This window comes from Aeromonas salmonicida subsp. salmonicida (assembly GCF_001643305.1).
Lineage (GTDB): Bacteria > Pseudomonadota > Gammaproteobacteria > Enterobacterales > Aeromonadaceae > Aeromonas > Aeromonas salmonicida.
The window spans coordinates 1-184,165 of record NZ_LSGW01000070.1 but is presented as its reverse complement, the minus strand read 5'-3'; the positions used below and the strand labels follow the sequence as shown (position 1 = coordinate 184,165).

Here is a 184,165-nt window from a genome sequence, read left to right as displayed (position 1 = left end):
CATCTACTACCCCGGCATGGAGGTACGTGACGAGCTCTGGCTCAAGTTTGCCCTGCTCTATCTGGAGCGGCTCGCCTTCGTCTTCACCATCAGTGAGAAAAGCGGCCTCACCACTTTGCTAAGTACGCTGGAGCAGCGAACCGACCTGCTGGCAGAGCGGCCCGAGCCAGCTTTCTTTGCAGATATCACCCCTCAGCTGGAGAGTCAGCTCGGCGGTCTTGTTGCGCCCGACTTTGCCCGCCACAAGGTATTTGGCAACAGAGATCTCATCACTCGCTGGCGTCAAAGCGCCAATCACGACTGCTTTTGCCCGACACAGGCCGGTCTTGAGCGGCTGCACGGCTTTTGCCTCGCCCACGGCTTTGCCAGCCAGGATGAGGGAGGGATCAAGATGGCGCGGCGCTTTGCCAATCTGCTCTCCATGCGCCTCGCCCGTGAATGGGCACTCGCCAATGAGGGGGCGCTCATCACGGATCACGACTATCTGGACAGGCTGCTGCACCTGCTCGAATCCCGCTACCACAATCGGGGCGGCCAGGATTGCTTCCACCTCGAGATACCATTGCGAGTGCCCACTCACCTGAGCGAAATCTCCTTCGATGAATTGATTGCACTGCGCGCCCGCAGCGGCTTTCGCCAGCAACTGGCCGAGTTCCATCAGGCCCTCGATGCCATGCTCACCATGCTGGGCAGCGGCTATGCCGAGCCAGCAGCCCTGACCCGTTTCGAGCTGGCGCAGCAAGGGCTCAATCAGCTGCTGGGGCCAGCGACCCACAGCCTGCCGCTCACCACCCTGATCAGCTGTTCATTGCCCGCCATGGCGATGATCCATCAGCTCAAGGCAAGCCACCCGGCTAGCAACCTCATCTTCCATCCCATCAAGAAGAGCCATTTTCACCAGCGCAAGAGCCAGCACTTCTTCACCCGACTGGGCCAGGTCAAATCCTGAGTCCGCCGTGATGATATAAGGCGGCGCCAATATTCCGGCGCGCTGCCCGGCCAAATCAGGAGGATCCCCCTCTTCAGGAGGGATTCTCCAACCGAAACTCCACCCTGTCGCTGTTGCCCGCCTCGTCGACCACCACCAGCTGGTAGCGGCCTGCCTTGCTCAACACCTGATCCCCATCCCAGCGCAGACGCTGGCCATTGAGAAACCAGAATGGCTTGCCCACACCACCCAGCACCCTGGGTTGCAGGCGATAGCGCTGGCTACGGATAAGGTTGCCCTCCCCCAGGGCGACGATGCGAATGGGAGCCTGCAGATCCGCCTCCTGTGCCTCTCCCTCACAACCGCTGGCGAGCAGCGCCTTGCGCCGCTCGCCAGGCGCGCGCCAGGGCTCCAGCGACAAGGGCCACAGCGCCCGCCAGACAGATTGGCTGGCATCGTCACAACGGGTCAGCGTCGGCTTGCCCTGACTGGTCAGTGCCACCTGGCGCAGGGGGGAAGGCCAATCCATGGGGTCTGGCAAGGTAGGGGGATCCTGCTCATCCAGCAGCCAGGCGCTCTGATGCTGCAAGCAGGCCTCAGGCAGGGTGGCACTCACCCGCCGCCCCAGTGGCCAGCAGATCTCGGCCTCGCTCACCGTATTGGGCTGCGCTGGCAGGGGGCTGTTGTCCCCCAGTCGCGAATAGACGGAGAGCAGCAGCGGCACAGCCGCGCTCTGGCCATAAAAACCGGGCAAGGGGGTGCCATCGGGCCGCCCCAGCCAGACCCCCAGGGTCCAGCGGCCGGAGACTCCCAGCGCCCAGCTGTCCCGATAGCCATAGCTGGTGCCCGTCTTCCAGGCCAGCCGGTTGACCCGGCCGGTCGCCTCGCTGGCAAAGGGCTGATCAGCACGCCCCTGCGAGCTTAAAATTTGCCAGGTGATCCAAGCGGCCCCGGGGCTCAGCAAGGGGCGCGATACCGCCTGTTGCCCCGCCAGCCAGACCGGCATCGCCACCTGCCCCTGCCGGGTGAGGGAGCTATAGAGCGCCACCAGCTGTTCAAGCCTGACGCCGGCCGCCCCCAGCGCAATGGCCGGATTGGGCTTGTCGGAGAGGGCCAGCCTGACCCCGGCGTTATCCAGTCGATTGACCAGAGTATCGGGCCCCAGGGCCTCCAGCACCTGCACGGCGGGGACGTTGAGGGATTGCTGCAACGCCCGGGTCAGGGTGACAGGCCCCTGAAAGGCGCCGGTAAAATTGGCGGGTCGATAGTCCGATCCCAATCTGGGTGCATCGGAGAGCAGGGAGGCCGAATGAACCAGGCCAGCATCGAGGGCCAGACCATAGATAAACGGCTTGAGGGTGGAGCCGGGTGAGCGGATCGCCTGCACCATGTCGAGGTAGCCATGACGGCGCAGATTGCCATACTCGGCGCTGCCCACGTAGGCGCGCACCGCCATGGTCTGGTTATCCACCAGCAGCAGGGCGGCGGAGGTCTGTTCCGGGAAACGACGGATATAAGTCGCCACCCGCGCCTCCAGCCAGCGCTGCAGATCGCCGTCTATGGTGGTATGCACCAGGGCGCCCGGCTGGCTGTCTGCGGCGAGACGGGCAAACAGCGGCGCCTCCATGGGAGTGAAGTGACCGCGCGCCAGCACAGGTTCTATTCGCCCTTCACGCCACACGGCATCTGGCCAGGCGCCCTGCTTGACCAGCCGCTGCATCACCTTGTCACGGGCGGCGCGGGCACGATCCGGATGGCGATCGGGTCGGTAACGACTGGGGGCCTGCGGCAGCACCGCCAGCAGGGCGGCCTCGGCATGAGTGAGCTTGGCCGCACTCTTGCCCAGATAGGCAAAGCTGGCCGCCTGTACCCCTTCCAGATTGCCACCAAAGGGGGCCCGATTGAGATAAACGGTGAGCAGGGTGCGCTTGTCGTAGTGCCACTCCAGTTGCAGCGCCCGCGCCATCTGGCGCAGCTTGCCGGGTACGCTCCTGTGATAGGGCTCGATCAGGCGGGCCACCTGCATGGTAAGGGTAGAGCCCCCCGATACCGCCCGCCCGTAACGCAGCCACTGCCAGACCCCGCGCACCATGGCCACAGGGTTGACCCCGGGATGGCGCCAGAAATGGCGATCCTCGTAGCCGAACAATGCCTCTATGTAACGGGGAGAGACCTGCTCCAGGGTCACCGGATAGCGCCACACCCCGCTGGTATCGGCAAAGGCGCGCAGCGGCCGCCCCTTCATATCGAGCACCACCCGCGCATAGGCGGGATCCAGCGGTGGCGGCGGGAAGGCGCGATCCAGCACCAGCAACACCAGAATGAGAGCCCCCATTCCCAACCCCGTCAGCCGCAGCCAGCGAGGCAAACCTGGCAAAGCAAGCCGGCCCTGATGCAACCACTGGCGAGCACGCGACCAAAAACCGGCTGGACGCGCCTCGTCCTGCAAAGGCGAATTACTCAGAAATGGTCACCTCATGGATATCCTGGCCCACCGCCCGCAGTTCGGGTCGATACATGTCTTCCACCTGGGTCGGCGGCACCTGATAGCGACCCGGGGTCACTGCTCGCATCAGATAGACCAGTTGCTGATTGCCCCCCTCGCTCAGATCCAGCGCGGCCGTGTAACGATCGTCTCTAAACTCCTGATGTTTGAGGTAGTCGTTCCATTCGCTCTGCCACGCAGGCTTGCCCTCGATACTGAGTTCCTCGAGCTTGATGCTGGTGCCAAGGGCCGGGTTTTCCAGCTCAAATCCCGCCGGCAGCATCTCCACCAGCAAAGCATCGGGCACCGTCTGCTCGCTGCTCACATTGAGCCGCACCACCACAAAATCGCCCACCTTGACCTTGGCAGGATCAAGCTGCTTACCATCGGCATTGAACCAGCTGCGGGTCACGCTCATGCCCTGGCTGATACGTACGGGGGCCTGCTCGGGATAGCCTACCAGGGTGCGCTGCACATAGAGGGATCCCTTGCCCTCGTTGGTCACGCCAGTGGCCGCCAGGGCCTCGGGGGCACCGATCTGCGCACTGTTTTTACCGGCAACGGCCTGGCCGCCACTGATTGACGCTACCCTGGCCTGCCAGTCAGCCGCAGGATCGACCTGTGCCAACCGCAACAGGGCCAGCCGCTCCTGAGTGCTTAGCCACTGGCGATGGGCCAGGGTGTCTGCCACCTTGGCGCTAAGCTCGGGCCAGCGATCCTCGGCCAGCTTGTGCTGGCGCAGCAAGGCGAGCTCCAACGCCCCATCGCGCAGGGGCGAACCGTAATCGGCCAGATAGTCATCGCCGCGCGGAGTCGCCAATGCCCGAGTCAAAGCCTTGGCAGCAGTCTGCTCATCCCCCATGGCGGAAAGCGCCAGCGAGAGGTGCAACAGCGGCAAACCGGAGCGGGCATGATCCGCCTGCTGCTCCCAGATGAGGCGCAAGGTGGAAAGTGGCGCCTTGCCTACTCGCGCCAGTACGAAGGCACTGTAAGCCTGATAAGCCAGCCGGCTGTGTTCGGGGGCACTGCTCCAGCGCTCCCCATACTGGCTGTCGCCGAGATAGCTCTGCAAACGGCTGATGGCCTGACTCAACATGGCCTCGGGCACGGCATCACCGGCCTCTTTTCTTGTCAGCAGGTAGTCGGCCGCATAGGCGGTGAGCCACTGCTCCTCATCGGAGCGGCCATCCCACAGACCAAAGCCGCCGCCGGGCAATTGCAGTCGTTGCAACCGTTGCAGCAGGGCGCGCTGCAGGTCCGCCTCGCTCACCGGCTTGTCCACGTTTGGCAGATTGTTTGACCAGGCAGCACGCTCATCAGCCGTTGTCAGCAAGTAAGGCCAGGCGCGAGACAGGGTCTGCTCCAGACAGGCGTAGGGGTACTGGGCAAGCGCTTGCCACTGGCCGGTCGGATCCCAGGGAGGAGTGCCGGAGAGGCTGAGCAGCCCTTGCAGATTGGCGGGATCCAGCCCGGCCAGCTCGCTCTGGGCAAAGCTCATCTGCTGGTTGGGTGCCAGCATCTGATAGCGCTGGCGCGTCTGGGCTGGCCAGGGGGATCGCAGCGGCAGCGACCATTCGCGGTTTACCGCAAAATCCTTGCCGCTGGCAGCCAGTTGCAGGCGAGCCACACCGCTCGCCCCGGTCACTGTGAGCGGCAGGGTCAGCCAGCGCTCCTCGCCGTTTTTCAGCGCCAGCGTCTCGGGCAGCGCGCCCCTCGCCTGCAAGCCACCGCTCAGGGTCCAGGTCAGCGACAGGCTCTGATCTTCACCACTCATGTTGCGCAGTTGCACCAGGGCACGGGTCTCATCCCCTCTGGCCCCAAAACGCGGCCAGCCTATCTCGGCCACCAGCGGCGCCACGACTTTGACGGCACGCTCGGCCTGACCCACCTGCTGCTCGTTCCAGGCCAGCGCCATCAGCGCCAGCTCGCCGTTGAAGTTGGGCAGATCAAGCGGGATCACCGCCTTGCCACTCTCGTCGAAACTCACCTCGCCGCTCCAGAGCGCCGCCACCTCGACCCGGCTCTCCAGCGCCCCTCCCTTCTTCAGGGCTGGCGCATCACCGCCGTAGTTGAGGCGAGCCAGCTTGCCATCCTGCGGCGGTATCACCTGACCGTAGTTGTCGAACAAGTCTTGCGCGAAGCGCTTGCGGCCAAAGAAGATCTCGAACGGATCGAGGGGTTGGTAGTCGCTGATATTGAGCACTCCCCTATCCACCGCAGCCAGTACCACCCGGTCCTGGCTGTTTGGTGTCGAGGTCACCGCCACCTCGAGGCGAGTGAGCGGCACCGCCTTGTCCGGCGCACTCAAGGTGAGCGGCAGACGGCGGGCCTCCCGGTCGAGCGCGAGCGGCACCAAACCGACCGAGCGCAGGCTCTGCACACTCTTTTGGCTCACCGGCTTTGATTCGCTGTCAGGGGCGGCAATCTGGGCGGAGATATGCAGATCGTGGCGCTGCCACTCAGGGCTGACGGGGATCTCGAACTCGCCACGCGCCTCTGCCAATCCAGCGCCTTCGGGTCGCAGCTCTATACGCTGCCACCAGCGCAGGCCGTCACCATCCTCCACCAGCAAGAGCCCCTTGCCCGCACGGGGGGCAACCAGAGTCACTTTCGCCTTGTCACCCGCCTGATAGGCGCGTTTGTCGAGGGTGATGGCAATCTTGTCAGGCCGCGCCTGCTCACCACCGCCACCCCAGGCGTAACTGCCGATCTCGACCCGCAGACTGGACTGATGGCCCTGGCTGTTCTCCACCTCCAACCGATACCAGCCCGCCGCCAAGGGCAAGCTGAGGGTAGTAGGCCCCTTGCCATCCAGTTGCAGTGTCTGCTCCTGCTCCAGATAGGGCTGACTGTTGAACTCGTACTTCCACCCTTCGCCATCGGCGTAGTGCCAGTAGTAGTCACGGTATTCGTTGACCAGACGCACCTTCACCTCGCCTGCCACCGGCTGGCCCTGCTCATCGAGGTTGAGGATCTGGAAAGGCAGCGTCTTGCCCCCCTCCACTCTGTCTGCCACGAAATCGGCCTTGAGCGCAGGCCACTGGCTACCGGTGGGCCAGCCGTACTGGGTACGGCTGCGATTGACCGCCCTGCCACCGGGCTCGGATAAAGAGACACGATAAGCCACCTCCAGCGGCCCCAGAGTCCCCACGCTGGCAAGTTGATCCACCAGCGAAAATGCGCCATGCCCCTGCTTGTCCAAGGTGAGCGTGACAGGCTCCAGATCCCTGGCCTGCTCGGTCAGCAGCACATCCCCCAGCGTAAACTCCTGCCACTGGTTGAAGGGCATGGTGGCGCGGCTTATCTTCACCTCTGCCTTGGCCTTGGTGGCGCTCGCCGGGGCGCCATAGAGATAATCCCCCTGCAACGGCAAGGTGAGTGCCTCCTGCGGGTTCAGTAATTCACCATCCGGTCCCTTGCCGAGTTGCAGCTTGAGCCGCTCCGGCAGGAACTCTTCCACCAGGAAGGGCCACTCGAAGCGGCTGCCGGCGGCGGTTTTCAGGGTGATGGTCCAGCGGCCGAGCGGCGCATCATCCGGCAGGCGCAGGCCGTAATGGGCGGCGCCCAGGCTGTCCGGCAGCAGACGTTTTTGCTCCAGCAGTTGGCCATCCGGCTGTTTCACTTCCAGCTCCACCGCCATGCCCGGCAGCAACTGGCCATCCTGCCCTTTTAGCAAAATTTCACTATCAAGCCGCTCGCCGGGGCGGTAGAGATCACGCCCGCTGAACAGATAAAGCTGCTGGGCCTGCCAGGGCTGGGTGCCCAATTCAAAGGCGGAGAGATCCAGCGCGGCGCCATCGAGGCGCAGCACAGCCAGATGCTTGCCCTGCTCGGCCAGCAGCAGGCGCGCACCCTGCACCTGATCGAAGCGGCGATGCCCCCGCAGATCGGTCTGTTGCACCAGCAGCCGGTTGCCCTTCTCGTCGAGCAAAGAGAGTTGTACCTCCTTGAGGGGATCCGCGCTCGAGAGCGCGCTGACAAACACCTCCAGCTGATCCCGATAGCGACGGGCACTGAGCCCCATGTCGCTCACCGCGAAATAGGTGGTCTCCTTGCGCCAGTCGTAGTTGCCCAAGGGGAACATGACCGCAAAGTAGACACCGGCCTCGGCCAGCTGCGGTTCCTTGACGTTGATGAGGCGGGTCTCGCGGCGATTGGGATCCAGCTCAAGGGCGTAACGGCCGCTGAACACCCGCTTGGCGCGGCTGGTGATCTGCTCCAGCTCCCAGTTACCCATGCCGGCGCCGGGTCTGTATTCGGCCAGAAAGCGTGGCAGATATTCAGCATCGACCCGGAAGAAATCGATATTGACCTCATCCACGTTGACCGCGCTGATGGGCAGGCGCAGCTCCTGACGCAGCGGCAGTACCATGCCGCTCGCTGCAAAGGAGGCTCCCGCCTCCAGTGGTCGGGTCTTGAGGGTCCAGCTCTGCGCCTCGGGCCCCAACCCAGCTTTGAGGGTCACCTTGTAACTCTTGTCGGGCGCTACCTGCGGGAAGTAGAGGGTGCGGCCATCCTCGGCCAGGACCCACTCCCCCTGCAACTGCTTCCCCCCCTCGCTCACACTGAGCCAGGTTTGCCAATTGGACTTGGGCGCCAGCGGGCCGGAGAAGACCAGTGCCAGCGCCGGTGCATCCCGATACTGGCGGGCATTGGCCTGCACCACAGTGTCTGGCACCCCCGCAACTTGCCGGGCCGCGGGCGCTTGATCGGCGGTTGCCGCTGGCTTGTCCTGGCCGCAACCGGCCAAGAGCAGACCGGTCAGCCCTGTGAGCAACAGGGCTGACCAACGGCGCCTAAGTGGTGAGACGAAAGCATGGGCACATTGGTGAGCAGCAGGGCGAGGGTCGAAAGGGCGCATAGGTTCCATCCCGGATTGGATCGCTGCCATAGCAGCGCGATAGGCAACAGGATAAGACATCCGACTCGCTTGACACAAAACTCATTGCAAAATGTCGAGCACAGATTGCCACCAGACAGATAACAAAAAGCCGACCCTGAGGTCGGCGTTTCACGGCAGCGGTGAGTCGGTTAGTCCATCACCGCCATCTGCCAGGTTTTAAAACCACCGGAGAGGTTCTTCACCTTGAAGCCGTGCTGGCTGAGCAGGCGGCAAGCCACGTGGCCACGCAAGCCCACCTGACAGCTGATGAGCAGCTCCTTATCCCTGGGCAATTCATTCAGGCGACCGCGCAGCTCATCGAGGGGAATGTGCAGGGCACCCGGGATGCGACCCAGCTTGTCGAGTTCGGGGCCATTGCGCACATCCAGCACCTGTTGATGGGGGTGACGAGCCTGCACCTCAGCAGCGTGGCAAAGGATGGTATCCCCCTTCAAGTGGTTGCTCGCCACAAAGCCCGCCATGTTGATCACATCCTTGGCCGACCCGAACGGCGGCGCATAGGTGAGCTCCAGATCCTGCAAGTCAAACACCGTCAGCCCGGCGCGCTGGGCCACCGCCAGCACGTCGATGCGCTTGTCGACCCCGTCCTTGCCGATGGCCTGGGCACCGTAGATCTTGCCATCGGGGGCGAACAGCAGCTTGAGGCTGACCGGATGAGCCCCGGGGTAGTAACTGGCGTGGCTGCCCGGATGCACATAAGCCTTCTCGAACGGCAGGCCCAGTTGCACCAGGCGCTTCTCGTTGAGGCCCGTGCTGGCCACCGCCAGATCGAACAGCTTGCAGATGGCGGTGCCCTGGGTCTTCTTGTAGGTTTCGGCCCGCCCCAGCATGTTGTCGGCGGCGATGCGGCCTTGCCGGTTGGCAGGCCCCGCCAGGGGGATCAGCACGGATTCGCCGGTCACAAAATCTGTCTCTTCCACCGCATCCCCCACCGCATGGATGAAGGGATCCGAGGTGCGCATGCCGGCATCTACCTTGATGCCGCCGCGCGGGCCCAACTCCAGCCCCGCTTTTGCGGCGAGCAGGGTTTCTGGCTTGACGCCGATGGCCAGGATCAACAGGCCGGTTTCAAGATGTGAGCCATCACTCAGGGTCAGACGCAAGCCACTGCGCGTGGCACTCGCCACGGCGGCGGTTTTCTCCGCCAGCACATCCAGACTTTCGATGGCGGCAAGACCGGTGCGCAGCCGCAGATCTATGCCCTCTTCCCGGATACGGGCGTGGAGCATATTGGCCATCTCTTTATCCACCGGCGCCATCACCTGATCGGAGAGCTCCAGCAAGGTGACTTCCAGCTTGCGCTGATGCAGTGCCTCCATCATCTCCAACCCGATAAAGCCGCCACCGACCACAGTGACATGGCGCGGATGATCATGCTGCAGAGCAGCAAGGATGCGATCCATGTCAGGGATATTGCGCAGGGTATAAACATGCGGGCTGTCGATGCCGGGGAACGGAGGACGGATTGGCGCGGCCCCCGGGCTCAGCAGCAGTTGATCGTAAGGCTCTCGCCGCTCTTCACCGGTTTGCAGATTACGGACTAGCAGGGTCTTGCCAGCCTTGTCTATTCTCGATCACATCGTGAAAGACTCGCACATCCACATTGAAACGGCGCTTGAAGCTCTGGGGCGTCTGCAACAGCAGGGCATCTCTATCCTGTATGTCCCCCCCTATGTGGTAAGGCAGACCGCAGTTGGCGAAGCTGACAAACTCGCCACGCTCGAATACCACTATCTCGGCCTCTTCGCTCAGACGGCGAGCTCTGGCCGCCGCAGAGGCGCCGCCAGCCACACCGCCTACAATCAGGATCCGTTTCATCAGCAAGACTCCGGTGAACAACAAATTGCCACTAAATTAGCAATTTCTAATTTAGATTTCAATGAAATTTTGTTTGCACCGGTTTTGCAGTATTCTTGCCACCCGACAGTTGTTCAACAGGATGTTATCAGTTCATGTCGTCTACCGCGCTCAGTCACCTTCCTCCTGCCAGCCAGACACCGCTGTTCTTTCGTCTGGATGTGCGCAGCCAACGGCTGGTCGCCCTGACCGATGTGATGCAAACCCCGCTTCATTGGCTGGATGAACCGAGAAGTGCCTGGCCGGCCCAACTGCCGGATGCCCTGCGACTGCCCATAGAGCAAGCCCTTGCCAAGGGTCAGGGGGGCAAGCTGATGCTGCGCTTCGCCGGACAGCAGTGGCATATCGCTCTCTCCCATGCACAGGATGCCTTCTGGCTTATCTGCCTGCAGACCCAGCGCCAGGAGCCCATCGCCGATCTCGCCTTGCAGCTGCCACGCCTGAGCCAGATGGCCAGCCAGCAACAGTTCGTCGCCATGCTGGAGGCCCTCAAGGAGAGCCTGGGGGCCGATCGCCTGATCCTCTGGCACTATCAGGCCAATGGCTCCCTCGGCAGCGAACAGCTGACCCCAGTCTTTGCCCTCGGCGCCGAGGGGCTTTCGGCCATTCGCGGTGACAGTCGCTACATTCGTGCCTTGCGCACCCGCAAATCCTTGAGTTTTTCCGAGGCGGCCCACCAGCCCATGTTGAGCCAGCACTACTATCTGGCCAATGCGGGGGTGAGCTCGCGCCTCGATGGCGCCCTGCTGGAGCAGGAAAAACTCATCGGCGTGCTGAGCCTTGAGTACCTCAGCGCCACCGTGCTGAGCGAAGAGATGCTGCAACTGGTGCGCCACAGCGCCCAATTGCTCGGCCACTGGCAGCCAGAGCCTGAACCCATCATCAATCCTGTGTTGGCCTTGCCCGGCGAGCTGACCCTGTTGACCGGCATCGCCTATTGCCGTGCTTTGGTAAACTGGGCCGTCACCATGAGTGGTGCCCGCATCGGCTGGGTCGGCGAATACCAGCCGCGAGGCCAGGAGCTCTGGATCATTCCGCGCTGCGTGCTGGAAGGAGAAACCTTCTCCATCCTCAAACCCATACAGCTGGATCCCGGCCCCGCCCAGGAGTTGTTCCAGCACGGTCAGGCCCTCTATGTGGAAGACCTGCCCCTGCGTTATCCCCTGGCCACCCAGTTGCTGGCCCTCAATGCCAAGGCCTATGTCGGCGTGCCGTTGCACGGTCCGAGCGGCGCCCCCATGGGACAGCTCACCTTGCTGCTCGACACGCCACTGGCCGATCCCATGCCCTTGCTCGATGCCCTCAGCAGTCAGCACGAACGGGCCGCCATCGAATTGCAGCGGCTCGCCGCCGACGATGCCCTGCGCCTGGCTGAAGTGGCCTTCAACACCCACGACGGCCTGCTGGTCATGGATCACCAGGGGATCATTCTCAAGGTCAATCACTCCTTTGGCCGCATCACGGGGTTTGGCAACGATGAGATGATCGGCCAGCATATTGTCAGGCTTAGACCGACCTATTATGGCGATCACCTGAAAGAGGATGTCAGACGGGCCATCGATGAGCAGGAGTTCTGGATGGGCGAGGAGCGCTGCCTGCACAAGGATGGGCATCTGTTCCCGGTGCGTCTCATGGTGAGCGGGGTCAAGGATGAACTCGGCGAATTCAGTCACTACGTCTGCAGCTTCTACGACATCACCAAGGAAAAAGACGCTGCCCGCCACATAGAGCAGCTCGCCTATTACGACGATCTGTGCGGCCTCTACAACAGGCGCAGCCTCAACAACATAATGCAATGCACCCTGCAGGCACCGAACGGTCAATGGGGCGCCTTGCTGCTGGTGGATCTGGACAACTTCAAGTCGATCAACGACTCCCTCGGCCATGCCTGTGGCGATCAGCTGCTGCAAGCCGTGGTCGAGCGGCTCAAGGGACTGCCTCAGGACAACCTGGTGCTGGCCCGCATCTCGGGGGATGAATTTGCCCTGCTGTTCACCGCCCTGGGTCAGGGTTATGTCACTGCCAAGATCCTGGCCGAGCACTTCGCCCGCGAGCTGATGGGGCTGTTTCGCACCCCGTTCGACATCGAGGATCACAAACTCCATTGCAGCGCGTCTGTGGGGATCAGCCTGTTTTCCAGCGAAGACCAGGATCATCTGGTGCTGATGCAGCAGGCCGACACCGCCACCCACATGGCCAAGCGGGCCGGTCAGGGCAACTATGTCTTCTTCAGCGAGGCCATGGCCGAGAAAGAGAAGAGCAAGCTCACCATCAACAACCAGCTGCGCGATGCCCTGCGCCACCATGAGCTGCAACTGCACTATCAGCCGCAATACAGGGTCGACAATGGCAGCTTGTCCGGCATAGAGGCACTGCTGCGCTGGCAGCGCAGCGACGGCACCATGGTGCCACCGGCCGAGTTCATTCCCATCGCCGAAGAGACCAGTCTCATCCAGGACATAGGTTACTGGGTGATGAAGACCGCCTGTGCCCAGTACAGCTTCTGGCTCAATCGCGGCTTTGCCATTCCCCATCTGTCGGTCAACGTCAGCGCCCGCCAGTTCCACACCGCAGGCTTCGTGCAGCAGGTGGAATACATACTGCGCGACACAGGGGTGCCCCCTTCCCGCCTGCTGCTGGAAGTGACCGAATCCGTGGTGCTGGAAAACCGGCTGGAGAGCATAGCCCGCATGCGGCAGCTCAAGGAGCTCGGCATACTGCTCTCCATCGATGATTTCGGCACCGGCTACTCGTCGCTGGCCTATCTGCGGGATCTGCCGGCGGACGAAGTGAAGCTCGACCGAAGCTTCATTCAAACCCTGGTTCACAGCGAACAGGACAAGGCCATCGTCAAGGCCATCCTGGATCTGGCCAAGGTTTTCCGCTTTACCGTCACCGCCGAAGGGGTGGAAGATGAGGAGCAGCTCGCCATCCTCAAAACCTTGGGATGCCAGCATTATCAAGGCTTCCTGACCAGTCGACCGCTGACGGTAAAAGCCCTGGAGAGCCTGCTCGGCGCGGCCCAGTCGGGCTAAACAGGTAGGATTTATAGGGATTTATGTAATAAAATCACGGCCTGCTCGAATCGTTGGAGTCGTCTATGTCTGTCAGTAATCAGATCCCTGCCGTTGAAACCAGTGAATCCGGTGTCATTGGCCGGATCCATTCCGTTGAAACCTGCGGCACCGTTGATGGCCCCGGAATACGATTTATCGTATTCATGCAAGGCTGTCTGATGCGCTGCAAGTACTGCCACAATCGGGATACCTGGGATACCCAGGGTGGCCGCGAAGTGACAGTGCCGGAGTTGATGAGCGACATCACCAGCTATCGCCACTTCATGAATGCCTCGGGTGGTGGTGTCACCGCCTCCGGTGGCGAAGCCATGCTGCAACAAAACTTTATCGCCGAACTGTTTGCCGCCTGCAAGGAGAAGGGTGTTCACACCTGCCTCGATACCAATGGCTTTGTGCGTCACTACGACGAACAGCTCGACAAGGTGCTCGACAACACGGATCTGGTGCTGCTCGACATCAAGCAGATCAATGACGAGAAGCACATCCCGCTGACCCACGTCAGCAACAAGTACACCCTGGAGTTCGCCCGTTATCTCGCCGCCAAAGGCAAGACAATGTGGATCCGCTACGTGGTGGTGCCGACCTGGTCAGACGATGACGAGAGCGCAGAGGGACTGGGCCAGTTCATCGCCGAACTGGGGGATAGTGTCGAGAAGGTGGAACTGCTGCCCTATCACGAGCTGGGCAAGCACAAGTGGGACGTTCTGGGTGAAAACTATGATCTGACCGGGATCAAGCCGCCCAGCAAGGAGACCATGGACAGAGTTCAGGGCATACTCGCCAAGTACCACAACAACGTCAAATACTGATGCCTCATCAGGGCTGGCAAGGAATACGCCAGCCCTGATGATATTGATACTGCATCACTGCACGCCATCACATGACAAGGAAATGCCATGAGTGAAGGACAAGCGGCCGCCCTCCTGCTCTGGGTATTGCTGCTGATATTCAGCCTGCGTGGCACCCTGCTGCGTACCCTGCTTAATCAACCCCTCTATCAGCACCTCTGCCTTGGCGGCGCTATCGTGCTGGTCCCGCTCTGGACCTTGCGCGCCGGCCTGCATGAAGGGCTGGAAGTGCACTTTCTCGGCCTCACCAGCCTGACCCTGCTGCTGGGGTGGCGTCTGGCCCTGCTTGCTCCCTGCCTGACACTGCTTGTTCTGGGCTACTTCGGGGTTGCCTCCCTCGCCGATTTCGGCTGGCAGGCACTGATTGGCATCGCCCTGCCAGTGGCCACCAGTTGGCTGCTGTTCCTGGCGAGCTGGGCCTGGATGCCCCGCCATCTGTTCGTCTATCTGTTCGTGGTCGCCTTTTTTGGCGGAGCGCTGAGCATCTCGGTCAAGATGATCGCCAGCGCCCTGCTGATGGGGATGAGCGGCGCCTATCCGTGGCATACCATCAGCGCCGACTACCTCTCCATCTGGCCGCTGCTGCTCTTCCCCGAAGCCCTGCTCAACGGCATGACCATGACCTTGCTCGCCGTCTACCGCCCCCACTGGGTCAACACCTTCTTCGATCGGGAATACCTGGGGCGCTAAGCGCGTACGCCATGCTTGTGGCCAACCTGCCCGCGACTCAGCTCTCCCCCACGGACAGCAAAAGCCCCTGACGAGCAGGGGCAGGGCAACAAGAGGAGGAGAGCTTAGAAGCGGTATTCGATATGCAAAGTATGGGTATCCAGGCCGGGGTTTTGCTCATACATGTTGGCGTTGGACATGTGCTCATACTGATAGCCAATCAGCCAGTTCTTGGTGATCGCATACCCCAGACCAATACCGGTGACAAACTGAAAAGGGCCGCCGTAATCCTTGAAGCCATTGCCGCGATGGCCGAACTCATGATCAGCCAGCCAAATCACCTCCGCTGGCAACCACACTACCCAGTTCCCCCACAGACATTCGGCGCGCGCCCCAGTGCCCAATCTGGCAGTGCGCTCATCCCCGGCCTTCAGCATGCCACCACGCACACCCAGACCAAACTGGCAGCCAGAATCCCCCCAGCGCCAGAACATATGGTGATATTTGGCGTCTGCCGTGAAGATGCTGAGTTTCTCGTTTTCGGATGGTGTGCCCAGTTGCAGGGCAACAATGTTGTCATTGGCGATGGCTCCGGTGCTGGCTATCAACGAAGCCAGCAGTCCCGAGAGCAAGAGTGTGTTAGCGCGCATGTCCCCTCCTACATCCTCTTTATCCGGTGTACCCCCTAAAACTCAAATGGGCACATCTCAGGAATAGTCAGTCGCAGTGGAGATTGTCAATAAACCATGCATGTTTGGGCACAGTGTTGCCAGCATAGGAATGTAAGCTGACAAGCTATCTGGATAGTTGGTAACCCCTTCATGCTCGGCACCAACTACACCAGCGAGAGGGGCCTAGGTTATGGCAATTTATATCGGGAAATATCTCGTTGCTGACCAAAGTCATGGCAAATCACTGATCAAATATTGGAAGGCCTGAATCCCGTTGTGGCGTCTTTTATCTGACGACCTCAGTGATCATAGCCTTCCAGCAACAACTCTAGATATACCGTTACAGGCTGCGGGGACGCAGGTGGGCGTGCCAGCGGGCTTCCCACTTCTTGAACAGCCAGACGATGACGAAAGTAAGCAGCATGTAGAGCAGGCCAGCGGTCAGGAAGGCCTCGAACGGGCTGTAGTAGCGGGAGTTGATGATCCGCGCGGCGCCGGTCAGGTCGACGATGGTGATGATGCCAGCCACCGCCGAGCCCTGCAGCATGAAGATCACCTCGTTGCTGTAGGCGGGCAGCGCACGGCGAAACGAGTTGGGCAAAATGATGCGGGTGAGGGTTTGCCAGCGGCTCATGCCAAAGGCGTTGGCCGCTTCAATCTGCCCCTTGGGCATGTTGAGCACGGCGCCACGCACTATCTCTGCGGTATAGGCGCCGGTATTGAGGGTGAACGCCAGCAAAGCGCAGAACCAAGCTTCGGCAAACAGGGTCCAGGCAGCGCTGTTTTTCAGCCACTCCCACTGGGCCGCGCCGTAGTAGATGATAAAGAGCTGTACCAGCAAGGGGGTGCCACGAAAGAAGTAGATATAGGCCCAGATCGGCCCCTTGATCAGCCAGTTGCGACTGTTGCGCAGTATCCCCATGGGTACCGCCAGCGCCAGACCGAGTATGAGGGATGCCGCCACCAGCAGCACTGTGGTGTAAAGCCCCTGCCAGTAGGTAGGCCACTCTTTGAGAATGATTGAGAAATCCATGGCTTACCTCGTCTTTATCGCGTAGTGACGCTCGGCCCACTTCAGTGCCGAGGTGGAAACCGCAGTGAAGATCAGGAAGATCAGGGCCACCGCCATGTAAAAGGTGAAGGGCAACTGGGTCGAGCCTGCCGCCAGGGACGCTTTGCGCACCATGTCATCAAGGCCGATGATGGAGACCAGCGCCGTGGTCTTGAGCAGTACCAGCCAGTTGTTGCCAAACCCCGGCAGGGCATGGCGCATCATCTGGGGAAACAGGATCCGGACAAAGACCTGGGTCGCCCGCATGCCAAAGGCGCGAGCGGCTTCCAGCTCCCCCTTGTCCACCGCCAGAATGGCGCCGCGGAATGTCTCCGTCATGTAGGCACCGAAGATGAAACCTATGGTGGCGACCCCGGCTGCAAACGGACTGATATCGATGTAATCAGGCAGCAGGGAGACCCACTCCTGATTGGGATTGCTCTCAAGCAAGAAGTTGTTGTAGGTCTCGTTGACCCAGGTACAGACGCTGTTGATCAGCACCTGGCCGCCGAAGAACAGCAGCATCATCAGCACCAGATCGGGAATGCCGCGAATGACGGTGGTGTAAGTGGTCGCAATGCCCCTGGCCCACTTGTAGGGCGACAGTTTGGCGAGCGCCCCCAGCATCCCCAGCAGCAGCGCCAGCAGCAGCGAGGCCAGCGCCACTTCCAGCGTGACCCAGGCGCCCTCCAGCAGGGAGGCTTCGTATCCTTTCAAATCAAACATATGCAGCTCCATTGCACATTGAGTGGGCTCGCCCCTCCCAAGCAGGGGCTCCATATTCTTTAAAACCACACATATGCAGCTCCATTGCAATCAAGCAGGCCCATCACTCCTTGCGGGAGATAACGGGCCCGATATGACGACTGATGGGAGTCAGCCTGTCGTTCCTGGTTCGCCGTCGGCACCGCAAGGACCCCAAGCCTCCTCCTGGCTCTTTCATACAAGAGAGGAAGTTTGCAACGCCTCCCCCTTGTGAAGGGGAGGCCAGGAGGGGGTTTTGATGATCCGCCGTAGACGACTTTCAGTTGTTATTCGCCTTAGACGTCTCTGCTTCTTACGCGCCGTAAACGACGCTCGGCTTATTCGCCGTAAACGTCGAACTCGAAGTACTTGTCGTTGATTTCCTTGTACTTGCCGTTGGCGCGCAGGGCCAGGATCGCCGTGTTGAATTTCTCTTTCAGATCCTTGTCAGCCTTGCGAACGGCGATGCCGGCACCCTCACCAAACCACTTGGGATCGGTCAGTTTCGGGCCGACGAATTCAAAGCCGTCACCGCCCTCTTTTTTCAGCAGACCATCCGTGATGGCAGCGGAATCGGCCAGCACATAGTCGACACGACCGGATTTCAGATCGAGGTAGGCTTCATCGGCGGTGCCGTAACGCTTGATGGTGGCGTTGGGGAAGTTGTCGGTGATGTAGGTATCCATGGAGGTAGCGCGTTGCACCGCCACGGCCTTGCCATCCATGAAGGCTTTGTCGAGTTGGACGTCAGTGCCTTTCTTGGCGGCGAAGCGAGCCGGAATGTGCTGGTACTTCTGGGTGAAGTCCACCTTCTTCTTGCGCTCTTCCGTGATGTCCATGGTGGCGATGATGGCGTCATATTTGCGCGACAGCAGCGCCGGTATGATGCCGTCCCAATCCTGTTTGACCAGGGTGCACTTCACCTTCATCTCTGCGCACAGGGCGTTGGCGATATCGATGTCAAAGCCTTTCACTTCGCCACTGGGCTCGGTCCAGGAGAAGGGAGGGTAAGCACCTTCCACCCCGATCCGCACTTCTTTCCACTCCTTGGCCATCAGGCTACCGGAAGACAGGGCAGTCACTATGGCAGTCGCCAGCATCAGCTTGTTCATGTATCTCTCCTTGATAAAATCGTCGACTGTTAACGTTGGATCCCGCCCATCAATAGATGGAAGAGATAAATTGCTTGAACCGTTCCGATTTGGGATGGGCGAAAATCTCCTTGGGGTTGCCCTCCTCTTCCACGCGCCCCTGATGCAAAAACATTACCTTGTTCGACACATCACGGGCAAACGACATCTCGTGGGTCACCACCAGCATGGTGCGCCCCTCTTCGGCCAGCTCACGCATCAGGCCGAGCACCTCACCCACCAGCTCGGGATCGAGCGCCGAAGTGGGTTCGTCAAACAGCATCACTTCGGGATCCACCGCCAGCGCCCGGGCAATGGCCGCACGCTGCTGCTGACCGCCGGAGAGGTGACCCGGGTAGTAATCCCGGCGCTCCCACAGGCCCACCCGATTGAGCAGATGCTCCGCCTTGGCGATGGCTTCGGCACGGGGGATCTTCAGCACCTGGATAGGTACTTCGATGATGTTCTGCATGATGGTCATGTGCGACCAGAGGTTGAAACTTTGAAACACCATGGCCAGACGGCTACGGATACGCTCCACCTGACGCACATCCTCCGCCAGCCGCTCGCCAGCCCGGTTGGTTTTCATCCGGATAAGCTCGCCATGAAGCGAAACCGTGCCGGAAGAGGGTGTTTCCAGCAAATTGATACAGCGAAGAAAGGTCGACTTCCCCGAGCCGGAGGAGCCGATCAGGGAGATCACGTCTCCCTTGTGGGCGGTCATGTCGATGCCCTTGAGCACTTCGTGGGTGCCGAAATACTTGTGCAGTTCACGAACTTCCAGTGCGGCAACGTCGCTCATCCATTACAACCTTGTCTGTCCCTAGACGCCGCTACGGCGTGACTCAGTCATCGTCCATTTAACAAAAAGTTAACCGATGGCAACCTTCAGCGAAAATATCACTCGACTAGTCAAAAAACAATACAGAACGGTGGTCTTTGGTGTTTTGTCTGTATTTTTATTGGTCTAATCGGTATTTTTCAGCACTTTGTCTGCATAAAACCCTATCCAGACCAGTACGGCAACACCGCCTTTTTATACCCACATCGCAAGGGTGGCAAGAAAATTCCTGCATCATGGTCATAACCGTGCCCAAGCAGCTTTATTCACCCTGCGGATGTTTGCATCTTGTTGAAAAGTGGGCTGACTCGTCGATTCTCCTGCTGCACCAAGGCGAGCCACTGCGCCACATCAGTGCATGGATTTGCACCAAAAACATAACAACTTAATAAAAAAGCCCCGGATGAAACATCCAAACTCACAGATATGTGACACAGAGCCAATAAGTAGTGATAAGGTGTCATTTTTATCAGTTTTGTGATCGAGGCCCCGATGTTGCTCAATGTATTGCTGATCCTGCTGCCGCTGGCAATCGGCTATCTGATCCCCCTCTCTTCCGCCCGGCTCATCAAGCTGGTCAATCAGTCGCTGGGCAAGATGGTCTATCTCATCCTGTTTCTGATGGGGCTGGGGCTCGCCTATGTGGAGAACCTGGGCAGCAACCTGGCGGTGATCTTCAAGGTGGCCGGTGTCATGCTGGCCGCGATTACCTTCTGCAACCTGCTGGCGCTCTGGTGGCTCGACAAACGCAGCCCGCCGACCCATGAGGCAAGTGACGCCAAGATGCCGAGCAAGCGGCACCTGCTGTGGGAATCACTTCAGCTCTGCTTCGTGGTGCTGGGGGGCGTGCTGCTGGGGCTGCTGGTGGATCTGCGGATCTTGCCCATCGACAAGTTGAGTGAGTGGGCCCTGATGTTGTTGCTGCTGCTGATCGGGGTGCAGATGCGCAACTCCGGTATGCGACTGCGCCAGATCCTGCTCAATCCCTGGGGCATGAAAATCGCCTTTACCGTCATCGTCAGCAGCTGGCTGGGCAGCCTGCTGGCAGCCCAGTTGCTCGGCATGCCATTCAGTCATGGCTTGGCGATCAGCTCCAGCTTCGGCTGGTATTCGCTGTCGGGCATTCTGGTGGCCGACAAGCTGGGGCCTGTGCTCGGCTCCGCCGCCTTTATCAACGATCTGGGTCGCGAGCTTATTGCCATTCTCATCATCCCCATGTTGATGCACCGCCACCCCTCTGCCGCCATCGGCTACGGTGGCGCCACTGCGCTGGACTTCACCCTGCCGGTCATTCAGAAATCCGGTGGCATCCAGGTAGTACCTGTGGCGATTGTCTCCGGCTTTATCCTGAGCCTGCTCGGCCCCATCCTGATCCTGGGCTTCCTGGCCATTTAAACCTGCCAACCCCATCACGCCCGACCCGAGTGTCGGGCTTTTTTGTGCCAACCCCTTGCCGCCGGTTCGCCAGCCGTAGGCAAGCAGAGCCGTATCAGCTAGGCTCACCCTCAGTTTTCATTTGCTGGTCAACCCTAGCCCCATGAATTATCTGGCTCATCTGCATCTGGCTGCCCATACCCGAAGTTCCCTCACCGGCAATCTGCTGGGGGATTTTATCAAGGGACCACTGCCAAGCGCCCTCGCCCCCGAGTTCGACGAGGGGATCTGGCTGCATCGCAAGATTGATGCCTTCACCGATGCACACCCGGAGCACAGGGCAGCTGTGGCCTGCTTTGAGGCGCCCTGGCGCCGCTTTGGCGGCATACTGGTGGACATGCTCTACGACCACTGGCTCAGTGTGCACTGGCCACAATTTTGCGCAGAGCCTCTGCCCCGCTTTTTGCAGCACAGCTATGACCAGCTCTTGGCAGATCACCTGCTGCTGGCAGACGGCTTGCCAGCGGCACTGAAACGGATGGCGGAGCAGAACTGGATTGCCTCCTATCGTCACAAAGAGGGACTGGGCCGGGCCCTCAACGGCATAGGCCATCGTCTGCGCCGCCCTGTGTTGCTCGGCGATGCCCTCACCACCCTGGATGAGATGGATTGGCATACCTGCGAGCTGGGCTTTCTGCGCTTCTATCCCCAACTGATGGCATTTAGCGAGCAGCAGCTCGCCCACTATCGCGAGACAGGCGGCCACGCCGGCTTGCGGCCATAAAAAACCGGACCCTGGGTCCGGTTTGCAGATAAAGGTGCACTGAACCAGTGCCTTATTTCTCTTCTTGTGAAAGCTCACCCTTCTTCTTGCGAATGCTGAGGCCCAGCTCCCGGCCACGCAGGCGGGCGTAATAGATGGTGCCGACAAACGCCAGTGTGGTGAACACCAGTTCAACCACAGCCAGCCAACGCTCCCCTTCATCCGTGGTGATCAGCGTCAGGGCGTGCAGAAAATAGGGCATCAGCACGAAGTTGCCCCAGGCGTGGGTGTAAGGGTTGCCCTGTACTATGCCCTTGAGCGGGAACAGGAGCGGCACAGTCCAGATCACCGGCAGCAACCAGGGATTGAGGTCAGGGTGGGGGGAGAGAAACAGGTGCCAGAGGATGACCCAACCCAGCAGGCCAAAGAAGCCAACCAGGGTCAGCAGACGGGCGAAGCGAGTGGTCACTTGAGGATCTCCAGCACCTGCTCGGGAGGGCGGCCGATGCGAGCCTTGCCATCTTTGATGACGATGGGGCGCTCGATGAGCTTGGGATGCTGGTGCATGGCGCGAATGAGGGCATCGCCACTCTGATCCGCCAGCCCCAGCTCTTTGTAGAGATCTTCCTTGGTGCGTATCAGCTGGCGCGGATCGGCAAAGCCCAGTTGGGTCAGCAGGGTGCGAATGACATCTTCACTCGGCGCCTGCTCCAGATAGAGCACCACATCCGGGGCGATCCCGTGCTGTTCCAGCAGGGCCAGGGTTTCACGGCTCTTTGAACAGCGCGGATTGTGGTAGATTTGGGTCTCGCTCATGGTAACTCCCTGATGTGGCAAGATGGGACAAGAAACGGCGCTATTGTAGGGGAAACGGATGGTCAGGGTAAGCGGCAGGGCACAGGAAATGAAACGAATTTGTTGGATGATTGTGGCCGCTCTGCTGACAGCCTGCTCCCCGGCCCCTGAGTTCAGCAACGGCCAGGGCCAGCCGGTGACGCTGGCGCAGTTTGCCGGCAAACCGCTCCTGGTCAACTACTTCGCGCCCTGGTGCGTCCCCTGCCTGCGGGAATTGCCGCTGTTGGAGACACTGGCGCAGGAGGGCAAGATAGCCGTGGTGGTGATCAGTTACGATCCCGCCACCCCGGCCGAGCTGGGGGCACTGGCCAGTCGCCATCACATCAGAGTCCCGCTGCTGATCGCCGATAAAGAGGCGCACCTCCCCTTCTCTCTCCCAACCGGGCTGCCCACGAGCTATCTGCTCGATGGCGAGGGCCGATTGCAAGCGACGCTGGTGGGAGAGCTCGACGGGCAGAAGATTGCCGCCCTCAAGCTGCGGGCTGCGCAATTTCGTTAGAGAAGCTCCCCTCCCCTTGCCAGGGGAAGCACCGATGCGCCTTCCTGACATTTGAGCGTCTGCGACGCTTCTCTTTCATCACGAGTCTGCCGCCCCGCGCCCTTCTAAAGGGGTGGCAGAGAAGAGTCTTCCGCCCGGAAAGAAAACGGGGCGCGCCATTGCTGGAGCACCCCGTTTCACCGTTTGTCTGAGTCATCACCCTTTCAGGCTGTCGAGATCCTTTTTCGCGCGCTCCAGCTCTGTGATACGCGCCTCCAGTCTGGCCAGGGTCAGCTTGTCGCTGGTAGTGCCACGGGCCACGATCAGCTCGTCGATAGCGGCTTGATAATCCCCGCGCAGGGAGAGCATCTCGGCGCGCGCCATGTGCAACTCTGTCATTCGGCCCGCCTTGCGATAGGCATCGGAGAGCAGGTTCCAGGCCAGGCTGTTCTCTTCGTGATCCCGGGCATAGGGGGCCAGGATGGCGATGGATTTCTTGTAATCGCCCCCTTCCAGATAGGCGTTACCCAGGTTGACCACCACCACTTCGTTATCCGGCATGCGGGCGCGGAACTTCTCCAGCCGTGCAATGGCCTGGGCGCTGCGTCCCTTGGCGAGATCGATATCGGTCAGGGCATCGACCACGAACAAGTCTTCAGGATGACGGGTGGCCAGCTCCTGCATCAGGGTGTCAGCCTCATCGGTGCGCTTGAGTTGCAACAAGGCCAGCGCCTTGCCATAGGTGGCCGCATCCTTGAGGGGGTAATCCCCTTTTTGCAGACGACTGTCGAAATAGCTGAGCAGCGCCTGCGGGGTCTCGGTGCCATAGCGCACCTGAATGCGCACCTTGGCCAACCAGAAGTCGAGGCTGGGGGGCAAGTTGCGGCGCCCATAGCTGTTGGCTCGGCCGCGGGCCTCGGAGATCCGGGTCTCGGGCAGGGGGTGAGTGAGCAGCATCTGGGGCGGCTTGCTGGCGTAGCGATACTCGGCCGCCAGTTTCTGGAAGAAGTTGGCCATGCCCATGGGGTCAAACCCTGCGTCATACAGGGTCTTCATGCCGATCCGGTCCGCTTCATATTCGTTGTCGCGGGTGTAGTTGATGGCCGATTGCATCGACAATCCGAGGGTGGTCTGCAAGGCGGCGATACCGGCGGTGGGGTTGATCACCGCGAGCGCAATGGAGCCCACCAGCCCGGCCAGCGTCATGGCTGAGCTGCTCGCCTGCGCCTCCATGTAGCGGGCAATGTGGCGCTGGGTCACGTGGGTGATTTCGTGCGCCAGCACCGAGGCCAGCTCGCTCTCGCTGTCGGCATAGAGGAAGAGGCCTGTGTGCACCTTGACCCGACCGCCGAGGAAGGCGGCCGCGTTGATGCTGGGATCATTGACAAGGAAGAAGGTAAAGGGAAAACGCACCCCGTCGGCGTTGGTCAGCAAGCGCTGCCCCAGATCGTCTATGTACTGACTCAGCACGGGATCATCGATGATCGGCAAGCCGGCCCGGGCGAAACGCATGAAGGCATTGCCATAGCGCACCTCCTGCTCGATGGGCAGGGCGGCTACCCCGGCGGTACCTATGTCGGGAAGCTGGTTGTTCGCCTGGGCATGAAAAGTCGCCCCCATCAGGGAAGCCAGCAGGGGAAGCGATGCCATCAAAGGGGAAAAGCGTGCCACGTTATCTCTATCTCCAATCAGACCCTACCGGGACACCGGCAGAATACCCTTGCCCCTCAAGGGCCACAAGCGTTGTTTCATGCTCTTATCACGGCCATAATAGCCGCCTCATGCCCGATGGAGCCCCTATGGAACACCTCGATCTGACCCCCTGGCGCTGCCCAGAGCCACTGATCCGGCTCAAGCTCTGGTTGCGTCAGGCGACACCCGGTCAATCCCTGTCCATCCAGCTGGCAGACCCGGGCTCCCGGCAGGATATTCCGGCCTACTTGCAACGCCAGGGACACACAGTCACCTTGCAGCAAGGGCCGGACAATACGATCTTTTTGCAATTGGTTGTCGGGGCCAAACAGCCATCATGAGCCCCTGTCACGAAAGGATGCTGTCATGTTAGAAGTACTCAAGCGCTGGTATCAGACCCGTTTCTCCGACCCCGATGCCGTCACCCTCTTCCTGCTGCTGGTTGCCTGCTTTGCCGTGCTCTGGCTGTTTGGCGGCCTGCTTGCTCCCTTGCTGGTCGCGCTGGTGATGGCGTATCTGCTGGAGTGGCCAGTGAGCCGGTTGCAACGAGCCGGGCTCTCCCGCGCTCTTGCCACCAGTCTGGTGCTGCTGCTGTTCATAGCTGTGACAGTGATGGCATTGCTGGGCCTGATCCCGACCCTGGTGAGCCAGGGCATCAACCTGGCCAAGGAGTCCCCCTCCATGCTGGCCCATGTCCAGGACTATGTGCGCACCCTGCCGGAGAAATACCCCGAAGTCATCGACGTGACCCTGGTCGAAACCATCATCGACAACATCCGCCAACGCATCCTGAGCGGCGGCGAGCATCTGGTGAGCGCCTCCCTGAGCTCGCTGGTAAACGTGGTGGCCATCCTCATCTATCTCATCCTGGTGCCGCTGATGGTGTTCTTCATGCTCAAGGACAAACAGGAGCTGATGGGCGGCCTGCGCCGCTTCCTGCCGCGCAATCGCACCCTGGTCAACCGGGTCTGGGTGGAGATGAACGACCAGATCATCAACTATATCCGCGGCAAGGTGATCGAGATCCTTATCGTCGGGGTGGCTACCTACATCCCCTTTGCCTTGATGGGATTGCGCTACTCGGCGTTGCTGGCGGTGGCTGTCGGTTTCTCCGTACTCATTCCTTACATAGGCGCGGCGGCGGTCACTGTACCTGTGGCCATGGTGGCCCTGTTCCAGTGGGGACTGACCCCGGAATTCACCTGGCTGATGGTGGCCTATCTGGTGATCCAGGCCCTCGATGGCAACCTGCTGGTGCCTCTGCTCTTCTCCGAGGCGGTCAACCTGCATCCGGTGGCCATCATCGTAGCCGTGCTGGTATTTGGCGGCCTCTGGGGTTTCTGGGGCGTCTTCTTTGCCATCCCCCTCGCCACCCTGGTCAAGGCGGTGATCAATGCCTGGCCCAAGCGGGATGATCCGGCCCTGCCCGGCGTCTGAGGGCGCATACACCTCTCAGGTGACAGAGTGTGACAACCTGCAATCAGGAAAAAAAGAAGGGAGCCCACGGCTCCCTTCTTTTTCATACCATTGCGGTAGTCGATATCAGAGCCCGGCCAGAAATGCCGTCAGGGCCTGATTGACGAAGGCGGGATTTTCCAGCGTGGAGATGTGGCCTGCGGCCGGGATCTCCTTGAAGGAGCAACCCAGCACCTCGGCCATCAGATAACCCTCCAGCACGGGGCGTGCCTTGTCTTCGCAGCCGGTCATGACCAGTGCCGGCACCCTGATCTCTTCCAGCCAGTCGATGCGATCTTCCCGGGTCACAAAGCTGCGCCCCACCGCCACCATGGCGGCTACCTTCTCCCCTGGCCAGGAGGCCAGGCGTTCCTTGAATCCGTCAATCAAGGCCGCATTCGGCTGATTGGCAAAAAACAGCGGTGCCACCTGCTCCACTATGGGTGCCGGTACTGTGCCGAGCTGCCCAATCATGCCCAGCATGCCGAGGTAGCGCTCGCAGGTAATCTGGGGCTCGAGACCGACGAAGCTGTCCATCAGCACCACTCCCTTGAGACGGGTCGGTGCCATCCTGGCCAGCTCCACACCCCACATGCCACCGATGGAGAGACCCACCAGCACACACTCTTCGACCCCGAGGGCATCGAGCAGTGCCAGATGATCCCGGGCCAGGGTCGCCAGGGTGCAGGGGCCTTCCGGCAACCGGTCGGAATCGCCATGACCCCACAGCTCGGGCACGATACAGCGGTACTGGCCCTTGAGCGCGGCAATCTGCGGCGCCCACATGGCGCTGTCCCACAGGTAGCTGTGGCCAAACAACAGAACCGGGCCCTGCCCCTCGTCCAGATAGGCCATTTGGCGGCCCGCTATCTCCATAAATTGCTTCATGTTTTCTCCTGTTGCCAGCTGCTGATGATGAGACGGCAGTGCAAATCGCCATAGATGGCTTCATGTTTTTTCTATTGCCAGCGGCTGATGAGGCGGCAGTGTAAATCGCCATTCTGTTTTGCTGCCAGCGACGGGGCGGCAGTGTAACACGCAGTCCTTGGCAGTGGCGCCTCCCTGGTGCAAGCTGAAGATGACTCAAGGAAAGGACTCAAAAAGGAGAAAGCCATGCCGAAGGAAAAGAGCAAGAAGCGCCCGCGTCTGGACAAGAAGTGCTATGAGCATCACCTCACCCATCTGCAGGAGGAGTTGGTCAAGTTGCAGGAGTGGGTCAAGCAGGAGGGGCTGAAAGTGGTGGTGGTGTTCGAGGGGCGCGATGCCGCCGGCAAGGGCGGCGTCATCAAGGCCATCACAGAGCCACTCAACCCACGGGTCTGCCGGGTCACAGCCTTGCCCGCCCCCTCCGATAGAGAGCGATCCCAGTGGTATTTTCAACGCTATGCCGCCCACCTGCCCGCCGCTGGTGAAATGGTGCTGTTCGACCGTTCCTGGTACAACCGGGCCGGGGTCGAGCGGGTGATGGGGTTTTGCAGCGATGCGGAGTATCGCGAGTTTTTACGGGCCTGTCCCGAGTTTGAACGCATGCTGATCCGCTCAGGGATAACCCTGATCAAATACTGGTTCTCGGTCTCGGACGAAGAACAGGAGAAGCGTTTCAAGGAGCGGATCAACACCCCCATCAAGCGCTGGAAGTTCAGCCCCATGGACTTGCAATCCCGCTCGCGCTGGGTGGAATACTCCCGCGCCAAGGATGACATGTTCACCTATACGGACACGGAAGACTGCCCCTGGTTCGTGGTCGATGCCGACGACAAGCGCCGGGCTCGGCTCAACTGCATCGCCCACCTGCTCGGCAAGGTGCCCTACGAGGCGATCAACTACGACCCCATCAAGCTGCCCCCCATCACGACCGAGGGATACGAGCGCCCGCCACTGGCCAGCCAGACCTTTGTACCCGACATTACCGCCGAGCTGGAGGCCTGATCACCATCACCCTGCCTGCCATGTTACCGAACGGCAGGCAATAAAAAGCCGGTCTGACGACCGGCAAAAAGGCATTGAATACTAAGGAAAACCAGCGCAAAAAAATCAGGTACGAATGTACTTGGCGGTACGAGGGAACGCCTGCTCTTTGGCGTCAAACAGATAACAGGCTTCAGCCGGGATACCCACGCTGTAGGTCTGACCGGTTGCCACATCCACGTCCGAGGTGGCCTTGACGGTAAAGTCGTGACCATCCACATCCATATAAACGAAGGATTCCGCGCCCAGGTGTTCAGCCACCTGCACTATCCCGCTCACCTTGCTATGAGCATGGGGGTGATCGAGCGGGAACAGATGCTCGGGACGAATACCCAGCTCTACCTTGTCACCGACCGAGCCACGACGGGCATCGACCCGCGCCCGCACCGTATCGCCGGAGGTGAGTTTGACCACACACTCCTGCTCGCCAATCTCCAGTAATTCGCCCGACAGAAAGTTCATCTTGGGTGAGCCGATAAAGCCCGCCACGAACTTGTTGTCCGGGTTGTGGTAGAGATCGAGCGGGGTACCGAACTGTTCCAGGTTGGTTTGGGCCTCGCCCTTGAGCGGACTCAGCACCACGATGCGGTTGGCCAGTGTCATGGCTTCCACCTGATCGTGGGTCACGTAGATGATGGTAGAGTTGAGCTCCTTGTGCAGCTTGGCGATCTCGATGCGCATCTTGACCCGCAGGGCGGCATCCAGGTTGGACAAGGGTTCGTCAAACAGGAACACCTGCGGCTGCTGCACTATGGAGCGACCTATGGCCACGCGCTGGCGCTGACCGCCGGAGAGCGCCTTGGGCTTTCTGTCCAGCAATGGCTCAAGCCCCAGGATTTCGGCGGCGCGCATCACCCGCTTGTGGATGTTCTCCTTGTCCATCTTCTTGAGCTTGAGGCCAAAGGCCATGTTCTCGTAGATGTTCATGTGCGGATAGAGAGCGTAGGACTGGAACACCATGCCGACGTTGCGCTCCACCGGCGGCACGTCGTTCATGTAACGACCGCCGATAGTCAGCTCACCGCTGGTGATGTCTTCCAGACCCGCGATCATCCGCAGCAGGGTGGACTTGCCGCAGCCGGACGGGCCGACGAAGACGATGAACTCCCCTTCCTTGATGGCCAGGTTGATGTTGCGCAGCGTGTCCTTGTGGACCGCCGGATCGTAGTTCTTGCGAACGTTGTTGAGTACTACTTCAGCCATGACGAGCTCCGCTCTTGAATCTTTGCAAATCGTGACGGCGGGGGGAGTCAGCTCCCCCGGCCATTAAAACCGTTAGCCGTTAAACGTTAGCCTTTCACACCGCCCACAGTGAGGCCGCCGACCAGCCAGCCCTGTGACAGACCAGCAGGAACATCTTGAGGCTGGCGACGTGACAGGTGCGGCAAGACACTTAACCTTTCACACCACCGGCGGTTAGGCCACTTACCAACCAGCGCTGCGCCATCAGGAAGACCACAGTAATAGGCAGACCCGACAGGACAGCTGCAGCCGCAAAGTCACCCCACAGATAGTTCTGCGGATAGAGGTATTGCTGGGCACCGACCGCCAGGGTCAGGTTGTTCACATCCTGCAGCAAGATGGAAGCAACGGGCACCTCAGTGATGGTACCGATGAAGGCCAGAATGAACACCACCGCCAGAATGGGCACCGACAGGGGCAACAGGATCAGGCGGAACGCCTGCCACGGGGTCGCGCCATCGATGGCTGCCGCCTCTTCCAGAGAGGAGTCTATGGTCTCGAAGTAGCCCTTGATGGTCCAGACGTGCAGCGCTATGCCGCCCATGTAAGCCAGGATAAGGCCACCGTGGGTGTTGAGACCCAACCAGGGCACATAGTCACCTATCTTGTTGAACAGCGCATAGATGGCCACCAGTGCCAGCACGGCCGGGAACATCTGGAAGATCAGCATCCCTTGCAATATGGTCTGCTTGCCGCGAAAACGCAGGCGGGCAAACGCATAGGCACAGGTGGTCGACAGCGTCACTATCATCAGGGCCGTGATGCCGGCGATCTTGATGGAGTTCCACAGCCAGGTCAGCACGGGGAACGGCGGCGGCGTGATGCTGCCATCGGCGTTGGTGATGGACATGCCCAGCGCCAGCTTCCAGTGATCCAGGGTCGGATCGGAGGGGATGATTTCCCCCACCGAGAAGTTGCCGTTACGAAACGAGATGGCGATGACCATGATCACAGGGAAAATGATCAGCGCCAGGAAGGCCCACATGACCAGGTGGGTTGCCCACACCCGGTATTTGACTGATTTGGGTTGTACGATAGCCATTGAGAAGCCTCCTTACTGTTGCTTGTCGGCTTTGGACAATTTCAGGTTGAGCAGTGCAAGCGCGCCGACGATCAGGAAGATGGCGGTAGCGATGGCACTGGCCAGACCGTAGTCCTGACCACCCGAGCCCTGGAACGCAATCCGGTAGGTGTAGTTCACCAACAGATCCGTGGTCCCGGCCGGGGTACTGGCACCTATGATGTCCGGCGCCCCGTTCGTCAACAACTGTATGAGTACGAAGTTGTTGAAGTTGAAAGCAAAGGATGCGATCAGCAGCGGAGTGAGCGGCTTCATCAAGAGCGGAACCGTGATCTTGAAGAAGTTCTGCACAGGACCGGCACCGTCCATGGCGGACGCCTCGTAGAGATCATCCGGAATGGCTTTGAGCAAGCCCATGCAGAGGATCATCATGTAGGGGTAGCCAAGCCAGGTATTGACGATGAGGATCATCACCTTGGCCAGGAAGGGGGTGGTGTACCAGTCCGGCTTGATGCCGAACGCCGCTTCCAGGAACAGGTTGATCTCGCCGAAGTTCTGGTTGAACAAGCCCTTGAACACCAGGATGGAGATAAACGCCGGTATCGCATAGGGCAGGATCAGCATGACCCGGTAGAAGCCGCGACCTCTGAGCTGTTCCCACTGCACCAGACATGCCATCACCATGCCGATGGCCAGGGTGAAGCCCACTGAGCCGGCGGAGAAGATCACGGTCCAGACGAAGATCTGCATGAAGGGACCCTGGATACCCGGGTCTGTCATGATGCGCACGAAGTTTTTCCACCCCACGCTCACCACGAAACCGGGGGCCATGCCCTTGCCGACAAACTGTCCCTGCTCGTCGATGTATTGATAGAAGCCGGTGTCACCGTTGGGCAGCATCAGCTCGCCGGTCTGGGTGTCACGCAGCAGGTTGCTGTCCTTGATCACCACGCCGGATTTGAGCACGGCGCCATCCATCAGCCGTGTGTACTGCTGCTTCTGGGCGGCAAACTTGCGCAGGCTGCTCAGGGTCAGGTGAATGCCACCTTCCGGCAACACCAGATCCAGCGCGCTCAGGTGAGTGCGATGATCGACGATGGCACGAATGGGGGCCACCTTGTCCACGGCCTCTTCTGCCAGAGGCTGCAACTGAACAACCTGGACCGCGTCATGGACTCTGCCCTCGCGGACAGCCAGTTCACGGGCCTTGTTGTTCATCAGAGTAAGGGGTTGACTGATAAAGGCTTGGTCGTCCTGTTTCAGCAACAGCTGAAACTGATTGTTCTCACCACCCAGCAGGGTGAAATCGAATTCACCGCCAGCCACCTTGTAGCTTTTTTTCAGATGGTAATCCCGTGCCTGCTCAAGGGAGAGCAAGTTGGATCCCGAATAGTTGGTGAAGGCGATGCCGATCGTGTAGGCAAGAGGGAAGATGATAAACACAACCATGCCAGCCACACCGGGGAAGATATAGCGGTGGGCATAAGTCTTCTTGTTCATGAAGACATACAGACCGACGGACACCACCACCAGATCGAGCAGAGCGAATACCCACTCACCGCTGGCGTACATCATCACGGCCGCATAACCGTTGAGGATTGCTACCAGAGCAGCGATGGTCCACTTAAGCCAGGTGTGCTTATCCTTCGGACCGGCATAGGATTCAATAGAAGGTACTACTTCCATGCCAATTAACCTTTATAACGCCAAGAGAGATTTGAGAGAGTGGGAGGCCGTTGCGGCCTCCCGGGTAGTGCATGCTTACTGAACGATACGCTTGGCAGCGGTATCCAGGGCTTCGTCAACGCTCTGACGGCCGGAGGTCACGTTCTTGAGGGCTGTTTCGAAGGAAGACCAGAAACGGCTCATCTCAGGCACGGACGGCATAGGCTCGCCATTCTGGGCGTTCACCATGGTTGCCTTGATGTGCGGATCGGATTCCAGGGTCTTCTGGAAGGACTTCAGCGCTACTGCACCCAACGGCTTGTCGGCGTTGACCGGTGCCAGACCGGCATCGGTCAGCAGGTAGTTTTCCAGGAACTCGATAGCCAGATCCTTGTTCGGGCTGGCGGCGTTGATGGTCGCACCCAGTACGCCAACGAAGGCTTTGGCCGGGTTGCCCTTCAGGGTCGGCAGGGACGCTACACCGTACTTGATGCCGCTCTTGTCCAGGTTGCTCCAGGCCCAGGGACCGTTGATCATCATGGCCACTTCGCCCTTGTTGAACTTGGCGTCCATCACACCGTAGTCGATACCTTTTTCCAGGTGACCGGATTTGATCATCTCGGAGATATAGCCAACACCGGCCTTGGCACCTGCGTTGTTCACGCCGGTATCTTTCACGTCATAACCGGTAGCGGTTTTCTTGAAGGCATAGCCACCGTTGGCAGCCACCAGCGGGTAGCTGAAATAGGGGGTGTCATAGGCCCACATGATGGCGCGCTTGCCATTTTTCTTCAGCGCTTCGTCGATCTTGGCGATCTCTTCGAAGGTTTTCGGCGGCTCGGGCAGCAGATCCTTGTTATAGATAAGGCTCACGGCTTCTACCGCAACCGGATAACCGTAGGTCTTGCCATCCACTGCCATGGCATCCCAGGCGAACTGTTCAAACTTGGCTTTGGTGGCTGCGTTCGGGGTAACAGGTACCAGCAGACCGGCCTTGACCCACTCACCGTAACGGTCGTGAGCCCAGAAGAAGATGTCCGGACCGTTGCCGGTGGCAGCGGCTTGCTGGAATTTCACTTCCACCTGATCAGGGTGAGCAACCGTCACCTTGATGCCGGTTTCGGCTTCAAACTTCTTACCTACTTCAGCCAGACCATTGTATCCCTTGTCACCGTTAATCCAGATGGTCAGTTGACCTTCGTCAATGGCGGCAGTGGCAGAGCAAGCCACGCCCAGAGTAGCCAGACCGATCAGGGATGACAGCAATTTCTTTTTCATGAGCCTTTCCTTGTATTAGTTCCGCGCTGTAAGAGCATTGTGTGCGAGATGAATATTATCCCAAGCCGCTACTGCCTCACATGACGCAACTCGCATTTTTGAAATGCAATTACGTATTTTCTTCCAGAAAGTTATGAAAATATTTTCTTATTTCAGGGGGTTATCGCCATTTATTGGCATATTTCTCGCCAAAAACAGAAATTAAATTACCAAATGGAAATAAAAAAACACAAATGAAAGGGTTTTCACTGCATTGAAAACCCTTTCACGGTGGTTATTCTGTTTAAATTGTTAACAAAGCACCGAGTTGGTTTCGAGGCGACTTACCCCATTAAATAAAAAGACACCGCAGCGAAGTGCGGTGTCTTTTTGCCAAAAATGGAAAGCAGATCACATTACGACTGGCGCAGCAGCTGATCCTTGAGATTGGGTGGCACGCCGCGAATGGTCAGAGTATCTGTCTGGGGATCGTAAAACACCCGGCTGTTCAGCAATTTCTGCTCGAAGCTCAGGGTCAGACCGCCACCGGAGCCGACGAACTTGGTCAGGCCGCGCAGGGTGGAGCGATCGGCGGGGAAGCGCTCTTCCAGCTCATACTCCTGACCGATGAAGCTGTAAAAATCGAGGTCGCCGTCGCCCGCTTCTCTTGCAGAGAGTTCGGCGGAAAGCTCCTTGATTTCGATCTCTTCACCGGCGCTGGCCTGCTCGGTGCAATATTTGAAGACCTGCTTCTTGTAGTCGTTGCGCTCGGCCGGCTCCAGCTGACGGCTGTCGCAATAATCGTCCACCGCCTGCAGCAGTCCTTTATTTTGGATCTTGGCATCCATGCCCTCGCGGGCACCCAGCAAGTCCATGAAAAAGTCCCCCAGTTTGCGACCGACCCGCCCCTTGCTGAAGGTGATATAACGCCGAGAGTCTGGCTGGGTTTTCCATTCGGTCAAATCGATGCGGGCCACCAGATTGAGCTTGCCGATATCCAGATAATGGATATGGCGCAAGTCCAGCGCCTCGCTGACGGTGACGCTTTCCTTGCCTTCCAGCAGGGCGACCATCAGGTAATCGACCCCTACATAGTTGTATTTGGCAAACAGCAATACACCCTGCTCGTCGAGGGCGTGATCCACCAGGTTCTTGACCAGCAGCTGGGTCATATTGACCGAGAAGGGGACGAATTCGAGCTGATCGCCGAGCAGCTGCTTGAGGGCAATGCGAAAGGCGGGAGAAGGCTGCTTGGGGGCTTCCTCACCGTCGGCCAGCTCGGCGACGGCGGCTTCGGGGTCAGCGAAAAAGCCAAAGCCCTTGCCACCCTTGCCGTTGTAAATGCGATGCAGCTCCGCCATCAGCCCCTGAACCGCCTCATCAGCAGGCAGGGTCTGGCTGCGGGTGTCGGCGTGAGGTTGACCATCGCCGCCCTGGCGCAGGGAGTGAAGAATGATCTTGTCGATATCGAGACTCATGTCACAAAGCCATAGTGTTAGCCGAAAGGGTGAAGTATTATAAGGCGCTTTGAACCGAGATGAACTGAAGATTATGCCCATCGTATCAAAGTACACAAACCAGCAATTTGATGACCTGATGAATGACCTGATCACTGTACTGGAAAAGCACAAGGCGCCAGTCGACCTCAGCCTCATGGTGCTGGGTAACGTGACTACCAATATCATCAACGGCATGGCCCCGGCACAACGCCAGGCGATCACTGAAAAATATGTCCAGGCACTGACTTCCTCGGTCGACACTCGCCACGACACTCACTGAGTCGCCGCCTTTTTTTGACGTTTCTCAAAGCAGATGGATCACTATGGTCGAAACCGGCAACCCCTATCGTGATAATGTCTCTCGCCTGATCACCTGGGGGCATTGGTTCTCCTTCTTCAACATCATTCTGGCCATGCTGATTGCCACCCGCTATCTGGGTGCCATCAGCTGGCCATCGACCACGCTCGGCGTGACCTATCTAATCATCAGCTGGATAGGTCACTTCTCGTTTCTGAGCTTTGTCACCTACCTGTTGACCATATTCCCGCTGAGTTTCGTGCTGCCCAAAGAGAAGCTGCTGCGCTTCATTTCGGCCATCATCGCCACCCTGGCGCTGGTGCTCCTGCTCATCGACACCCAGGTGTTCCAGCTGTTCAAGTTCCACTTGAACGCTCAGGTGTGGCAGTTGCTGCTGGATCAGGCACAGACCGAGGAAGGCTCGATCTGGAGCATCATCTTCGTGGCGGTGCCAACCATCTTCCTGCTGCAACTGCTGCTGTCGGCCTATGTGTGGCGCAAGATCAACAAGCGCAAGCGCCGCCAGTATGGCAATCAGGTGGGGCTGGCCCTGCTGGTCTGCTTCATTCTGACCCACGTGGTCAACAGCTGGGCCGATGCTACCCTGTATCAGCCCATTACCATGCAGCGCGCCAACTTCCCGCTCTCCTACCCCATGACCGCCAAGAGCTTCCTGGCCAAGCACGGCTGGCTGGACCTGGATCAGTACGAGAAGAAGGCAGAATCCCAGGATGGCGAGAGCGAGAGCCGCTTGCGCTACCCCCTGCGCCCGCTCAGCGTCAACGCCCCCATTGCCCACAAGAACCTGCTGGTGGTGGTGGTGGATTCGTTGCGAGCCGACATGCTCAACAGCATCAACATGCCCAATCTGCAGCGTTATGCAGACAGCCATCTCAATTTCCGCAACCACATGAGTGGCGGCAATGATGATGTGATGGGGATGTTCAGCCTCTTCTATGGCCTGCCCGGCCACTATTACGACGACATCCGCAACGACAAGACACCACCGGTACTGTTCGACGAGATGCTGCGCCAGGATTACCAGTTCGGCCTGTTTGGCGCGCTGGAAGATGCGCAGCAGTATCGCCAGAGCATCCTCTCCGGTCTGCGCAAGCAGGTGTTTGTCTCCGAGCAGACCAATGATCAGCTGCTGATCGGTGACTGGCAGCAGTGGCTCGCCAAGCGCTCGCCGGACAGACCCTGGTTCTCGCTGGTCTATCTGTCGAGCCCCGGTGATTACCAGCTGCCGGCCGACATGAAGGGCCCCTTCCAGCCCGAGCTGACCAAGTTCAATCCGGCCACCGCTTATCAGGCCAAAAACCTGCAGAAGCTGGAGAACCGTTACAAGAACACCGTCTTCTACACAGATCAGTTGCTGGAGCAGATGCTGAGCCAACTGCAACAGCAGGGCCTGAACGAGCAGACCATAGTCGTGGTGACCTCCAACCACGGTCAGGAGTTCAACGATACTCGCAGCAACAGCTGGGGTTATGGCACCAACTACTCGCCCTATCAGGTGCAGGTGCCTTTCGTGCTGGCCTGGCCGGGCAACGACACCCTGGCGCAGAGCCAGTTGAGCAGCCATCTGGATCTGGTGCCCACCCTGATGCAGGGCATGCTGGGGGTGCGCAACCCGGCGCGGGACTACAGCACAGGCCGCAGTCTGTTCGACAACAGCCCGCGCAACTGGCTGCTGGCCGGGGATCAGCGTGACTTTGCCATCTATCAGGGCAACACCATCACCCACTTCAACAAGCAGGGTGACTTTGAACTGCTGGAGCGCAACAGCTACCGTCCCATCAAGCACGGCACCCCCGACATGGGTGTCATGATCCAGGTGATGAACGAGCTCAACCGCTTCTATCGCGCCCCCTGACGGCCAGAAAACCACAACTCACCAAGCCCGCTCCCGTAGCGGGCTTTTTATTGCGTGCAGCACGGGCCGGAAAACAACACCTGGCTTCTATGCCCAAGGGAACCCATACGGGACGGGTTTACTGCCCAGCCAGATAGCCCTCTTCTCCCTTTCATGTTCTCACTTGCCGGCGCAAACGTTCTTCTTTTCACTACTGACTCTTCCATCAAAAACATCAATCTGATCAAGATCATAAAAACAAAATGATAATGATTATCAATCGTTGATCTGGATGGACCACTCTGCAATAATCCGCGCCCTTCAGGCTCAAATAACAATCATTCTCAAAATGAAAATACTGCTGCACTACTGGCCCATGCTGCTGTCCGGCACAGCGCTGGCCGCCAGCGATCCGGCCAGGGTCGACGAAACTGGCATACTTCCTCACCTAAAGGCGCGCGAGACCATAGTGGTCAAGGGCCAGCGGGTCGAACAGAAGCTGTCCGATATCTCGGGCGCCATCACAGTCATCACCGAAGAGGACCTGGATCGCCAGGTCGCCACCGAACTCACCGACGTGTTCAAGAACGAACCCGGCGTTTCTGTGACCGGCTCGGCAGGGCGTCCGCAAAACATCAGCATCCGCGGCATTGGCGGCAACCGGGTGCTGATCATCAAGGACGGGGTCAGGGTCAGCGACGGCTTCGGTGCCGACGATCTCAACGACAAGGTGGGCCGTTTCAGCTTCGATCTGGATGACGTCAAGCAGATTGAGGTGGCCAAGGGGGCCGGCTCCGCCCTGCACGGATCAGACGCCATCGGCGGCACCATCGTCATCTCCACCAAGCAGCCGGAGGATTATCTGCAGGGGCAGGATGCCTACCTCAGCAGCAAAGTCCTGCATGATGGCAGCAGCAACAAGCAGAAGTTGAGCGCCACCGGTGCCGCCCGCTGGGCTGAGACAGAACACCTGCTGCGCGTCTCTGGCTGGCAGGGGCACGAGACCGCCAACTATGACGAGAGCCGCATCCCGGCGGATCTGGATGGCCTGAGTGCCTCCACCAGCTCTCGCTTCACCCTGAACGAGCACCACCTGCTGCGCCTCGAACTCGACTACTTCGAGGACAATGCCAAGCGGGATCAGGGGCCGCGCGAAATGCCCCAGCCCGATGGCAAATGGCAGGTTCGCCAGTATCGCGAGGACAGCACCCAGCGCTCCCAGGGCGCCAAGCTGAGCTGGGAGGCGCGCAGCCTCGACCATCTGCTGGCGGATCAGTTCACCTTGAGCCTGCACGGCAATCACGCCAAGAACAGCGCCAACAAGCGCAGCCTGCTGCAAAATGACCTGCTGAGCGGCTATCCCCGCTATCGCAGCGAACGGGAGCTGGCCACCTTCACCGAGGATCTGCTCGGCGGCGAGCTGGACATTCGCCGCGATCTGACGACCGGCGCCATCGAACACAAGCTGAGCTATGGCATCGAACTGGAGCGTGCAAGCCATGAGCGACCGGTCGACAAACTGACCTTGGAGGCGGGCATTCCCCAGCCCGGCCAATCCGCCCCCTTCAGCAATGCCCGCACGGACCGCGCCGGCATCTGGCTGGGGGATGTGGCGAGCCTTGGCCAGTGGCAATTCACCCCCACACTGCGCATGGATCACCAGTGGCTGAGCCCGCAAGATGGCAAGGGTGCCAGCAACCACAGCTGGCACCTCTCCCCCAGTCTGGCCACCAGCTACCGCTTCAACGATCAGTGGCGCAGCTGGCTCAGCTATGCCAACGGTTTTAGTGCCCCCTCCTACGACAAGGTGTACGGCAATATTCCCCACTACTTTGCCCTGCCGCCGTTCGAGATCATCGCCAACCCGGACCTCAAGGAGGAGACCAGCCACAGCTTCGAGTGGGGTGTGAGCGGTGAAGGGGATGAGTGGAGCATCAAGCCGGCGCTCTTCTACAACCGCTACTACAACTTCGTCGACTGGCGCCAGGTGGGCTTCCGTATGAGCGACGGCGTCATGCTGCGCCAATACCGCAACGTGGCCAAGTCCGAGACCTGGGGCGCCGAGATCGCCGCCAGCTACTGGCTGACCCAGCAGTGGGAACTGGCCACCAAGTTCGGCTGGGTGGATGGCAAGGACAGCCAGGGCGAGTCACCGCGCAACCTGACCCCGCTGGAGGGCAATACCCGCCTCAGCTATCAGGCCAACGACTGGAGCCTGGGGCTGCAAGCCGATTATGCCGCCGCCATGAGCCGGGTACCTACTTGCGGCAACAGCCTGACCCAGCAGCAGAGCGAGTGCATGAAGAGTGCCGGCTGGCTCAGCTTCGCCCTGACCGCCGACTGGCAGATCACAGACGCACTCAAGGCCAACCTCAAGCTAGATAACCTGCTCGATACCCGTTACACCCGCTATCAGGATGTAGCCGGGCAGGAAGCGGGCAGCGATGCGGGACTCTACACCCAGACGGGCCGCTACCTGAGCGCCAGCCTGCGCTACACCTTCGTGGGGATCTGATGCACGCGCTATTGATAATGACGGCTCTGCTGGCCAATCCGGTGGCCTCCCCCGCCGAGGCCGCAATGACGGCAACCACCACGGCGCCACAGAGCGCGCCAGCCATTGCCAAACGTCCCCTGCTGATGAAGGGCGACACGGCGCGGCGCGATCCCTATGGCGGCTGGCGCGACGACAGTCGCCAGGATCCCGCCCTGCTGGCCATGCTGGCCGAGCAGAACCGCTGGACCGAGCAGCAGCTCGCCAGCCAGCGGCCGCTGGAGCAGGCGCTGCAAGCCGAGTGGCAGACACAGCCGCGCGGCGAGCCCATGCCCGCCGAGTGGCACACTGAAGCGGGCAGCCAGTGGCGGATGGAGGCCGACGGCAGCCTGTGGCAACGGGCTGATGACAAGGCGCAGCCCCGTCAGCGACTGGCGCCGCGTCAACCGGCGAGCGGCTATTACGAGCTCGCCGGCTGGGCACTGCACCCGAACGGACGCTGGCTGGCCCTGGCCGAAGATCTGCGTGGCGATCTGGACTACCGCATCACCCTGCTGGATCTGGATAGCGGCAAGACACAAACCACCCTGGCGCACAGGGCCGCCGATCTGCTCTGGAGCCTGGACGGCAAGACCCTCTACACCCTTGCCAACGAGCGCCGCACCCTGCGCCCATGGCAGCTGTGGGCCTGGCAGGATGGCAAGGAGCGGCTAGTACACCAGGAGGCCAATCCCGCCTGGCTGCTCAGCCTCTATGGCACCACGGACAAACGCCACCTGCTGCTGCAGAGCAACAACCACGACAGCTCGGAGCAGTACCTGCTGGACGAGGGAACCCCCTCTCTGCTCAAGGCCCGCCAGGCCGGTGTCGAGTACTACCTGGATACCCAAGGGGAGCGAGTGCTCATCAAGAGCAACAAAGATGGTGCCCTCGGCCTTTATCAGGTGACCAGTCTGGCACAGGTGGCCGAGGGGCACTGGCAACCCCTCTGGTCCGGCGAGAACAAGAGCCTGGAGAAGTGGCGCCTGTTTGCCGACCATACGGTCCTGCAATACCGCAAGGCAGGGGACGACTGGCTCGATGTGCTGGATTCAAGCGGCCAGCTCAGCCAGCGCGTGCATCTCACCGAGGGCGCTGGCACGGCCTGGATCCAGGGTGCTCATGACCCGGCCAGCCAGCAGATCCTGATCCGCAGGCAAGGGATGGCCGAGCCGCCCCACCAACGCTGGCTCAATCTGGCCAGCGGTCAGTGGCAAGCTGGCGCGCAGACGCAGGCACCCTCCCCCTACCGAAGCGAGCGACGCTGGGTGCTGGGCAAGGATGGGGTCAAGGTGCCCGTCTCTCTGGTGTGGCGCACCGACATCACCAAGCCCAAGGCGCTGCTGCTCTACGGCTACGGCGCCTATGGCACCCCTATGCGCCCCTACTACCAGCCCCAGGTGCTGAGCCTGCTGGATCGCGGTTTTGTCTACGCCATCGCTCACGTGCGCGGCGGCGGCATGCTGGGAGATGACTGGTATCTGGCAGGGCGCGGCCGGCAAAAACAGCACAGCGTGGACGACTTCCTGACCGTGGCAGAGGCGCTGGCCCGAGATCCGGCCATTGATCCTGCCCGGCTGTTCGCCATGGGCGGCAGTGCCGGCGGTCTGCTGGTGGCGGCGGCGCTCAATCAGGCGCCAACCCGCTTTGCCGGCGCCGTGTTGCAGGTGCCCTTCGTCGATCTGCTCGGCACCATGAGCGATCCCGAACTGCCGCTCACCCGCCAGGAGTACGCCGAGTGGGGCAATCCGGCCATTCCCGCCGACTATGCTGCCATGCGTCGCCTGAGCCCCTATGACAACCTGCAACGGCAGCCCTATCCCCCGGTTTATGTGACGGCCGGGCTGCACGACAGCCAGGTGCCTTACTGGGAGCCGCTCAAATGGGTCGCCCGGCTGCGGGAGCACAGCACGGGCACGGGCCCCTATCTGCTGAGTACGGCTCTCGACAGCGGCCACCAGGCCAGCACCGGCAAGGCCCACCAGCAGGCAGCGCGCGAGTATGCCTTCCTGCTCACCCTGGCTGGCGTTACCCGCTGATGGCGCATCCTTTTCTCATTTTTGTGTTGGAGTAAACCATGAAACCCTCTTCCCTGGCCCTCTGGCTGGCGGCAACCTTGCTCTCACAGCCCCTGCTGGCGGCCGAGTTGCAGTTTGTCGATGAAAAACCCATTACCACCACACCGCAGCAGTGGCTCGAACAGCGCCTTGGCGTGACGCTCGCCCCCGACTACGACAGGGCCAGCCTGCTCGGTCATCACTACAGCTTCCGCCAACTGGTCAAGGGCCTGCCGGTGGCCACCATCCAGGCTGCCGTCAGTGTCGACAAGACCGGCAAGCCCTGGCGCCTCTATCACAACAGTCGGCCGCTGCAGAGCAGCGAGCCAGGCTGTGATGCCGGTGGCAACCTGGCGCCTCTGATCGAAGAGTTGCGGGCAGGGGGCAGCGAGATCGACCCGCAGGGAGCGGTCGAAGCCTGGTACTGGCGCGACGGCGATACCCTGGTACCCGCCCTGCGCCAGCGGGTGCGCGAACACAAGGCAGGCAACGCCAAGGCTACCTATGTACAGCTGTTCGCCAGTTGCGACGGCAGCCGGGAGCTGGGCCGCTGGATGGATGCGGCCAGCACCCAGGCCAGCCGCACAGCCGACGCCGGCGACACCCAAGTGGAAGCACGAGTATTCGACCCGGATCCCCGCACCCAGCTGCAAGACGCCAGCCTGGTCTGGCACGACGAACTGGTACTGGCGGACGCCGCCTATCAGGACAGAGTTCCCCTGCCGGTCACACTGCAAGGGGGACGCTATCTGCTGAGCGGCCCTCACGCCCGGGTGGTGGATGCCATGGAGCCCGATACCGCACCTTTCAGCAGTGATGACCCGCAGGCATTCCGGTTGACCCGGGACGATCGGGGCTTTGCCGACATCAACGCCTATTACCACCTTGACTTGGCCCAGCGCCACATCAAGAAGCTGGGCTTTAGCGGCCTCATCCCCGGGGCCCTCGACATAGACACCGAGGCCGGCTATCAGGACAACTCCCTCTATGACCCTTTCGAGCGCAGGCTGGAGCTGGGCCGCAGCGGCGTGCCCGATGCCGAGGATCCCATGGTGATCTGGCACGAGTTCGGCCATGCGGTACAGCACCACATAGTGCCGGACCTCGGGGATGAGGCAGACTGGGGCGCCATCGGCGAGGGCTTCAGCGACTACCTGGCCGCCAGCCACCGCCAGCGCAGCGAGGCGGGTCGCCAGTTCGAACCGGCCATGGTGTTCAACTGGGATGCCCGTTTTACCGACCGCACCCCGCGCCAGCTGGATGATCTGCGTGCCCGCTACCACCCGGACTACAGCTATCCTGCCCACCGCACCATCAACGGCAGCAACGGCGATCAGTTGTGGGGCACACCGCTATTCCAGGCCCTGCTGGCGTCGGTGACCGAGCATGGCGAAGGGGCCCGGGACGAGTTTGACCGCGTCATCATCGAATCCCACTTCGGGCTGGGCCCGGCCATTCGCATGCCACAGCTGGCCCGCATCACTGTGGACACGGCGGCGCGGCTCTACCCTGCCCGTCACTACGCCAGCCATCTGGAGCAAGCCTTCCGTCAGCACGGCCTCTTGCTGGCGCCGATCAATATCGCGCTGGTCGAGGGCAGCGCCATCGAGCTGGGACAGCGTCAATCCGTACAGGTGACACTCACCAATCAGGGCTCGGCGCCAGTGACCCTCAATGCGCTGACCCTGACCCTGCCCGCCGGGCTGCAGGCCGATCCCTACCAATGGCAAGCCACCACACTGGCGGCGGGAGCCACCACCACCACCACGCTGCGACTGCTGGCCCAGAGCCCGCTGGCCTGCGGCGATGAGGTGAGCCTGCCGGTAAGCCTCGTCATGACGGGGACCAGCCCGACCGAGCGCCAGTGGCAGCAGCCACTGAGCCTGCCCATAGGCACGCCCATCATCAGCCGCGCCACAGGCCAGCCGCTGCTCCTCAGCGATGCCCAGAGCGAGGAAGTACGTGGCTTGAGCCAAGCCAGCCTGCTGCTGGAGAAGACCAACGCCAAAGTGAGCGAGCAGTTTCAACTGACCCTGGATCTGCAACACGACGCCCTGGATGAGCTGGAGATCTGGCTCAACTCCCCCTCCGGCACCCGCCTCCAGATCTGGGACAAGGGCTACAGCCCACTGCCACGGCTGAAAGGGGTCTTCCCTACCGAGCTGCTGCCCCTGCAACCCTTCACCCCATTGCTGGGAGAGCCGCTGGCCGGCAGATGGACGCTGGAAGTGGTGGACAGCAAACCCGGGCATCAGGGCCGCATCAATGGCTGGAGCATCAGCCAGCGCACCGGCGCCCAGTGTGGTGAACCCATAGCCCCGCCGGATGACGGCATCATCCACTTCCAGGTGGACGACAGCAGTGGCGGCGGTGCGGCCAACCTGCTCTGGCTGCTGCCGCTGGCGATCTGGCGCCGCCTTCGCCAGCGCGGCTGAGTAACCCACCCATATATAAGAAGAAGGGGCCCTGGCCCCTTCCCAAGGACAAGAGATGAATCCAACCTATTCCCGCCTGGCCTGCCTGCTGGCCCCCCTGCTCACCGCCTGCGGTGGCGGCGGCTCGGATGAGGCGCCGCTGGCGGCACCTGCCTATACCCTGAACGTCAATCTGCCCGAGAGTGGCACCCTGTGCGTCAATCTCAACCAGAACACCCGCTGTGACGAGGGGGAGCCCAGCGTCAGCGGCGTAGCCGGTACCCGTCAGCTGAGCGGCACCTCCCCCGCCCTGCTGACCAGTCCGCTGCTGTTCCTGCCAACCAACCCGGCAGCGCCGGCGCTGCTGCACCCGGCCGCCCGACTGGATGGCCAGACCCTGACCCCCAGCCTGCTCAGCACCCTGCTGCAAAGCAGCATCGCCGAGGGACATCCGCCCAAACAGGCACTCGACGAGATGTTGGCCGCGCTGGCGCCGCTGCAACCAGGTCAAGGGCTGGCCGCCCTGTCGCAACTGGCCGACTTCAACCTGGCGCTGGGGCAACTGCTGCTGGCGGTGATCGATGCAGAGCCGGAGATATCGGACCTTTCGCCCGTCCTCCTGCAAGCCGTGGTGTGGCCGGCCCTCGGCAGCCTGCTGCCCGAGCTGGCCAGCCACTTTGCCCAGCACGGCGAGCTGACCAGCCTGCAAGAGAGCGTCACCCGCATGCTGCAACAGCAATACTCCCATCCCTTGGTCACCGGCAGCGGCGTCACTACCTACACGGATGGTGTCGACTACCTGCTCACCGAAGAGCCCGCCGACCACCCGGGCCAGGAAGCCAGCCTGAACAAGGCCCCCTTGCGCTATCGCAAGTTGGATGGCAAGGGCCAGCCCCTGCCGGATGACGCCCCAGTCTGGGAGTGTGTGGAAGACCTCACTACCCGCCTCGTCTGGGAGAGGAAGCTGAATGATGCAAAGAGCCCACGCGATCTGCATCGCACCTTCGCCTGGGAGCTTGGCGACTATCACCCCACCCAGCAGGAGCTTGACTACGCCTGCCCGCAAGGCGAGGCCATCTGCACCACAGAGCAATATCGCCAGTGGCTCAACACCCAGCAGCTGTGCGGCATCACCAGCTGGCGCATGCCCCACTCGCGCGAGCTGATGAGCCTGCAACACTACGGCTCGCTCGCCCGCCAGTATGGCCAGCTGGTCACCATGGATGTGCGCTACTTCCCCGATGTCGGCACCACCACCAAGGATTTCAGCGGCTACTACTGGAGCCAGACCCTGACCCCGTCCCGTCGGCTGGAGAGCGCCCCCCTGAGCGCCATCGCCCATATCTTCCTCGGCGATGACGCCGGTACCGACTACGCCACCACAGTTCAAAACAGCAATGATGCCAACGGTCTGCAACTGCGACTGGTGGCGGAGGTAACCCGATGAACCGCTTGATTCTGACCCTGCTGCTGACCCTCGGCAGCCCTCTCGCCCTGGCCACCGCCATCTGCGACGACACCATGCCCAGAACCAGCCCCACCGCCCGCTTCATCGATCGCGGCAACGGCACAGTCACGGACAGAAGCACGGGCCTGACCTGGATGCGCTGCCAGCTTGGCCAGAGCTGGCGCAACCAGAGCTGCAGCGGCGAACCGACCCGGCTTTACTGGCAGCAGGCCCTGCTGACCGCCGAGCGGATCCGCTCCGAGCCGAGCCATGCCCTGCACAACTTTGGCGGCTACCGGGATTGGCGCCTGCCCACCATCAAGGAGCTGACCAGCGTGCTGGAGTCCGCCTGCTACAAGCCGGCGCTCAACGAAACCATCTTCCCCCGCGCCATGGCCGGTGAAGGAAAAGAGGTGAACGACGGTTACGTCTATCTCTGGTCCTCGACCCCGGTGCCGGCCAGCAAGAGCGTCGCCTATCTGGATATCACCAGCGGCGCCGTCGGCATGCGGGCGCCCGGTGCCTGGGCCAAACAGCTGCTCCTGGTGCGTTGATTGCGCGGGGGTGGCCACAGGAGCCCGCTGAAAAACGGATCCTTGTCCGGCCACCTCCGAGCTGTGCAAAAGCGCTGTACACCGAATGTGCGCCTTGTCAGAAAATAGCCAGAAGACGTCATCCTGTGCCGGATCTGGCAGGATTTGCACCCCGGATCGCTGGCATGAAACGGGCAGAGCGGTTAGTCTAGCGGCGTTGAACCAATCCCCATGAGGTACAGATGAAAACCGTATTGCGTTTTAGCCTGCTGGGCGCCTTGTTGCTGGGCGGCCATGCCTTCGCCGCCGAACCGAAAAAATTTGATATCAGCATGTTTCCGGCCGCCGAAGTAAACCAGGAACGTGTCGTGATCCGCCTGCCGGAAGTCGAGAACGAAGCCGACATGATGGTCGAGCTGCAGGTCGGCAAGAAAATGATGGTCGATTGCAATGTGCCGCGCTTCGCGGGCAATCTGGAGCAGCACAGCGTCAAGGGCTGGGGCTACAACTACCTGATGCTCGGCAAGGTATCCGATCCCATCAGCACCCTGATGGCCTGCCCGGATGTCCAGAAGAAAGAGACCTTCGTCCAGATCTACGGTCAGGGCTTCTTCGTGAACTACAACTCCAAGCTGCCGTTCGTGCTTTACGTCCCGCAGGAGTATGAAGTGCGCTACCGTCTGTGGCGTGCGGACAACCTGGCCCAGCCAGCCATGATAGAGTAAGTCTCCATCGAGACCAAACCTCCCGCTTTGGTTCATGAATGACACAAGATAGAGCGCCAAATGGCGCTTTATTTTTAACCAAACTTCGTCGCCCCAGACGGCCGAACCTTGACATAACCTGACATAACTCCGCTTTTTTGCTCCTGCCCTCCCCGAATATCCACTGGATCATGGCTAAATCACTTTCAATGAAAATTATTTATCCATATAGTGAAAAAATTGATTTTGCACTCTGCGACGGCCTGATGATACTTGCCCGCAAAGGTCAAACTAACCAGAAAAAGAGCACTATGAGCTTCGAATCCGACAAGCGTTTCAACGACTTCAAACATTTTCCCCGTGGCCTGCGTCGCAGTGGTGAATTCACTGTTGCCGAAGCGGACAGTCTGGAAAAATACGGCACCGCCATGCTGGCGCTCTATCAGGGCAACCTGGCGCCTCGCGATGACGTAGAAAGCGCCTTTATCGAACAGGTCAAATCCGGCGCTGCCGGCAGCAATCCCCACGCCAAGGTGTGGTTCAAGTATCTGAAGGTGATAGGTCCCAAGCGCGTGCATCGTCTGTGCACAGTCGCAGGCGGCGCCAACGAGGAAACCGGCGGCGGTGGTTTTGACGGCGGCAACGGCGGCGGTAGCGACGAGTCCATCGATTAATGGATACCGAACTGCTTCGGACCTTTATCGAGGTCAGCAAGACCCGGCACTTTGGCCGGGCTGCTGAGAATCTCTACCTGACCCAGTCGGCGGTGAGCTTTCGGATCCGCCAGCTTGAGCAGCAACTCGGGGTCAGTCTGTTTGCCCGTCATCGCAACAACATCCGCCTTACCGCGTCCGGTGAGCGTCTGCTGCCCTATGCAGACGCCATCTTGCATACCCTGGGTCGGGCCAAGCAGGACGTTGCGCTCTCCCCCGGTTTCAGCCAGCAGCTCGCCATAGGCGCGCCCGCCGTGTTCTGGGAGCTCGATTTCAACGACTGGCTCAATCATGTCTATGCGCTGGCTCCCGGCCTCGCCGTGCGGCTCGAAACCGCATCCCGCGAGCACCTGTGCCGCCAGCTGCTGGAGCGCTCCCTCGACTTGGCCCTGCTATCCGAGCCAACCAAGATCGATGAGATTGCCCTGTATCCCATCGGCGAACTGGTGTTTGAACTGGTGAGCCGGGATAGCACAGCCAACGCCGACAGCCTGATGCAAATGCCCCACATTCACCTCGACTGGGGCACCAGTCTGGAGCCGCAACCCAGCCGATTGCAGAGCCTGCAAAAAACCCCCGTGCTGCACTCGAGCTCCGCCAACATGGCGCTGCAGTTCGTGCTGGCCAATGGGGGTGCCGCCTACCTGCCACGGCGGATGGTGAGTCCCTTCCTGGAAAAGGGGCAGCTGCATCTGGTGGAGGGAGGCCAGCCGCTCAGTCGTCCGCTCTACCTCGCCTATCTGGAGAAATCCGATCGCCGGGAGCTGATCGATCGGCTGCTGACCCTGCCGCTCGGTTGGGATGGAGCCGATCTGCGCCTGCCGCAGCCTGAATAACCTCGGGCGATAGCACAGACAGAAAAGGGGCCGAAAAGGCCCCTTTTTTATGGTGCTTGCGTGCAATCGCATCAGCCGTGCTGGCGGCGATCGTTGGCCTGGGCCAGCAACATGCGGCTCTCGCGCAGAAACTCGTCGGCATGCTCGCCAAAGAAGCCGGATACCTGCGAAAAGGCATCGATAAAACCGGCTCTGTCCCCCTGCTCCAAGAGCCCCAACACCTCGCCGAAGTTCTGGTAGTAGCGGCGGATCATCGCCAGATTCTGCGGTGACGACAATATGATGTCGGCATAGAGCTCAGGATCCTGGGCAAACAACCGCCCCACCATGGCCAGCTCCAACCGGTAGATGGGGGAGCTTAAGTTAAGCAGGCGGTCGATGTTGGCCTGCTCCCGGGAGAGGTGCCAGCCATAGGCAAAAGTGGCGAAGTGGCGCAGCGCCTGAATGAGGGTCATGGCCTCGTCGTGGGCTTTGGCCTCAACTTGCTGCAAGCGCGCGCCCCAGATGGTCATCTGATCCAGCAACCACTGACTGGCGGCCGCATCACGGCCCTGACAGCAGACGATCACCTGCTTGGCAAGGCTCGCCACATCGGGTCCGAACATGGGGTGCAGCCCCAGAACAGGACCTTTGTGCACGGCCAACATATGGGCAAGCGGCTCGCTCTTGACGCTGGTGACATCCACCAGCAGACAATCGGCAGGCAATGAACCGAGCCGGTCGATGATCTGGCAGGTGATGTCGATGGGCACGGCCACCATCACCAGACCCGCGTCAGCCAGGATGGCGTCAGCTCTTGGCCAGTCTGCTTGTTCGAGGGTCTCGACCCGGTAGCCGGAGAGGCTGAACATGTGGCCGAACAAGCGGCCAAGTTGACCCTGTCCGCCTATGATGACCACTTTGCCAAGATCCGGCTTCATGCACTTGAAGCCGGTGTCTTTTTCGCTGGCATAAGATTCACGCATGACACGGCGCAGCACATCCTCGATGAGATCGCCCGGCACCCCCAACAGTTCGGCCTCGGTGCGACGGCGGGCCAGCATGCTCGCCTCCCTGTCCGGTGCATAGATGGGCAGGCCGTGGCGGCTCTTCACCTCACCCACTTCCCCCACCAGGGCCAGTCGTGCGGCCAGCAGATCGATCAGCTGTCTGTCCACCGCATCAATCTTGTCCCTGAGGGCATTCAACTCTTCAGCCATATCCAGTCCCCGCTGGCGGCGGCGCCCTGTGATTCAAGAGGCAACAAGGTATCACTGCGTGGGCAGTGATACCTCTATGGTTCAATCAGTTACGACAAGATACCACGGCTTACCGTGCAGTTCTGCCCTTGAGCGGCGCCGCCAGCTCGCGATGGCATCGCTCCAGCAGAGCGACTGTGCTATCCCAGTCGATGCAGGCATCGGTGATGGAGACGCCGTAACGCATCTGCTCCTTAGGCTGCTCGCTGGACTGGTTGCCTTCGAACAGGTTGGATTCGAGCATCACCCCTATGATGGAGCGGTTGCCCTCCTGGATCTGGTGGATGACGTTGTCGGCCACCTTGGGCTGCAAGCGGTGATCCTTGCTGGAGTTGCCGTGACTGCAATCCACCACCAGACCGGGCAGCAGGCCCGCCTTCTCCAGCGCCTCCTCCGCCAGCGACACATTGACCGAGTCGTAGTTCGGGTGCTTGCCGCCGCGCAGGATGACGTGGCCATCCGGGTTGCCCTGGGTCTGCAGCAAGGCAACCTGGCCCTGCTGGTTGATCCCCATGAAGGCATGAGGGCTGGAGGCCGCCTGCAGTGCATTGATGGCGGTACCCAGGTTACCGTCTGTGCCGTTCTTGAAGCCGACCGGCATGGAGAGGCCGGACGCCATCTCCCTGTGGGTCTGGGATTCTGTGGTACGGGCGCCGATGGCCGACCAGGAGAAGAGCTCGGCCAGGTATTGCGGGCTGATGGGGTCGAGCGCTTCAGTCGCCAACGGCAATTCCAGCTCCGCCAGCCAGCAGAGCAGCTCACGGGCGCGATGCAGCCCCAGCTCCACATCGAAGGTGCCATCCAGGTTCGGGTCGTTGATAAAGCCTTTCCAGCCGACCGTGGTGCGCGGCTTCTCAAAGTAGACCCGCATGACAATGTAGAGAGAATCCTGATAGGCATCATGCAGCGCTTTGAGTCTGGTTGCGTACTCTTTGGCGGCGTCCATGTCGTGGATGGAACAGGGTCCACAGATCACCAGCAGGCGGTGATCACGACGGTGGATGATGTCGGCGATGGTAGTGCGGGCCCCTTGCACGAAAGCCAGCGCCTGGTCGGAGATGGGTAGCTTCTCCTTGAGCTGGGCAGGCGTGATCATCACTTGTTCGGATTGGATATGGATGTTGTTCAGGGGGTCTCTTTGCATGATCTCATTCTCTCTACAGTATTTAAGCCAATTGCACTGGGTGTATTCATTTATTTACACAAGTCAGTGCTTTGTTACGCAACCGTCCTCACCTTACCAAGGAAAAACAAACAATCAAGTGAAACTAGCGGATTAACTGTCTAGTAGGTGGATAAACGACCAGCAAGGCGACCAAAACAACCAGAAAGTAGCGAGTAAAAAGCCCCTGATCCGATAAAATCGTAAATATATAGTTACATGCTGATACTACCGTCAGTACTGCTCGACCACTATCCGACCCCTGCCCTTGCCTCCATTTTATAAAAAAAGCGGGGCACCTGGCCCCGCTTGCGTTCCCGTCTTGCTCTTCTTTTATGCTTTGCCGTGTGCCTTGATGGCGTCAACCGCCTTGTCCGGGAAGTCGCTGAACACCCCGTCCACATCGGCCTGATAGAGGAAGATGTTGAGCAAATCACTGAAATCCTTGGCGTAGGCCGGGATCTGCCCCTCATCCTGACGGAAGGTATAAGGGTGTACTTTAAGGCCAGCGGCATGGGCCTCTTTCACCATATTGGTAAACACTGGTTTGCCCAAGGTACCCGGCTCCGTGACTATCATCGGCTTCCAGGGGCCTATGCCTTCCGCGTAGCCGGCGATGGTCTTCATGGCGCCCGGCTTGAACATCCAGTCATAACTGTAAGGAGTTGCCTGGCCCTTGGCGTCATAGACCATAGTCTCGTTCCAGTCGGTCTCGGCCATCAGCTGCACCAGTTTCAAGTCCATCCCTAAGGCGGGCATCAGCTCGCTGTTGATGCGCTTGAGCTCGTTGGCATCGAAGCACTGCAGGTAGACCTTGTCATCCTTCCCTGTGTAACCGTACTCCTTGAGCACGTTCAAGACGGCCTTGGATATGTCCTTGCCTTCGTGGCGAAACAGCCCGGGGGCCTTGATCTCCGGGTAGATGCCGATGTTCTTGCCGGTGCTCTTGTTGAGCCCCTGGATCATCTCTATCTCTTCCTGGAAGGTGTGGATCTTGAAGCTGGACTTCCACAGCGGGAAGCGGGCCGGATAAACGGGCACCTGCTTGCCATCCACCAGCTGGAACGGCTCCGTCATGCTCAGGGAGCGCACCTCGGCCAGGGTGAAGTCCACCACATAGTAGCGACCGTCCGGGCGGGCCCGACCGGGGAAGCGCTCGGCCACGTCCGTGATGCCATCGAGGAAGTGATCGTGCATCACCACCAGCTGGTCATCCTTGGTCATCACCAGATCCTGCTCCAGATAATCGGCTCCCATGCCATAGGCCAGTGCCTTGGATTCCAGGGTGTGCTCGGGCAGATAACCTGAGGCGCCACGGTGGGCGATCACTATCTTGCCTTCGTCGGCAGCAAGAGCGGGCAATGCAAGGGCGGCCCCTAAGCCAAGGGCAATCAGGGAGAGAGAGATTTTGTTCATGCGAAGTGCTCTTTGTTATTGTTTATTTGGTGTAGGTATTTGTTATAGCAGAGGTTTATTGCATTTTGACGACGGGCGGCCCCTTGGCCGCCCGCTTCTTCATCAGCTGGCCTTGGGCAGGGCGTGCTGGTGTTGCTCCAGCCAGGCGTGCAGTTGCAGCTGCTCAGGCTGAGACAGGCGCAGCCCCAGCTTGCTGCGGCGCCACAGTATGTCTTCCATCGAATGGGCCCACTCGCGGCTCATCAGATAACGCACTTCCGATTCGTACAGACCGGCGCCAAAGTGCTGGCCGCGCTCCTCGTGCAACCAGAGGCGGGCGTGGCTGCCATAGGCCTCGGCGATGCGACGGGCGTTGCGCTCATCCAGCCAGTCGAATTCGAGCATATAGGCGCGTGCCAACTCGGTGGTGGAGCAATCAAATTCGCCACCGGGCAGACGGCTGGTGGCGGTCCAATCATCCCCCATCTGGCTGAACCAGGGCTTGATCTTGTTGCAGGCAGCCTGGGCCAGCTTGCGATAAGTGGTGAGCTTGCCGCCAAACACGGACAAGAGTGGCGCGCCGTCGGATTCACCGGAGAGCTCGAGGGTATAGTCACGGGTCACGGCCTGGGGGGAATCGGACTCGTCATCGCAGAGCGGTCGCACGCCGGCATAGGTCCAGATGACATCTTTGGGCGCTATCTGGCGGGTAAAGTGAGCGTTGACCACCTTGCACAGGTAGTTGATTTCGGCGTCGCTTATTTTCGCCTCGCGTGGGCTGCCCTTGTGCTCCACGTCCGTGGTGCCGATGAGGGAGTAATCCTGCTGATAAGGGATGACAAAGACGATGCGGTTGTCTTCGTTTTGCAGGATATAGGCCTCTTCGCGCTCATGGATACGCGGCACTATGATGTGGCTGCCCTTGATGAGGCGGATGCCACGGGGAGATTTCTCGTGCAGGCTCTCGTCATAGAAGGTCTTGACCCAGGGACCGGCCGCATTGACCAGACCACGGCAGGTGACGGTGAACTGCTCGCCCCCTTCCCGCTCCAGAGTCAACGTCCAGTGCTTGGAGCCGCGCACCGCCTTGATGCAGCGGGTGCGGGTCTGTACCTCGGCCCCTTTATCGCGAGCCATCATGGCGTTGAGTACCACCAGGCGGGCGTCATCGACCCAGGCATCCGAGTACTCGAAGCCTTTGTTGATACCGGCGGTCAAGCCGTCCTGGGGCAGGAAGCGCACGCCGCAGCTGCCCTTGAGCTTGTCGCGCTTGGCCAGGTTGTCATAGAGGAAGAGACCGGCGCGGATCATCCAGGCCGGGCGCAGGTGCGGGCGATGGGGCAGCCGAAAGCGCATGGGACGGGCGATGTGGGGAGCCATGCCGAGCAGCACTTCCCGCTCAGCCAAGGCCTCTTTCACCAGCCGGAATTCGTAATGTTCGAGGTAACGCAAGCCACCGTGGATCAGCTTGCTGGAGTTGGAAGAGGTGGCAGAGGCGAGATCCTGTGCCTCGAACAGGGCAACCTTCAGACCCCGACCCGCTGCATCAGCCGCAATGCCCACCCCATTGATGCCGCCGCCAACGACGACCAGATCATAATGTTCGCTCATGTTCACCTACTCTTTCTTATTTTGTGTTGCCATGACAGCAATGTTTGATTTCGCTCATATTAGAGCATGAAAAAATGATAAACGAACATTTTATGGAGAAAATGTGATCGCGATTGTTTTGGCAATGCTAAAAATGCTGCCAGTCGGTGATCAGGACTTCAGCAAGGGGGCGGGCGGGCAAAAAAGCGTGCGCGAGATCGCGCTCATGCCTAGTGGCATTCAGGAACAAGCGAAGGGTGTGCAAGCAGAGGGGATAAAGCGGAAAAGAAGCGGCCGCCTGTGCGGCGGCCTGATGCCAGATAGGGGCTAACGGCGACTCAGCAGATGTGGCATTCAATCTGGTGCTGGGACATGAGCCGCATCAGCTTCTCGGGCGGCTCCTGATCGGTGAACAGGGCGTGGATCTGGTTGAGGTTGCCCAGATTGACCATGGCATTGCGGCCGAACTTGGTGTGGTCGGCGGCCAGAAACACCTGGCGGGAGTGGGCTATGATGGCCTGGGCAATCTTCACCTCGTGGTAGTCGAAATCGAGCAGAGAGCCGTCATTGTCGATGCCCGAGATACCGATGACACCGTAATCCATGCGGAACTGACCGATGAAATCGCGGGTCGCCTCCCCCACTATGCCGCCATCCCGGTTGCGGATCTCGCCACCGGCGATGATGACGGTGAAGTCATCCTTGGCGGTGAGAATGCTGGCGACGTTGAGGTTGTTGGTCACCACGCGCAGCTCGCGGTGATCGAGCAGGGCGCGGGCGATGGCCTCCGTGGTGGTCCCTATGTCGATGAAGAGGGAAGAGCCATCGGGAATGTTGGCGGCCACTTCGCGGGCGATACGCTCTTTCTCCTTGAGCTGCATCACTTTGCGGGCACTGTAGGCGGTATTGACGGTACTCGAATGCAGGGAGGCACCGCCATGATGGCGCCGGATCTTGTTCTGTTCGGCGAGATCGTTCAGATCACGGCGAATGGTCTGGGGACTGACGTCAAAGTGGGTCACCAGATCCTCCGTCGAGACAAAGCCCTGCCGCGTCAGGACGTCCAGTATCTCCAGATGTCGTTGGGTTTGCTTCACGCTTGAACTCCGATGATGAGACGAAAAAAGGCCCCGGCAGATGCGGGGCCTTTGGCAGTTTACCTGATCCCTTTTCGGATCGATAAGGGCAGGATCACGTTTTATGCCTTATCGGCAGCCGCCTTCTTGGCCGCGACGGCGATGTTCTCATGCTTGAGGGTCATGGCCAGCAGTATGATGGAGATCACGCAAGACGCGGTCAGCACCATGAAACCGCCATCCCAGCCGAAGTGGTCAACGGTATAGCCCAGCATGGCGTTGGCCGCCACGGCACCACCCAGATAACCGAACAGCCCGGTGAAGCCTGCCGCGGTACCGGCGGCCTTCTTGGGTGCCAGCTCCAGCGCATACAGACCGATCAGCATGACAGGGCCATAGATCAGGAAGCCGATGGCGACCAGCGCCAGCATGTCGACGGTGGGGTTGCCCGCCGGGTTGAGCCAGTAGACCAGCACAGCCACTGTCACCAGTACCATGAACAGGATGCCGGCCGGGGCGCGGCGGCCCTGGAACATCTTGTCAGAGATCCAGCCGCACAGCAGGGTGCCCGGAATACCGGCCCACTCGTACAGGAAATAGGCCCAGGAGGAGTTGTCGACAGTGAAATCCTTGGCCTCTTTCAGGTAGGTCGGAGCCCAGTCCAGCACACCGTAACGAATGAGGTAAACGAAGGCGTTGGCAATGGCGATGTACCACAGCAGCTTGTTGTGCAGCACGTACTTGACGAAGATCTCCTTGGCGGAAAACTCCTTCTCGTGGCTGGCGTCATAGTCCTTCGGATAGTCGTCCTTGTACTCCTCAATGGGCGGCAGACCGACCGATTGCGGGGTATCACGCATCACGAAGAAGGCGATCACCGCAATGGCGGCAGCAGCAGCAGCCGGTACATAGAAGGCACTGCGCCAGTCATTGAACCAGCCCATCCCCAGGATGAACAGCGGACCTATCATGCCGCCGCCGACGTTGTGCGCCACGTTCCAGACCGCGACCACTTCGCCACGCTCTTTCTGTGACCACCAGTGCACCATGGTGCGACCGCAGGGTGGCCAGCCCATGCCTTGTACCCAACCGTTCAGGAACAAGAACACGAACATGATGGCGATGCTGGAAGTAGCCCAGTGCACAGTCCCCATCATGAACATGATACCGGCCGACAACAGCAGACCGGCAGAGAGGAAGTAGCGGGCGTTGGATCGGTCAGACACGTTCCCCATCAGGAACTTGGACAGACCATACGCAATGGAAACCCCGGACAGGGCCAAGCCCAGGTCACCGCGGGAGAATCCCTGTTCGATCAGGTAAGGCATCGCCAGACTGAAGTTTTTCCGTACCAGGTAGTAACCGGCATAACCGAAGAAGATCCCGAAAAACACCTGCCAACGCATGCGCTTGTAGAAGGGATCGACCTTGTCGGCCGGGAGCCTGTCTATGTGTGGTGCAGGCCTGAAGAGACTAAGCATGTTCTGCTTCCTTATTGTTGTTGTGGGCGGTTGAGGGTGCCCTGTCCATGCTGACCAACCAGAGGAGTCCTGATTCGAAAGCGAGCCTATTGTGCTCACATGTGAACATTTAATCTGTGATGGAGGCTCAAATATTGCAGTTTTATTACAAAAGAAAGTGCCAAGTGAGTAGTCACTCATCAGCCGCAATCCCTTGTATAGCAAGGCTTACAGCCACCCACTAAGTGGTATAATCACTGTTGCAACTTGCTTTCCGTCACATTTTCTTAGCAATGAGTGGGATCTTGTCCACATTTCCTGCGGGGAGGGAGTGGTGAATGTTCGATTTAGGTTTATTTTCTCTCTCGTCCGAGAACGAGCGCAAACGAGCATAACGTTTGCGTCAGCTCAAAAAACAAGAAAAAACGTTTTCGGATGCAGTAATGGGACTGAAAAAACAACAAAACGGAACATCAAACCAACTCTGGGTGGATATAAGGAATAAAAGTATGAGCATACAAAGACCCAATACCCTGCTTGGCGAGTGCATCGCCGAGTTTATCGGAACCGGCCTGCTGATATTTTTCGGCGTCGGTTGTGTGGCCGCCCTGGTGCTGGCCGGTGCCAACTTCGGACAATGGGAAATCTCCATTACCTGGGGTCTGGGTGTCGCCATCGCCATCTACGTGACCGGCGGTATTTCTGGTGCCCACCTGAACCCGGCCGTGACCCTGGCGCTGATGACCTTCTGCGGGTTCGACAAGCGCAAAGTGGTGCCCTACATCATCGCCCAGGTCGCTGGCGCCTTCTGCTTCGCCGCCCTTGTCTACTTCCTCTACGGCGGCCTGTTCACCCAGTGGGAAGTGACCCACAACGTGGTACGTGGCAGCGTCGAGAGCCTCGGCTCCGCCGGCATCTTCTCCACCTACCCGAACGCCCTGCTCTCCAACATGCAAGCCTTCGCGGTCGAGCTGGTGATCACTGCCGTCCTGATGCTGGGCATCATGGCGCTGGGTGACAACAACAACGGCGCCCCCAAAGGCTTCGCCGCCGCCCTGCTGATCGGTATCCTGATCGCCGTGATCGGTGCCTCCCTCGGCCCGTTAACCGGCTTTGCCATGAACCCTGCCCGTGATTTCGGCCCCAAACTGTTTGCCTTCCTGGCAGGCTGGGGTGACGTGGCCATGACTGGTGGTCGTGACAACCCCTACTTCTGGGTGCCCATCCTTGGCCCCATCGTCGGTGCCCAGCTTGGTACCGCCCTGTATGTGAAAGTGTTGGCTCCCTGTGTGCCTGGCAACCGTGTTGCCGCCACCGAGCAAGCTGCCCAAACCGCCAAAGAAGAGGCCGCAGCATAAGAGCGGCCCTCCCCAACGTGTAACAACGTGGAAAATAAAAACGTGGAGAACATCATGTCTGCTGAAAAAAAATATGTCGTCGCTCTGGACCAGGGTACTACCTCTTCCCGCGCCATCGTGTTTGACCAGGATGCCAATATCGTCGGCACCTCCCAGCGCGAATTCACCCAGCACTACCCGAAAGCGGGCTGGGTAGAGCACGACCCCATGGAGATCTGGGCGACCCAGTCCTCCGTCTTCACCGAAGTACTGGCCAAGACTGGCCTGCGCAGCGAAGAGATTGCCGCCATCGGCATCACCAACCAGCGTGAAACCACAGTGGTATGGGAAAAGGCCACCGGCAAACCCATCTACAACGCCATTGTCTGGCAGTGCCGCCGCACCGCAGCCATCTGCGAAGAGCTCAAGGCCCGTGGCCTGGAAGAGTATGTGCGCGAGAACACCGGTCTGGTGCTGGATGCCTACTTCTCCGGCACCAAGGTGAAGTGGATCCTCGACAACGTCGAAGGGGCCCGCGAGAAGGCGATGAACGGCGAACTGCTGTTCGGCACCATAGACACCTGGCTGGTGTGGAAGATGACCAATGGCGAAGTGCACGTCACTGACCCGACCAACGCTTCCCGTACCATGCTCTACAACATCCGCGACCTGAAGTGGGACGAGAAGATGCTGGACGAGCTGGGCATTCCCTTGTCCATGCTGCCAGAGGTCAAACCCTCTTCCGAAGTGTATGGCTACACCACCCGTGGCGGCGGCTCCCGCATCCCCATCGCCGGCATTGCCGGTGACCAGCAGTCTGCCCTTTTCGGCCAGCTCTGCTTCGAAAAAGGGATGGCCAAGAACACCTACGGTACCGGCTGCTTCTTGCTGATGAACACGGGCACAGAGCCGGTTCGCTCCAGCAACGGCCTGCTGACCACGGTCGCCATCGGCCCGAAAGGGGAAGTGAACTACGCGCTGGAAGGGGCTGTCTTTATGGGCGGCGCTACCGTGCAGTGGCTGCGTGACGAGCTGAAACTCATCCACGATGCCCGCGATACCGACTACTTCGCCTCCAAGGTGGGTGACACCAACGGCGTCTATCTGGTGCCGGCCTTCGTCGGCCTGGGCGCACCCTACTGGGATCCCTATGCTCGCGGCACCATGGTCGGCCTGACCCGTGGCGCCAACCGCAACCACATCATTCGTGCCGCGCTGGAATCCATCGCCTACCAGAGCCGTGATGTGCTGGATGCCATGCAGCAGGACTCCGGCATCAAGCTGGCCGCCCTCAAGGTAGACGGCGGCGCGGTTGCCAACGACTTCCTGATGCAGTTCCAGTCCGACATGATGCACACCCCTGTGGTGCGTCCGACCCGTATCGAGACCACCGCCATGGGCGCCGCCTTCCTGGCCGGTCTGGCCGTCGGCTTCTGGAAGAGCTCTGACGAGCTGGAAGACAAGTTCAGCGTGGATCGTGAATTCATCCCGCAGATGAGCCACGAAGAGCGCAACAAGCTCTACCACGGCTGGCAGAAAGCGGTTGAGCGTTCACGCCGCTGGGCCGAAGAGGATTAATCGGGCAACCGACATCTTTCCGAGATGAACAAACAAAGAGGCCGACAGCGATGTCGGCCTCTTCTTTGAGCTCTTTATCCACTCCGGCCATTGGCAACGTATATCTGCCGGCCAGTCAGCTCCCTTCCCCTTGTCACGGCTGGGTGCCAGCGACGTCTTCCCCCCTGCAAAGGGGAAGCCGGGAGGGGGCGGCCCTTCCCACTCCCCCCTCACAGGGTATGGCTGCCGATCTGCTCCTTGATAAAGTCGAGCCAGACCCGCAACCGGATATCCCGCTGGGCATCGGAGTAGAAGACCGCATTGACGGGACGCGAGGCACCGCTGTTGCTGCGAGCCAGCACCTCCACCAGGGCGCCGCTTGCGCGATCCGGCCCTGTCATGAAGTCTGACAGGCAGACGATCCCCTGCCCCGCCAACGCCAGCTGGCGCAGGGTCTCGCCGCTGCTGGCCCGCAGGGTCGGAGTAATGGCGAAGCGATCCCCCTGCTCGGCACTGAGCAGCGGCCAGTGGTTGAGGTGATCGGGATGCAAAAAACCCAGCAGTTCGTGGCCCGCCAGCAGATCCGCCGGTTGGCGCGGTGTGCCGCGTTCGTTCAAATACGCAGGGGATGCCAGCAGCCGCAGCCGCGAACGCCCCAGCGGCAAGGCGCGCAGGGAAGAATCCGTCAGCTCGCCGATACGAATGGCCATGTCTACCCGCCGCTCCATCAGATTGATGAAACCTTCCGAGCTGTGCAGTTGCAGCTCGATGGCGGGATAGCGGCGGCGAAACTCGCCTATGATGGGCACCAGCCGGTGCAGGATAAAGGGGGTGGCCGCATCGACCCGCAATATTCCCTCCGGCTGCTCCTTGCGCATCAACAGATGCCCCTCCGCCTCGCTCATCTCGGTCAGGATATTTACCGCCCGCTGATAAAACCAGCTCCCCTCCTCGGTCAAACTGACCCGACGGGTGGTGCGATTGAGCAGCAGGGTGGCTAGTTTTTCCTCCAGGCGCTTGATGCCGCGGCTCACCACAGAGTTATCCATGCCCAGGTTCTCCGCCGCCTGGCGAAAACTGCCCGCCTCCACCACGGCCACAAACAGGGTCAGTTCATCAGAATGGGTCTTCATTGCTGTTATCCAGGCAAGAGTATTGGGCCTTTATAGGTGTAATCGCTCAGGGTTGGCAAGGGCACTCTGACAGCGGATCTTGTTTTTTAAAGAGAAACAACCAGAGATAAGCACTATCCCTCCGCCGACTTAATCAGTAGAATGCCGCCAAAAAAGCACCGTATGGAGCCACTCCAGTATGAGACAAATCAATGACATTTGAAGAGCGGCTGACCATCGCCCATCAGACTTTGGCTGACAAAGGCATCAAGGAATGCAACTACAACCCGTGGATTTTCAAACTGCTGCGTAAAATTGGCTGTACCCTCAAGCCCCCTTATTACGCGGGCTGGCTGGTCAATTTCCTCTGTGCCGGCCTGAATCTGGCGCCGATCTATGGTCTGACGATGTGGATTTTCGTCTGGTACCCGGAGGGAAGAGATCCCGTATCTGCCTTGTACAGCACAGCGCTATCCGCCGTCATATTTGGCCTCTTGACCTTAATCAGGCTCTGGCTGGCACGCAGACAGCTTGGTTTGACCACCTGGGAGCAGCTGGAATGCCAACCAATTAGTGAAGGCGCGGCAGGAGAAGGCTGAAGCCCCTCTTCGGATTTGAGCCAAGTGCAGCCCACGCGCTGAAAAGCAAATTTCACAGACACGGACTCTCAACCTTGCCCGATTTCGTCAAATTCATGATCAGTTTTTCAGTTAACTGCTTCATTCAAACCGCAATTTGTCTTGTGGTTCTCACCTACCGGCTTTTCCGCCACCACAATGGCAACTGGCGCAGCTATCGACGCAGCCGGGATCATCTCCCTCTCTTCGTCTCCATTTTCCTTGGTATGGTGATCGCAAGAAGGCTGCATCCAGTCATCATTGCCGCCCTGTAGTGATTGGCAACGGGTCGGGCTATGTCAATCACTGATCAGAATAGGGATTCATTGCTGCAATCCCGACAGGAGCAAGGATCTTAATCGTTGCAGCAGATCTGGCTTGGCAAGTGTGCCGTGACGCCAGAGCTTACAGTGCGCAGACAAATAACGTGACAGAGAGCTCACATCGCGTTGATGGTTTGCCAGTAGAATGCAGCCAAAACGGCATCGTATGACACCAAGTTGTGACAAGGATGAACACCATGACATTTGAAGAGCGGCTGAGCGCAGCCCATCAGGAGCTGGCCAGCAAAGGGGTATGGCATGCCAACTACAATCCGCCACTGTGCAGATTGCTGCGCAGGCTGGGTTGCCCAGTCAAATCACCTCACTATCAGGGCTGGCTAAGCAATACGCTCTGGTTTGGCGTGAGCGCCGGGCTGATCTGGGGCTTGTTTATGTGGTTTTTCAGCTGGCAACCCATGGGGATGGATCCGCTATTTTCCCTGCGCCAAACAGCCCTGTTTGCCGGATTATTCGGTATTTTTATGGCAAGTTGGCTCTGGCTTAGGCGCAAGCAGCTGAAATTGATCCCTTGGGAACGACTGGAAAGCCATGGTGAAGAATTCAAATAGCCAACTCCCACTATCGCTCATTCCCCCAGACAAAACAGCAGGAAGCTCGGATGCATACCATCGCCATTGTTCTTTTTGACGATTTTACCGACATCGATTTTTTCTTGATAAAAGACATTCTTGGCAGAACCAGGCACGACTGGGTGGTGAAAGTACTGGGCACCAAGCCAAGCCACCATTCCGTACTGGGTAACACTGTCACCACCGATGACCATCTTATGGCAGCTAATGATGCCGACGCCGTCATTTTCTGTAGCGGACAACAAGGTATTCCGGCCGTGCTGGCCGACCCGCAATTTATGTCCTCTTTCAAACTGGATCCTGCAAAACAGTTGATTGGTTCGATCTGCGCAGGCTCCTTTATTTTGGCGAAACTGGGTCTGCTCGATGGCAAGCAAGCCACGACTCATCCGGATGCCAAGCCCGCCCTGCTCACCTTGGGAGTAGATGTGCAAGATAAACCACTGGTGGTCGAGGGCAATATCGCCACCGCAGGAGGTTGTCTATCATCGATCTATCTGACCGGCTGGTTAGCCGAAAGACTCTGCAATACCGCCAAACGTCGCGAGATTCACCGGCAACTCCTGCCAGCTGGACAAGCGGATATCTATGAAGAACTGATCCAGTCATCAATTGCTGCAGCCTGTCGCAGCTAACTCATAATATTGTGCAGCGACGCCAACGGAGATAACCCATATGAAAACCCATGAAAAACTGAACTATGTGGAGTTTGCGGCCAGTGATCTCGCGGCCACCAAAGCCTTCTTTCAAGCCGTATTTGGCTGGCATTTTGTCGATTACGGTCCCGACTACTGCGCCTTTGCCGATGAGGGGCTGGATGGTGGTTTCTATAAAGCGGATCTGTGCAGCCACACGGCTCAGGGGGGTGCCCTGCTGGTGTTCTACAGCGCCGATATAGAGGCAACCCAGACCAAGGTGAGCCAGCATGGCGGCACCATCAACCGCCCCCTGTTTGATTTCCCCGGTGGCCGCCGTTTTCACTTTGTTGAACCCAGTGGCAATGAATTTGCGGTCTGGTCCGAGCCAGCCAATGCCTGATGGCAAGGGGGCGCGCCAACCGTCCCCTTCTCTATTTCCCCCTTATTAACCCTTCACCCATATCGGCCTCTGGCGCAGCGTCTGCTCTTTCATTGCTGCTCTTTTCTCAATAGTGTTTTGCGACTGTTGCCCTATTCCCCTCCCCTTGCGGCAGGCATACTGACCTTCGTTTTAGCAAGGAGGTTCAGATGTCATCACCCGTGATTGTGATTGCCCAACTTGAAGCCAAACCCGAATTTTCCGCCCAGTTCCGGGCCGCCCTTGAGCCACTGATAGCGGCCACCCTGCAAGAGGCCGGCTGCCTGCGTTACCAGCTGCACCAGAGCCTGGACAACCCCCATGGCTGGATGCTGCACGAAGAGTGGGAGAGCGAAGCCGCGCTCAAGGCCCACCAGCAGCAAGCTCACTTCCTCGACTTTATCGCCAGGGCCGAGCCCTGGTTTGCCAGCAGCAATATTCGCAATTACCGCCGACTGCCGGCCTGAGTATTCCGAGACTCGTTGACGATGGCGCTGCCAACTTGCACCGCCGCCACGGCCTTTGCACCAAGCCAACGCCTTTGCTCTGGGCAAGGGCCAAACACCCCATTTGAGGAAATTGATGATGAAAATGCCTGCCATGGGTCTGGGAACCTTTCGCCTGAAAGGTGAGCCACTGCTTACGACCCTGAACACCGGTCTGACGCTCGGTTATCGCCATATCGATACCGCCCAGATTTACGACAACGAAAGCGAAGTGGGCGAGGTGCTGGCGACGACCTCGGTGCCCCGCTCGGATATCTACCTCACCACCAAGGTGTGGACCAGCGAGTTTGCCGAAGGCAAGCTGATCCCTAGCCTGAAAACCAGCCTTGAGAAACTGCGCACCGACTATCTGGATCTGGCGCTGATCCACTGGCCCTCCCCCAACGACGAGGTGCCGATGGCGGTCTATCTGGAGCAGCTGGTCGAAGCCAAATCCCTGGGCCTGACCCGGGAAATTGGGGTCTCCAACTTCACGGTTGCCCAGCTTAAAGAAGCCATCGACATTCTGGGTCCCGGCGCCATCGCTCACCAGCAGGTAGAGATCCACCCCTTGCTGCAAAACCGCAAGGTGGTGGAATTCTGCCAGGAGCAGGGCATCGCCATCACCGCCTATATGCCGCTGGCTTACGGCAAGGTGCTGAGTGAGCCGCTCTTGATGGAGATAGGCAAGTACCACAAGGTGTCGGCAGCCCAGGTGTCGCTGGCCTGGCTACTGGCCCAGGGCATGACGGTGATCCCGAGCTCCACCAAGCGGGAGCATCAAGCCGCCAATCTGGCTGCCCTCGAGGTATCCCTGAGCAGTGAAGAGATGGCCCAGATCGCCACCTTGGAGCGGGGTGAACGCTGCGCCGACCCGGACTTTGCACCGGCTTGGGATTAAACTCGGCCCTCACGATCTTTCCCTGCTCAAGGGAGAGTAAAGGCCCCCTTGTGAGGCGCGAGGGTCATAGGGACTCACCCATGACGACAGCGCCAGAAAGCACCAAAACGGGGGGCACAATGCCTCCCGTTTTTTGTTACCCCTCTTCCAATCCTGACCCCGGCTATCCGCCAGCCATGCCCAACCCCAGCGTTCCTCTCCGCCTTTCCCCTCTTTTCTCAAGACTTCTTTTCTCAAACCCTCTTTATCTCGCCTTCGCGCTCCCAGCCTGCCGTCATCTCTGATCGATTGGAGCACAGCAGAGCCGCTTATTGATGCTTATTTGGCAAAAGTAATTTGATGTCACCGTCATTTTTGCCAACAAAGTGACTCGGCATACTGGCCACCTTCTCCCGTCGGGAGTCACTATCCAAGGAGTTTGTATGCCACTGGCATTATTTGCCCTCACCCTGAGTGCCTTTGCGATCGGCACCACCGAGTTCGTGATCGTGGGGCTCATTCCCACCATCGCCGAACAACTCAATGTCTCGCTCCCCTCGGCGGGCCTGCTGGTCAGCCTCTATGCAATGGGGGTCGCCATCGGTGCCCCCGTGCTGACGGCGCTCACCGGCAAGCTGCCACGCAAGTGGCTGCTGGTGGGGCTGATGGCGCTCTTTACCGCCGGTAACCTGCTGGCCTGGCAGGCTCCAGGCTACGAGAGCCTGATCGTTGCCCGCGTGCTGACCGGTCTGGCCCACGGGGTCTTCTTCTCGGTGGGGAGCACCATAGCCACCGGCCTAGTGGCCAAAGAGAAGGCGGCGAGCGCCATCGCCATCATGTTCAGCGGCCTGACAGTGGCGCTGGTAACCGGCGTGCCACTCGGCACCTGGATTGGTCAGGTATTTGGCTGGCGTGAAACCTTTCTGGTAGTGAGCCTGCTCGGGGTCATCGCCATGGTGGGCAGCCTGCTGCTGATCCCGAGTAACCTGCCCAAGGGGACGGCCTCAACCATCCGCGAACAGCTCGCTGTGCTGACCAAGAAACCGCTGCTGCTGGTGTATGCCAAGACAGCCCTGGGTTACGGCGGCGCCTTCACCGCCTTTACTTTCCTCGCCCCCATCTTGCAGCAGGTGAGCGGCTTTGGTGCCGGTGCCGTGAGCCTGATCCTGCTGGTGTACGGTGTCTCTGTGGCCTTTGGCAATATCTGGGGTGGCAAGCTGGCAGACCGACTCGGCCCCCTGCCCGCCCTGAAACTGCTGTTCGGTGGTCTGGCGCTGGTGTTGCTGGTGCTGACCTTCACTGCGCCACACCCTGTGCTGGCGGTGCTGACCGTGCTGGTGTGGGGCGCCTTTGCCTTTGGCAACGTGCCAGGTTTGCAGGTGCTGGTGGTGCAACAGGCCGAGCGCCATACCCCCAATGCGGTGGATGTCGCCTCCGGCCTCAACATCGCCGCCTTCAACGTCGGCATAGCACTGGGATCCGTGGTGGGTGGCTTAGTGGTGGAACACCTGGGCCTGATGCACACCCCCTGGATTGGCGCCCTCATCGTGCTGCTGGCCTATGGGCTGACCCATGTCAGCGAGCGCCGCGAAGCCAGACTGGCGCTGGCACTCTAAACCCTTGTGCAGACAAAAGGCCGACACTGGGTGTCGGCCTTTTCCATATCCAAAAAAGCTATAGCGGACTCAAGACTCCTTGAGATCCTCGTCAGCGGCCCAGCGGGCCTCCAGCCAGAGCAGGTTGACCAAGCCGCACAGCAGGGCAAACCCCAGCCCCAATATCCAGGTGAAATACCACATAGTCGAGATGTCCCTTTAGTTGAGTTAGTAGAGGCTATGGCCGTGCTGGCGCACCTGCTGGGTGCTCACCTTGCCCCGCACCACCCGGTAGACCCAGAGGGTGTAGCCGATATTGATGGGCATCAGCACGGCGACTATCCCCAGCATGATGAAAAGGGTGCGCTCGCTGGAGGTGCCATCCCACAGGGTCAGACTGCTCGACGGATCCAGCGACGAGGGCAGTACGAAGGGGAACAAGGCGATGGCGATGGTCAGCATCATGGTGGCGCAGGCACCGCCGCTGGCAAGGATGGCCAGCCGCGCCCGGCCAAAACTGCTTGCCAGCGTGCTCACCATTGGCAGCAAGAGGCCGAGGACCGGCACACTCCAGAGCCAGAAGTTGGTGAACCAACCCGCCGGCGCCAGCCCCACCTGCTTCATCAGCGGCGTGAGGGCACCATTAAGATCACCTATCTCATTTATCTGGTAACCCGCCATCTGGCTGAGCCAGACGCCGCCGAGGGCAAACAGGCCACTGGCAAGGGGGCCGAGCCAGAGGCTCTGACGGGCGCAGCGCTCGGCGATAACCCCTTGCGTCTTGCACTGCAAGAAGCTGGCACCGTGCAGCATCAGCAGGGCCAGTGCCGTGCCCATGCAGGTCAACAGCAAGGGCCAGTGAAACTCAAAGGCACCGTAGTGGATGCGCAGGGCAGCGTCGAAGCGAAACGGCAAGCCTTGCAGCAGAAAACCGAGCGTCGCACCAAACACCAGGGTCGGCAGCAGGGCCCCCGTCACCAGGGCTCTGTCCCACCAGCGTCGCCAGCGGGGTGAGGCCAGCTTGCTGCGATAGTCAAAGCCGACCGGGCGCAGAAAAAGCCCAAACAGCAGGAACATGAAAGGCACGTAGAGCGCCGAGAAGGCGGCGGCATAGACCAGGGGCCAGGCGGCAAACAGGGCGCCTGCACCGGCAATCAGCCACACCTGATTGCCCTCCCATACAGGGCCCACACTGTTGAGCAGCACCCGCCGCTCATCGTCTGTTTTGCCGACCAGAGGCAACAGCAGGCCAACCCCGAGGTCAAAGCCATCCATCACCACGAAGCCGATGAGCATGAAGAGCACCAGCCCCCACCAGATCAATTTCAGGGTTTCGTAATCCATCAGGCAGGACTCCCGTTTTGCAACACTTCACCTTGATAACGACCCGTCTGCAGGCTGGCAGGCCCTTTGCGGATCACATGACGCAACAAGAACAGCTCTACCACCAGCAGGCTGGTGTAGATGAGACAAATGGCGATGAGACTGAACCAGAGCTGGCCCGGTTGAAGCAAGGAGACGGAGGCAGACACCGGCAGCACGTCGCTGATGGTCCAGGGCTGGCGGCCGAACTCGGCCACGAACCAGCCCGCCTCTATGGCAATCCAGGGCAGGGGTATGCTCCAGAACAGTACTTTGAGCAGGCGCGGCGACTGCACCAGTCTGCCACGACACAGTTGCAGGAAAGAGGCGGCAAACAGCACCAGCAGCACTATGCCAATCCCCACCATCAGCCTGAAGCTCCAGAACAGTGGCGCCACTTGCGGGATTGAGTCCGCCACGGCCCTGGCAATGGCCCCTTCATCTGCTTTGCCGATCTCCCTGGCATAGGGGGTGAGCAGCAGGCCGTAACCGAGATCATGACGGTGACGATCGAAGGTGGCCTGCGCGGCTGTGTTGCTGCCGTCTGCCCTCAGCGCTTCCAGCGCATCATGAGCCAGCATGCCGCTGCGGATCCGCGCCTCGTGCTGCACTTTAAGATCCTTGATGCCGGTCACCACCTCATCGAGGGAACGGGTGGCTATGATGCCCATCAGGTAGGGGATTTTGACGGCGGCATGGGTGGTCTCGGCATCCTGATCGGGCCAGCCGAACAGGGTGAAGGCGGCCGGGGCTGGCTCTGTCTCCCACTCCGCCTCGATGGCGGCGAGCTTGACCTTCTGCGCCTCCCCCGAGGTATAGCCCGACTCGTCACCCAGTATGATGACTGAGAGGATGGCGGCCAGACCAAAGCCCGAAGCGATGGCGAAGGATCGCAGGGCGAAGCGTACTTCCATCCGGCGCAACAGATACCAGCTGCTGATCCCCATCACAAACAGGGACGCCGCCACATAACCCGCCGCCACCGTATGCACGAACTTGACCTGAGCCACAGGGTTGAACAGCACGGCGGCGATATCCACCAGCTCCATGCGCATTGTGACGGGGTTGAACTCGGCGCCAACCGGGTTCTGCATCCAGCCGTTGGCAATGAGGATCCAGAGCGCGGAGAGATTGGAGCCGAGCGCCACCAGCATGGTCACCAGCAGGTGTTGACCGCGGGAGAGCTTGTCCCAGCCGAAAAAGAAGAGGCCGACCAAAGTGGATTCCAGGAAGAAGGCCATCAGCCCCTCCACCGCCAGCGGGGTACCGAAGATGTCCCCCACATACTGGGAGTAGTAAGCCCAGTTGGTGCCGAACTGGAACTCCAGGGTGATCCCCGTGGTCACTCCCATCACGAAGTTGATACCAAACAGCTTGCCCCAGAAGCGGGTAATGTCCTGGTAGATCACCTTGCCGGTCATCACGTAGGCCGACTCGGCGATCACCAGGATCCAGGACAGCCCCAGGGTGAGGGGCACAAACAGAAAATGGAACATCGCCGTCGCACCGAACTGTATTCGGGACAGGCTGACCACATCATCCAGGCTTATCATGCATGACTCTCTATGTTGCATTTAACAGACAGGTTCTCGTCCGTTAAGTACACCATGGGTCATGACACCTATAACAGATGCAGTTATAGTGAATTACACCTATAACAGTTTGAGTGCCCCATGTCCCTCTACGGCCAGCTGGCAGATCAGTTGCAACAACAGATAGCGAGCGGCGTCTGGCAAGCGGGGGAGCGCATTCCCTCCATCCGCCAGAGCTGCAAGATCCACCATCTGAGCCCCATGACGGTGCTGCAGGCCTATCAGCTGCTGGAAAGCCGCGGTCTCATACTGGCGCGGCCCCAGTCCGGCTACTACGTCAAGGCCGCCCCCTCCCCGCTGCGAGCCAGCGCACAGCAGCAAGCGCACTACACAGGCTCGGTGGACATCAACGATCTGGTGTTCGAGGTGCTGCAGGCGAGCAAGTCGCGAGAACTGGTGCCCCTTGGCATGTCGGTGGCCGACCAGACCCTGTTCCCCCATCCCCAGCTCGGGCGCGCACTGGCGAGCTGCATGCGCAAACTCGATCCCTTCAGCACGGTAGCTGATTTGCCTCCCGGCAACGAGGCGCTGCGCCGCGCCATCGCCCAGCGCTACGCCAGTGATGGCCTGGCGGTGAGCCCGCAGGAGATCATCATCACAACCGGGGCCATGGAGGCACTCTCCTTGAGCTTGCAGGTACTGACAGAGCCGGGGGACTGGGTGGTGGTGGAATCCCCCACTTTCTATGGCGCCCTGCAGGCCATAGAGAGGCTGAAACTCAATGCGGTGGAGATCCCGGTGATCCCGGGGGTAGGCATCGATCTCGCCCTGCTGGCCGAGGCGCTGGCCCAGCGCCCCATCAAGGCGTGCTGGCTGATGGGCAATGTGCAGCACCCCTTGGGCCACACAATGCCAGACGGCCACAAGCAGGCGCTGATGCAGTTGCTGAGCCAGCATGAGGTGCCACTGGTGGAGGACGACGTCTACGCCGATCTCTACTTTGGCCGTGAACGGCCCAAGCCGCTCAAATGCTGGGATGTGCGGGGCGACAGCCTGCTGTGCAGCTCGTTTTCCAAATGCCTGGCCCCTGGCTTTCGGGTCGGCTGGGTGGTGGCAGGGCCCCATGCCGAGCGCATTCAGCGGCTGCAACTGATGTCGACCCTGTCGACCAATGTGCCAAGCCAGCTGGCACTGGCCGAGATGTTGCGCCAGGGCGGGGTAGATGCCCATTTTCGCCGTCTGCGCCACACCCTGGCCCAGCGCCAGCAACAGATGCGGGCCGCCCTGCTGCGCCTCTTTCCGGATGAAGTGCGCATCAGCGCCCCCGATGGCGGCTACTTCCTCTGGCTGGAGTTTGACCCCCGTCTCGACAGCCGGGCACTGCATGCCCGGGCGCTCACCTGCGGCTTCTCGCTGGCGCCCGGTGCGCTCTTCTCCAGTCAGGGGCAGTACAACCACTGCCTGCGCCTCAACAGCTCCCATCCCTGGAGTGAGCAGTTGGAGAGCGCCCTCGCCCAGCTGGCTGAACTTATTCACCAGCAGCTCGCTCCCCATCTGGATGCCGGAAACAACAACGCCCCATGACAGGGGCGTTATCGGCTATCGATGGTATTGATCCCTGTCAGGCGGGAGCGCTCAGCTGGGCTACCTGCCGCTCTATGCTGCTCTTGAGGTTGTCATCGAGCTTGAGCGCACGGGCCAGCTCGTCGAGATAACCGCGCTCCATAAAGTGATCAGTCTCGATGGCGAGCAGGGAGGCAAGGTACACCTCGGTGGCCAGCTCCATGTCGGTCACCTCACGCGCCAGGGCATGGGGGTCGAGGGGGCGGGCAAGCTCGGTGTCAATCCAGCGCGCCGTATCACTTTGACCCTGCTCGGTCAGGTACTGCTGGATCTTCTCGCGCTCGGCACTGTCGATATGGCCGTCGGCCCGGGCGGCCGCCACCATGGCGCGGACCAGCAAGGCTGCACGGGCATCCAGCGCATTGCCCTGCAGAGTATCGAGGGGCTGGGTCGGTTGCGCCGGGCTCGACTGCTGGGCCTGCCAATCCTGATAAAGCTTGTAGGCCAGCCCGCCGAGGGCCGCTGCACCGCCCACCGCCGCCACCTTGCCGCCATACTTGCGGATCTTCTTGTTGCCAAGCAGCAAGGCCATGGCACCGGCAGCCAGGCCGCCCTGCGCCACACCCTTCATCTGCGCCTTGCGGCTGTCGCCGCCTTCGTTGAGCCAACCTTTGCCAGCGCCCAACAACTGATCCAGCATTTGTTTCATCATGACTCCTCGCAATTGACCCCCCATGCTTGCGCCGAGTTTATGAACCAAGAGTGAATACGCGCCCAATATCACGCCGGGCGCTGTGCATCTTGTCGCCATTCGCGGTATACCTGACATAAATGCTGGCCAGCTTCTCAGGCCCGCCATGGCGCCAATGAACCAACCGGTACCGCGACTATGTCAAGACAAGGAGAGAGCATGACCCCACCCCGCGAGCTGACCCTGCAGTTTCTGGCAGAACCCGCCGACGTGAACTTTGGCGGCAAGGTGCACGGCGGCATGGTGATGAAGTGGATCGATCAGGCCGGTTACGCCTGCGCCGCCGGCTGGTGCAGCGGCTATGCGGTCACCGTCTACGTGGGGGGGATCCGCTTCCTGCGGCCCATCCAGATAGGCCAGCTTGTGGAAGTACACGCCGAGGTGATCCACACAGGCACCACCAGCATGCACCTGGCGGTGGATATCTACAGCCGCCATCCAGCGGACCGGCAGCGCCACAAAACTACCCACTGCATCATCATCTTCGTCGCCATGGACGAGACGGGCACACCGACCAGGGTGCCCCAGTGGCAACCTGTCTCGGCCGCCGATCTGAGCTTGCAGCAATACGCCAAAAAACTGATGGCCCTGCGCGAGGAGATAGACAAGGAGATGCGTCAGCACCTCTGAGCCCTTCATCGCCCGTGATACAGGGCCGGTCCCTATCCGGGTGCGGCTGTGTATAATGGCGCTTTTCCCATTACGGAGTCTGTCATGTCACTGGAAAATGCCCCGCCCGAGGTCAAGCTGGCGGTGGATCTTATCGAGCTGCTGGAAACCAACCGGATCGATCCCGCGCTGGCCCTGGCGGCGCTGGCCATCGTGTCCGAGGACTATCAACGCAAGCTCAAGGAAGGCAAGGATCACTGAGGGCGGCAGCGCTGCCGCCTCACCCCGCACAGGAGGCAAGATGACAGATCCCATCCGTTTCGAAACCGGCCGCCCCATGCTGTTTGGCGGCCTGCGCCGCCACCATGCCTTCGCGCACGCCGACTTCGGTGGCCAATGGCGTGACTTCAGCGCTCTGGGCCCACTACCGGGCCAGCTGGGGGAGCATGCCTATGGCGTCATCTGCGGCGTGACTGCCACAGAATGCGAATATATGTGCGCGGTGGAAGTCGCCGCGCTGGAGGTACTGCCCAAGACGCTGGGGCGGATGCGCATCCAGCCCCAGACCTATGCCGTCTTCCTGCATCAGGGTCATGTCTCGACCATGCCACACACCTGGCAGCAGGCGCTGGACTGGCTGGCGCAATCGGATTACCAGTCTGCCTACCAGCCCGATTTCGAGCGCTATGGCGCCGAATATGCCCCCCACACCGGCAGCGGCGAAGTGGAACTCTGGCTCGCCGTTGTGCCGCGCCAGGCCATGGCCTGAGGCGGCCCTCTCAACAGCGCGCCAGACCCATTCAGGCAGGCCCCATCACCTGGTCACACAGGGCGATCAGGGCCTCGCTGAGGCGGGCCAGGGGTTCGCCCCGCTCCGCCCCCAGATGCAGGGCCAACTCGACCGGATTGATCCTGGGCCAGTGCGAAAGGGCCACTTGATCCGGTTGCAGCAGGCGTGTTGGCAGCAGACTGACCCCGATCCCGGCGCTCACCGCACCCTGCAAGCTGGCGAGGCTGGCACTGACATAGGCGATGCGCCAGCGCCGCCCCTGCCCATCGAGCGCATCCGTGATCTGGCGTCGATAGAGCCCTTCACTTGGGAACACCACCAGCGGCAGGGGATCGCGATCACAGGCAGGCCAGTCGCGGCTGTCGACCCAGGCCAAAGGTTCACGCCAGCTGGCGAGTGGTGCTCCTCGCCCCCGCCCCTGTTTGACCAGCGCCAGATCCAGCTCACCGGCCTCGAAGCGCTGCCAAATACCGTGGCTGAGGCCACTTTGTACCTCCAGCCGCACCTGTGGATATTGGCGGGCAAATGCGGCCAGCACGGGGGCAATGGCGCCGGCGGCGAAATCCTCCGGCACCCCCAGGCTCAATTGCAGGCTCGCTTCTGTCACCTGTGCCTCGGCTTCTGCCAGCAGCGCCAGAATGCGGCGGGCCAGCCCCAACAGTTTTTCCCCCTCCGCCGTGGTCACCACCTGACGACCACTTCTGTCCAGCAACGGGCAGCCGAGCTGCTGCTCGAGGCGCCGTATCTGCTGGCTGATGGTGGACTGGGTCAGGTGCACCCGCTCACCGGCACGGGTGAAGCTGCCCGTGTCTATGATGGCAACGAAGCTGCGCAGCAACAGGGGATCCAGCATGGCATTCTCCATTTACAAAATTACTGGATGTCATTCTATCATTTAATTTCCAAATGATTGATGGCGCCACTAGGCTGATCTGCTCCCCTCATTGGCTTAAGGTCTCTCTCATGTCTCATCCACCTGTCGACCCCGCTGGCTCTCGCCTGATCCAGTCGCTGACCGCTAACCCCAGCCATCAGGAGTGGCTGGAGCAGGCGCTGCAACTGGCCCTGCAGAATCGGCAGCGAGGAGGTCGCCCCTTCGCAGCCCTGCTGGTGCAAAATGACCGACTGGTAGCAGGCGCCGTCAATGCCATGCATCTGGAGGGTGACCCCACCCGCCATGCGGAGCTGGAAGCCCTGCGCCAGGCCAGCCAATCCGGGCCGCTGGCGGGGGCCATCATCTATGCCAGCGGCCACCCCTGCCCCATGTGCCTGAGTGCGCTGGTGATGAACGGCATCCGCGCCGTCTATTACGCCTTTGATAACCATGATGCAGCCCCCTTCGGCTTTGACAGCACATCGAGCTATGACAAGCTGCGACTGCCCCTTAACCCGCCACCTCTGCCCCTCATCAAACTACCAGTCTCCCTCGGCGCCACCGCGCTCTATGGAGACAACTCAGAGGCGGAACTAGCCCATGAGTAAGGACCTGCCCGCCAGCACTCTGCACCACAGCAAGCAGGATCTGGCCCTGCTGGTGCTGGTGATCCTGATTGGCCTCAATCTGCGTCCCTTTCTCACCGCCATAGGGCCGCTGGCCCAAGCGATAGACAACCGCCTTGGCCTCGGCATGGATACCCTGGCCTGGCTCACCCTGCTGCCCCTCTGGCTCATCGGCGTCGGCGTGCTGATAACCCCTGGCCTGCGCCGCCTCACGGGTCCAAGTCAACTGCTGGGGGCCGCTCTCTTGCTGCTGGGGATGGGAAACGCCATGCGCTTTGATGCCCAGAGCGGCGCCCTGCTGATCGCCAGCGCGGCGCTTTGTGGCCTCGGCTCGGCGCTGGTGCAAGGGGTGCTACCCGGCCTTATCAAGCAGAGCTTCGCCCACAAGGTGCCACTGGTGATGGGGATCTTCTCGGCCTGCATGATGGGGGGCGGAGCGCTGGGAGCCAGCCTCACCCCGCAACTGGTGGCAAGCCTCGACTGGTCGCGGGCGCTCGCTCTGTGGAGTCTGCCGGTACTGTTGGCCATGGTCTGGCTAGGGTGGAAAGTCCGCCTGCCAAGCGCCGCCGTGGTGGCTATTCCCCACGGCGAGCAACGGCTGATCACCCTGCCCCGCAGCTGGTTGCTGATCGGCTGCTTTGGCATCATCAACAGCGGCTACGGCATTGTCGTCGCCTGGCTGGCGCCCGCCTATATGGCGCAAGGGTGGAGCGCCCAGCAGGGGGGCGAGCTGGTGGCCTGGCTGGCGCTGGCGCAGACAGCCAGCGGTCTCGGCCTGCCCCTGCTGGCGGCACGCAACACAGACCGGCGCCCCTGGATGGGCCTTGCCATCATCATGCAGGTAGCAGGATTTGGCGGCCTCTGGCTCGCGCCACAAGCCGCCCCCATCCTCTGGTGCATGCTGTGCGGCGCCGGGCTTGGCGGCAGCTTCTCCCTCATCATGGTGATAGCGCTGGATCACCTACCTGACCCACGCCGTGCCGGCACCCTCAGCGCCCTGATGCAGGGGTTCGGCTTTATGCTGGCGGCAACCGGCCCCTGGGTTGCGGCCCGCCTCCATCATCTGAGTGGCGACTTCGCGGCCGCCTGGCAGTGGCAACTGGGGGGATTGGCGCTGATGAGCCTGCTGGTGCTGCGCCTGGACCCGCGCGGCTATGCCAAGGTGATGAGGTTGCCAACCCCAGCGCCTGCGGCCAGCGGTACGGCACAAAGCAAAACACCGGCCTGAGGCCGGTGTTTTTGGGGATAACAAGGGGAGGCTGACGCCGCTCAGGATTGCGCCTCAGCGCCCCTTCTTCTGGCGGCCGGACTGACCGGCGCGCGGTTTGGCTGCGGCCGGTTTTCTGCCCTTGTTGGACGCCCCTTTACCTGCACTGCCTTTGCCCGCGGCGGCTTTCCCTGCGCCGCCTTTGCCAACAGCCCCCTTGCCCACGGGGATCTTCTTCTCGAAGGCTTCCGGGCCCGACACATTGGGGCGGCCGCCAATCTCGTGGTCATCATCCCGGCGCGGCTTTTTGCCTTGCGCCGCTTTGCCGGTTTGAGCAACAGCGGCTTTGGCCACTTTGGGCTTGTCGCCTTTGGCCGGTTTCACTTCGGAGGAGGAGTCCTCAATCAGCTTGAACAGCTCGATCAGCTCGTCGTCGGTCAGATCGCGCCACTCGCCTACCGGCAACCCCTTGAGGCTGACGTTCATGATGCGAATGCGTTCCAGCTTGGTCACTTCAAAACCGAAGTGCTCGCACATGCGGCGGATCTGGCGATTCAGCCCCTGCACCAAGGTGATGCGAAACACGAAGGGTGCCTCTTTCTTCACCTTGCACTTCTTGGTGACGGCGCCGAGGATAGGCACACCAGCCCCCATCCCTTTGATAAAGTCATCGGTCACCGGCTTGTCGACGGTCACCAGGTACTCTTTCTCGTGATCGTTGCCCGCCCTCAGTATCTTGTTGACCAGATCGCCGTGGTTGGTCAGGAAGATGAGCCCCTGGGAGTCCTTGTCGAGCCGCCCTATGGGGAAGACACGGGTACTGTGGTTGACGAAGTCGACTATGTTGTCCTTCTCGCCCGCCTCAGTGGTGGAGACTATGCCCACCGGCTTGTTGAGCACGATGAAGACCAGACTGTCGGCTTCCCGCGCCTCGATCACCTGACCATTGACCTTGACCAGATCCCCGGCAAACACCTGATCGCCGATCCCGGCCCGCTTGCCGTTGATAAAGACCTGGCCCTGCTCGATAAAGCGGTCGGCCTCGCGGCGCGAGCAGATGCCGCTCTCGCTGATGTACTTGTTCAGGCGCATGGATTCATTAGCCAGCATGAGTCACCTGCCACAGGCTGATAGCCCCATCCAGTTGCACGGTTGCCGATGCTGGCATCGTCGGGGAGGCTGTTTGCTGCATCAGCCGGTTCACTACATCAAAGTTCTGCATACCATTCCATCTTCAAAAAGGCCAAGGCCAGCTTAACCATCAAAAAACGCCGATACAGTAGCATATTGCCCCGTCCAGCACGCCGGATACTTGTCACCCACTCCGGTCCTGTGTGCCTGGATCCCACTCTCATCACCTCATACCGCAAGCCCATTTCCTGATAACGCGGACCAGACGACGGGGTCAGGATCCAAAGGGCTGAGAAAAAAACACAAAATACGGTCGCAGGCCGGACAGAAAAACGGCGCTCTGCGCGGGCATGTAACATTCACACAATATGCAGCCAGTTTGCCATCACGCCACATCCGATAAAGAAGCACCTTGCTATTTATTAAAAAAAACGCATAAAAAGATTCGAATCTGCGCGAATTATCTTGCCATGACCCTGTCTGCATTCTGTCGTTTTCGGCGGCTAATCCAACAATCGTTGGCAAACTCGGTACAAGATAGAATTTTTGTCCGCATTCATCCCCAACACAAATCATAAATTTGGATGCACGGCATGCGCTTTTCTCTGGCAAGAGGCCAATTTCATCATTCACTACAGGAGTTACAGATGAGTCATTCCCTATCCCAGGCGGATTTTCTGGCCCAGGTGGCCAGCCGCAATCCCCATCAACCGGAATTTATTCAGGCAGTGAGCGAGGTGATCGCCTCCATCTGGCCTTACGTGGAACGTCACCCCCGCTACCTGCAACAGGGCCTGCTGGAGCGGCTGGTGGAGCCGGAGCGACTGATCCAGTTTCGGATAAGCTGGGTCGATGACAAGGGTAAGGTGCAAGTCAATCGCGGCTATCGCATCCAGCACAGCTCGGCTATCGGCCCCTTCAAGGGGGGCATGCGTTTTCATCCCTCAGTGGATCTCTCTGTGCTCAAGTTCCTCGCCTTCGAGCAGACCTTCAAGAACGCCCTCACTACCCTGCCCATGGGTGGCGGCAAGGGCGGCAGCGATTTTGACCCCAAGGGCAAGAGCGAGGGGGAAGTGATGCGCTTCTGTCAGGCGCTGATGCTGGAGCTCTACCGTCATCTGGGGGCCAATACCGATGTGCCTGCCGGCGATATCGGGGTGGGCGGGCGCGAGGTGAGTTACATGGCAGGCATGATGAAGAAGCTCACCAACAGCGCCGAATGTATCTTCACCGGCAAGGGGCTCTCATTTGGGGGCAGCCTCATTCGTCCCGAGGCCACCGGCTACGGCCTGCTCTATTTTGTCGAGGCCATGCTGGCCAACCGTGACCAGTCGCTGGCGGGCATGACTGTCTCTGTGTCGGGATCCGGCAACGTGGCGCAATATGCCATCGAGAAAGCGATGGCGCTGGGTGCCAAGGTGATCACTGCCTCCGACTCGGGTGGCACAGTCCATGATCCTGACGGTTTCACCCCCGACAAGCTCGCCAGATTGATGGAACTCAAGAACGAGCAACGCCAGCGTATCGCCGATTATGCCCATGATCAGGGGCTGGAGTATTTCAGTGGCCGCACGCCCTGGCACCTGCCAACCCAGATAGCGCTGCCCTGCGCCACCCAGAACGAATTGGGGGAAGAGGACGCCAGACAACTGGTGGCCAACGGCGTACAACTGGTGGCCGAGGGCGCCAACATGCCGAGCTGCGCCGCCGCCATCAAAGTCTTTCATGAGGCCAAGGTGCTGTTTGCCCCAGGCAAGGCGGCCAATGCAGGGGGCGTCGCCACCTCTGGGCTTGAGATGAGCCAGAATGCCCAGCGCCTCTCCTGGACACGGGAGGAGGTGGATGCCCGCCTCAAGGGGATCATGACCAGCATACACGCCACCTGTGTGCGTTACGGTGAAGAGGAGCAGGGCCACGTGAACTATGAGAGCGGCGCCAATATCGCCGGTTTCGTCAAGGTGGCCGATGCCATTCTGGCACAGGGAGTCTGCTAGTCCCGGCAAGGATGTGCCATCAGCAAGCATTGACCACGACGTGCAACACCAGACGGCAGCCCATGGGCTGCCGTCTTTTCATGGTCTTGACGAGCGCCCACCACCTGTACTTATCACCTTGTTTACATTAGGCTTTAAGCCTTGCGTCAAGGTTTGAACTGTTCAGACAGACACGGCGAGCCAGCTTGACTGCGGTTCGCCCCGACCGCCATCGCCCAGGGATCACACCATGCTGGCTCGTACCCGTCGCCTCCTTCGCCGCTCTCTTCTGACCCTCTTGCTTGCGCTGCTGGCCGCTTGGGGGGTGATCGCCTACTTCGCCTGGCAAGCCGCGCCGTTGCAGCTGTGGCATACCTTTATTCCCCCCGAGCTCAGCGCCGACGAACTGGATAGCAGCGACTGGCCAGCCTATCTGGCTCGCGAGCAACAGCTGTTCGATCTGGTGGAGCAGGAGGTGGTCGCCAAGACGCCGCCGGAGCAACAGCTGGCGGGCAACCGCTACTATCAGGGCTCGCCCATCAATCCAGCCCACTTTCAAGACGACTGGAATCGCTCCTACCTGCTGCGCCCCGAGGGCGAGGTGAAAGGGGTAGCCGTGTTCCTGCATGGCCTGACCGATTCCCCTTACAGCCTGCGCCATCTGGCCCAGCGCTATCGCGAGCAGGGCTTTATCGCCCTTGGTTTGCGCATACCCGGTCACGGCACAGTGCCGGCCGGGCTGGTCAATATGGAGTGGGAGACCTGGCTGGCGGCCACACGACTGGCGGTGCGCGAGGCCAGAGCACAAGCCCCGAGCCCGCTGCCACTGCATCTGGTGGGTTTTTCCAACGGCGGCGCGCTGGCGGTGAAATATGCGCTGGATGCGCTGGAAGACAAAACGGGGACATTGGCAAGGCCGGATCGGCTGGTGCTCATCTCCCCCATGATAGGGGTGACCCGCTTTGCCCGTTTCGCCGGATTGAAGGCGGTGCCCGCCCTGCTGCCCGCCTTTGCCAACGCGGCCTGGCTCGGCATCATGCCCGAATTCAACCCGTTCAAATACAACTCCTTCCCGGTCAACGGGGCACGTCAATCCTACCGGCTGACCCACACCATTCAACAGCAGGTGCGCCAACTGGCGACCAGCGGTGAACTGGCGGCCTTCCCGCCGGCACTCACCTTCCAGTCGGTGATGGATTACACAGTCAGCACCCGCTCCATCATCGCCGATCTCTACCACTTCCTGCCGAACAACGGCAGCGAGCTGGTGCTGTTCGACATCAATCGCGGCTCTGTTTTCGGCCCCTTGCTCAACAGTGCCTCCGAGCTGGCCCTAAGCCACCTGCTGCCGAGCCAGCCCCAGCCATATCGGCTGACAGTGGTGGGCAACGAGGCGGCGTCCAGCCCCCAGACCCAGGCAAAAACGATGGTCGCAGGCAGCACGCTCGAGCAAGTTCGCCCCCTTGGCATCGACTACCCCAAGGAGATCTACTCCCTCTCCCACGTGGCGCTGCCCTTCCCCATGGACGATCCCCTCTATGGCATGGCGCCACGCCCCGAGCAGATGAACCAATACGGCATCAACCTGGGCGGCCTGGCCCTGCGCGGGGAGCGCGGTATGTTGATCGTCAATCCAGGTGCCCTCACCCGCACCTCCTCCAACCCCTTCTATCCCTATCTGCAAGAGAGGGTCATTGAGACACTGGCGGCGCCCCTTCAGCCCCCATCGCCACTCGCCTCACCCCAGGCGAAACCGGCCAGCGACAAGCGCACCGATGCCGCCTATGAGGCAGAGATAGAGACGTTTTTACAGGAAACAGACACGCCGGATTTACCTTTTTAGGCAAGCGACAAGAAGCAGGAGTTGGCAATCAGCTGGCCGTCGGGCTCAAGGGTAGCGGCTGATCTCGACAAGATTCTGATCCGGGTCGAGGCAATAGATTGATTCGATGGGCCCGCAGGCGCCGCTCTTGGTGACGGGCCCTTCGACTATCGCCACCCCGTGGCTGGCAAGCTGGGCGATGACCTGTGCCAGCGGCCAACGGGTGATGAGGCAAAGATCCCCCGAGCCCACCTGAGCCCGGTTGCGCGGCTCTTGCCCCGGCAATTGCAGATTGATCTTCTGGTTGCCAAAACGCAGCGCCCGGCGCCCTGCACCAAAGGTGATGGCCTCCATATTGAGCACAGAGCTGTAAAACGCCACGGCCCGTTCAATATCACTGACCGTCAATACCAGATGGTCGATGTGGCTGATCATGGTTCCTCCTGGTGGTGATCTGGCTGATGTAGCAGGCATATGCCCATGAATGCCCGACGCTTTCCACAACCGTGGGCAACCTCATCATACCCGGCAAGGAGGAGCAGATGTGTGTCGTGGCACGCACAGACAGGCCAAGTGAGTATATTGTCAGATAAATCCGCCTCACTGCACCGCGGCGCACGCTTTGTCGCGCTGGGCAAGTAAGGTCTCATCGTCACTGTCCATCGCAGCCAGAATCGCCTGATTGCAGGCGCGCTCCGCCAGCTTGGCAGGACTCTGCTTGGCATCCCCAATTTCAGCAATCATCGGCCGATAGCTGATGGCCGCCGAGCAGTACATGGTGCGAAATTTGGGCAGTTGCCAGCTGCTGTCATCCTGTCGGGTCAGATCATCGCAGAGCGTCTGAAACAGAGCAGCCGCCTTGACCGTGCACTGACTGAAACGCCGCACATCTTGCTCGTAGGAACGGCAGACGCTTTTGGGTTGGATCTGCCAGAACTGGAAGACAAAGGGCACCTGCTCCCCCTCATATTCCACCACCAGCGTCTTGGGCTCTGTACCGTAGTGATCCGACACCTGCTGCTGTACCAGATTGAGATAGGCCGAAAAAAGATAAGAAACCGGATCCATCACCACCTCCCTGTGGTTGTCACTGCCGGGCTGTATTACCGAAAACCGTGGCGATTTTCAAACGAGTAACAGGCGACAACAGCTTACTGATTTGGTTGGAAAAAATGATACTCTTCTCGCCACCCTCATGTACAACGTTCAAGGCCAGTGTGCGATGCAACAATGCGGTATTTATGAACAACTCATTACTCAACTGCTGACATCTCGACTCGACCGCGAGCGCTTTTACGTAGGGGAACGCCAGCTTGAACCTGCCGAAGCGGCAGTCTGGTTATCGCGATTTCTGAGCCGGGTTTTGGAATATGCGGTGGGCTCGGTCACTGGAGAGTGATCAGCTGCAACGGCAGATTGAGCTGGCTAACCAGTTATTGCTTTGGCTAAAGGATCGCACGCAAGACCCAGACTTTATTGGCGAGAACCTCATCGATAGTCAGGGAAAAATTCTGACAGCGCTCTACCAGTTGGATAACCCCATCTCAGCCAATTTAAAGCAATATGCCGAGGATATTTTCCCTCTGACCGGTCTGACGCAAAGTGAGCTGTTCTGCGGCAGCAATGCGGGTTTGTCGATGGAGTCGGAGATTAAACGGGAGATATTATCGGCAGATAGCATCTGCTGGCTGGTCTCATTTATCAAATGGGCAGGTATCCGTATTTTCCGTCATGAGCTGGAAGAGTTCACTCGCAGCGGCCGCCAATTAAAAGTCATTACCACTTCTTATATGGGGGCAACCGACGCCAAGGCGGTCGAATTTTTAGCCAGCCTGCCCAACACTGAAGTCAAACTCAGCTATAACACCCAGCGCGAGCGGTTGCATGCCAAAAGCTATCTCTTTTGCCGAAATACTGGCTTTCATACCGGCTATATAGGTTCATCCAACCTCTCTCATTCTGCCCTCACCAGTGGCTTGGAGTGGAACCTAAAAATCTCCTCGCAAGAGATCCCTCATATTATCGAGAAATCCCTGAGTACCTTTGAAACCTATTGGGAGTCCGATGATTTTGAGCTGTTCGATGGCAAGCTCGAAAGCCGCACGAAATTAAAGCATGCGCTGCAAGAGGCCCGTGGGGATGGTGACAAAAATAGTCCTGCCTATTTCTTTGATATCACGCCGTTTCCCCATCAACAGGAAATCCTTGAGCAATTGGCGATGGAGCGCTCTTTACATCAGCGCTTTCGTAACTTGGTGGTTGCGGCCACCGGTACAGGGAAAACCCTGATCTCCGCCTTTGATTTTGCACGTTTTCTGAAAACCAAACCCGACGCCAAGTTTCTGTTTGTCGCCCACAAAGAGGAGATTTTGCGCCAAGCATTGGCCTCGTACCGCGGTGTGCTCAAGCAATCCAATTTTGGCGAACTCTTGGTCGGCGGCGCCGTGCCAACCCACTACCATCAACTGTTTGCCTCAGTACAATCCTTGAATAACCAGCTGTCTACGTTGCGCCTTAGCCCAGACTATTTCGATTACATCGTCATCGATGAGGTTCACCATATTGCGGCGGCCAGTTATCGTGGTTTGCTCGCAGCCTTTGATCCTCACATTCTGCTGGGATTGACCGCAACGCCAGAGCGCCATGATGGCGGTGATATTCTCGCTGACTTTTGTGGTGTGATCGCAGCAGAAATCCGCTTACCAGAGGCCATCAATCGTCGCCATCTCTGTCCATTCCAATATTTTGGCATCGATGATGATACCGACTTGCGCCAAGTCGCTTGGAAAAATGGCCGTTATGACATTAGTGAGCTCACCAATATCTACACCCACAATCAGCAGCGGGTGCAGAAAATAGTACAGAGCCTCGATGAGATCGTCACCGATATTACCAAGATCAAAGCGCTGGCATTTTGTGTGAGCCGTGAACATGCTGATTTTATGTGCAAGGCATTTTTATTGAAGGGCATCAAGGCTGACATCCTCACCAGCGATAACCGAGACGAACGGCATAGCAAACAACAAGATTTGCGTACCGGGGTTATCAATATTCTATGCGTAGTGGACATCTTCAACGAAGGGGTCGATATCCCGGAAGTCGATACCTTGCTGTTTTTACGGCCAACGGAAAGCCTCACGATCTTTTTGCAGCAATTAGGGCGCGGCCTACGGCTGGCGAGCAATAAAGAGTGTTGCACCGTGTTGGATTTTGTTGGCAATGCTCGTGCGGAGTATGACTTTGCCCAGAAATTCCGGGCGCTGGTGGGTAAAACCAATAAGGCGATCAGCCACGAAATCAAACAGGGCTTCCCTCATGCCCCCTTGGGCTGCCGCATCGAACTCTCAAAACAGACCCAAGAGTTAATTCTGAGCAATATCAAGAAGGCGACCCTCAATACCTCGCGACTCATGGGCCTGATCCGCCGTTTCTCGCAGGATTGCGATTTACCGCTGACGTTGGCGAACTTTTTGAAGTTTTACCCTCATATCAGCCTTGAGGAGATCTACAAGCGCGGTAATTGGAGCACCTTAGTCAAACAGGCCCGCAACCATACCGTTTCTGAAATGAGCGATGAGAAGCTATCTACCCTCTACACCCGGGCCATCAAAACCCGGCTATTAGGCTGCGATGCGCTCCATTACTTGAAATTCTTACAAACCTTGGTGGCAGACGCCTTTACCTTAACGGCCGAACACGATGAACGTATGGCCTTGATGTGCCACTACGACTTCTGGCAACAGAGCGGCCCCAACGCAGGCTTTAGCTCCTTGGCACACAGCCTGAAACAACTCAATCAACCAGCGTTAAGGGCCGAGTTGGCAGACCTGCTACCCATGCTGATCAATCGGGTGCAGCACGAACAACTAGCCATGCCTGACCTTCCCGGTAATCCGCTGCAACTGCATGCCCGATATGCCAGAGAGCAGGTGCTGGTTGGCTTTGGTGCTACCAGTTTCGAGCAGCAACCACCAGCCAGAGAAGGGGTGTATGTCATCGCAGAGCAAAATATCGAGTTGCTGTTCGTGACCCTGAACAAAACGGAGCAGCACTTCTCCCCCACCACCCGTTATCACGACTACGCCATCAATGAGTCACTGTTCCATTGGCAGAGCCAAAACAGCGCTCGCCCCGAGCGGGGTAAGGGCCTGAGTTACATTCAACACAGAGCAGAGGGTAAGCGCTTGTTTTTGTTCGTCCGTGAGCAGAGCAAAGATGAATTTGGCCGCACCCTTGGCTTTGTGAACTTTGGCGAAGTGGAGTACATCTCCCATAGCGGCAGCCAGCCGATGAACATCAAATGGCGGTTGACTACTCCGATGCCCCCCTTCATGTGGAAAGAAGCAGCAAAGTTGGCGATTGGCTAACTCCTGTTAAAGAAAAGGGCTCGGCAATGCGATCATCCTGCAGCCACTGTTGGGCCCGGCGCTGAATACATTGAAAATCTTCACCACCGGGCGCCTGCAGATACCAGTCCGGCTGGCTGATATCAAGCTTGGGGTGAGCTGCCACCAGATCCGATACCCGGCAGCCCTCCCACTCCCCCATGTTCAACTCCACCAGTCGCTCATCCCAGACGATGCGCTCACTATCGAGCCCCAGCTGCTGGCACACCAACAGCGCCGTCTGCCGAGCTCGGCCAAGGGGGCTGGCGTAGAGAGTCCAGCGTGCGGGTTCGTCCAGCACATCGCGCAGACGAGCGCCCATGGCGGTGGCCTGCGCCTCCCCCTTGTCAGTCAGGTCGGAATTGCAGCGCCCCTGTAACCGCTGCTCGGCGTTATAGCGGGTCTGGCCGTGACGAAGCAGATAGAGGGTTCGAGACATGGTTTCTCCAGCAAGTTCAATTAGATAAGTGGCATGAAAGGCCATGATAATAACAGATGTACCGTACGGACACAGATACAAACGGGGCAATCCCCCAAGCTATGCGCGCTGAAACAGGGCGGCCATGAAAACCTGACCAGAGTGGGCCTGATTTTCACTGTCAGAAGGATGAGATCACTTCATTTTTTTCTTGGCGAAAAAAGTCGCATATTTTCGTTGTGCTGTGCTTTGGGTCAGGGTAATCTCGAGCAAAATACAAGACTCGAACGTTACTTTTTTTAGCCATTCTGCCATGGCGCCCAAGGGGACAGTTCGACGAGAAGAAGGTCATATCATTTATCACCCGTTCAGGCGAGGAATCGCACATGGCTAGATACCAGTTTTTCTCCATTCCGGCATCCAACCGGCAGCAGTACACCTTTATCGACATGGCCTCCCCCACCTTTCTGACCGAGAAAGAGGCGCTGCTGGCGCAGGGATTCGAGGTGCAGGAAGATTTTATCGATGCCGCGAGTCGCAGTGAGGCCGTCGAGAAATACAAGTCCAACTTCCTCTATGTGGCGGACGAGATGGGCAAATCAGACAGTGGCTACGCTGCGGCGATCGCCTTGATGGACGTCGGCAAGGGGTTGTTGGGCGGCAAAACGCGCTGACAAGACTCGTTGACAGAAGTCGCCAGCAGGCATCGTTAGCAGAAAACCAACAAGAGACGATAAGTGGCCATCGCGGCAAGGTGTCCGATGGCCATGTGACGAGCAGCAGACAACCTGCGTCAGAAGCGGGCCAGTTGCTGGAGCATCTCGATCAGCTCCTCTTCGCTGCGGGGCTCGTGGGTCAGCTCCAGACTCGGGGCCGCACCTCCCATCAGCATGTAGACATGTGTGCTGCAGTGGTCATAGTGATACCACTTACCGTCGATACAAAGGTCGGTATAGCATCTCGGGTCCCTTTCCAGTTCCATAATCACATCCTTTTGTTACATACCACCCACATCACTCCTGACCGTAAAATAACCCGCCCACCACAGGTTTGATGCAGATCAAGGGAAGAATATCTGCCGGATCCGGGCCCTGAGCCGCGCACTACCGCCATCCACCACTCATATGAAGATGGCTGTCCGCCTCCCTGTTCTCGGAAAGGGCATAAAATGCCATCAACAAAAACGGCGCCCGAAGGCGCCGTTTTTTCATTCCCGTCTTTTTGTTTCCACCGACGGGGCGAACAAGCCAGAGGCTTATTCGTCTTCCAGATAGGCATAGCCTTGCAGACCCAGCTCCAGCTCGTCGAGCAGGGCTTTGCGGGTCGCGTCATCCAGCGCCGGGTGGGAGACGATACGCTGGTAGTTCTCGCGAATGACGGAGGGGTCGATGTTGACGTAACGCAGCAGCTGGTCGACGGTATCGCCGCGCACCACATTGCGAATGTCCATCTTGCCCTCTTCATCGAGACACACTTCCGCGCAGTGGGTGTCGCCGAACAGGTTGTGCAGATCCCCCAGGATCTCCTGATAGGCACCGACCAGGAAGAAACCGACGTAGCACACTTCGTTCTCTTCATACTGCGGCATCGGCAGCGTGCTCTCTACCCCCAGACCGTCGACGTAGTGTTCAACCTGACCATCGGAGTCACAGGTGATATCCATCAGGATGCCACGACGACTGAGCGGACGATCGAGCCCGGTCAGCGGCATCACGGGGAACACCTGACCGATACCCCAGGCATCCGGCAGTGACTGGAACAGGGAGAAGTTGGCAAAGCACTTGTCAGCCAGTTTCTCGGAGAGCTCGTCGGCCAGGGCGCGGTGGTTGCGGTTGACCGGGTTGAGCATCTCTTTCAGTGCCAGACAGGTGTTCTGGTGCAGCATCTCGGCCCAGGCGCGTTGCTCCAGATTGAGCAAGCCCATGGTGTACTGGGTGTTTACATCGCCCAGATCCGCCACTGAGTCGTGGAAGATCTCCAGCAAAGAGGGATCTTCACCACGCAGGTCCAGCCACCCTTGCCACATGTTCTGCAAGAGGGTCGGCGCATCCTCATCCGGCGCGCTGATGTCGCTCATCTCCACCCCTTCGGCACCAATCAGATTGGTGACCAGCACGGCGTGGTGAGCGGTCAGGGCACGGCCAGACTCGCTGATGATGGTCGGGTACGGCAGATCAAACTCGCGGCACACATCGCCTATGCCCCACACCACGTTGTTGGCGTACTCGGACAGGCTGTAGTTGGCGGAGCAGTGGCTCTGGGAGCGAGTGCCCTCATAATCCACACCCAGGCCACCGCCGACGTCGACCACATCGATGGGCACACCCAGACGACGCAACTCGGAATAGAAGCGACCGCACTCGCGGATACCGCCCTGAATGTCACGGATGTTGGCGATCTGGGAGCCCAGATGGAAGTGCAGCAGTTGCAGGCAATCCAGCTTGTCCAGGCTGCGCAGACGCTCGACCAGCGCCAGGATCTGGGAGGCGGAGAGACCAAATTTGGACATGGAGCCGCCGCTCGATTCCCACATGCCGGAGCCGGTGGACGCGAGCTTGGCACGCACCCCGATATTGGGCTTGATGTTGAGGCGAGCTGACTCGTCCAGCACCATTTCCAGTTCGGAGGGTTTTTCCACCACTATGTAGACCTTGTGGCCCATCAGGTTGCCGAGCAGGGCGTGGCGGATATATTCGCGGTCTTTGTAACCGTTGCAGACGATCACCGAGCCTTGCTCATGGTGATGGGAGAGCACGGCCAGCAGCTCCGGTTTGGAACCCGCTTCCAGGCCAAGCCGTGGCTTGTCGCTGTAAGACTGGCTGATGGTCTCGATGACTCGACTCTGCTGGTTTACCTTGATCGGGTAAACACAGAGGTAATCCCCTTCATAGCCTGACTTCTCGATGGCCTGACCAAAAGCGTTGAACAGTGCATCGACCCGACTCTTGAGGATGTCGGGGAAACGCAGCAACACGGGAGTGGTCAAACCGGACTGGCGCAACTGTTCGATGGCATCAGAGATGACAATGTGTGCATCAGGGCGCGATTTGTCGGGAGCGACGGTCACATGACCGGCGTCATTGATGTTGAAAAAACCCGCACCCCAGTAGGGAACGTTGTAGACCTTCAAGGAGTCCTTGCTGGACCAGTTAGTCATGGGCTATGCCTCGCAAATGAGCGACCAGTGGCCGCCTTCGTTACCCTCAATCACATCCAGACCATCGATTGCAAGTTGCGGCAAGCCAAGGCTGCCTGGTGGGATCTGAACAGCAACGAGTCATGAAAGCGCGACGGATGACCGCCTTCGTTTCACCACTTGTTACCTTCCATCACATCCAGCTATTGCACATCGCGGCAAGCCAAAGGCTGCCTGGTGGATCTTGGGAAGTAACGAGTCTTGATGTGGGGCTGGTGGCTTTACATCAAGCTCAACGGTATGCGGTGCCACCTTAACGGGGCGCCGCGGTACTTTGATGACAGACAGCATCAGCCACGCCGTCAGTTCATCATTCGGCACCATCACAACGACAAGGGAGGTTTCAAGGAAGAGAAGCGAAGGCGTCAGCACGCAAGCGTGTTGATAGACGACAACAACCACAGCCTACCCAACACCAGTGACCGCCCATGACAAGGGAAGATGATGAGCCGCTGGCTCACTCGGTCAGATGGTTAATGAGTGTCCGTTGTTCTCCCTGATACCGGAGCCTAACCGGTATTAAAGAAACCATACCCCAGCAGTGTCTGTCGTTTCTGCGTGCCTCGCCCTATAGGCGTATGATCTTTCAGGTTTCTGGTGGCGTCTGCCTGCTTCAGAGTTACCCTTGGATCGGCGCGGAGTGTACACACTTACCGCCAGCGGTGACAATAAAAAATAGTGTTCAAAAACTGCTTTTAATAAGGTGAGCAAATCTTGCTGCCAGGCAGGCTGGCTCTGGGATGGCGCAGAATATTCCCCTGCAGTTGTTCCCCATGAAAAGCCTGCTCTCGGGGCATGGCAGGCTGCATGCCTTGTCAGGGGGCAGTTCAGGGGATTTCCTGTCGTTATGGCGATGATTGCGTATCAATAAAAACGCTATTTTTATGCATGAAAAATGGCTACAAACTGCCCCCTCCGACTCAATCCCTCCCAGGCCGCTGCGTCAGAAAATGGGGAAAACCTGCGCTGACGCAATAAGACAGGCAACCTGATTGGCCAAAATGGCCCTTCATTACCGGTTTGAAGTGTGAGGCTTGCCAATGGATACCCTGCTTGAGCGTTTTCTGCGTTACGTGACTTTTCATACCCGCTCCGATGCGACCAATCCCGCCTGTCCCAGCAGCGAGGGGCAGCTGATCTTTGCCCGGGCCCTGCGAGATGAAATGGAGCAGATGGGACTGACCCTGGTCACCCTGGATGAGCACGGCTACCTGACTGCCTGCCTGCCGGGCAACCAGCCGGATGCCCCTGCCATCGGCCTCATCGCCCACATGGACACAGCCGATTACGCCGCCGAGCAGGTGGTGCCCCAGATCATCGAAAGCTATCAGGGAGGCGATATTTGCCTGGGCAAGGGGGACGAGGTACTGGCCATTCGCCAATACCGCTGCCTGAAAAACTACCTGGGGCAGGATCTTATCACCACCGACGGTTCTACCCTGCTGGGGGCCGATGATAAGGCCGGTATCGCCGAGATCCTGACCGCCATCGACTATCTGCTGGCCCACCCCGACATCCCCCGCGGCGATCTCTGGGTCGGTCTCACCCCGGATGAAGAGATAGGCCGTGGTGCCGATCTGTTCCCCCTGGACAGATTCCCGGCCAAATGGGCTTATACCGTCGATGGTGGCGAGCTGGGGGAGCTCGAATACGAGAACTTCAACGCCGCCAGCGCCACTGTGCGCATCACGGGCAACAATGTTCACCCCGGCACCGCCAAGGGCAGCATGATCAACAGCCAGACCCTGGCCGCCCGCTTTCATGCCGCCATGCCCCCCGAGCAGACCCCGGAGTGTACTGACGGTTACGAGGGCTTCTTTCACCTGGCCCAGATGAGCGGCACTGTGGAGGAGAGCACCCTGCACTACATCATCCGCGACTTTGATGATGACGCCTTCGCCGCCCGCAAGGCCCAGCTCAAGGAGCGGGTCGCCTCCCTGCAGCTGGATGCCCCCAAGGCCCGCATCGAGCTCACCCTGACCGACAGCTATCGCAACATGCGCAGCCAGATAGAGCCGCACATGCACATAGTCGAGCTGGCCAGGGCCGCCATGCTGGCGGCAGACGTGGTGCCCAAGATCAAACCCATCCGTGGCGGTACCGATGGGGCCCGCCTCTCCTTTATGGGGCTGCCCTGCCCCAACCTCTTCACCGGCGGTCACAACTTCCACGGCAAGCACGAGTTCATCCCGCTGCAATCCATGGAGAAAGCGGTCGCCACCCTGGTGGCGCTGGTGCGGCTGACCTCCGCCTGGCGGGGATAACCCAGGTTCGTGCGGGGCGAGACAATAGGCGCGCCCCGCCATCACACGGCCATTTCGCGGTCAGCAACAGAAAGGGAACGAGGGTAACAAGCAGCCCTGCCACAAAATTGTCATACTGCAGACACACAGCGGGAACAGAGGCGGCACATGCTGGGGCAAAGGATCACCGGAGCCCAGCCCCATGTTCAGCGTCGATACCCTGCTACGACAGCACCTTCCCCATCTCTCGAACAACCCAGTGCTGCGCCCCCTGCTTGGCCAGGGCCTGCGCTGGTTGCTGCACGAGAAGGCCTTCCAGCACTTTGCCAGCAGCTACCCCCATCTGCGCGGCCTCGACTTTGTCGAGCAGGCGCTGCAACAGATCGACTTTGACTACAAGGTGAGCGAGGCGGAGCTGGAGCACATACCCAGCAGCGGCCGGGTCATCATAGTGGCCAACCATCCCATAGGGTCGCTGGACGGGCTGGCACTGCTTCGCCTGCTCGGCCGCATCCGGCCGGATGTGAAGATAGTCGCCAACCAGCTGCTGGCACAACTCACGGCGCTGCGCCCGCTGCTGCTGCCGGTCGACAACATGCATGGCAAGACGGACAGGCGCGCCATTCTGGCCATGGGCGAGCATCTGGCCAGCGAGGGGGCCCTGGTGATCTTCCCCGCCGGCGAAGTGTCGCGACTCGGCATCAAGGGGGTGAAGGATGGCCCCTGGCAAGGGGGCTTTATCAAGCTGGCCCAACGCACACGCACCCCGCTGGTGCCCATTCACGTCGGCGGGCGCAATGGCCTGGGGTTTTATTTCAGCGCCTGGCTCAACAACGCCTGGGCGGGGCTCTTGCTGGTCAAGCAACTGTTTCGCCAGCAAGGGGGGCGTATCCCCGTCACCATAGGGGCGCGTATTCCCGTCGACAGCTTTCGCGACCTGCCCGCCAAGACGGCGGCGCAACTGGTCCGCAGTCACCTCTATCGCATCGGGAGAGGTAAAAAGGGCAAGCTGGCGACCGAGGCCCCCATTGCCCAGCCGGAGGAACGCCGTCAGCTCAAGCAGGCCATAGAGGCGTGTGAAGCTCTCGGCCACACCCCCGATGGTCAGGGGATCTACCTCTACCGGCGCCATGAACTGAGCCATTCGGTGATACTGCGCGAGCTCGGCCGTCTGCGGGAGATCGCCTTTCGCGCCGTGGGGGAAGGCTCGGGCAAACGGCGGGATCTCGATGGCTTCGACGATGACTATCACCACCTGATCCTGTGGGATCCTGCCAGGCTCGAGATCATAGGCGCCTATCGCTTCGCCCCTGTGGCCGAGCTGATGGCAAGCAAGGGGCTGGATGGCCTCTACAGCCACACCCTGTTCGGCTTTGAAGCCAGGCTGCTGCCAAGACTTGAGCTGGCCATAGAGCTGGGCCGCAGCTTTATTCAGCCCGCCTACTGGGGCAAACGGGGACTGGATTACCTCTGGTTCGGCATCGGCGCCTACCTGGCCCGCTATCCCCGCTACCGCTACCTGTTCGGACCCGTCTCACTCTCCGGCAGCCTGCCGCCAGCGGCCAAGGATCTGCTGGTGAGCTTCTATCGCCAGCACTTTACCCCCGAGCTGGCGCTGGCGCACTCCCGTCGCCCCTATCCCGAGACGCTGCCGCTATTTGAGGGGCAGGATTACGGGACGGATCTCAAGGCGCTCAAGGCCAGGCTCGATAACCTGGGTTGTGCCATCCCCACCCTCTACAAGCAGTATTCCGAGCTGTGCGAACCGGGAGGCGTGCAGTTTATGGACTTTGGCATCGACCCCGATTTCAACCACTGCATCGATGGCCTGGTGTGGGTGGACGTGAGCCGCATCAAACCCCACAAGCGGGCCCGCTATATCGGCAGCCAGCAGATTGGCGACCAGCCCGACGGCCTCCATCTGGATGAACAAGGCAGGGCGCGCGCCTGAGCATACGCCACAGACAGTGACGGGCAGACAACAAATAGGGAGGCCGCCGCCTCCCTGTTTGTATCCGAATCGCTCATATCCACATTTTTATATTCGATCCCCGACCATCACTCACCGGCAGGTTTGCGATCCGAGTGACCCAGATCCCGCTGTGGGGCGATAATGTCGCGCACCCGCTGCTTGATCTCTTTCGCCTCGGGAAAACCCTCGTCGGCCACCCTGTCCCACACCAGCACGCCATTCACCAGGATGCGAAATTCCCCCTTGCTGGCAGGCACCAGCGCCACCTCGCCAAGATCGCTGTCAAATGTAGATAGCAGCTCCTGGGCCAGCCAGGCAGCGCGCAGCATCCAGCGACAGAGGGTGCAGTAACGAATTTCGATACGGGGCTTGCTGATGGGGCTCTGTACGTCGGTCATTGAATCACTCCATAAAAATCGGCCAGCGGATGATAAACCAATAACAACCGGCCATGCCTTGCTCAAAAAGCAGATGCGCGACCTGCCTCGCTTATTGGCTGACCCCGTGAAAATCGGCCAACCAGTGGAGGGCTATGGTGCGCATGGTCGATTGCGGCAGATCGAACAGGCCGGGGGCCATGGATTGCTGCGCCAGTTGGCGCACCCCTTCGATGATCTCCGCCAGCACCAGATAGACATATTCGCCGATGACGGCGCCGTGGACGAAGTTGACCGCCTCCCCCCGATTGAGCAAAAAAATCTGGCTGCCATCCGGGCGCGTCAGCGCCAGTACATGGGGGCACACCTCCTGGCTTGGCCAGGGCAACTGGGAGAGACAAAATGCAAACTCGTCGTCGGCCGAGGTGACCGACGCCAGCATGGTGCCGGGGCGCAATCGCTGCAGATCGGCCAGGTCCAGCGAGCCGTTGCCGGTGGAGCAGATCACCAGCTCGGCCCGGCTGAGGGCCTCTTCTTTTCCCACCAGCTTGAAGCCGTGGGAGAGCGCCTCCACCTGGCGCAGCACATCTGTCTCCACCAGCTCCAGGTGCAAATTGCGGCACCTGAGCTCGCGGGCAATGCTGCGCCCCACCTTGCCATAGCCAAACAGGGCAGCCTGGCAGACGTTGAAGGTACGGTTGAGGGTACGGACCAGCGACTCGGCGGAATAGACAACGCTCAGGCCAATCTGGATATCCTCGGCCTGCTTGAGGGGGCTGCGCGCCACCGAAATGACAGGGGTGGCCAGCACCTCCTGCTCGTAGCGCTGATGACCATTTTCGGTCATCTCCACCACACCGAGAAAACGGGGACCGAAATACTCACTCAGGGTCGCCTGGGTCTTGGCAAAGTAGCCGCCTATATCCAGTATGATGAGCCGCTCGTGGGGGGCGACCAAGGGGGCGATATGATCGACCACCCCCTGCGGTGCATTGGTCCACTGCCGGTTCAGTGGCAGCACGGGATAGTGCTGCTGGGCCCAGGTCAGGGTCGGTCCGTGTACTGACTTGGGTTTGGGCAGGATGGCGCCGATCCGCCCGATTTGCGCGAGGGCCTGGATAAACTGGGGGCGATCGGGAAGCAGATGGGTAACCAGCAGTATGCAGAGACCGTCGAGACGTCCCTGCTCGGTGAAATGGCGAAAAAACAGATGCTCAGATCCTTGACTGCGCAACTGTGGCCTCCTTAGCGCGCCGCAAACATGCAGGCAAACAAAACCCGGCATGACCGGGTTCTGTGTGTGTCCAGATAATTGAAAATCCTTTTTATCTGAAACCACCAAGTGGCTCAATCTTTATCTGTACAGACTATGACGAGGTCGGCAACTTTAGCGTTAATAGCCTGTTTTTTATGCTAAAAATTAGTAAAGAGAGGCCTCGGGCCACACCTTCCACAGACTCAACCCCGTGCCCGCACCCGCCAGCAGGATCAGCACAAGCCAGCGCTGTAGCCAAGGTTTGTTGCGCAGGGCCCACTCCAGCAGGGGCAGCAGCCAGACCGGCAGCAAGACAGTGAGTGGTACTTCCACATACTGCCAGGCAAGCATCTGCATAAAAGCGAGCGCCAGGGCCGCAGGGGTGGCGGTCACACCCGCAAACACAGCGAGCAGGGCACGGAAACCGGCAAAGGCAGCGATCGCCCCGGCCAGCTGGGCAATCAGCAGGCTGCCATCAATACCGATCACCAGCGCCAACCAGATAAAGCCAAGGGCAAAACCCAGCCCTTCCCGACTGTCACCACGCAGATCAGTCCAGCCAACCCAGACGATGGCAGGCAGCAACGCCAGCCAGATCCGCGGTTCACTGGTCAGCACAGAGGCGAGCCCCTGCCACCACACCAGGGCACCGAGCCCCGCGAACAGCAACAACGCGGCCCGCTTGTCTGCCAGTTGCGTAGCAATCGCCGGCACCAGCAAGGCCAGTGGCAGCCACTGCCACGCCTTGACCGGCACGCCATAGACGCCACCCAGCAGGCAGCCCACCAGCCAGAGCGCCAGGGCGCCCCACAGATACCCGAGTCGTGGCCAGCGCCATGACAGCAAAGCGGCCCCCAAAGGGGCCGCCAGGGTTTGTAGCAAGAGTGCTGCGCCCATTACTTGCGCACACCTTCGACGAACAGATTGATGCTCATCTCGTCCGGGATACCCGGCAACATATAGTTCACGCCAAAGTCGCTGCGCTTGATGGTGGTGGAGGCGTTGAAACCGCTGCGATAGCCGCCCCAGGGATCCTTGCCTTCACCAATCTTGACCAGGTCAAACGCCACTTCCTTGGCAACGCCGTGCAGGGTCAGGGTGCCTTTCAATACGCCCTTCTCCTTGGTTCCTTCATACGCTGTGCTGACGAAGGTCATCTTGGGGTACTGCTTCACGTCCAGAAAATCGGGGCTGCGCAGGTGTTTGTCGCGGGCTTCATGGTTGGAGTCCACGCTGGCGGCATCGATCTCGAAGCTCGCCTTGGCCACTGCCGGGTTGGCATCATCCATGCTGAAGGTGCCGCTGAAGGTGTTGAAACGGCCTACCAGTTCGGAGAAGCCGAGGTGCCCCACCTTGAACTGGACTGTGGTGTGAGCCGCATCGACGTCGTAATCGGCCGCCATCAGGGGAGCCGCCATAAACAGGCAGGAGGCCAGCAGGGCCTGAGTCATTTTCATCCGTTCGTTCCTTCATATTGGGGGTTCACAACAACAACCAAGATGCTAACCTCCATATCGGAATAGATAATCAGCGATTTATTAAAATAATTATCAACTGAGAGTGAAAGATGGACCAGATAGCCGCCATGCGCACCTTCATCAAGGTGGTGGAATGTCAGAGTTTTACCAAGGCCGCCAACCAGCTCGGCATCTCGGTCGCCATGACCTCCAAGCTGATGCAGCAACTGGAGGAGTCCCTCTCCACCCGCTTGCTGTCGCGCACCACCCGTCAGGTCAACCCCACTGAGGCGGGACAGTTCTACTACCAGCGCTCCCAGGCCCTGCTGGCAGAGCTGGAAGAGACCCACAGCCAGCTCACCCGCAACAACCAGCAGCCCCAGGGCACCCTCAAGCTGTCAGTGCCGATGGACTTTGGCTACCTGCATCTCTCCCCTGCCCTGCCGCTGTTTCGTGAACGCTTCCCGGATCTGAAACTGGAAATAGAGTACAGCGACCGGCGGGTGGCCCTGGTGGAAGAGGGGTTCGATCTGGCGCTGCGCATCGGCAACCTGCCGGACTCTTCTCTGGTCGCCAAGCCGCTGGCCATGATGAAGCTGGAGGTGTGTGCCAGCCCCACCTATCTGGCCCGCAGGGGCACCCCGAACAGCCCCGAGGATCTCAAGCAGCACGACTGCCTCATCTATACCCTGACCCAACCTGACTGGGTCTTCAAGCAGGGAGGAGAACAGCTGAGCGTGCGCCCGCAGGGACCACTTCGGGCCAACAATGGCGTGGCCCTGACCCGGGCCGCCTGCGATCATCAGGGCATTATCTTGCAGCCCACCTTCATCGTCGGGGATGCGCTGCGTTCGGGGGAGCTGGTCCCCTTGCTGCCGGAGTGGGAGAAGGGGCAGGTGGGGCTCTATGCCCTCTACCCTCATCGCCGATTCGTCTCCGGCAAGGTGCGCTGCTTTATCGAGTTCGTGCAGGAGCGCTACCTGGCCCCTCACTACTGGGATCGCAAAGCGTGAGCCAGTGCCGGAATTTATGATGCAGAGGTGTCGGACTGTGGGGATGCAGGTGCGGCGGGCAACGGCAGCTCGGCCACCAGCAGTTGATCGGTCTGCGTTATTTGCCAGCGAGGCAGGCGGCTCTGCAAGGTGGCGAGCTGCTCCTCGCCGAGGGCATAGGGCAACGTGATGCGCAGGCAGTGGCAATCGAGCATGCCGGCCAGCTGCAACATCAGAATGAGGTTGGCCTCATCCGTCTTGTGCTTGTTGATGCGTTTGCCAAGCTCATGGCGAAAGTGGGTCTCGGGATCTTGGGTCATCGCCTGCCAGCCATAGCCAAACAGCGGCATGAAGGCGCTGATCACGCCAAGGGCGGTGAGCGGCCGCTTGGGTGGATGGTAGAGGGCATTGAGATCCAGCAGTATGGGTGTTAGATGCAGCTCACGACTGCCGGATAAAATGTTATTACTCATTGGATAACCCTGTTGATTCCACTAGACTGCGCCGCATATTTGACCTGACATGCCAACGAGGTGCTGATGCTAAGCGATATCGAGATCTCCCGCCAGTCCCCCCGTCTCTCCATCCAGGCCCTGGCTTCGCGCCTGGGCATCCCGGCCCATCTGCTCAGCCCTCACGGCCACTACAAGGGCAAGCTCAGTCTCGAATTGCTCAAGCAAGCCGCCAGCAAGCCCGGCAAAAAAGCGGGCAAGCTGGTGCTGGTGAGCGCCATCACGCCGACGCCCCTTGGCGAGGGCAAGACGGTCACCACCCTAGGTCTCTCCATGGGGCTCAACCATATTGGCCAGCCCAGCATGGCCACCATACGCCAGCCGAGTCTCGGTCCCGTATTCGGGGTCAAGGGGGGCGCCGCCGGGGGTGGTCACGCCCAGGTGGTGCCGATGGAGGAGATGAACCTGCACCTGACCGGTGACTTCCACGCCCTCACCGCCGCCCACAACCTGGCGGCCGCCGCGCTGGATGCCCGCCTGTTCCATGAGACCAAACTCGGCACCGAGTTCACCGCCAGGACGGGGCTGGCACGGCTCGATATCGATCCCGCCAACATCCTCTGGCCACGTACCCTCGACATGAACGAACGCGCCCTGCGCCACCTCACGATTGGGCAGGGGGCCGCCGCCGATGGCGTTGAACGCCAGGATCGCTTCGTCATCACCGCCGCCTCCGAGCTGATGGCCATTCTGGCGCTGGCAAGCGATCTGAAAGACTTGCGCGCTCGCATCGGCCGCATCCAGCTGGCCCTCGACAGCCAGGGCCAACCCATCACGGCCGAGCAACTGGAAGTCGCCGGCGCCATGACGGTGCTGCTCAAAGACGCGCTGCAACCGACCCTGATGCAGACCACGGAGCAGACCCCTGTGCTGGTGCACGCCGGCCCCTTTGCCAACATAGCCCACGGCAACTCTTCTGTGATCGCCGACCGCATGGCGCTGCAACTGACCGACTATGTGGTGACAGAGGCGGGTTTTGGCTCCGACATGGGGCTGGAGAAGTTCTTCAACATCAAGCACCGCCAGTCCGGCATCACGCCGGCCTGCGTGGTACTGGTGGCAACGGTACGCGGCCTCAAGGCCAACAGCGGCCTGCTCGACATCCGCCCGGGCCAGCCGCTGCCTGCGAGCCTGCTGGGGGAAGACTTGCCCACCCTTGAGAAGGGGTGTGCCAACCTTGCCTGGCACATCCACAACGCCCGCCGTTATGGACTGCCCGTTGTCGTCGCGGTCAATAGCTTCCCCACCGACAGCAAGGCCGAGCTGGATCTGCTGATGCGCGAGGCGCGCCAAGCCGGTGCCTGTGGTGCAGCCATCTCGACCGCCTTTGTAGAGGGCGGTGCGGGCGCCAGTGAACTGGCAAGGGCCGTGGTCGCCGCCTGCGAGATGCCAAGCCAGATCCAGCTGCTCTATCCCGATGAGATGAGCTTGTGTGCCAAACTCGCCACCCTGGTGGAGTGCGGCTATGGCGGCCGTGGTGTCATCCTCTCTGACAAGGCGCACCGACAGCTGGCAGCGCTCTCGGCTGCAGGCTGGGATCACCTGCCCATCTGCGTGGCCAAGACGCCGCTCTCCATCAGCCACGATCCCGCCAGGAAGGGGGTACCGACCGATTTCGAGGTGCCCATCGACGAGGTGAAGCTGTGCGCCGGTGCCGGTTTCGTCTATGCGCTGGCGGGCCCCATCATGACAATGCCGGGGCTCGGCAGTCTGCCGGCCTATCGCCATATAGATATCGGCGAGGACGGCGAGATAGTCGGACTGAGCTGATGTTCTTCATGCTCAAGATCGCCAGAAACAACAAGGCCCCGCCAATTGGCGGGGCCTTGTTTTATAACAGCGTTCACCCGTTAAGTGACGGGGTTGCCCCTAGAGGGTGAAGCGCTGGGTCATATGATGCAGCGAGGTGGCCAACTTGCTCAGTTCGACACAGGCCTGGGCAGTCTGCTGCGCCCCCTGGGCGTTCTCGTCGGCGGCATTGTGGATGTTGACTATGCTGCGGTTGAGCTCCTCGGTCACCGCATTCTGCTCCTCGGTGGCAGTAGCGATCAGGGTGTTCATGTCGGTGATCTGGGTGACGGCCCCATTGATGGTATCTATGCTGCTGCCCGCATCCCGCGCCAACCCGACGCTCGCCTGCATCTGCTGACGGCTCAGCTGCATGGCGCTGCCCGCCTCGGCGGCGCGGCTCTGCAGCAGCTCTATCATCTTGCTGATCTCGGCAGTGGAGTCCTGGGTACGCTGCGCCAGGGAGCGCACTTCGTCCGCCACCACCGCAAAACCGCGTCCCTGCTCACCGGCGCGAGCGGCCTCGATGGCGGCGTTGAGCGCCAGCAGGTTGGTCTGGCCAGCGATGTCGCGAATAACGTCCAGCACCATGCTTATGTTGGCGCTGTCTGTCTCCAACTGCTGCACTACGGCGCCCGCCTGTTCAATCTTGACCGACACATCCTCGATGCTGCTGATGGCGCTGCGCACCACCTGGTTGCCCTGGGCCGAGGTATGGGAAGCATCCTTGGCCGCACTCATGGCATCCGTGGTATTGCGGGCCACTTCGTTGACGGTGGACTGCATCTCGTTCATGGCGGTAGCCACTTGGGAAACCTCGCTCTGCTGGCGAGCCATGCCGGTAGCGGACTGCTCGGAGATGGCACTCACTTCCTCCACAGCACTGCTGAGCTGGCTCACGGAGCCGGCGATTTCGCTCACCAGATTGGCCAGCGCGTTTTGCATCCGGTTGAGGGCCGAGCCCAGTTGACCCAGCTCGTCGCGGTTGAAGCGGTTGTCCTGGATCCACTCCTGCAACTCTCCCTTGCCCAGATCGCCGTTGGCAATGCGCTGAGCCTGGCGGGCCAGCATGATGAGCGGGTCCCGGATCTGACGGGTCAGCACCACCGAGAGGCCGACCACCAACACCAGACCGACCAGCAGCGACACGGTGACGCTCAACTTGGCGGAGTCATAAGCGGCCACCACCACCTTGCGCGACGCCTTGGCATAGCCATGGTTGATGCGAATGAGGTCACTGACCGACTTGGTCAGGTTGAGGTAGAGCGGGATCCCCTCGCTCATGAAGACCTGCTGGGCAGAGGCCAGCTGATCGCTATCCTGCAACTGCTTCACCCGCTGGTGCAGCGCCGCGTAGCGGGCCCAGTCAGCCTTGACGGTATCGAAAGTGCGGCGCTCTTCCACATCTTCCGCCCAGATAGTGGCGTCATGCTCGACCAGTTGCTGGGCGACCTGTTCAAACCTGCGGCTGGTTTCGCTGCGATACTCCGCTTTTTTCTGCGGATCCGAAGCCACCAGGAAGAATCCCAGCTCATAGCGGCGCAGCTCGCTGATGCTCTCGCCGATGGCACTGGTGCGGTTGACGGCGGGCAAAATGCTGTCGGTGAAACCGATGGCGGCCCGGTTCATGTTGCTGAACTCGAGCAGCGAGAAGCCGCCGATAAAGGCCACCATCAGGCCGAGCACGGCAAAGCCGGCGGTGAGCTTCTTGCCTATGGTCATGGTACTGGTATTCATGGCATGTCCTGGATATGAGTGAACAGATAGCGCCCGTTTGATCCGCACCTGTCGGCACGGATCTGTGACTGCCCTCCATGGCGGCTCATCCAGCCCTGATGAATATGTATCCTTACATGAACGAGGCGAGAACCTTTCAAGGGGGCGGGGTGCCTGCCTGACAAGCCCGTTCTGGCCCGCAGGGAGGCATGGCAGCGGCCAAAATAACCACGGATGCCCGCCCCTTGCGGCTCAGCATGGGCCCAAAAGAGAGCCAAAGTGAACCATACCGAGGTATATCGACCGCACCGGTCAATCCCTTAAGGAAATTTGTGGATGAAACAGGAGGGATGGCCGACGGGCCCCATGAACTGAAGAGGGAAAAAGGAGGCATGCCACCATGGCGCCATGCCTCCTGACAGATCAGCCCTTCAAACCGCCCAGAAACTCGGCGCGGGTATCGGGTTGGGTCTTGAACACACCACCGAGGGAGGTGGTGGTGGTGTAGGAGGTGGAATCCATCACGCCCCGAGCCTTCACGCAGAAGTGGGTCGCCTTGATGCTGATGGCCACATCCTTGGTGCCAAGCAGGGTCTGCAACGCCAGTAGGATCTGCTGGGTGAGGCGCTCCTGCACCTGGGGACGGCGGGCGAAAAACTGCACTATGCGGTTGATTTTCGACAGCCCGATCACCTTGCCACGGGGAATGTAGGCCACGTGGGCCAGCCCGTCGATAGTGACGAAGTGGTGCTCACAGGTGCTGGTAAGGCTGATGTCCCGCACCATGATCATCTCGTCCACCTTCATCTTGTTCTCGATCACGGTCACCTTGGGGAAGGTGCTGTAATCGAGGCCGGAGAAGATCTCGTTCACGTACATCTTGGCGATGCGGTGCGGCGTCTCCGCCAGGCTGTCATCGGTCAGATCCAGCCCCAGCGTCTCCATGATGGCGCGCATGTGGCCTTCGATCTTCTCCTTCTTCTGCTGACCATTCAACGCATTGGCCACCAGAGGTGTCTCGAGGCCCTCGGCCTCGAGGGCTGCCCTGACCAACAGGGCTTCCTGGCTTAAGCTCGTCATCTTGTTCCTCTCCCACGCTCAGGGACTGTAATGGCCACCTTGTCTGTGGCGGCACTTTGTTGTGGCGCAATAGTAAACGGCGATTATTGCCATAATTCAAGCTAACTCAAGTCCGTATCCTGACTTTATGCCAATCCGTCGGGTTTTACCCCTTGATGACCCACCCCATACGGGGAGGATTGCGGCAAACAATCCATCGTCCACCACCCCCTGTACCAGGCAGCCTGGTGTCAGCCCCTGATAAGCCTGCCCATCCACCCTGATTTTTGGGATAATCCGCCCTCAACCACACCAAAGAGGTAATGACGATGGGATTTGATACCAGCGGACTACTCCCCCTGAGCGATGCCCTGCAAGGGATGCTGGACCAACTCGCCTGCTGCTGCGACACAGAACAAGTGCCCCTGCCCCAGGCCCTCGGCCGGGTACTCGCGGCAGATATCGCCTCCCCCTTGTCAGTGCCTCCGTTCGACAACGCCGCCATGGACGGTTACGCCGTGCGGCTGGCCGATCTCGCTGCCGGCATCCCGCTCATCATGGTGGGCAAAGCCTTCGCCGGTCAGCCCTATCAGGGGGAGTGGCCCGCGGGTCACTGCGTGCGGATCATGACCGGTGCTCCGATACCCGCAGGCACAGACGCTGTGGTGATGCAGGAAGAAACGCAGGTCGACGGCAACCAGATCACCTTTCTGGTGCCGCCCACCCTGGGCCAGAATATCCGCCGTCGCGGCGAAGATATCCGCGAGGGCGCCAGCGTGCTCTGCGCCGGTACCCGGCTCACTCCACGCGAGCTGCCACTGCTGGCCTCCTTGGGTATCGCCACCGTCAGCGTGCGCCGCCCGCTGAGAGTGGCCATCTTCAGCACCGGCGACGAGCTCAAGCCGGTCGGCACCCCGCTCGCCCATGGCGACATCTATGACTCCAACCGTTACGGGGTCAAGGCCATGCTGGCGCGCCTTGGCTGCGACTGCCTCGACCTTGGCATCATACCGGACCACCCCGCGCAGCTGCGCGCCGCCTTCCTGCAGGCCGACCGCGAGGCCGATGCCCTCATCACCACGGGAGGCGTCTCGGTCGGTGAGGCAGACTTCACCAAACAGCTGCTCGAGGAACTCGGCGAGATCGGCTTCTGGAAGCTGGCTATCAAACCGGGCAAGCCATTCGCCTTCGGTCGCCTGCCCAACGCCTGGTTCTTCGGTCTGCCGGGCAACCCTGTCTCCGCCATGGTCACCTTCGATCAGCTGGTGCAGCCTGCGCTGGCCAAGCTGGCCGGGCAGCAGTTCGAGCGTCCGCTGCAACTGCAGGCCGTCGCCGGCGAGACTCTGAAAAAAGCGCCGGGTCGACTCGACTTCCAGCGCGGCATTCTGAGCCAGGGGCCAGACGGCCTCGAAGTGCGCAGCACAGGCTCCCAGGATTCCGCTGTGTTCAGCTCACTGTCGCGGGCCAACTGCTACATAGTGCTTGAGCGTGAGCGGGGCAAGGTGGCGGCAGGAGAGACAGTCACCGTCGAACCATTCGGGGGCTTGCTGCTGTGAGCGACATTCTCTCGGACGCAGAGCTCTTGCGCTACAACCGCCAGATAGTGCTCAAATCCTTCGACTTCGAGGGGCAGGAGGCACTCAAGCAGGCCCGCGTGCTGGTGATCGGTGCGGGCGGCCTGGGCTGCGCCGCCAGCCAGTATCTGGCGGTGGCCGGGGTCGGCCAGCTCACCCTGGTGGATTTTGACAAGGTGGAGCTCTCCAATCTGCAACGCCAGGTGCTGCACACGGATGCCCGCATCGGTCAGCACAAGGTGGATTCTGCGGCCGAGGCGCTGCGCGCGCTCAACCCCTGGCTCAAGGTGGAGACTCACGCCTCTGTTGCCGACGAGGCACTGCTCGATGCCCTGCTACCCAGCCACCAGCTGGTGCTCGACTGCACCGACAACCTGACTATCCGCAATCTGCTCAACCAATACGCGCGCAAACACAGGGTGCCGCTGGTCAGTGGCGCTGCCATCCGGCTGGAGGGGCAGCTCTGCAGCTTCACCTGGCAGGAGGATGAGCCCTGCTACGCCTGCCTCAGCGCCCTGTTTGGCGAGCAGGCCCTTACCTGCGTCGAGGCGGGTGTGCTCGCCCCCATGGTCGGGCTAGTGGGCAGCCTGCAGGCACTGGAGGCGATAAAATTGCTGGCGGGCACGGGGCGCAGCTACAGCGGCCGCCTCTTGATGATCGATGGCCTCACCGGCACCTTCCGCGAGATGAAGCTGCCCAAACGCCCCGACTGCCCGGTTTGCTCGCACCCTTAAGTGATCCCTATCACCAATAACTCGCAGCCAATAAAAAAGCCGACCCCGTGGGGTCGGCTTTTTACATCATGGATACGATGGGTAGTCAGCCTGCGCAGTAGACACGAGCCTCACGCGGGGTATAAACACCGAAGGTAACCGCACCCAACAAGCCATTAAGGAAGGTGTGTTGTGCTTCGACACGTACCACTTTATCTGCACCATTACAAACGGCGGCCGCATTTATGGTCTTGCTCTGACCCAAACCGGAAATGAAGAAATGGTGGGTCACTTCCTTGGTGGGTTTCACTACATTACCGGAATGTACTGTGAACCCCTGCTGCGCACAACCAGCCATCATCATTGCAACGGCCGCAGTCAATACCATTTTTTTCATTTTATTATCCCTGACAACTTTATTATTTCCGGCTATGCCGGTGCCACACAAAGAAACATTATCCTTTAATATCAATAAGATAAATAAACAACATTCCAATGCATGCGCACATTACCAAAATCTTGAGATGGCAACAAGGCTTTGTATGAGACTTTATATCGCGTGGCAGAAAATCAAAGATTGCAATAAACCCGCGCCGTTCTCGGGGTATAAATTCCCAGCGTCAATACCGCCATCAAACCATCCAGTGGCGTTTGCTGCACTTCCACACGAACGACCTTTTCCGGGTCGCCATGGCAGGCCAAAGAGGCGTTGACCGATTCACTCTGACCAATGCCTGCCAGTACAAAATCATGGCCAACTTCTCTGTTTGGCTGACCCGGGTTGCCCGCATGCACGAAGAAGGCCTGCTGGGCGCAGCCCGATAGCAGCAAGGCGCACCATGCCATCAATACTACTTGTTTCATCTGTTTGATCCTGACGATAACGGCATCTTGATCGAGGCGGAGTACTTAGAAAATGCCCTTGGCCTTGACCTTCTTCATGTTGGCAACCTGGCTCGAGAGATCCTCGATCAGGGGTTCTGCCTCACCCACCGTAGTAACCTGACGGCCGGGTGCGCTGGCCAGGCGCTGGATCAGTCGATGCTGCTCGCGGATCAGCCTGGATTGCTCTTCAAGCTGACGGGAGAGCTGCTGGATACTGCTCTGGAGCGGCACCAAATCCTGCTCAACAGCCGCTGATGGCAATTTGCCTGCGATCGCCTCGGCCAGCTGATCATGGTCGAGAGGGGCCGGTAACCCCTGCCTCAACTCATCCCACAACTCGGTGGGCTGCTGCTCGCCCAAGCGGCTCACAATCTCATCCACCAGATTGTGCTGAGCGGAAGTGGAAGATTGCTGACCAAGGCGATGGACGATCTCATCCACCAACGAGGCGTTATCTCCCTGTCCCAACTGGGGAAGCAACCGTGCCACTATCTGATCGATCATGACGTCGGCGGCGGGTGGTGCAGCCGAGCTCCCCTCTCCCAGGTTGAAACCACAACTGGCAAAGGCGTGACGCAATGTGGTCAGACTCACCTGTTCCGGCCCCAGTGCATTGGCAATCGCCTTGCACAGATTGGGCGCCAGTACATACATGAACATGCCGGAAAGGTAGATATCCTTGTGAAAACGGCTCTTGGAGAAGTCAAACTCCTCGGTGCCATCCTGGATCTTGCGCGCCCGTTGATACCAGTTCTGCAATACGCATAGCGATCAGACTCCAGCGCACCCGGATCCATATAGATGGAGAAGGTCATGCGCTTGAGTTGACTACTCATCATCAACCTCAGCCATCACAGGCGCTTCACGATAGACTTCATCCTCTTCAGTGGTATAGAGGCAGATCTCGCGAGCCAGTGCTGACTGGGCATCGTCCAGCAGCTCGACACGGTCACCCAGGGTCGGATAGGCCACCCTGATCGCATCATAAATCAGGGAAGCACCGCCACCGACCAGATAGACACGGTTCGGGTTCTTGGCAAACTTTTTCGCTTCATGTGCAACCTGAGTCCCCAGTTCGTCGATCTTGTTCTGCATCTTCTCGAGGATCTTGGGGATCTGGCTCTCGTCGTTGACCACATCGCGCACAAAGCTCATGTCGTGGCGACGTTTGATAAACTCGTTGGCCACCAGATAGCTGGAGTCGCTGTCTGCTGCGGCCAGCGCTTTGCGGGTGGCGTCGGTGACCATGGAGACACCGATCTCGTTGTTGCCATAGACATCGGAGACATCATCGAACTGGCCGACGATGATCCCCATATCCAACGTGGTGCCACCGCAGTCGATCACCAGCGTTTTAGTGAATTCGTTGCAGCCCGAGCCGATCAGGCGGGAAAGCGCAGCAGGCAGGCTCTCCGGCATCACTTCGACGCTGACGATATTGAACAGCTCACCCTTGTTGAGGGAAATTGCGCGCATCAGGTTGCGGCGCTTCTTCTCTATTTTCTCTTCGTTGCGCTGGCAATCGTCCGGGTTATAGAACTCAGTGATGGGCAGGGTCACGGTAATGGCGACATCGCACGGAGTCACACCGGTCTGCAGCAGGGCATGATGAACGGAGAGCAGGTTGAGATCGTCGTACTGGTACTCCACATGGGTGGTCGCCAATGACTTGTCTGAGGTGGCATCGTAGGTGTACTTGGTGTTGCCTATCTCGTAGTTGTAGATCTTCTTGTCTTTGCGCAAGGCGGCACTCTTCCAATCCTTGCGAAAGGAGTTAGGAGAAATGATGGTCTTGAGCACCTTGTTCTCAATCCAGCTCACCTTGACGTTGGTCGAGCCATCATCGATGGCTATTTTCATTACTTCAGACATGAGAAAACACCTGTTGATAGAGCAAAATGGGTCCGATTGCCTTGCCTTCTGCCGTTGGCAAGGCGATCGGACCAATACACACACGGGTTAAAAGGACGACAAGTCTAATGGGTTTCTAAAATCCGGTGAAGCAAATGATTAAATCCTGAGGGATCTTCTGCCGGCCAGGCATGGTGGCCATTGGGGGTATGAATACTGGCGTTGGGCAGGGCGGCGAACTGCTCCACCCGTTTGGCGAGCGGCAGGTAGTCGTGACTGGTGGAGATGATGGCCACCGGCTGCCAGATGCTGCCAAGCCGTGCGCGTACCGACCAGCCGGGCAGCGCATCGAGCAGCCGGGCAGCGCATCGAGCAGCGCCCGATAGGTCTTCTTTTTGTTGCTGCGCACGAAGCGCAGCCGAAAAGTGTGGCGCACCTGGGCGAGATCGGGCCCCGGGAAGAGCTCGCGCCCCAGCCACCAGGCAAGCGGGCGCATGCCAAACCAGCGCAGCCACTTGAGGCGCTGGGCGTAGCGTTCCTGCTCCTTGGGGGTCTCCAGCAAAAACTCGCTAAAGCCGTTGACTAGCACCAGACCCCGCACCTTGTGCGGCAGTTGCAAGGCCAGCTCCAGCGCCACCATGGCCCCCAGCGACAATCCCACCACCCAGGCGGGCTCAGGCTGTTCATCAAGCCAGTTCACCACGTCGGCCGCCAGGGTCGCCACGTCGAACGGCCCCTCCTGCATGCTCTGGCCGTGGCCGCGCAAGTCCAGCGCCACCACCCGGTAGTGTTCGGAAAAACGCTCTATCTGCGCCTGCCAGTCGAGGCTGGAAGAGCCAAGCCCATGCAACAACAACAGCAAGGGGCCCTCCCCCGCACTGCGCAGGGCAAGACCGTTGGATTTCATTACCTGATTGCGACGCATCAGTTCATCGCCTCTCGACTCATTGCCTGAACCATGCCCTGTTTATCCCGATAGTCACCAGCCAGCTTGTGGGCATATCCTCTGCGCTAGCCGGGTATGCCGCTCCACAATGTATCAGATCACCACCCATTCAACCTTCACTGACCAGACTGACCGCCTTGATATAGGCGTATATCTGCTGCTCCGGCGCCAGCGCCAGACGGGTGGCGGAGCGACTGGTGATCCGGGCCAGCAGTATCTGCTCACCCAGCGCCAACTGCAACAGGGTCTGGCCGGGACGCACCTCGCGCACCGCCATCAAACGGGTGGTGAGACAGTTGGAGAGACTGGAGTGCTCGATAGGCGCCGTGGCGATCACCACATCCCGCCCCGCCACCTTGATTTGCAAGGGGCCACTCTCGTCCGGCATCCGGTTCATGGTGACCCGCAATGTCTGCTCGCCGAGCTGCAGGGTCGCCATCTGCTCGTCGTCATCGTAGTGGGCCAGGGTGGCATCCAGCATCACACCGGCATCGTCGCGACTGGCGAGCGACAGATCCGTGCGGGCAAAGATCTCGCTCGGCCGGCCTTGCGCTTCCACCCTGCCACCTTCCAGCAGCACCAGCTGATCGCAGAGCAGGCTCACCTCCTCCATGGCGTGGCTGACGAAGATCATGGGGATGCCGCTTTCGCGCTGCAACCCCTTGAGCACGTGGGCCTGATGGATGCTGCTGCGGCTGTCCAGCGCCGAGAAGGGCTCATCGAGCAGCAGCAGATCGGGCTCGGCCAGCAGCGCCCGCCCCAATGCTACCCGCTGGCGTTGACCACCAGAAAGCGCATGGGCCGGCTGCGCCAGCAGATCGGCAAAGCCGAGCCGCGCCGCCAGCGACTCAGGCTGCCTGCGCCCTCGCCCCTTGCGGGCCGCCAGTTGCAGATTGCCGAGCACCGTCAGATGGGGGAAGAGCCGCGAGTCCTGAAACACCAGTCCGATACGGCGTGCTTCGGGCAGCTGCGCGGCGCACTCCCTCCCGCGCCACAGCAAGCGATCTTCGCTTTGGCGATCGAGCCCGGCGATGATACGCAGCAGGGTGCTCTTGCCGCAGCCGGAGGGGCCGAACAGACCGAGAATGCCCTCCAGCTCTAGGGTCAGTGTGCAATCGAGGGTAAATAGGCCAAACTCGCGCCGAGCCTCAAGTTGCAAGGGATGGCGGTGCAGGGCGTTGCCCTGCGACATATTGGCTGGCTGGTTCATCCGAACAATCTCCGCTGCCGGCGCTGCAATACGCCATAGACCAGCACCAGCATCACCAGCGAGAAGCCCATCAGGCCGCCCGCCAGAATATGGGCATTTTGGTAATCCATCGCCTCAACGTGATCAAACAGGGCAATCGAAAGCACCTGGGTCTCGCCGGGGATATTGCCGCCAATCATCAGCACCACGCCAAACTCCCCCAGGGTGTGAGCAAAGCCGAGGGCCGCCGCCATCACGAAGCTGGGCAAGGTCATCGGCAAGATGATGTGGAAGAAGCGCTCGACCGGGCCAAGCCCCAGGGTGGCGGCGGCTTCCAGCTCCTTGTTGCCCATGTTGACGAAGGCGGAGGTGAGCGGCTGCACTACGAACGGCAACGAATAGAGGATGGAGGCGAACAGCAGGCCAAGAAAACTGAAGACAAGCGGGGCGCCGAAGGTGTCACGCCACCAGGCACCAAAGCCATATTCAGGGGAGAAGGCGAGCAACAGATAAAAACCCAGCACTGTGGGGGGCAGCACCAGCGGCAAGGCCACCAAGGCCTCCACCAGCGGCCGCAATCTGTGCTGGCTGCGGGACAACCACCAGGCCAGCGGCGGCGACAGCAGCAATAATATGCCGGTGGTACAGGCTGCCAGCTTGAGGGTGAGCCAGATCGCCAGCAGATCCCCTTCACTCATCGGACTCACTCCCAACGCCAAGTTCAGCACCAGACACTGCAAATGAGCTGATCTCCCGGTAGACCTGATCCTGAGTCAGGCAAGCCATCGCCAACAGATCTCTACTCATCGTCCCGCTCCCGGTTGAATGCAGCCAACGGCATGGTGTCCATCCTCATTGCAAAAAGTGGCCGACCCGAAGGCCGACCACTCAGGGTATCGCATTAGGCCCATCCCCTTATTGGGGCAGGGCATAGCCCGCAGCCTTGATCTGCGCCTGACCCGGCCCCTTGAGCCAGGCGACCAGCGCCTCCACCGCGGCCCCTTTCTTCAACACCAGCCCCTGCTGCTCGATGGCGGGATAGAAGTTGGCAGGCACAGCCCAGGCTTCGCCGGTCTTGCCAGCTTCCACCAGATTGGCCCAGGCGACGAAGCCCAGCTCGGCATTGCCGGTGTCGACAAATTGCCAGGTCTGGCCGATGCTGGCGCCGGTCAGCAGCCGGTACTGCTTGGGGTCGATCTTGAGATGGGCGAGGGTCGCCATGGCAGCAGCACCATAGGGTGCGGTGCGGGCATTGGCGATGGCAAGGTTGCCTTTCCAGCTGCGCAGGGTCGCCTCGTCAGGAGCCGGGCCACCCTTCTTCCACAGTCCCAGCTGACCGATGGCGTAGGTGAAGCGATCGCTCCCCTTGCCCTCTTTTTCCAGCTTCTCGGGAGTCGCCACATCGGCGGAGAGGAAGAGATCGAACGGCGCGCCGTGACTGATCTGGGTGTAGAGCACCCCGGTCGCGGCAGACGAGATGGCCAGAGTGTGGCCGGTCTTGGCCGTGAACGCCTTGCCGATACGCTCCATGGTGCCCTTGAAGTTGGCAGCCACGGCCACCTTCACTTCATCGGCCTGCACGGCACCGGTATGCAAGGTGGCGGCGCAGACCCCTGCGATGACAACAGATAACAGCGGTTTCATTCCCTTTCTCCTGATGGGGGCCCGAATATCCGCGCCCCTAAGCGGGGCCGTGGTTCCCGTTGAACCTGCGCCCCTCGTGATGAACAGGTCAGGCTTTCCAGCGGGCAGCGGCGGCGTTGTCGCGATCAAGCGCCTCGACCCAGCGTTGCACACCCTCGGCGGTCAGCTCTTTTTTCCAGAACGGCGCCCGGGTTTTCAAGAAATCCATGATGAAGTGACAGGCATCAAAGGCGGCGTCACGGTGGGCGCTGCTCACCGCCACCAGCACTATCTGATCGCCAAGCCACAGCTCGCCGATGCGGTGGATCAGGGTGCACTCCTGCAACGGCCAGCGGCGACGGGCCTCCTGCACGATATCGGCCAGCGCCTTCTCTGTCATGCCGGGGTAGTGCTCGAGGGCCAGCCCCTTCACCTCCTCCCCCTGATTGAAGTCACGCACCTTGCCAACGAAGGTGACAATAGCGCCACTGTCGGCGCGGGTGGCGAGGCTGGCATATTCGTCTGCCAGCGAGAAGTCCTCTCGCTGCACCAGAATGCGATCTATGGATGTCGTGGTTGCTTGAGACATGGCTCAGCCTCCGGTCGTTACTGAAGGGAGAGGGAAGAAGGCCACTTCGTCGCCACCGCACAGCTCAGTGGTGCGATCCACGGTCATTATCTCGCTCATCCTTAACCTCCGGTCACTGGGGGGAAGAAGGCCACTTCATCGCCATCCTTGATGGGCGTATCGAGGGGCACCAGGGTCTGGTTGACCGCCACCAGCAGCTTGCCAGCTTCCAGCGCCAACGCCCACTTGTCGCCGCGCTCGCTTAAGCCGCTGCGCAGCGCTTCAGCGGTGGCGTAGTCACAGGGCAGGCTCAGCTCATCACAGGCCACCAGCTCTCTTACTTGCGCAAAAAACAGTACCTTGATCATGCGTTATCTCCTGCATTCGATCCCAACTGAAAGTGGCCGGACTTGCCGCCCTTTTTCTCCACCAGTCGAACCTGTTCGATCACCATGTCCTTTTGCACCGCCTTGCACATGTCATAGATGGTCAGCGCTGCAACCGATGCGGCCGTCAGTGCCTCCATCTCCACCCCTGTCTTGCCGGAGAGTTTGCAGAGGGCGCGGATATGAACCCTGTTTTGCTCAGGTAACGGCACTATCTCCACCTCGACCCTGGTCAATGCCAGCGGATGGCAGAGCGGGATAAGATCCGAGGTCTTCTTGGCCGCCATGATGCCGGCGATGCGGGCGGTAGCGAACACGTCACCCTTGTGGTGCTGACCGCTCAGGATCAGGGCCAGGGTGTCAGATGCCATGGCGACGAAGGCCTCGGCGCGGGCCTCACGTTCGGTGACCTGCTTGTCGGTCACGTCCACCATGTGGGCTTCGCCGCTTTGGTTGAGATGGGTCAGGTTCATCACGCTCCCCTTTAAGGCTGACATAGTGTTGGGATCAATGACTCGCGACTCAGAGATGGGCCACGAAGTTGCAGGGCTGGGTACGGGCATCGAGCTGATCCCGGATAAGCTGCTCCCAGCCGAGCTGGCAAGCACCGGGAGAACCGGGCAGGCAGCAGACCAAAGTACGGTTGGCGAGCCCGGCCAGGGCACGGCTCTGCATGGCCGACCCTTCGATTTCGGCAAACGAGAGCTGGCGGAACAACTCGCCAAAGCCCTTGACGGTGCGATCGAACAGTACGCCGACCGCCTCCGGCACCCAGTTCTGATCAGTAAAACCCGTGCCGCCATTGATCAGCACTACCTGTATGGTTTCATCGGCAATCCACTGGCTGACCCGGGAACGAACCTGATAAAGGTTGTCGGCGAGCAGGGCACGATCGGCCAGCTGGTGACCTGCTTCTGTCACGGCCGACACCAAGTAATCGCCCGAACTGTCATTGGCAATGGTACGACTGTCGGAGACCGTCAACACGGCGATCTTGAGAGGAATGAATGCGCTGTTTTTCTGTCCCATGGGCAGCTCCTGATAGCAAAAGACCGTGAGAAAAGAGAAGAAGAGAGTGGTCAGGATCCCGGCTTGCGGTACCTGCTCTCGGGATGACCAGTGCCTGCTCGGGCACAACCTTGACCACCCGCTCACTCCCTGCGACTCACGGCGGCCCGATTCTACCAAAACTCGCGCAAGAGGGGGGATTTAAAGGAGGCACAAATACCATTTCAAGCTGGCTGGCGGGAATATGAACAGACCGGCCAACCCCGGTCTGTTCAAGATGGCTTAAAAGCCCTTTACCCCCGTCATGTCAGGCAATTGGTGAGCTATGCCCTTGTGACAGTCGATGCAGGTGTTCTCGCCACTGGCCAGACTGGTGGAATGCATCTGAGCACCCCGCTTGCCTTGCAAAGAGAAGTCCATGTACTCGAAGTTATGGCAATTGCGGCACTCCCTCGAGTCTGTATCCTTCATGCGTTGCCACTCCCGCTCGGCCATTTCGCGCCGGTGCGACTCGAACTTCTCGCGGGTATCCACCTTGCCAGTCAACATGCCCCACAGCTCTTTCGAGGCCTGTACCTTGCGAATGATCTTGTAGGTCCACTCGTGAGGCACGTGGCAATCCGGGCAACTGGCCCGCACACCGGAACGGTTGGCATAGTGAATGGTGTCGCGGTACTCCACGAACACGTTGTCTTTCATCTCGTGGCAACCGACACAGAACTTCTCGGTATTGGAAGCTTCCATGGCGGTGTTGAAGCCGCCCCAGAAGATGACGCCACCGAAAAAGCCCATCAGCAGCAGCACCCAGAGTGCCGCCTTTGACGGTGACTTGAACGTGGTCCACAGACGCTGGATAAAGCCGGGTAATTTCATCTATGGGTTCCTCAGTTCAGTGCTTCGTTCACTGGAGTGTTAAAGGTGTTCCAGACTCGCTGAACAACGCCGAATAATGTCATCTGCGAACTCCTCAGTTCAGTGCTTCAACCGGTTTAAAGGTATTTTCCACCAGCGGCTTGGCATCCGCTTGCGGTACGTGGCACTGCAGGCAGAAGTAGCGACGCGGCGACACTTCACCCAGGGTCATGCCGTCACGGGTCTCAAAGTGAGTGGGACTGATCTTGGGGGCCTTCATCTTGCTGGCATTCTTGAAGCTGTGGCAGGCCAGACACTTGTTGACCTTGGTGTCCACTTCATAGTTGCGAACATCGTGGGGGATCAGCGGCGGCTGATGCATGTACTGGCGATCGTAGAGATCCCCGTCCTTGCGAAAGTTCTTCAAAGGGGCGGCTTCAGCCTCCGTGGTGAGATCCGTGCTCCCCCGCTCGGATTTGATCCCCCCTGTGCTATTGGTGATCTCGGGGATGGCGGCCATCAAGGAACCCGCCATCAGGCAGGCCAGCATTGCTCCAATCAGCTTTTTCATTATGTGTTCTCCGACATTTTCTCTGCCTTGACGGCAAAACCTACAGTGATTTCAAAAACTTGCTCCGCGCAGACATCAATGCAACGGCCGCAGTTGGTACACTCTTGAGCCGCAATCAGGGACCCGTGACCACGCTTGGCACCGTGAACGGGGCCGCGCAGAATGGGGCGCTCCGGGCAGACCGCATAACAATCCATGCAGTTGCTGCACCGCTCGCGTCCCTTGGCAGAAATTTTGATAAACCCGACCCGGTTGACCAGGGCGTAGAAGGCCCCCACAGGACAGAGATGACCACACCAGCCCCGCTCCACCACGAACAAGTCGAACAGGAAGATCATCGCCAACAGTGCCCAGCCAGCCCCCATTCCAAACAGCAGGCCGCGCATGGCCAAGGACACCGGATTGACCAGCTCCCACACCATCACACCCACCACGGCTGGCACCACCAGCACCATGGCCAGCAACCAGTAGCGCGTATTGCGACTGAACTGGCCATTGCCCTTGAGGCCAAGTCTGGCCCTGGCCCAGGCGGCGGCATCCGTGACGAGGTTGACCGGACAGACCCAGGAGCAGAACACCCGCCCCCCGACCAGCCAGTACCCCAAGAGCACAATGACAGCACCGATCCAGAGGGTGGTGATGGGCCAATGACCCGCCGCCACCGACTGCAGCAGGGTCAAGGGATCGCTCAGCGGCACCGTTTCCAGCAACAGCGAGCTGGAGAGGTTGCCCTTGAGGATCCAGACACCCGCCAGCGGCCCCAGCAGAAACAACCCCAGCACGCTGAACTGGGTCAGACGACGCAGCAACAGGAAGCGGTGTGACCGCCACCAGCCCAGTCGCACCCTGGCCTCTGCTCCCGGATAACGACTCATAACCCCTCCGGTTTACGGGTCGGCAGTGTGAGCCGCTCACCGATGAGTGACTTGCCCGCTTTGCGCTTCTCTTCCCAGCCGAGCCGGTAGTGATGGCCAAGCTCCCCTTTGGCGAGCTGGCGCGGCACCACCTTGATGGCGGACTCCTCCAGCACGCAGGCATGCTCGCACTTGCCACAACCGGTGCAGATGTCGCTGTGCACCGTCGGCAAAAACATGGCGTGTTTGCCGGTGCGCGGGTTACGCACCAGTTCGAGCGAGATGGCCTTGTCAATCAAGGGACAGACCCGGTAGCAAACATCGCAGCGCAGACCCAGATAGTTGAGGCAGGTCTCATGATCGATGAGCACAGCCACCCCCATTCGTGCCTGATCGATGTCGGTCATCCCCTGATCCAGGGCTCCGCTTGGGCAGGCCACCACGCAGGGGATGTCGTCACACATCTCGCATGGCACGGCGCGCGCCTGGAAATAAGGGGTGCCCGTGGTGACAGGTTCAAACAGCCGGGCAAGTTTGAGGGTGTCGTAGGGACAGGCGTCGACGCAGAGCCCGCAGCGCACACAGGCACTGAGGAACTCGGCCTCGTCGAGGGCTGCCGGCGGACGCAGTGCCTGGGCGGGCACCGCCGCTGCCTGCTGACGCGCCATTCCGCCCAGACCGACACCAAGCAGGCCCACACCGCAGGCCCCCTTGGCCATGTCGGCCAGAAACTGGCGGCGACTACGACTCATCTCGCGCTCCCCCGCCTTACGCCTTGACGACCTTGACAGCGCACTTCTTGTAATCCGTCTCTTTGGAGAGCGGATCCGTCGCATCCAGGGTCAATTTGTTAACCAGCTGGCTTGCGTCAAAGAAGGGCATGAACACCAGGCCTTTGGGCGGACGGTTGCGACCACGGGTCTCGACCCTTGTCTTCACCTCGCCACGGCGAGAGGAGACGATCACCTCTTCGCCACGGCGTACGCCACGGGCCTTGGCATCTTCCGGGTGCATGAAGAGCACCGCATCCGGGAAGGCACGATAGAGCTCGGGCACCCGACGGGTCATGGTGCCTGTGTGCCAGTGCTCCAGCACACGACCGGTGGAGAGCCACATGTCGTACTCTTTGTCCGGCGCCTCGGCGGCCGGCTCGTAAGGCAGTGCGAAGATAACGGCGCGGCCATCGGGCTTGCCGTAAAAACGCACCCCCTCGCCCGCCTTCACGTAGGGGTCGAACCCTTCGCGATAGCGCCACAGCGTCTCCTTGCCATCCACTACCGGCCAGCGCAGACCGCGCGCCTCATGGTACTGATCGAACGGCGCCAGATCGTGACCATGGCCACGGCCGAAAGTGGCGTACTCCTCGAACAGCCCCTTCTGGACGTAAAAACCGAAGGACTCGGACTCGTCATTGAACTCGCCCTTGCTCTGCTCTTTGGGGAACTGATCGACCTGACCATTGGCGTAGAGCACATCGAACAGTGTCTTGCCCTTGAGCTCGGGTTGTTTGGCGATAAGCTCCGCCGGCCATACTTCCTCTACCTTGAAGCGCTTGGCGAATTCCATCAACTGCCACAGATCGGACTTGGCCCCTTCCGGCGGCTTGACCTGCTGGTGCCAGAACTGGGTGCGACGCTCGGCATTGCCGTAGGCACCCTCTTTCTCCACCCACATGGCGGTGGGCAGAATAAGATCAGCCGCTTGCGCCGTGACGGTCGGGTAAGGGTCGGACACCACGATGAAGTTGGCCGGGTTGCGATAACCTGGCAGCGCTTCTTCGTTCATGTTGGGGCCTGCCTGCATGTTGTTGTTGCACATCACCCAGTAGGCGTTGAGCTTGCCATCTTTGAGCATGCGGTTTTGCAGCACGGCGTGATACCCCACCTGCTCAGGGATAGTGCCTTCCGGCAGTTTCCAGATCTTCTCGGCGATGGCGCGGTGCTTGGGATCAGTCACTACCATGTCGGCGGGCAGGCGGTGGGCAAAGGTGCCGACTTCCCGCGCGGTACCGCAGGCAGAAGGCTGGCCGGTCAGGGAGAAGGGACCACTGCCCGGAGTGGAGATCTTGCCGGTCAGCAGGTGGATGTTGTAGCAGAGGTTGTTGGCCCAGACACCACGGGTGTGCTGGTTGAAGCCCATGGTCCAGTAGGAGACCACCTTCTTGCTCGGGTCGGCATAGAGCTGAGCCAGTTTTTCCAGCTTCTCTTTCGACACGCCACTGAGCTTGGAGACAGACTCCAGGTCGTAGTCCGCCACAAACTTGGCGAAGTCATCGAAACTCATCGGCGTGGCGTCGCCATTGCCAGGGTTTTTGGCCCTGGCTTCGGTCGGGTGCGTCGGACGCAGGCCATAGCCGATGTCGGTGGTGCCCTTGCGGAACTGGGTGTGCTTGTTGACGAACTCCCAGTTCACCTTGTCGTTCTGGATGATGTAGTTGGCGACATAGTTGAGGATCGCCAGATCGGTCTGGGGCGTGAACACCATGCCGTTGTCTGCCAGTTCGAAGCTGCGGTGCTCGAAGGTGGAGAGCACATGCACCTGCACATCCGGGTTGGAGAGGCGACGATCGGACATCCGTGACCAGAGAATGGGGTGCATCTCGGCCATGTTGGATCCCCACAACACGAAGGCATCAGCTTGCTCGATGTCGTCATAGCAACCCATAGGCTCATCCATGCCGAAGGTACGCATGAAGCCAACCACGGCAGAAGCCATGCAGTGACGAGCGTTGGGATCCAGGTTGTTGGTACGAAAACCCGCCTTCATCAACTTGGCGGCGGCGTAGCCTTCCCACACTGTCCACTGACCGGAGCCGAACATGCCGACGGCGGTGGGGCCCTTCTCTTTCAGGGTCGCCTTGAACTTCTCGGCCATGATGTCGAATGCCTGATCCCAGCTGACGGGGGCAAAGTCACCATTCTTGTCGAACTTGCCATTGGTCATGCGCAGCATGGGCTGGGTCAGACGATCCTCGCCATACATGATTTTGGAGAGGAAGTAGCCCTTGATACAGTTGAGGCCACGGTTGACCGGCGCATCCGGGTCACCCTGGGTCGCCACGACACGTCCATCCTGGGAACCCACCAGCACGGAACAGCCGGTACCGCAGAAGCGGCACGGGGCTTTATCCCACTTGATGGCGGTCTTGTCGGTACTGGTGATCAGGTTCGCCGCCAGGGTGGGGGCACTGACACCGGCCACGGCTGCGGCAGCTGCCACCGCGTTGGCCTTCATAAAGTCGCGTCGACTCAGCTTCATGACATCTCCTCGCATTGCGTAATCACATCAATGACAGCCATTGTGACGAGCCGCGCTGGCTCAGCTTCATGGCGCTTTATTGCTTTTATCGGGCATCGTGAACCTCGCGGCTCCGGCCTCACGGCGTTTCTATTCTTTGCATTCGACATCGAGCTCATCGAACTGGTGGTAAATCAAGGCAGCGGACAGCACGCCCGGCATTGCCTGTATCGCATCAATGGCTGACATGATGGGACGCTGGCTGGGACCTTCCAGCGTCACTACCAGCTTGCCCTCGTTGCTGACAGCGTGGACCTCGGCCCCTTCAAGGGTCGCAATCTGCTGCGCGAGCTGGTGACGAAAGGGGGGTTGGGTCAGCACCACCAGGCTCGATACATGGAACTCTTGGTTCATTGTGGCTCCTGCTTCACACATACATGATTCATGTTGGAGCCTCGGGTCTGGGCGCACCAACCCGGATGCTGCCCACCGGGCAATCCATCACGCAGGCGCCACAACCGGTACACGAGGCGGTATCTATGCTGGGAGTCGGCACGCGGCCCAGCATGGGAGAAAAGCGGATCGCACGGGTTTCGCAGCTGTCCTGGCAGCGCTGGCAAAAGACCTGCGCACTGGCCAGACAGTTGGCTTCAATATGGGCTATGTATTGCCAGGGCGCCTCCGTCACGGAACGAAATACCGGCGCCTTGCAAGCTGTGACGCAGTCACCGCAGAAGGTGCACTCACCGCGCAGGAAGTCCACAGCAGGGAAACCACCGTCACCCTTGATGAGGATCTGCTCCGGACAGGCCGTCAGACAGTCACCACAGCGGGTGCAGTCGGCCACGAAATCGGGCCAGGCGACGGACCAGGGCAACTGCACCTGAGGCTCGCTCGATGTCAGGCGTCCCCGAAACAAACCACGACGTGACAGGTTGACCCTATCCGGCATATCGACTCCTTCCTGGTGGTAACGTCTGGTGCCATATAGCGCACAAGCAAGTCTCATGACAGGCATTTTCAATACCTATTATAAGAGTGGGTGTATATTGCGGCCCTGACAAGTTCAGGGATATACCACCAGGGAGATAAACAGGGGGGATTATTGCGCTGGATCAAACCCTTGGCGCAGGAACAAAGAATGGAGGCAGGTCAAAATACCCCCATTTGAGGATTGCTTATTAATCGATGGCTATTTTTGCGGAGGGGTTGGCGGCTTAACCGCCGATGGAAGCCAGATGAGGGGTCATACCGGCATTCCCCTCATGCAACCTGTGAGTGGCCGCCTTGCCGATGAGGGCCTGACGAATGCGCTGTTGCAACGCATCCTGCTGGCTGTCGGCTGACAGCAAGTCACGCAGTTCCACCCCGTTATCACCGAACAGACACAGGTGCAGCTTGCCCACCGAGGAGACCCTCAGCCGGTTGCAACCGGCGCAGAAATCCTTGCTGTAGGGCATGATGAGCCCCACGCCCCCCAACGAAGCCGGATGCATGAACACCTGCGCCGGACCGTCATCAGTACCGCGCAACTGCTGTACCCAGCCGCCATCCAGCAGCCGCTGCTTGATGAGCTCGCCGCTGGCGTGGTGGTCACGAAACAGGGTGTCCATCTCGCCGGTCTGCATCAGTTCGATGAAACGCAACTCGATGGGCTTGTGCCTGATCCAGGCCAGAAATGCATCCAGCTGATGGTCATTGAGCCCCTTGAGCAGCACCGCATTGATCTTCACCGATTTGAAGCCGGCGGCCAGCGCCGCCTCAATGCCATCCATCACCTCCGCCAGCTTGTTCTCACCGGTGATCTGGTGAAACTGGCGGGGATCCAGGCTGTCGACGCTGACATTGAGGGCGGTGAGGCCAGCATCGAACCACTCCCGGGCCCGCTCTTTCAAGCGATAGCCATTGGTGGTCATGGCCACCTTTTCGATACCCGGGGTATTGGCCACTGTCTCTATGATGGCGGTGAAATCACGACGCAGTGACGGCTCCCCCCCGGTCAGACGCACCTTGCGGGTGCCCATGGCGGCAAAGCCGGAGACAATGCGGCGGATCTCATCGAGAGACAGGAACGACTTTCTACCCTCGGGACGATAACCGTCGGGCAAACAGTAGGTACAACGAAAATTGCACACGTCGGTAACCGACAGGCGCAAATAGTAAAAACGACGGGAAAAACCATCTTGCAGTGGCAACATAAACACCTTTCCAAATACGGGAGGCCAGGGCATTTCTTTCCTGACCCTTACAGCTCGAACATCGGCTGACGGCGGCTTTCCCCTATCCCAAGGACTTAGGCAAAACAGCTCGGAGTTCATCTAGTTTTTCGATGCTAGCACAAGTTGGAGTACACTCCCACGCAACTTTATGGGGTTATTGCCAGAGGTCGGGGACGCCAGCCAGCATGGGAAAATGGTTCAAAGTACATTCGGTCAGCAGCGCCATCGGGCGTTCCATGGTGCTCATTCTGTTCATGGCGAGCCTGATCGCCGTCGTGGCCATGGTGACCCTGTTCTACTCGGTGCCCGATGCCAAGGCGATCAACCTGTCGGGTTCGCTGCGGATGCAGGCCTATCGCATGGCCTATGAAATAGAGCAGGGCCAGCCAGTGCTGGGGCGGCTCGATCAGTTCGAACAGACCCTGCATGCACGCGAGCTGCAAGAGACACAGCGTTGGATTACTCCAGCCTCCCTGCGCCGAACCTATGGCGAGGTATTGCTGCAATGGCAGATGATGCGCGAGCACATCGAGAACGCCACCCCCAAACGCTACACCGACAATGCGGAACAGTTTGTCGCGGCCATCGATGATTTCGTCAATCAGATGCAGTACCACGTGGAGTTCAAGGTGCGCATGCTGGCATTGGCGGAGGGGCTGGGCCTGCTCTCCATCATCACCATCGCCTGGTTTACCGTACGCTTCACCCGTCAGCAGGTGGTGGCACCGCTCAACCAGCTGGTCTATTGCGCCCGCCAGATCCAGCGCCAGGAGTTCGATCTCACCCTGCCTCCCCATTGCGAGAATGAACTGGGAGAATTGTCGGCTGCCTTCGTCACCATGGCAGATGAGCTCGGCAAGCTCTATCGGGAGCTGGAAAGCAAGGTAGAAGAGAAAACGGCCAAGCTGCAACAGGCCAACGACACCCTCTCCTTTCTCTATTCCACCGCCCAGAAGCTGCATGCGGCGCCGCTGAGTCGGCGCACTCTGCTCAAACTGCTGGAACGGGCCGCGGCCCATCAGCACATAGACCATATTCGGCTGACCCGCTTTGAACAGAACGCCATGCCGGACTACATCACAGGCCGCAAGGGCTGGCCAGGCGATCTCGACTCAGTGGTGAGCTTTCATCTGCAGATGGATGAGCAGGAGTACGGCCGGCTCGACATGATAAGCACTCACCCCATCGACGAGCGGCTGATGAAAAACTTCTCCATGCTGCTGGCCCAGGTGCTGCACAAGGATCAGACCCTGCTGCAACATCAGCGGCTGTTGCTGATGGAAGAGAGAGCCGTCATCGCCCGCGAGCTGCACGATTCGCTAGCCCAGGCGCTCTCCTACCTCAAAATCCAGTCCACTCTGCTCAAACGCTCTTTTGCCAAGGGCGATAACGCAAAGGCAGAGGCGGCCATGCAGCAGATAGACGAGGGACTCAGCAGCGCCTACACCCAGTTGCGCGAGCTGCTGGGCACTTTCCGCCTCAGCATCGGCGATGCCAATCTGGGGGAAGCTATCAAGGTGATGCTGGAGCAGCTCAAGCCTCAGACCCAGGCCGAGATCAGGCTCCATTACGGTCTGGCTGATACGGATCTTGAAGCGGGTCAGCACATTCATATTCTGCAACTGATCCGTGAAGCAGTGCTCAATGCCATCAAACATGCCAGCGCGCAAGTGATTGATGTTAGCTGTGAGACCCTCGCCGATGGTAACATTCAGGTTCAGATTTCAGATGACGGTGTTGGAATAGGGATCGCAAGCTCGGCGGTCAACCACTATGGCCTCAGCATCATGAATGAGCGTGCCAGCAAGCTGCATGGTCTGCTGACCATCAGCGAACAGCCGCCCAGAGGCACCTGCGTACATCTGACCTTTCCCACCAGCCTAACAAGAGACGCCTGATGGACGAGATGAAATATAGTGTTCTGGTCGTGGATGACCATCCCCTCATGCGCAAAGGGATTGTGCAACTGCTGGCCCTGGAAGAGAACATAGAGGTGATTGGCGAGGCGTCCAACGGCACCGATGCCGTCGCCATGGCCAAAGAGTCCGAACCGGATCTGATCCTGCTCGATCTCAACATGAAGGGGCTCTCCGGTCTGGATACCCTCAAGGCGCTGCGCACCGAGGAAGTCACCTCCCGCGTGGTGATCCTGACCGTCTCCGACGCTCGCCAGGACGTGGTCGCCCTGCTCAAGGCCGGCGCCGATGGTTACCTGCTGAAAGATACCGAGCCAGAGATGTTGCTGGCCCAGCTGGCAGACGTGATGACCGGCAAGCAGATCCTGAGCGAGCCGCTGCGTCCCTACCTCGAGAACATCTACGAGCTGGACCACCTGCAACAGAAGCTGGAAAGCTTAACGAGTCGCGAAATGCAAATCCTGCGCGAAATTGCAAAGGGGCTCTCCAACAAACAGGTCGCTTCCGTGCTTCATATCTCCGAAGGCACGGTCAAGGTTCACGTCAAGAGCCTGCTGAAGAAACTCGAGGCGCAAAGCCGCGTGGAAGCGGCTGTCATGTACCTGGAGCAGCGCAACTAACCTCCCCCTTCCCCACAAAAAGCCACCATTCGGTGGCTTTTTTCATCCTCTGGCACAGTCGCTGCATTGTCCTATTCAGCAACTACTCAATGGAGGACGGAACATGAAACTTCAACCTTTGGCATTGTTCCCCTTGCCTTCCCACATACTGCCTGGTGGCAAGCTTCCGCTGCGTTTGTTTGAACCGCGCCACCTGCAGATGCTCAAAGAGTCATTCATCAATGACCAGGGGTTCGGCATAGTGATGGAAGAGGCGACCACCACGGGTAAATCCGGGCGGATCCTGCCGGTCGGCACCCGGGTCAAGGTGACCGATTTTTATACCCTGAATGATGGTCTGCTCGGCGTCACTGTGCTCGGCATGGAACGCTTCTGCATTCATGAGATGGAAACGGACGAGATGGGCTTGCGCCGTGCCAGGGTCGAAGCCCTGCCGAACTGGCCAAGCGCCCATTCAGACTTCAGTGACAAGCCGCTGGTCACCCGGCTGCGGGAAGTGTTCGAGCAGTATCCCGAGCTCGATGAGCTCTATCCGGACAAGCAGTTTGACGATGCGGCCTGGCTCTGCCAACGCTGGCTCGAGATCCTGCCCATGCCGATCTATGAAAAACAGATGTTGATTGCCAAACAAAATAGCGAAGCGGCTCGTCAATTCTTGCGCCGACTGATCGCACAGTGAGTCAAAGACTCTTTGCAAAATGCGAATATTCCCACAATGAAAATAACAATTTCGCATTTTGCAAACAGTGGATAACAATAAAAACAGACAATACCGCTGCAAGCCGTATAAACAGGTTCTGAAAAAGTTGGCACGACTTTTTCATATAGAACAGTACAACCCGATTTATCCCGTGCTCTCTTCAGTATTTGCTGAAGAATTGGTCAACCACCCAGGTTGACCATTTTTTTTACCTGCGATCCGGCAGTTCGGGATGAAAATAGCGTTGCAGGCACTCTCTCAGCCGCATCAGGCTGATGGGTTTGGCCAGAAAGTCATCCATTCCCTGAGCCAGACAACGAGCCCTGTCTTCGGCCATGGCATTGGCCGTCAAGGCGACGATGGGCATCTTGCAGCCCAGCTCCCGCAGGCGGCGAGTCGCCTCCAATCCATCCATCTGCGGCATCCGCATGTCCATCAGGATGAGATCCGGCTTTTGCTCCGCCACCTGGGCCAGCGCCTCCAGGCCATTGGCCGCCACCCGTACCCGGGTCACCAGTTTTTGCAGCATGAGCGAGACTACCAGCTGGTTGACCGGGCTGTCTTCCACCACCAGCACATCCAGATCCTGAATGGGCAGTTGATCCGGCTCAGGCCGGCTGCTGCACTCGCATGGCAGCGCCATGCCGGGCAGCTCGAACCAGAAGCAGCTGCCCTGACCAGGGGCGCTCTGTAATCGGATCTCGCCGCCCATCAGCTCCACCAGCCGTTTGCTGATGGCCAGCCCCAGGCCGGTGCCTGAGAAGCGGCGGGTCGCCGAGCTGTCGACCTGAGAGAAAGGCTCGAACAGGAGCGCCTGATCTTCGGCCGAGATACCGATGCCGGTGTCGGTGACCGAGACTCGCAGCCGCTCATGGCGCCAACCCAGTTGCAAGGATACGCTGCCCTGACTGGTGAACTTCACCGCATTGCCGAGCAGGTTGCTGATGACCTGTGACAGGCGTACCGGATCCCCCTGCAACTGGGGGGGCACTGCCTCATCCACCAGCCAGCGCAGGATAATTCCCTTGCTACTGGCACGCGCTTGCAGCGGCTCGATCAGGGATTGGCACAACTGGGTCGGGTGCAGGGTCTCGCAATGAAATTCCAGGGTATGGGATTCGATTTTCGAGAAGTCGAGCACATCGTCGATGATGGTTTGCAGCAGGCGTGCCGAGTGGGTGGCATGTCCAAGCAGAGTCTGCTGCTGGGGTTCAAGCTGGGCGTGCTGCAACAGGTCCAGCATGCCCAGCACCGCATTCATGGGGGAACGAATTTCGTGGGTCATCATGGCCAGGAACTGCGACTTGGCGCGGTTGGCTGCCTCGGCCTCATCTCGTGCCCGTGCCAATTCCTGCTCGCGGCGGATCTGGTTGCCCACATCCCGCGCAGTCCCCCGATAGCCGATGAATACACCGGCGGCATCGAAGCAGGGCTCGGCGTTGATCTCCATCCAGCAAGGGCCCTTGACCAGGCTGACCTGGGCCCGTACCGCCCGCACCGGCAGATGCAGCGCGATGAGACGACGGTACTTGCCCCACTCTGGATCCCGTCTGTCATAGGCGTAATCGTAGAGGCTCTGGCCAGGCTGATGCACCAGCACGTCCCCGTGATAGCCGGGCGCCGACACATAGCTGAGCCTGTGCTCTGTGTCCGTCTCCCAGAACCAGTCGGAGGCCATACCAGCAAAGCTGCGAAAACGCTGTTCGCTGGTCTGCAACGCCAGGGTCTTGAGTTCAACCTGTTCTTGCAGCCGGGCACGATAGGCGATGTTGACCAGGGCCTGGGAGATGAGCGGGCGGCAGCGCTGCATCGCGGCCTTGCTCTTGAGATCGAAGGTACCCATGACGGCGTGACGGCAGATGAGAACACCGGAGAAACCGGGGGCGCGCAGCCCCGTCATCATGACACTGGCCCAGCCGGATACGTGGGCCAGCGGCGCCAGCTCAGGCAATTGGGTGGGATCATAGATGACCAGTGTTTCCCCCTCGATGGCGCGGGAGAAGAGGGGCGTCAGTTGCCAGTCCCGACCCACTTCGCCATCCTGGGTGCTGAGGTGAGTGACGCCGACATCCCCCTCCCAAGCCACCACGTCTGCATGTTCGAAACCGATGAAGGGCTTGAGCACCTGGATCAGACTGTCCAGCACCTGCTCCAGGGTCTGGGCATCGGCCAGCGTAGCCACGCCACACAGCAGGGTCTGCGACTCCTGGCGATATTTGGCCTCGCGTTCCCGACAACGCACCAGCTCCACCAGCGTGGTCTGCAGCTTGTCCCCGAGGGCTTCCAGTTCGGTATTACCTATCATCTTGTTTCCAGCGCCATATATCAGCTGTCGAGGAAGATCACGCTCGATACCATCAGGTTGCCGTGTGCCAGCTCACCGTGGGGTAAACGCCCCTGCTCACCGAAGGTAAACGGGGTAATAAAGGGGATATCCCCCAGCCGTGTGTGAAATTGGTCGACGAATTGGCATAAGCTATCACCAAGAGCCAAGCGACAACCAGCACAAAAAATCACTAGGGCCCCGAACGGCCGCATCTCTGTGGTCATGCCGTATTCAGGTTCGATGCGGGTCGCGTTCAGACTCCGCTGCAACAGCCCCTCCTGGCTGCTGTACATCAGCAGCAATTTCTCCCCGATCTGGGTATCGGTAAAGAGGCGCAAACCGCCCCCTTCTGTCACCGCCTCCGGGTGAGAGAGCTTGTAGTAGGGCATGTCGTCCAGAGTGCCCACCTGACGAGCTAGCGGCGAGAGCGTTGTCTCCCGCAGTATGGGCCCCACAGGCCAGGGCGTGGTTCGTCCAATCCAGCGGGCATAGACCTCGGCAGCAGGCGCATGATCAATGGTTAGGATCTCCCGTCCTGCCAGGGCGGTAATGGTGCCACGATGCTCGGTAGGGACATAGCTGGAGTGGAACTGGAACGCCAGTTGGCACTCAGGATAGAGCACGGCCAGCGCGACGCCCTCGCGGGCACTGCCCTCATCCCAGCACAGCTGCCAGTCACCGCCGACGCTGTTGTCTGCCGCCGAGCCCCCCACGACAGGGACGGTCGTGCCCAGCTCGGCTTCGATGCTGGCAAGCATCGCCTCCTCCTGACCAGGGCTTGCGTGCAACAAGATGAGCTGGGGCAATTCGCCGGGGCGCCCGCCATCGGCGATGGCACTACGCAACAACTGGCGTACATCCACGTCATCCCCCGTCTGCCCGGCCACCCCGTAGGCACCCTTGTCATCATAGAGAGCCGCCACCGCCAGCCCGAATCCCTGACGAGCATGGTGCCCTGTCTGGGTCATGACGCCACCGCAAGAGCTGCACCCTATCAGTCGAGTGGTTGGAAACTGCTGTTTAAGGTGGCGACGCAGTTCCTCGGCATCGTGGGCTTGGGTAAAATAGACCAATAACAGCGAAGGGGAATGGCGTGCTTGAGCGAGCAGCCGCTCACTGACCTGCCGCGCAGCCAGCAGGGAGGTCTCTTCAAGAGAGTGAGCCGTCAGAAAGTTCAACACCATCTCCTAGTTGTTCATGATGCTGGAGGTAAGCAAAAATCATACCTTAATCAAACAATTATCCCGTTTCGTCGGCTAGAATGGCCCTCGATTGAGCCCAACCACAGGACAGCTGCATGTGGCAGAAAAATATCAATGACTTTGACCGGGTCGTCGCCATCGGTGGTGGCCACGGCATGGGCCGTGTGCTCTCCTCACTCTCGTTTCTCGGCCAGCGCCTGACCGGTATCGTCGCCACCACGGACGACGGCGGATCCACAGGACGGCTGCGCAAGAGCCAGGAGTGCATCGCCTGGGGAGATCTGCGCAACTGCCTCAATCAACTGGTCACCGACCCCAGTATTGGCAGCCTGCTGTTCGAATACCGCTTCGCCGGCCGCGGCGAGCTGGCGGGCCACAACCTCGGCAATCTGATGCTGCTGGCGCTCGATAACCTCTGCGTACGCCCTCTTGATGCTATCAAGCTCATCAGTGACATGCTGAAAATAGAGTCACAATTGTTACCCATGTCAGAATTTCCCACCGATCTGTGTGCCCACACCGTCTGTGGCAACCAGATCCTGGGAGAGGTCTCCATCGATCAACTCGATACGCCTCCCCTCTCCCTGAGCCTGAGCCCGGAAGTACCGGCGACTCGCGAGGCGGTGCAAGCCCTGGCTCAGGCCGACATGATCGTCCTCGGACCCGGCAGCTTCCTCACCTCCATCATGCCGCCCCTGCTGCTGGCCGAAGTGGCACAAGCCATCAACGAGAGCGACGCCATGCTGGTGTTCATCTGCAATCTGGTGGCCGAAAATGGCCCTGCCAGCCAGTTGAGTCTGCTCAATCAGTGGCGCTGGCTGGAATCACGGGTCGGTGCAGGCCGTGTCGATGCCCTTCTGGCGCCAGCAGGGGAATATCCTGTCGAGCTCGCCAGTCAGCTGATCCAGGCCGAACTGGGTGAGGCTGACCTCCCCCATCGCCACGATCGGCTGAAACTCAAATTGGCGCTGGATAGGGTTATCCAGCAACTGATCAATCAACGCTAGTAACTAGCAAAGACGCGCAGCGATGAACACGGGGGTCACTGCGCAACAAGCTCAGTGATAATTGGCAAGGTGGGAAAGGACCTGAGGCAGGGATTGCTCCAGCTGGGTCAGCAAGCGGGCAACCTCGTCGGCATCTTCGTGCTTGCAGGCCAGCTCCAGTGCCACCACCTGCTGATAGCTGAGCTGGGCACCATAGCTGCCGCAGGACGATTTCATGCTGTGGGCAAGCCGGGCAAGCGCGGGCCAGTCCCGCCTTTCATAGAGAGGCCGAAGCTGGGTGAGCTGCTCACCCACCTCCTCGATGAACACCGAGATCACGACCGGCATCATCTCCTGACCTATATCTTCCGCCAGCTGTCGCAGCACCTTCTGATCCAACCATTCCATCCCTCAGCCCTCTCTGGTGGTATTCAAACAGACCATACTATAGATGCCCGACGTGACAGCGTCATCCCTCACCCATATTCACTTGCTGACCGGCAAACGGTGGAGAGAAGGAAAGTGTGATCGAGCTCTATTAATTCGGTGAGAGGCAGGCGTTATTGAAATATAAATATTGCCAATAAATTAACATTTAAATAACAATGAAGTCCGTGAGAATGATGCAGCTCAGCAACACCTCTCTCATCCCTTTTTGCCTGTATGGCTGCTGCGAAGAACCAGGGTAGGATTCTACCCTGGTATTTTTTTACATTTAAATCAGACGATTACCGAATCTAACTGCCGCATACTCTCTCACCAAGGCGAAACAGGCTGAACTCGCCGGGCGCCATTTTGACCCAATTTTCATTGCCAGTGAGCGGGCGGGTCGCCACAAGGGTGACCACGTCATCCGGGGTTGTCTCGCTCTGAAAATCGATGGCCACATCTTCATCCAGCAGCCGGGCCTCGCCAAACGGAGCACGCCGGGTGAGCCAGTGCAGGTTGTTGCTGCAATAGGTCATCACAAACTCCCCATCCGACAGCAGCATGTTGAATACCCCGAGTCCGCGCAATTCATCGCACAGGGTCGCCAGATAGCGAAACATGGCGGGGAAATTGGCGGGACGCTTGGGATATTTCTGCTCCAGTCGGTTGAGCAACCAGCAAAAAGCATGTTCGCTGTCGGTGTCTCCCACCGGACGGTGCCGCCCGGTTGCAAGTCGCTTGTAGCCGGTCAGCTGGCCATTATGGGCAAAGGTCCAGTAGCGGCCCCACAGTTCACGGGTGAACGGATGGGTGTTTTCCAGCGATACGCAGCCGCGGTTCGCCTGCCGGATATGGCTGACCACGGCGCGACTCTTGATGGGCAACGCCTGTACCAGCTTGGCTATCGGCGACTGGGCACTGGGCTCGGGATCCTTGAAGGTGCGAAACCCCCTCCCCTCATAGAAGGTGATCCCCCAGCCATCCTTGTGTGGCCCCGTCTTGCCGCCGCGCAGCATCAGACCGGTAAAGCTGAAGCAGATATCGGTCGGCACATTGGCACTCATGCCGAGCAGTTCGCACATAACCAGCGGACTCCTTATTACTTGGCCATCTCTTTTTCGACCAACTGGATCAGGATATGAATCACCTTGATGTGCACTTCCTGAATGCGGTCGGCATAACCAAAGTGCGGCACCCGGATCTCGACGTCGGCCAGACCCGCCATCTTGCCACCATCCTTGCCGGTCAGCGCTATCACCTTCATGCCCTTGGCATGGGCGGCTTCGATGGCCTTGAGGATGTTGCCCGAGTTGCCACTGGTGGAAATGCCGAGCAAGACGTCACCGCGACGGCCGACCGCTTCCACATAACGGGAGAACACATAGTCGTAGCCAAAGTCGTTGGAGACGCAGGAGAGGTGGCTGGGATCGGAAATGGCAATACCGGCATAGCCTGGACGGTTCTCGCGATAACGGCCAGTCAGCTCTTCGGCAAAATGCATGGCATCACAGTGGGAGCCACCATTGCCACAGGAGAGCACCTTGCCTTCCTGTTTAAAGGAGTCTGCCAGCAGTTTGGCGGCTGCCTCTATGTTCTTCAGATTCTGCTCATCTGCCAGGAACGCCTGGAGCACGCCAGCAGCTTCGGTCAATTCATTGCGGATCAGTTCTTGGTACATGATGTCTCTTCCAAAATGTGGGCGGCGTCATTGTCGCACAAGCCAATCCAATCGTCGCCCCCCAGCCAGCCAAGATGCCGCCTGCAGGACGTTATGCCGCTCACAGCGTGAAGGTAACGAGCTTGTAAACAGCTTGATAAGTTTGTGCGTATGAATTACAACAGGGGCCATGTCCAACAGGTCAGACCTCTGGATCAGTTAATCTACTGCTTAGCCAACTTCGGCAACTCATGCAAGGAGCGAAAAATGACGACGACCCTCACTCTGCTCGGGGTGATCCTGGTGATCGGCGCCATGGCTTATCGCCGGGCGTCTCTGTTCACATCCACGCTTGCCACGGCCGCCGCCCTGGTCGCTGGCACCCTCTATGGCAATGTCCCCCTGCTGGTGTGGGCACTGTTCGCCATGGTTGCCATCCCCCTCAACCTGGTGGATTTTCGCCGCAATCAGCTGACCAAGCCGCTGTTCAAGATCTACAAGTCGATCATGCCGGAGATGTCCCGCACCGAGAAGGAAGCCATCGAAGCCGGGACCACCTGGTGGGAAGCGGACCTGTTCGCCGGCAACCCGAACTGGAAGAAGCTGCACGCCATCCCGGTCAGCGTTCTATCAACCGAAGAGCAAGCCTTCATGGATGGCCCGGTTGAAAACGTCTGCCGCATGGTCAACGACTGGGAAGTGACTCACGAGCGGGCCGATCTCTCCCCCGAGGTGTGGCAATACCTGAAGGACAACAAGTTCTTCGCCATGATCATCAAGAAGAAATACGGTGGTCTGGAATTCTCCGCCTATGCCCAGTCCTGTGTGCTGCAAAAACTGTGTGGCGCCAGCGCCGTGCTGGCCTCCACAGTAGGCGTCCCCAACTCCCTTGGCCCGGGTGAACTGCTGCAACACTACGGCACCGATGAGCAGAAAGACCACTACCTGCCCCGCCTGGCGGTAGGCAAAGAGATCCCCTGCTTCGCCCTGACCAGCCCGGAAGCGGGTTCCGACGCCGGCTCCATTCCCGACTTCGGCATTATCTGCAAGGGTGAATGGGAAGGGGAAGAGGTGCTTGGCATGCGCCTGACCTGGAACAAGCGCTACATCACGCTCGCCCCTATTGCTACCGTGCTGGGTCTGGCCTTCAAGCTGCGCGACCCGGATCACCTGCTGGGTGACGAAGAGGAGCTGGGCATCACCTGTGCCCTGATCCCGACCCACATCAAAGGGGTCGAGATAGGCCGTCGTCACTTCCCGCTCAACGTGCCGTTCCAGAATGGTCCGACCCGTGGCGACAATGTGTTTGTACCGCTCGACTTCATCATAGGTGGCCCGGCCATGGCCGGTCAGGGCTGGCGCATGCTGGTCGAATGCCTCTCGGTTGGCCGCGGTATCACGTTGCCCTCCAACAGCACGGGCGGCGTCAAGATGCTGGCCCTGGCGACCGGCGCCTACAGCCGCATCCGCCGCCAGTTCAAGCTGCCCATCGGCAAGATGGAAGGCATTGAAGAGCCACTGGCCCGTCTCGGTGGCAACGCCTACATAATGGGCGCTGCCGCCAACCTGACAGTGACCGGTATCGATCTGGGGGAAAAACCCTCGGTCATCTCCGCCATCGTCAAATACCACCTCACCGACCGTGCCCAGAAGTGCATCATAGATGCCATGGACATCCACGGTGGCAAGGCCATCTGCATGGGCCCGAACAACTATCTGGCTCGTGGCTATCAGGGAGCCCCGATCGCAGTGACAGTAGAAGGGGCCAACATCCTGACCCGCAGCATGATCATCTACGGTCAGGGCGCCATCCGCTGCCACCCCTATGTCCTGCCGGAGATGCTGGCAGCCAGCCATCCGGACAAGGAACAAGCGCTGAAGGATTTCGACAAGGCCATGTTCAGCCACGTCGGTTTTGCCATCAGCAACCTGGTGCGCAGTTTCTGGCTGGGCTTGACCGGTGCTCGCTTCGCCGCAGCCCCTTACAAGGATCAGACCAAGGGCTATTACCAGCAGCTCTCCCGCCTCTCGGCCAACCTGGCCTTCCTGTCAGACATGGCCATGGGCACCTTGGGCGGCGAGCTCAAGCGCAAGGAGCGTGTCTCCGCTCGCCTGGGCGACGTGTTGAGTCAGCTCTACCTCGCCTCAAGTGCCCTCAAGCGCTATCAGGATGAGGGTCGTCAGCAGGCGGATCTGCCACTGCTGCACTGGGCACTGCAAGATGCCATGTTCAAGGCGCAAGAGGCGATCGACGAGCTGTTGCGCAACTTCCCGAACCGCTGGATTGGCCTTGCGCTGCGCGTCATAGTGCTGCCCCTTGGCCGTGACATGAAGCGCCCGAGCGACAAGCTGGACCAGCAAGTAGCCCGCCTGCTGCAAACGCCGAGCGAGACTCGCAGCCGACTGGCACAGGGTCAATACCTGACCCGCGAAGAGGGTAACCCCTTCGGCTTGCTGGAACAGGCGCTGGATGATGTGCTGGCGGCCGAACCGCTGTTTGACAAAGTATGCAAAGCTGACGGTATCAAGCGTCTGTTTATGCAACTGGACAAGGTAGCGGATGCGGGTCTGGCGCTCGGTGTGCTCAACCAGAATGAGGCCGACTTGCTGCGCCGGGCCGAAGAGAGCCGCCTGCGAACCATCAACGTCGATGATTTCGACCCCATCGACCTGGTTGCCAACAAGACCCTGTTCGAACCATCGGCCTATCACAGAGCAGCCTGATACGCAGAAAACGAACCTGACGCCTCCCATGTGGAGGCGTTTTTTATGGACCTGGATCACGATGACAACAAAGAGATTTCACAGATCAAATTTTATTTCTCAATAAGTTTCCTATCCTTAGTGAAGCAGTTAATGTAAGCACAGGATCCCAAACAGGATTGCATGATGGATGACCAAATCCTGATTATTGACGATGACGATCTGCCCCTTCAGGAACAGCAGCAAGCTGGATGGAAGGTGATGATTGTGGATGATGAGCCCGAAGTGCATCGCATCACCAAGATCACCCTGAGCAAGTTTGAATTCGATAACAAACCCATTGAATTTTTGCATGCTTATTCAGCAGCCAAGGCCAAGGAGTTGCTCGCCAAGACCCCGGACGTAGCTTTGTTGCTGCTCGACGTGGTCATGGAAGTCGATCACGCCGGTCTCGATGTGGTCAAATTCGTGCGCGAAGATCTGCAAAACAAAATGGTGCGCATCGTGCTGCGAACCGGGCAACCGGGGCAAGCGCCGGAAGATGATGTGGTCACCAACTACGACATCAACGATTACAAGGACAAGACAGAGCTCACCTCCCAGAAGCTGCGCACCCTGCTGCGGGCCAGCCTGCGTTCGTACCGCGATATTCGCACCCTGGAGAGCAATCGCCAGGGACTGGAAAAGGTCATTGAGGCTTCCAAGGGGATCTTCGAAAAACGGGCGCTACGCCAGTTTGTCGAGGGCGCGCAGGAACAGCTCAGCGCTCTGCTCAATCTGGAAGAGTCCCAGATCTATGACGTGAAGCAGCTTGCCTATGAGGTGAGGGATCAGATCCTGGAGCCTCTGCTGCCCGGCCACCCGTCCGTGCGACTTGTCGATGCTCCTGCTATTTTGCGTCAGGCCATGACCAATCGTGCCAACGTCTATGATGGCAACCAGATGGTGCTCTACTGTCAGAACCCCCGCCATCACCTGTTGTTTCACATCGAAACCACCCGTCAGCTCAGCCAGATGGACATGGGGTTGCTGAGTCTGTTTACCGAAAACATCATAGTGGCGCTGGAGAACATCCGGCTCAATGAGGTGATTGCAGATAACCAGCGCGAGATCATCTATCGCATCGGCGAGCTGGTGGAAACCCGCTCCAAGGAGTCCGGCCTGCACGTCAAGCGGGTTGCCCTCTACACTGAGCTGCTCTGCCAGCTGCTTGGCATTAGCGAGGAGCAGAGCGAGCTCATCAAGCGCGCCTCTCCCCTGCACGATATCGGCAAGGTCGGGGTCCCGGATGCGATCTTGCACAAGCCAGGCAAACTGACCCCGGAAGAGTGGGAGATCATGAAAACCCATGCCCAACTGGGGCAGGACATGCTCTCCGGCAGCGACCTGGCCCTGTTCCAGATAGGTGCCACCATAGCCGGTAACCACCACGAAAAGTGGAATGGCAGTGGTTATCCCCGTGGTCTCAAGGGAGATGACATTCCGTTGGAGGGACGAGTCGTGGCGCTGGCCGACGTGTTTGATGCTCTCGGGTCGGATCGCTGCTACAAGAAGGCGTGGCCGCTGGACAAGGTACTGGCGCTGATAGAAGAAGAGAAGGGACAGCACTTCGATCCCCAACTGGTGGAGTTGATGCTGGCCAATCTGGACAAGTTCCTCGAGATCCGCGATCAGCACAAGGATATCTACGTCGGGGATCATTGACCCCTTTCACACCCGTGCACCAACTGCCGCATATAAAAAAGCCGCCTCAACAGGCGGCTTTTTAGTGAAGGCCTGTTCGTTACTGTTCGGGCAAGTTCAGGTCCAGCTTGGCCTCGGGTTTGGCCCCTTCGCTTTCGGCCTTGTGCGCGGCCATCGCTTTCTTCATCGCACGGCGCTTTTGCAGCAAGATGAATCCCACCCCGCTGAGCAGGACAACCAGTATCCCAGCCCCGCCTAGCAACCATATCAACCAGCCGCTGCTCTCTTTCTCCTCAAATTTGACCTGGGTCGGTACCGCAACCGATGCCACAGGTGTAACCGGAGGGGGGGCCGCCTGCACGGGGAAAATATTGAACGATTTGACCGGCAGTATGACCTGGATCTCGCGGCCCAACCGGGTTGTCCCAAACAGAGTCGCACTCACCTCATACTGACCAACCGCCTTGAGCGCCGACAGATCCACTTCGACTTTGAACCCGGTTGCCACAGCACTGAAAGGCAGACTCTCATTGGTCGTGTTCATCGCCTTGCCTTTGACGACCACGGAGGCGGGATCCAGCTCATCGCCGTCGATCAAAAAAGAGAGCCGGGCACCGACCTCTTGTGACGGGGGCGTCAAGGTGAAGTTGACGGGGAGCGGATAGACAAGGACATCCTGAGACCTGGCCCGGGAGAAGACCTGATTGCCGGTGCTGTACAAAGCCCGATACTTGCCGGCCGGAACATCGAGCAGAGCCTCGGCGGTCATGACGCCATCTCCCGGCACCTCGTCGAGCCCCTTGCCATCATCAAGGTAGTGGCCAAGCACTTCATCCAGAATGGGCTCACCCTGCTGGGTATCATCGTTGAAACGCTGCAACTTCACCGTCATTCCGAGATCCGTGAGGTAATACCCGTCTTTGGGCGGCGCATCGTCAATCAACAGCCAGGATTTGAGTTTGATCACCTCCCCTTGATAGAGCTGGGTCGGCAACTGCTCGGTTTCAAGCTTGATGTTCGACAGGATCCGCACCCGATTGTCAGGGTCTACCTCGCCGATGGCCTGCCAAGGACCCGGCATGGGATCTCGAATGGTGATGAGATCATGGTCCTTGAGCGCCAACCAGCCCACCTCGGGTGGTGTGACCTTGCCGACATAGAGCTTGCTGCCATCGGGTCGCACCAGGATCACGGAGGAGGTGCCCGGCTTGCGCGTGACGATGAAGGTAATCTCCTTCACGCCATAATCGATGCGAAAGCGATTATCGAGCAGTGGAATGTCAGAGGGGGCAAACACCTCGTTGGCCGTGACCGTCAATGAGGTCAACAGCAGCAGGCCACTCCATAGCTTGCTCATTGCCGCCACAGGCAGGCACCTCCCTTCTTCTGGACCAGGTCTAACCTGGCCTCGTGCACCGCTTCGATATCGGCGCCGGCGCGCACTACCTTGAGCGGCGGACGATTGCTCTCCAGTCGACGAATGCTGGTGTCCTGATTACGCTCGCTTTCGCTGCTTTCGGTGGCCAGGTTCAACTTGGTCTGGCCACCCGTCATCAGCAGGTAAACGTCAGCCAAGATCTCCGCATCGAGCAAGGCGCCGTGCAGGGTGCGGTGAGAGTTGTCTATGCCGTAGCGATCGCACAGCACATCCAGGTTGTTACGCTTGCCCGGGAAAAGATCCCGCGCGATTGCCAGGGTATCCGTGATGCTGCAGATATCCCTGGTTTTGAAGTTGAGCCCGAGCTTGCCAAACTCATAGTCCATGAAGCTCACGTCAAAGGGGGCGTTGTGGGCGATAAGCTCGGCGCCACGAATGAAGTCGATGAAATCGTTGGCGATCTGACTGAACGAGGGCTTGTCCGCCAGGAAGACATCCGTGATGCCATGCACCTGGATGGCCTCGGGATCCACCAGCCGATCCGGCTTGATATAGACGTGGTAGTGATTACCGGTCAGCTTGCGGTTGATCACCTCCACACAGCCAATCTCGATGATGCGGTGTCCCAGATAGATGGGGCCACCTGCTGTGTTCATACCTGTGGTTTCAGTATCCAGAATGATCTGGCGATTCAGTTGGGGTGTGTTCATGATCCAATCTATGTCAAACTTCGGCCTTACCCGCTAGTTTACCCCAAGACTCACGCTAAAAAAGATCGATTGCTCATGTTAAAACACATTGATTTATACACGGATGGTTCCTGCCTCGGTAATCCCGGCCCGGGTGGCTATGGCGCCGTCCTGGTCTATGGCGATCACCGCAAGGAGATTTCCGGCGGTTTTCGGTTGACCACCAATAACCGGATGGAGCTGATGGCCGCCATCATGGGGCTGCGTACCCTCAATGCCGCCTGCCAGGTACGGCTTACCACCGACAGCCAGTATGTGCGCCAGGGGATCACCCAATGGATCATCGGCTGGAAGAAGAAGGGGTGGATGACCTCAAATCGTCAGCCGGTCAAGAACGTCGATCTCTGGAAAGAGCTGGATGCCGAAGTGGCCCGCCATCAGATCGAGTGGCTCTGGGTAAAGGGGCACTCGGGTCACCCCGAGAACGAACGCTGCGATGAACTGGCGCGCGATGCCGCCAGCGGCAAAGAACTCGCCGAAGATACCGGCTACCAGCCCTGACGTGCCATGCCCGGTGCCGCTATCGACTCAGGCAAACGCCAGCGACGACGCACCGGGATGAGCGGAAAACGCCGTTTGCGCGCCGCTATTACATAGACGGATGCAAACGGCCTGCAGTAATCCCGCCCCACACTCTCCCGCCACCAGCCGATCCGGCTCTGTTTGCCCATGAACGAATAGCCGAAGCGTTCGTCAAACATCACCTCACAACCGAGCAGTTGCAACCAGTCGGTGACCCGTGCCGGGGTGAACATTCGTGCCGACCAGGGCAGACGTTGGCGCAGGAAAGGCAGACAATGACCAATACCGACCAGACTGAGCGGGTTATAGCCGCTGACGATGAGCCAGCCATCGTCGGTCAGCACCCGCTCTGCTTCACGCAGTACCTGGTGGGGATCGGGCGAGAAGTCGAGGCAATGGGCAAGCAGACAGGCATCCACACTGCCGGTGCGTACCGGCAAGGCCAGCGGATCGCCCTTGATATCCAGCAAGCGGCCACTGGTCGCCACCCCTATCTGGTGACGAATGGAAGAGCAACCGCAAGAGAGCTCGGCGCTCAGGGCGCCCACTTTAAGCAGATGATAGCCAAACAGATGTGGGCACCAGCTATCGAGCCGCTCCTGGATCTCGGCAGCCACCCAGTCCCCCATGGGTAACGCCGACCAGCTGGTCGGGACCTCGATTTGTTGTTCGGTACGTGCCAACTGCATAATGGGGCTCAACTTGGGGTGCGAACGCCATCCAGTTATATAAGATACCCTCCCTAAAGAGAAGCTAACTCATGTATACCGTTATCACAGTTCCTGCCTTTACCGACAATTACATCTGGTTGATCAGACACGAAAATCACTGCTTGGTGGTCGACCCGGGCGATGCAGGCCCTGTGCTGGATCGGCTGGCTGCACTGGACTTGCAGCTCGATGCCATCTTGCTGACTCACCACCACCAGGATCATGTGGGCGGCGTCACCGCCCTGCTCAAGCATTTCCCCCATGCCAGATTGTATGGTCCCAAACATGACCCCATGCCTGATCACCATGGCCAGTGGCTCGATGACGGGGATCAGATCAACTGGCATGGTTTGAGCCTGGATGTCATTCATGTGCCCGGTCATACCCATGGCCATATTGCCTATCACGGCCATGGCATGCTGTTTTGCGGTGATACGCTCTTCTCCGGCGGTTGCGGTCGCCTGTTCGAAGGCACCCCGGCCCAGATGCATGACTCGCTGCAGCGGCTCGCGGCCCTGCCCGACGACACCCTCATCTATTGTGCCCACGAATACACTCTCTCCAACCTGCGCTTCGCCTACGCAGTCGAGCCCGACAACAAGGCGATCCAGCAGCGGATCGGCATGATCAGCAAACTGCGCCAGCAGGGCCTGCCGAGTCTCCCTTCTCGCCTGGGCGATGAGCGCGATTTCAACGTTTTTCTGCGTTGCGAGCAGGATTCCGTGAAATTTTCTGCTGAAAAATACGCCTTAAAATGCTTGGAAAATCCAGAGGATACCTTCGCCGTCCTGCGCAGCTGGAAGGACGTTTTTTGAACGAACCTTGATCAGGGGGCCATTGCCCCTTATGATGCCAGCTGTTTTTCAAGAGATGACCTGAGCGAGATGAAGGTACGAACGGCCTTATTGGCGGCGCTGTTTCTCAGCGGCTGCCAAAACCTGAGCCATCAGGATGATCGGGCGCTAACGGCAATCGAGCCGATCAAGTCCCCCCACGTCAACAAAAAAGCGTATAAAAAACATTCGACGCGCTTCCTGTTCGGTGACGAACAGATCGACGCACTGGATGACACGGATAACCTGTGGGTGCGTATCAGCGATGATATGCAGTTTGAACCACAGGACAATGCCCGTGTCAGCCAACAGCGTGATTGGTTACTGCGCAACGATAAGCATCTGGCGACCATTGCCAGCCGGGCTGAGCCCTACCTGTATCTGATGGTAGAGGAAATCGAACGGCGTGAGCTGCCAATGGAGCTTATTACCATTCCCATGATCGAGAGCATGTTCGATCCCCACGCCCGCTCCCGCAGCAATGCGGTCGGCCTGTGGCAATTCGTGCCTGCGACCGGCAAGAACTTCGGTCTGCGCCAGGACAGCTGGTATGACGGCCGACGTGATGTATTGGCCTCCACCAATGCCGCGCTGGATTACCTGGAGTACCTGAACCGCTTCTTTGATGGCGACTGGCTGCAAACTCTGGCTGCCTACAATGCCGGTGAAGGGCGCGTGCGCAACGCCATTGTGCGCAACCAGAAGGCCGGTCGTCCCACCGATTACTGGTCGCTCGATCTGCCCCGCGAAACCCGGATGTATGTCCCCAAGATCCTGGCGATGGCTGACATGATCCGCAATGCGGACAACTACAATGTCACCCTGCCGGTACTGGCCAACAAACCGCAGCTGCGGGTGGTCAATACCGGAGGCCAGATCGACTTGAACGTGGCGGCTCAGCTGGCGGGCTTGCGTCCGGCTCAGCTGAAAGAGGTCAACCCGGCCCTGAGCCGCTGGTCGACCTCTCCCCAGGGCCCCTATCGGCTGCTGGTACCGGTCGAATATGCCGATACCCTGGAGCTGGCGCTGGCCGATCTGCCACAGAACGAGCGTATCCGCACCCGCTCCTATCAGGTCACCAGTGGCGATACCCTCTCCCGCATCGCCCAGAATAACGGGGTGAGTGTGCAACAGCTCAAGTTGGCCAACAACCTGCGTGGCAACAATCTGCGCCGTGGCCAGACCCTGATGATCCCGACCGGCAGCAGCAAGGCTGTTGTCAGTCCGGCCGTTCAGAACAAGCCGCAGCAAGTCGCCAAGCGCAGCGGTGGCAAGCTCCAGTACAAGGTGCGTTCCGGCGACAGCCTCTGGAGCATCAGCCAGGCTCACGGGGTCAATCATGACGAGCTGGCAAAGTGGAACGGTCTCAATGCCAAATCGTCCCTGAAACCCGGCATGAAGCTGGTGATCTGGCCCAAGCAGGGCAAGAGCAGCAACAAGTCCATGGTCTATCAGGTACGCCGTGGTGACTCTCTCTCCGCCATTGCCGCCCGTTTTCAGGTTGCTGTAATGGATGTGATGCGCTGGAATCAGCTCGGCAAGAGTGACTATCTCAAGCCGGGTCAGGAACTGACCCTGTTCGTGAAGAACAGCAGCTGATTGTTCACCACTCCATAAAAAAACACCCCGCCAAGTGCGGGGTGTTTTTTTATCAAGTCTTGCTGCTCTTATCCGGGAACATCCATCAGGGAGTGATGGCCTGGGCCGAAAAGCGCGCCATGATGGGATTGTGATCCGAGGCATCGGTGGCCGGGCTGCTCACTTCCACCAGATCCAGATTGCGGTAATAGAGATGATCCAGCGGACGGCCAAATGCGGTACGGCGCAGATCCGGCACAGGAATGGCTTCCTGCAACCCCAGCTCCCCCACCAGCTTGTTCAACCAGAATTCCCGCTTGTCGCTCCAGGTGTTGAAATCTCCGGCCAGAATGACGGGCCCCTGATGACGGCGAATGAGAGCCGTCAGGTCATTGAGCTGTTCGCGGAAGGTGGCCATGCCCAGTTCGAAGTTGACCGCATGCAGGTTTACCACCAGCACACCGTCAGGATCGCCCTGCAAGGGGTACAGGCTGACCAGACCAGATTTTGGAATGCGTAGCAGAGGCTCGGGAGAACGAACGCCGCAGACGAAGGCCTGTGGCGTTTTGGCAACCGTCATGACGCCAAATGAAACGCCGCCCTGCGTAAAGGCTTGCAACTGTTGCCACTGAAACTCACCGGCCTTGAGCCAGTCCAGCATGTCCGGACGAGTCGCCGACTCCTGCAACAACACCAGATCCTGGGATTTGGCATACTCGTCCAGCCCCTCGCGCCAGTTTTTACGCTGACCTTTGTAGAGGTTCCAGACTGTGATGCCAAACTCGCGGGGCAAGGCGGTGGAGGCCAGCGCCACCAGTGGCGGCTTCTGGCAGTTGACGCCGGGAATGATGCCCTGCGCCGTGATCATATGATCCTGATCCGGTACCTCGAAACAGCCAACCAACCCCAACGTCAACAGCGACGTACCCAGAATGCGATAACTATTTTTCATTGGCTAACAACCACCTGCCTCTGCATTGTGTCATGACCATCACAAACGTCACCGCTGCCGACTAGGCTCATAGTCCGTGTCCGGCCAGGCTCATCCAGAAGGAATTCAACGATGGCGAGACAGCACCAGTACAGCGTGACATTTTATGATCAACAAGGAAATTGTCATCAAGTGGAGCTTTCCACCGTCTATCAGATCAGACGGGATCCCATCTCTGCCTGTTCGACACCGAGCAGTGTGTCGGCTCTGAAGAGATGCTGGAACGCATGATACGGCAAAAAACCGGCTTTGAGCAGGAAATATCCATCATCAACGCCCGACTTGTCTGAGCCGGATCAGACGGGTACCGGACGGGATTTACCCTGCTCGTCGATGGCAACATAGGTGAAAATCCCCTCGGTCACGCAGTAACGCTGAGCCTCGTTGGCGCGCAGCACCGGCTTGACCCAGACCTCCAGCTTCAGACGCATGGAGCTGCGGCCAATCTTCAGGCAACGCCCGTAGCAGCACACCACATCCCCGACCTTGACCGGGCTGTGAAAGGTCATGCCTTCGACGGAAACGGTACAAATACGTCCTTTTGCCAGCTCCTTGGCCATGATGCCCCCACCTATATCCATCTGGGACATGATCCAGCCCCCGAAGATATCGCCATTGGGGTTGGTATCGGCTGGCATCGCCAGGGTTCTCAGCAACAGTTCCCCGTCAGGGTGACGTTTTGTATCTACCATCATTACCGCTCTCTCTATCATGAATGGCGGCATGATAGGGGGCGAGCCCCGCCTTGGCAAACCTCAATTGCCCTGCGTTCTCAGCCAAAATGGGCCTTTGGAGCCGCATGTTACCCGGCAGGGAAACACAATTGAACGAAGGCTAGGCAGCCTCAGTGACCCAGTGCGGCCTGCTCGGCAAACCAGTGGGCCGGATCGGGCCAGCGGTAGCTAAAACCGAGGCGCAGGCAGATAAGCTGGCCCTCGATGGGGGCAAAGGTCCCGGCAGGTTCGATGAAGCTGGGTGCCGGCAAGCCGAGCAGGCGCGCCGCAAATGGATAGAACTGCTCGCGGCGCGGATGCACGGGAGCGCTCAGGTTATAGGCGTCCCCGTTTTCTGCGTGCGTCAGCATCAGCTGACAAGCCGCCACCACATCATCCAGATGCACCAGGTTTACCGCTTGGGCTCCGCCATCGAGAGTCTTGCCCGCCAGAAAACGACCGGGATGGCGATCCGGGCCGTAAAGACCGGCGGGGCGCAGCACCATGGCGCACTCAAAACCGGCGGTCAACACAGCCTGCTCGGCTGCGAGCATTCGCTCCCCTCTGGCGTGGCCGGGTCTGGGCGGCTCCCCTTCCCCCTGCCCTGGCGCCCATACCGAAGTGGCGCTGACGAACAGCACTCTCTGCACACCCGCAGCTCTTGCCCGCTGGCATAACCGGGCGATGGCCGCAGGGTAATCCTCCGTCTTGCTCGGTGGCACGCAGATCACCAACTCGCGGCAGACCAGCGGCAAAGCATCCAACCGGGCCGACAGCTGCAGTGGCCAGGCCTTCACGCCTTCGGCGGTCAAGCGCTCGGCCTTCTCGGCCGAGCTGACCGTCACTACCACGGCCTTGCCTTGCGCCTGCAACGCCCGCGCCAGCGGCAACCCCAGCCAACCGGCTCCCACTATTCCCGTCTGGTTCCTGCATTCTGTTGTCATTGGCAAAAATCCTGGCAAAAAAAAACGGCCATCCATGATGACCGTCGAAAGTAACGAAGGAAATAGCTGGATTGACCAGTTACCTCCCACAGCGGGAAAATCGGGAGCGCAGGCTCCTAATTCGTGGGGCCTATGCTAGTGGCAGGCTGGCCAAAAAGCTTTGAAGCGGATCACAGTTGAAAAGGATTTCTGAAAACGGTTTCAATTTTTAATGCGGAGTCAGTGAAAAATTGGCCCATTCAGGGCCAATTTCATCTCATCAGGCGACAGATTCGCGACTGACCAGTTCTGCTTCGAACTTGAGCGTCAGTCCGTCGACCGGCTTGTGATCCAGCAGACGCAAGGCCAGCTCGGCAGCTCGGCCGCCCATCTCCTCGATGGGATAGCGCACTGTCGTGAGCTTGGGATAGATGTAACGGGCATAAGGGATGTCATCAAAACCCACCACAGAGATCTGCTGCGGGATCTTGTAGCCACGCTCCAGCAGGCAGGAGATGGCTCCCGCCACCATGGCGTCGTTGAAACCGAGCACGGCAGTGAACTCTACGCCCCGCTCCAGCAGCTCGCCCATGGCCACATAACCGCCATTTTCATCGGCGAAGGCACGGCCAATCAGCGCTGGATCCAGCTCGATGCCCGCCCGTTGCAGGGCGTAGCGGTAACCCGCCATCCGCTGCAAGCCATCCACAAACTCTTCGTCATCCGAGGTCACGAAGGCAATCTTGCTATGCCCGGCATCCAGCAGATGCTGACACGCTGTGGTAATACCAGCCTGGTTATCCAGCCAGACACAGCGATCCTCTGCACCCGGTACCTGTCGGTTGATGAAGACAATGGGGGTATTGCCTGCCACCAGTTCGCTCAGCTCCTCGTCCGGCAGTGCCTTGCTGTGCAAAATCAAGGCATCGCACTGGCGCTGCAGCAGCGCCTGAATGGCATGACGCTCACGTGCCGCATCATGGTTGCCGGACATGACGATGGTGAATTTGTCCGCCTTGTCGACCATGGTCTCGATGCCGCGCATCATCTGGGCGAAAAAGGGGCCACCACACAGGTCCCCTACCAGTACGCCGATGCAGTTGGATCGCTTGCTGACCAGCGCCTGGGCAAAACTGTTGGGACGAAAATTCAGTTCCTTCATGGCCGCCAATACGGCCACACGCTTTTCTGGTGCCACTTGTGCCGTGTTGTTGATCACCCGCGACACAGTTGAAATGGACACATTGGCCAACCGAGAAACGTCTTTAATCGTTGCCACTATCAATTCCTTTGTTGGGGAAGCCTGTCTGTGTTGATCGGGCGATTATATCGAACCTGTCAGACCAAGACGTGGCGCCCGATCACCTGACAGGTTTCCTTTTGTAACAAAACCTTGTGGGATAATAACCATTTTGGGGAAGGAAAGGGAATTGGGCAGCCGCCAGGGCGGCTGCCGTCTCAATAAGCGTGACTCAGCTCGCGTTCGGACATGAAGCGCAACGGCTGTTGCAGCTTGTGCTGGTAGATGAGATCGAACGACAGCACATTCTGCACATAGTTGCGCGTCTCCTTGTAGGGGATGCTCTCGACCCAGACATCCATTGGCCGATTGCGGCTCTGCTCCCGCCAGCGTTTCACCCGCCCCGGCCCGGCGTTGTAAGCCGCCGTCGCCAGAATACGGTTGCCGTCATACACATCCAGCAAGCGCTTGAGGTAGGCACTCCCCAACCTGACATTCAGGGTAGGCTCGAACAACTGCTCGGGATTGCGATAAGGCACCCCCAGCTTGCTGGCGGTCTCCTTGGCGGTACCCGGCATCAACTGCATCAGGCCGCGCGCCCCCACCGGCGATTCTGCCCGCGGGTAGAGGGCGCTCTCCTGGCGCGACACCGCATAAAGCAGGCTCATATCGACCGAGCGCTCCCGCGCCATCTGGCTGAAGGTCTGCTTGTAGGGTTTGGGAAAACGCAACTCGATCGCATCCCAGGCTTCGGCGCGGATGCTGGCCAGAATAGCCAGCTCATGCCAACCCTGATTGAGCGCTATATGACCGAACTCGATGCGCTGGGCAACCGGGTTGCGATCCATGTTGTGGACCCACTCAGCGCGCGCCGCCGTGATTTCGTTCATGTCCAGCAGCTCACGCACCCGCAGCAGGAAGGGCCAGCGGTGAGTTGCGGTACGCCAGTCAGGCACCTTGGTGCCGGCACTCTGGTTCTTGATGCGATAAGGCACGCCGGTACGCTGAGCCGCCATGAAGCCATAGAAGCCGCGCAAGTTGGCCGTTTCCAGATAGAGATCCCGCGCCGGTTTCTTCTGCCCCTGCACTTCCAGCGAGCGGGCCAGCCAGTAACGCCAGCGGTCCTCTTTCTGCAAGGCCATCGGCATGCGCTTGACCCAACCGGAGAGGCCGCGCCAGTCCTGTTCCCAGATGGCAAGGCGGGCTCTGAGCTCCAGCAGATCCGGGTCATCGAGCCGCACGACAGTGGCATCCACCCAACTGCGCTGGGCAATGGATCGATCCAGCAGCAGGCGACGGGCCACAGCCCGCTCCACCGGCGCCACCTCGGCAGGTGTCAAACCAAAGCGGGAGCGAGCTGGCGCAAGCTGGCGCAACACGGATTCGGGCTGCTGATTGGCATAACGGGCCAGTCCCAGTGACAGCAGTCGCCGGGAGGGCGCTGCCGTGGAAAAGTAAGCCGGATTCATCGCCCTTGCAGGCTGCTCGAACAAGGCGATCATCTGATCGGCGTAAGGCCGCATGCCGCTGCCGAGTTGGGCGCCCAGATGGCGGATCAGGTTGGGGTTTTCCGCTTCAAACGCCAAGGTCATGCGGGTCCAGACCTTCTCCTGAGTGCGCAATCCGGCCTGCTGCCAGAGCTGGAACAAAGGGGCACAGGCATCGGGACGGGATTGGCCGCTCAACCAGAGCTTGCCCGCCTCCTGCAAGGCCTGGGTCTGCTGTCCCGTGTAGTAGCGGGCCTGATAGTGCATGCAGAGCAGATCGGTGGAACTCGGCTTGGCCGGGTAGAAGCGCAGGAACTGGGACCACTGCTGGCTCTGGGCCAGATGGGTCAGGTAGCTGCGCTCCAGGCGATTGGATTGTGGCGTATCGCCGTGTTCGCGAATGAAACGGGTTACTTTGTCATAGTCTGCCGCCCCGGGCCGAAAGGCCAGCTGGTAATAATCCAGATAGGGCAACAGCGGATAATGGGTCAAACGGGCACGAATTTGCTGGAAACGAGCCTGATCGTTGGCACGTACTGCGTCATAAGCCTGACGATAGAGGGACTGATCCATTGTCTGTGCCGCGACTGGCATCAGAAGTCCTGGCACGAACAGCGCCGATAATATGATTCCCTGCACGGCTTTCACCAAAGACGTCTCCATTGGGCAGCAATGCCACCGCCCGCTGGCGGTGGTGTCATGTCCACTAATTCTACCCGTTAACATCAAGGGCTACAGCTCGCCCACCATACTATTTTTCTGCCACCACACAGGTATGGTCGTTGTGGGTCAGACGCCGGACATAGCGCTCCAGATAGGGCACAGGCAGCGGCTTGGAGGCGAGGTAACCCTGATAGAAATGACAGCCCTGAGCTTGCAGGAACTCCAGCTGCTGGCGGGATTCCCCCCCCTCTGCCGTCACGTTGAACCCCATGTGACGCGCCATGGCGATGACAGCCTCGACGATGGCCATGTTGTCGCCATCCTTGGGAATGTCCTGAATGAAGGAGCGGTCGATCTTGAGCTCATCGGCCGGCAGCCGTTTCAGGTAACTCAGGGAGGAGTAGCCGGCACCGAAGTCATCGATGGCGAAGCTGATGCCAATGGCCTTGAGCTCACTCATCTTGCTGATGGTGTCTTCCGCATGCCCAAGCACCACCGACTCCGTGATCTCCAGATTCAGGCAGGCGGGGTCCATGCCGGTCGCCGCCAGTACGTCGTGAATACATTCGACAAAATCGGTGGCATGGAACTGCTTGGCACTCACATTGACCGACAGCTGGGGGATATGGATGCCGTTTTCCTCCCACAGCACATACTGGGCGCACGCCTCGTGCAGCACCCAGTTGCCGATGTCGACGATGAGGTCCGTCTCCTCGGCGATGGGAATGAACTCGGCCGGTGAGACCAGTGCCCTCCCCGGCGGTTGCCAGCGGATCAGCGCCTCAACACCTATGATGTCGCCTCCTTCCACCATGTGCTGGGGCTGGTAATAGAGCGTCAGCTCCTGCTGGCTCAAGGCATTGCGCAATTCGTTATGAATGAGCAAGCGACGATCCGCCTGTTGCTGCATGGAGGCATCGAAGAAGCGCCGGGTCTTGCGGCCCGCCGACTTGGCCTGATACATGGCGGTATCAGCCTGCTTGAGCAAGTCATCCACCCCCTGCTCACGCCCAGGAAAGAGGGTAATACCGACGCTGGCACCTATGTGCAGCACCTGCACACCATGGTTGTAAGGCGCAGCAATCTCGCTGATGAGCCGCTCGGCGATGAGGTCGGCCTGCATCTCCGCCTGAGGCGGGCTGGCCGAGAGGGAGGGCAGCAGCAGCACGAACTCGTCACCGCCGAGTCTGGCCAGGCAGTCCCCCTGACGCACCAATCGCTTGAGGCGGCTGGATACCTCCTTGAGCAGCCAGTCGCCGGTAGCGTGACCGAGGGAGTCATTGATGGTCTTGAAGTGATCAAGATCGATGAACAGCAGGGCCCCGATCAGGTTGTCACGGCTCGCTTCGCTGAATGCCTGCGCCAGGGTTTCGTGCAACTGACGGCGATTGGGCAGGCCGGTCAGCTCGTCGTAATAGGCAAGATCCTGAATGCGGCGCTCAGCCGCTTTGCGCTCAGAGATGTCTTCGAAGCAGATGACGAAGTGGCTGATAACGCCTTTGTCATCCTGCACAGGCGTGACGATTTCCCACTGGGGATAGGTGTGACCATCGAGGTGCAGGCGCTGAGTCTCCCCCTGCCAGCGGTTGAGGGTATTGAGCTCGTAGCCAAGGCCATCAAGCCCAGACCAAAGCTCATTGCCCAGATGCAGACCTATCACCCGCTGGCTGTCAAAACCGGTAATTTGGCTGAAGGCATGGTTGACCCGCAGGATCTTGAAATCAGGATCCGTGATGATAATGCCTTCATGAGTTTCAAACGCCACCGCAGAGAGCCGCAACTGGGCGTCGCTCTGCAGTCGCTCCAGCTCGGCCACCATACGCACGGAGAAGATGGTCAGTACTGAGCCCAGATTGGGGATCTCAATCTCGCCGGAGAAAAGCAGGGCCAGATGACCCAGGATCTGGCCATTTCGGTCAAACAGCGGCTGGGCGTAATAACGCTGCCCCGCCTTTAGCTGGGGATTGAGCTGACAATGGGCCTCAAGGGTGACCACACAGGCTTCACCGCGCCGATAAACCTGATGACAGGGCATGCCAGCGAGCTCGTACTCCTTGAGGTCGATGCCGTGACAGGCCAGCACCTTGAGGCGATCGCCGCCGGTGCGCTCTGCCAGCCAGACCGCATCCGCAACCAGAATATGAGCAAGCTGATTGACCAGGGTATCGAAGAAATCGAGCCCGGTTCTGGCGGAAAGTGCCTGGGCCAGCTGGGCCAACAGGGGGTCTTGCAACAGAGGAAGCTGTTGGGATAACTCGGCAGGCAAGGGGGTGCTGCGGGTGGTATCGAGCGGCGCAAGCCAGCCACAGCAAACCTGCTGGGCGGGGATGTACTGACCGCTCCAGAGCACGTGGCGCACGCTCCCCTCTTCATCGTTCAAATGGCCGATAAACTGGGCCGGTTGGTGCGAGTGATAGAGTCTGGAGAGAAAATCGGAGAATCCGGGTTCATCATCTGCAGCCAGCTGACCGGCCCAGGGGTGTGCGCCCTCCCCTTGCCAAAGCTGGTAAGAGGCATGATCGGACAGGCTCCACTGCTCCTGTTGTCGATCATAAAACCACATCATTTGAGTGGCTTGCTGTTTCATGTACTACTCCAACACCACAACAACCACGTTCAATGCCCGAATAACTTGATAGCGCCCACATTCACAGGTCGCACTACGGCATGACGAGGTGCGGCGGGAAGTGCGAAAGATGCGAGACTAAGCGGTGGAAACCGGACATGAGGTCGACATGCGGCGCTGCCAAGAAGGGACAGAAACGATCCAAGTTTTCCCATACTGCCTGCCTGTTTCATGGAGCTCAAGCGCTTTTTGGTGCATAACGGGAAAAGATCACAATTTATATGTCCCGTGATAGTAAAGGGCTCATTTCGTGACCCAGATCACATTTCATTATTCCCCCATGAGTAATCTGAAGGTGAAGACACAAGCAAGACGACCCGAAGGGGGCCAATATGAAAATCGAAATTACCAGCAAAATCATCGACATTACCCCGGCTATCCGCGAGCGCATTGAATCCCGCTTTGAAAAGCTCGAACGTCTTCAGGTGCCTCTCATCACACCTCATGTGATTGTCTCCAAAGAGCGTCTGATGTTCATCATTGAAGCCACTGCTGGCATCCCCAACGGCAAACTGTTTGCCCAGGCAGAACACGAGGATCTCTACGCCGCCATCACTGAACTGGGGCAAAAGCTGGAGCGTCAGCTCACCCGTCACATCGAAAAACCCATTGCCCGTCGGGCGGCGGCCAGTGCCAAGGAAATTCCCCAGCCGGACGAAGCCGACGCATAATCCGCAATCACATCAATTCGAATTCAAAGGCGGGATCTTCCCGCCTTTTTGCATGCTGACTTTGGTACGATCCCCTTCATGCTTGTGCCGCTGTCCTCAACTTAACCAGTGCAACCGTGTATCCACCCCTTCTTGCAGTGCATTGAGGACTGGCAACATGAGCAAGGGATCGTCACGCCTTGGTTGATCCGCCAGCTTGTGCTGCCAGCGCTCGCGACCCAGGGGAGAGAGGTTGTCATAGACGGCAGGATCCAGCGCAGCTTGCGGGCCGAGCAAAGGCGGTGATCGCAGCGCCAGCCAAAGCCTCACATCCACCATGGATCCCCCCTGCTGCAACCGCTCATTGAGGTGCGCAGAGCCCCCATCATCCTCGCCTCCTTGCAAGGGGGTTACGGCCGGTAGTTCAAAATGGCTGCGCCAGACCCGGGTATCTGGCTTGGAAACCCGCACCGGATCGAACCAGGGCTGCTCTTCCACAGCATCGGTCAGCAGGGCCAGGTGCAGACGAAAGTCGGCCCTGTCTCCGTGCTGGAGATCACGGTTGAGACGCTGCCCCAGCTGGGCCTCGTCAACCAACAGCTGATCACGAATCGCGCTGGGTAACATGAGATAACTCTTGGAAATAGTGGTTTCATTGCTTATCGGCCGCAAATCGGATCCTTTGAGCAGGAAAAATCCCGCCAAGGGGTTCACAACGACAGAAGATCTGTTAGTATGCGCCTCGCACTTGTGGAGGGGTTCCCGAGCGGCCAAAGGGATCAGACTGTAAATCTGACGGCTCTGCCTTCGAAGGTTCGAATCCTTCTCCCTCCACCACTCTTCAGAAAACCCGGCCTGGCGCCGGGTTTTCGCATTTATGGCCATCAGGATGCCGTGTGACCCCCCCCCTCACACTGCCCCATGAAAACGGGAGGCCAAGGCCTCCCGTTTTTGCATCCCCCTGCCCTACAGGGTGAAGCGGTAGAAGATGTCCACCGCCTGAGCAACGCCGCTCATGGCCTGCAGATAGAGTCTGGGCATCAGCTCGTACCGCAGTTTGAACTCGGCGATGGGGCTGAACACACCGACCCCGTACTGGAACTGCAAACCGGGCAACAGGTAGGCCGACAGGGTCACCTGAGTGTTGTTGCCACTGCCGGCGGTATCGAGCGCCACATCGCTCATGCCGAGGGATTCCCCCAGGCTGGAGACCACGCCATTGGCCTGGCTGACGGCACCGGCCACCAGCAGGCCGTTGAAACCACCATCTTCACCACTGGTCTGCAAGCCCTTGCCGCGCAGCAGATAGGAGAGCTGTTCGGATTGTGCCATCTGCGGCTCGGAATAGACGGTGATCTTGGGCTTGCTCGCCGGCCCGGTCACCCGCACCCCGACCGTCACCTTGTCCTCTATGGTATCCGGATCCCGATAGGCCTCTATGTTGAGGAAAGGTCGATCGAGCGGGCCGGAGAAGAGGATGCGGCCATCCTTGATGATGAGGTTCTGACCATAGGCCTTGAACCGGCCATCGTTGAGCACCAGCTGACCGTTGCCCGCCAGTGGCCGGGAAGGCTCCTGGCTGATATTGATGCCACCGCCTACCCGGGTTTTGAGCCCCATGGCCTCCAGCCGAACGTCGTCCCCGAGCCGAACGGCCAGCTTGATTGCCATCGGCAGTGGCGCCGCCTTGGGCACAGGCGGCAGGTCGTCATAGATCACAGTCACATCGTCGGAGACAGAGACAGCACTCTCCGGCAGACTCTTGACCAGGATCCGAGCCCAGGGAATATCGACCTGACCACTGACCCGGGTCTCCTCTCCCAGCGAGATGGCGATGTCGGGGGAGAGCCGCACCCGTCCCATGCCCGGATACTGGGCTTCCAGTTCCTTGCCCTGAATGGTGAGACTGCCCGTCACCGGCATGCTGGCCCAGCTCAGCCAGCCACCCAGCGCCAGCGGGCCCTTGCCCACCAGCATGGTACCGTCGAGCTCGGCCCGGTTGCCTTCTATCTTGAGGTGGGTCACCAGCTTGGAGAGGGTCACCATGTCGGAGTGGGTCTGCACCTCTCCATCGAGCAGGTTGAGCTGACCGAACAGCAGAGGGGACGCCAGTGTGCCATCGAAGCGGGCATCGGCCGAGATGACCCCCTGCAGGGAGCGCACCTCGGGGATGAGGGGGGCAAACGTCGTCAGCTTGAGGTCATCAAACTTGAGCTGGCCCGACAGAGTGCCACGACCGGCCGGATCCTTGATCAGCAGATCGGTATCGATATGACCTATCTGTTTGGAGACGAAGTCGAGCCGGATCGCCGCCTGCTGGCGTTCAAAGTCCACCCCCAGTTCGAGGCGCTGATAATCGGTCTTGAGCCCATCAGCCACGAAGGTGCCCGGTGTGGTGCGCACATTGGCATGCAGTGTCGGCTGATTGCCACGCCAGCTGGCGCGACCATCCGCAGAGAGCACCGCCTGCCAGCGGAAGTTTTCCGGCAGCCAAGGACGCAGGCGCTTGAGATCAAACTCGCTTAGGGCAAACTCCAGGCTTCCTTGCTGGGCCGAGACCTGGCTCCCCTTGACGCAGAGGCTGGCCCCCTGGGAGGTCAGGCAGAGATCCCCCATGGTCAGCCGCTGGCGTGGCAGATCGAGATCAAGGGCCCAGGGGGCGGTCAGCTCCCAGCGCCGCAACGGCGTCTTCAGCTTGAGCTCCGACAAGGCACCACGCCAGCGATCTCCGCGCAGCCCGCCGCTCAGGTTGAGGTTGGCCGCAACCGGATCGCCCTTCATGGTCAGACTCAGCACATGTTGGTTGAGGTCGCCACTGAGCGTCAGGGCCAGCTGACTGAGGGTGGTTTTTCCCTGCACCAGACTCGCCACCGTCAGCGCCAGTTCACCGGCCGGCCTGTCACCGACCAGAGCATTGCCCTTGATGGCGATCCCTTTCAGATCCGTGCCCGCATAATAGAGACGGCTGGAGACCAGTTCAGTAGTGACCCGCGGCGCTTTCTGATTACCGGTCAGACGCACCTGTCCCTTTATGTCCCCTTTCAGGCCAGGATAGAGCCCCGTCAGATTGGGTGCATCGAGATCCGCATCCAGTCGCCACGCCTGCTGACTGAGGCTGCCCTTGGCCTGCAACCGATTGGGACCGCTTTGCAGCGCGAGAGCCGGGATCTGCCACTCCATCTTGTCGTTGCCGCTGAGCTCGCCCTGGATGGCGAGCGGATACTGATTAAGCTTGCCCTCGACTTTCAGCTCGGGCAGTTGCAACTGCCAGTGACCCGCCTCGCTCAGCTCGAAACGACTGACTATCTTGCCCGCCAGCTTGCCCTTGAGTTCAGGCACCAGTTCGGCGGGATTGATCTCCTTGAATTCGGTGGTGCCCTGCCAGCGAACCCCCTTGTTCCAGGCCAGCTTGCCATCGAGCTTGAGCTCCCCTTTCAGGGCGTTGAGCAGCAGGTTTATCTGGTTGAGTTGTTCCAGATCCCCCTTGCCCATCAGCGCCAGCTTGAAGGGGGGCACATCCGTGCCCTTGCCGGCGGTATTCAAGGCAAATTGGTAGGCAGAGAGCTTGCCCTTGGCGGTCAGGCTGCCCTTGTCCAGCTGATAGCCGGGCTCGTCCTTGGCTGCTTGTTTGGTGACGGTGTGCAGGGGCCAGCCGAGGCGCTTCCACTCCAGCGCCAGGTCAAACGGCAAGTCAGGGTTGAGGGGAGCCAATGACCCTTTGAGGTTGGCGGCCACAGGCCCCTTGGCTTGCAGTGCCAGCGCCAGCTTGCCCACTGAGCCACCCAGGGTCAGGGTCGCCTGCTCCCCTTTCAGTTCACCATCCAGCAACCCCTTGCGGGCTTTGGCATCCAGGGTCAACGCCAGCGGATAATCCTCGGTCAGCCGGACATGGCCCTTGAGCGCCAGATCCGCCATGGCATGGCGCAGGGAGAGCTCGCGCACCTCGATGCGCTCCTCTTTTGCCGTGGCCGACAACCGCAGAAAATCGAGCCCTTCGATCAGCTCCCCTTGCTGGTAGTGCAGCTTGGTGGCATGCAAACCTTCCAGCTGGATCGGGAATGGCAAGTGAATGGCAGGCAAGGTTATGGGTGCTGTCTGCTCTGCCTTGCCCTTGCCCGCCTGCTGCGCCTTGGCGCTCAGCATGGGTTTGGTGGCGGCCTTGTCTGCAGTCGCCTTGTCTTTGGTCGCTTTCTCTCTGGCAGCCTTGTCGGCAGCTGGCTTGGCTGCATTGGCAGGCGGTGTCTCGGCCAGGATCACGCTCAGGCCATCGAGCACGGGCCCGCGCACTATGAGCCCCTTGCGATTGAGGGAAGCACCGATATCCAGCGACGTGAGGGTTACCGCGACCCCGGGTACCGCCAGATCCAGATCTGCCACCTTGAGGCTGTCGATCTGGATTTTCAGCGGCAAGGGCCGCCAGACAAAAGGCTCCGATGGCGTTTCCGGTGTCGGTTCAGACTCGGCAACCTTCACCACGGGATGGGTAACCGACAGGGATTTTATCCAGAGCTTGCCCTGCAGCAGCTTGCCAAGATCCCAGTCGAGGACGGCCCGATCCACAGTGACATCCACCAGTTCATCCTGCCAGCCGACCCCTTCCAGGGTCCAGCCGTAACCCAGTTGGCCAGCCACCAGCTCCCCCTTGAGAGAAGGCAGCGCAGCCCTGGCCTGCAACCACAGCCACTTGTTGCCCTGGTGGGTGAACCCCAGCAGGCTGACGCCGATGAGCAGCAAGAAGACCAGCCCCATCAGCCAGAGAAAAATGCGTTTTACCCAGATCACAGTGCAGACCCCCGCGAAACATGCAGCCGCAGCGGCCAAAGAAACGTGCGTTCAAACGAAATCATAATTCAGGCCCCAGCGCGAAATGCAGCCGCAGCGGCTTGTCTTCCTCGGAAATGCCCACCGCCAGATCGAGCCTGACCTGACCTATGGGGGTCACCCAGCGCACGCCGACACCTGTCCCTATCTTCCAGGCTTCGCTGTAATCCTCGGTCGCAGTGCCGCCATCCACGAACAGGGCGCCGAGCCACTTGTCGCTGAACCGGTAGTTGTATTCGGCACTGGCGGCGCTCACGTAGCGCCCCCCCAGCAACTTGCCATCACTGTCTCGCGGCGAGATGGTCTCATAGCCGTAGCCACGTACCGTCTGATCGCCCCCGGTAAAGAAGCGCAAGGAAGGGGGTACCAGCGAGAAGCTGTCCCCTATGATGGCGCCCTGCTCGGCCCGCAGCAGGAAGCGGTGATCATCCCCCAGGGTTCGCAGCCACTTGCTGCGGCCCCACACCCGCATGAAGCTGATATCCGATCCCCAGTAAGGGTCGGAAAACTCCAGGGTCAGTTGCTGGCGATCACCCCAGTCCGGTACCAGACCGCCGCGCACCCGCAGCCGCGACCAGGAGACACCGGGAATGAGCAGCAAGCTGTTCCCTTCATCCTTGCCCTGCACATAGCTTTCGTTTTCAAGCCGGATGAAGACATCACGGTCCCATGTCTCCGGACGCCGCGTCCAGCGGTGGACGCTGAAGGTGGCGAGATCTGAGCGGGTGTCATTGTTGTTGGTATAGCGATAGCCGGTTTGCAGGGAGTAGTAATCCCGCAGCGGGTTGCCCACTGGGATCTGGTAATCGAAGCTGAGATCGGCCTGAGGGGCGGAGACATTGGCTGTCGCGTTGAGGCGGTGACCATAGCGGTTGACCCAGGGCTTCTCCCAGGTGGCACTCATGCGCGGGCCCACGTCGGTGGCAAAGCCGACACCCGTCTCTATCTCGTGGTCAACCCGGTTGGACAAGGTGACCTGCACAGGTACACGGTTGCCCTCGGCCTGACTGATCATGGGCTTGATATCCACCTGCTTGAACAGCTTGGTGGAGGAGACATCCTGGGACATCTCGGCCATCCGGATCGCCAAATAAGGGTCGCCACGCTTGATGTTGATGAGCGGTCGAATGAGGCGCAGCGCCTCCGGTGTGGCGTCGTAGTGGATCTCGCCAAAGTGATAGCGGGGGCCGGAGCGGAACAGGATGAAGATTTCGGCCGTGCCCTGATCCGGGAACACCTTGACCTGGCTCTTGCTGATCTTGGCATCGAAATAGCCCCGGGCCAGCCCCAGGTTACCCAGATCCGCCTTGATGGATTCGTACTTGCCGTGGTTGAGGGCATCGCCCTCTTTCAAGGGCAGCTTGTCCAGCAGCTCGCTGTAAACCTCGTCGCTGCCCGCGTCCCCTTCCAGCAAAATATCGAGGCGAGAGATGATGACAGGCTTGCCCGGATCCACCTCTATCACCACCTTGGAGGGAGCCTGCTTGTCGCGACTCAGGGTGATCTTGGGCTGATAGTAGCCATAGACCTGCAAGGCTTTTTGCACGCTCTCGGTGATCTTGGCGCGCGCGGGGCGGAACTGGCGTTCCTGATAGACAGGCAGGGCATTGAGGTAGGCTTCAACGTTGCTCTTGTTATCCCCTCTCAGACCCTTGATCTGATAGGTGAGCTTGGCCGCCATGGCGGGCGTGACAACCAGCAGCAGACAGAGGCTCAGGCCAAGTGCGCGAAGCCCGCGACGGAACGCCCGTCCGGGCGGTGAGATCCCTGCTGGCAGGGGCGGATTGCATCCTGTCAAACGTCAATTTCCCCGAAGAACATGATTAAAATAATGCAGTATTCAGAACGATAATGAGGCTCACTCGATGGCAAGCGCGCCTCATCCTAGCATATCCCCAGCCCAACATCAGAGCGGGGTGGCATTGAAATTCACCATATTATTGAAGCCTTTGCCGACCGGGTGACCCCCTTTACCCCCGCGCCGGCCACACTGACCTGCGCCATTGCGGGTAAAAAGGGGAATTCCTCGCCCGTCAGGCCATGAAGTACCGCCTCAACGACGGCGATTCACGCCAGGGGCCCACTCTCAAGGCGCTCCGGATGATGCGACATCCATTGTCGGCAAACGGTCAAAATGACATCACCGCCCTCATGGCCTGCCCCCAAACATTGGCCCTGGCGTCCCCCTCCCTTGAAGACATGTCTATTTAGACGATATAAATCAATTGGTTGAGTAACAATAATCAAAGCCTCGTTCACCTCAATCGATTTATCCCGCTGCCACCTTGCCTCTCCCTCCACCACACTGGGTCTATCAACAAAGGGACGCACATCATCTTCGCCAGCCTTGGCGTTATTCATTGAGGGGACACATCATGCATGCACGTAGCGAACAGATGGCTGACTATATTGCCGATCGTCTCGAGTTCATCACTTTTCTCGCCTGTTGCAGCGCCATGCTGGCCTTGCTGACGGGCATGAACGGCCAGCAGGCGCTGGCCTTTACCGCGCTCAATCTGCCGTTCGGGCTCGCCATTTTGCTGGGGCTAGCCATGCTGGCACCGCTGCCGGCACACTGGCGCCTGCCGGGTGTCACCCTGCTGCTGGCAGGCAGTGCGCTGGCCACCCTGCAACTGGGTGGCAACTGGCTCAACCCCCTGGCCATCTGGAGCCTGCATGCCCTGCTGGGCCTGGAGATACTGTGGCAATCACGCCCAAGAGCGCATCTGACGGCTCACCTGCGTGGCTAATGCCAGAGTCCGGCTGACGTGTGCGATGAATTGGGGTAATCTTGCGCCCCGATTTGCCATCCGCCGAGGAGCACCCGAATGAAGAAAGCCTGTGCCCAGCACATCCTGGTCAAGACCGAGAAGCAGTGTCTGGAGATCAAGGAGAAACTTGCCAAGGGAGCCGACTTTGGCCAGATGGCCAAGCGCTTCTCCACCTGCGCCTCATCCAAGCGCTCGGGGGATCTGGGGGAGTTTTCGAAGGGTGACATGGTCAAGCCGTTTGACGATGCCGTGTTCAAGGGTGAGTTGCTGACCGTACTCGGCCCTGTGCGCACCAAGTTCGGCTTTCACCTCATCAAGGTGCTATACCGCAACTGATTGCTCATAAACGGATGGCTCAGAGCTCGGGTGACAACACCAGGGGCCAACCGCCGCACCGGCGGGCATAGAAGCCAAAGCGCCAGGGATGGCGTTGTGCCCAGTTATCCATCTCGGGTGCCGGCGTGAACTTGCTATCCGGCCAGAGCGATACGCGGCTAGCCCGACCATGTAGGGCCTGCCAGCGGGTCAGGCTGATGTCAGCCAGATGCCATTGAAAATCATCCCTTGGCAACAGCGCCGGGGCAAATGCCTGACCACGGTTGCAATATTGTCCGCCCCCATCATTGCCATCCACCAGTTGCCAGAAAATATTGAGCAGATCCCCATATCCCACCAAAGCCGGATCGTATTCGATGCGTACCGCCTGACGCCGCAGCGCCCTCTTTTCAGCGTCCGGGTTTCCTTTCAGCTCGGGTGTGACATAACCGGGCTCGACCCGGGTCACGCCGGGCACGGCTTCATAAATGATCTCGGCGCGCCACATGTCCCCTGCCGCCATGACAGCGCTGTCCGCCCAGAGCGGTGTGCTTTGGAAAAGCAGCAGGATTGAGATAAATTTACTAACGTTATCAGTCAATTAAGTTTATCCTTCTGGGCACATGTCCATCATAACCAGTGGATCCCCGTTATGCCCAGTTATTTGTGGTGGCCACTGCTGGCCTGGATGCTGCCCCTCGCTGGCGCCCTCGGCAGTCGCATGCATCTCTGGCCCTGGTGGGCAGGCTTCGCCCTCTGTCTCGTCAGCGCCCTGATAGCCCTTGGTCTCTTGCTGCACCTGCCCTGGAGCCGGCACAAGGTGCCAAGCCTGTGGGGCATAGTTCCCCTGTTGCTGCCCCTGCTGTTTGTGGTGCAAGCACTGCGCATGCCGCTGACCAACGATGTCAGCACGGATCCCTATCATCCCCCCGCCCTTGCCTGGGCTGCCGAACTGAGAAGCCCGCAGGATCTGCCGATAAATCCGGCCCCCCTGCAAGTATTTGAGAAAAATCCCGGTCCTCTCTATACCAGAGCCTCCCCGGTCGAGGTGATCACGGAGGCCAGCGAGCTGATGGAAGAGCTCGGCTGGCAGCAACGACCGAGCCCAACCGGCATTGATGCCGTCGTCACCTCTCGCTGGTTCGGCTTTCAGGATGATGTGGCCTTGAGGGTCTTTGCGGGCCCCAAGGAGACCCGAGTCGACATGCGCTCTGCCTCCCGTCAGGGGCGCAGCGATCTGGGGGCGAATCGGGCTCGGATCCATGCATTTCTGGATCTGCTCAACGAACGGTTAGGCGGCGCCTATAAACCCAAGATGAAGAAAATTGAAGAGGATCAGTATGCGCGTTGAGGTCAAACCGGATCGGGAATATGCCTGGTTTATCCGCCCCTTTTTCTGGCTGCAAAAACGCAACTACGGTCAGGTGCTGATCCCCGGCAAATGCTGGGGCCGCTCACCACGGCTGTTTGCTGCCGTGGCCACCCTGTATGGTGTCATCAACCGCAAGCGCTCTCCCATCGATCCCGTGCTGCGCTCCCTGGTGACGGTCAGGGTCTCCCAGCTCAACTGGTGTCGTTTCTGTGTTGACATCAACGCCATGACCCTCATAAAGCGAGCAGGCTCCAGCGACAAGGTGGAGGCGCTGGCCCACTGGCGCACCAGCCCCCTGTTCGACGAACGGGAAAAGGCAGTGCTCGACTACACCGAAGCCATGACAGGGCTCGATGGGGTGAGCGACGAGCAGGCGGCTCGCCTCAAGCCCTGGTTCGATGACGATGCCATGGTGGAGCTGACCGGTCTTGTCGCCTTCCAGAACATGTCGGCCAAGTTCAATGCGGCCCTCGATATTGCCCCCCAGGGTTTCTGCCAGTTGCCGGTGCAACCTGAGCGCCCCGTGGCAGCTCAAGAACAGCAGCCCGGCAAGGACGCCTGATGAAGCGCGCCCGCCTGCTGCTTCTGCTGGTGATGGGGTGCCTGATTGGCGCCTTTTTCGCCCTCGATCTCGGCCGCTACCTGAGCCTGTCCCAGTTGCAGGCCCACCAGGATGCACTGGCACAGCTGGTCAACACCCATTTTGTCGCCGCCTGCCTGCTGTTTGTGGCTCTCTATGTGATCAGTACCGCCCTCTCACTGCCCGGCGCCAGCCTGCTGACCCTGGGGGGCAGCGCTGTATTCGGTATTGGCTGGGGGCTGCTGCTGGTCTCCTTTGCCAGTACGATCGGAGCGACACTGGCTTTTCTCAGCGCCCGCTTTCTGCTGCGCGACTGGGTGCTCAGGCACTTTGGCGACAAGCTGGCCACGTTTCAGGCCGGCATGGCAAAAGACGGCGCCGCCTACCTGCTGAGCCTGCGCCTCATCCCGCTCTTCCCCTTCTTTCTGGTCAATCTGTTGATGGGGCTCACTCCCATCAGAGTCAGTACCTACTACTGGGTGAGCCAGCTTGGCATGCTGCCCGGCACCTTCGTCTATGTGCTGGCGGGGAGTGAGCTGGCGACCCTCACCAGCACGGGCAATATTCTCTCCCCCGGCCTGATGGTGGCGCTGACCTTGCTGGGACTGATGCCCTTTTTGATGAAGAGGGCGATGACATGGCTGGCCCAGCGTCGCCTCCATGCCCCCTATCAAAAGCCAAGCCGCTATGACTACAACCTGCTGGTGATAGGTGCCGGCGCCGGTGGTCTGGTGACCAGCTATATCGCCGCGGCGGTGAAGGCCAACGTCGCCCTTATCGAGAAGCACAGGATGGGCGGGGACTGCCTCAATACCGGCTGCGTTCCCTCCAAGGCACTGATCCGAAGTAGCCGCTTTGCCGCCGAGCAGCGCAAGGCCGGGGAACTGGGCTTTAGCCCAAGTCACTCCCGCGCCGATTTTGCCGCCGTGATGGAGCGGGTGGCACAGGTGATCAAGGAGGTCGAACCCCACGACTCGGTGGCGCGCTATCAGAACCTGGGCGTGGAGTGCATCGAGGGCGAAGCAAAACTGGTCTCCCCCTGGGAGGTGGAGGTGAATGGCCGGCGCCTCACCAGCCGCCATATCGTGATCGCCACCGGGGCCAGGCCCCTGGTGCCCAACCTGCCCGGATTGGCCGACACGCCTTATCTCACCTCGGATACCCTCTGGCAGCTGCGCACCCCGCCCCGCCGCCTGCTGGTGCTTGGCGGCGGCCCCATCGGCTGCGAGCTGGCCCAGAGTTTTGCCCTGCTTGGCATCCCGGTAACCCAAGTGGAGCTGGCCGATCAGCTGCTGCCTCGTGAAGAGCGCGACGTAGCCGATGCCCTGCAACACCAGATGGTAGCGGACGGCGTCACCCTGCTCACCGGCTGGCGTGCCGAGCGGGTCGACTATGTGCCGCAAGAAGGGAGTGAGCAAGGGGAACACCTCCCCATCCGGCTCCACCTGTGTCGGGGCGATCAACGCCTGATGGTTGAAGGGGATCAACTGCTGCTGGCACTGGGACGGGTTGCAAATGTCAGCGGCTTCGGCCTCGAAACGCTGGGGGTCGAGCTGGCGCCACGCGGCACCATTGCTGTCGATGGTTTTCTCGCCACCAACTACCCCAGCATACTGGCGGTGGGGGACGTGGCAGGCCCCTACCAGTTCACTCATTTTGCCGCCCATCAGGCCTGGCATGCCGCCGTCAATGCCCTGTTCGGCCAGTTCAAACGCTTCAAGGCAGATTACAGCGTGATCCCTGCGGCGACCTACACCAGCCCTGAAATAGCCAGGGTGGGTCTCAACCGCAAGGAGGCCATGGCTCAAGGAATCCCCTTCGAGGTGACCCGCTTCGCGCTAGGGGAGCTGGATCGCGCCATTGCCGATGGGGAGCGCCATGGCTTTATCGAGGTGCTGACGGTGCCCGGCAAAGACAAGATCCTCGGCGCCACCATAGTGGGCACTCACGCCGGTGAGCGGCTCGCCGAATTCGTGCTCGCCATGCGCCACCAGCTGGGGCTTGGCAAAATACTCGCCACCATCCACGCCTATCCCACCCTGATGGAGGGGAACAAGTACGTGGCCGGTGAATGGAAACGGGCCCATCAGCCCACTCGGGTGCTGGCCCTGCTGGCCCGTTATCACCACTGGCGCCGCGGCGCCTGACCCTTTGCCCAAGGTAACGCCCATGTTCAAGACCCTGCCTTTGCTCAAATCCCTGTTGTGCGCCCTGCCCCTGCTGGCAAGCTGCACACTCTTTGCCGATGACACTGCCGACGAGGGATCCCGTTGGCAGCAGACCCTTGATCAGGCGAAGGGCCAGACCGTCTACTTCAACGCCTGGGGCGGCAGCCCGGAGATCAACACCTATCTGGTGTGGGCGGGACAGGAGCTTGAGCGCCAGTATCAGGTCAAGCTGGTACAGGTGAAAGTGGATGACATAGCCCAGAGCGTCAGCCAGCTGCTGGCCAACAAACAGGCCGGCAAAACCACGGGCGGCCCCATCGATCTGCTCTGGGTCAACGGCGAGAATTTCAAGGCGCTCAAGGAGCAGGGGCTGTTGGGTGCCCCCTTCAGCCATGAGCTGCCCAACATGGCCCTGGTAGACAAGAGCCTGCCGGTGAGTGAGGACTTCACGGTACCGGTAGAGGGGCTGGAGGCACCCTGGGGCATAGGCCAGCTCAACCTGATGGTGAATGGGGACGAGGTGAGCAATCCCCCCCGCTCCGCAGAGGCGCTGCTCGCCTGGGCCAAGGCCCATCCCGGTCGTTTCAGCTATCCCAAGCCGCCCCAGTTTCATGGTTCCAGCTTTCTCAAACAGATATTGCTGGAGCTGACCCCGGATCCTGCCCCCCTCTATCGGGAGGCAACCGATGCCGATTTTGCCAGACTCACAGCGCCGCTCTGGGTCTGGCTCGACGCATTTCACCCCGCACTCTGGCGCAAGGGCAAGCTGTTCCCCACCGGCGCCGCCGAGACCCGCCAGTTGCTGGATGACGGTGAGCTGGCCATGGCCATCAGCTTCAACCCGCAAGAAGCGCAGAGTGCGGTGCAAAACGGCGCCCTGCCCCCCAGCGTGGTGGCCGTGGCCATGGAGAAAGGGGCGCTCACCAACAGCCATTTTCTCGCCATTCCCTTCAACGCCAACGCCCGCACGGGTGCCAAGGTGGTAGCCAACTTTCTGCTGAGCCCGGCAGCCCAGGCCCGCAAGGCCGAGCCCACCTTTTGGGGCGATCCCAGCGTGCTGCGCAGCGATGCCTTGCCAGCGACCACCAAACAGGTACCAGCCCTGCGCTTCAAGGCGGTGGCTGAACCCCATCCCAGCTGGCAGACCAAACTCGAAGCGGCCTGGGCCGAGCGTTACGGTCACTGATGACGGCAGGACTCGGCAACGCCATCCGCCGCACCTTCGGCTGGCGCCCCATGTTTACCCTTCTCTGCGCCCTCCTGCTGGCCGCCCCCCTGCTGGGAGGGCTGTGGCTGCTGGTGACACAGGGGACACTCAGCCCGCATCTTCAGCGGCTGCTGGCCCAGCCTGGGCTCTGGCACTCGGCAGCCTTGAGCTTCTGGGTTGCGGCGGCCTCCACCCTGGGCAGCCTGCTGTTGACCGCCCTGCTGCTGGCGCACAGCGTCAAGAACGTGGAAGAGAGTCGCAGCTTTCGGCTGCTGCGCCGTCTGCTCTCCCCCCTGCTGGCGCTGCCCCATGTCGCCTTTGCCATCGGTTTTGCCTTCCTGCTCGCCCCCTCCGGCTGGTTGTTGCGGCTCGTCTCTCCCTCCTTGACCGGTTTTGAGCTGCCCCCGGACTGGCAGACCATCAAAGACCCTGTCGGGCTGGGTCTGATCCTGGCGCTGATCCTCAAAGAGACCCCTTTCCTGCTGCTGATGGCACTGGCAGCGCAAGAACCCGCCAAGCTGGCCCGCCAGCAGTGGCTTGGCGCCAGCCTGGGTTTCAGTGCCCCGCAGATCTGGTGGCGCCTGTTGTTGCCTGCGCTCTGGCCCGCCCTGCGCCTGCCCCTCTATGCGGTGGCAGCGTACGGAGTGGCCGTGGTGGATCTCGCACTGCTGCTGGGGCCCGATGCCCCTGCCCCGCTGGCCGTGCGGCTCTGGCTCTGGTATCAGGATCCAGACCTTGGCTGGCGCGGCGCCACCGCCAGCGGCGCCCTCTTGCTGCTCACCATCAACCTGCTGCTGCTCGCCGGTTTGGGGCTGCTGGAGTGGGGCCACACGACTGTCGGCAAGCACGCCTGGCTCGATGGCCGGCGCGCCGTGCCAAATCCGCTGACAACCAGATTGACCTGCATCACAACCTTTACCCTGATGGCCATCAATCTGGCGGTGCTGGCAGCCTTGGTGATCTGGTCGCTGACCCGGCGCTGGTCCTTCCCCAACCTGCTGCCTGGTCAGTGGAGCAGCCACCATTGGCATGTACTCCTGCCGGACCTGATGCCCCTGCTTGTGACGAGTGCCCTGCTGGCACTGGCGAGCGGACTGCTGGCGCTGCTGATGGCGGTATTGAGTCTGGAGGCTCAGCAAGGCCGTCGGCCCTGGCCCCTCTGGCTCATCTGTTTGCCACTGCTGCTGCCCCAGGCCAGCCTGCTGTTTGGCATCCGGCTGGGGCTTGACTGGCTGGGGGGCGGGATTGGGTGGGACTGGGTGCTCTGGAGCCAGCTGCTGTTTGTCTTCCCCTATGCCTATCTCTGCCTGCAGGGGCCCTATCGCCAGTTCGACCCGCGCATCACTCAGGCCGCGCTCACCCTGGGGGCCCGCCCCTGGCACGTCTGGTGGCGGGTGAAAGGGCCCCTGCTGGCACGTCCGCTGCTCTTTGCCTTTGCGGTGGGGGCAGCGGTGAGTCTGGCCCAATACCTGCCGACCCTGCTGTTTGGCGCTGGCAGAGTGGTCACCATCACCACTGAGGCGGTGGCCATCGGCAGCGGCCTCAACCGCCGGCTGGCTGGCCTCTATGGCCTGCTGCAACTGCTGCTGCCCCTTGTCATCTATCTGCTGGCACTCTGGCTGCCAGCCCGGCTCAACCCTGCGCTAAAGGACGCCCGATGAACACGAGAAGCTGCCGATGCTAAACACAACCCCACTTCATCTCTACCTCGATGAGAACCTGCTGCTGTCGCTGCCTGCGCTACAGATTGCCCCCGGTGAGGTGCTGACCCTGATGGGCCCCAGTGGCTGTGGAAAGAGCTCGCTGCTGGGGGCGCTGGCGGGCGTCTTGCCGCCCAGGGGGCCGATCCGGCTGGAAGGGGATATACGGCAGGGTGAACGGCTGCTCACCTCACTGCCTCCCCAGACCCGGCGTATCGGCATGCTGTTTCAGGATGACCTCTTGTTTGCCCATCTGACGGTGGCTGAAAACCTGATGTTCGGCATGCCTGCCACCCTCAAGGGCGCGGCGGCCAGACGGGCAAAGACGTTGGACACGCTGGCAGAAGTAGCGCTGGTCGATCAGGCCGACAAGCTGCCGGGAGCACTCTCCGGCGGCCAGAGGGCGCGGGTCAGTCTGCTGCGGGCTTTGCTGGCAGAGCCCCGGGCCCTGTTGCTGGACGAGCCCTTCTCCCGCCTCGACAAGCCGCTGCGCGCCGCCTTCAGAACTCTGGTGTTCGAGCGACTCACAGCATTGGGCATCCCTGCCATTCTGGTGACCCATGACGAGGAAGATGCCCCCGGCGCTATTCTTCACCTCACGCCACCCCGCACCTCACCTCACCTCACCCCACTATGCTGATTGATCGCGAAGGAGACTCATCTTGTTTGACCGCCATCTGATCCCCCTTATTCGCAGCCCCCTCACCCGGCTGGCCAAACCCCTCTGCCGAGCCGGGATCAGCGCCAACCAGATAAGCCTGACCGGCTTTGCCATCGGCATGCTGGCACTGCCACTTCTGGCCCTGGAACTCTATTCCTGGGCGTTGCTCGTCATCTTGTTCAACCGGCTGCTGGACGGGCTCGATGGCGCTGTGGCGCGAGAGACGAAGATCACGGATTGCGGCGGCTTTCTGGACATCACCCTCGATTTCATCTTCTACGCCGCCGTTGTGCTGGGCTTTGCCCTGAGCGCCCCCGCCAACGCCCTGCCCGCCGCCACCCTGCTGTTCGCCTTCATGGGCACAGGGTCGAGCTTTCTGGCCTTTGCCATCATGGCGGGCAAGCGGGGGATTGAAAATCCCGTCTATCACCACAAGTCCCTCTATTATCTCGGGGGCCTGACGGAGGGGAGCGAGACCATAACCCTGTTCGTGCTGATGTGCCTCTGGCCCGCCGGGTTTGCAACCCTGGCCTACGGCTTTGCCCTGCTCTGTCTTGTCACCACCCTGACCCGGCTCTGGAGCGGTTACCATACCCTTGGCGAGTAACGTTATTCGGGCTTAGGGCATAGGGGCGTGGAGCGCCCCCCCCATCGACAGGCCACGAGTTTGAGCCCTCATCCATGCACTGAGCACTTGCGCATGGATGACAATGTTTTACCATGACGACACTCTTTTTCAGGCTCATGAGAACCTTATGCGTCGCCTTGTCTCCGTGCTCACTCTTTCCCTGTTTCCCCTGCTCTACGGTTGCAGCAGCACGCCTGCCCCCAAACCCGTGGCCAAGCCGTTCAAAAGTGCCTTCATCAATCAGACGCCACAAATAAAACCTGCTTACAGCCAAGGGGTTAGCAAGGGAGACTTCGCCAATCGCAACAACGTGGACAGCTTCGTCCAACGCATGGTCGAGAAGCACGGTTTTGACAGCGTCGAGCTGCATCGACTGCTGGCACAGGCGGATCGCTATGACTGGATAATACGGCTGATGGATGCCCAGGCCCCCACCACCGCCAAGCCAATCGGACCGACCGGCGCCTGGAATCGCTACCGCGCCAAGTTCATCACGCCGGACAACGTGCAAAATGGCGTCAACTTCTGGCGTGAGTACGAGAGCGAGCTCAACCGTGCCGAGCAGGAGTATGGGGTGCCGCCCGAAATCATCGTCGGCATCATAGGCGTGGAGACCCGCTGGGGTCGGGTAATGGGCAAGACCCGCATTCTGGATGCGCTTGCGACCCTGGCCTTCGACTATCCGCGCCGCGCCGAATTCTTTACCGGCGAACTGGAGGCCTTCCTGGTGATGACCCGGGATGAGGGGATGGACCCCACCGAACCCAAGGGCTCCTACGCCGGCGCCATGGGGTATGGCCAGTTCATGCCATCGAGCTTCCAGCGCTACGCGGTGGACTTTGACGGCAATGGCCACACCAACTTGTGGGATCCGGTGGATGCCATCGGCAGCGTGGCCAACTACTTCAAGGCGCATGGCTGGGAGCAGGGTCAACCGGTAGCGGTGCGTGGTCAGGGCCAGCTGCCCGGCTATGAGCATGGATTCCAGACCCGTTACCCGATCACCACCTTGCACCGCGCCGGTCTGAATCCCATCAGCAACCTTGGCAACCACAGCGAAGCAAGCCTGCTGCGCCTGGATGTCGGCACCGGCTATCAATACTGGTACGGCCTGCCCAACTTCTACACCATTACCCGCTACAACCACAGCACCCACTACGCCATGGCGGTGTGGCAACTGGGGCTGGCGGTCAAGGCTGCCAGAGGCGGTTACTGAGTCAGGCTGCTTGCCAATAAAAACGGGCCCCGCGGGCCCGTTTTTATTACTCGTTTTCCAGCAACCAGCGTTTGAGCAGGGCAGCCAACTGAGCCTGTTCAGCCTCGGTCAGTGGCGCCAGCAAACGCCGCTCGTTCGCCACATGTTGCTCGACGGCCCGATCGACCAGTTCGCGCCCAGACGCCGTCAGGCAGACCAGCAGGCTGCGCCTGTCGCTCGGCGCCGCCTGTCGCTCGATCAGGCCACGCTCTGCCAGCTTGTCGAGCCGGGCCGTCATGGCCCCGGAGCTCAACATGGCGGCTTGATAGAGCGCGGTCGGCGTCAGCGGCTCACCGGCCCGGCGCAGGGTCGCCAGAATATCGAAGTCGCTGCCCAGCAGGCCGCACGTCTTCAGCTCTTCGCTCACCTCACGGCCAGCGATCGCCGCCATCCGCGCCACCCGACCCAGCACCCCCATGGGAGAGCAGTCGAGATCCGGTCTTTGCCGGGCCCATTGGGCCAGCAGCATATCTACATGATCACTGTCCATCTTGGTCACTTATCTTTTTATCGAGATACTTGATAGTAAACCAATTTGAGACTAAGTTATCTTCACAAAAAGATACTTCATAAAGAGATAAGCCATGCCACTGCTGATTGCCTTGCTGGCCCCCCTGCTATGGGGCAGTACCTATGCCGTCGTCAGCCTCTACCTGACTGACTACTCCCCCTACTGGGTGGCCGTGTGGCGGGCGCTGCCGGCCGGGCTGCTCCTGTTGCTGCTGCATCCGCGTCTACCGCCCCTGCCCTGGGGCAAGCAGTTCCTGCTGGCGTTTTGCAACATAGCCGCCTTCTTTGCCCTGCTGTTTGTGGCCGCCTTCCGGCTACCGGGGGCAGTGGCAGGCACGCTCGGGGCCACACTGCCGCTGGTACTCATGCTGCTGGCCTGGTTGCAGGATGGCACGCGGCCAACCCTGAAGTGGTTGCTGCTGGGGCTGATGGGGCTCGCCGGTGTCTTGCTGCTGCTCAATCCCTCCGCCAATCTGGATCCCATAGGCGTGACATGCGCCCTGCTGGCAACCCTGCTGATCGGCCAATCCAGCCGCTGGATGCAGCGCTGGCCGGTGAGCGATCTGCTGGCCCTCACCGCCTGGCAACTGCTGCTCGGTGGCCTGATGCTGATCCCGCTCGCCTGGTGGCTGGCCGGTCCCATGCCACTGCCCCAATCAGCTGCAGCACCCGGGCTTGTCTGGCTCATTTTGCTCAACACGGCACTGGCCTACTGGGCCTGGCTGTGGGGGCTCAAGCGTCATGGCCCCGAGGTAATGGGCATGCTGGCCCTCACCAACCCCATGGTGGCGGTCTCCCTGGGTGTGCTGATGGTCGGTGAAACCCTGGATGGCCGGCAGTGGCTCGGCATAGGGGTGATCCTGCTCTCCCTGTTTCTGATGAAGCTGCCGGCGCGCTCCTTCTTCAAGCGCTGGCAAGCCCACAGGGCGGCGATCACCGATGACAAGGCCTGAGGCCGGGCAGGGAAACCCTGAACCGAGAAAAAGAACCATAAAAAAGAGGAGCCGCTGTGGCTCCTCTTGCTATCTATCCGATCTTCAATTCAGCCCGCCAACGGCATGGGTCAGACGCCTGCCTTGGCCAGCGCAGCAGAGACAATCTGCTGGGCTTCTTGCTGAATCAGATCCAGGTGTGCCTCGCCCTTGAAGCTCTCCATGTAGATCTTGTAGATGGACTCGGTACCGGAGGGACGCGCCGCGAACCAGCCGTTCTCGGTCACCACCTTGAGGCCACCGATGGCGGCATCGTTGCCCGGCGCTCGGGTCAGCTTGGCAATGATGGGCTCACCGGCCAGGGTAGAGGCTTCGACCAGTGCCGGATCCAGCTTGGAGAGCACGGCTTTTTGCGCGCTGTTGGCCGGGGCATCGATACGGCGGTAGCTGGAGCGGCCGAATTTGGCTTCCAGTGCATCATAGTGGGCCTGAGGATCCTTGCCGGTGACAGCCAGAATTTCGGCCGCCAGCAGCGCCAGAATGAAGCCATCCTTGTCGGTGGTCCAGACGGTGCCGTCTTTACGCAGGAAGGAGGCGCCTGCGCTCTCCTCACCACCAAAACCAAACTCGCCGCTGTAGAGGCCATCCACGAACCACTTGAAGCCGACCGGCACCTCTTTCAGGGTACGGCCAATCTCGCCGGCAACCCGGTCGATCATCGAAGAGGAGACCAGCGTCTTGCCGACGGCAGCCGCTTTGGGCCAGCCGGTGCGATGGGTAAACAGATACTGGATCGCCACCGCCAGATAGTGGTTCGGGTTCATCAGGCCGGACTTGGTGACGATGCCGTGACGGTCGTAGTCAGGGTCGTTGCCAAGGGCGATGTCGAACTTGTCTTTGAGGGCAATCAGGCCCGCCATGGCAAACGGGCTGGAGCAATCCATCCGGATCTTGCCGTCTTTATCCAGGGTCATGAAGGAGAAGGTTGGGTCGACACGATAGTTGACCACCTCAATGTTCAGACCATAGGTCTTGGCGATGACGTCCCAGTAGGCGACGCCTGAGCCGCCCAGCGGATCGACACCAATCTTGATACCGGCCTCTCTGATGGCATCCAGATCCAGCACGTTTTTCAGGTCGTCCACATAGGGGGTGACATAGTCGTGCTCAACCACGAAGGGGCTCTTGAGAGCATCGCTAAACGGCATCCGTTTCACCCCGGCCAGACCGGCTTCCAGAATGGCGTTGGCCCTGTCTTCCACCCACTTGGTGATCTCACCCTCGGCGGGGCCACCGTGGGGGGGGTTGTACTTGAAGCCGCCATCTTCCGGCGGATTGTGGGACGGGGTGATCACCACACCGTCCGCCAGGGCCACTGGCTTGCTGGCCCCTTCCTTGCAAGAGTTGTGGCGCAGGATGGCGTGAGAGATGACCGGCGTCGGCGTGAAGCCCATACCAGCCTGAATGCGAGTCTCGACGCCGTTGGCCGCCAGCACTTCCACCGCACTGGCAAAGGCGGATTCAGACAGGGCATGAGTATCCATGCCGACAAACAGCGGGCCCGTGATGCCGGCTTGCTGGCGATACTCCACCAGCGCCTGGGTTACCGCCAGGATGTGAGATTCGGTAAAGGCATTGTGTAAGGCACTGCCACGGTGGCCAGAGGTGCCGAAGGCCACCCGCTGCTCGGGGCGGCTCATGTCAGGCTTGTTGAGGTAGTAGGCGCTGACCAGACGGGGAATGTTGGTCAGGTCACTTAAACGAGCCGGCTGACCGGCGTGGGAATGCTGAGCCATGGCGTTATCCTTGCTTGATGGCGGCCTTGCCGGGCAAGGCCTGAACTTGATGAACCGTTAAATCGCGCTGCTTACCTGGGCGATCAGCGCCTCGTCGTAGCCCATGCTGGCCATCATCTGGGCCACCATGTTCTGCTTGCGACTGGTATTGGTATTGCTGATCACCCAGAACGGGGTCTCCGGCACCGGCTTGGGCTTGGTGGTGCTGCCGCTGGCACGCAGTGCCTCGGGATCCCGCGAGAAATAGACGCGCTTGCGCCCCTTGATTTCGGTGGCCTGGGTAAACCCGACCGGATTATCCCGATAGAGGGTACTGAGCACCTGCATGAAGCGGTTGATGGACTTCTCTTCTTTTTGCAGCTCGCCAGAGTCGAGCAGGGCCTGCAGCCCCATGGCATCGGTGGCGACGCTCGGCTGGGGGAGGTCCACAGGCTCGGCAACCGGCACTGTTATGTGCGTGGGCTGTTCCAGCAGACGGCGCAGGATATCGGAGGCACTCTCACCAATGTGCCGGGTCTGGCTGGCGATATAGAAGTAGAGATCGTCATCAAGCTCGATGGTTTTCATAGGGATGCGCTGGACTCGTCGAAATTCGGATGCGGCGATTATACATAGGCAAACCCGGCAGCCCAAGCCAAGGGCTGGCAGATGTGCATGAATCTCATCGAGAATACGGCATAATACGGGGCCAAGTGTGTGATCCTCCGCACTGATAGCGCATCCGGCGTCATTTTTTTGAAAAAAAACCACAAAAAAATGACTCTCAAGGAATGAAATCCTTTTCTTTCAGTGTGTTAAAAATCAGGCAAAAAAGCCCACGACCGACAAGGTGTCATTTTGCAACAAAACTCGTTATTGAACTTCAAGGAACAGGGCCAGGGCCCGGCCGTTGTGCTGATCCACGGCCTGTTCGGCAGCCTGGACAACCTGGGGCTGCTGGCACGCGCCCTGAGCGAACACTATCGCGTCATCAGCGTGGATCTGCGCAACCACGGCGCCTCGTTTCACAGCGACGAGATGAGCTACCCCCAGCAGGCTGCCGACGTACTCGCCCTGCTCGATGCCCTGGCCCTGGATCAGGTATCTCTGGTCGGTCACTCCATGGGCGGCAAGGTCGCCATGCAACTGGCCAAGCAGGCTCCCGCCAGGGTCGCCCGGCTGGTGGTGGCCGATATAGCCCCTGTCGCCTATCCCCACTCCCGCCATCAGAATGTGTTCGCCGGACTCAACACCACCCTGAACCAGCCGGTGCAGAGCCGCAGCGAGGCAGAGGCCATTTTGGCCGAGCACATCGAGATCGCCGGCGTACGCCAGTTCCTGCTCAAATCCTTCGCCAAGGGAGAGTCCGGTTGGGGCTGGCGTTTCAACGTAGCGGCCCTTGAGCGCAATTACGCCAACATCATGGGCTGGCCCGACAACCAGCATCGATTCGAAGGGCCGACACTCTTTATCAAGGGCGGCGATTCGGACTATATGCAGCCCCAATATACCGACACTGTGATGGCACAATTTCCAGCGGCAAAGGCGCGCGTCATCGCCGGAACAGGCCACTGGCTGCACGCCGAAAAGCCGGTTTTGTTCAACAAATTGGTTGTGGATTTCCTGTCGACAGGCGGTTAACAGTTTCAAATCCTTTGTGATATAGTGCGCCCGTCATAAGGAGTGTGCGCAATCCATGCTAAGTGAACATATCGATCTGATTGAGAGTCTGGGCCTGAAGTTATTCTTGCTGGCCATTTTCATATTGATTGGCCTGGCCATTCACGACGTACTCAAACGCGGCAACGTGCCCCGTTTTGGTCGAGTCATCGTCTGGTTGGTACTCTGTCTGGGTTGCGCGGGTTTTGTCGCCAAGGGGCTGATCGAATTGGGCTGGGAAGGCTCAGGGATCGGCTAACTTATTTTCATCTGTGATGTATGGCCAAACAGCAAACTGATCGAACAACACTGGATCTGTTCGCAAATGAGAAGCGCCCCGGCAGGCCAAAGACCAATCCACTCCCCCGTGAGACCCAACTCAAGATCAACAAGCGCAACCAGCTTAAGCGCGATCGCGAGAACGGTTTGAAACGGGTCGAGTTAAAGGTGGAGGCCGAGTTGCTGGAGCGCCTGAACCAACTTGCGTTACAACAGAACGTCAGCCGAGCCGAGCTGATCCAATCTATCCTGAAGCAACAGATTGAGTCTGCTTTCGCAGCAGGCATCGCAATCTGACCGTTAAGCATTAACACCAGATACGGGTAACTAAACACTATGGCTAGTGTAGGTCTGTTTTTCGGCAGCGATACCGGTAATACCGAAGCTGTCGCCAAGATGATCCAGAAAGAACTGGGCAAACAACTGATTGAAGTCCGTGACATTGCCAAGAGCAGCAAGGCCGACATCGACAGCTTCGATCTGCTGATGTTCGGTATCCCGACTTGGTATTACGGCGAAGCCCAAGCCGATTGGGATGACTTCTTCCCCGAGCTGGAAGAGATCGACTTCACCAACAAGCTGGTTGCCATCTTCGGATGCGGCGATCAGGAAGACTATGCCGAGTACTTCCTCGACGCCATGGGCACACTGCGTGACATCGTCGAAGCCAAAGGCGCCATCATCATCGGCAACTGGCCAACCGCCGGTTACGAGTTTGAAGCCTCCAAGGCTGTGGTGGATGACAAGCACTTCGTGGGTCTGGGTATCGACGAAGATCGCCAGCCGGAACTGACCGCCGAGCGCGTCAAGGGCTGGTCCAAGCAGCTGCATGAAGAGATGTGCCTGGCCGAGCTGGAGTGATCCGGCAAGCCAGCAACCTCTGACAACAAGGGCCCCGGCGGGGCCCTTGTTGTTTTTGCGATCCGATCTTTTCAGCCACCTCTGTGCTCGGGTTTGGCACGCACATAGAGGGTGCGTTTGACCTGTGCCACCAGCTCGCCACTCTTGTCCTGCACCGTGACCTCGAACTCGGGGAAGTGCTTGTTGCCCCCCTCGGTCGCCGCCACTATGGACGCCAGCTTGCCGTCGGTCAGGTTGAACTCGGCCACCAGCTTGCCTTTGCCCGGCTTGATGTAGTTGATGCTGCCCGCCTTGTCCCAGACGTAATAGCGGTTCTTGAAGTACCCCATCAGCATCAACGGATAGATAGGATCCGTCATCGCAAACATGCTGCCGCCAAACTGGGTCCGGTTGGCGTTCTTGTTCCACCAGCGTGACTTCAACGTCACCCGGCAAAAACGGAAGTCATCACTCAGGGTTTCTATCTTGATGCCGGCGCCCCAGAAGGGAGGCCAGGCGTTGAGGGCGCGCCGCACCCAGGCCGCGTTGTCAAAAAGCCAATCCATGGATCTCATCCGACCAGATAATAAAGAAGGTTACATCTTATCAACATTCGTCCGCTGAGCAAGCCGGCGACAGGATTTGATCAATTCGGCCAGATGGCGGACTTTGCGCTAAAGCCCTTGAATTACTGGGTTTATTTTTAGGTTGGCTACGACCTATAATGACAGGCCAAGCGAGTTCGTGGTTGCCATTCCAGCGGCAGTCAATCAGAATAACCACACCTTCGAGAATGCGAATAAGTAGAATATGGCAGACAACAACCAAGCGTTAAAAAAGGCCGGGCTCAAGATCACCTTGCCCCGCGTCAAAATTCTGGAAATCCTGCAACAGCCGGATTGCCAGCACACCAGTGCGGAAGATCTGTACAAACGACTGATCGACCAGGGTGAAGAGATTGGTCTCGCTACCGTATATCGCGTTCTCAACCAGTTTGATGATGCCGGTATTGTTACCCGTCACCACTTCGAAGGTGGCAAGTCGGTATTCGAGCTGGCCACCCAGGAACACCACGACCACCTGGTCTGCCTCGATTGTGGCAAGGTGATCGAGTTTTCCGACGAAGTGATCGAGCAGCGCCAGCGCGATATCGCCAAGCATCACAATATTCGCCTGACCAATCACAGCCTCTATCTGTATGGCCACTGCGCCAACGGCGACTGCAAGCACGACGACTGATGGCGTCTTGCACCGGTCAATAAAAAAGCCAGCATAGCGCTGGCTTTTTTTGTGTCCGTAATCCGGGCAAGAAGTGGCAGGGTCTCCCCTGCCCTCTGCCTGTCAGGCCTCGGCCTTGCCCCAGACGTCCCGCAGGGCCACGGTGCGGTTGAACACCAGGTGCTCGGCGCTGGAGAGCTTGTTGTCGGCGCAGAAGTAGCCTTCGCGCTCGAACTGGTAAGCAAACTCCGGCTTGGCGTCCTTGAGGGAAGCCTCGACGCGGGCACCCTCGATGATCACCAGCGAATCCGGATTGAGTGCCCCTTCGAAGTCATCCTCGGCCCCCGGGTTCGGCATCTTGAACAGACGATCATAGAGACGGATCTCGGCCGGCAGGGAGTGAGTGGCGCTGACCCAGTGGATCACCCCCTTCACCTTGCGACCATCCGCCGGATCCTTGCCCAGGGTCTCGGGATCGTAGGAGCAGTAGATGCAGGTCACGTTGCCATCCGCATCCTTCTCGACCCGCTCGGCCTTGATCACATAGGCGTTGCGCAGGCGCACTTCCTTGCCCAGCACCAGTCGCTTGAACTGCTTGTTCGCTTCTTCTTTGAAGTCTGCTTCGTCGATGAAGATCTCGCGGGTAAAGTTCAGTTCACGGGTACCCATCTCGGCGTTGTTCGGGTGCGCCGGTGCGGTCAACACCTCGTCGGCCGCCAGGTTCTCGATGACCACCTTCACCGGATGCAGCACGGCCATGGCGCGCGGTGCGTTCTCATTGAGATCGTCGCGGATGCAGGCTTCCAGCATGCTCATCTCGACTATGTTGTCCTGCTTGGTCACGCCAATGCGTTTGCAGAACTCGCGGATGGAGGCAGAGGTGTAGCCACGACGACGCAGACCGGAAACGGTCAGCATGCGCGGATCGTCCCAGCCATCCACGTGCTTCTCGGTCACCAGCAGGTTCAGCTTGCGCTTGGACATGACGGTGTATTCGAGGTTCAGACGGGAGAACTCGTACTGACGCGGGTGGCAGTCGATGGTGATGTTGTCCAGCACCCAGTCATACAGACGACGGTTGTCCTGGAACTCCAGGGTACAGATGGAGTGGGTGATCCCTTCCAGCGCGTCCGAGATGCAGTGGGTGAAGTCATACATGGGATAGATGCACCACTTGTCACCGGTCTGGTGATGGTGGGCAAACTTGATGCGATAGATAACCGGATCGCGCATCACCATGAAGGGGGACGCCATGTCGATCTTGGCGCGCAGGCAAGCGGTGCCTTCGGCAAACTCGCCGTTCTTCATCTTGGCAAACAGCGCCAGGTTCTCGGCCACTGGACGATCGCGGAACGGGCTGTTCTTGCCGGCCTCGGTCAGGGTGCCACGGTACTCGCGCATCTGCTCCGCAGAGAGCTCGTCCACATAGGCCAGACCTTTTTCGATAAGCTCTATGGCGTAGCCGTGCAGCTTGTCGAAATAGTCGGAGGAGTAGCAGATCTCACCGCTCCACTGGAAGCCGAGCCATTGCACGTCCTGCTTGATGGACTCCACGTACTCGATGTCTTCTTTCACCGGGTTGGTGTCATCGAAACGCAGGTTGCACTGGCCCTGGTAGTCACGGGCGATGCCAAAGTTCAGACAGATTGACTTGGCGTGGCCGATATGGAGATAACCGTTCGGCTCGGGCGGAAAACGGGTATGCACGTGGTTGTGCTTACCGCTGGCCAGATCTTCATCAATGATCTGACGAATAAAGTTAGTTGGGCTGTTCGCCTGACTCATGGCTCACCTCAAAAATGCGTCACTGGCGGAAGTTGTGCCGGCTGGCACCCTCATCCCCCCGCCATCAAGCCGGTTATGATCCCTCATTACGCGCCTTGCCTCAACCTGAATTTGGCCAATCCGGCCCCTTGGCACGCCAAAACGAAGTGATCCAGCCGCCATCATCTGCTCGCGGATAAAAAAGACCCCGCACTGGGCGGGGTTCAAGGTGATGAAAAACAAAAACAGACAATACACACACACAACAAAGGCTCACACGCACAGTCAACCTTTCCCAAACCCGATGCAGTGTCGGCCTTGGGAAAGGCGGGTCTTGCGACCCGCCTGGTGTTAGCGGTTGGCTGCTATCAGTTCAGCTCGGTGACGCGACTGGTACGCTGGCCATCGAAACTGGTGGTACGCAGGTAGACCTTGCCGGTCACGCTCGGCTTGGCCGCGGCGTCGTAGGCAGTCCAGGTGGTGCCGTCCAGGCTGTACTGGATGGGCAGGCCCGGCAGATCCACGTTCGCTTCAAGCTTGCCGTTGATGACCTTGGCGTCCGGTACTGAGAGGCGGTATTTAACACCGGCCTGATCCAGCTTCGGCAGCACGCGCTGACCCAGCAGGTTGGCGAACTGGTTCCACTCTTTGTTGAGGGTGGCCTTGTTGACATGCTTGGTCTCACCGGAGAACTCGCGGCCCTTCACATAGTTCAGCTCGAAGCCACCTTTGTGCCAGGCACGCTCGGCCACGGAGAAGATACGCGGGTAGACCATGTACTCGTACTGGGCATCGGTCCGCACGGTTTCACTCCACTGCTGACCGGAGATACCGCGGAACTTGACCGGATCCTGGTCACCCTTGGCCACGAAAGCGTTGCCGTCGCGGTCAACCGAGGTCTCGGCGTTCTGCGGCAGGTTTTCCGGGGCAAAGGCGAACACCTTGCGGGTGTCATTGAAACGGGTTGCCCAGTAGTAGCCACGCTCGGCCGGGTGCACCTCGTTCGGGAAGTCGAAGTAGAGGTAATCCGGGTTGGAGAGCACAACGTCATAGCCCTTGTGCGCCCACTTCATCGCCTCGTTGAAGCCACCCCAGTAGAGGGTTTCCCAGAAGTTGACCACTGTCTTGTCGGTGGCGAAATCCTTGGCGCTATTGGCATACTTGAGGCCATCTTCCCATGCCTGCAGGGTGGAGAAGCCACGGTCTTTCGCCAGCTCGGCCACGTCCTTGATCTTGCCATCATCGATCATCTTCTGGCAGACCGGAGACTTGCCGAACGGCTTGTCCTGCTTGCTGGAATCGACGTTGCCCTTCCAGGCGACCAGATCGGCTTTCTGGGTAACGGCCGGATCCTGATAGCCACCGCCCTGCATGATGTTCTTCGCCTCGTCACCACCGTAATGCCAGGCGGTCAACGGCTGACCGGCGGCCTGGTGCATCTGGGCCACTTCATCCATCACCTTGCTCACGAAGGTGGCAGCACCCGGCTGGCAAGGGTTGATGAAGGACATCTTGTCGTAGAACTGCACCGAGGTGACGTTGGAGGTATCCGCCGGGTCAGTCAGACGGAACTGGTTGGCTTCGGCCTCTTTGCCCTCGCTCATCAGACGCTGGTAACGCGCTTCCATGGAGACCACGGCAGCACGGGCGTGCGCCGGCATGTTGATCTCGGGGATGACGGTGACACCACGGGCCTTGGCATAACGCACCAAATCGATGTAGTCGGACTTGCTGTAGAAACCGGAACCCTGGTTGTCGCTGGTCGGGCCGGAACCCAACTGCGGCATCAGGCACTTGGTTTCAGACAGATCGTGGCAACGCTGGCTGCCTACATCCGTCAGCTCCGGCAGACCCGGGATCTCCAGACGCCAGCCTTCATCGTTGGTCAAACCCAGGTGCAACTTGTTGAGCTTCATGGCTGACATCTGGTCAACCAGCTTCTTCATGGTTTCGAGGCTACGGAAGTGACGGGCCACGTCGGTCTGCATGCCACGATATTCAAAACGCGGCGCATCCTCGACGCTCATCTGGCTCACCAGCTTGTCGTTCACCCCCAGCAGGGAGAGCAGGGATTGCGCGCCCCAGAAGGCACCCTCGATGTCGTGCCCCTGGATCACAGTGCCCTGCTTGCCTATGGTCATGTCATAACCTTCGGCCTGCTTGAGCTTGCTGCCGAGCTTGACGGTCACTGGATAGCCGGTGTCGGAGAGGGTAACACCCAGCTTGGTCAGTTGAGCCTTCAGGGCTTCGGCGCGATCGCTTGGCAAGTCCAGCGCGTTGAGCTTGATGGTGGAGAAGTCCACTTGCGGACCCGATTTGATCACTTGCTTGAGCGGGGTCGGCAGTATCTGATCATCAATCTTGCTGGCCGGCAGCAGGCTGCTGGTCAGGTTTGCATCGAAACGGGTCTCGCTGTTCATCAGGATGTTGTTGTCATCCTTGGTACGCTTCCAGCCATCGACCGGCATCGGCTTCTCGTAGGTGCTGGCGTCGTCGATGTTGCTCATGCTGGCAATCACCTTGGGCTCGGCGCCGTCTGCAGCCACATACCAGCTAGGCATGATGTCAGATTCGAACAATACCCAATATTCCACCACCAGCGGCACTTCGACCGTGGCATCCTTGGCAAAACCCTTAAACTGCTCGGTTGGCGTCAAACGATAGAGGTCGCCGGTCAGATGGGTGATGGTGAACTGGTCGTTGTCGACGCGCTGGATACGGCGGATGGAGGAGACATAAATACCCCAATCCTTGGAGGTCACGTCAGCACCGGTATTGGTCAGGTGCAGCTTGGCCACGCCACAGCTCGCCCACTCGGAACCCAGCGCCTGGCAATCGAGGCCGGCACCGGCACCGTCGTTGGTGACGACTTCATACTTGACCACCAGGTTGCTGGCGAGGGAGTCGACCACGGCTTGCTTGGCGGCATCGGCTGCCTGTACCTGGCTGACAAAAATAGTAGACATGGCAATGGCTAACAGAGAATGTTTCAAGTTCATAACTGCTGCTCTCATTTGAAGTAAAGGTTGGATTTTCTTGGCGTTTTTTATATTGGGCCCCGTGGCGGGGCCCTAGTTATGTCAACAATGGACTTAGACTTGAGGCGAGCTTGGCGCCCGATTAACGCAGGGCCTTCATCTCACCGGCAATGATCTCGGCCAAGGGGCCCAGAATCACCTGCAGGTTCTGTTCACCGAGCTTGACCACACCGGCTGCGCCCAGGGCTTTCAGCTTGCGCTCATCCACTATGCTGCGGTCTTTCAGGGTCAGACGCAGACGGGTGATGCAGGCATCGATGGTGACCAGGTTGTCTTGGCCACCCAGCACTTCCAGGTATTGCTTGGCCAACTCTGTACGGTTGGTAGATTGAGCGGGAGCCGGAGCTGTATCTTCATCATCCTCACGACCCGGAGTTTTCAGGTTCAGCTTGGCAATCACTGCGCGGAACACCACGTAGTAAAGACCGAAGAAGACCAACCCCTGAGGTATGAGCATGTACCAATCGGTCGCCAGCGGATTACGGCTGGAGAGCACCAAATCGACCATGCCAGCACTGAAACCGAAACCAGCCATCCAGTGCATGGATGCAGCGATGAACACGGAAATACCGGTCAGTACGGAGTGGATGACATAAAGTAGCGGCGCCACGAACATAAAAGAAAATTCGAGCGGCTCGGTTACACCAGTGAAGAAGGAGGCAAAGGCAGCGGCGATCATGATGGATGCAACCTTGTCCTTGTTCTCTTTCTTGGCGGAGTGGTAGATGGCCAGCGCGGCGCCCGGCAGACCGAACATCATGATGGGAAAGAAACCAGCCTGATACATACCGACCACGCCTTTCACCTGATCCAGGCTCTTGCCAGCAGCCAGTGCGGCATCAATGGTACCCTGACCACCCAGGAAGTTCGGGATGTCGTTGATACCGGCCACGTTGAACCAGAACACTGAGTTCAGGGCGTGGTGCAGACCGATCGGGATCAGCAGACGGTTGAAGAAGGCGTAGATACCAGCACCTGTGGCGCCAAGATTGACGATGGATTCACCAAACTGGACTAGACCACCATAAACGATAGGCCAAATGATCATCATCACAAATGACACGCCTATCATAACAACTGAGGTCACGATCGGCACCAAACGGCGGCCAGAGAAGAAGGCCAGCGCCTTGTGCAGTTCGACGCTGCTGAAGCGGTTGTAGAGCTCGGCGGCAATCACGCCGCACAGAATACCAACAAACTGGTTGTTAATTTTACCGAACGCAGCTGGCACTGTATCTAACGGTATGCCTTTTATCATCGAGACAACAGCCGGACTCAGTAGTGTGGTCATCACCAAAAAACCGACCAAACCAGCCAACGCAGCAGAACCGTCTTTATCCTTGGACATGCCGTAGGCGACACCGACAGCAAACAAGGTGGACATGTTATCAATAAGTGCAGAACCCGCCTTGATAAGGAAGGCAGCCAGCGCGCTGTCACCACCCCAACCGTTAGGGTCAATCCAGTAGCCAACCCCCATCAGGATCGCGGCGGCAGGCAATACCGCTACCGGCACCATCAGGGCACGGCCGATCTTTTGCAAATAACCGAGAATGTTCACGGTTCCTCTCCTTAGTTAATGTTTTTCTAGAAATTAAGTGCTTATCACGTTTGACGCATAAGCCATCAAGGCTTGATTGGCAGTCTAGGGCTTTTATTTCGCTGCGCAAATTAATAAACCTGTAATCGTGATCATTATCACCCAAACGAGATAAAGGTAGCGGATACATGTGGCTTAGTTCGCAATCTTTATTTACGCTATAAAACAACTTGAATCCGTCTTAGCCTATTTGCCGCCGACACCCCGGCAGCAACCCGTACAGAGGTATCTACAATGCGCCTGATCCCGTTGAAATCTGCCAGCCAAGTGGGTCTGTGGTCTGCCCGTTACATCGTTGACCGTATCAATGGGTTCAAACCCACTGCCGATCGCCCCTTCGTACTGGGCCTGCCCACCGGCGGCACCCCGCTCAACACTTACAAGCGCCTGATCGAGCTGCATAAAGCCGGTGAAGTAAGTTTCGAGCACGTGGCCACCTTCAACATGGACGAATATGTCGGCCTGCCGGAAGATCACCCGGAGAGCTACCACAGCTTCATGCACAACAACTTCTTCTGTCACATCGACATTCGCCCGGAAAACATCAACATCCTCAACGGCAACGCCGAGGATCTGGTGGCCGAGTGCAAGCGCTATGAGGACAAGATCAAGTCCTATGGCAAGATCAACCTCTTCATGGGCGGCGTCGGCAATGACGGTCACATAGCGTTCAACGAACCGGCCTCCTCCCTCTCCTCCCGCACCCGGGTCAAGACCCTGACCGAGGACACCCGCATCGCCAACTCCCGCTTCTTCGGCGGTGACATGGAGCAGGTGCCCAAGCTGGCGCTGACTGTGGGTGTCGGCACCCTGATGGACGCCGAAGAGATCATGATCCTGGTCACTGGCCACGGCAAGGCCCAGGCCCTGCAAGCAGCAGTGGAAGGCAGCGTCAACCACATGTGGACCATCTCCACCCTGCAACTGCATCCGAAGGGAATGATGGTGTGCGACGAGCCCTCCACCATGGAGCTCAAGGTCAAGACGGTGCGTTACTTCCAGCAGCTCGAAGCCGCCAACATCGGCCGTCTGTAAGGAGCCACCATGTACGCATTGACCAATTGCACCCTCTACACCGGCAGCTGTGTGCTGACCGGTTACGGGGTCGTGATCGAGGGCGACAAGATTGTCGCCATCCAGCGTCAGGCCGAGCTGCCTGCCGGTATAGAGCGACATGACCTGCACGGCGCCAACCTCTGCGCCGGTTTTATCGACGTGCAGCTCAACGGCTGTGGCGGCGTCATGTTCAACACCGACATCTCCACAGAGACACTGGCGATCATGCAGGCCGCCAACCTCAAATCCGGTACCACCAGCTTCCTGCCGACCCTGATCACCAGCCCGGATTCGGACATGAAGCGGGCCGTCGCCGTGACCCGCGACTACATGGCCACGCACCCGAATGAAGTGCTGGGCGTGCATCTGGAAGGTCCCTACACCAACCTCAAGCGCAAGGGCATTCACCCTGCCGCCCAGATCCGTCAGCCCGCCGACGAGATGATCGACTTCTTCTGTGCCAACAGCGATGCCATCGCCAAGATCACCCTGGCACCGGAGCGCAACAAGCCCGAGCACATCCGTCAGCTGGTAGAGGCAGGCATACTGGTCTCCGCTGGCCATACCGCCGCCAACTACGATCAGGCCATGGCCGGCTTTGATGACGGCATCCGCTTTGCCACCCACCTCTACAACGCCATGACCCCGACCGTGAACGGCCGCGAGCCGGGTGTGGTGGGTGCCATCTATGATCGCAAGGATGTCTATGCTGGCGTCATCGTCGATGGACACCATGTGCACTGGGCCAACGTACGACTGGCCCACAAGATGCTGGGGGAGAGACTGGTGCTGGTCACCGACGCGACCGCCCCCGCCGGTGCGCCGGAAGGCTTTGAGAAGTTTGATTTTTGTGGCGCAACCGTCTATTTCCGCGATGGTCAGTGCGTCGACGAGAATGGTACACTCGGCGGCTCTGCCCTCACCATGATTGAGGGGGTGGAGAATCTGGTCAAACAGGTCGGATTACCGCTCGATGAAGCACTGAGAATGGCCACTCTTTATCCCGCTCGCGCCATTGGATGGGACTCACGTCTCGGTAGTATCCAGGTCGGAAAAATAGCCAACCTGACTGTCTTTGATCAGACCTTCACGGTCTGCGGGACCGTGGTTAACGGACACTACACAACACAGTGACACTATGACTGGCGGACAAATAGCAAACGTAGATCTTATCAAGCAGGTCAACAGTGCAGCCGTATATCGGCTCATCGACCTGCAAGGCCCCATCTCGCGGGTCAAAATTGCCGAGTTGAGTCAGCTGGCCCCGGCCAGCGTGACCAAAATAACCCGGCAACTGATCGAGCATGGCCTGATCAAGGAGACCTCACCGCAAGCCTCTACCGGCGGGCGGCGTGCCATCTCCCTGACCACCATCAAGCATCGCTTTCAGTTTGTGTCCGCCAAGCTCGGCCGCGGCTATCTGCAGCTGAGCCTGTACGATCTCGATGGCAAGGAGCTCGATCAACACGTCACCCAGGTGACCGAGATCGATCAACAGCCTGTGGTCGACATGCTGCTGCGGGAAATTGGTGCCTTCATGGACTCCCAGCAGGAGCGCAACCGCAACCTGATCAGCATAGCGCTGACCATGCCGGGTCTGGTCAATCCGGAATCGGGTATGGTCATCTATACCCCCAAGTACCAGATCCGCAATCTGGCCCTGGCCAAGCTGCTGGAAAACCACTTCAACCTCCCCTGCTACGTGGGCAACGACACCCGCTCACTGGCACTGGCCGAACACTTCTTCGGCGAGTCCCGCGACTGCATGGACTCCATTCTGGTGAGCGTCCACCAGGGTGCCGGCTCCGGCATCATCACCAAGGGCAAGGTGTTCCTCGGTCAGAACCGCAACGTTGGCGAGATCGGCCACATCCAGGTCGAACCGCTGGGCAAGCGCTGCCACTGCGGCAACTTTGGCTGCCTCGAGACCATCGCCTCCAACGAGGCCATTGTCGACAAGGTAAAAGAGCTGATCAGTCGCGGTCACCTGAGCTCGCTGCAGGAGAAGCACATCACCATACAAGAGGTGTGCAAGGCGGCCATGGCAGGGGATGAGCTGGCACGCAGCGTGATCGAGAACGTGGGTGAGCACTTGGGACGGGCGGTGGCCATCACGGTCAACCTGTTCAACCCGCAGAAGGTGCTGATCGCAGGCGAAATCACTGCCGCCGAAGAGATCCTCTTCCCGGCCATTCGCCGCTGTGTCGAACACCAGTCACTGCCGAGCTTCCACCGTGGCCTGCCCATCGTGAAGGCCCGCTTCCAGAACCAGCCCACCATAGGCGGTTTCGCCCTGGTGAAACGGGCCCTGCTGGAGGGAGACCTGCTGCAGATCATCATGGAGCAGAAATAATTGATGTATAATCTCGACATTGACTCATATATCTTGAGCTAAACACTCACAACTTAGAGCCCCGATATATCCCATCGGGGTTCTATATCTAAATGTTAGATGTATCCGTTACTTGCGTTAATTGTCGAAGCTTCACTCATGACCCCCTCTTTCTCACGCCACTTGTCGTGCTATAGCCACAACAATTCATGTGTATGGAGATGGTATTCACCCGACAGTTGACCACAAAAGAGAGTGGTCATACGGCTTCAAACCGGATAACACAACGTTACCCCTACCATGTTATCTGGAGTCACCGTATAACCACCAATGAGAAAGTAGCACGTCGCAAACTCAGCCTGCTAGAGCCCGCCAAAGAGCTCAATATAGTGGTCTAATCATCCCCGACACCATTTTAGGCGGTACAGTCGCCACCCAGACCTAAGGTGCTCAATGACAAGATTACGTCGCTCATTTACTGCCGAATTCAAACTCGAAGCCGCATCCTTGGTGCTCGACAAGGGATATTCTGTCCCTGAAACCAGCCGTTCACTGGATGTCGGTGAAACCATACTTCGCCGCGGGGTTCAGCAGTTTCAATCCGAACTCAGCGGTACCACCCCAATCAGCAAGGCGCTGACCCCGGAACAGCAGAAAATCCAGGCTCTGGAAGCCCGTATCAACCGACTAGAACGTGAAAAGGACTGAATCGCCCCCAGTTCCCTAGACACCTCGCAGCCTTAAAATGAGGCAACTATTGGAGGTGTTATGACCCGCCAGCATTACCCAGAAACATTCAAGATAGAAGCGGTTAAACAAGTCACCGAGCGCGGGCGGCCTGTGGCTGATGTTGCACGAGCCCTCGGGGTATCCAGCCACAGTCTGTATGCCTGGCTCAAGCAGTACGGTCAGCCCGCTGACCAGCAGCACGAAGAGTCTGCCTTGCAAGCCGAGATACGCCGTCTGAAAGCCGAACT

The 184,165-nt window shown here is 59.6% G+C and carries 163 protein-coding genes, 1 tRNA gene, 4 pseudogenes and 1 riboswitch; of the genes and pseudogenes, 79 read left to right on the top strand and 89 right to left on the bottom strand.

Going from position 1 to position 184,165, the window contains the following annotated elements:
- The first annotated feature begins 1 nt into the window (after window position 1).
- Window positions 2-949: a hypothetical protein gene (locus AXW79_RS13025; protein ID WP_248845846.1), complete on the top strand. Its 948-nt coding sequence runs from the start codon at window positions 2-4 to the stop codon at window positions 947-949.
- A gap of 73 nt (window positions 950-1,022) precedes the next feature.
- Here the strand turns inward: AXW79_RS13025 and pbpC are convergent, their stop codons facing one another.
- The 3 genes and pseudogenes from pbpC to AXW79_RS13010 form a co-directional block, all read right to left on the bottom strand.
- Complete coding sequence (gene pbpC / locus AXW79_RS13020) at window positions 1,023-3,377, bottom strand: penicillin-binding protein 1C (protein WP_100224068.1); 2,355 nt, start codon at window positions 3,375-3,377, stop codon at window positions 1,023-1,025.
- A gap of 7 nt (window positions 3,378-3,384) precedes the next feature.
- Window positions 3,385-8,274, bottom strand: a complete 4,890-nt coding sequence (locus tag AXW79_RS13015) for an alpha-2-macroglobulin family protein (RefSeq protein WP_043143713.1) — start codon at window positions 8,272-8,274, stop codon at window positions 3,385-3,387.
- Window positions 8,275-8,444: 170 nt separating this feature from the next.
- Window positions 8,445-10,134, bottom strand: a pseudogene (locus tag AXW79_RS13010) (FAD-dependent oxidoreductase).
- A 134-nt stretch (window positions 10,135-10,268) separates the two neighbouring features.
- On the opposite strand from AXW79_RS13010, the gene AXW79_RS13005 reads away from it, so the two are divergent.
- The 3 genes from AXW79_RS13005 to AXW79_RS12995 all read left to right on the top strand — a co-directional run bounded on the left by AXW79_RS13005 (window position 10,269) and on the right by AXW79_RS12995 (window position 14,788).
- Window positions 10,269-13,208, top strand: a complete 2,940-nt coding sequence (locus AXW79_RS13005; RefSeq protein WP_005310147.1) for a sensor domain-containing phosphodiesterase — start codon at window positions 10,269-10,271, stop codon at window positions 13,206-13,208.
- A 65-nt stretch (window positions 13,209-13,273) separates the two neighbouring features.
- On the top strand, window positions 13,274-14,059 hold the full coding sequence (gene pflA, locus AXW79_RS13000; protein WP_005310145.1) for a pyruvate formate lyase 1-activating protein: 786 nt from the start codon (window positions 13,274-13,276) through the stop codon (window positions 14,057-14,059).
- Window positions 14,060-14,146: 87 nt separating this feature from the next.
- Window positions 14,147-14,788 carry an energy-coupling factor ABC transporter permease gene (locus AXW79_RS12995; RefSeq protein WP_005310143.1) on the top strand — a complete coding sequence of 214 codons (642 nt, stop codon included), beginning with the start codon at window positions 14,147-14,149 and terminating at the stop codon, window positions 14,786-14,788.
- Window positions 14,789-14,892: 104 nt separating this feature from the next.
- Here AXW79_RS12995 and AXW79_RS12990 read toward each other — a convergent pair whose 3' ends face one another.
- From AXW79_RS12990 to AXW79_RS12970, 5 genes are all read right to left on the bottom strand, one after another.
- On the bottom strand, window positions 14,893-15,417 hold the full coding sequence (locus AXW79_RS12990) for an acyloxyacyl hydrolase (RefSeq protein WP_005310141.1): 525 nt from the start codon (window positions 15,415-15,417) through the stop codon (window positions 14,893-14,895).
- 361 nt (window positions 15,418-15,778) lie between these two features.
- A complete protein-coding gene (locus tag AXW79_RS12985; protein WP_005310139.1) occupies window positions 15,779-16,471 on the bottom strand; it encodes an ABC transporter permease in 693 nt (230 codons plus the stop codon).
- Window positions 16,472-16,474: 3 nt separating this feature from the next.
- Entirely contained in the window at window positions 16,475-17,215 is a 741-nt protein-coding gene (locus AXW79_RS12980; protein WP_005310137.1) for an ABC transporter permease, read from the bottom strand.
- A gap of 356 nt (window positions 17,216-17,571) precedes the next feature.
- Window positions 17,572-18,345: an ABC transporter substrate-binding protein gene (locus tag AXW79_RS12975; RefSeq protein ID WP_005310135.1), complete on the bottom strand. Its 774-nt coding sequence runs from the start codon at window positions 18,343-18,345 to the stop codon at window positions 17,572-17,574.
- A 49-nt stretch (window positions 18,346-18,394) separates the two neighbouring features.
- Window positions 18,395-19,165 carry an ABC transporter ATP-binding protein gene (locus tag AXW79_RS12970; protein ID WP_005310133.1) on the bottom strand — a complete coding sequence of 257 codons (771 nt, stop codon included), beginning with the start codon at window positions 19,163-19,165 and terminating at the stop codon, window positions 18,395-18,397.
- 531 nt (window positions 19,166-19,696) lie between these two features.
- On the opposite strand from AXW79_RS12970, the gene AXW79_RS12965 reads away from it, so the two are divergent.
- Together AXW79_RS12965 and AXW79_RS12960 are read left to right on the top strand one after the other, a co-directional pair.
- On the top strand, window positions 19,697-20,599 hold the full coding sequence (locus AXW79_RS12965) for a lysine exporter LysO family protein (protein WP_005310131.1): 903 nt from the start codon (window positions 19,697-19,699) through the stop codon (window positions 20,597-20,599).
- A 142-nt stretch (window positions 20,600-20,741) separates the two neighbouring features.
- Window positions 20,742-21,362 carry an acyl carrier protein phosphodiesterase gene (locus tag AXW79_RS12960; protein WP_005310129.1) on the top strand — a complete coding sequence of 207 codons (621 nt, stop codon included), beginning with the start codon at window positions 20,742-20,744 and terminating at the stop codon, window positions 21,360-21,362.
- Between the two features lie 52 nt (window positions 21,363-21,414).
- On the opposite strand, the gene AXW79_RS12955 is transcribed toward AXW79_RS12960, so the two are convergent.
- Both AXW79_RS12955 and arsC read right to left on the bottom strand, forming a co-directional pair.
- Window positions 21,415-21,810: a DUF2069 domain-containing protein gene (locus AXW79_RS12955; RefSeq protein WP_005310127.1), complete on the bottom strand. Its 396-nt coding sequence runs from the start codon at window positions 21,808-21,810 to the stop codon at window positions 21,415-21,417.
- Window positions 21,807-22,157, bottom strand: coding sequence for an arsenate reductase (glutaredoxin) (gene arsC, locus AXW79_RS12950; RefSeq protein ID WP_005310125.1), 351 nt, complete (start codon window positions 22,155-22,157; stop codon window positions 21,807-21,809). Before arsC ends, AXW79_RS12955 begins: the two co-directional genes overlap by 4 nt.
- 58 nt (window positions 22,158-22,215) lie before the next feature.
- Between arsC and AXW79_RS12945 the strand changes: the two genes are divergently transcribed.
- Window positions 22,216-22,695 (top strand): TlpA family protein disulfide reductase, encoded by a 480-nt coding sequence (locus tag AXW79_RS12945; RefSeq protein WP_011898884.1) that lies wholly within the window; start codon window positions 22,216-22,218, stop codon window positions 22,693-22,695.
- Between the two features lie 195 nt (window positions 22,696-22,890).
- Here the strand turns inward: AXW79_RS12945 and bepA are convergent, their stop codons facing one another.
- Complete coding sequence (gene bepA / locus AXW79_RS12940; protein WP_011898885.1) at window positions 22,891-24,345, bottom strand: beta-barrel assembly-enhancing protease; 1,455 nt, start codon at window positions 24,343-24,345, stop codon at window positions 22,891-22,893.
- 128 nt (window positions 24,346-24,473) lie between these two features.
- Here bepA and AXW79_RS12935 point away from each other — a divergent pair, with 128 nt between their 5' ends.
- Window positions 24,474-24,707, top strand: a complete 234-nt coding sequence (locus AXW79_RS12935) for a sulfurtransferase TusA family protein (RefSeq protein ID WP_005310119.1) — start codon at window positions 24,474-24,476, stop codon at window positions 24,705-24,707.
- Window positions 24,708-24,732: 25 nt separating this feature from the next.
- Window positions 24,733-25,803, top strand: a complete 1,071-nt coding sequence (locus AXW79_RS12930; RefSeq protein ID WP_005310117.1) for an AI-2E family transporter — start codon at window positions 24,733-24,735, stop codon at window positions 25,801-25,803.
- Window positions 25,804-25,908: 105 nt separating this feature from the next.
- Here the strand turns inward: AXW79_RS12930 and AXW79_RS12925 are convergent, their stop codons facing one another.
- The gene (locus AXW79_RS12925) at window positions 25,909-26,709 is read right to left on the bottom strand and encodes an alpha/beta fold hydrolase (protein ID WP_005310116.1); all 801 of its coding nucleotides are present in this window, start codon (window positions 26,707-26,709) and stop codon (window positions 25,909-25,911) included.
- Window positions 26,710-26,934: 225 nt separating this feature from the next.
- On the opposite strand from AXW79_RS12925, the gene ppk2 reads away from it, so the two are divergent.
- Complete coding sequence (ppk2, locus tag AXW79_RS12920; protein ID WP_005310114.1) at window positions 26,935-27,750, top strand: polyphosphate kinase 2; 816 nt, start codon at window positions 26,935-26,937, stop codon at window positions 27,748-27,750.
- A gap of 105 nt (window positions 27,751-27,855) precedes the next feature.
- Here ppk2 and AXW79_RS12915 read toward each other — a convergent pair whose 3' ends face one another.
- The 5 genes from AXW79_RS12915 to yejK form a co-directional block, all read right to left on the bottom strand.
- Window positions 27,856-28,992, bottom strand: coding sequence for an ABC transporter ATP-binding protein (locus AXW79_RS12915; RefSeq protein ID WP_005310112.1), 1,137 nt, complete (start codon window positions 28,990-28,992; stop codon window positions 27,856-27,858).
- Between the two features lie 190 nt (window positions 28,993-29,182).
- A complete protein-coding gene (malG, locus tag AXW79_RS12910) occupies window positions 29,183-30,073 on the bottom strand; it encodes a maltose ABC transporter permease MalG (protein WP_005310110.1) in 891 nt (296 codons plus the stop codon).
- A gap of 12 nt (window positions 30,074-30,085) precedes the next feature.
- Window positions 30,086-31,738, bottom strand: a complete 1,653-nt coding sequence (gene malF, locus AXW79_RS12905) for a maltose ABC transporter permease MalF (RefSeq protein WP_005310108.1) — start codon at window positions 31,736-31,738, stop codon at window positions 30,086-30,088.
- A gap of 75 nt (window positions 31,739-31,813) precedes the next feature.
- Window positions 31,814-32,995, bottom strand: a complete 1,182-nt coding sequence (gene malE / locus AXW79_RS12900) for a maltose/maltodextrin ABC transporter substrate-binding protein MalE (RefSeq protein ID WP_005310106.1) — start codon at window positions 32,993-32,995, stop codon at window positions 31,814-31,816.
- 395 nt (window positions 32,996-33,390) lie between these two features.
- Window positions 33,391-34,452, bottom strand: a complete 1,062-nt coding sequence (gene yejK / locus AXW79_RS12895; RefSeq protein WP_005310104.1) for a nucleoid-associated protein YejK — start codon at window positions 34,450-34,452, stop codon at window positions 33,391-33,393.
- Between the two features lie 73 nt (window positions 34,453-34,525).
- Between yejK and AXW79_RS12890 the strand changes: the two genes are divergently transcribed.
- The 10 genes from AXW79_RS12890 to hdfR all read left to right on the top strand — a co-directional run bounded on the left by AXW79_RS12890 (window position 34,526) and on the right by hdfR (window position 47,863).
- Window positions 34,526-34,753, top strand: a complete 228-nt coding sequence (locus tag AXW79_RS12890) for a YejL family protein (protein ID WP_005310102.1) — start codon at window positions 34,526-34,528, stop codon at window positions 34,751-34,753.
- 43 nt (window positions 34,754-34,796) lie between these two features.
- The gene (locus AXW79_RS12885; RefSeq protein ID WP_005310100.1) at window positions 34,797-36,647 is read left to right on the top strand and encodes a DUF3413 domain-containing protein; all 1,851 of its coding nucleotides are present in this window, start codon (window positions 34,797-34,799) and stop codon (window positions 36,645-36,647) included.
- A gap of 328 nt (window positions 36,648-36,975) precedes the next feature.
- Window positions 36,976-39,141: a TonB-dependent hemoglobin/transferrin/lactoferrin family receptor gene (locus AXW79_RS12880; RefSeq protein ID WP_005310098.1), complete on the top strand. Its 2,166-nt coding sequence runs from the start codon at window positions 36,976-36,978 to the stop codon at window positions 39,139-39,141.
- On the top strand, window positions 39,141-41,198 hold the full coding sequence (locus tag AXW79_RS12875; protein ID WP_034283096.1) for a prolyl oligopeptidase family serine peptidase: 2,058 nt from the start codon (window positions 39,141-39,143) through the stop codon (window positions 41,196-41,198). The genes AXW79_RS12880 and AXW79_RS12875 overlap by 1 nt, the downstream gene beginning before the upstream one ends.
- Window positions 41,199-41,236: 38 nt before the next feature.
- A complete protein-coding gene (locus AXW79_RS12870; RefSeq protein ID WP_005310093.1) occupies window positions 41,237-43,651 on the top strand; it encodes a proprotein convertase P-domain-containing protein in 2,415 nt (804 codons plus the stop codon).
- Window positions 43,652-43,706: 55 nt separating this feature from the next.
- Window positions 43,707-45,077 (top strand): Lcl C-terminal domain-containing protein, encoded by a 1,371-nt coding sequence (locus AXW79_RS12865; RefSeq protein ID WP_005310091.1) that lies wholly within the window; start codon window positions 43,707-43,709, stop codon window positions 45,075-45,077.
- Window positions 45,074-45,631 carry an Lcl C-terminal domain-containing protein gene (locus AXW79_RS12860; protein ID WP_005310089.1) on the top strand — a complete coding sequence of 186 codons (558 nt, stop codon included), beginning with the start codon at window positions 45,074-45,076 and terminating at the stop codon, window positions 45,629-45,631. Before AXW79_RS12865 ends, AXW79_RS12860 begins: the two co-directional genes overlap by 4 nt.
- 221 nt (window positions 45,632-45,852) lie before the next feature.
- Entirely contained in the window at window positions 45,853-46,335 is a 483-nt protein-coding gene (gene eco / locus AXW79_RS12855; RefSeq protein WP_005310087.1) for a serine protease inhibitor ecotin, read from the top strand.
- 290 nt (window positions 46,336-46,625) lie between these two features.
- A complete protein-coding gene (locus AXW79_RS12850) occupies window positions 46,626-46,988 on the top strand; it encodes a DUF413 domain-containing protein (protein ID WP_005310084.1) in 363 nt (120 codons plus the stop codon).
- A complete protein-coding gene (gene hdfR / locus AXW79_RS12845; protein WP_005310081.1) occupies window positions 46,988-47,863 on the top strand; it encodes an HTH-type transcriptional regulator HdfR in 876 nt (291 codons plus the stop codon). The genes AXW79_RS12850 and hdfR overlap by 1 nt, the downstream gene beginning before the upstream one ends.
- 71 nt (window positions 47,864-47,934) lie before the next feature.
- Here hdfR and tyrA read toward each other — a convergent pair whose 3' ends face one another.
- From tyrA to glpD, 4 genes are all read right to left on the bottom strand, one after another.
- On the bottom strand, window positions 47,935-49,062 hold the full coding sequence (gene tyrA / locus AXW79_RS12840) for a bifunctional chorismate mutase/prephenate dehydrogenase (RefSeq protein WP_005310079.1): 1,128 nt from the start codon (window positions 49,060-49,062) through the stop codon (window positions 47,935-47,937).
- Between the two features lie 109 nt (window positions 49,063-49,171).
- Window positions 49,172-50,245 (bottom strand): 3-deoxy-7-phosphoheptulonate synthase, encoded by a 1,074-nt coding sequence (locus AXW79_RS12835; RefSeq protein ID WP_005310077.1) that lies wholly within the window; start codon window positions 50,243-50,245, stop codon window positions 49,172-49,174.
- A 351-nt stretch (window positions 50,246-50,596) separates the two neighbouring features.
- On the bottom strand, window positions 50,597-51,679 hold the full coding sequence (gene glpQ, locus AXW79_RS12830) for a glycerophosphodiester phosphodiesterase (RefSeq protein WP_005310074.1): 1,083 nt from the start codon (window positions 51,677-51,679) through the stop codon (window positions 50,597-50,599).
- Window positions 51,680-51,781: 102 nt separating this feature from the next.
- Window positions 51,782-53,269 (bottom strand): glycerol-3-phosphate dehydrogenase, encoded by a 1,488-nt coding sequence (gene glpD, locus AXW79_RS12825; RefSeq protein ID WP_005310072.1) that lies wholly within the window; start codon window positions 53,267-53,269, stop codon window positions 51,782-51,784.
- A 103-nt stretch (window positions 53,270-53,372) separates the two neighbouring features.
- Here glpD and AXW79_RS12820 point away from each other — a divergent pair, with 103 nt between their 5' ends.
- Window positions 53,373-53,579 (top strand): hypothetical protein, encoded by a 207-nt coding sequence (locus AXW79_RS12820; protein ID WP_005310069.1) that lies wholly within the window; start codon window positions 53,373-53,375, stop codon window positions 53,577-53,579.
- Between the two features lie 7 nt (window positions 53,580-53,586).
- On the opposite strand, the gene AXW79_RS12815 is transcribed toward AXW79_RS12820, so the two are convergent.
- A complete protein-coding gene (locus tag AXW79_RS12815) occupies window positions 53,587-54,345 on the bottom strand; it encodes a DeoR/GlpR family transcriptional regulator (protein WP_005310067.1) in 759 nt (252 codons plus the stop codon).
- 101 nt (window positions 54,346-54,446) lie between these two features.
- Entirely contained in the window at window positions 54,447-55,805 is a 1,359-nt protein-coding gene (gene glpT / locus AXW79_RS12810) for a glycerol-3-phosphate transporter (RefSeq protein ID WP_005310064.1), read from the bottom strand.
- A gap of 488 nt (window positions 55,806-56,293) precedes the next feature.
- Between glpT and AXW79_RS12805 the strand changes: the two genes are divergently transcribed.
- Together AXW79_RS12805 and glpK are read left to right on the top strand one after the other, a co-directional pair.
- The gene (locus tag AXW79_RS12805) at window positions 56,294-57,142 is read left to right on the top strand and encodes an MIP/aquaporin family protein (protein ID WP_005310061.1); all 849 of its coding nucleotides are present in this window, start codon (window positions 56,294-56,296) and stop codon (window positions 57,140-57,142) included.
- 54 nt (window positions 57,143-57,196) lie between these two features.
- The gene (glpK, locus tag AXW79_RS12800) at window positions 57,197-58,699 is read left to right on the top strand and encodes a glycerol kinase GlpK (RefSeq protein ID WP_005310059.1); all 1,503 of its coding nucleotides are present in this window, start codon (window positions 57,197-57,199) and stop codon (window positions 58,697-58,699) included.
- A gap of 209 nt (window positions 58,700-58,908) precedes the next feature.
- Here glpK and AXW79_RS12795 read toward each other — a convergent pair whose 3' ends face one another.
- Window positions 58,909-59,811 carry a LysR substrate-binding domain-containing protein gene (locus AXW79_RS12795; protein ID WP_005310056.1) on the bottom strand — a complete coding sequence of 301 codons (903 nt, stop codon included), beginning with the start codon at window positions 59,809-59,811 and terminating at the stop codon, window positions 58,909-58,911.
- A gap of 191 nt (window positions 59,812-60,002) precedes the next feature.
- Here AXW79_RS12795 and AXW79_RS12790 point away from each other — a divergent pair, with 191 nt between their 5' ends.
- The 7 genes from AXW79_RS12790 to AXW79_RS12760 all read left to right on the top strand — a co-directional run bounded on the left by AXW79_RS12790 (window position 60,003) and on the right by AXW79_RS12760 (window position 65,357).
- Window positions 60,003-60,389 carry a DUF6404 family protein gene (locus AXW79_RS12790; RefSeq protein ID WP_005310053.1) on the top strand — a complete coding sequence of 129 codons (387 nt, stop codon included), beginning with the start codon at window positions 60,003-60,005 and terminating at the stop codon, window positions 60,387-60,389.
- 538 nt (window positions 60,390-60,927) lie between these two features.
- Entirely contained in the window at window positions 60,928-61,299 is a 372-nt protein-coding gene (locus AXW79_RS12785) for a DUF6404 family protein (RefSeq protein ID WP_005310048.1), read from the top strand.
- A gap of 50 nt (window positions 61,300-61,349) precedes the next feature.
- Window positions 61,350-61,955 carry a DJ-1/PfpI family protein gene (locus AXW79_RS12780; RefSeq protein WP_005310045.1) on the top strand — a complete coding sequence of 202 codons (606 nt, stop codon included), beginning with the start codon at window positions 61,350-61,352 and terminating at the stop codon, window positions 61,953-61,955.
- Window positions 61,956-61,995: 40 nt separating this feature from the next.
- The gene (locus AXW79_RS12775) at window positions 61,996-62,358 is read left to right on the top strand and encodes a VOC family protein (RefSeq protein ID WP_005310043.1); all 363 of its coding nucleotides are present in this window, start codon (window positions 61,996-61,998) and stop codon (window positions 62,356-62,358) included.
- Window positions 62,359-62,546: 188 nt separating this feature from the next.
- On the top strand, window positions 62,547-62,843 hold the full coding sequence (locus tag AXW79_RS12770; protein ID WP_005310041.1) for a putative quinol monooxygenase: 297 nt from the start codon (window positions 62,547-62,549) through the stop codon (window positions 62,841-62,843).
- A 115-nt stretch (window positions 62,844-62,958) separates the two neighbouring features.
- Entirely contained in the window at window positions 62,959-63,762 is an 804-nt protein-coding gene (dkgB, locus tag AXW79_RS12765; protein ID WP_011898892.1) for a 2,5-didehydrogluconate reductase DkgB, read from the top strand.
- A gap of 422 nt (window positions 63,763-64,184) precedes the next feature.
- On the top strand, window positions 64,185-65,357 hold the full coding sequence (locus AXW79_RS12760; RefSeq protein WP_005310036.1) for an MFS transporter: 1,173 nt from the start codon (window positions 64,185-64,187) through the stop codon (window positions 65,355-65,357).
- A gap of 69 nt (window positions 65,358-65,426) precedes the next feature.
- On the opposite strand, the gene cydX is transcribed toward AXW79_RS12760, so the two are convergent.
- Genes cydX through AXW79_RS12745 form a run of 3 tightly spaced genes read right to left on the bottom strand, consistent with a single transcriptional unit; the run spans window position 65,427 to window position 68,251 of the window.
- Window positions 65,427-65,540: a cytochrome bd-I oxidase subunit CydX gene (gene cydX, locus AXW79_RS12755; protein ID WP_005310033.1), complete on the bottom strand. Its 114-nt coding sequence runs from the start codon at window positions 65,538-65,540 to the stop codon at window positions 65,427-65,429.
- A gap of 24 nt (window positions 65,541-65,564) precedes the next feature.
- Window positions 65,565-66,680 carry a cytochrome d ubiquinol oxidase subunit II gene (gene cydB / locus AXW79_RS12750; RefSeq protein ID WP_005310030.1) on the bottom strand — a complete coding sequence of 372 codons (1,116 nt, stop codon included), beginning with the start codon at window positions 66,678-66,680 and terminating at the stop codon, window positions 65,565-65,567.
- The gene (locus tag AXW79_RS12745; RefSeq protein WP_005310027.1) at window positions 66,680-68,251 is read right to left on the bottom strand and encodes a cytochrome ubiquinol oxidase subunit I; all 1,572 of its coding nucleotides are present in this window, start codon (window positions 68,249-68,251) and stop codon (window positions 66,680-66,682) included. Before AXW79_RS12745 ends, cydB begins: the two co-directional genes overlap by 1 nt.
- A 120-nt stretch (window positions 68,252-68,371) precedes the next feature.
- On the opposite strand from AXW79_RS12745, the gene AXW79_RS12740 reads away from it, so the two are divergent.
- Window positions 68,372-69,814 carry an aminotransferase-like domain-containing protein gene (locus AXW79_RS12740; protein WP_005310025.1) on the top strand — a complete coding sequence of 481 codons (1,443 nt, stop codon included), beginning with the start codon at window positions 68,372-68,374 and terminating at the stop codon, window positions 69,812-69,814.
- A 37-nt stretch (window positions 69,815-69,851) separates the two neighbouring features.
- Here AXW79_RS12740 and AXW79_RS12735 read toward each other — a convergent pair whose 3' ends face one another.
- A complete protein-coding gene (locus AXW79_RS12735; protein ID WP_005310022.1) occupies window positions 69,852-70,502 on the bottom strand; it encodes a tellurite resistance TerB family protein in 651 nt (216 codons plus the stop codon).
- Between the two features lie 201 nt (window positions 70,503-70,703).
- Between AXW79_RS12735 and AXW79_RS12730 the strand changes: the two genes are divergently transcribed.
- The 3 genes from AXW79_RS12730 to AXW79_RS12725 all read left to right on the top strand — a co-directional run bounded on the left by AXW79_RS12730 (window position 70,704) and on the right by AXW79_RS12725 (window position 71,922).
- Window positions 70,704-71,174: an acyl-CoA thioesterase gene (locus tag AXW79_RS12730; RefSeq protein WP_005310019.1), complete on the top strand. Its 471-nt coding sequence runs from the start codon at window positions 70,704-70,706 to the stop codon at window positions 71,172-71,174.
- 84 nt (window positions 71,175-71,258) lie between these two features.
- On the top strand, window positions 71,259-71,414 hold the full coding sequence (gene rsmS, locus AXW79_RS21830) for a pleiotropic regulatory protein RsmS (protein ID WP_005310018.1): 156 nt from the start codon (window positions 71,259-71,261) through the stop codon (window positions 71,412-71,414).
- A gap of 40 nt (window positions 71,415-71,454) precedes the next feature.
- A complete protein-coding gene (locus AXW79_RS12725) occupies window positions 71,455-71,922 on the top strand; it encodes a GyrI-like domain-containing protein (protein WP_005310014.1) in 468 nt (155 codons plus the stop codon).
- A 31-nt stretch (window positions 71,923-71,953) separates the two neighbouring features.
- Here the strand turns inward: AXW79_RS12725 and AXW79_RS12720 are convergent, their stop codons facing one another.
- A complete protein-coding gene (locus AXW79_RS12720) occupies window positions 71,954-72,796 on the bottom strand; it encodes a LysR family transcriptional regulator (protein ID WP_005310011.1) in 843 nt (280 codons plus the stop codon).
- Window positions 72,797-72,906: 110 nt separating this feature from the next.
- Here AXW79_RS12720 and AXW79_RS12715 point away from each other — a divergent pair, with 110 nt between their 5' ends.
- Together AXW79_RS12715 and AXW79_RS12710 are read left to right on the top strand one after the other, a co-directional pair.
- On the top strand, window positions 72,907-73,425 hold the full coding sequence (locus AXW79_RS12715) for a nucleoside deaminase (protein WP_005310007.1): 519 nt from the start codon (window positions 72,907-72,909) through the stop codon (window positions 73,423-73,425).
- On the top strand, window positions 73,418-74,671 hold the full coding sequence (locus AXW79_RS12710) for a cyanate transporter (RefSeq protein ID WP_005310005.1): 1,254 nt from the start codon (window positions 73,418-73,420) through the stop codon (window positions 74,669-74,671). The genes AXW79_RS12715 and AXW79_RS12710 overlap by 8 nt, the downstream gene beginning before the upstream one ends.
- A gap of 54 nt (window positions 74,672-74,725) precedes the next feature.
- Here AXW79_RS12710 and rluF read toward each other — a convergent pair whose 3' ends face one another.
- Together rluF and AXW79_RS23975 are read right to left on the bottom strand one after the other, a co-directional pair.
- On the bottom strand, window positions 74,726-75,760 hold the full coding sequence (rluF, locus tag AXW79_RS12705; RefSeq protein WP_011898896.1) for a 23S rRNA pseudouridine(2604) synthase RluF: 1,035 nt from the start codon (window positions 75,758-75,760) through the stop codon (window positions 74,726-74,728).
- The gene (locus AXW79_RS23975; RefSeq protein ID WP_005309999.1) at window positions 75,750-75,872 is read right to left on the bottom strand and encodes a hypothetical protein; all 123 of its coding nucleotides are present in this window, start codon (window positions 75,870-75,872) and stop codon (window positions 75,750-75,752) included. Before AXW79_RS23975 ends, rluF begins: the two co-directional genes overlap by 11 nt.
- Window positions 75,873-76,428: 556 nt before the next feature.
- On the opposite strand from AXW79_RS23975, the gene gdhA reads away from it, so the two are divergent.
- Together gdhA and AXW79_RS12695 are read left to right on the top strand one after the other, a co-directional pair.
- Complete coding sequence (gdhA, locus tag AXW79_RS12700) at window positions 76,429-77,775, top strand: NADP-specific glutamate dehydrogenase (RefSeq protein ID WP_005309996.1); 1,347 nt, start codon at window positions 76,429-76,431, stop codon at window positions 77,773-77,775.
- Between the two features lie 229 nt (window positions 77,776-78,004).
- Complete coding sequence (locus AXW79_RS12695) at window positions 78,005-79,597, top strand: alpha/beta hydrolase (RefSeq protein WP_005309991.1); 1,593 nt, start codon at window positions 78,005-78,007, stop codon at window positions 79,595-79,597.
- Window positions 79,598-79,642: 45 nt separating this feature from the next.
- Here AXW79_RS12695 and AXW79_RS12690 read toward each other — a convergent pair whose 3' ends face one another.
- On the bottom strand, window positions 79,643-80,011 hold the full coding sequence (locus tag AXW79_RS12690; RefSeq protein WP_005309988.1) for a VOC family protein: 369 nt from the start codon (window positions 80,009-80,011) through the stop codon (window positions 79,643-79,645).
- A gap of 165 nt (window positions 80,012-80,176) precedes the next feature.
- Window positions 80,177-80,644: a hypothetical protein gene (locus tag AXW79_RS12685; RefSeq protein WP_005309985.1), complete on the bottom strand. Its 468-nt coding sequence runs from the start codon at window positions 80,642-80,644 to the stop codon at window positions 80,177-80,179.
- A 154-nt stretch (window positions 80,645-80,798) separates the two neighbouring features.
- Here AXW79_RS12685 and AXW79_RS12680 point away from each other — a divergent pair.
- A pseudogene (locus AXW79_RS12680) lies at window positions 80,799-83,943 on the top strand (DUF3427 domain-containing protein).
- Here the strand turns inward: AXW79_RS12680 and AXW79_RS12675 are convergent.
- Window positions 83,906-84,400, bottom strand: a complete 495-nt coding sequence (locus tag AXW79_RS12675) for a histidine phosphatase family protein (protein ID WP_005309980.1) — start codon at window positions 84,398-84,400, stop codon at window positions 83,906-83,908. The pseudogene AXW79_RS12680 and the gene AXW79_RS12675 sit on opposite strands and share 38 nt — an antisense overlap.
- Window positions 84,401-84,765: 365 nt before the next feature.
- Here AXW79_RS12675 and AXW79_RS12670 point away from each other — a divergent pair, with 365 nt between their 5' ends.
- The gene (locus tag AXW79_RS12670; protein ID WP_005309977.1) at window positions 84,766-85,053 is read left to right on the top strand and encodes a hypothetical protein; all 288 of its coding nucleotides are present in this window, start codon (window positions 84,766-84,768) and stop codon (window positions 85,051-85,053) included.
- A 119-nt stretch (window positions 85,054-85,172) separates the two neighbouring features.
- On the opposite strand, the gene AXW79_RS12665 is transcribed toward AXW79_RS12670, so the two are convergent.
- Both AXW79_RS12665 and speA read right to left on the bottom strand, forming a co-directional pair.
- Window positions 85,173-85,361: a hypothetical protein gene (locus tag AXW79_RS12665; RefSeq protein WP_005309974.1), complete on the bottom strand. Its 189-nt coding sequence runs from the start codon at window positions 85,359-85,361 to the stop codon at window positions 85,173-85,175.
- Window positions 85,362-85,634: 273 nt separating this feature from the next.
- The gene (speA, locus tag AXW79_RS12660; protein ID WP_005309971.1) at window positions 85,635-87,536 is read right to left on the bottom strand and encodes a biosynthetic arginine decarboxylase; all 1,902 of its coding nucleotides are present in this window, start codon (window positions 87,534-87,536) and stop codon (window positions 85,635-85,637) included.
- 1,079 nt (window positions 87,537-88,615) lie between these two features.
- On the opposite strand from speA, the gene pepT reads away from it, so the two are divergent.
- Both pepT and AXW79_RS12645 read left to right on the top strand, forming a co-directional pair.
- Window positions 88,616-89,839, top strand: coding sequence for a peptidase T (gene pepT / locus AXW79_RS12650; RefSeq protein ID WP_005309959.1), 1,224 nt, complete (start codon window positions 88,616-88,618; stop codon window positions 89,837-89,839).
- A 181-nt stretch (window positions 89,840-90,020) separates the two neighbouring features.
- Window positions 90,021-91,769, top strand: coding sequence for a lysophospholipid acyltransferase family protein (locus AXW79_RS12645; RefSeq protein WP_005309957.1), 1,749 nt, complete (start codon window positions 90,021-90,023; stop codon window positions 91,767-91,769).
- A gap of 107 nt (window positions 91,770-91,876) precedes the next feature.
- Here the strand turns inward: AXW79_RS12645 and AXW79_RS12640 are convergent, their stop codons facing one another.
- The 4 genes from AXW79_RS12640 to AXW79_RS12625 form a co-directional block, all read right to left on the bottom strand.
- Complete coding sequence (locus tag AXW79_RS12640; protein ID WP_005309953.1) at window positions 91,877-92,188, bottom strand: SelT/SelW/SelH family protein; 312 nt, start codon at window positions 92,186-92,188, stop codon at window positions 91,877-91,879.
- Window positions 92,189-92,279: 91 nt separating this feature from the next.
- The gene (locus AXW79_RS12635) at window positions 92,280-93,401 is read right to left on the bottom strand and encodes an adenosylhomocysteinase (RefSeq protein WP_005309950.1); all 1,122 of its coding nucleotides are present in this window, start codon (window positions 93,399-93,401) and stop codon (window positions 92,280-92,282) included.
- 186 nt (window positions 93,402-93,587) lie between these two features.
- Window positions 93,588-94,319, bottom strand: a complete 732-nt coding sequence (locus AXW79_RS12630; protein ID WP_005309948.1) for a hypothetical protein — start codon at window positions 94,317-94,319, stop codon at window positions 93,588-93,590.
- Entirely contained in the window at window positions 94,319-94,879 is a 561-nt protein-coding gene (locus AXW79_RS12625) for a YceI family protein (RefSeq protein WP_005309945.1), read from the bottom strand. Before AXW79_RS12625 ends, AXW79_RS12630 begins: the two co-directional genes overlap by 1 nt.
- A 110-nt stretch (window positions 94,880-94,989) precedes the next feature.
- Here AXW79_RS12625 and AXW79_RS12620 point away from each other — a divergent pair, with 110 nt between their 5' ends.
- Complete coding sequence (locus AXW79_RS12620) at window positions 94,990-95,892, top strand: LysR family transcriptional regulator (RefSeq protein WP_005309942.1); 903 nt, start codon at window positions 94,990-94,992, stop codon at window positions 95,890-95,892.
- Window positions 95,893-95,906: 14 nt separating this feature from the next.
- Here the strand turns inward: AXW79_RS12620 and AXW79_RS12615 are convergent, their stop codons facing one another.
- Window positions 95,907-96,344, bottom strand: a complete 438-nt coding sequence (locus AXW79_RS12615; RefSeq protein ID WP_005309939.1) for a hypothetical protein — start codon at window positions 96,342-96,344, stop codon at window positions 95,907-95,909.
- A gap of 66 nt (window positions 96,345-96,410) precedes the next feature.
- Between AXW79_RS12615 and AXW79_RS12610 the strand changes: the two genes are divergently transcribed.
- The gene (locus AXW79_RS12610; protein ID WP_005309936.1) at window positions 96,411-98,153 is read left to right on the top strand and encodes a formate--tetrahydrofolate ligase; all 1,743 of its coding nucleotides are present in this window, start codon (window positions 96,411-96,413) and stop codon (window positions 98,151-98,153) included.
- Between the two features lie 99 nt (window positions 98,154-98,252).
- Here the strand turns inward: AXW79_RS12610 and AXW79_RS12605 are convergent, their stop codons facing one another.
- Window positions 98,253-99,908, bottom strand: a complete 1,656-nt coding sequence (locus AXW79_RS12605) for a methyl-accepting chemotaxis protein (protein WP_005309933.1) — start codon at window positions 99,906-99,908, stop codon at window positions 98,253-98,255.
- Between the two features lie 402 nt (window positions 99,909-100,310).
- On the bottom strand, window positions 100,311-100,967 hold the full coding sequence (gene folE, locus AXW79_RS12600) for a GTP cyclohydrolase I FolE (RefSeq protein ID WP_005309931.1): 657 nt from the start codon (window positions 100,965-100,967) through the stop codon (window positions 100,311-100,313).
- 308 nt (window positions 100,968-101,275) lie between these two features.
- Here folE and moeA point away from each other — a divergent pair, with 308 nt between their 5' ends.
- Both moeA and moeB read left to right on the top strand, forming a co-directional pair.
- A complete protein-coding gene (gene moeA / locus AXW79_RS12595; protein ID WP_005309928.1) occupies window positions 101,276-102,502 on the top strand; it encodes a molybdopterin molybdotransferase MoeA in 1,227 nt (408 codons plus the stop codon).
- Window positions 102,499-103,254 (top strand): molybdopterin-synthase adenylyltransferase MoeB, encoded by a 756-nt coding sequence (gene moeB, locus AXW79_RS12590; RefSeq protein ID WP_005309925.1) that lies wholly within the window; start codon window positions 102,499-102,501, stop codon window positions 103,252-103,254. The genes moeA and moeB overlap by 4 nt, the downstream gene beginning before the upstream one ends.
- Before the next feature lie 85 nt (window positions 103,255-103,339).
- On the opposite strand, the gene AXW79_RS12585 is transcribed toward moeB, so the two are convergent.
- The 20 genes from AXW79_RS12585 to moaA all read right to left on the bottom strand — a co-directional run bounded on the left by AXW79_RS12585 (window position 103,340) and on the right by moaA (window position 119,401).
- Window positions 103,340-103,630, bottom strand: a complete 291-nt coding sequence (locus tag AXW79_RS12585; RefSeq protein WP_005309922.1) for a Bor family protein — start codon at window positions 103,628-103,630, stop codon at window positions 103,340-103,342.
- A 173-nt stretch (window positions 103,631-103,803) separates the two neighbouring features.
- Window positions 103,804-104,097 carry a Bor family protein gene (locus AXW79_RS12580; RefSeq protein ID WP_005309920.1) on the bottom strand — a complete coding sequence of 98 codons (294 nt, stop codon included), beginning with the start codon at window positions 104,095-104,097 and terminating at the stop codon, window positions 103,804-103,806.
- Between the two features lie 45 nt (window positions 104,098-104,142).
- Window positions 104,143-104,877, bottom strand: a complete 735-nt coding sequence (locus AXW79_RS12575; RefSeq protein WP_005309918.1) for a hypothetical protein — start codon at window positions 104,875-104,877, stop codon at window positions 104,143-104,145.
- Between the two features lie 69 nt (window positions 104,878-104,946).
- On the bottom strand, window positions 104,947-105,990 hold the full coding sequence (gene parM, locus AXW79_RS12570; RefSeq protein WP_058406462.1) for a plasmid segregation protein ParM domain-containing protein: 1,044 nt from the start codon (window positions 105,988-105,990) through the stop codon (window positions 104,947-104,949).
- A gap of 115 nt (window positions 105,991-106,105) precedes the next feature.
- On the bottom strand, window positions 106,106-106,894 hold the full coding sequence (locus AXW79_RS12565; RefSeq protein ID WP_005309912.1) for an alpha/beta fold hydrolase: 789 nt from the start codon (window positions 106,892-106,894) through the stop codon (window positions 106,106-106,108).
- 130 nt (window positions 106,895-107,024) lie between these two features.
- A complete protein-coding gene (gene modC / locus AXW79_RS12560; RefSeq protein WP_005309909.1) occupies window positions 107,025-108,125 on the bottom strand; it encodes a molybdenum ABC transporter ATP-binding protein in 1,101 nt (366 codons plus the stop codon).
- The gene (gene modB, locus AXW79_RS12555) at window positions 108,122-108,802 is read right to left on the bottom strand and encodes a molybdate ABC transporter permease subunit (RefSeq protein ID WP_005309906.1); all 681 of its coding nucleotides are present in this window, start codon (window positions 108,800-108,802) and stop codon (window positions 108,122-108,124) included. Before modB ends, modC begins: the two co-directional genes overlap by 4 nt.
- A gap of 217 nt (window positions 108,803-109,019) precedes the next feature.
- Window positions 109,020-109,748 (bottom strand): molybdate ABC transporter substrate-binding protein, encoded by a 729-nt coding sequence (gene modA, locus AXW79_RS12550; protein WP_005309903.1) that lies wholly within the window; start codon window positions 109,746-109,748, stop codon window positions 109,020-109,022.
- A gap of 88 nt (window positions 109,749-109,836) precedes the next feature.
- Window positions 109,837-110,316 (bottom strand): molybdopterin synthase catalytic subunit MoaE, encoded by a 480-nt coding sequence (gene moaE, locus AXW79_RS12545; RefSeq protein ID WP_005309900.1) that lies wholly within the window; start codon window positions 110,314-110,316, stop codon window positions 109,837-109,839.
- A gap of 101 nt (window positions 110,317-110,417) precedes the next feature.
- Window positions 110,418-110,663, bottom strand: coding sequence for a molybdopterin synthase sulfur carrier subunit (moaD, locus tag AXW79_RS12540; RefSeq protein WP_005309897.1), 246 nt, complete (start codon window positions 110,661-110,663; stop codon window positions 110,418-110,420).
- A complete protein-coding gene (gene moaC, locus AXW79_RS12535) occupies window positions 110,660-111,154 on the bottom strand; it encodes a cyclic pyranopterin monophosphate synthase MoaC (protein WP_005309894.1) in 495 nt (164 codons plus the stop codon). Before moaC ends, moaD begins: the two co-directional genes overlap by 4 nt.
- 49 nt (window positions 111,155-111,203) lie before the next feature.
- Entirely contained in the window at window positions 111,204-111,710 is a 507-nt protein-coding gene (gene moaB / locus AXW79_RS12530; protein WP_005309891.1) for a molybdenum cofactor biosynthesis protein B, read from the bottom strand.
- Between the two features lie 261 nt (window positions 111,711-111,971).
- Entirely contained in the window at window positions 111,972-112,562 is a 591-nt protein-coding gene (locus AXW79_RS12525) for a cytochrome c3 family protein (RefSeq protein WP_005309887.1), read from the bottom strand.
- Between the two features lie 94 nt (window positions 112,563-112,656).
- On the bottom strand, window positions 112,657-113,112 hold the full coding sequence (locus tag AXW79_RS12520; RefSeq protein WP_005309884.1) for a nitrate reductase cytochrome c-type subunit: 456 nt from the start codon (window positions 113,110-113,112) through the stop codon (window positions 112,657-112,659).
- Complete coding sequence (napH, locus tag AXW79_RS12515) at window positions 113,112-113,987, bottom strand: quinol dehydrogenase ferredoxin subunit NapH (protein WP_005309881.1); 876 nt, start codon at window positions 113,985-113,987, stop codon at window positions 113,112-113,114. Before napH ends, AXW79_RS12520 begins: the two co-directional genes overlap by 1 nt.
- Window positions 113,984-114,718: a ferredoxin-type protein NapG gene (napG, locus tag AXW79_RS12510; RefSeq protein ID WP_005309879.1), complete on the bottom strand. Its 735-nt coding sequence runs from the start codon at window positions 114,716-114,718 to the stop codon at window positions 113,984-113,986. Before napG ends, napH begins: the two co-directional genes overlap by 4 nt.
- A gap of 16 nt (window positions 114,719-114,734) precedes the next feature.
- Complete coding sequence (napA, locus tag AXW79_RS12505) at window positions 114,735-117,224, bottom strand: nitrate reductase catalytic subunit NapA (protein WP_005309877.1); 2,490 nt, start codon at window positions 117,222-117,224, stop codon at window positions 114,735-114,737.
- A gap of 129 nt (window positions 117,225-117,353) precedes the next feature.
- Window positions 117,354-117,617, bottom strand: coding sequence for a chaperone NapD (locus AXW79_RS12500; protein ID WP_005309874.1), 264 nt, complete (start codon window positions 117,615-117,617; stop codon window positions 117,354-117,356).
- A 28-nt stretch (window positions 117,618-117,645) separates the two neighbouring features.
- The gene (gene napF / locus AXW79_RS12495) at window positions 117,646-118,155 is read right to left on the bottom strand and encodes a ferredoxin-type protein NapF (protein ID WP_005309872.1); all 510 of its coding nucleotides are present in this window, start codon (window positions 118,153-118,155) and stop codon (window positions 117,646-117,648) included.
- Between the two features lie 265 nt (window positions 118,156-118,420).
- A complete protein-coding gene (gene moaA, locus AXW79_RS12490) occupies window positions 118,421-119,401 on the bottom strand; it encodes a GTP 3',8-cyclase MoaA (protein ID WP_005309868.1) in 981 nt (326 codons plus the stop codon).
- Window positions 119,389-119,528: riboswitch (molybdenum cofactor riboswitch) on the bottom strand. It overlaps the preceding gene by 13 nt.
- 79 nt (window positions 119,529-119,607) lie before the next feature.
- Between moaA and narQ the strand changes: the two genes are divergently transcribed.
- The 3 genes from narQ (at window position 119,608) to AXW79_RS12475 (ending at window position 122,637) form a co-directional block, all read left to right on the top strand.
- Window positions 119,608-121,320 (top strand): nitrate/nitrite two-component system sensor histidine kinase NarQ, encoded by a 1,713-nt coding sequence (narQ, locus tag AXW79_RS12485; RefSeq protein WP_005309865.1) that lies wholly within the window; start codon window positions 119,608-119,610, stop codon window positions 121,318-121,320.
- Window positions 121,320-121,958, top strand: a complete 639-nt coding sequence (narL, locus tag AXW79_RS12480) for a two-component system response regulator NarL (RefSeq protein ID WP_005309862.1) — start codon at window positions 121,320-121,322, stop codon at window positions 121,956-121,958. The genes narQ and narL overlap by 1 nt, the downstream gene beginning before the upstream one ends.
- A gap of 103 nt (window positions 121,959-122,061) precedes the next feature.
- Window positions 122,062-122,637 carry an LON peptidase substrate-binding domain-containing protein gene (locus AXW79_RS12475; protein WP_005309859.1) on the top strand — a complete coding sequence of 192 codons (576 nt, stop codon included), beginning with the start codon at window positions 122,062-122,064 and terminating at the stop codon, window positions 122,635-122,637.
- Window positions 122,638-122,866: 229 nt separating this feature from the next.
- Here the strand turns inward: AXW79_RS12475 and AXW79_RS12470 are convergent, their stop codons facing one another.
- Together AXW79_RS12470 and AXW79_RS12465 are read right to left on the bottom strand one after the other, a co-directional pair.
- On the bottom strand, window positions 122,867-124,963 hold the full coding sequence (locus AXW79_RS12470) for a hybrid sensor histidine kinase/response regulator (protein WP_005309856.1): 2,097 nt from the start codon (window positions 124,961-124,963) through the stop codon (window positions 122,867-122,869).
- Between the two features lie 20 nt (window positions 124,964-124,983).
- A complete protein-coding gene (locus AXW79_RS12465; RefSeq protein ID WP_005309852.1) occupies window positions 124,984-126,168 on the bottom strand; it encodes an FIST signal transduction protein in 1,185 nt (394 codons plus the stop codon).
- A 113-nt stretch (window positions 126,169-126,281) separates the two neighbouring features.
- Here AXW79_RS12465 and AXW79_RS12460 point away from each other — a divergent pair, with 113 nt between their 5' ends.
- Entirely contained in the window at window positions 126,282-127,193 is a 912-nt protein-coding gene (locus AXW79_RS12460; protein ID WP_005309849.1) for a gluconeogenesis factor YvcK family protein, read from the top strand.
- Window positions 127,194-127,244: 51 nt separating this feature from the next.
- Here AXW79_RS12460 and AXW79_RS12455 read toward each other — a convergent pair whose 3' ends face one another.
- From AXW79_RS12455 to lpcA, 3 genes are all read right to left on the bottom strand, one after another.
- On the bottom strand, window positions 127,245-127,580 hold the full coding sequence (locus tag AXW79_RS12455; protein WP_005309846.1) for an Hpt domain-containing protein: 336 nt from the start codon (window positions 127,578-127,580) through the stop codon (window positions 127,245-127,247).
- Window positions 127,581-127,909: 329 nt separating this feature from the next.
- Complete coding sequence (locus tag AXW79_RS12450; protein ID WP_005309844.1) at window positions 127,910-128,683, bottom strand: class II glutamine amidotransferase; 774 nt, start codon at window positions 128,681-128,683, stop codon at window positions 127,910-127,912.
- 17 nt (window positions 128,684-128,700) lie between these two features.
- The gene (gene lpcA, locus AXW79_RS12445) at window positions 128,701-129,279 is read right to left on the bottom strand and encodes a D-sedoheptulose 7-phosphate isomerase (protein ID WP_005309841.1); all 579 of its coding nucleotides are present in this window, start codon (window positions 129,277-129,279) and stop codon (window positions 128,701-128,703) included.
- A gap of 246 nt (window positions 129,280-129,525) precedes the next feature.
- Here lpcA and fadE point away from each other — a divergent pair, with 246 nt between their 5' ends.
- Together fadE and AXW79_RS12435 are read left to right on the top strand one after the other, a co-directional pair.
- Complete coding sequence (fadE, locus tag AXW79_RS12440; RefSeq protein WP_005309838.1) at window positions 129,526-131,982, top strand: acyl-CoA dehydrogenase FadE; 2,457 nt, start codon at window positions 129,526-129,528, stop codon at window positions 131,980-131,982.
- Window positions 131,983-132,147: 165 nt separating this feature from the next.
- Window positions 132,148-133,665 (top strand): HD domain-containing phosphohydrolase, encoded by a 1,518-nt coding sequence (locus AXW79_RS12435; protein ID WP_005309834.1) that lies wholly within the window; start codon window positions 132,148-132,150, stop codon window positions 133,663-133,665.
- 79 nt (window positions 133,666-133,744) lie between these two features.
- Here AXW79_RS12435 and AXW79_RS12430 read toward each other — a convergent pair whose 3' ends face one another.
- Window positions 133,745-135,001, bottom strand: a complete 1,257-nt coding sequence (locus tag AXW79_RS12430) for a TIGR03503 family protein (protein ID WP_005309833.1) — start codon at window positions 134,999-135,001, stop codon at window positions 133,745-133,747.
- Window positions 134,998-135,732, bottom strand: coding sequence for a DNA polymerase III subunit epsilon (gene dnaQ / locus AXW79_RS12425; RefSeq protein ID WP_005309830.1), 735 nt, complete (start codon window positions 135,730-135,732; stop codon window positions 134,998-135,000). The genes AXW79_RS12430 and dnaQ overlap by 4 nt, the downstream gene beginning before the upstream one ends.
- Before the next feature lie 75 nt (window positions 135,733-135,807).
- Here dnaQ and rnhA point away from each other — a divergent pair, with 75 nt between their 5' ends.
- The gene (gene rnhA, locus AXW79_RS12420; protein WP_005309827.1) at window positions 135,808-136,272 is read left to right on the top strand and encodes a ribonuclease HI; all 465 of its coding nucleotides are present in this window, start codon (window positions 135,808-135,810) and stop codon (window positions 136,270-136,272) included.
- Here the strand turns inward: rnhA and AXW79_RS12415 are convergent.
- Window positions 136,260-136,982 carry a class I SAM-dependent methyltransferase gene (locus AXW79_RS12415; protein ID WP_005309825.1) on the bottom strand — a complete coding sequence of 241 codons (723 nt, stop codon included), beginning with the start codon at window positions 136,980-136,982 and terminating at the stop codon, window positions 136,260-136,262. The genes rnhA and AXW79_RS12415 overlap by 13 nt on opposite strands.
- Window positions 136,983-137,053: 71 nt before the next feature.
- Here AXW79_RS12415 and gloB point away from each other — a divergent pair, with 71 nt between their 5' ends.
- Together gloB and AXW79_RS12405 are read left to right on the top strand one after the other, a co-directional pair.
- Window positions 137,054-137,818, top strand: coding sequence for a hydroxyacylglutathione hydrolase (gene gloB / locus AXW79_RS12410; RefSeq protein ID WP_005309822.1), 765 nt, complete (start codon window positions 137,054-137,056; stop codon window positions 137,816-137,818).
- Between the two features lie 69 nt (window positions 137,819-137,887).
- Window positions 137,888-139,435 carry a lytic transglycosylase gene (locus tag AXW79_RS12405; protein WP_043143728.1) on the top strand — a complete coding sequence of 516 codons (1,548 nt, stop codon included), beginning with the start codon at window positions 137,888-137,890 and terminating at the stop codon, window positions 139,433-139,435.
- A gap of 85 nt (window positions 139,436-139,520) precedes the next feature.
- Here AXW79_RS12405 and AXW79_RS12400 read toward each other — a convergent pair whose 3' ends face one another.
- Window positions 139,521-140,366, bottom strand: a complete 846-nt coding sequence (locus AXW79_RS12400) for an endonuclease/exonuclease/phosphatase family protein (RefSeq protein WP_011898910.1) — start codon at window positions 140,364-140,366, stop codon at window positions 139,521-139,523.
- A 111-nt stretch (window positions 140,367-140,477) separates the two neighbouring features.
- On the opposite strand from AXW79_RS12400, the pseudogene AXW79_RS24050 reads away from it, so the two are divergent.
- A pseudogene (locus AXW79_RS24050) lies at window positions 140,478-140,695 on the top strand (hypothetical protein).
- 6 nt (window positions 140,696-140,701) lie between these two features.
- Here the strand turns inward: AXW79_RS24050 and yciA are convergent.
- The 5 genes from yciA to AXW79_RS12375 all read right to left on the bottom strand — a co-directional run bounded on the left by yciA (window position 140,702) and on the right by AXW79_RS12375 (window position 148,018).
- Window positions 140,702-141,100, bottom strand: coding sequence for an acyl-CoA thioester hydrolase YciA (gene yciA, locus AXW79_RS12395; RefSeq protein WP_005309782.1), 399 nt, complete (start codon window positions 141,098-141,100; stop codon window positions 140,702-140,704).
- A gap of 149 nt (window positions 141,101-141,249) precedes the next feature.
- Complete coding sequence (locus AXW79_RS12390; RefSeq protein WP_011898912.1) at window positions 141,250-142,062, bottom strand: NAD-dependent epimerase/dehydratase family protein; 813 nt, start codon at window positions 142,060-142,062, stop codon at window positions 141,250-141,252.
- Between the two features lie 259 nt (window positions 142,063-142,321).
- Window positions 142,322-143,320, bottom strand: a complete 999-nt coding sequence (locus tag AXW79_RS12385; protein WP_034523272.1) for a LacI family DNA-binding transcriptional regulator — start codon at window positions 143,318-143,320, stop codon at window positions 142,322-142,324.
- Window positions 143,321-143,499: 179 nt separating this feature from the next.
- On the bottom strand, window positions 143,500-145,416 hold the full coding sequence (locus AXW79_RS12380) for a transglycosylase SLT domain-containing protein (protein ID WP_034283268.1): 1,917 nt from the start codon (window positions 145,414-145,416) through the stop codon (window positions 143,500-143,502).
- 103 nt (window positions 145,417-145,519) lie between these two features.
- Window positions 145,520-148,018: a putative bifunctional diguanylate cyclase/phosphodiesterase gene (locus AXW79_RS12375; RefSeq protein ID WP_005309770.1), complete on the bottom strand. Its 2,499-nt coding sequence runs from the start codon at window positions 148,016-148,018 to the stop codon at window positions 145,520-145,522.
- A 371-nt stretch (window positions 148,019-148,389) separates the two neighbouring features.
- Between AXW79_RS12375 and hpf the strand changes: the two genes are divergently transcribed.
- Complete coding sequence (gene hpf, locus AXW79_RS12370) at window positions 148,390-148,728, top strand: ribosome hibernation-promoting factor, HPF/YfiA family (protein ID WP_005309768.1); 339 nt, start codon at window positions 148,390-148,392, stop codon at window positions 148,726-148,728.
- 96 nt (window positions 148,729-148,824) lie between these two features.
- On the opposite strand, the gene AXW79_RS12365 is transcribed toward hpf, so the two are convergent.
- On the bottom strand, window positions 148,825-149,334 hold the full coding sequence (locus AXW79_RS12365; protein ID WP_005309766.1) for a VC2046/SO_2500 family protein: 510 nt from the start codon (window positions 149,332-149,334) through the stop codon (window positions 148,825-148,827).
- A gap of 125 nt (window positions 149,335-149,459) precedes the next feature.
- Here AXW79_RS12365 and AXW79_RS12360 point away from each other — a divergent pair.
- Window positions 149,460-149,544: transfer RNA gene (locus AXW79_RS12360), tRNA-Tyr, on the top strand.
- Between the two features lie 129 nt (window positions 149,545-149,673).
- Here AXW79_RS12360 and tamB read toward each other — a convergent pair.
- The 3 genes from tamB to AXW79_RS22935 form a co-directional block, all read right to left on the bottom strand.
- Window positions 149,674-153,489, bottom strand: a complete 3,816-nt coding sequence (gene tamB / locus AXW79_RS12355; protein ID WP_005309764.1) for an autotransporter assembly complex protein TamB — start codon at window positions 153,487-153,489, stop codon at window positions 149,674-149,676.
- Between the two features lie 61 nt (window positions 153,490-153,550).
- On the bottom strand, window positions 153,551-155,326 hold the full coding sequence (tamA, locus tag AXW79_RS12350; protein WP_011898917.1) for an autotransporter assembly complex protein TamA: 1,776 nt from the start codon (window positions 155,324-155,326) through the stop codon (window positions 153,551-153,553).
- A 269-nt stretch (window positions 155,327-155,595) separates the two neighbouring features.
- The gene (locus AXW79_RS22935) at window positions 155,596-155,889 is read right to left on the bottom strand and encodes a hypothetical protein (RefSeq protein WP_042467520.1); all 294 of its coding nucleotides are present in this window, start codon (window positions 155,887-155,889) and stop codon (window positions 155,596-155,598) included.
- Window positions 155,890-155,903: 14 nt separating this feature from the next.
- Here AXW79_RS22935 and AXW79_RS12345 point away from each other — a divergent pair, with 14 nt between their 5' ends.
- Both AXW79_RS12345 and AXW79_RS12340 read left to right on the top strand, forming a co-directional pair.
- Window positions 155,904-156,278 carry a hypothetical protein gene (locus AXW79_RS12345; protein WP_005309754.1) on the top strand — a complete coding sequence of 125 codons (375 nt, stop codon included), beginning with the start codon at window positions 155,904-155,906 and terminating at the stop codon, window positions 156,276-156,278.
- 78 nt (window positions 156,279-156,356) lie between these two features.
- On the top strand, window positions 156,357-156,635 hold the full coding sequence (locus AXW79_RS12340) for a peptidylprolyl isomerase (RefSeq protein WP_005309750.1): 279 nt from the start codon (window positions 156,357-156,359) through the stop codon (window positions 156,633-156,635).
- Between the two features lie 19 nt (window positions 156,636-156,654).
- Here the strand turns inward: AXW79_RS12340 and AXW79_RS12335 are convergent, their stop codons facing one another.
- Window positions 156,655-157,215, bottom strand: a complete 561-nt coding sequence (locus AXW79_RS12335) for a peptide-methionine (S)-S-oxide reductase (RefSeq protein WP_011898918.1) — start codon at window positions 157,213-157,215, stop codon at window positions 156,655-156,657.
- A gap of 51 nt (window positions 157,216-157,266) precedes the next feature.
- Between AXW79_RS12335 and AXW79_RS12330 the strand changes: the two genes are divergently transcribed.
- The 8 genes from AXW79_RS12330 (at window position 157,267) to mltB (ending at window position 166,146) form a co-directional block, all read left to right on the top strand.
- Window positions 157,267-157,965, top strand: a complete 699-nt coding sequence (locus AXW79_RS12330) for a DUF1499 domain-containing protein (protein ID WP_005309744.1) — start codon at window positions 157,267-157,269, stop codon at window positions 157,963-157,965.
- Window positions 157,955-158,548 carry a carboxymuconolactone decarboxylase family protein gene (locus AXW79_RS12325; RefSeq protein WP_005309739.1) on the top strand — a complete coding sequence of 198 codons (594 nt, stop codon included), beginning with the start codon at window positions 157,955-157,957 and terminating at the stop codon, window positions 158,546-158,548. The genes AXW79_RS12330 and AXW79_RS12325 overlap by 11 nt, the downstream gene beginning before the upstream one ends.
- On the top strand, window positions 158,548-160,713 hold the full coding sequence (locus tag AXW79_RS12320; protein WP_005309736.1) for an FAD-dependent oxidoreductase: 2,166 nt from the start codon (window positions 158,548-158,550) through the stop codon (window positions 160,711-160,713). The genes AXW79_RS12325 and AXW79_RS12320 overlap by 1 nt, the downstream gene beginning before the upstream one ends.
- A gap of 22 nt (window positions 160,714-160,735) precedes the next feature.
- Window positions 160,736-161,920: an ABC transporter substrate-binding protein gene (locus AXW79_RS12315; protein WP_005309733.1), complete on the top strand. Its 1,185-nt coding sequence runs from the start codon at window positions 160,736-160,738 to the stop codon at window positions 161,918-161,920.
- The gene (locus AXW79_RS12310) at window positions 161,920-163,602 is read left to right on the top strand and encodes an ABC transporter permease family protein (protein WP_005309731.1); all 1,683 of its coding nucleotides are present in this window, start codon (window positions 161,920-161,922) and stop codon (window positions 163,600-163,602) included. The genes AXW79_RS12315 and AXW79_RS12310 overlap by 1 nt, the downstream gene beginning before the upstream one ends.
- 16 nt (window positions 163,603-163,618) lie before the next feature.
- Window positions 163,619-164,281 carry an ATP-binding cassette domain-containing protein gene (locus tag AXW79_RS12305; RefSeq protein ID WP_011898919.1) on the top strand — a complete coding sequence of 221 codons (663 nt, stop codon included), beginning with the start codon at window positions 163,619-163,621 and terminating at the stop codon, window positions 164,279-164,281.
- Between the two features lie 22 nt (window positions 164,282-164,303).
- Window positions 164,304-164,909, top strand: coding sequence for a CDP-alcohol phosphatidyltransferase family protein (locus AXW79_RS12300; protein WP_005309725.1), 606 nt, complete (start codon window positions 164,304-164,306; stop codon window positions 164,907-164,909).
- A gap of 148 nt (window positions 164,910-165,057) precedes the next feature.
- Window positions 165,058-166,146 (top strand): lytic murein transglycosylase B, encoded by a 1,089-nt coding sequence (gene mltB / locus AXW79_RS12295; RefSeq protein ID WP_005309722.1) that lies wholly within the window; start codon window positions 165,058-165,060, stop codon window positions 166,144-166,146.
- A gap of 46 nt (window positions 166,147-166,192) precedes the next feature.
- Here mltB and AXW79_RS12290 read toward each other — a convergent pair whose 3' ends face one another.
- Window positions 166,193-166,675 carry a MarR family winged helix-turn-helix transcriptional regulator gene (locus AXW79_RS12290; RefSeq protein ID WP_005309718.1) on the bottom strand — a complete coding sequence of 161 codons (483 nt, stop codon included), beginning with the start codon at window positions 166,673-166,675 and terminating at the stop codon, window positions 166,193-166,195.
- A 94-nt stretch (window positions 166,676-166,769) separates the two neighbouring features.
- Between AXW79_RS12290 and AXW79_RS12285 the strand changes: the two genes are divergently transcribed.
- Window positions 166,770-167,648, top strand: a complete 879-nt coding sequence (locus AXW79_RS12285; RefSeq protein ID WP_005309716.1) for a DMT family transporter — start codon at window positions 166,770-166,772, stop codon at window positions 167,646-167,648.
- A 110-nt stretch (window positions 167,649-167,758) separates the two neighbouring features.
- On the opposite strand, the gene pgm is transcribed toward AXW79_RS12285, so the two are convergent.
- Window positions 167,759-169,423 carry a phosphoglucomutase (alpha-D-glucose-1,6-bisphosphate-dependent) gene (gene pgm, locus AXW79_RS12280; RefSeq protein ID WP_005309713.1) on the bottom strand — a complete coding sequence of 555 codons (1,665 nt, stop codon included), beginning with the start codon at window positions 169,421-169,423 and terminating at the stop codon, window positions 167,759-167,761.
- 57 nt (window positions 169,424-169,480) lie between these two features.
- The gene (gene seqA, locus AXW79_RS12275; protein WP_005309710.1) at window positions 169,481-169,990 is read right to left on the bottom strand and encodes a replication initiation negative regulator SeqA; all 510 of its coding nucleotides are present in this window, start codon (window positions 169,988-169,990) and stop codon (window positions 169,481-169,483) included.
- Between the two features lie 288 nt (window positions 169,991-170,278).
- On the opposite strand from seqA, the gene AXW79_RS12270 reads away from it, so the two are divergent.
- From AXW79_RS12270 to fldA, 4 genes are read left to right on the top strand one after another with little or no spacing between them, the layout of a single operon-like run.
- Window positions 170,279-171,043: an alpha/beta fold hydrolase gene (locus AXW79_RS12270; protein ID WP_005309705.1), complete on the top strand. Its 765-nt coding sequence runs from the start codon at window positions 170,279-170,281 to the stop codon at window positions 171,041-171,043.
- Window positions 171,044-171,098: 55 nt separating this feature from the next.
- Window positions 171,099-171,320 (top strand): DUF2788 domain-containing protein, encoded by a 222-nt coding sequence (locus tag AXW79_RS12265; RefSeq protein ID WP_005309702.1) that lies wholly within the window; start codon window positions 171,099-171,101, stop codon window positions 171,318-171,320.
- A 20-nt stretch (window positions 171,321-171,340) separates the two neighbouring features.
- Window positions 171,341-171,637 carry a LexA regulated protein gene (ybfE, locus tag AXW79_RS12260; RefSeq protein WP_005309699.1) on the top strand — a complete coding sequence of 99 codons (297 nt, stop codon included), beginning with the start codon at window positions 171,341-171,343 and terminating at the stop codon, window positions 171,635-171,637.
- Between the two features lie 39 nt (window positions 171,638-171,676).
- A complete protein-coding gene (gene fldA, locus AXW79_RS12255) occupies window positions 171,677-172,201 on the top strand; it encodes a flavodoxin FldA (protein ID WP_005309697.1) in 525 nt (174 codons plus the stop codon).
- A 71-nt stretch (window positions 172,202-172,272) separates the two neighbouring features.
- Here the strand turns inward: fldA and AXW79_RS12250 are convergent, their stop codons facing one another.
- A complete protein-coding gene (locus AXW79_RS12250) occupies window positions 172,273-172,746 on the bottom strand; it encodes a DUF4442 domain-containing protein (protein ID WP_005309695.1) in 474 nt (157 codons plus the stop codon).
- A 244-nt stretch (window positions 172,747-172,990) separates the two neighbouring features.
- Between AXW79_RS12250 and fur the strand changes: the two genes are divergently transcribed.
- Entirely contained in the window at window positions 172,991-173,419 is a 429-nt protein-coding gene (gene fur, locus AXW79_RS12245) for a ferric iron uptake transcriptional regulator (RefSeq protein WP_005309693.1), read from the top strand.
- Between the two features lie 102 nt (window positions 173,420-173,521).
- On the opposite strand, the gene glnS is transcribed toward fur, so the two are convergent.
- The 3 genes from glnS to nagE form a co-directional block, all read right to left on the bottom strand.
- Window positions 173,522-175,183: a glutamine--tRNA ligase gene (glnS, locus tag AXW79_RS12240; RefSeq protein WP_005309688.1), complete on the bottom strand. Its 1,662-nt coding sequence runs from the start codon at window positions 175,181-175,183 to the stop codon at window positions 173,522-173,524.
- A 347-nt stretch (window positions 175,184-175,530) separates the two neighbouring features.
- The gene (locus AXW79_RS12230) at window positions 175,531-178,161 is read right to left on the bottom strand and encodes a beta-N-acetylhexosaminidase (protein WP_005309685.1); all 2,631 of its coding nucleotides are present in this window, start codon (window positions 178,159-178,161) and stop codon (window positions 175,531-175,533) included.
- 121 nt (window positions 178,162-178,282) lie between these two features.
- On the bottom strand, window positions 178,283-179,761 hold the full coding sequence (gene nagE / locus AXW79_RS12225) for an N-acetylglucosamine-specific PTS transporter subunit IIBC (protein ID WP_005309682.1): 1,479 nt from the start codon (window positions 179,759-179,761) through the stop codon (window positions 178,283-178,285).
- A 273-nt stretch (window positions 179,762-180,034) separates the two neighbouring features.
- Here nagE and nagB point away from each other — a divergent pair, with 273 nt between their 5' ends.
- From nagB to AXW79_RS12200, 5 genes and pseudogenes are all read left to right on the top strand, one after another.
- The gene (nagB, locus tag AXW79_RS12220) at window positions 180,035-180,835 is read left to right on the top strand and encodes a glucosamine-6-phosphate deaminase (protein ID WP_005309680.1); all 801 of its coding nucleotides are present in this window, start codon (window positions 180,035-180,037) and stop codon (window positions 180,833-180,835) included.
- 9 nt (window positions 180,836-180,844) lie between these two features.
- Window positions 180,845-181,990 (top strand): N-acetylglucosamine-6-phosphate deacetylase, encoded by a 1,146-nt coding sequence (gene nagA, locus AXW79_RS12215; protein ID WP_005309677.1) that lies wholly within the window; start codon window positions 180,845-180,847, stop codon window positions 181,988-181,990.
- A 4-nt stretch (window positions 181,991-181,994) separates the two neighbouring features.
- Window positions 181,995-183,209 (top strand): DNA-binding transcriptional regulator NagC, encoded by a 1,215-nt coding sequence (gene nagC, locus AXW79_RS12210; RefSeq protein WP_005309674.1) that lies wholly within the window; start codon window positions 181,995-181,997, stop codon window positions 183,207-183,209.
- Window positions 183,210-183,641: 432 nt separating this feature from the next.
- Window positions 183,642-183,893: pseudogene (locus AXW79_RS12205) on the top strand (IS3 family transposase); the annotation flags it as partial.
- 63 nt (window positions 183,894-183,956) lie between these two features.
- Window positions 183,957-184,165 (top strand): transposase (locus AXW79_RS12200; protein ID WP_063977647.1); only part of this gene is annotated, 209 nt, incomplete at its 3' end.

What these genes read in the sequence shown, in the direction of transcription:
- AXW79_RS13015 (WP_043143713.1), bottom strand. Translation starts at nt 8,274, where the DNA reads ATGCGCCCTTTCGACCCTCGCCCTGCTGCTCACCAATGTGCCCATGCT.
- AXW79_RS13005 (WP_005310147.1), top strand. Translation starts at nt 10,269, where the DNA reads ATGTCGTCTACCGCGCTCAGTCACCTTCCTCCTGCCAGCCAGACACCG.
- pflA (WP_005310145.1), top strand. Translation starts at nt 13,274, where the DNA reads ATGTCTGTCAGTAATCAGATCCCTGCCGTTGAAACCAGTGAATCCGGT.
- AXW79_RS12995 (WP_005310143.1), top strand. Translation starts at nt 14,147, where the DNA reads ATGAGTGAAGGACAAGCGGCCGCCCTCCTGCTCTGGGTATTGCTGCTG.
- AXW79_RS12990 (WP_005310141.1), bottom strand. Translation starts at nt 15,417, where the DNA reads ATGCGCGCTAACACACTCTTGCTCTCGGGACTGCTGGCTTCGTTGATA.
- AXW79_RS12985 (WP_005310139.1), bottom strand. Translation starts at nt 16,471, where the DNA reads ATGGATTTCTCAATCATTCTCAAAGAGTGGCCTACCTACTGGCAGGGG.
- AXW79_RS12980 (WP_005310137.1), bottom strand. Translation starts at nt 17,215, where the DNA reads ATGTTTGATTTGAAAGGATACGAAGCCTCCCTGCTGGAGGGCGCCTGG.
- AXW79_RS12975 (WP_005310135.1), bottom strand. Translation starts at nt 18,345, where the DNA reads ATGAACAAGCTGATGCTGGCGACTGCCATAGTGACTGCCCTGTCTTCC.
- AXW79_RS12970 (WP_005310133.1), bottom strand. Translation starts at nt 19,165, where the DNA reads ATGAGCGACGTTGCCGCACTGGAAGTTCGTGAACTGCACAAGTATTTC.
- AXW79_RS12965 (WP_005310131.1), top strand. Translation starts at nt 19,697, where the DNA reads ATGTTGCTCAATGTATTGCTGATCCTGCTGCCGCTGGCAATCGGCTAT.
- AXW79_RS12960 (WP_005310129.1), top strand. Translation starts at nt 20,742, where the DNA reads ATGAATTATCTGGCTCATCTGCATCTGGCTGCCCATACCCGAAGTTCC.
- arsC (WP_005310125.1), bottom strand. Translation starts at nt 22,157, where the DNA reads ATGAGCGAGACCCAAATCTACCACAATCCGCGCTGTTCAAAGAGCCGT.
- AXW79_RS12945 (WP_011898884.1), top strand. Translation starts at nt 22,216, where the DNA reads ATGGTCAGGGTAAGCGGCAGGGCACAGGAAATGAAACGAATTTGTTGG.
- AXW79_RS12935 (WP_005310119.1), top strand. Translation starts at nt 24,474, where the DNA reads ATGGAACACCTCGATCTGACCCCCTGGCGCTGCCCAGAGCCACTGATC.
- AXW79_RS12930 (WP_005310117.1), top strand. Translation starts at nt 24,733, where the DNA reads ATGTTAGAAGTACTCAAGCGCTGGTATCAGACCCGTTTCTCCGACCCC.
- AXW79_RS12925 (WP_005310116.1), bottom strand. Translation starts at nt 26,709, where the DNA reads ATGAAGCAATTTATGGAGATAGCGGGCCGCCAAATGGCCTATCTGGAC.
- ppk2 (WP_005310114.1), top strand. Translation starts at nt 26,935, where the DNA reads ATGCCGAAGGAAAAGAGCAAGAAGCGCCCGCGTCTGGACAAGAAGTGC.
- AXW79_RS12915 (WP_005310112.1), bottom strand. Translation starts at nt 28,992, where the DNA reads ATGGCTGAAGTAGTACTCAACAACGTTCGCAAGAACTACGATCCGGCG.
- malG (WP_005310110.1), bottom strand. Translation starts at nt 30,073, where the DNA reads ATGGCTATCGTACAACCCAAATCAGTCAAATACCGGGTGTGGGCAACC.
- malF (WP_005310108.1), bottom strand. Translation starts at nt 31,738, where the DNA reads ATGGAAGTAGTACCTTCTATTGAATCCTATGCCGGTCCGAAGGATAAG.
- malE (WP_005310106.1), bottom strand. Translation starts at nt 32,995, where the DNA reads ATGAAAAAGAAATTGCTGTCATCCCTGATCGGTCTGGCTACTCTGGGC.
- yejK (WP_005310104.1), bottom strand. Translation starts at nt 34,452, where the DNA reads ATGAGTCTCGATATCGACAAGATCATTCTTCACTCCCTGCGCCAGGGC.
- AXW79_RS12890 (WP_005310102.1), top strand. Translation starts at nt 34,526, where the DNA reads ATGCCCATCGTATCAAAGTACACAAACCAGCAATTTGATGACCTGATG.
- AXW79_RS12885 (WP_005310100.1), top strand. Translation starts at nt 34,797, where the DNA reads ATGGTCGAAACCGGCAACCCCTATCGTGATAATGTCTCTCGCCTGATC.
- AXW79_RS12880 (WP_005310098.1), top strand. Translation starts at nt 36,976, where the DNA reads ATGAAAATACTGCTGCACTACTGGCCCATGCTGCTGTCCGGCACAGCG.
- AXW79_RS12875 (WP_034283096.1), top strand. Translation starts at nt 39,141, where the DNA reads ATGCACGCGCTATTGATAATGACGGCTCTGCTGGCCAATCCGGTGGCC.
- AXW79_RS12870 (WP_005310093.1), top strand. Translation starts at nt 41,237, where the DNA reads ATGAAACCCTCTTCCCTGGCCCTCTGGCTGGCGGCAACCTTGCTCTCA.
- AXW79_RS12865 (WP_005310091.1), top strand. Translation starts at nt 43,707, where the DNA reads ATGAATCCAACCTATTCCCGCCTGGCCTGCCTGCTGGCCCCCCTGCTC.
- AXW79_RS12860 (WP_005310089.1), top strand. Translation starts at nt 45,074, where the DNA reads ATGAACCGCTTGATTCTGACCCTGCTGCTGACCCTCGGCAGCCCTCTC.
- eco (WP_005310087.1), top strand. Translation starts at nt 45,853, where the DNA reads ATGAAAACCGTATTGCGTTTTAGCCTGCTGGGCGCCTTGTTGCTGGGC.
- AXW79_RS12850 (WP_005310084.1), top strand. Translation starts at nt 46,626, where the DNA reads ATGAGCTTCGAATCCGACAAGCGTTTCAACGACTTCAAACATTTTCCC.
- hdfR (WP_005310081.1), top strand. Translation starts at nt 46,988, where the DNA reads ATGGATACCGAACTGCTTCGGACCTTTATCGAGGTCAGCAAGACCCGG.
- tyrA (WP_005310079.1), bottom strand. Translation starts at nt 49,062, where the DNA reads ATGGCTGAAGAGTTGAATGCCCTCAGGGACAAGATTGATGCGGTGGAC.
- AXW79_RS12835 (WP_005310077.1), bottom strand. Translation starts at nt 50,245, where the DNA reads ATGCAAAGAGACCCCCTGAACAACATCCATATCCAATCCGAACAAGTG.
- glpQ (WP_005310074.1), bottom strand. Translation starts at nt 51,679, where the DNA reads ATGAACAAAATCTCTCTCTCCCTGATTGCCCTTGGCTTAGGGGCCGCC.
- glpD (WP_005310072.1), bottom strand. Translation starts at nt 53,269, where the DNA reads ATGAGCGAACATTATGATCTGGTCGTCGTTGGCGGCGGCATCAATGGG.
- glpT (WP_005310064.1), bottom strand. Translation starts at nt 55,805, where the DNA reads ATGCTTAGTCTCTTCAGGCCTGCACCACACATAGACAGGCTCCCGGCC.
- AXW79_RS12805 (WP_005310061.1), top strand. Translation starts at nt 56,294, where the DNA reads ATGAGCATACAAAGACCCAATACCCTGCTTGGCGAGTGCATCGCCGAG.
- glpK (WP_005310059.1), top strand. Translation starts at nt 57,197, where the DNA reads ATGTCTGCTGAAAAAAAATATGTCGTCGCTCTGGACCAGGGTACTACC.
- AXW79_RS12795 (WP_005310056.1), bottom strand. Translation starts at nt 59,811, where the DNA reads ATGAAGACCCATTCTGATGAACTGACCCTGTTTGTGGCCGTGGTGGAG.
- AXW79_RS12790 (WP_005310053.1), top strand. Translation starts at nt 60,003, where the DNA reads ATGACATTTGAAGAGCGGCTGACCATCGCCCATCAGACTTTGGCTGAC.
- AXW79_RS12785 (WP_005310048.1), top strand. Translation starts at nt 60,928, where the DNA reads ATGACATTTGAAGAGCGGCTGAGCGCAGCCCATCAGGAGCTGGCCAGC.
- AXW79_RS12780 (WP_005310045.1), top strand. Translation starts at nt 61,350, where the DNA reads ATGCATACCATCGCCATTGTTCTTTTTGACGATTTTACCGACATCGAT.
- AXW79_RS12775 (WP_005310043.1), top strand. Translation starts at nt 61,996, where the DNA reads ATGAAAACCCATGAAAAACTGAACTATGTGGAGTTTGCGGCCAGTGAT.
- AXW79_RS12770 (WP_005310041.1), top strand. Translation starts at nt 62,547, where the DNA reads ATGTCATCACCCGTGATTGTGATTGCCCAACTTGAAGCCAAACCCGAA.
- dkgB (WP_011898892.1), top strand. Translation starts at nt 62,959, where the DNA reads ATGATGAAAATGCCTGCCATGGGTCTGGGAACCTTTCGCCTGAAAGGT.
- AXW79_RS12760 (WP_005310036.1), top strand. Translation starts at nt 64,185, where the DNA reads ATGCCACTGGCATTATTTGCCCTCACCCTGAGTGCCTTTGCGATCGGC.
- cydX (WP_005310033.1), bottom strand. Translation starts at nt 65,540, where the DNA reads ATGTGGTATTTCACCTGGATATTGGGGCTGGGGTTTGCCCTGCTGTGC.
- cydB (WP_005310030.1), bottom strand. Translation starts at nt 66,680, where the DNA reads ATGGATTACGAAACCCTGAAATTGATCTGGTGGGGGCTGGTGCTCTTC.
- AXW79_RS12745 (WP_005310027.1), bottom strand. Translation starts at nt 68,251, where the DNA reads ATGATAAGCCTGGATGATGTGGTCAGCCTGTCCCGAATACAGTTCGGT.
- AXW79_RS12740 (WP_005310025.1), top strand. Translation starts at nt 68,372, where the DNA reads ATGTCCCTCTACGGCCAGCTGGCAGATCAGTTGCAACAACAGATAGCG.
- AXW79_RS12735 (WP_005310022.1), bottom strand. Translation starts at nt 70,502, where the DNA reads ATGAAACAAATGCTGGATCAGTTGTTGGGCGCTGGCAAAGGTTGGCTC.
- AXW79_RS12730 (WP_005310019.1), top strand. Translation starts at nt 70,704, where the DNA reads ATGACCCCACCCCGCGAGCTGACCCTGCAGTTTCTGGCAGAACCCGCC.
- rsmS (WP_005310018.1), top strand. Translation starts at nt 71,259, where the DNA reads ATGTCACTGGAAAATGCCCCGCCCGAGGTCAAGCTGGCGGTGGATCTT.
- AXW79_RS12725 (WP_005310014.1), top strand. Translation starts at nt 71,455, where the DNA reads ATGACAGATCCCATCCGTTTCGAAACCGGCCGCCCCATGCTGTTTGGC.
- AXW79_RS12720 (WP_005310011.1), bottom strand. Translation starts at nt 72,796, where the DNA reads ATGCTGGATCCCCTGTTGCTGCGCAGCTTCGTTGCCATCATAGACACG.
- AXW79_RS12715 (WP_005310007.1), top strand. Translation starts at nt 72,907, where the DNA reads ATGTCTCATCCACCTGTCGACCCCGCTGGCTCTCGCCTGATCCAGTCG.
- AXW79_RS12710 (WP_005310005.1), top strand. Translation starts at nt 73,418, where the DNA reads ATGAGTAAGGACCTGCCCGCCAGCACTCTGCACCACAGCAAGCAGGAT.
- rluF (WP_011898896.1), bottom strand. Translation starts at nt 75,760, where the DNA reads ATGCTGGCTAATGAATCCATGCGCCTGAACAAGTACATCAGCGAGAGC.
- AXW79_RS23975 (WP_005309999.1), bottom strand. Translation starts at nt 75,872, where the DNA reads ATGCAGAACTTTGATGTAGTGAACCGGCTGATGCAGCAAACAGCCTCC.
- gdhA (WP_005309996.1), top strand. Translation starts at nt 76,429, where the DNA reads ATGAGTCATTCCCTATCCCAGGCGGATTTTCTGGCCCAGGTGGCCAGC.
- AXW79_RS12695 (WP_005309991.1), top strand. Translation starts at nt 78,005, where the DNA reads ATGCTGGCTCGTACCCGTCGCCTCCTTCGCCGCTCTCTTCTGACCCTC.
- AXW79_RS12690 (WP_005309988.1), bottom strand. Translation starts at nt 80,011, where the DNA reads ATGATCAGCCACATCGACCATCTGGTATTGACGGTCAGTGATATTGAA.
- AXW79_RS12685 (WP_005309985.1), bottom strand. Translation starts at nt 80,644, where the DNA reads ATGGATCCGGTTTCTTATCTTTTTTCGGCCTATCTCAATCTGGTACAG.
- AXW79_RS12675 (WP_005309980.1), bottom strand. Translation starts at nt 84,400, where the DNA reads ATGTCTCGAACCCTCTATCTGCTTCGTCACGGCCAGACCCGCTATAAC.
- AXW79_RS12670 (WP_005309977.1), top strand. Translation starts at nt 84,766, where the DNA reads ATGGCTAGATACCAGTTTTTCTCCATTCCGGCATCCAACCGGCAGCAG.
- AXW79_RS12665 (WP_005309974.1), bottom strand. Translation starts at nt 85,361, where the DNA reads ATGGAACTGGAAAGGGACCCGAGATGCTATACCGACCTTTGTATCGAC.
- speA (WP_005309971.1), bottom strand. Translation starts at nt 87,536, where the DNA reads ATGACTAACTGGTCCAGCAAGGACTCCTTGAAGGTCTACAACGTTCCC.
- pepT (WP_005309959.1), top strand. Translation starts at nt 88,616, where the DNA reads ATGGATACCCTGCTTGAGCGTTTTCTGCGTTACGTGACTTTTCATACC.
- AXW79_RS12645 (WP_005309957.1), top strand. Translation starts at nt 90,021, where the DNA reads ATGTTCAGCGTCGATACCCTGCTACGACAGCACCTTCCCCATCTCTCG.
- AXW79_RS12640 (WP_005309953.1), bottom strand. Translation starts at nt 92,188, where the DNA reads ATGACCGACGTACAGAGCCCCATCAGCAAGCCCCGTATCGAAATTCGT.
- AXW79_RS12630 (WP_005309948.1), bottom strand. Translation starts at nt 94,319, where the DNA reads ATGGGCGCAGCACTCTTGCTACAAACCCTGGCGGCCCCTTTGGGGGCC.
- AXW79_RS12625 (WP_005309945.1), bottom strand. Translation starts at nt 94,879, where the DNA reads ATGAAAATGACTCAGGCCCTGCTGGCCTCCTGCCTGTTTATGGCGGCT.
- AXW79_RS12620 (WP_005309942.1), top strand. Translation starts at nt 94,990, where the DNA reads ATGGACCAGATAGCCGCCATGCGCACCTTCATCAAGGTGGTGGAATGT.
- AXW79_RS12615 (WP_005309939.1), bottom strand. Translation starts at nt 96,344, where the DNA reads ATGAGTAATAACATTTTATCCGGCAGTCGTGAGCTGCATCTAACACCC.
- AXW79_RS12610 (WP_005309936.1), top strand. Translation starts at nt 96,411, where the DNA reads ATGCTAAGCGATATCGAGATCTCCCGCCAGTCCCCCCGTCTCTCCATC.
- AXW79_RS12605 (WP_005309933.1), bottom strand. Translation starts at nt 99,908, where the DNA reads ATGAATACCAGTACCATGACCATAGGCAAGAAGCTCACCGCCGGCTTT.
- folE (WP_005309931.1), bottom strand. Translation starts at nt 100,967, where the DNA reads ATGACGAGCTTAAGCCAGGAAGCCCTGTTGGTCAGGGCAGCCCTCGAG.
- moeA (WP_005309928.1), top strand. Translation starts at nt 101,276, where the DNA reads ATGGGATTTGATACCAGCGGACTACTCCCCCTGAGCGATGCCCTGCAA.
- AXW79_RS12585 (WP_005309922.1), bottom strand. Translation starts at nt 103,630, where the DNA reads ATGAAAAAAATGGTATTGACTGCGGCCGTTGCAATGATGATGGCTGGT.
- AXW79_RS12580 (WP_005309920.1), bottom strand. Translation starts at nt 104,097, where the DNA reads ATGAAACAAGTAGTATTGATGGCATGGTGCGCCTTGCTGCTATCGGGC.
- parM (WP_058406462.1), bottom strand. Translation starts at nt 105,990, where the DNA reads ATGTCTGAAGTAATGAAAATAGCCATCGATGATGGCTCGACCAACGTC.
- AXW79_RS12565 (WP_005309912.1), bottom strand. Translation starts at nt 106,894, where the DNA reads ATGCGTCGCAATCAGGTAATGAAATCCAACGGTCTTGCCCTGCGCAGT.
- modC (WP_005309909.1), bottom strand. Translation starts at nt 108,125, where the DNA reads ATGAACCAGCCAGCCAATATGTCGCAGGGCAACGCCCTGCACCGCCAT.
- modB (WP_005309906.1), bottom strand. Translation starts at nt 108,802, where the DNA reads ATGAGTGAAGGGGATCTGCTGGCGATCTGGCTCACCCTCAAGCTGGCA.
- modA (WP_005309903.1), bottom strand. Translation starts at nt 109,748, where the DNA reads ATGAAACCGCTGTTATCTGTTGTCATCGCAGGGGTCTGCGCCGCCACC.
- moaE (WP_005309900.1), bottom strand. Translation starts at nt 110,316, where the DNA reads ATGTCTCAAGCAACCACGACATCCATAGATCGCATTCTGGTGCAGCGA.
- moaD (WP_005309897.1), bottom strand. Translation starts at nt 110,663, where the DNA reads ATGATCAAGGTACTGTTTTTTGCGCAAGTAAGAGAGCTGGTGGCCTGT.
- moaC (WP_005309894.1), bottom strand. Translation starts at nt 111,154, where the DNA reads ATGAACCTGACCCATCTCAACCAAAGCGGCGAAGCCCACATGGTGGAC.
- moaB (WP_005309891.1), bottom strand. Translation starts at nt 111,710, where the DNA reads ATGGGACAGAAAAACAGCGCATTCATTCCTCTCAAGATCGCCGTGTTG.
- AXW79_RS12525 (WP_005309887.1), bottom strand. Translation starts at nt 112,562, where the DNA reads ATGAAATTACCCGGCTTTATCCAGCGTCTGTGGACCACGTTCAAGTCA.
- AXW79_RS12520 (WP_005309884.1), bottom strand. Translation starts at nt 113,112, where the DNA reads ATGAAAAAGCTGATTGGAGCAATGCTGGCCTGCCTGATGGCGGGTTCC.
- napH (WP_005309881.1), bottom strand. Translation starts at nt 113,987, where the DNA reads ATGAGTCGTTATCCGGGAGCAGAGGCCAGGGTGCGACTGGGCTGGTGG.
- napG (WP_005309879.1), bottom strand. Translation starts at nt 114,718, where the DNA reads ATGAGTCGTAGTCGCCGCCAGTTTCTGGCCGACATGGCCAAGGGGGCC.
- napA (WP_005309877.1), bottom strand. Translation starts at nt 117,224, where the DNA reads ATGAAGCTGAGTCGACGCGACTTTATGAAGGCCAACGCGGTGGCAGCT.
- AXW79_RS12500 (WP_005309874.1), bottom strand. Translation starts at nt 117,617, where the DNA reads ATGAACCAAGAGTTCCATGTATCGAGCCTGGTGGTGCTGACCCAACCC.
- napF (WP_005309872.1), bottom strand. Translation starts at nt 118,155, where the DNA reads ATGCCGGATAGGGTCAACCTGTCACGTCGTGGTTTGTTTCGGGGACGC.
- moaA (WP_005309868.1), bottom strand. Translation starts at nt 119,401, where the DNA reads ATGTTGCCACTGCAAGATGGTTTTTCCCGTCGTTTTTACTATTTGCGC.
- narQ (WP_005309865.1), top strand. Translation starts at nt 119,608, where the DNA reads ATGGGAAAATGGTTCAAAGTACATTCGGTCAGCAGCGCCATCGGGCGT.
- narL (WP_005309862.1), top strand. Translation starts at nt 121,320, where the DNA reads ATGGACGAGATGAAATATAGTGTTCTGGTCGTGGATGACCATCCCCTC.
- AXW79_RS12475 (WP_005309859.1), top strand. Translation starts at nt 122,062, where the DNA reads ATGAAACTTCAACCTTTGGCATTGTTCCCCTTGCCTTCCCACATACTG.
- AXW79_RS12470 (WP_005309856.1), bottom strand. Translation starts at nt 124,963, where the DNA reads ATGATAGGTAATACCGAACTGGAAGCCCTCGGGGACAAGCTGCAGACC.
- AXW79_RS12465 (WP_005309852.1), bottom strand. Translation starts at nt 126,168, where the DNA reads ATGGTGTTGAACTTTCTGACGGCTCACTCTCTTGAAGAGACCTCCCTG.
- AXW79_RS12460 (WP_005309849.1), top strand. Translation starts at nt 126,282, where the DNA reads ATGTGGCAGAAAAATATCAATGACTTTGACCGGGTCGTCGCCATCGGT.
- AXW79_RS12455 (WP_005309846.1), bottom strand. Translation starts at nt 127,580, where the DNA reads ATGGAATGGTTGGATCAGAAGGTGCTGCGACAGCTGGCGGAAGATATA.
- AXW79_RS12450 (WP_005309844.1), bottom strand. Translation starts at nt 128,683, where the DNA reads ATGTGCGAACTGCTCGGCATGAGTGCCAATGTGCCGACCGATATCTGC.
- lpcA (WP_005309841.1), bottom strand. Translation starts at nt 129,279, where the DNA reads ATGTACCAAGAACTGATCCGCAATGAATTGACCGAAGCTGCTGGCGTG.
- fadE (WP_005309838.1), top strand. Translation starts at nt 129,526, where the DNA reads ATGACGACGACCCTCACTCTGCTCGGGGTGATCCTGGTGATCGGCGCC.
- AXW79_RS12435 (WP_005309834.1), top strand. Translation starts at nt 132,148, where the DNA reads ATGGATGACCAAATCCTGATTATTGACGATGACGATCTGCCCCTTCAG.
- AXW79_RS12430 (WP_005309833.1), bottom strand. Translation starts at nt 135,001, where the DNA reads ATGAGCAAGCTATGGAGTGGCCTGCTGCTGTTGACCTCATTGACGGTC.
- dnaQ (WP_005309830.1), bottom strand. Translation starts at nt 135,732, where the DNA reads ATGAACACACCCCAACTGAATCGCCAGATCATTCTGGATACTGAAACC.
- rnhA (WP_005309827.1), top strand. Translation starts at nt 135,808, where the DNA reads ATGTTAAAACACATTGATTTATACACGGATGGTTCCTGCCTCGGTAAT.
- AXW79_RS12415 (WP_005309825.1), bottom strand. Translation starts at nt 136,982, where the DNA reads ATGCAGTTGGCACGTACCGAACAACAAATCGAGGTCCCGACCAGCTGG.
- gloB (WP_005309822.1), top strand. Translation starts at nt 137,054, where the DNA reads ATGTATACCGTTATCACAGTTCCTGCCTTTACCGACAATTACATCTGG.
- AXW79_RS12405 (WP_043143728.1), top strand. Translation starts at nt 137,888, where the DNA reads ATGAAGGTACGAACGGCCTTATTGGCGGCGCTGTTTCTCAGCGGCTGC.
- AXW79_RS12400 (WP_011898910.1), bottom strand. Translation starts at nt 140,366, where the DNA reads ATGAAAAATAGTTATCGCATTCTGGGTACGTCGCTGTTGACGTTGGGG.
- yciA (WP_005309782.1), bottom strand. Translation starts at nt 141,100, where the DNA reads ATGATGGTAGATACAAAACGTCACCCTGACGGGGAACTGTTGCTGAGA.
- AXW79_RS12390 (WP_011898912.1), bottom strand. Translation starts at nt 142,062, where the DNA reads ATGACAACAGAATGCAGGAACCAGACGGGAATAGTGGGAGCCGGTTGG.
- AXW79_RS12375 (WP_005309770.1), bottom strand. Translation starts at nt 148,018, where the DNA reads ATGAAACAGCAAGCCACTCAAATGATGTGGTTTTATGATCGACAACAG.
- hpf (WP_005309768.1), top strand. Translation starts at nt 148,390, where the DNA reads ATGAAAATCGAAATTACCAGCAAAATCATCGACATTACCCCGGCTATC.
- AXW79_RS12365 (WP_005309766.1), bottom strand. Translation starts at nt 149,334, where the DNA reads ATGTTACCCAGCGCGATTCGTGATCAGCTGTTGGTTGACGAGGCCCAG.
- AXW79_RS22935 (WP_042467520.1), bottom strand. Translation starts at nt 155,889, where the DNA reads ATGAATAACGCCAAGGCTGGCGAAGATGATGTGCGTCCCTTTGTTGAT.
- AXW79_RS12345 (WP_005309754.1), top strand. Translation starts at nt 155,904, where the DNA reads ATGCATGCACGTAGCGAACAGATGGCTGACTATATTGCCGATCGTCTC.
- AXW79_RS12340 (WP_005309750.1), top strand. Translation starts at nt 156,357, where the DNA reads ATGAAGAAAGCCTGTGCCCAGCACATCCTGGTCAAGACCGAGAAGCAG.
- AXW79_RS12330 (WP_005309744.1), top strand. Translation starts at nt 157,267, where the DNA reads ATGCCCAGTTATTTGTGGTGGCCACTGCTGGCCTGGATGCTGCCCCTC.
- AXW79_RS12325 (WP_005309739.1), top strand. Translation starts at nt 157,955, where the DNA reads ATGCGCGTTGAGGTCAAACCGGATCGGGAATATGCCTGGTTTATCCGC.
- AXW79_RS12320 (WP_005309736.1), top strand. Translation starts at nt 158,548, where the DNA reads ATGAAGCGCGCCCGCCTGCTGCTTCTGCTGGTGATGGGGTGCCTGATT.
- AXW79_RS12315 (WP_005309733.1), top strand. Translation starts at nt 160,736, where the DNA reads ATGTTCAAGACCCTGCCTTTGCTCAAATCCCTGTTGTGCGCCCTGCCC.
- AXW79_RS12310 (WP_005309731.1), top strand. Translation starts at nt 161,920, where the DNA reads ATGACGGCAGGACTCGGCAACGCCATCCGCCGCACCTTCGGCTGGCGC.
- AXW79_RS12305 (WP_011898919.1), top strand. Translation starts at nt 163,619, where the DNA reads ATGCTAAACACAACCCCACTTCATCTCTACCTCGATGAGAACCTGCTG.
- mltB (WP_005309722.1), top strand. Translation starts at nt 165,058, where the DNA reads ATGCGTCGCCTTGTCTCCGTGCTCACTCTTTCCCTGTTTCCCCTGCTC.
- AXW79_RS12290 (WP_005309718.1), bottom strand. Translation starts at nt 166,675, where the DNA reads ATGGACAGTGATCATGTAGATATGCTGCTGGCCCAATGGGCCCGGCAA.
- AXW79_RS12285 (WP_005309716.1), top strand. Translation starts at nt 166,770, where the DNA reads ATGCCACTGCTGATTGCCTTGCTGGCCCCCCTGCTATGGGGCAGTACC.
- pgm (WP_005309713.1), bottom strand. Translation starts at nt 169,423, where the DNA reads ATGGCTCAGCATTCCCACGCCGGTCAGCCGGCTCGTTTAAGTGACCTG.
- seqA (WP_005309710.1), bottom strand. Translation starts at nt 169,990, where the DNA reads ATGAAAACCATCGAGCTTGATGACGATCTCTACTTCTATATCGCCAGC.
- AXW79_RS12265 (WP_005309702.1), top strand. Translation starts at nt 171,099, where the DNA reads ATGCTAAGTGAACATATCGATCTGATTGAGAGTCTGGGCCTGAAGTTA.
- ybfE (WP_005309699.1), top strand. Translation starts at nt 171,341, where the DNA reads ATGGCCAAACAGCAAACTGATCGAACAACACTGGATCTGTTCGCAAAT.
- fldA (WP_005309697.1), top strand. Translation starts at nt 171,677, where the DNA reads ATGGCTAGTGTAGGTCTGTTTTTCGGCAGCGATACCGGTAATACCGAA.
- AXW79_RS12250 (WP_005309695.1), bottom strand. Translation starts at nt 172,746, where the DNA reads ATGGATTGGCTTTTTGACAACGCGGCCTGGGTGCGGCGCGCCCTCAAC.
- fur (WP_005309693.1), top strand. Translation starts at nt 172,991, where the DNA reads ATGGCAGACAACAACCAAGCGTTAAAAAAGGCCGGGCTCAAGATCACC.
- glnS (WP_005309688.1), bottom strand. Translation starts at nt 175,183, where the DNA reads ATGAGTCAGGCGAACAGCCCAACTAACTTTATTCGTCAGATCATTGAT.
- AXW79_RS12230 (WP_005309685.1), bottom strand. Translation starts at nt 178,161, where the DNA reads ATGAACTTGAAACATTCTCTGTTAGCCATTGCCATGTCTACTATTTTT.
- nagB (WP_005309680.1), top strand. Translation starts at nt 180,035, where the DNA reads ATGCGCCTGATCCCGTTGAAATCTGCCAGCCAAGTGGGTCTGTGGTCT.
- nagA (WP_005309677.1), top strand. Translation starts at nt 180,845, where the DNA reads ATGTACGCATTGACCAATTGCACCCTCTACACCGGCAGCTGTGTGCTG.
- nagC (WP_005309674.1), top strand. Translation starts at nt 181,995, where the DNA reads ATGACTGGCGGACAAATAGCAAACGTAGATCTTATCAAGCAGGTCAAC.